Genomic DNA, 228,104 nt, shown 5'->3' on the forward strand with positions numbered 1-228,104 from the left:
CAACCACCCCACCCAACGCCCACCCACACCACGCGGGCACCCCCTCCCGCCCACACCACCCCCGCGCCCGCACTCGCCCTACGTGCCTCCAGAACCGCCGCAACCCGGGCACCACCACGAAAGCCCCGACCACCAGCACGGACGGAACCAGCACCAACCTCGGCATCCCAACCGCCCGAGCCGGCAGGTAGGCCAGCACCTCGACCGCATACCCGACCGCCAACCCGGCCGCCAGCTCCTCCAACCCCGCCCACGCACGGTGACCGGTCAATGCCCGCCACAACAGCACCCCCGGCAGCGCGACCCCACCGCCGAGGTACCCCCCGAACACGACCAGGTCCCGCACGGAGACCCCGCAGCACAGAAACACCACGACCACACCGGCACTCACCGCCAGCGCAGGCAACCACCCCACGAATCGCCGCACCAGAGGACCCCGCACCAAACCCCCCACCACTCTCCGCCCCCCGCACGCCCCCGCGCTTGCACCGCTCCGGCATCACTGAACCGGCATCACTGGACCGACACCGCCACGCTGGCACCACCGCCCGCCGGCCAGCCCAAGAGTCGCCGCCCGCCAGCCAGCTCAAGCACCACCGCCCGCTGGACAACCTGGAGGCCGGTCCATGGGCAGCCGACTGCTGGGCATCTGCACCGGACACCCCGCCAACCGGCCGGACACCGTCAACCGCCGAACACCCGCCGACCGCCGAACACCCGCCGACCGCCGAACACCCGCCGGACATTCCTCCGGACCGTGGGGGACTCCCGCCGGACGGCGGGCACTCCGCCGGACCACGAGGTACCGCGCCGGTCACCGTCTACCGGACGCCGCCAGTGGGCACGACCCTGAGCACCTCAGCTGAGCACCGCCTGCCTGTCATGTCGCCCCGCGACATCCCGAGCGGCCCAACCCCGCATCCGCCCACCCGGCACCTCTCACGGAGGGACGTAAAGCACGTCTCAAGAGCACGTCGCCAAGGACATTGCCTTAGGACCTCGCCCAACGACGTCACCGAAGGACGTCACCGAAGGACGTCGCCAAAGCGCTGCCCAGGGGACGTCGCCTCAAAAGACGTCATCAGAAGCACGTCGCCCAACGACGTCACCGCAACACGCCGCCGAGGGACGGCGCCGAAGGACGTCGCCAAAGGGACGTCACCCAGCAACATCACCCAACCGCATCACCCAGCAACATCACCGAACGACGCTCACCAACCGCGTGAACTCGACCGGCAAATCAACCCCATCCCAAACCCGACCAAAGCTGAGCGCACTCCCCACCGGCACCATCCGATCAACCCCCCGCCCGCCCAACCCCCTCGCCAGCTCCTCCAACTCCTCCCGCCCGAACCCGAAGTGCGTCATCGTCTGATCCCGCCGCTCCACCACCGCGCCCAGCTCCGCCAGCCCCCCAAGCCGGCAGTGCACGAACGTCCCGGCCCCCAACCACCGCCGCGGAACCGCCGCCTCCTCCACCAGGGTCACGTTCGCCAGCGCGTTCCCCCGGAACTCCACACTCTCGGCCACCCCGTCGGCGGCCAGCCCGTACGTGGCCACCCGCTTCTCCACGGCCATCCCCGGCTCCACGCCCCACCCGCGCCTATCGAGCACCCGCGCCACGTGATCGATGAAGTCGGCCCGAGCCGCGTCGCAGTCCTGCTCCGCCCCCACCCAGAACACCGTCCGCGGCGACGAGCAGGCGGCCTGGTCGAACCAGTAGGCGTCGTTGACGAACCCTTCGGCCACGTTCACCCGAACCGCCCGTTCCGCGCACAACCAGGCCGCCGCCCGTACCACCGCGAACGACGACCGATCGGGAAAATCAAGTTCCCGGGCATGCGGCGCGAGCGGATGCCGCCGCACGTCCAGCACCGTACGGTCGCCGCCCCACACCACCCGCAGATCGCAGGCCGCGGACAAGGCCGCTGTAACCTCCTCATCCAACCGGTCATAGGTGACGATGCGCTGCGTCTCGCCCACGATGGGATCAGCCTCAGTCGACGCCTCGTGCAACGCCTCAAGGATCACCCCGACAACCGCCCCGGCCCGTGGCGACAGCCGTACGACGTTGCGGTTGCCCATGAGCGCGGACAGGGCCCAGGAGTAGACGAAGACGGTGTCGACGTTCGCCGGCGGGATGTGGAAGACCAGCCCGCGCGGCACCCGTACGTGCTCGCCGTTAAGCGAGTCCAGGGTGCGCGTCAGTTCGCTGGGCCGCAGGAAGAATCCGAGCGACCCGAGCTCGGGATGCCGCCGCGCCGACGCGGACCGCAACAACCGCTTCCCGAACGCCGCCAAAAACCCCCGAACCCGCTCATCCCCGACCGTGAGCCCACCACCCCGCAACCCACCAAGCAGCACCTCAACGGGCACAACGTCCTGAGGACCCCCAGCCTCGCCGCCGAGGGACGCGCCCTCCCAAAGGCCCACGTCCCTGGCGACAGACACAGCCCCCTCACGGGCCCCGGCCTTCGCCCCCGACCGCCCATCCACCAGGGGTACGACGCCTGCACCGGGAAACAACACCTGCACCTGGCGGGAGTGTCCCCGACCGCCCTGCCCCGAGCCCCCGCTCCCGCTCGACATCACCGCAGCCATCCCTGCCACCCCAGCAACTCCCACCGCCGTCCCAGCCGTTTCACGCGCCCGAGCTCGTTGCGCCTGTCCCGACTGTCGCCACCGAGACACCCGCACTGACCCCGGAAGTCCCGGTCGTCCCCACCGAGACGTCCGCCCTTGCCCCAGTCGTTCTGGCCGTTGTCGCTGCAGCGCCTGCCCTTGTCCCGGATGTCCCGGTCGTCGTCCCCGAGGCACCCGCCCTTGCCCCAGCTTGCCTGGCCGCTGTCGCCGAGGCGCCCGCTCCTGCCTGGGCCGTCCTGACCGTCGTCCCCGAGGCACCCGTCCTTGCCCCGGGTCGCCGGCCTCTCTCCGGTGGGCGGGGTTCCGCTCGCCATCAGCGCTGTCCGAAGGTGTCGCTGCAGCCGCGTGCCTCGGCCTGTGGCAGCCGGCCCAGCACCTCGAACCGTTTTCCCGGCCAGGCCCCGTCATCGACGCCGCGCACCACGCCCAGATCCTCAGTGAGCAGCACGTGGCCCGGATAGGACGTGGGCAGCGTGCTGACCACCTCGACCAGCCCAGGCACTCCGGGTGGCGCCTCCTCCCAGGTCTCCGGGTCTCGGATCATGACGTCGGCGAAGTCCGGGCAGTAGAGGCCGTCCCCGTCGGGCCCTTCAAGGAAAATCGTCCCGATCTGTTCAACCATCCCGTAGAAGTTGTGCACCCGGACGAGCCCGCACTCCGCCTCCAGCCGCCGCCGGAACTCCGCGTTGTCCACCGCCTGCTCAGCCAGCCGCTTCCAGCCACCGGAGTGGATCAGCACCCCCTGCGACAGATCCAGGCCCAGATCCAGCAGGTAGAGCCACACCATGAAGGTGAACCCGAACACCAGGAAACGCCCGCCACCGTGCCGCGCCAGGAACGCCTTGGCCGCCTCGGCATCCACCCGCCCCTGCTCGTCCAGCACGAACGTGTGGTCACGGCCGAAGTTCATCATCCCGAGCACGCCCGCGCCACGGGCGCTGAGCGTCGCGTCGCGTACGACCGACCTGCTGTCGACCACCAGCATGGGCAGCCGCCGCTCGCCCAGCACCTCCCTGAGCGTCGCCGCGAGCATCCGTGTCTGCGCCGCCGCCGCCTCCCGGTCGAGGTAGACCCGGCTCGGCCGCTGCCCGGTGGTGCCGCTGGAGGTCAGCACCCGGAACACCCGCTCCGGCGGAACGCTGCGCAGCTCGTGCGTCTTGAACAGCCGCACCGGCAGCCAGGGCAGATCCACCAGCCGTTCGTACGGCGGCCGCGCCCCGATCGCGTCAAGAATGCGTTGGTACGGCGGGCACGCCGCCCGATGCCGTTCGGTCAGCTCGGCCAACTCCCTGACGAGCCGAGCTTCCCGCTCCTCCTCGCGCAACGTGAAAACGCTCACCCCGAGCTCCTCGCTTTCACCGGGCCCCACCGCCTGACGGCCGGCCGCGCCGCACGGCTTCCGGGCGTGTTCATGTGCGTCCTTCCAGGGAGCGGTAGTCGACCTTTCCCGTGGCGAGCAGGGGCAGGCGGTCGATGGGACGTACGTCGAAGCCGCTCCAGTGGAGCCGGAGTTCGGCCCCCAGCCGCCGGGCGAGCCCCGCGCAGCCAGCCGCGTCCAGCCCCTCGGCCCAGACCGTCACCCGGTCGTCGCCGCTGGTGGCGGCGGCCGGGCCTGCGTTGCGCAGCAGGCGTTCGACGTCGTCGAGGTTGACCCGTACGCCGAAGATCTTGGCGATGCGCTTGAGCCGCCCGGTGAGGTGGAGGAAGCCCTCCGCGTCCAGCCGCCCGAGGTCGCCGGTGCGCAGGACGCCGCCGAGGTCGTCCCCGCGGGCCAGGTCGGCGGCGGTCTCCGCGTAGCCCATCATGACGTTGAGCCCGTGGTAGACGACCTCGCCGTCGCCGTCGCCGTCGATCTCCAGCCGCCCGCCGGGCACGGCCCGCCCCACCGAGCCGAGCTTGTCGGCCAGCCGGTCCGGAGGCAGGACGGCGATGCGGGCCGTGGCCTCCGTCTGCCCGTACATCACGAAGAACCGGTCCGCCTTCGCCGCGAACTCGGTGACGATCTCCGGAGCGAGCCGCCCGCCGGCCTGCGTGAGCGTGGCGATGGACGGATGCTCAGCACGGTCGTAGCGCAGGCGGCGGAGCATCTCGTACTGATAGGGGACGGCGGCCAGGGACGTGCAGTGGTGCGCGTCCAGATGGGCCCAGAACGATCGCTCCAGCAGCCCCGCCTCCGTGAGCATCACGGTCGCGCCCGCCGCCAGATGACTGTTGAGCACCGAGAGCCCGTAGCTGTAGTGCAGCGGCAGGCTCGTGGGCGCGACCTCGTCCGGGGTGATCGACAGGGCGGTGGCGATGCTGGCGGCGTTGGCGAGGACGGCCTGGCGGGACAGGCGTACGAGCTTGGGATTGCCGGTGGAACCCGAGGTGGCGAGGAGGACGGCGAGGTCGGGATGCGGCTCGGGCGTGTCGCGGCGGGCCGGTGACGAGCCGTCGGCCGCGTGCGTGAACCCGAGCAGCGCCGCGGGCCGGAACCGCGCCGCCAGCTCCGCGAGCGTGCCCGGCGACAGGTCGGGATCCAGCAGCGCCACCGGCCGCCCGGAACGGAACGCGGCCAGGTAGCGGAGCACCGAGGCGAGGTTGTTGCGCATCCCGCAGAACAGCGGGCCGGGCCGCAGCCGCGCCAGGATCTCGACCGTCCGCACGATCCGCCGTTCCAGCTCACCGGCTCCGAGCACCACCCCCTCCCCGGCGATGATCACCCGCGCCTCAGGATGTGGAAAAACCCCTCCCTCGGCGACTCCCGGGACATCTCCCATCTCCGAAATCCTCGCCCCTGTCCGCGCCTCCGCCTCCGACTCCGACTCTGGCTTTGGCCCGAGCTTCGTTGATGGGGCGGCTGCTGTCCCGGTGGCGATCAACCCCGTCGTCGGCGTGCCGACCGCCTTCGCCGGCACCGGCTGGGCCGGGGGGACGGCTGCCGCTCTCGGAGCACCTGGCCCTGTCGGAGGAACGGCTGCCGGCTTCTGAGCACCCGGCCCTGCCGAGGGAACAGCCGCCGGCTTGGGAGCACCTGGCCCTGCTGAGGGAGTGGCTGCTGGTTTGGGAGCACCTGGCCCTGCCGAGGGAACGGCTGCTGCTTTCGGGGTGCCCGGTCGTGCCGACGGTCGGGATGCCGTCTTCGAGGTGATCTGCCCTGCTGGAGGGGTGGTTGGCGCCTTCGGCGCCGCTGACCCCGCAGAAGGTCCCAGATGCGACGGTGTCGGCGGCTGGGGCGGCTTCCCCTGTGTCGGTCGGAGCGGCTGCTCGTCGTTGGACCCGCCGTCCCGCTGGCCGTTGAGCTGGTCGTTTCCTGTCATGGCGCCAGACCGCCGTCCACGCCGAGGACCTGGCCGGTGATGAAGTCGGCGTCGGGGGAGAGCAGGAACGCCACAGCGCTCGCGACGTCATCAGGACGGCCGAGGCGGCCGAGCGGCGTGGCGGCGATCGTGGCGGTACGGGCGTCGGGCTCGAGCGTGGACAGCATGTCGGTCTGGATGTAACCAGGGGCCACGGCGTTGACCCTGATCCCGGAGCGACCCAGCTCCTTGGCGGCGGCGAGGGTGAGGCCGATGAGCGCCGCCTTGGAGGCAGAGTAGACGGCCTGCCCCGGGCCGCCCGCGCGGCCCATGACCGAGGAGACGAGGACGACCGATGGAGAGGTCCCGCGTCGCAGGAGCCTCAGCGCCGCCTGCAGCGTGTGGGTCGCGCCGATCGCGTTGATCTCGAAGAGGCGGCCGACCGTCTCGGTGCGGACCATGCCGAGGAGACCGGCGGCGTGGATGCCGGCGTTGACGACGAGCGCGTCCAGGCGGCCGTGGCGCTGGTGGATCCGCCGCATCATCGCCGAGATGAGGGTGGGATCGGCGACGTCGCCGTGGACGGCGTCCGTCAGGCCGCCGGTCTGCGCCGCCACCTCGGCGGCGGCCTTCTCTGCGCATTCCTCGTCGCGGCCGTGGAGCACGACGCGGTCGCCGTGGGCGGCCAGCCGGGCTGCTGTCGCGCGGCCGATCCCGGTCGTCGAGCCGGTGATGAGGACGACGCGGGGGGAGGCGGTGGCCAGGCTCATGGTCCGATCCGCGTAGCGGCCGGAGGAGGGTTCGGCTGTTGTGCGGCGGGTGCCCAGGCCGGTCCACGCGGTTGCGTAGTCCATGGCGGTGCCGGTGGTGCGCGGGCTGGGGGCGGCCGTTGCTCCTGCGGGGCTGTTGCGGCTTTGCTCTGGTCGTGGGACGGCCGCTGCTTCGCCTTCAGCAGAAGGCGCCGCAGGGGTAGGACCGCCAGGAGACGGCGCTTCGACGGCGTACGCGCTGGGGGCACTGGCGGAAGCCGGCGCGGTGGTCGGCTCGCCCAGGAACGCCGCTTCGGCCGTGAACTCGTACGGGGAAGTGACGTTGCCTGCTGGGCCGCCTGTAAGCTCCGCTCCGGTGCAGGGCCCGCTGGGAGACGCCGGTGTGATGGCGTGACCACCGGAAGGGGTCGGCTCGGCGGCGGTGGAGTCCTGTGGAGAGGTTGCCTCAGCGGTGGCGAAGCCCTGTGTAGAGGTTGCCTGGGCGGTGGAGCCGTGTGCGGAGGCTGCGTCGGTGGTGTGGGCGTGTGGAGAGGACGCCTCGGTGGGAGGGGCGCTCTGGGAATGGGCTGCCGGAGCGTCGGCGGCGGCGTTGCCGCCATGCGGTGTCGCCGTGGTGTCGCCGATGTCCCTGGACGGTGGCGCGAGGTTGCGGTGCCTGGCCGCCTCCCGGCCCAGCGCTGGGTCCGGCGCGGAGTCTGATGTTGTGCTCGGTCCTGGGTTCGGCGGTGCCGAGTCCGATGCTGCGCCCGGCCTTGAGCCCCGTCCTGAGTCCGGCGTTGCGCCCGGTCCTGAGTCCGATGTTGCGTCCGGCCTTGAGCCCGGTCCTGGGTCCGATGTTGCGCCCAGTCCTGAGTGCGATGCTGCGCCCGGCGCCCCGCCCAGGTCTGAGCCTGATGCTGCGTCCGGTGCTGGATCTGGTGCTGCGGCCGGTACTGCGCCTGGCACTGGCTCCGGCGCTGTGTCCGGTGCTGTGCCCGGTCCTGGGTCCGGTGTCATCGCGCCCTCCCGTGTGCGGTAGACGCTGCCTGGTCCGTTGTCATGCCGCCCCCAATGGCTCGGACGATGGCTGGCCCGGTCTATGACACCCCCGGTGGACCGGAGGTGAGTCGATGCGCGTCGCGAAGTGCGTCGTGACGTCCCCCGACGCCTGCGTGTGCCTTCGGCGCGTCTGCGTGAACCCCGATGCGATGCCCGGAGGTGCGTTCAGACGGCGGCGGTGCCGATGCCGTGCTTTTCGAGGAGCTCGGCCGCCGCGGCGAACGAGCTCATGTCGATCATCTCGTCGGTGTCGATCATTATGGAGAACTCGTCCTCCATCGCGGCGACCAGCGCCATGTGAGCCAGCGAGTCCCACTGCTGGATGGCGCGGTATTCGAGGTCGTCGACGGGTGCGTCGGCGGGAAGGTTGAGAGATCTGCGGAAGACGGCCCGCAACCGGTCGAGATGGCTCATGATCACTCGCTAACTCTCTGTTCTCAGGCCACGACCGAGTGTAGCGGCACTTTCGGGTCCGGAGAAACCAAGGCCCCGCCGGGAGTAATGGAACCGTATAACGGCGAGTGAGGCATGTTCGGGGCTGGGAATGTCGCATGGGGCGCGCCAACCGCTACGGGGGAATGATGGACGAATCCAATCACTGGTACGGGCACTCGCGCATACTCGGCAGATACTGTGAGATGCCGGACGAAACGCCGAAACGCATCCAGGGTTTCCTTCAGCATGGATGGAACTATCTGCACGGATTCCCGCCGAACGACCACTGGTGCAGCCCGGGTTATCCGCGTTTCATATGGTCTGACGTGCTGCGCCGGCGAGGCTGGTCGATGGGCCGCAGGGGGCACTACCTCATTGGCGCGCCCTGGATCTACCTCCTCCATCTGGAGCCCGAACTGGGCGTCACCACAAAACGCGAGGGTACGATCTGGTATCCCTTCCATGGCTGGGAGAAGAGCTCCGTTAGGGGCGATCACGACCGGCTCGCCGCCGAAATCCGAGATGTCGAGACAGGGCCGGTAACGGTCTGCCTTTACTGGCTGGAATTCGCAAACCTGGACATCCGGCAGGCGTATGAATCGCGGGGATTTCGGGTTATTTGTCATGGTGAGCGCGGCTCCCGCTGGGAGAGCAAGGGGCGCGACTTCCTGCGCAAGCAGCTGATCCAGCTGCGGCGTCACCGCAGGGTGGCCTCCAATCGGCTCGGCAGCGCGCTGTTCTACGGCGCGTCCGTGGGCTGCGAGGTCGCGGTGTACGGGGACCCCATGCAGTACGAGGACGAACGTCCCGAATATGGCGGCACCGCGCGCCGGATGCGGCTCTGGCCCGAGTTGCACGGCGTGCGTGTCGATCCGGGGCTGGCGGCCGAGGTGGCGGGGCGGGAGCTGGGATTCGAGTATCAGGCGACACCGGAGGAGCTACGGCGCATGTTCGGATGGAAGCGGGTGCGGTACGCGTGAACGAGGCACCCGAGAACGTCCGGTTGGTCGGGGGGGAGATGCTGCTGTGGTCGGATATGGCCGACATGTCCGGCGGCGTCACCGACTGGCGAGGGGCGGCACTTGAGCTGATCAGGCGGATGGTGCCGGCGAGCGGCAAGGTGCTGCTGGTCGGACCGCATCCGGAGACGGTGGTGGACGAGGTGGTCGCCCAAGCCGGGCTGACGGGGGAGGCGCTGGCTGCCCGAGCCGGAAGGGTGGCGAACGATATCGCCGCCCAAGCTGGCATGGCGGGCAAGGTGCCAATCGCCCAGGTCGGCGTGGTGGGGGAGGCGCTGACTGCCCAGCCCGGCCTGCTGGGGGAGGCGTCAACCGCCCAAGCTGCGCTGTCGGTGGACGAGACAACCCTCACCCCCTTGGCGGGCAGGGTGGCCGTGCTGGTGCGGTCCTATCCTGACGCCTGCGCCCTCGCCGAACGCCACCCCGCCCTGGACGTCTTCTGCGGCCGGCTGGAGGCGTTCGCCGCCGACGAGCCGTACGATCTCGTGCTGGCGCTCGACGGCCTGCTGCGGACGCATTCCGCCGAGGCCCCGGCCGCGTCCTGGGCCGAGTCGCTCGACGCCCTGTCGGCCCTGGTCGCGCCCGGCGGGAGGCTCGTGCTCGGCGTGCACAACGACCTGGGCGTGGACCGCATCCTGGAGGCGCGCCCGGCCGACCGCGACGGCGGTGACGACCAGTGGGCGCCGCACGGTTTCGACCCCAGCTATCCCAGCGGCCCGGGAGCGCTGGACGCCGCGCTGGAGTCGGCGGGGCTGAGCGTGCAGCGCTGCTACGCGGCCTATCCGGCGCGGCAGGCGCCGCGCGCGCTGCTCGCCCGCGAGGCGCTGGCCTTCGACCTGCCGGACGCGCTGGCGTTCCCGCTGGGCGCCAGGGACGGTGACCGCATGCTGGTGGCGGACCCGCTGCGCCTGACCCGCCTGGTGTTCAGGCACCGCCTGGGCGAGGAGCTGGCCCCGGCGTGGCTCGCCGTCACCGTACGGTCCCCGCTGCTCACCAAGGAGCGGAGCGACGCCGACGAGCGCTCGTACCCGGCGCTGCCCCTCGGCCTCGTCCAGGAGGGCGGCACCCTGTACGAGCTCACCCACACCGGCCTCAGACGCCTCCCCGACGGCGGCGAACGTCCCATCCCCGCCGGCCGCGTCCTGGAGGAGATCCTCGTCGAGGCGTGCGCCCGCGAGGACACCGCGACCGTCCGCGAGCTGCTGACCGCCCTCGCGGACTGGGTGGAGGACGGCGGCGACGCGGCGGCGGCGACCGACAGCCTGGTGTACGACGGCGTCCGGTTCGCCCCCATAGGCGACCTCCAGGGCCCGGCGGTCCCGCCCGATCCCCGGATCGTGCTGTGCCGGATCCTGCTGCGGTTCGCCGTACGCCTCCAGGCCGCCGGCCACCACCACCCGTGGCCGTGGCCTCTCGACGCCGACGAGCTCACGCTGACGCTGTGCGGCATGGCGGGCCGCTCCTGCGACCCGGGCGACCTCGACCGTGCCCGCAAGCTGGACGCCGAGCTGGGGCAGCCGGCGGAGCCGGCCGGGCACGCGCCGACGTACCGCGACCTGCTGGGCGCCCGCGACCGTCTCGCGGATCAGCTCACCGCGGCCCTGGCCAGGATCGCGCGGCTGGAGACCAAGCTCTCCTACCGGGAACGCGAGCTGGTACGCGCCAAGGGGAAGCTGCGCAGGACCCAGCGGAAGGCGACCGCCTACCGGCGCACGCTCGGCTACCGGCTCTCGCGCCGTCTGGCCCGGCCACGCCGGGTCGCCAAGAAGGTCATCCGCCTGCTGTCCGGCTGAGACGACAAGACGACCCGGACCACCCGACAGGCCCGGACCACCCGACAGGCCCGGACCACCCGACAGACCCAGACGACGACAGATGACGCAGCGACGACGAGGAGTACACGTGCCGGTTCTCTCGGTGATCGTCCCGTTCCACAACGTCGAGAAGTACATCGGCCCCTGCCTGGACTCCATCCGCGCCCAGACCCTGGACGACCTGGAGGTGATCTGCGTCGACGACGGCAGCGACGACCACGGACCCGACGTCGTACGGGCCAGGCAGGCCGAGGACCCGCGCATCTCCCTCGTCATCCAGGCCAACCAGGGCGTGGGCCGGGCCCGCAACGTCGGCCTCGCCCGGGCGACGGGCCGCTACCTGGCGTTCGTGGACGGCGACGACACGGTCCCGCGTGAGGCGTTCCAGCGGATGGTCGCCTCGCTGGAGGCCACCGGCTCGGACCTGGCCTGCGGCAACGTCATGCGCCTGCACCGCAACCTGCTGGTCCCGTCGTGGGCGCACCGGGAGGCGTTCGCCAAGCCGAAGCGGCGCACCCACATCACCCGCCACCCGCTGCTGATCCGCGACCGGATGTTGTGGAACAAGGTCTACCGCCGCTCCTTCTGGGACCGGCTGGGGCTGAGCTTCCCCGAGCGCATGTACGAGGACCAGCCCGTCGCCATGGCCGCCCACGTCGGCGCGCGCTCGGTGGACGTCCTCGCCAGGGTCGTCTACCACTGGCGCGAGCGCGACGAGCCGGGCACCTCGATCACCCAGCGCAGCTTGGAGGCGGGCAATCTGCGCGACCGCCTGCTGTCGGTGCTGGAGACCGCCGACCTGCTGGCCCGCCGCGCCCCCCGGCTGAAGCCCGCCTTCGACCGCGACACCATGGACATCGACATGGGGGTGGCGGCCGAGGCCGTGGCCGGGATGGGCGGAGCAGCGGATCCCGAGCTGGTCGAGCTGATCGTCCGCTACCTTGACGGCGTGTCCCGTGAGGCGTGGCTGAGTGTGCCGTTCGCGCACCGGCTGCGGCTCCACCTCCTGCGCGGGCACCGCCTGCCCGAGCTGGGCGACGTGCACGCGCAGGCCCGCGACGGCCGGCTGCGGCCACCGGTACGGCGGGCAGGGGTCCTGCGCAGGCGCTGGCACGCCTGGCATCCCTGGCTGCCGCGCGGCCTGTCGGACGTCTCCGAGGAGCTGGGTCTCGCCGCCCGCCTGGTGGAGCTCGGCTGGCGGCGCGGCGTCCTGGTGGGCGAGGGCCGGGTCGGGGTCGGCAGCTTCGACGTCGGCGTGGTGCGCCGGGCGCGCGTGCGCGTGTGGCTGGAGGAGCGCCGCACCGGCGAGCGCGTACGGCTGTCGGACCAGGAGTCCGCGCCCGTCTGGGAGAGCGTCGAGGAGGAGGAAGGGGTGCGGCTGCCGCAGCACGTGTTCCCGTTCGCCTTCGCCTTCGACCCGGCCGCGCTCTCGGCCGCCCAGCTCACCCGGCGCGGCCAGTGGGACCTGCGCCTGCAGCTCAGGGGGCACGGGCTGCGGCTGGAGGGCCGGGTGGCCGGGCCGCGCTGGCTGCCGCCCGGCGTCCCCGCCCCGCGCCGCGCGTCGGGCGTGTGGGTGGTGCCGGTCCGCACCGCGCGGGGGGCCTGGGGTCTGCGGCTGCGCCTGGCCGAGGTGATCATCGGCGAGTGCCGGGTGGACGGCGGCGACCTGGTGTTCTCGGGGGAGCTGGCCGACGTCGGCGACGGCGAGCCGGTGCTGCGGCTGCGCCGCAGGAGCGACGGCGAGGAGATGTACTTCCCGGTGGCGCTCGCCGGGCAGGACTTCCACGCGAGGGTGCCGCTCGCCGACCTCGACGAGAGCGTGGGCCAGGAGTCGTGGTGGGAGGTCGTGATCGACCAGGGCAAGGCGCTGCGCCCGCTGGTGCGCACCGGGCAGCGGCCGGTCGCCCTGGTGGCCGACCGGCGTTTCCTGGTGGACCGGAGCGAGGACGGCTGCCTGCTCCTCGCCGAGCGCTAGCCGGAACGGCTAACGCAGGATCGCGGCCAGCGTGTCGACCACGTGGTCCTGCTCGGCGTCGGTCAGGTCGGGGAAGAGCGGCAGCGACAGCTCCTCGGCGTAGTAGGCCTCGGCGGCCGGGCACATGCCCCGCTGGTAGCCGAGATCCTCGAACACCGGATGCCAGTAGACCGGGATGTAGTTGACCTGCACGCCGATGCCGGCCGCCCGCATGCGGTCGTAGACCTCGCGCCGCCGCCCGTGCCGGACGCGCACGGGGTAGAGGTGCCAGCTCGGCGACACGTACGCGCGCCGCGCGGGCAGCGTGAGCCCGGGTACGTCGCGCAGCAGCACGTTGTAGCGGGCCACCAGCTCGGCGCGGCGCTCGCGGAAGCGGGCCAGCCGCCGGAGCTGGCTGACGCCGAGCGCGCACAGCACGTCGGGCAGCCGGTAGTTGAGCCCGAACGCGTGCACCTCCTGGTGCCAGCCGCCCACGCCGGGATCGCGCTGCGCGGCCGGCTCGCGTACGAGTCCGTGGTTCATGAAGCGGGCGGCCCGCAGCCGCAGCTCGGGGTCGGCCGCGGCGACCGCGCCGCCCTCGGCCGTGGTCACGGTCTTGGTGGGGAAGAACGAGAACGTCGTCAGGTCGGCGAGCGTCCCCACCGGCTGGTCCTTGTAGGAGGCGCCCAGCGAGTGGGCCGAGTCGGCGATCAGCCGCGCCCCGGCCCGCTCGGCGACCTCCCTGAGCTGGTCGTAGTCGGCGGGATGGCCCGCGTAGTCGACGGCGGTGACCGCGCGCGTGCGGCCGGTGACGAGCGCGGTCACCGCGTCGGGATCGAGGTTGCCGGTGTCGGGCTGCACGTCGGCGAAGCGCACCCGCGCGCCGAGCAGCGCGGCCGTGGCCGCCGTCGCCACGAACGTCAGCGGCGTGGTGATGACCTCGTCGCCCGGCCGCACGCCCGCCGCGACGTAGGCGACGTGCAGCGCGGCCGTGCCGGAGGTGACCGCCACGCACGGCACGCCGCCGGTCCAGCGCGCCAGCTCGGACTCGAACGCGGCCACCGCGGGCCCGGTGGTCAGCCAGTCGCCGCGCAGCACGGTGGTCACCGCCGCCACGTCGCCCTCGTCGACGGAGTGCCGTCCGTAGGGGAGCATCAGCCGGTCACCATGTCGCGCAGGTCGTCGACGGTGAGCCACTGGTCGTTGGTGTCGGAGCGGTAGGCGAAGCCCTCGGGCAGCAGCTCCCCGCTCTGCGGCGGGCGGTAGCCCCAGGTGGCGATCGTGGGCTGCACGACGTAGCGATCGGCCAGCCGCAGCGTGCGGCGGCCGTCGTCGGGGCCGATCATCTCCTCGTGCAGCTTCTCGCCGGGCCGGATGCCGATCTCGTAGAGGGGGCTCTGCGGCGCCAGCGCCTCGGCGAGGTCGGTGATGCGCATGCTGGGGATGCGCGGGACGTAGAGCTCGCCGCCCTGCATCAGCTCGAAGGAGTCGACGACGAACCGGACGGCCTGGTCGAGGGTGATCCAGAACCGGGTCATGCGCTTGTCGGTGATCGGCAGGCTGTCGCCCTGCTCGGCGAGGCGCTGGAAGAGCGGGATCACCGAGCCCCTGCTGCCCACGACGTTGCCGTAGCGGACCACGGAGAAGCGGGTCTCGTGGGCGGCGGCGTAGTGGTTGGCGGAGACGAACAGCTTGTCGGCGACCAGTTTGGTGGCCCCGTAGAGGTTGATCGGGCTGGAGGCCTTGTCGGTGGAGAGCGCCACCACCTTGCGCACGCCGCAGTCGATGGCGGCCTCCACCACGTTCTGGGAGCCGGCGATGTTGGTGCGGACGTATTCGAACGGGTTGTACTCGGCCGTGTCGACCTGCTTGAGCGCGGCGGCGTGCACGACGTGGTCGACGCCGTGCATGGCCCTGGTCAGCCGGTCGCGGTCGCGGACGTCGCCGATGAACCAGCGCAGCCGCTCGTCGTCGGCGAAGAGCCGGCGCACTTCGTACTGCTTGAGCTCGTCGCGGGAGAAGACCACCAGGCGCCGCACCCCGACCGAGTCGAGCGCGTGGCGGATGAAGGCCTTTCCGAACGACCCCGTGCCCCCGGTGATCAACATCGACGACCCATGGAGAATGCTCACGTCGCCCCCTGAAATCGTGTGCCGGGCGGTAGCATAACGCGATCGGCCTATGACGCACTGTCACACGGGGGAATGGGGCTTTCGTGCGTATTGTCGGAATCGTTCAGGCCAGGATGGGATCCACCCGGCTGCCCGGCAAGGTGCTCCGACAACTCGGCGACGGTGGCCGGTCGGTGCTCGGCTGGGTGGTCCGCGCGGCCCGCGAGTCGGCCGCCCTCGACGAGCTGATCGTCGCCACCACCACGCTCCCCGAGGACGACGCGGTGGCCGCCGAGTGCGCCGCGCTCGGCGTCCCCTGCCACCGCGGCCCGGTCGACGACGTGCTCACCCGGTTCACGCAGGCGCTGGAGGAGCGGCCGGGCGAGGCCGTCATGCGGTTCACCGCCGACTGCCCGCTGCTCGACCCGACGGTCGTCAAGGAGGCCGCGCTCGTCTTCCAGGCCGTCCCCGGGCTCGACTACCTCAGCACGAGCCTGGCCCGCACCCTGCCGCGCGGCCTCGACGTCGAGATCATCGCGCGGGCGGCACTGGAGCGCTGCGACCGCGAGGCCGTCGCCCACCACCGCGTCCACGTCACCTCCCACATCTACACCGAGGCCGCAGGCGACGCCCGGCTGCTCGGGCTCGCCTACCACCCGCTCGCCGCCGACCTCAGGCTTACGCTCGACACCGAGGACGACTGGCTGCTCATCTCCCGCGTGGTGAGCGAGCTGGGCGACCGCTGCGTGCCGATGCGGGCGCTGGTGAGCTGGCTGCGCGCCCGCCCCGAGGTGTGCGGGCTCAACGCCCACGTACGCCAGAAGGCGCTGCAGGACGCGTGAGCGCCGGGCCGCGTGTCGGGATCCGCTGCGACGCGGGCGCGGACAGCGGGGTCGGCCACCTCGTCCGCTGCGTCGCCCTGGCCGAGGAGCTGCGCTCGCGCGGCGCGCGCCCGGTCTTCCTGGGCGCGGTGCGCGACTCGCCCTGGGCGCTCGCCCAGCTCCGCGAGCGCGTGCTCCCGCTCACCCCCGCCCCCGAGTCGCCGGCCGCCCTGGCCGCGCTGGCCCGCGCGCTCCGGCTGGACGCGGTCGTCCTCGACTCCTACCACCTGCCGCCCGGCACGGGCGAGGAGCTGCGCCGCCACGGGCTGCCCGTGCTCGCCGTCGTCGACGGCGACCCGCTCGGCCAGCACGCCGACCTCTACCTCGACCAGAACCTCGGCGCCGAACGCCGCCCGTTCCCCGCCGGGCCGGTGCTGGCCGGCGCCCGTTACGCGCTGCTGCGCGACAGCGTACGGCGACGCGCCCGCGCCCCCCGACGCCCGGACCGCGTCCCGGAGGTCCTGTGCTTCTTCGGCGGCACCGACGCCGCCGGGGTCGCCCCCGCCTGGGCGCAGGCCCTGTGCGCGACCGGTGTGCCGTTCACCGCCACGGTGGTGAGCCCGGCCCCGTTCGCGGCCGGGACGCCGATCACCGTCATCCCGCCCACCGACCGGCTGCCGGAGCTGATGGCCGCCGCCGACCTCGTGGTCACCGCCGCGGGCTCGGCCATCTGGGAGCTGCTCTACCTCGGCGTGCCCACGGCGCTCAGCTGGGTGGCCGACAACCAGCTCATCGGCTACGACGAGCTGGTGGGCAGGGGCGTGGCGGCGGGCCTCGGCCGCGCGCCCGGTCCCGAGGCCGTCGCCGTCCTGACCCGCCTGCTGTCCGACCCGGCCGCCCGCGAGGAGCACGGCCGCCGGGGCGGCGGGCTCGTGGACGGCCGGGGCAGAGAGCGCGTCGCCGACGCCCTCCTGGCCCTGATCAGATGAGGTCCCAGGTCAGCGGCGTGCCCTTCGGCACGTCACGGACGAAACGCCGCCCCGTCACCTCGCGCACCGCGTCAGGCGGCAGCCCCCCGGCGGGCCGGACCGACCGTACGTTGCCGGGCCCCACCTCCTCACCGGCCCGCACGTCGCGCACCACGTAGAGGGAGCGGCGGAAGCGCAGCCCCTCCCGCTCGGACGGCCGCGGCCCGAGCACCGGCTGGCCCAGCGCCTCCCAGGCCCGCGCGCTCTCCGTCACCAGCGCGGCCAGCTCGGCCGGCTCCAGCGAGAACGCGGCGTCCACCCCGCCATCGGCCCGCGCCAGGGTGACGTGCTTCTCGATCAGACACGCCCCCAGCGCCACCGCCGCCAGCGGAACGCCGATGCCGGGCGTGTGGTCGGAGACGCCGACGACCTCGCCGGTGAGCGCGGCCAGCAGCGGCAGCGCCCGCAGGTTGCTCTCCGACGGCGCCGCCGGATAGGAGGCCGTGCAGGCCAGCACCGCGAGCCGGGTGCAGCCCGCCTCCCTGGCGGCGGCCACGGCCGCGCCGATCTCGCCGGCCGTCCCCATGCCGGTCGAGATGATCAGCGGCTTGCCGGTGGCCGCCGCGAGCCGGATCAGCGGCAGGTCCACCAGCTCGGACGAGGCGATCTTGTACGCCGGCACGTCCAGTTTCTCCAGGAACTCGACCGCCGTCGGGTCGAACGGCGAGGAGAAGGCGGCGAGCCCCCGCTCCCGCGCCCGCGCGAACAGCGGCTCGTGCCACTCCCACGGCGTACGGGCCCGCTGATAGAGGTCGTAGAGGCGCTCGCCGCCCCACAGCGAGTGCGCGTCGCCCAGCCGGAACGCCGGCCCGTCGGCGTCGACGGTCAGCGTGTCCGGTGTGTACGTCTGCAGCTTCACCGCGTGCGCCCCGGCGTCGGCCACCGCGTCGACGATGGCGAGGGCCCGCTCCAGGCTGCCGTTGTGGTTGCCGGACAACTCGGCCACGACGTACGGCGGATGACCGGGCCCGACGGCCCGGCCCGCGATGGAGATCATGTGTCTTCCCTCCTGAGCTCGATGGCGACGACGTCGCGCGGCACCCCGTCGACGTCCCGGCGGTAGGCGGCGACCTCGGCGAAGCCGAAACGCCGGTGCAGCGACCTGACCGGCGCGTTGTCGGCCAGCACCTCGCCCCGCAGGACCGTGAGACCGAGCGGGCCGAAGGCGTGGGCGATGGCCTCGCGCTCCAGCCCGGCCCAGGCCCGCAGCAGCGCGCCCGACCGTTCGAGGCCGTCGAGGTCGAGGTAGAAGCCCCAGCTGCCGCTCGCGGGCGACAGGTCGGAGTAGGCGACCACGCCGGCGGGGACGCCGTCGTGGTCGTAGATCAGCACCTGCCGGGTGGCGTCGGCGCGGACGGCCGCCCACCAGCGGGCGTGCTCGTCGGCGCCGATCTCGTGCGTGGTGAAGCTGGCGGCGCGCACCCGCGGGTGGTTGCGCCAGCGCCGCATGGCCGGGAGGTCGTCGTCGTGCGCGCCGCGAAGCATTCCGCCCCCTACCGTTCGTGCCCGTCCTGGTGCTCAACGTAGCCGATCACGTCGCCGGTAAAGAGCTCTTCAGGCGCGCGTCCCCGGCGCGGGCGGCGCGGCATGCTGCCCTCGAACGCACTCCCGCGAGGTCAAGGAGCCCCATCGGCCATGATCCCCCTGCTCAGCGTCATCGTCCCGTTCCACAACGTGGAGCCCTACATCACCGAGTGCCTGAAGTCGCTCGCCGCCCAGACGCTGGACGACCTGGAGGTCGTCATGGTGGACGACGGCTCCGCCGACGGCAGCCGGCGCGTCGCCGAGGACTTCGCGGCCGCCGACCCCCGGTTCGTGCTGGTCACGCAGCGCAACCAGGGCCCCGGGCCGGCCCGCAACGCCGGGATCCGGCGGGCGCGGGGCACGTACCTGGCCTTCGCCGACGCCGACGACGTCGTGCCGCCGGAGGCGTACGAGCGGCTGGTCGCCAAGCTCGCCGAGACCGGCTCCGACCTCGCCTGCGGGGCGGTGGGGCGGCTCGTGGACGGCGTGCTGGAGGAGTCCACGCTGCACGAGAAGGTGTTCAGGCGGCCGGTGCTGTGCACGCACATCACCGACAAGCAGGTGCTGGTGCGCGACCGCACGGTGTGGAACAAGGTCTACCGGCGCGACTTCTGGGAGCGCGCCGGGCTGACCTTCCCCGCCGGGATCTACGAGGACGTGCCGGTCGCCATGCAGGCCCACGTGCTGGCCGGCAGCGTGGACATGCTGGGCGAGGTGGTCTACCACTGGCGGCGGCGCGAGGAGGGGGAGGACTCGATCACCCAGCGCCGCAACGAGCTGTCCAACCTCAACGAGCGCCTGACCGCCATCCGCTCGGTGCGCGCCTTCCTCGACGAGCGGGCGCCCGAATTGCTCGACGGGTTCGACGCGCTGGTGCTGGAGAAGGACATCCTCTTCCTGTTCCAGGCGCTGGAGAGGTGCGCGGAGCCGGGCCCGCTGCTCGATCTGGCCCGCGCCTGGGTGGCCGAGCTGGGGCCGCGGGCGGTCGCCACCGCGCCGTCGCTGCGCCGCCTGGAGCTGCACCTCATGACCCGGGGGCTGGTGGCGGAGCTGCGGAAGGTACGCGACTTCCGCCGCGCCCGCGCCGAGTCCGGCACCCGCGTGGTGCCGCGCGGCTGGCGCACCACCGGCTGGTACGGCGACTACCCGTTCTTCCGCGACCGCCGGCTGCGCATCCCCGACGAGGTGTTCGACGCCCGCGACGAGCTCAGGCTGCTGGCCAGGGTCGACGACTGCGCGTGGACGGGCGCGGAGTACCGCGTGCGCGGCGAGCTGGCCGTCCACCGCGTGGACCGCCGCATCGACCGCATGAACCTGTGGCTGAGCGACGGCCGCCGCAAGGTGCCGCTGGAGGTGAGCAGGACGGGCCGCGGCGGGTTCGTGGCCGCGTTCGACCCGGCCCGGCTGGCGGGCGGCGGGGAGGTCTGGCGGCTCCAGGCCCGTACGGAGACCCGCGGCCTCGTGCTGAAGGGCTGGTGCAGGGACGGCGAGGCCGGGGGCACGTGGCGATTCACCGTGCCGGGTTGGTCAAGAACCGGCCAGGACATCCCCCAGTAGTTCCAGACAGTAATCACCGGAGCGCGGCCCGTGTTCATGCTGGTCTGCATGAGGACCTATTCGCTCGATGACGTCCACGAGACACGCAAGCGGAGAGACTCCTGGTGGACCGTGTATTTCGTGGACCCGGTCGCCTGCCGGGTCGCCCTCCCCGTCGCCAACCACACCCGGATCACGCCCAACGGGCTGACCGTCCTCTCGCTGGTCCTCGGCGTGGCGTCGGCCACCTGTTTCGCTATGAACCAGCTCGTAGCGGGCGCCGCGGTCTTCTATCTCAGCTTCATGATCGACTGCGTGGACGGCAAAATCGCCCGGCTGAAGGGCACGGGGACGCCCTTCGGCCTCTGGCTCGACTACGTGGGGGACCGGATCAGGGTCGTGCTGTGCGCCGCGGGTCTGGCGTACGGGCAGTACGCGCTGACCGGCGAGGTCGGCTACGTGGTCCTCGGCGCGGCGGTGGCCGTGCTGGACCTGTTCAGGTACGTCAACGCGCCGCAGATGAAGCGGGTCCGCGAGGCCGTCAGGGACGAGCGCCAGGGGGTGGCGCACGGGCCGGCGGAGCCGCTGGGACCGGCACTGGAGCCCATGGGGCCGCCGGAGCCGGACGATGACACCCAGCCGCTGGAGCGGGTCCCGCGCCCGTCCGGCTTCTTCCGCCGGCTGAACAGGTTCCTGGCCCGGCACCGGGTGCGCTCGCACCTGATCAGCGGCATCGAGTTCCACGCGGCGGTGTTCGTGGTCGCGCCTCTTGCGGGGGCATGGGCGCTGATCCCGCTCGCCGCGGCGGCCGGGGTGCTGCTGCTGGCCAACGAGGTCTTTCTTGTCTACCGGATGTGGCGCTTCACGCGCAGGCACGCCGTCGCCTCCTCTCGGGAGAGCCGAGAGCACGTTCTCGTCTAAGTTTTTCGGGGGTTAGTACGAAATGTCCGACAGGCCAGTCTTCGTCATCGGATGCCCGCGCTCCGGCACCACGATGCTCCAGCTCATGCTGCACTCGCACCCGCACATGGCGGTGCCGCCCGAGACCCGCTTCCTCGTACCCGCCTACTACCGCCGCCGCGCCTGGGGCGACCTGCGGATCGCCGCGCGCCGCAGGGCGCTCGCGCAGTGGATCGCGACCGACCGCAGCACCAAGTTCCGCGAGCTCAAGATCGACAAGGACGAGTTCGTCCAGCAGGCGGTCGAGGGCCCCGGCTCGCTCGGCTCCGTGATCGGCACGGCCTTCCGGATGTACGCCGACCGCTTCGACAAGGCCCGCTGGGGCGACAAGCGCCCGAGCTACGTCAAGCAGGTCGACATGCTGCTGCGGCTCTTTCCCGACGCCCAGTTCGTCCATCTCATCAGGGACGGCCGCGACTGCGTGGCCTCGCTGAAGGAGATGCCCTGGTACACCCTGGACTCCTTCCACGCCGTCTCCACCTGGGCCGAGGCGATCGACGCGGGGGTCAAGCTCAAGCGCACCCTGCCCGAGGACACCTACTACGAGCTGCGCTACGAGGACCTCACCGACGACCCCGCGACCGAGCTGAAGAAGCTCTGCCACTTCCTGGAGGAGGACTTCTCCGCCGCGATGATCTCCCCGCGCGAGGCGGCCAGCGTCGCGGTGCCCGAGCACAAGGTCTGGCACAGCAACACGCACGGCGAGGTCATCCGCAGCCGCGTCGGGAGCTGGGCCAACCGGCTGGACGACTGGGAGGTCTCGCTGTGCGAGCACATGCTCGGCGACCGCCTGGAGTCCCTGGGCTACGAGCTGACGGGCGCGGCCAGGCCGGCCAAGGAGCACATCGTCGCCGCCCAGAAGACCATGCAGAAGCGCAGGGCCAGCCGCATGCGCAAGCACATGCGCGACCGCTTCAACCGGCTGCGCGAGCCCAGCCCGGTGGCCGCCCTGCTGACCACGCGCCAGCGCTCGCTGGCCGGCGTGCCGCGCCAGCGCACCGAGATCACGGAACCCGCCATCTAGCGATCGACGTGGGCGAACAGCCGCTCCCAGTCGTCCAGCACGTGGTCGAGGCGGAACGCCTCGGCCCGTGCGCGGGCGTCGGCCCCCAGCCGCCGCCGCTCCTCCACAGAATCCGCGAGCCGGCGCAGCTCGGCCGCGAAGGCGTCCACGTCCCCCGGCGGCACCAGCACCTGGCCCGCCGCGCGCACGCCGCCCGAGACGTCGAAGGCCACCGACGGCACGCCATGCGCCCCCGACTCCAGCAGCACGACCGGCAGACCCTCGTGCTCGCTGGTGAGCCCCAGCACCGACGCCGACAGGTACTCGGCGGACATCTCGGCGGCCGGGACCAGGCCGCGGAAGACCACCCGGCCGGCCACGCCCTCCCGCCCGGCGTGCGCGCGCAGCCGCTCCCGCTCGCCGCCGTCGCCGATCAGGTGCAGCTCCCACGGCTCCGGCAGGCCCGCACGGGCGAACGCGCCGATCAGCCGGTCGAACCGCTTGACCCCCTCCAGCCTGCCGACGCCCAGCACCCGGGGGACGTCGAGCGCGGCCATCCGCTCCGGCCAGCGGGCCAGCGGGTTGGGCAGCGCGCGGGCGTTCGGCAGCAGGGCGTGCTCGGCGAAGCTCCAGGCGTCGTCCTCGCTCAGGAAGACCGCCTGGTCGAGGTCGGCGTAGTGCTTCCTGATCGAGCCCAGGTGCCAGCAGCCGCGCGCGTGGTCGTAGGAGCCGTGGTACTGGCCGATCGACCGGAGACCGGCGGGCAGCAGGTCGCGCACCCGGATCACCGCCGACGGCGAGGTCATCACCGCGTACCCGGGCGCGATGCGGCCGAGCAGCCGGCGCAGCCGCCGGTCGGCGCGGACGCGGGCCAGGCGGTTGCCGGGTTCGGCGCGGCTGATCACGTGGTGGTGGTAGCGCGGGCGGTCGACGTACCGGAACGGGGAGCGGGCCCGGTGCAGGCCGATGACGTGCACCTCGTGGCCGCGCCCCGCAAGGCCCTGGGCGAGGGTGTGCGTGACCTGCTGGATGCCGCCCAGCGTGTCGGCGTCCACGCAGGCGAAGACGACCCGGCTCATCGGCGGGCCCCCACCCGGAAGAAGTCGTCGACGATCCGCGCCGCCGCGTCGCCGCGCTCCTCGGCGCACCACAGCTCGCGGAAGGCCGCGTAGCGTCCGGCGTGGGCCGCGTGCTCCTCGTCCAGGCGCCGCAGCACGTCCACCAGCTCCTCGGTGGTGGTGACGCACGGGCCGGGGGCGATGGCGGGCAGGTCGTGGTAGACGCCGCGCTCGGACAGCCGGTAGTCGTCCCAGTCGTCGAGGTAGAACACCATCGGCCTGCCGGTGATCGCGTAGTCGCACATCAGGGACGAGTAGTCGGTGAGCAGCGCGTCCGAGGCCAGCATCAGGTCGTTGACCTCCGGGTAGCGCCCGGCAGGGCGGACGAAGTGCCGGAGGTGCTCGGGCGTCTCGTAGCGCTCGACCGGGTGCGTGCGCAGCACCACCACCCACTCCCCGGCCAGCTCCTCGGCCAGCAGCTCCAGGTCGGCCCGTACCGATCGGCCGCTGCCCACGGCCCGGTCGCGGTAGGTGGGCGCGTAGAGCAGGACCCGCCGTCCCGGCGGAAGGTCCAGGGCCGCGCGTACGTCGCCGGTCGGCTCGCCGCGCACCAGGGCGTCGCAGCGCGGCGTCCCGTACCGGTAGACCTTGCCGGTGTAGCCGTTGGAGGGCACGAAGAGGCGGGAGAACTCCGCGCTCGGCGACACCAGCGCGTCCCACCGCGCCACCGCCGCGCGCCACTGGGCGCGCGGCCGGTCGAAGTCGGAGCGCAGGTCAGGCGCGTCGAAGCCGATCGACTTGATGCCCTGGCCGTGCCAGGTCTGCAGGTAGCGGGTGCCGCGCGGCTTCGGGTAGTCCAGCGGGAAGCCGTGGCTGTCCACCCAGATGCCGGCCCGCGCCATCGTCCAGAGGTGGCGCCAGCTTCCGCGGCGTACCCTGCGGGCGCCGCGCGGAACGTCGGTGCGGCCCTTGGCCAGCGACCAGACGACCTCGATCGGCAGGTCGCGGCGGCGCAGCTCCTCGTAGAGCGCGCGCGGGCTGCCGCAGCAGCCCTTGCCGACGTCGGACTCGAACAGGGCGAGGTCCGGGCGCGGGCGCACCACCTTGACCAGCACCTTGTACGCCCGCAGCTTGTTGCGCGGCGTGCCGATTCGCCGCACGAACGCCCGCCACAGCCGCTCGCGCAGCCGCCGCCCGGTGCGGGTGGCCCGTACGCACAGGTAGGCCGCGTGCCCCTCGGCCTGCACCCGGCCGCCGGGCAGCTCGATCGGCCGCAGGCGCGGGTCCACGATGATCCGGTCGGTCGTGGTGTGGCCGTCGGAGAGGCGGGTGAAGCCGATTCTCGGCTCGCACTTCCCGGCGGGCGTGAAGGCGACCTCGCTGACGTAGCCGCCCTCGCCCGACGGCTCCGGCCTGATCGGCACGCGTACCCTGCCGACCTGGAGGAACGCCGTCCAGTCCGGCGGCAGCGCGCCGAACGGGTCGAAGGTGCGCACGGTCATCCGCACCCGGTCCCCGTCGCGGACCGGCTCGCTCGCCTCGTGCCGCAGCCGGGCGGCGGCGAAGGGCAGCTCGGCCAGCCGCAGCGCGGTGATGTCCAGGCCGGGGGAGACTGTCGTCCCCCAGTACGTGCGCCCGTCGAGCCGTACCGCCGCCCGCGGCGCGGCCCGCGGCCCGGTCAGCGAGCCGGCCGCGACGCGCAGATCCTCGATCCGGTCGTCGAGGATGAGCCGGCAGCACACCCGCTCCAGGGGCGCGGCCTGCTCCAGCACCTCGGCCGGGATCCGCGCCAGGTACGGCCGGACGATCGAGGCGAACTCCTTGACCCACACCAGGTCGCGGGAGGGCAGCGGGTTGAGGTAGACCCGCAGGTCCTGCCGGACGAAGCGGCGCTGCCGGTGCGGCACCAGGTCGCCGGCCCCGTGGGCGCGCAGCCGGTCGTCGCTCATGCGGGCGGCGAGGACCCGTTGCCGGACGTTGTCCAGGTCGTCCACGCTCAGCGAGATCGAGACGCCGTCGCAGGCGCGGTGCCAGTGGTAGACCGTCCACGGGACGATCGCGAAGCGGCGGGCGAGGGCGTACAGGTCGGCGGCGAAGACGTGGTCCTCGTAGTCGACGTCCTCGGGGAAGCGCAGCCCCCGCTCGCGCAGCCAGGCCACGTCGTAGAGCTTGTTGGTGCTGAAGGAGTCGAGGAACAGCTCCGGGTCCTCGCGGATGCCTTCCACCACGCGGCGGCGGGCGAACAGCGACGGGTAGTACGGCCGCAGCCTGCCGCCGGCCTCGTACAGGCGGGAGATCTGTCCCGAGACGAACTGCGCGCCGGTGCGCTCGATCTCGGCGAGCAGGCTCTTGCAGGCGTGCCGGGGCAGCTCGTCGTCGCTGTCGAGGAACATGACGTACGGGGCCGCCGCGGCGTCCGCGCCGTCGTTGCGGGGCGCCCCGCAGTGCCCGCTGTTGACCTTCCTGCGCAGGTAGCGCACCCGTGGGTCCTGCGCGACCAGGCTCGCGGCCACCTCCGGCGTGCCGTCCGTGCTCGCGTCGTCGGCGATGATCACTTCGAGGTCGCGCAGCGACTGGCGGAGCACGGAGCGCACGGCCCTGGGCAGGCGGGCGGCGTCGTTGTACGTGATGACGACCACGCTGCAGTCCGGCATCCCAAGTCCCCCCGCTGGTCGAACCACCTGCGGGGAGGGCCCTGCCCCCGAGCTGGGGGAAGTGTCCGGACTTGATGGACTATTTGCCGAAAATCAGCGCCGCAGGCGACGGACGACCCAGATGACGATCAGCAGCGCCGCGAGCGCGCCCGCCACCGGCGCCAGCCGCTTGAGCACCGGCTGCCCGGCGATCTCCAGCAGGTCGAGCGCCTCCTCGTCGGGCGAGCGCGAGGTGCGCACCGTGCCCTGGGCGTGGGGCGGCGGCGGCTCGGGAGCGGGCACGGCCGCCAGGTGCCGCTCCTGCTCCACCTCGGCAGGCCGCTCCTGCTCCTCCTCGGCAGGCTGCTCCTGGACCTGCTCGGTGGGCTGCTCCTCGACCTGCTCGCGGGGCTCGGACAGCAGCTCGGCGAGGTTGTCGGCGAACTTGTCCAGCAGCCGCGAGCCCACCTCCGCCATCACCCCGCGGCCGAACTGCGCGGGCCGCCCCGTCACGTTGAACGTCGTCTCCACGGTCACCGCCGTCGACTCCTCGCGCGGCGTCAGCCGGGCCTTGACGGTGGCCGAGGCCGTGCCGGAGCCGCGGGCCTCCTTGCCCGACGCCTGGATGGTGAGCGAGCGGGAGTCCTTGTCCACGTCCTCGAACCTGGCCGAGCCCCGATAGGTGACGGTGATCGGGCCGACCTTGACCTTCATCCTGCCGGTGAACTCGTCACCCTCGTAGCTGTCGAGCGTGGCCCCGGGCAGGCAGGGGGCGATCCGCTCGACGTCGAGCAGCACGGCCCACGCCTGCTCGACCGGAACCGGAACAGTGAACTCGTGCTCGAACCGCATCGCCATCGATCCGCTCCTTCTGCCGATGGTTCCCGACACTACGACGCGGCGGGGGCGCCCCGGAAGAGACGCCCCCGCCAGGTCATCAGGACAGGCCGGTCAGGGCGTACCCGTGGCGGCGCGCACCGCCCGATGGGTCAGCACCCTGGCCAGGTGCCTGCGGTAGTCCGGCCGGCCGTGCAGGTCGGCCGGGGGATCGGTGTCCGCCGCCGCCTCCGCGCAGGCCTGCCGCAACCCGTCACCGAGCTCCACGCCCTGGAGCGCGGCCTCGGCCGCGCGGGCCCGGACCGGCGTCGAGCCCATGTTCGTCAGCCCGATCCTGGCCTCGGTGATCGAGCCGTTCGACCGCCTGACCGCCGCCGCCACGCCGACGATGGCCCACGCCTGCGCCGTACGGTGGAACTTCTCGTAGTGGAAGCCCCAGCCCGGCCCCAGCTTCGGGATCTTGACCCCGGTCAGGATCTCGCCGGCGTCGAGCGCGTTCTCCAGGTAGTCGACGAAGAACTCGGCGGCCGGGATCTCCCGCTCGCCTTCCGCCGAGCTCGCCACGAACACGCCGTCCAGCGCCAGCACCACCGCGGGCAGGTCGCCCGCCGGATCGGCGTGCGCCAGCGAGCCGCCGAACGTGCCCCGGTGCCGGATCGCCGGATCCGCCACATGGGCGGTGGCCAGCGCCACCAGCGGGCAGCCCTCGTTGACCACCTCGGAGCGCATCACCTCGTCGTGCGTGGTCAACGCGCCGATGTGGACGTGGTCGCCGCGGTCGTGCACGCCCCGCAGCTCCGCCAGCCGCCCCACGTCCACCAGCGTCGACGGGTACGCCAGCCGCAGCCGCAGCAGCGGCAGCAGCGACTGCCCGCCCGCCAGCACCTTCGCGTCCTCGTCGGCGGCGAGGACCCGCGACGCCTCGGCCAGCGAGTCCGGGCGCACGTACTCGAACTGCGCGGGGATCATCGGCGCGCTCCTTCCAGTGCCCGCCACACCCGCTCCGGCGTGCACGGCATCTCGACGTCGCGCACGCCGGACGGGCGCAGCGCGTCCACGATCGCGTTCACCACGGCCGGGGTCGAGGCGATCGTGCCCGCCTCGCCGACGCCCTTGACGCCGAGGGGGTTGCTGGTGGCCGGGGTCTCGGTCCGGTCGAGCTGGAACGACGGCAGGTCGGCCGCCGACGGCAGCAGGTAGTCGGCCATCGTCGTGGTGAGCAGGTTGCCGTCGGCGTCGTAGACGGCCTCCTCGTACAGGGCCTGCGCGACGCCCTGCGCGATGCCGCCGTGCACCTGGCCCTCCACGATGAGCGGGTTCACCACCTTGCCGACGTCGTCCACCGCCACGTACGAGCGGATCCGCACCATGCCCGTCTCGGTGTCCACCTCCACCGCGCACAGGTGGGTGCCGTGCGGGAAGGAGTAGTTGTCCGGGTCGAACGTGGCGTCGGCGTCCAGCCGCGCCTCCACGCCCTCGGGCAGGTCGTGGGCCGTGAACGCGGCGTAGGCGAGCTCCTGGATGGTCCGCTGCGCGTCCGTGCCCCGCACCTTGAAGGCGCCCCCGGCGAACTCCAGGTCGTCGGGTGAGCACTCCAGCAGGTGCGCGGCCAGCGTACGGGCCTTGTCCTTGACCTTGTCGCACGCCCGCAGCACGGCGATGCCGCCCACGACGAGCGAGCGCGAGCCGTAGGTGTCCATGCCCTTGTGGGAGATCGCCGTGTCGCCGTGCAGCACCGTGACGTCCTCGAACGGCACGCCGAGCGAGTCGGCCACGATCTGGCTCCACGATGTCACATGGCCCTGCCCGTGCGGGCTGGTGCCGGTGATGACCTCGACCTTGCCCGTCGGCAGCATGCGGATCGAGCCGTGCTCCCAGCCGCCCGCGCCGTAGTTCGACTCGCCGAGCAGCCGGGACGGCGCCAGCCCGCACATCTCGGTGTAGGTGCTGACGCCGATGCCGAGCTGCACCGGGTCGCCCCGGTCCCGCCGGTCGGCCTGTTCGGCGCGCAGCTTGTCGTAGCCGAACATCGACAGCGCCTTGTCCGTCGCCGCCTCGTAGTTGCCCGAGTCGTAGGTGAGCCCCGCGATCGTGGTGTACGGGAACTCCTCGTGCCTGATCCAGTTGCGCCGGCGCACCTCCAGCGGGTCCACGCCCAGCTCGGCGGCGAGCTCGTCCATCATGCGCTCGATGCCGAACGTCGCCTCCGGCCGGCCCGCGCCCCGGTAGGCGTCGGTCGGCATCTTGGTGGTGAACACGCCGGTGCAGGCGAACTCGTAGGCGTCCATCTTGTAGATGGCGTTGAACATGGCCGCGCCCAGCATCGGCACGCCCGGCGTGACCAGCATCAGGTACGCGCCCATGTCGGCCAGCAGATCCACCCGGAGCCCGCGCAGCCGCCCGTCGGCGTCGGCGGCCAGCCGCAGGCGCTGGAGCTGGTCCCGGCCGTGGTGCACGGTCAGGTTGCCCTCGGAGCGGCTCTCGGTCCACTTGACCGCCTTGCCGAGCCTGCGGGCCAGCAGCAGGCAGAGCACCTCCTCGGCCGTCACCTGCAGCTTCGAGCCGAACCCGCCGCCGACGTCGGGCGCGACCACCCGCAGCCGGTGCTCGGGGATGCCGGTCACCACGGCCAGCATCACCCGCAGGACGTGCGGGATCTGCGTGGAGGTCCACATGGTGAACGTGTCGCCGTCGGTGTCGGCGAGCACCGCCCGCGGCTCCATCGCGCTCGGGATGAGCCGCTGCTGGCGGAAGGTGCGCTCGATGACGACCGGCGCGTCACGGAAGGCCGCCTCGACGTCACCCGAGACGATCTTGGTGCTGAACGCCTTGTTGCCCGCCTCGTGCACCTTCGGGCTGCCCTCGGTCAGCGCCTCCTCCATGTCGAGCACCGCGGGCAGCGGCTCGTAGTCGACCTCGATGGCCTCCAGCGCGTCGGCCGCCTTGTAGCGGTCGGTGGCGACCACGCAGGCCACGGCCTCGCCGACGTACCGGACCTCGGAGACCGCCATCGGCGGGTGGTCGGGGATGACGATGTCCTCGCTGACCGGCCACGCGCACGGCAGGCTGCCCTGCTCGTCCGCGAAGTCCTGGCCGCTGAAGGCCGCCACGACCCCGGGCAGCCCGCGTGCCCCTGACACGTCCACCCGGGTGATCCTGGCGTGCGCCATCGGGCTGCGCAGGAAGACCACGTGCAGCAGGCCGGGCCGGGTCAGGTTGTCCGTCCACCGCGTACGCCCCGTCAGCAGCCGCGCGTCCTCCTTGCGCCGCCGTGGCCGGCCCAGCTCCGGCGTGGCCGCCGGCTCGTTGACCTGGTCGCTCCGCGCTATCTGCTCGGCCACCGCGCCGGTGTCCAGCTCGCTCACTGCGTGCTCACCGCCTGACCCATCTCCTGGGCGCCACGGCGTACCGCGCGGACGATGTTGCAGTAGCCGGTGCAGCGGCACAGGTTGCCCTCAAGCCCCTGCCTGATGGCGTCCTCCGACGGGTCCGGGTCGTCCCGGAGCAGGTCGATCGCCGCCATGACCATGCCGGGCGTGCAGTAGCCGCACTGCAGCGCGTGCTCTTCGTGGAAGGCCCGCTGCATCGGGTGCATAGTGCCGGCCGTGCCGAGGCCCTCGATGGTGACGACCTCGCAGCCGTCGGCCTGCACGGCCAGCACCGAGCAGCTCTTGACGCTCTTGCCGTCCAGCATGACGGTGCAGGCGCCGCAGTTGCTGGTGTCGCAGCCGACCGGGGTGCCGGTCTTGCCGAGGCGTTCTCTGAGCAGATGGACGAGCAGCAGTCGCGGCTCGACGTCCTCTTCGTAGGTTATTCCGTCCACGGTGACGGAGATTCGGGGCATACGTCCTCCCTCTCAAGGAGCGGGGAAAGGCGGACACACCCGAAATTACGCTTGTGTTACGCCGGGTCAAGGGTCACTTACCGCGGACCGCCCTCGCGACGATCGCCACGAGGCCCGCGAAGGCCAGCCCGAGCACCAGGACACCCATCAGGACCAGGGCATCCGTGAGCGCACGGGTCACCACCAAGATCCCGAGCGCGACGAAGAGCACGCCGCTCAACAGCGCCATCCAGTCCGTACGGTGCACCCGCCGGGGCCGCTCCACCTCGTAAGCTATCCCGTCCCACGGGTCCGTCTCACGCGGCACGCCGCACCTCCATGTCGCCGAGCCCGCCCTTCAGGTCGAGCACGATCGTCGAGACCTTGCCCTCCGGCTTCGTCTCCGGCTCCAGCACCTGGTTCACGCGGACGTTCACGCCGCCGTGGATCCGCTGGTCGATGCGGATGTCGCCGACCCGGTTGCTGGCGTGCAGCTCCAGCCGCACCGTGGGCGGGACGATCACCTCCAGCTCGCCCATCGAGATCCTGGCCTCGACGGACGCGGTCGTGCCCGGTGGCAGCTCCAGCTCCGACAGGTCCAGCAGGCCCTGACCCGCGCCGACGTCGTACACGGGGACCGCGGCCAGCTCGCTCAGCGTGCTCGGCGCCCACTCGGACGGGCCGAAATTACGCGGCAGCCCGCCCACCGCGAGGCCGACGCTCACCGCGAGCGCCACCGCGGCGCCGGCGGCGACCAGCCCCGCGCCGCGGCCCCACCAGGTGGCGACCAGGAGGCCGGCGCCGATGGTGATGAGCATCGCGCCGCCGACGATGGTCGGGCTCACGCCGGCGGCGGACCTGGTCTGGACCGCCACGACGATCCCTCCAATGATGATGGCGAGCAGGATGGTGATGCCGCCGATGAACGACTTGGGGCGAGGCGCGCGCTTCGGGCGGCGCGGCGCGGGGCGGGCGTACAGGGCCGGGTCGTACGGCGAGGAGTAGCCGCCGGCGCCGGCACGCCTGGCGGGGTCGAGGGGCCGGTAGGGGCCGTTGGGCGCGAACGGCTCGCCGTAGGCGAGTGCGGTCCGCGGCCGGTACGCGCCCGGCTCGTCCTCGGGCGACCGCTGCCCGGCCTCCTGCCGCCCGGCCGGCCCGGGCCCGGCCTCGTGCGGGAACTCGTACGCGGCTGGCTCGTGCGGCGGCACGGGGTGCTCCGCCGTCACGGCGTCCTCCCGGGCCGCTCGGCCCGTCTCGTCCCGGCCCGCTTCGTCCAAGGCCGGCCCTTCCAGGGCCGCGTCGCCCTGGCTGGCGTCGCCCCGGCTGGCGTCGCCCTGGCCGGCGTCGCCTCGGCCCGGCTCGTCCCCGCCCGGCTCGTTCACGCGGAGCTCGTTCACGCGCGACTCAGCCGCGGGCGTCGCGGGCGCGGCGGGCGCGAAGTGCGCGGTCGGCGCCGAGGGCATGGTGGGCATCGGGTGGGGAGCCGGGCGGACCGGGGGCGTGGGCGGCGGGCTCGCGTACGTCGGCGCGGGCTGCCCCGCCCGCGGCCGCTGCCTCAGCCGCTCCGGCATCGACCGGGCCAGCCCCAGCAGATCGACCCCGTTGACGTGCGCGGCCAGCAGCGACACCGCCAGGAACACGCCCACCACGAGCGTCCCATCGTCGATCCAGACCGTCGCCAGGTTGAGCCCCAGCCCGAGACCGAGCACCGCCGTCAGCAACGCCAGCACGGTCTCGGCGTCGAAGTCGCGCCGCGTCCACTGCTCGATGATGCCCGGGCTCCCGTTCGGCTCCTTCATCAACAGGAACGCCGCGATGTACAAGAAGAGCCCTACGCCCGAGCCGAGCAGCAGCACGGCGAAGGCCACCCGGAACACCACCGGGTCGATCCCGGTGTGGCGGCCCAGCCCCGCGCACACCCCCATGACGATGCGCCCCTCGCTGCTGCGTCGCAGTACGGTGGGGGGAGCGGCCGGATCCCTGGGCGGAGCTTCTGTCATGCCACCATCGTGGCCCCACCGGCGCACCGCTCGCATCCGGGAGACCCCTGACCCGACCCGGGGGTCGTTCCCTGATGCCCGGTCCGCCCCTTACGTGTGACGATGACGGTGTTATGGCTGACCAGAAGACACTCGCCGAGCCGGGCACCGGCGAAAAAGCGCCGTTCCGGCGGATGATGCGCCCGATGGAGGGCCGCCTGCTCGGCGGGGTGGCCCAGGGACTGGCCACGCAGCTCAAGCTCGATCCCGTGGTGATCAGGCTGATGTTCGTGCTGCTCAGCGTGGTGAACGGGGTCGGCATGGTGGCCTACGCCGTGCTGTGGATGGTCACGCCGCGTCAGCCGCACGAGGGGCCGCCGCCGCAGCGTGACTGGAGCCAGCTCGCCGCGTTCACCGCGATCGGGATGGCGCTGGCCGCGTTCGGCTGGCTGACCGGGGCGTCGGCGGGCGGCATCGGCATGTTGCCGTTCGCCGCGGGCGGGATCGGCGCGCTGATCCTGTGGCAGCAGGCCGACCCGGAGCGCCGCCGGAGCTGGATGAGCGGGGCGACGCTCAGCATCAGGAAGAACCGCGTGCGCACGCTGCTCGGCGTGGGGCTGGTGGTGATCGGCGCGATCGGGTTCCTCTACTGGCAGGGCGAGCTGGCCCAGGCCCAGCAGGGGCTGCTGTTCACCGTCGTGGTGGTCGGCGGTCTGGCGGTCATCGCCGCGCCCTGGCTGGCCGGCCTGTGGAAGGAGCTCCAGCTCGAACGGCGCGAGCGCATCAGGCAGGAGGAGCGCGCCGAGGTCGCCGCCATGGTGCACGACTCGGTGCTGCACACCCTGACGCTGATCCAGCGCGTCGCGCACGACCCGCGCGAGGTCACCCGCCTGGCCCGCGCGCAGGAGCGCGACCTGCGCAACTGGCTCTACCAGCCGGCCCAGGACGCCGACGCGACGGTGGCGGCGGCCGTGCGCAGGATCGCGGCCGAGGAGGAGGACGCGCACGGCGTGCCGATCGAGGTGGTGTGCGTCGGTGACGTGCCGTTCGACTCGGGCGGCCGGCTCGCGGCCATGATGAAGGCGGCCCGCCAGGCCATGGTCAACGCGGCCAAGTACAGCGAGAGCGACTCCATCTCGGTGTACGCCGAAGTAGAGGGTGAAGAAGTGGCCGTTTTCGTGAAGGATCGGGGCAAGGGCTTCGATCTCGACGCGGTCCCCCTCGACCGGATGGGGATCAGGGAGTCCATCATCGGCAGAATGGAACGCCACGGCGGCTCGGCCAGGATCCGCACCGAACCGGGCGAGGGCACCGAAGTGATGTTGAAGATGAAGGTGGAGAACGAATGACGCGCGTGCTGATCGTCGACGATCACCGGCTCTTCCGCTCGGGCGTACGCGCCGAGCTCGGCGACTCGATCGAGGTCGTGGGCGAGGCCGAGGACGTCGAGTCGGCCGTCAAGGCGATCGCCGAGCTGCAGCCGGAAGTCGTCCTGCTGGACGTGCACATGCCGGGCGGCGGCGGCCAGGAGGTGCTGCGCCGGGTGCTCGGCGCCGGCTCGCCGGTCCGCTTCCTCGCGCTGTCGGTCTCCGACGCCGCCGAGGACGTCATCGGCGTCATCAGGGGCGGCGCCCGCGGCTACGTCACCAAGAACATCAGCGGCAAGGAGCTGACCGACGCCGTCCGCCGGGTGGCCGAGGGCGACGCGGTGTTCTCGCCGCGGCTGGCGGGGTTCGTGCTGGACGCGTTCGCCTCCTCCGAGGCGCCCTCGATCGACCCGGAGCTCGACTCGCTGACCCAGCGCGAGCGGGAGGTGCTGCGGCTGATCGCGCGGGGTTACGCGTACAAGGAGATCGCGAAGGAGCTGTTCATCTCGGTGAAGACCGTGGAGACGCACGTGTCGTCCGTGCTGCGCAAACTCCAGCTCTCCAACCGCCACGAGCTGTCCCGCTGGGCCACCGCCCGCCGCCTGGTCTGAGGCCGATTCGGCCGGATTTGGACCGTTACAGGATAGTTATCGGCTAGCTGCCTACGAATCAGGCGTCTCGTTTGTCACACAGAGAGGTACCGAATGAGCACTTAGTCCAGGAGTAACCCCCTTGAAGCGCGTCACCCGGATGCTTCCGGCTCTGTTCGCCCTGGTCGTCGCGACGGCCTGTGCGGCGGAGACCGCCCCCATCCCGCAAGCCCGCCCCACGGCGGCCCCCCAGGGCCAGGCCGCCGTCGCCCCGGTCGCGGCCACCACCACCCCGTCGCCCACCCCCACGACCACGGCCAAGATCAAGCTGGGCATCGCGGACATCACCCCGATGGGGGAGAAGACCGAGAAGGTGGGCGTCGGTTTCCCGATCATCGTCACGTTCGACCGTGACGTGAAGACCAAGGACCGCGCCACGGTCGAGGCCCTGCTGCAGGTCGAGTCCGACAAGCCCAACGAGGGCGCCTGGCGGTGGGTGTCGGCCCGCAAGATCATTTATCGGACGAAGGCGTACTGGAAGCCGTACCAGAAGGTGCTCTTCACCGCGCGGCTGTCCGAGCTGCCCGGCAACACCGGCGGCAAGGACGTCTCCCGCCGCTTCGCCGTCGGCTCCCAGAACATCTCCCTCGTCGACACGCGCAAGCACGTCATGAAGGTCTACCGCAACGGCAAGCTGGCCAAGAAGATCCCGATCAGCGCCGGCCGCGGCGGCCTGATGCGCGGCGGCGTGGACGTCTACCTCACCACCAGCGGCACCCACCTCACCATGGGCAAGAAGGCCGTCGAGACCATGACCTCCTCCTGGATGGGCGTGACGGATCCGAAGGACCCGCGCTACTACAAGGAGGAGATCCCCTGGGCCGTGCGGATCTCCGACAGCGGTGAGTACGTCCACCAGAGCGCCGGCTACTACCAGTATCTCGGCCGCTCCAACCAGAGCCACGGCTGCGTCCGCGCCACGCCCGAGGGCGCCAAGTGGTTCTACACGATCGCCCAGCGCGGCGACGTGGTGAAGATCACCGGCACCAAGCGCAAGCTGCAGTGGAACAACGGCTGGAGCTACTGGCAGCTCAGCTACAGCCAGTGGAAGAAGGGCAGCGCCCTGAAGTAGAGCGCCCCGAACGCGAGAAGGCGCGCCGCCGGCAGATCCTGGACGCCGGCGGCGCGCCGTCGCGTCGGTGCCTCTACAACTTTTCCAGCGGCGCGTACGCCAGCAGCAACGTCTTCTCCCCGCCGCTGCCGAAGTCGACCTTGACCTTGGTCTTCTCCGCCACGCCGTCGACCGACACCACCGTGCCGAGGCCGAACTGGTCGTGCGTCACCCGGTCACCGGGCGTCAGGGAGGGCACCTTGCGCCCGCCCGCGCCCGCCGCGCCGCCCCTGGCCGGCGCCGGCCGCGCCGCGGGCTCCCTGCGGGTGGCGGCGCTCCACGCCGACTTCTCCGGATCGGTGCGCCAGTCGATGAGCGTGCCCGGCACCTCGTTGACGAAGCGCGAGGCCGGATTGAACGCCGGCGCCCCCCACGAGCTGCGCACGGCCGCCCGCGTCAGGTAGAGCCGCTGCTGCGCCCGGGTGATGCCGACGTAGGCCAGCCGCCGCTCCTCCTCCAGCTCCTTGGGCTCGCCCAGCGACCGGACGTGCGGGAACACGCCGTCCTCCATCGCCGTCAGGAACACCACGGGGAACTCCAGGCCCTTGGCGGTGTGCAGGGTCATCAGCGTGACGACCCCCTGCCCGCCGTCGGCCTCGGGGATCTGGTCGGCGTCGGCCACCAGCGAGACCTGCTCCAGGAACTCCACCAGCGTGCCCTCCGGGTTGGCCTCCTCGAACTCGGCGGCCACGGAGATCAGCTCGTTGAGGTTCTCCAGGCGGGACTCGTCCTGAGGGTCCTCGGACGCCTCCAGCTCGGCGCGGTAGCCGGTGGCCACCAGCACCTCCTCGGCCAGCGCCGACGGCGGCACGCCCTCGGCCTTGGCGATCAGCTCCTCCAGCATCGCGACGAACTCCCGCACCGCGTTGAGCGAGCGCGTGGCCATGCCGTAGGCCTCCTCGGCCCGCCGCAGCGCCTCCCAGTAGGTGATCCGCTCGCGCGCCGCCAGCGCCTCGACCATCGCCTCGGCCCGCTCGCCGATGCCCCGCTTGGGCACGTTGAGGATGCGCCGCAGGGACACGACGTCGCTGGGGTTGGCCAGCACCCGCAGGTAGGCCAGCAGGTCCTTGACCTCCTTGCGCTCGTAGAAGCGCACGCCCCCGACCACCTTGTAGGGCAGCCCGGTGCGGATGAAGATCTCCTCGAACACGCGGGAGGCCGCGTTGGTGCGGTAGAAGACCGCCACGTCGCCCGGACGCACGCCCTCCTCGTCGCTCAGCCGGTCGACCTCCTGGGCCACGAACATGGCCTCGTCGTGCTCGTTGTCGGCGACGTAGCCGACGATCTTGGGGCCGTCGCCCTGGTCGGACCAGAGGTTCTTCGGCTTGCGCGACTCGTTGCGGGCGATGACGGCGTTGGCCGCGGCCAGGATGTTCTGGGTCGAGCGGTAGTTCTGCTCCAGCAGGATCGTGCGGGCGTCGGGGTAGTCGCGCTCGAACTCCAGGATGTTGCGGATCGTCGCGCCGCGGAAGGCGTAGATTGACTGGTCGGCGTCGCCGACCACGCACAGCTCGGACTGGCTGGTGCCGGAGCGCACCTGCTCGCCGTCGGCGGTGCGCAGCTCGGGGTGGCCGACCAGCTCCCTGATCAGGATGTATTGGGCGTGGTTGGTGTCCTGGTATTCGTCGACCAGCACGTGCCTGAACCGCATGCGGTAGTGCTCGGCCACGTCGGGGAAGAGCTGGAACAACGTCACCGTGTTCATGATGATGTCGTCGAAGTCCATCGCCCCGGCCTCGGTGAGCTTGAGCTGGTAGGACTTGTAGGCCTGCGCGAGCGTCTTCTCCAGGTGCGAGCCGGCCCGCTCGATCGCGCTCTCGTAGTCGATCAGCTCGTTCTTGAAGTTGCTGACCTGGGCGGAGAACGAGCGCGGCGGGTAGCGCTTGGGGTCGAGGTCCATCTCGCGGCAGACCATTGCCATGAGCCGCTGGGAGTCGGCCTGGTCGTAGATGGAGAAACTGGACGGGAACCCGAGCCGCTTGGCCTCCCGCCGCAGGATGCGCATGCACGCGCTGTGGAACGTCATCACCCACATGGCCCGCGAGCGCGGCCCGATGAGCTTGTCGATGCGCTCCTTCATCTCCTTGGCGGCCTTGTTGGTGAACGTGATCGCCAGGATCTCGCCCGGATGCACGTCACGCTCGGCCAGCAGGTAGGCGATGCGGTGGGTGAGCACCCGAGTCTTCCCCGACCCCGCTCCCGCCACGATGAGCAGGGGGCTGCCGTGATGGATCACGGCCTCGCGCTGCTGCGGGTTGAGGCCGTCGAGCAAGGGGCGGTCAACAGAGACTTGGGTCGGCACCTACCTAGGTTAAGACGCTCCACCGACAAACGGCGCCCGGAATGCGATCCGCCGGACGCCGGTTCTCCCTCAAGAACACCGTGCGAAAGGGGAGTCATGCTGCCGCAGACCGAGATCAACCGGGTGCTGTACGTGACCGCGCATCCCGACGACGTCGACTTCGGCGCGGCCGGGAGCGCGGCGCTCTTCGTGGACCGGGGGGTCGAGGTCACCTACCTGCTGGTGACCGACGGCGACGCGGGCGGCAACGAGCGCACGCTGGACAACACGGGGATGGCCGAGCTGCGGCGGACCGAGCAGCGCGCCGCGGCGAAGGCCGTGGGCGTCACCGACGTCCGTTTCCTCGGCTACCCCGACGGCCAGGTGGTGCCGTCCCTGGAGCTGCGGCGTTCGATCGCCCGCGTGATCCGGCAGGTGCGTCCGGACCTGGTGGTGACCCACCACCCCGACCGCAACTACCGGTTCGTCGCGCCGAGCCACCCCGATCACCGTGCCGTCGGCGGCGCCGCCCTGGACGCCGTCTACCCCGACGCCCGCAACCCGTACGCCTTCCCCGAGCTGCTGCTGGAGGAGGGCTTGGAGGCGTGGACGGTCCGCGAGGTCTGGCTGACCGGCGGGGCCACGCCCGACCATTACGTGGACGTCACCGACGTCATCGACCGCAAGCTCGCGGCCCTGCTGTCGCACGTGAGCCAGGTGGCGCACGTGGAGGGGTTCGCCGAGGGGGTCAAGAGCCGCTTCGCCGCCTGGGGCGAGCAGGCCGGGTTCGGTCCTGGCCGCTACGCGGAGGCGTTCCAGGTCGTCCCCACGGCCTGACCGGGGCAGGCGCGCGTGCTCAGGGGATGGAGCCGGGCGGCGCCACCCAGAGCGCGGGCTGCCCGGTCACCTCGGCGATGAGGTCGAAGTCGCGGTCGTAGTGCAGCACCGTCGCCCTGTGCACCTCGGCGCAGGCGGCGATCAGCAGATCGGGCACCCCGACGCCGCGGTGCTGCGACTTGCGCGCCAGCATCGCCTGGACGTCCAGCGCGCGTGCCGCCACCTCGCTCGCCGAGACCGACAGGAGCCGGAAGCCCTCACGCAGATGCGCGGCCTCCAGTTCGTAGCTTCGCGAGTCGCGCGCGCTGAAGAGCATCTCTATCTGTGTGACCTCGCAGATCGCCAGTGTCTTGTCGAGGATGAGTGGTTCGAGCGCGCGGCGCACTGCAGGGTGCGGCATGCGAGCCAGCGCGCTCTTGTCGATCAGATAGACCACGCCTGTGGCTACCACGCCTGCTTCATGAACTCCGGGTCCAGTAGTTCCGTATTGTCCCGGGAACACAAGTACTCGAAGGCCTCGCGACGCTTTGCCCGACCGGCGATCTCCTGCAGGGCAGCGTTGACCGTTTCCTTCATCGTCGACGTGCCCAGCTCGTGCTGGGCCGCTTCCAGAAGCTCCTTGTCGATGTCGATGACCGTGCGCATGCGGCATCACCTCCGTACCCTCCATGTTATATCAGAAATAGTGATCTTGATATACGCGCTTCCCTCCGGCGGCACCGGCCGTGGGAAGCGCGCTCACGGAAGGTAGAGCATCGACATGACGAAATTTTGGAGCGGTCCAACGGCAGTGCAGGATCCTCGTCCTGCGAGGCAAGGATCTTCCTTCTCAGAGGGGGTGCGGACCCACTGAGCAAGCAATCATTTTTTGTCGTCCTTTTTCGCTGCGATCCGGGCGAAAAAGTAGCCAAGCGAGTTCGTCGACAGATGCAACATGACGGGAGCCAGCAGCCCACGGCGGCGCCGCAGTTCGCAGAAGAGCACGCCCGCCGCCGCCGTCGACACCACGCTCCCCGCCACCACCCGCGCCGTGTCGAGCCGCGCGGGCGACTCGCCGGCCGTCAGCGCGCCGAGCGCCGGGTTGGCGCGGGCCATGTCGACGGCCGGGAGGATGTGCCACAGGCCGAACAGGGCCGAGGAGAGCGCCGTGGCCGCCCCCGTGCCGTGCCGGCGGCGCAGCATGGCGTACAGGGCGCCGCGGAAGCCGACCTCCTCCAGCAGGACCGTGGCCAGCGGCACCTGGACCAGGGCCTCCTCCAGCAGGCGGGCGCGGGACAGCGACAGGGCGCGCTCGTCGTGGAAGAGCGGCCTGGTGCGGGGCAGCGCGACCCCGGCGGTGTAGACGGCGGCCACGGCGCCCGCCAGGACGCCGCCCGTGACCGCGCCCCGCCGGCCGTGCTCGAACCCCATCTCCTCCCAGGTGGCGCCCGACCTGCGGGCCATCGCCACCAGGGCGGCGGTGGCGAGGGCGGAGGTGAGCGGGCCCAGGCGGGGGGCGACCTTGTTGTTCATGACGTTGGCGGCGGCCAGCACGGCGACGGAGCGGAGGATCACCTCTGCAGGCTACGTCGGCCCCCGCCCGCCCGGCGGTCTCGTCGGTCTCGTCGGTCCCGTCGCCTCAGGAGGCGGCGGAGTCGCGCCAGCCGGCCGGGAAGCGGGAGCGGCGGCGCTCCTGCGGCGTCAGGCCGCCCCAGATGCCGTCCGGCTCGCCCGCTCGTAACGCGTACGCGCGGCACTCCTCCAGCACCTGGCAGCTCGCGCAGACCGCTTTGGCCCGCGCCTCCTGCTGCGGCGAGGGGGCGAGCGGGAAGAAGAGGTCAGGGTCGCTGGACCTGCACGCCCCCCGGCGCAGCCAGCCGATCTCCTCCAGTGGCATGGACCCACCGTACGGCTCCGACATGATCGACCACATCATCCTCCGGGTTGATGGGGGAATACGCCCCGGGATGACCTCCGCTGCCAGGAACGCCGGGGTCAGCAGGCGCCCACGCCGCTCCGGTACCCCTCGGCGAAGGCCGACTGCCGCTGCTCGGCGGTGCCGTGCGCGGCCGGGTCGAGCCAGTCGTCCGTGGGGTCGCCGGCCGCCTCCAGGCTCAGCAGCAGCTCGTCCTCGTCGCCCGGCTCCGCGCGCAGCGCGCCCCCGCTCACCAGGCCCGACAGGGTGGCGCCCGCGTAGCAGTCGGCCTGCAGCTCGGCCTGCACGTTGAGCTGGAACGTCGAGCGGAGCTGGGCCTGGACCGCGTGACCGAACTCGTGCGGGATGATCACGTACACCGAGCCGTCGCCCATGTCGTTCCACAGCCCCTCCATCCAGTCCCGGTCGAAGGCGATGAAGTGGCCGACCGGGCAGTAGAAGGCGTTGTTGGGCACGGCCGGCTGGCCGCCGCAGCTCGGCCCGGCGGAGCCGGAGTAGGGGATGAACTCGGTGATCGGCCGGTAGGTCCGGCCGAGCCGGGCGAACTGCTGCTTCCAGAACTGCTCGCTCAGCGTCCGCGCCGAGACGACGTCGTCCTCGAACGTGTCGTCCTGCTGCGCGTCGCCGGGCGGATTCATCGAGGGCGGCCGGGTCAGGCCGCAGGACAGGACGGAGGCGGCCAGGACGAGCAGGGCGAGCACGAAGCGGAGGGGCGCGCGGGTCACCAGCTCAGACTTCCCACGTATGCACGGGCTCATTCGTATGCATACGCCCGATGTAGTCCAAGGTCATCGCCCGCAGCGCCTCGTGCCGGTCGCCGCCCTCCGCACGCACCCGTCGTACCTGCCAGTCCGCCCCCGTGACGCCGCTCAGGCAGCGTTCCTCGATGATGCCGAGCAGCCGGTCGGCGACCGGGCGGTCCACGCCCCACAGGGCCAGCCCCTCGTGCGCGGCCGGCAGCAGCCGGCGCAGGATCAGCTCCGACGCGGGCACCTCGCCGAGTCCCGGCCAGTAGAGCCGCGCGTCGAGGCCGTGCCGGGCGGCGGCGGCCAGGTTGTCCTCGGCGGTCCTGAAGGACATCCGGCTCCAGATCGGCCGCTCGTCGTACGGCAGCACGCGCATCAGCCCGTAGTAGAAGGCGGCGTTGGCGGCCACGTCGGCGACGGTGGGCCCGGCGGGCAGGACGCGGTTCTCCACCCGCAGGTGGGGCAGGCCGTCCACGACCGCGTACACGGGCCGGTTCCAGCGGTAGACCGTGCCGTTGTGCAGGGTCAGCTCGTGCAGCTGGGGGATGCGGCCCTGCTCCAGCTCGGCGCGCGGGTCCTCGTCCGCGCAGAGGGGGAGCAGCGCGGGGTAATAGGTGACGTTCTCCTCGAACAGGTCGAAGACGCTGGTGATCCACCGCTCGCCGAACCACACGCGCGGCCGCACGCCCTGCGCCTTCAGCTCGGTCGGCCGGGTGTCCGTGGCCTGCTCGAACAGCGCGATCCTGGTCTCGTGGTGCAGCTCCTTGCCGAACAGGTACGGCGAGTTGGCCGCGACGGCGACCTGCGCGCCCGCGATCGCCTGGGCGGCGTTCCAGTGCGCGGCGAACGACTCGGGGCTGACCTGCAGATGGAGCTGGACACTGGTGCAGGCGGCCTCCGGCGTGATGCTGTCGGCGCGGGTGTCGAGGCGTTCCGCGCCCTCGATGCACAGGTGCAGGTCCTCACCGCGGGCGGCGAAGATCTGCTCGTTGAGCAGCCGGTAGCGGGGGTTGGCCGACAGCGAGCCCTCCTCGACGTCCCGCTCGCGCAGGGTGGGGAGGATGCCGACCAGCATCAGGTGGCCGCCGAGGGAACGGGCGCGCTCCTCGGCGTGGTTCAGCCGGGCGCGTACGTCGTCCTCCAGCCGCCGCGGCCCGTCGCCGCCCAGCTCCTGCGGCTCGACGTTGATCTCGATGTTGAACTGGCCCAGCTCGGTCGCCCAGTCCGGGCGCGCGATGGCGGCCAGCACCTCGGCGTTGCACATGGCGGCCTCGCCGCGTGCGTCCACGAGGTTGAGCTCGATCTCCAGGCCCGCGAGCGGGCGTTCGAGCTCGAACCTGGACTCGCGCAACATCTGGGCGAAGACGTCGAGGCACTGGCGTACCTTCTCGCGGTACTTCCTGCGGTCCTCACGGCTGAACACGACGACCGGCACGTCCCTGCCCATATCATGCAATGTCGCATGCCGAGCGCCACATGAACAGGCGGGACGCGCCGATCGACGGGAAAGCTCAGTACGCGTACACGTCGAAGGCGCTCTGCGGGATCTCCTCCGGCACGCCGGCGCCCTCTTCGAGGTCCTTGACGTCCACCCACGCGCTCTCGGCCGGAGCCTTGACGCTCACGCGGGAGCCCCAGCCGGTGTAGCGGGTCTCGGTGACGCCGACGGTCTTGCCGAGCACGCCGAAGTCGAGCGTCCAGGAGGTCCGCAGCAGGGTGACCAGCCCCTTGCCGTTGACGCCGAGCGCGTACGACACCTTGATCTTGCTGACCGGTCCGGTCAGCTTGCTCCCGTACGCCTTGGCGATGTCCTTGTAGGAGATCTCGCCCTTGTACGTGCCGCCCTTGTTGCTCTTCGCCTTCGTCAGCAGCAGCCTCAGCACCTTCGGCTCGAAGACGTCGACAGGCTGGTTCATGGTGGCGCCGGCGGGCGAGTCGGAATAACGCACCCACTTCTTGCCCTCGGGCAGATCCTTTCCGTAGATGCCGCCCTGCACGTACGTGTGACCGCCCACGCTGATCAGCCGGTCGGGGCTGAAGGACGTGCTGCGGCGGTTCTTGGTGGAAACATCGACGGCGACGACGCCGCTCTTGCCGAACGCGAGCCGGCCGCTCGACTTCTCATTGGCCATGGTCTTTCCGTTGACCTTGGTGCTGGCCGTCTCGGTGAAACGCACGCCGTGACCGGGCACGTACTGCTTGCGCAGCGCCTTGACCGGGTCGATCGGCGCGGCCTGGGCGGCGGGCGCCGCGATCACGAGTGTCGCGGCGCAGGCCGCCGTCAGGCCCGCGAGAAATCGCTTCATGGGATTCCCTTGATTCGGTTATTGAGGGGTCCGGGAATCCTGTCAATCGAAGATCACGAGCATATCTCGACGCCCGCGTACGGCGGTGCTGATTCGGTGCGCAATTCGTGCAGGCGGTCTCCCTCGGGAAGTGAGATGACCGTCACACAAGGGGAGAACCGCGACCCGGTGACCTGGGCAGGGCGCGCTTCGGGCTAGGCTTCACTGGCGGAAACGCCCGGCACGCACGGGGTTGCCCGGGCCGTCGAACATCAGTCGGATAAGCAAGGACGGACCCTCGTGGACCTGTTCGAACATCAGGCGAAGGAGCTCTTCGCTGACTACGGCATCCCGGTGCCGCGCGGCATCGTCGCCAACACCGTGGAGGAGGTGCGGGCGGCGGCCGAGGAGCTGACCGGCCGCGTCGTTGTCAAGGCCCAGGTCAAGACCGGTGGCCGGGGCAAGGCCGGCGGTGTGAAGGTGGCCGACGACGCCGCCGACGCCGTCGGGAAGGCCACCGCCATCCTCGGCATGGACATCAAGGGCCACACGGTCCACAAGGTGCTCGTGGAGGAGGCCAGCGCGATCGCGGAGGAGTACTACTTCTCCTTCCTGCTCGACCGCGCCAACCGCACCTTCCTCGCGATCTGCTCCGCCGCCGGCGGCATGGACATCGAAGAGGTCGCCCACAACACCCCGGAGAAGGTCGCCAAGGTGCCGGTCTCGGCGCTGGACGGCGTCGACCGGGCCAAGGCCCGCGAGATCGCGCAGGCCGGCGGCCTGCCGGAGCGGGCGCTCGACGGCGCCGCCGAGCTCATCGAGAAGCTCTGGAACTGCTTCGTCGACGAGGACGCCACGCTCGTCGAGGTCAACCCCATGATCCTGTCCGCCGACGGCCAGGTGAAGGCGCTCGACGGCAAGGTCACGCTCGACGACAACGCCGCCTTCCGCCAGTCCGACCACGAGGCCCTGGCCGACAAGGCGGCCGAGGACCCGCTGGAGGCGCGGGCCAAGGAGAAGGACCTCAACTACGTCAAGCTCGACGGCGACGTGGGCATCATCGGCAACGGCGCGGGCCTGGTCATGTCGACCCTCGACGTCGTCGCCTACGCGGGCGAGGCGTTCCCCGGCAAGCCCTCCCCGGCCAACTTCCTCGACATCGGCGGCGGCGCCTCGGCCGAGGTCATGGCGGCCGGCCTGGAGATCATCCTCTCCGACCCCGACGTCAAGTCGATCTTCGTGAACGTCTTCGGCGGCATCACCGCCTGCGACGCCGTCGCCAACGGCATCGTCGCGGCGTTCAAGCTGCTGGAGAGCCGCGGCGAGGCGGTGACCCACCCCCTGGTGGTCCGCCTTGACGGCAACAACGCCCAGCTCGGGCGGCAGATTCTGGCCGACGCCGCGCTCCCGCGGGTCGAGCTGGTGGACACGATGGACGAAGCGGCCAAGCGTGCCGCCGAGCTCGCTGCGGTAGGTGCGTGACTTATGGCCATCTGGTTGACGGAGAACAGCAAGATCATCGTCCAGGGCATGACCGGCGGTGAGGGCACCAAGCACACCCGCCGCATGCTCGCCTCGGGCGCCAAGGTCGTCGGCGGCGTCAACGCCCGCAAGGCCGGCATCACCCACGAGGGCCTGCCGGTGTTCGGCACGGTCAAGGAGGCCATGGAGCAGACCGGCGCCGACGTGTCGGTCGTCTTCGTGCCGCCGGCCCACGCCAAGGCCGCCGTCAAGGAGGCCGTCGACGCCGAGATCCCGCTCTGCGTGGTCATCACCGAGGGCATCCCGGTGCACGACTCCACCGAGTTCTGGGCCTACGCCGTCGCGAAGGGCGGCAAGACCCGCGTCATCGGCCCCAACTGCCCCGGCATCGCCTCCCCCGGCGCCTCCAACGCGGGCATCATCCCGGCCGACATCACCACCGCCGGCCGCATCGGACTGGTCTCCAAGTCCGGCACCCTCACCTACCAGCTCATGTACGAGCTGCGTGACATCGGCTTCTCCACCTGCGTCGGCATCGGCGGCGACCCCGTCATCGGCACCACGCACATCGACGCGCTCCAGGCGTTCCAGGACGACCCTGACACCGACGCCATCGTGATGATCGGTGAGATCGGCGGCGACGCCGAGGAGCGGGCCGCGGCCTACATCGAGCAGCACGTCACCAAGCCCGTCGTCGCCTACGTGGCCGGTTTCACCGCGCCCGAGGGCAAGACCATGGGCCACGCCGGGGCCATCGTGTCCGGCTCGGCCGGCACCGCCCAGGCCAAGAAGGAGGCCCTGGAGAAGGTCGGCGTCCGCGTCGGCAAGACCCCCTCCGAGACGGCCCGCCTCATGCGCGAGGTCATGCAGTCCCGCTGAGTCATGTGGCCCGCTGAGTCAGGTGGCCGCGCTGACCTTCTCGCGCCGGCGGCACGGAGGCCGTGTCGCCGGCGCGGGTCACGGGTGCTTTGAGGTAAATGCCGATCGGCGGCGCGTCAACCAAGCTTTGGTTGGGAAAGATTGAGAAAATCGCCTACTGTGACGGCGATTCTCGACCAGCTGCGGACTGCCCCCCGCTCGGTCCTCGGCAAGCTCCCCGGGGTCTCCGGCGACGACGACGAGACCCGCAGGCCGCTGCCGGTCTCGGGCATGCTGGCCGCCGCCTGCACGCTGGGGGTCGGCCTGGCCGCCCTCACCACGCTCACCTTGGTCGGCTGGATCGCCGCCCCGCGTGGCGCGCTGGGCGCGGGACTGCCGGGCGTCTTCCGTACGGCCGCGCAGCTCTGGCTGGCCGCACACCACGCGGGTTTCGCCATCCCCGGAGGCCGGGTCGGGCTGCTGCCGCTCGGCCTCACCATCCTGCCCGCCATGCTGCTCTACCGGGCCGGGCGGTGGATGGCCCGTGACGCCGACCTGCGGCTGCGCCTGCCCGCCCGGCTGCCCAAGAACAGCCCCCGCGAGCAGGCCAGGGCCCGCCGCCGCGCGCAGCTCGTGCTGGTGGCCCAGGCCGGGGTGTCGCTCGCGGCCCCCTACGCGCTGCTGGCCGGGCTGATCGCGCTCGTGGCGAGCAACGAGATCACCCAGCCGTTCCTCGGCGAGGTGCTGCTCAGCCACTTCGTGCTGGCGTTCCTCGCCGGGGCGCTGGCCACCGCGCGGATGATCGGGCCGTGGCGGGTCATGCTGCGGCTGCTGCCCGAGCGGGTGCGCGCGATGACCGTCGGCACCGCGGTCGCCACCGCGTTGCTGCTGGTGGCCGGGCTGGCCCTGGTGCTGGTCGCCGTCGTGCTCAACTTCGGCCAGGTCAAGGAGCTCTCCGACGTCCTGTCGCCGGGGTTCGTGGGCGGCGTGCTGCTGGCGCTGCTCCAGCTGCTCTACCTGCCGAACGCGGTCATCTGGGCCTCGTCGTACATCTCGGGACCCGGGTTCGCGATCGGCGCCGACACCCTGGTCGCGCCCACCGGGGTGCAGCTCGGCACGGTGCCGAGCCTGCCGCTGCTGGGCGCGCTGCCGGAGAGCGGGCCGGTGCCCGCGTGGATGATGGCGGTGATCGCGCTGCCGTTCGCGGCGGGGGCGGTGGCCGGGGTGTTCGTGGCCCGGATCTCGCCGTCGCCGTCGTACGAGGCCGCGCCGCTCTGGGGGTTCCTCACCGGCGTCTCCGCGGGCGTCGTCGCGGGCGTGCTGGCGGCGCTGTCCGGCGGCCCGATCGGCGGCGGCCGGCTGGCCACCGTGGGGCCCTCGCCCTGGGAGGTGGCGCTGTCGGTCGCGCTGGAGGTCGGGGTCGCCTCCGGGATCTCCGCGGGCGTGACCAACCTGCTGCTGCTCAGCAAGCGCGCCCGTACCCCGCTGGACAAGGCCGCGGTGCCCGTGCGCAAGGCGGGGGCCGCGATCGCCAAGGCGGCCAGCAAGGTCGGCCTCGCCGAGGCCGATCCGCGCCCGCTGCCCGGTCACTGGATGGACGCCACCGAGGCCGACACCCAGGAGATCCCGGTCATCAGGGACGACTGGCAGGACGAGCACGCCACGGCCGAGGCCGAGACCCTGGCCCAGGCCAGGCCGCGCCTGCCGGAGCCGGGCCCCGAGGGGTCCCGCCCGGTCCGCAAGGACATCGTGGACGAGTCCGACGACCGGGGCGGCCACGTCATCTACGTGGACCCGTACGCCTGGGACCGCGACTGAGCAGGCTCAGGTCTGCATGGCGCCCAGGAGCTCCAGCACGTCGGGCGGCAGCTTGCGCTGGGCCGCCTCCCTGAACTGCGCGAAGCACTCGCCCTGCGACGAGACCGTGGTCGCGCCCTTCATGCACTCCTGGTAGGCGGAGTATTCGTTCATGAGGTAGAGCTGCATGCCCGTGGCCAGGGCCGACAGCACCAGCGCTATGGAGGACACGCTGATCCCGCCGACGGCCGCGCCCGTGGGTCTGCCCGCCCCCCTGAGCAGTGGCAGCGCCCGCAGCCCCGCCACGAGCGCGAACAGCGCCATGACCAGACCGGCCAGCGGCAACATGAACGTCATGGCGAGCGCCGCGATCGCCAACCAGATCGCGCGGCGTCCCGCCGACTCGGCGGGCTGCTGGCCTGCCGGTGCCTGCACCGGTGTCGACACCTGACCTCCTCTGCGTCGCCGGACCAGGAACAGATACCCTGGCAGCCCCACCCTGTTTCCTCATTGGAGTGTGCGTGTCAAAGGCTGGGCGGCTCGTCGTCCTCGTCTCCGGCTCTGGAACCAACCTACAGGCCCTTCTGGACGCTTCCGCCGACCCGGCGTACGGTGCTCGCGTGGTAGCGGTCGGTGCCGACAGGGAGGGAATCGAAGGGCTGGCCAGGGCTACCAGGGCACAAGTCCCGACTTTTGTTGAAAAACTAGGCGATCATCCGACGCGTGCGGACTGGGACGCGGCCATCGCGGCCAGGATCGCCGCGTACGAGCCCGACCTGGTCGTGTCGGCGGGCTTCATGAAGATCCTGGGCGCGCCCACGCTCCAGGCTTTTCCCGTGCTCAACACGCATCCGGCGCTGCTGCCGTCGTTCCCCGGGGCCCACGGCGTGCGTGACGCGCTGGCCCACGGGGTCAAGGTCACCGGCTGCACGGTCATGCTGGCCGACGAGGGGATCGACACCGGCCCCATCGTCGCCCAGGAGGCGGTGCCCGTGCTCCCGGACGACGACGAGGCGGTCCTGCACGAGCGCATCAAGACCGTCGAGCGCCGCCTGCTCGTCGAGATCGTCGGCCGCATGGCCCGCGAGGGCTGGACGGTCAGCGGACGCACCGTCCGCATCGGCAACCAATCAGGAGGGGAATCCACGTGACTCGCATCGCCATCCGGCGCGCGCTGATCGCCGTCTACGACAAGTCCGGCCTCGAGGAACTGGCCAGGGCCCTCGACGGCGCCGGAGTGGAGATCGTCTCGACCGGTGGCACGGCCGCCGCGATCGCGTCGTACGGGATCCCGGTGACCAAGGTCGAGCAGCTGACCGGGTTCCCCGAGTGCCTGGACGGGCGGGTCAAGACCCTGCACCCGCGCGTGCACGCCGGGCTGCTGGCCGACATGACCAAGCCCAACCACGTCGCCCAGCTCGAAGAGCTGGAGATCGACCCGTTCCAGCTCGTCGTGGTCAACCTCTACCCGTTCCAGCAGACGGTGGCCTCCGGCGCGGCCGACGAGGAGTGCGTCGAGCAGATCGACATCGGCGGGCCCGCGATGATCCGCGGCGCGGCCAAGAACCACAGCACCTGCGCCGTCGTGGTCGACCCCGGCGCGTATGGCGAGGTGTTCAAGGCGCTGGGCGAGGGCGGCTTCACGCTGACCGAGCGGCGGCGGCTGGCCGGCATCGCGTACGCGCACACGGCCTCCTACGACGTGGCCGTGGCCAACTGGTTCGGGCAGACGTACGGCGGGGAGGAGTTCCCGGTCTTCGCCGGGGTCGCGTACGAGCGCAAGGCCACCCTCCGCTACGGCGAGAACCCGCACCAGAGCGCCGCGCTCTACTCCGGCGGCACGGGCGGCCTCGCGGGCGCCGAGCAGCTGCACGGCAAGGAGATGTCCTACAACAACTACCTCGACTCCGACGCCGCCTGGCGGGCGGCCTGGGACTTCTCCGACCCGTGCGTGGCCATCATCAAGCACCAGAACCCGTGCGGCATCGCCGTCGGGGCCGACGTCGCCGAGGCGCACCGCAAGGCGCACGCCTGCGACCCGGTGTCGGCGTACGGCGGCGTGATCGCCGTCAACCGGCCGGTCACCGTCGAGCTGGCCCGCCAGATCGCCGAGGTGTTCACCGAGGTCGTCATCGCGCCCGCGTACGACGCCGAGGCCCTCGACGTGCTGCGCGAGAAGAAGAACCTGCGCCTGCTGGCCTGCCCGGAGGGCCCGTCCGCGCCGACCGAGTTCCGCCGCGTGGACGGCGGCCTGCTCGTGCAGACGGTGGACCGGGTGGACGCGCCCGGCGACGCGGCCGACCGGTGGGAGCTCAAGGCCGGCGCGCCGGCCTCGCCCGAGGTGCTGGCCGACCTGGAGTTCGCCTGGCGGGCCTGCCGCTCGGTGAAGTCCAACGCCATCCTGCTGGCCGACGACGGGGCCACCGTGGGCGTGGGCATGGGCCAGGTCAACCGCGTCGACTCCTGCCGTCTCGCCGTCACCCGCGCGGGCGAGCGCGCGAGCGGCTCGGTGGCCGCCTCCGACGCCTTCTTCCCGTTCCCCGACGGGCTGGAGGTGCTGGCCGAGGCCGGGGTGAAGGCCATCGTCGAGCCCGGCGGCTCCATCCGCGACGACCAGGTCATCGAGGCCGCCGAGAAGGCCGGCATCACCCTCTACTTCACCGGCGCCCGGCACTTCTTCCACTGATCGTCCCCGAAAGGGCGACATGATCCAATAAAGGGCGGCATGAGGAGATCATGCCGCCCTTTGGCAATTTCCGGGGCAAGCATCGGTCATGACCGGTTAGCCTAAAACCCGCTCATCTACCCATCGAGTCTCCGGAGTAACCCTTGCTCGACACGATGCTGCAGGCCTTCGTCACTCTGAACGGCGTGGCGACCAGCCCCTTCGTCCTGCTGATCGTCGCCTTCGCCGGCGCCTATCTCGGCATGCGTGTCGTGGAGATCGTGCCCTTCACCCGCCGCATCATCGAACGCCGCGAGGCCCGCTTCGCCAACCGCGACTGACCCGCCCGTATTCCTGCGGCCTCTGAGCCGTGACGGCGGTCAGGCGGCACCGGTGTCCAGAATCAGGCGCCGGGCCACGCGTCCCTCATCTCGCTGCCGGCCGCTTCGCGACGGCGCCGTCCGTGGGTGTTCGTCGTTCAGGCATGGGTCTGCCAGGCCAGGTTCGCGGCGCCGGCCAGTGAGGCGCGGACGCCGAGCGTGCTCTGCCTGACCTGCACCGCCCGGACGAAGGCGAGCCCCGCCACGTCGTCGAGCGCCCGCTCCAACGGCTCGAACAGCACCTTCCCCGCCGCCGACACGCCCCCTCCGACGACCACGGTGCTGACCTCGACCGCCGCCGCCGTGGACGCGATCATCCCGGCCAGCGCCCGGGCCCCGCGCTCGAACGCGGCCACCGCGACAGGCTCCCCGGCGATCGCGGCCTCGGCGAGCAGCCGCCCGTCCGCCTTCGCCGGGTCGTCCTCGGGGGTCCAGCCGTTGGCCAGGGCCCAGCGGACGAGGTTGGGGCCGCTGGCATAGTGCTCGACGCAGCCGCGCCCGCCGCACGTGCAGCGCTCGCCCCACGGATCGATGCTCATATGACCGACATGTCCGGCGTTCCCGGTGGGACCGAGGAGCGGAGCGCCGTCGATCACCAGGCCGCCGCCGATCCCCGTCGACACGACGATCCCGAGCAGCGAGCCGCTGCCCCGGCCCGCGCCGAGCCAGTGCTCGCCGAGCGCGAAGCACTGCGCGTCGCCCGCCAGCACCGTGGGCAGGCCCGTCACCTTCCGTACCTCGTCGCGCAGCGGGAACCCGCGCCAGCTCGGCATGTTGACCGGGCTCACGGCGCCGGTGGCGAGGTCCAGCGGCCCGGCGCACCCGATCCCGACGGCGACCGCCGGCGGCCCGTCGCCGGTCACCTCCTCGATCAGCGCCGTCAATGCGGCCATGACGTCCGTACGCGGCGTGGGCCGGGTGCCGGAACGCAACGCGGACCCTTCCTCGTCCACCAGCGCGGCGGCGAGCTTGGTCCCTCCGATGTCGATCGCGAGTACGTAGGGCATCAGTGTTTGTGGTGGTTGTCGGGCTGGCGAGGGTCGCCAGGGTGTTCCAGTCCGGGCGCCAGCGCGACCTTCTCGGCACGCGTCCGGTCGAGCCACCGGGCGAAGGTTCTCCGACGGGCGGCCTGCAGAAGATCGGAGTAAGCGGCCTCTGGTGAACGTGGTCGCTGCTGTGGCTGTGGCAATTCTGGCATCGGCGGGATCGCTTCTCCTTCATCCGGCGGTCGTGTCGGAGACGGTGGTGGTGGTGCTGCTGGGGGCCCCGGCGTGGCGAGGGCTACGTGCCAGCCCAACCCGTCCTGGACCGGGCCGACCAGAGCGCCGTACGGGTGGCGGGCGATGGCCTCGGCGAGGGCGGCCGGCAGCGAGGCCAAGTTCACCTGGCCGAGTGACTCCAGGTCGTCCGCGGTGGCGCGCTCGGCGGCGGTGCGGTCCGAGAACAGGCGATGGCGTACATGGTGGGCGTCGGCGCTCGGGCGGGATGGCCGGGGCCGCCACTCGGCGGGCACCGCGGTGGCCGTGGTGACGTGCTCGAACACGGCCCGCACCCAAGGACTGCCGTTGTAGGCGGCCGCGTTGATCGAGCCCAGTTCGACGGCCGCCAGACGGTCCAGCGGCGGGCCTTCGAGGGGAGCCAGCCCTTCGGCTCTGGCGATGGTCTCGCACAGGACCTCGGTCAGGACGACCTGGGTCAACCACCTGGCCAGTTGGCGGGCCTCGGCGGTGCCCGGCGAGGGAAGAGCGGCCTTGAGCGGGCCGTGCCGGAGGTCGGCGATGCGGCGGTCGAGGAGCTCACGCGGGACCGGACGACCGTCGACCCAGCCCATCACCTGACCGACGCCGGGCGCGGTGGCCGCTCCCGTGGCGGGAGGTCGGGGAACACCGGCCGTGGGGGTGGCGAGCGGCCGGGCGTGAGGGTGGGAGGTCATCGGGTCACCTCCAGGCGGATGGCCGGGGTGTACTGGCAGCGGCCGTACCACATGACCTTGGCGAGGGCCCAGGCGTGGCCGGTCGGCGCGTCCACGGGGACCCGGACAGGGAACGACACCTCGGCCGTCTCGCCGGCCTCCACGGCGAACCCCTGGATGACCTCCGGGAGCAGGGACCAGGTGCCCCAGGGGGAGGCGAGCTGCGCCTCGCCGCGAATCTCGTCGGCGGTGGAGTTGCGCAACCGGAGCGTGAGGGCGGCGCGGTCGCCGGGGCGCAGACTGAGGGCGTCAGTGGCGGGGGTGACGGACAGGCCGGTGGGCCGGGCGTCGTCGGCGGTGGTGCCCCCGAGGGCGTCGCCCGTGGACGGCGGCGGGCCGGGGACGGGCAGCTCGGGGAGGTCGTCGCCGACGGCGACGGTGGTGACGTCCTCGATGAGCTGGCCGCCCACGGTGGTGCGGGCGGAGACGAAGTGCAGGCCCGTGGCGGGGGAGGGGGGCGGGGTCACGGTCACCGGGAAGCGAAGGTGGCCGCCGGGAGGAAGGCGGAAGGGACGCCGGGAGGGGGTGACGGCCCAGCCGCCGGGGACACGGAGGTCCACCACGCCCTCGTGGCTGTCGGTGGTGAGCTGGGAGGACAGGACCACCTCCACCTCGAACGGCTCGCTCGTGGCGGGGACGAGACCCGGCGTGACGGACACGGCGATCGGCAGGTAGCCGAGCGGGGCCGGACCCTTGTTGTGCAGCCAGTAACGGCTGTAGACGGGCTGGGCGCGTTCGGCCGTGGCGCCGAGGTCAGGCGCTGTGGGGGGTGGGGGTGGAGCGGGGGTCAGGTAGGTGGCGACCTCGAAGCCGGTCAGGGTGAGGTCGCGTACGGGGCTTCCGGCGTCTTCGCGAGCTTCGGGACGTTCGAGCAGGTCGGCGGGGGTGAGGGTGTCGAGGGGGAGGACCGGGGAGCTGAGCGTGACCTGGCTCCCGAGCCCCGTGGACTCGATCAGACGGAGAGTGACACTGCCCCCAGAAGGGGAGGCAGGGCCCGAGGCGGAGGTGCTGGTGGGGGCGGTGGTTGAGGGGAGGGGTGGGTCGGGGAGGTGGCCGTGGGCGTGGGGGTTGCCGGTGGACTTCTGGGTGCTCAGCAGGACGTCGCGCGGCGGGGTGACGGTCAGAAGGGAGTGGGCCGGGGGGAGTGGGCCGTCCTGGGGGCCCAGGACGCGGGGGAGCAGCGGGGTGATGTGCTCCTGCCCACGTGCGGGCAGGTGCAGGGCGCGCCAGTCGCCCTCGCCCGCCACCAGCGAGTACGCGAACTCATGCGTCCAATGCTGAAGCTGGAACCCGGAGCCGTCCGGCGAGGTACGGCGCGGCGGATCGAGCCAGATGCCCGACGGCCACCCCGTGCACGACCGCATCAACGACAGGTGCAGCGCCCCCGAAGGATCGACGGCGAAGCCGGGCAGGCCGTAGGTGAGGAGCGCGACCGTGCGTGCGTCGAGGCGTTCGCGGCCCAGCGGGCACAGGGCCTCGATCGTGGCGTCGGCGAGATCGGCCACCAGGTCCTCGACCGGACCGGCGACGATCAGGGCGGGCAGGGCACGCAGGTCGCGCAGGTCGGCGCTGGGCTGCCAGACCTCGGCGAGCGGCCGTTCGGCCGGGACCCAGACCCGGGGCGCGCCGGACTTGAGCGCGTCGAGATAGGCAGGGTCGGCGCGGTCCAGCAGCTCGGCGGCCACCGGGTTGGTGTCGGGGCCGCCGAGGACGATGCGTACGTCCGGCAGGTTGGAGTCGACGTCGAGCCAGCCGTAGCGGGTGCCGGGCGCGGTGGACGTGGTCGCCGTCACGCCCGCCCGCGCCAGGGCCACCACGAGGTCGCGGGCCGCCGGGGCGTCGGCGGCGTCGGGCACCACGACCTCGGCCACTCCCAGCGCCCGCGCCCCCGCCTCGCCGAGATCGACCTTCGCCGTGGCGGACAGGCCGAACCAGGTGTTGGCCGGGTTGTCGAGCGTCCACGGGTGCTCGGCCGTGTCGACGTCGGGCAGCGCGAACCCACGGCCCACCACCGCGCCCGCCACGTCGGACACCGGCAGCGCACCTTCGAGGAAGGCCGGGAAACGCACCCGCAGCAGGCGGTCGGCGCCCGTGTGGTCGAGTACGCGGGTGGTGAAGTCGATGCGGTCGGAGCCGGTCAGCAGGGTGACGACCTGCTCGTAGGAGATCTCGCCGACCTGGCCGGTGACGGTGAGGCGGCTGCCGAGCGGGCTCTGCTCGGCGCGTACGCCCCGCGCGGCGGCCTCACCGGACCCGGTGACCGCGCCCGTGGGGATGAGATGCCACGGACCTTCCCCCATATCCGGATGAGTCGGATATTCGCGGTAGAGGCGCAGCTCGTTCCCGAGCCCGGTGAGCAGCTCGCGCCCGGTGGACAGGTCGACGACCGAGGCCAGCGCGCCGCCCCTGGCCGGGTCGGCGCTCACCCGCCAGCGCTCGTTCGCGATGGTGGCGCCGTCGAGCGGACGCCAGGCCGGCGGCGAGCCCTCGACCACCTGGTACGTCCGCCAGCCCAGCGACGGCACGTCCCGCGCCAGGAAGGTCAGCGTGCCGTCCTCGGCGACCGCCGGCACCTCCTCCGGGGACGGGCCGGCCACGGTGTGCCCCGGCGGCAGCGGCACGCGGACCAGGCCGTCGCGGGCGAACGACAGGGTGTTGGTCACCACCACCCCCGGCCCGGTCAGCCCGATCTGCCCGGTGAGCGTGTCGAGCGCGTTGTCCCTGGCGGCGCCCGCCAGGTCATAGGCCTCCCGCCACCCCGTCAGCAGGTCGATGTAGACCTGGTCGGACTCCGACCCGGTGATCGCGTCGTGGTGCGCGCCGTAGGAGAGCTGCCGCCACACCTTGTCGAGCGCGGTGTGCGGGTAGCGGCCGAGACCGAGCGCCGCCGCGAACGCCGACAGCCGCTCGGCGTCCAGCGCGGCCACCTCGGCGGCGCGCTGGGCCTGCTTGGTGTCGATGTAGGAGACGTCCTTGCCGGTGTAGACCGGGTTCATGTCCCGGGTCTGGGGGCTGTGTCGCGGCAGCTCGGCGCGTACGGCGTCCAGGAAGTCGCGCGGCGTGGCGCAGACGAACCGGGGCCACACGTAGCGGGCCGCCCAGGCGCGGTGGATGTCGGTGACCCACTTGTTGGGCGGGGTGTAGTCGGTGCCGACCGGCAGCAGGACGTGCCTGGTCGCGGCCACCGGCTTGAGCGAGCGATAGAGGTCGTAGACCGCCTGGCAGGCGTCCTCCAGGGTGGGCGCGGAGTCCATCCACCAGCCCGCCGAGTAGTGGGCGGGCATGTAATGGGTGAGCACGCCCCGCCCGGACGGCGAGATCCACTCGAACTCGCTCGGGAACTGCATGAGGGCCGCGTCCTTCTTGGCCTCGCGGAAGTTCTTGCTGATCGGGCCCCACTGGTGGAACGGTCCGCGCGCCCACGCGCTCCCGGTGAGCCCGGCCGCCGAAAGGTAGCCGGGGAACTGCGGATCGTGCCCGAACACGTCGAGCTGCCAGGCCGTACGCGGGTCGCCGCCGAGGATGTCGCGCTGGTAGCCGATGCCGTGGACGAGGTTGCGGATCGTGGTCTCGGCGCCGGTGAGGTTGGTGTTGGGCTCGTTGTAGGTGCCGCCCACCAGCTCGGCCCGGCCCTCGGCCATGAGGGCGCGCAGGTCGGCGCGGCGCTCGGGGCAGGTGTCGAAGAACGGCTTGAGATAGTCGACCTCGGCCAGCACGAAACGGTAGTCGGGGTCGCGCAGCGCCAGCTCGATGTGCGCCTCGACCAGGGCGAACGCGTTGCGCTCCCACAGCGGCCTGGTGGTGGCGTCGGCCGAGAGCAGCTCCCACGGGCTGGTGTAGGCGGCCTGGGTGTTCCACCACACGGGGTCGTAGTGGAAGTGGGAGATCAGGTGCATGGTCCAGCCGGGCTCCTCGGCCGTGACCGTGACCTCCAGGGACTCCTCGCCGTCGAGGGTCAGCAGGCAGGGCACCGCCGTGCCGGGCGGCACGGCGACCTCCAGCGGCACCTCCAGGACGCCGGCCGCGTCGGCGGGGACGGTGATCGCTCCGCCCGCCAGGCGTACGCCGTCGCCGCGCAGCTCCAGGACGGCCTCGCGGTCGGCCCGGGAGGCGAGGGTGAGGCGCAGGACCTGGTGCGGGGCGGCCTCGGTGCCGACGAACAGGTCGGTCGGCTCGGCGGAGAGCAGGCGGCGGGAAGGCAAGGGGGACCTCCGGGGTGAAGCGCGGACCTCCGGGTGGAAGGTGGAAGAGCATGCCGGCGCCCGTAACACTAAGCCCTCGTGGTGGCCATGACAACGATGTCATACGCCGCCTGTGGACAACGCCGACCCCGCTCCCGCACCCTGTGGACAACGCCCGGCAAGGGGGAGCGGGTGTGCGGTGGACGGGACCCGGCATGGAAGGATTGCGGCATGAGCGCAGTGAAACTCGACGGCAAGGCCACGGCCGCAAAGATCAAGGCAGACCTCACGACCCGGGTGGCCGCGCTCAAGGAGCGCGGCATCACGCCGGGCCTCGGCACCGTCCTCGTCGGCGACGACCCCGGCAGCCAGATCTACGTGGCGGGCAAGCACCGCGACTGCGCCGAGGTCGGCATCGCCTCCATCCGCGTCGACCTGCCGGCCACCGCCACCCAGGCCGAGGTGGAGTCGGCCATCGACGAGCTCAACGCCTCCCCCGAGTGCACCGGCTACATCGTCCAGCTCCCGCTGCCCAAGCACCTCGACACGATGGCCCTGCTGGAGCGGATGGACCCGGCCAAGGACGCCGACGGCCTCCACCCGGTCAACCTCGGCCGGCTCGTCCACATGGTCGACGCCCCGCTCCCGTGCACCCCGCACGGCATCGTGCTGCTCCTGCAGGAGTACGACGTGCCGATCAAGGGCGCCGAGGTCGTCGTCGTGGGCCGCGGCATCACCGTGGGCCGCTCGCTCGGCCTCCTGCTGACCCGCCGCAGCGAGAACGCCACCGTCACCCTCTGCCACACCGGCACGCAGGACCTCGCCGCGCACACCCGGATGGCCGACATCGTCGTGGCGGCGGCCGGGGTGCCCGAGCTCATCAAGGCCGACATGATCAAGCCGGGCGCGGCCGTGCTCGACGTCGGCGTCTCCCGCGTCGAGGGCAAGATCGCCGGTGACGTGTCGCCCGAGGTCGAGGAGGTCGCGGGCTTCCTCACGCCCAACCCGGGCGGTGTCGGCCCGATGACCAGGGCGCTGCTGCTGTCCAACGTCGTCGAGGCCGCCGAACGCCTCTGACGCCCCAGGACGGTTCAGGGCTGGAAGTCGGGGTCGACGGTCACGTCCACGTCGAGCAGCAGGGGCTCCTCGCGGGCGGCCAGCGTGGGCACCACCTCCTCCAGCGCCGCCACCAGCCCGGCGTGGCCGTCCACCTTGCGCGCCGGGCAGCCGAGCGAGCGGGCCAGGGCGGCCAGGTCCACCTCGGTGAACGGCGGCCACGGGGCCTTGCCGCCCCGCTGGCCGGCCAGCCGGTCCATGATCGCGTACCGGCCGTTCGCCAGCACCAGGAACAGCGCGCCCACCCGGTAGTGGGCGGCGCTCCACAGGGCGTGCACGCCGTACAACGCCGAGCCGTCGCCGACGACCGCGACCACGGGCCGGTCGGGGAGCGCCATGCGCAGGCCGACCGCCGCGGGGAGGGCGAAGCCGAGGCCGCCCATGGCGGCCGACACGAACCCGAGCGGGTTCCTGGCGGGGACGAGCCGGTGCAGGTCGGGGCGCGAGGACGGGGTCTCCTCGACGAGCACGGCGTCGGCGGGCAGCCGCAGCGCCAGCTCGTGCAGCACATGCGCGGCCCGCAACGGCCGCCCGCCGACGGGCAGAGGAGGCAGCCCGATCCCGTCCGCCCCGATGGCCGGCGCAGAACCCTCGACGACGGATGCCGCGTCAGGGGATTCAGGGGCGGGGAGGAGGGCTGACAGGCGGGTGCACAGCGCGGCCGGCGACGCCAGGTACGCCAGGTCGGCCGCGCTTCGATGGGCCTCCGACGGGTCGTCGGTGATGACCACGACCGTCGTCCCCGGCGCGACCAGCGGCCCCGGCACGTACGGGTACTGCCGGAACACCGGCGCCCCCACCGCCAGCACCACGTCGTACGCCCCCAGCACGGCCCGCAGCCGCGCCCGGTCGGCGGGCAGCACCCCGGCGTACTGCGGGTGGTCCTGCGGGAACCCGGCCCGCCCGCCGAACGACTCCTGGAACACCGGGCACCCCAGCCGCTCGGCCAGCGTCACCAGGGACCCCCAGTCCGCCCCCGCCCCGGACACGATCGCCGGCGCGCGCGCCCCGGACAGCAGCGTCACGAGCGGTGCGAGGTCGGCGTCGGCCACGCCGGCGGGCCGGACCACCCGCCTGGGCGCGGCGACCACGTCCTCGGCCCATTCGGCGTCCCAGTCGTCCATCGGCACCACGACCAGGGCGGGCCCGCGGCCGGTGACCGCCTCGTGGCAGGCCCGTGCGACGGCGCCGGGGACGTCCTGGGGGCGTACCGGCTGGTCCACCCGTACGGGGTAGTCGCCGGCCAGCCCGGCGAGCCGTCCGGCCAGGAACGGCTCCAGCGCCAGGTGCCGCCGGTCCTGCTGCCCGACCAGGATCACCAGCGGCGCCCGGTTGACCCGGGCGGTGGCGATGGCCCCGACGGCGTTGCCGAGCCCGGCCGTGGTGTGCAGCACGGCGAGGGCGGGGGCCTCGCGCCCGAGGGCGAAGCCGGTCGCCATGCCGACCACCGACCCCTCATGCAGGGCGAGGACGAAGCGCAGGTCGTCGGGGAGCCCGGTCAGCAGCGACACCTCGGTGGAGCCGGGGTTGGCGAAGATCGTGGTCAGCCCGTGCCGCCTGAGCACGTCGAACGTGGCCTCCCTGACGGTGCCCACCGCGCCTCCCTGTCCCGCCGAGCCCATGCCCGCCCCACCGCCGTGGTACCACGCCAGTACCCGCCGCTCCACCTGACGGAACAGGGCCGACAGCCCGAGCCCGCCGGCCACGCCGCTCCAAGCTCGTGTCAAGGGATCACGGTTCAAGGGATCATGGTCGCTCCTCAGCGGGCGCGGTAGCGGTCGGTCGCCTCGCGGGTGGCCCGGATGGCGGCGTCGGCCCGGTCGTACGTGCGCTGCGCGAGCCCCACGAAGATGCAGTCCACGATCAGCAATTGACTGATCCGGCTGGCCAGCGCCCCGGGGCGGAAGGCCGTCTCGCGTCCCGCCGACACCAGCGTGTGATCGGCCAGCTCGGCGAGCGACGAGCGCGGGTTGTTGGTGATCGCGACGACCGCCGCCCCCGCCTCGGCCGCCGTGCGGGCGGGCACCAGCACGTCGGGCGTCTCACCGCTGCAGCTGATCGCGACCACCACGTCACCGTCCTTGAGCAGGGCGGCGCTGGTCAGGGCCAGGTGGGCGTCGCTGAAGGGGTGGCTGGACAGCCCGATGCGCAGCAGTTTCTGCGACATGTCGGCGGCGACCAGGCCCGAGGCGGCGACGCCGTACACGTCCACCCGGCGGGCGGCGGCGATGGCCGAGACGACCTCGCCGAGTTGCTCCGGGTCGAGCTGGGCGGCGGTGTCGGCGAGCGCGTCCGACTCGGCCCGCGCGACCTTGGCGATCACGTCGGTCAGGGGGTCGTCCGGGCCGAGGTCGCCGGGCACCAGCCGCTCGGGCTCCTTGGCGACGGCGGCGGCGAGGGCGAAGCGCATCTGCGAGTAGCCGGCGAAGCCGAGGGCCCGCGCGGTCCGTACGATCGTGGCCTCGCTGGTGCCGGACACCGCGCTGAACTCGGTGATCGTGCTCCGTACGACCAGCCCGGGGTCGTCGAGGATGATGCGGGCGATGGCCTGGGCCGCCGGGGTGAGCGAGGGCAGCACGGCCCGTACGGCGGCGACGGGGCTCGCCGGTTCTACGGCGCTCATCGGGTCAGCCGTTCGGCCGCGGCCTGGGCGGAGGCGCGGGAGATGCCGTGCGTGGCGACGTGCGCGGCGCCGGTGGGCGGGCCGGGGACGCCGGTGTCCACGACGATCGCGTCCGGCCGGGCCGCGACCGCCGCGTCCACGACGTCCCGCACCCAGGCGTGCCGCGCGGCGTCGTGCACCACCAGCACCACAGGCCGCCCGCCGAGGTCGGGCAGGGGGGCGTCGCGGTCCATGCGGATCTTGGTCGTGCCGGGCAGCAGCGCGGCCAGGGCGGCGGTGATGCCGGTCGGCGTGTCCGGGTCCACGGCCTGGCTGAGCCGGGTGTTGACCTCGACGACGAGCGGCGCCCGGTCGAGCCGGGCCGTCCCGGTCACGGTGAGCGCCGCGCGGGCGGCCGCGAGGCCGACGCCGGGATCGACGTCGGCGCGGGCGGCCTCGCGGTCGGCGGGGCGGGCGGCGTACCAGTCGGACAGCGCCCGTACCCGCCCGGCCGCCTCGGCCAGGCGCTCCTCGGGCAGAAGACCGTCCCGTACGGCGGCCACGACGGTGTCGCCGATCTCGCGCAGCCCGTCCTCGTCGACCACCCCGATGCAGATGGCGTCGGCGCCGGCGTTGAGCGCGCGCACGGCGATCTCGCCGGGCGAGGCCATCGCGGCCACCGCCCGCATCTCGATGGCGTCGGTGACGACCATCCCGTCGAAGCCGAGCTCACCCCTCAGGAGCTCGGTCAGCGCGGCCCGGCTGAGCGTGGCCGGCGCGTCGGCGTCGAGCGCGGGCACCAGCAGGTGACCGGTCATGACGGACTGAACCCCGGCCTCGATCGCGGCGCGGAACGGCGGGAGGTCGCGGGCGATCAGCTCCTCGCGGGAGGCGTGCACGGTGGGCAGCGCCAAATGGGAGTCGGTGACGGTGTCGCCGTGGCCGGGGAAGTGCTTGGCGCAGGCGGCCACGCCCGCGCCCTGCACCCCCCGTACGAACGCCGCCGTGTGCCGGGCCACCAGGTCGGGGTCGGGACCGAACGAGCGGACCCCGATGACCGGATTGGCGGGGTTGGCGTTGACGTCGGCGGACGGCGCGTAGTCGAGGGTGATGTCCAGCTCCGCGAGCATGCGGCCGATCTGCCGGCCCACCCGCTCGGTGAGCCCGGCGTCGTCCACGACGCCCAGCGCCCTGTTGCCGGGGAAGGAGCTGCCCTCGCCCACTTCGAGCCGGGTGACGGTGCCGCCCTCCTCGTCGATGGCGACGACGACGCCGGGGTTCTCGGCGCGCAGCTCCTTGACGAGCGGCGCTCCGATGGCGTTGCGTGCGAACAGCACGACGCCGCCGAGACCCTCGCCCAGCGCGCGGCGCAGCCAGTCGGGGGCGGAGGTTCCCTCGAACCCCGGGTGCAGCACCGCCAGCGCCAGTCTGTACAGGTCACGGCTCATCGGCATTTTCCTTCACGGTTGTTGATCTGAAGGTAATTTTCTGTCATCGTCGGCTTCGATACAACCACTTTCGAGAGGCCACCCCCCATGCCGAGCAGAAGGACTCTCCTGAAGGGTCTCGCCCTCGCGGCCGCCGCCACGGCGGTGCCGCTGCCCGCCTTCGCCGACACCGACGCCGCGTACGTGCCCCCGCTGCACCAGATGCGCGGCATGTGGATCGCGTCCGTCGTCAACATCAACTGGCCGTCCAAGCAGGGGCTCACCGCCGACCAGCAGAAGGCCGAGTATCTCGCCTGGCTGGACCTCGCCGTGCAGCGCGGGCTCAACTCGGTGTTCGTGCAGATCCGTCCGACGGCCGACGCCTTCTGGCCGTCGCCGTTCGAGCCGTGGTCGGAGTACCTGACCGGCAAGCAGGGCCAGGACCCCGGCTACGACCCCCTGGGCTTCGCCGTCGAGGAGACGCACAAGCGCGGGCTGGCCTTCCACGCGTGGTTCAACCCCTACCGGGTGTCGATGCAGGCCGACCCGGCCAAGCTGCACCCCGACCACCCCGGGCGCAAGCACCCCGACTGGATCGTGCCGTTCGGCGGCAAGCTCTACTACAACCCCGGCATGCCGGAGGTCAGGAAGTTCTGCCAGGACGCCATGATGGACGCGGTCACCCGCTACGACATCGACGGCCTGCACTTCGACGACTACTTCTACCCGACGAACACCACGGCCTTCGACGACAGCGCCGCCTTCGCCCAGTACGGCGCCGGCTTCCCCGACCTCGCCGCCTGGCGGCGCAACAACGTCGACCTCATGGTCCAGGAGATGCAGCAGCGCGTGCTCCAGGCCAAGCCGGAGATCGCGTGGGGCATCAGCCCGTCGGGCATCTGGCGCAACAAGGGCACCGACCCGCTGGGCTCCGAGACCAACGGCGGCCAGTCCTACGACAACCTGCACGCCGACACCCGCGGCTGGGTCAAGAAGGGCTGGCTGGACTACATCGCGCCGCAGCTCTACTGGTACATCGGCCAGCCGCCGGCCGACTACTCCAAGCTCGTCCCGTGGTGGTCGGACGTGGCGAGCGGCACCCGTACGCTGCTGTGGATCGGGCAGGCCGCGTACAAGGCGGGCGACCCCGCGCAGGCCGCCGAGTGGCAGGCGCCGGGCGAGCTGTCCAGGCACCTCACGCTCAACCGCGAGCACCCGGAGATCAGCGGCGACATCTGGTACAACGCCAACGACGTCAAGGTCGACAGGATCGGCTCGATCTCGACCGCGGTCAAGGACCACTACCAGCGGCCCGCGCTCGCGCCCGTGCTGCCCAGGCTGGCGGACGGCGAGCCGCCGCGCCGCCCGGTGGTCGCGTACGCGCTGCGCCGCTCCGGCGGCGTCGAGGTGCGGGCCGTCGCCACCGGCAAGGACGAGCCGTTCCTGTTCGCGATCTTCCGCTTCGACAGGCACGCCGCCGACGGCGCCTTCGCCGACGCCCGCAACCTGGTCGCGGTCGTGCCGGGCGACCGCCAGATCCGGTGGACCGACCCCGACGGCAAGCGCGGCGACCACTACTACGCCGTGGCGGTGGACCGGGCCAACCGGACCAGCAAGCCCAGCAACGGTTTCCGGGTCCTCTAAGCGGAACCGGCCGCGCGCTTCGCGGGCGTGCTCCGCGTACGCGCGTCGCCGGCCCGCACCTGAGCGGCGACGAGCACGGCGGGCGACGGCACCGGATCTCGTGAGGATCCGGTGCGCGGCGCTCGCCGCTGCTTCGACCCACGCCGTGGCTCCGAACGCTGCCGGAACCCCTCGCCGTAGCCCCGGTCGCGACGATCTCGCCTACGAAGCCCTGCGGCCCGCCGGTGACGGCTGCTGCTCGGCCGGGGCTCCCGATGACCGCTGCGGGGGGACCACAGGGGTCGGGCGTACCAGGCCGAGCGCGACGACCTCGTTGGCGAGGCGGGTGCGCCGGTTGGTGCCCTCCGGGATCCTGAACTTCTGGTAGAGCCGCAGCAGGTGCTGCTTCACCGCGGCCTCCGTCACGACCAGGTCGTCGGCGATCTCTCGCGCGGTGGCGGGGGCGACGAACGCCTCGTCCGACAGCGCCGGCCGGCAGAGCGAGGTCAGCACGTCGACCTCGCGCCTGGTGAGCTCGGGCGCCGCGGCCCTGCGCAGCTCGACCTCGGGGGTGAAGTCCTCACGGGGGACTCCACCGATGCGACCCCGCGCCGCGCCGAACGAGACGACGTCGCCGTCGTCAAGGACCCTCCGGGCGATCGGCCTGCCGTTCACCCGCGTGCCGTTCCTGGACAGTCCCAGGTCGACGACGTACAGGTAGGGTCCTCGTCTGACGAACTCGGCATGGAGTCGAGACACGCTGGGATCGGTGAGCCGGATGTCGACACCCCGGCCTCTTCCGACCGTCGTGATCTCGGGGCGCAACGGGATCACCTCACCGGTGTCCTCGATGCGTATGAACGGCCCCTCCACGGCAGTTCCTCCCCAGGTAGCCCGCCGTAACTATTACTACAGCTCCGGCTTACCCAAACGAGGGGATGGGGAATCGCCTTTGCCGAAAGGAGAATCGTACGCGAAATTGGTCTTGACCTTCGCGGCCGGTTTTGCCTGCTCACGGGTAGACTTCGCAGGGAGATAAGCGGAGGAAGCAGTCATGGCGGACAAGTCCACGAAAGGTCTCGCCGATGTCGTAGCCGCGTCCACAGCGCTGAGCGACATTGACGGAAAGGCCGGTCGCCTCTTCTATCGCGGATACGACATCCACGACCTGGCCGGCCGTGCCACGTTCGAGGAGGTCGCGCACCTGCTCCAGCGCGGAAACCTGCCCGGCCGCGCCGAGCTCGCCGCCTACTCCGAGTCCCTGGCGGCGGGGCGCGAGCCCGGCCCGCTGGCCGCGGCCAACATCGCCGAGATCGCCGGGAAGCAGACGCCCATGGAGGCGCTGCGCTCGCTGGTCTCGCTGGCGGCCGCCGACGACCCGGACAAGGACTCGACCGCGCACGAGGCCAACCTGCGCAAGGCCGCCCGCCTGACCGCCCAGCAGCCCGTGCTGGTCGCGCGCTACCACGCCGCCCGCACCGGGGGCAGCGTCCCCGACGCCGACCCCGAGCTGAGCATCGCGGGCAACTTCCTGCTCCAGGTCACCGGCCGCCGCCCCGAGCCGCGCCAGGCCGAGATCTTCGACGAGTGCCTGGTGCTGCACGCCGACCACACCATGAACGCCTCCACGTTCGCCGCCCGGGTGTGCGCCGCGACGCTCTCGGACATGCACTCCGCCATCGTCGCCGCCATCGGCACCCTCAAGGGCCCGCTGCACGGCGGCGCGAACGAGCAGGTCATGAAGACGCTGGAGTCGATCCCCGCCGACGGCGTGGCGCAGGCCGTACGTGACAAGCTCGCCGTCGGCGAGAAGATCATGGGCTTCGGGCACCGCGTCTACAAGACCGAGGACCCGCGCGCCACGCACCTGCGCAGGATGTCCGCCGAGCTGGCCGAGGCCGCCGGCGACGACACGTACTACCGGATGTCCAAGGAGATGGAGGAGGTCGTCTTCGAGGCCAAGGGTCTCTATCCGAATGTCGACTTCTACGCCGCCTCGGTCTACCACTACCTTGGCATCCCGACCGACCTGTTCACCCCGGTCTTCTCGATCAGCCGCATGTCCGGCTGGACGGCACACGTCATCGAGCAGCACGCCGACAACCGCCTCATCCGCCCGGACAGCGAGTACATCGGTGAGACCGACCAGAAGTGGAAGCCGATAGACGAACGTTGAGCGCCAACGAACGTGAGAGCTGGGGGCCGTACCCGCTGATTCTGGCGGGTGCGGCCGTCGGGGTGTCCGTGACCTTCCTGGTGGACCCGCGCTGGGGCGGGTTCGCGCTCGGGGCCGTCATCATGGTCGCCGCCGCGCTGCGGTTCGCCGGCTACGCCGGTCAACTCGCGATCAGGAGCAAGAGGACCGACGTCACCACGCTGGCCGTCTTCGGCTTCGTGCTGGTCCTGACCTCGTTGCTGCTGGACGACGATCAGCTGAAGGCGATGATCCTGTCCCTTTTCGCCCGATGAGCTGGCCGTCCGATAGCCTCAACGCATCATTTCATCGAAGGGGAACCATTCGCATGCCCAAGATCAAGGTGGAGGGTCCGGTCGTCGAGCTTGACGGCGACGAGATGACCCGGATCATCTGGCAGTTCATCAAGGACCAGCTGATCCTTCCCTACCTCGACGTCGACCTGAAGTACTACGACCTCGGCATCGAACACCGAGACGCGACGGACGACCAGGTCACCATCGACGCCGCCAACGCCATCAAGAAGCACGGCGTCGGCGTGAAGTGCGCCACCATCACCCCGGACGAGGCGCGGGTCGAGGAGTTCGGTCTCAAGAAGATGTGGAAGTCCCCCAACGGGACCATCCGCAACATCCTCGGCGGCGTGATCTTCCGCGAGCCGATCATCATGTCGAACGTGCCGCGGCTGGTGCCGGGCTGGACCAAGCCGATCGTGGTCGGCCGTCACGCCTTCGGCGACCAGTACCGCGCGACGGACCTGAAGATCCCGGGCGAGGGCACGCTGACGCTGACGTACACGCCGAAGGACGGCTCCGAGCCGATCGAGCTCGACGTGTACGACTTCCCCGGCGCCGGCGTCGCGATGGCGATGTACAACCTGGACGAGTCGATCCGCGACTTCGCGCGCGCCTCGATGCGTTACGGCCTGGCGCGCAACTACCCGGTCTACCTCTCGACGAAGAACACCATCCTGAAGGCCTACGACGGCCGCTTCAAGGACATCTTCGCCGAGGTCTACGAGACCGAGTTCAAGACCGACTTCGAGAAGGCCGGCCTGACCTACGAGCACCGCCTCATCGACGACATGGTCGCCGCGGCGCTCAAGTGGGAGGGCGGCTACGTCTGGGCGGCCAAGAACTACGACGGCGACGTGCAGTCCGACACGGTCGCGCAGGGCTTCGGCTCGCTCGGCCTGATGACCTCGGTGCTGATGACCCCGGACGGCCGCACGGTCGAGGCCGAGGCCGCGCACGGCACGGTGACCCGCCACTACCGCCAGCACCAGCAGGGCAAGCCGACCTCCACCAACCCGATCGCCTCGATCTTCGCGTGGACGCGTGGCCTGGCCCACCGCGGCAAGCTGGACAACACCCCCGCCGTCACCGAGTTCGCGAACACGCTGGAGCAGGTCTGCGTCGAGACGGTCGAGGGCGGCCAGATGACCAAGGACCTGGCGCTGCTGGTCGGCGGCGACGCCGAGTGGCTGACCACCCAGGACTTCCTGGGCGCGCTGGACGAGAACCTGAAGAAGAAGATGGCCTGACGGCCACCCCGAGACGGAACGGCCTCCACCCCGCGGCGTGCCGCCGGGCGGAGGCCGTTTCGCATGATGTGAGCCGGTACGGGCGCCCCCCGCCGTCCGGCCTTGCCCAGTCTTGACGGTCACCCGGCGTGGCACAGTTGATCACCTGGGTAAGAGCCCCCTCGTAACAGTCGTGCGCGTCTCGGGGGGTTCGAATGCGACTGCGTTTTCTGGGCGGATTGGGGGTGCTCGCCGCCGCGACGATCCTGACGACGGGGTGCGACTCGCCACCCGCCGACACCGTCAAGATGGCGGACAGCAAGGCCGACGCGGCCGCCAAGGCCAAGGCGAGCAAGGCCGCCAAGATCCAGCGCGCCGCCGCGGTCAAGGCCAACGAGCTGGGCCAGATCCCGGTCCTGATGTTCCACCGCATCGTGGAGAAGCCGGCCACGACCGACGACCGCTCGCCCGCGCAGTTCCGCGCGGACCTGGAACGGCTGGTCAGGGAGGGGTACGTGCCGATCACGGCCGCCGAGATGGTGGCCGGCAAGATCGACATCCCGGCCGGCAAGCACCCGGTGGTCCTGACCTTCGACGACTCCTCGCCCTCGCAGCTCACGCTCAACGAGGTGGGCGTCCCGCAGAAGGACACGGCCGTGGCGATACTCAAGGAGGTGGCGGCCAAGCACCCGGGCTTCCGCCCGGTCGCCACCATGTACATCACCCGCGACATGTTCGGCAAGACCGTGCGCGAGGAGCAGGCCCAGACGCTGCAGTGGCTCAAGGACAACGGCTTCGACCTCGGCAACCACACCCGCGACCACATCAACCTGCGCGGCCGGTCGCAGAAGGAGGTCGAGGAGCAGATCGGCACGATCGGCAAGCAGATCACCTCGCTGTCGGGCGTCAAGCCCACGACGATCGCGCTGCCGTACGGCAACCAGCCGAAGAACAAGAACTGGGCGCTGCACGGCCCGGGCTACCACCACGACGGCGCGTTCCTGGCCGGGTACACGCCCTCGGCGGCGCCGTTCAGCAAGGCGTTCGAGCCGGCCGGCATCCCGCGGATCAAGGTCATGGAGAAGAAGGGCGACTGCTCCCAGTTCTGCTCGGAGGCGTGGCTGGACTGGCTCAACAAGAACCAGGACATGCGGTACGTCTCGGACGGCGATCCGCGGACGGTCGCGTATCCGAAGTTCAAGAACCCGTACCTGCGCAAGACGTTCGCGACCTGGGCCCTGCCGTACTGACGGGGCCGTATTGACGGGGCCGTACTGACGCTCATCCCCGGGTGGTGAACGAGATGCCCGCGCGCACCAGCCGGTCGATCAGCGCCTGGCCCATCGCCGAGGCGGTGGTGAGCTGGCCCGCCCGCTCCGGCAGGTCGTCGAAGGCCAGGCACAGGGCCGACTCGCCGAGCATCTTGGCCGTCTCGTCGTAACCGGGGTCGCCGCCCGCGACCTCGGTGATCACCCGCTCGCCGCCGCCCTCGCCCAGGAACGTGACCCGGAACCAGCTCTTCGCCCGCTGCTCGGGCGACGGGCCCTGGCCGGGCCGCAGGCGGGCGCGGAGCAGGTCGCGGGCCGGCGGGAGCGCCGCGGCCACCGCCAGCGCCCCCGCGCCCGCCGCCACCGCGAGGGCGCGGGGGAGCGTACGGACCGCGAAGTGCTGGCGGTAGGTGAAGTCGGGGCCGTAGCGGTCGAGCAGGCGGGCCGAGCGGCCCACGATCATCGGGTCGAGCGTGGGCATCGGCAGCGCCCAGCCGCCCACGTAACGCACGCCTCCCGCCCTGGAGCTGATCCTGCGGCCCTTCGGGCGGGGCTCGGCCGCGCGGCGCTGTGCGGCGGCCTCGGCCGCCTGGCGGGCCCGGCCCGCGACCGTGAGCACGGTCGACAGCGTGCCGCCTGACGGCCGGCCGTTCACCCGCAGGAAGCCGCTGACGGTGAGCGGGACGTTCTCGGGCAGCAGGCCGACGGTGTGGAGCACGCCGAGGTCCCACGGGATCGAGTCGAAGCCGCAGGCGTGCACGAGCTTCGCGCCGGTGCGCGCGGCCAGGTCGTGGTGGCGCAGGTAGGTCCGGTCGACGAACTCGGGCTCGCCGGTCAGGTCGAGGTAGTGGGTGCCGGCCTCGGCGCAGGCGGCCACCAGCGGCTCGCCGTGGACGATGTACGGGCCGACGGTGGTGGCGAGGACCCTGGTCCGGGCGGCCAGGTCGGCGAGCGCGGCCCGGTCGGTCGCGTCGGCGCGCAGGATCGGCACGTCGAGCCCGAGCCGTTCGAGCTTGGCGGGATCGCGGCCGGCCAGCGCCCAGCGCGTGCCGGGCGGAGCGGCGGCGGCGAGGTAGGCGGCGGTCAGCGCGCCGGTGAAGCCGCTCGCGCCGAAGAGCACGATGTCGTAGGGACGGTCCATGATCCTCAAGCCTCTCCGCCGAGTCGCGCCCGCGCAAGGGCCTGCGTTACTCGGCAAATTGCTGGTTTTCGTGACAAAGTGTGGCGAACCGTGACGTCACGAACGGTTAACGGATCCCTGTGAAGTAGCTGGGCGTCGTAAAGTTTGCCTCGTTGGGATCGAGTAAACGTGGGGACAGACGAATGCCGCAGATCGCGCCACTGGTGGCCGGTGATCCCCCTCACCTGGGATCATTCCGGCTGTCCGGACGCATCGGCGAAGGCGGTCAAGGCATCGTTTACCTCGGTGTCAATGACGAGGGCGAGCGCGCGGCCATCAAGTTGCTGCACGTGAAATTCTCCGGCGACACCATCGTGCGCTCCCGCTTCGCCCGGGAGCTCAAGGCGGCGCAGCGGGTGGCGTCGTTCTGCACGGCGCGGGTGATCGAGGCCGACCTCGACGGCGACACGCCGTACATCGCGAGCGAGTACATCGAGGGCCGCTCGCTCAGGGAGCTGATCGAGACCGACGGGCCGCTGAGCGGCACCCCGCTCGACCGGCTCGCGATCGGCACCGCCACCGCGCTCACCGCCATCCACCACGCCCAGATCGTCCACCGCGACTTCAAGCCCGACAACGTGCTGATCGCCGCCGACGGGCCGCGCGTGGTCGACTTCGGCATCGCCCGCATCATCGACTCCACCGGCACGATCACCAGCCGGGCCATCGGCACGCCCGCCTACATGGCCCCCGAGCAGATCGCCGGCGACGACGTCGGCCCCTACACCGACGTCTTCTCGTGGGGGGCGACGATCGCCTACGCCGCGACCGGTCAGGCGGCCTTCGAGGGCAAGTCCATCGCGACCGTGCTCAACCGGATCCTCAACCACGAGGTCGACGTCACCATGCTGCCGGAGCCGCTGCGCGGCGTGGTGGCGGGGGCGCTGGCCAAGGCGCCCGCTGAGCGGCCCTCCGCCGACCAGATCCTGCTGCGGCTGCTCGGGCAGTCCACCGGTGTGGGGGCCTCCACGGCCGTGCTCACGCGCGGGGTGCAGGTCGCGGGCGACGACACCACGCCGTTCAGCCGGGTCAACGCCAGGTCCGTCACCGATCTGCCGGCCCGCAGGGGCACGGGCTCCCTGGTGCAGACCGAGCACGGCCCGCCCGCCCAGGAACCGCACGGCACCACCGGCCACGGCCAGCCCGGCACCACCGGTCAGGGGCAGCACGGTGCCACCGGTCACGGCCATGCCGGTGCCGCTGGTCAGGGGCATGCCGGGACCACCGGTCAGGGGCACGCCGGCGTCGCCGGCGGGCGGACGCACGAGAGCCAGGCGGCGGCGTTGACCACTCCACCCGTGCCGCGCACCGGCGACGTCGCCGGCGGGCCGGGCGAGGCCGAGCAACCGGCCTACCCCGCGCCCACCCAGCCGTCGTCGGCGCCCGCGCGCCGGCGCTCCCGGTGGCGGCTGTGGGCGGCCTTCGCCGGCGTGCTCGTGCTGGTAGCCGGCGCCGCGATGGTCGCCGCGATGAACGGCTGGCCCCTGGCCTTCCGCGAACAGGGCGCCGAGCCGACGAAGGCCGGGGAGCCGTCGTACGCCTCCGTGGTGGACAAGGTGGCCACCACCGGCAAGATCGTCATCGGCGTCAAGGGCGACCTGCCGGGCGTCGGGCTGCAGAACGGCGAGGCGTTCGAGGGCTTCGACATCGACCTCGCCCGGCGCATCGCGACAGGACTCGGGGCCAGGGAGACGGAGTTCGTCCGGGTCAGCAGGGACGACCGGCCCGCCGGGCTGGCGCAGGGCAAGCTCGACCTGGTCGTGGCGACGTACGTGATCGACGGCCGCAGCCCGTTCGCCGGCCCCTACTACCTGGCGCACCGCGACGTGCTCGTCCGCGCGGGCGGCGGCGTCGACGAGCTCGACGACCTGGCGGGCAAGCGGGTCTGCGCCCCCAGCAGCCCGTCCGTCGGCGAGGTCCAGGACCGCGTGAAGGTCAAGCCGGTGCTCGCGAGCAACTACGCCGAGTGCATGGACTTCCTGCGCACCGGCAAGGTCGACGCCGTCCCCGGCGAGGACGTGATCCTGGCCGGCTTCGCCAACCGCGAGCCGCTGCGCTACAAGATCCTGGGCGCCAAGCTCAGCAACGAGCGCTACGGCGTCGGCATCCGCCCTGGCGACGCGGCCACCTGCAAGGCGGTCAACGGCATCATCGCCGACCTCTACCGCAGCGGCGCCATGAAGGGACTCATCGACCAGTATTTCGGCAAGGTCGACTTCAAACCCGAGCTACGGCAACCCGCGATGGAAACCTGCGGATGACGAGCGGGTAACATCCCCAACGTCCGACATTCTGCTGCGAGTTAGGGGAAAGGCCATGGCGTCGTCAGCCACTGCGCCCGTCAAGGTGACCGTCACCGGAGCCGCCGGCCAGATCGGCTACGCACTGCTGTTCCGCATCGCTTCGGGTCAGCTTCTCGGCGCCGACGTGCCGGTCAAGCTCAGCCTGCTGGAGATCCCGGCCGCCGTGAAGGCCGCCGAGGGCACCGCGATGGAGCTGGACGACTGCGCGTTCCCGTTGCTGTCCGGCATCGAGATCACCGACAGCCCCGACGTCGCGTTCGACGGCGCCAACGTCGCGCTGCTCGTCGGAGCCATGCCGCGCAAGGCCGGCATGGAGCGCGGCGACCTGCTCGGCGCGAACGGCGGCATCTTCGGCCCGCAGGGCAAGGCCATCAACGACCACGCCGCCGACGACATCCGCGTCCTGGTCGTGGGCAACCCGGCCAACACCAACGCGCTGATCGCGCAGCAGCACGCCCCCGACGTGCCGGCCGAGCGTTTCACCGCGATGACCCGGCTCGACCACAACCGCGCGCTCTCGCAGCTCGCGGCCAAGCTCCAGGTGTCGGTCACCGAGATCAAGAAGATGACGATCTGGGGCAACCACTCCGCCACCCAGTACCCCGACCTGTTCCACGCCGAGGTCGGCGGCAAGGTCGCGGCCGAGCAGGTCGACCACGAGTGGCTGAAGGACACCTTCATCCCGACCGTCGCCAAGCGCGGCGCGGCCATCATCGAGGCCCGCGGCGCCTCCTCGGCCGCCTCGGCCGCCAACGCCGCCATCGACCACGTCTACGACTGGGTCAACGGCACCGAGTGGACCTCCGCCGCGGTCGTCTCCGACGGCTCGTACGGCGTGCCCGAGGGCCTCATCTCGTCGTTCCCCGTCCGCGCCGTCGGCGGGCGTTTCGAGATCATCCAGGGCCTGGAGATCGACGCCTTCTCCCGCGAGCGGATCGACGCCAGCGTGCGCGAGCTGGAGGAGGAGCGCACCGCGGTCAAGGAGCTCGGCCTCATCTGAGCCGCGCCGCCCGTGCCGGACGCCCCTCGCCGACGATCGGCGGGGGGCGTCCGCGTTGCCCGGCGCGCCGGCCGTCCGCATCGCCCGGCTCGCTCGCCGTCCCGTGTTGCCCGGCTCACGGGCCGTCCGTGCCGTCGCTCTGCGCGGGACAGGTCGCCTGCGGGCCGGGATGGGTCGCCTCCGGGGTGGCGAACACCACCCCCGCGGCGGCGAGCAGGCTGCCTGCCACGATGAGAGCGCCAAAGATCGGTTTCGTGACCCTTGGTGAAATGCTCTTCACGTTTCGGTACTACAGCACATATCTCGCCGCCATATGGCTCATTTGCCGGAAAGCGCCTCCCAGGCGTCCGAGACGATGTCGTGCAGCGACGGCCGGGCGGCCTTCCACCCCAGCTCGCGCTGGATCTTCGCGGACGAGGCGACCAGCACGGCGGGGTCGCCGGGCCGCCGCTCGCCGAAGGCCGCCGGGATCTCGTGCCCGGTGACCTCGCGGCAGACCGAGATCACCTCACGCACGCTGAACCCGGAGCCGCTGCCCAGGTTGTAGATCTTGTGCTCGCCGGGCGTGAGCGCCTCCAGCGCCAGCAAATGCGCCCGCGCCAGGTCGGCGACGTGCACGTAGTCGCGCACGCAGGTGCCGTCCGCGGTCGGGTAGTCGGTGCCGAACACGCTGACCGAGTCGCGCTCGCCGGTGGCGACCTTCAGCACGTTCGGGATGAGGTGGGTCTCGACCACGTGCCGCTCGCGGAAGCGGCCGTAGGCGCCGGCCACGTTGAAGTAGCGCAGGCTCACGGCGGCCAGGCCGCGGATGCCGGCGAAGGCGCTCAGCGCCGTGTCCACGGCGAGCTTGGAGGCGCCGTAGGGGTTGGTCGGGCGCGTCGGGTCGCTCTCCTCGATGGGCGCGCGCTCCGGCTCGCCGTACGTCGCCGCCGTCGAGGAGAACACGATCCGGCCGACCCCCTTGTCCCGCATGGCCTCCAGCAGCGCGAGGGTGCCGCCCAGGTTGTTCGCCCAGTAGAGGCCGGGCTTCTCCACCGACTCGCCGACCAGCGACTTGGCCGCGAAGTGGAGCACCGCGTCCACACCGTCCAGCGCGTCACCGGGCTCGGCGATGTCGGCCCGCACGAACCTGGCGCCCTCCGGCACCGCGTCCTCATGCCCGGTCGACAGGTCGTCGAGCACGGTCACCTCGTGCCCCGCCTCGACGAGCTGGGCCGCGACGACGCTGCCGACGTACCCCGCCCCGCCGGTGACCAGCAATCTCATGTGGACTCCTGTTCAAATATGTTTGATTTTGTAAGGCTTGCCGTTCAGCATACGCGGGAAAGCACCCGTATACGCTGCCAACCACCATGTTTGACACCGTCGCGGCCAACGTCGCCCTGGTCCTGCTCTTCGTCCTGATCGGGGGCTTCTTCGCCGCCGCCGAGATCGCGATGGTCTCGCTGCGCGAAAGCCAGATCCGCAAGCTGTCCGAGCGCGGCCGCAGGGGCGAGCGCGTGGCCAAGCTCGCCCGCGACCCCAACCGGTTCCTCTCCGCCGTCCAGATCGGCGTCACCGTGGCCACCATGCTCTCGGCCGCGTTCGGCGCCGACCGGCTGGGCGCGCAGCTCACCCCCGTGCTGCAGGGCTGGGGCGTGCCCGAGGGCGTCGCCCCGGTGCTCGGGCTGGTGCTGGTCACGCTGGCCATCTCGTACGTCTCCCTCGTGCTCGGTGAGCTGGCGCCCAAACGTCTGGCGCTCCAGCGGGCCGAAGGGCTCTCGCTGTTCGTGGCCCCGTTCCTCGACTGGGTCGCCCGCCTGTCGCGGCCGATCATCTGGATGCTCTCCAAGTCCACCGACGGCGTGGTGCGCCTGCTCGGCGGCAACCCGGAGGCCGACCGCGAGGAGGTCACCACCGAGGAGCTGCGCGACATGGTGGTCGGTCACCACGACCTGACCCCCGACGAGCGCAAGCTCATCGGCGAGGTCTTCGCCGCCGGCAAGCGGCAGCTCAGGGAGGTGATGCTGCCGCGCACCGAGGTCGAGTTCATGGAGGCCGACACGCCGCTCGCCGAGGCCGCCGCGGTCGCCGCCCGGCTGCCGCACTCCCGCTTCCCCGTCTACCGCACCTCCTACGACGAGATCATCGGCTTCGTGCACGTACGCGACCTGCTCGACCCCGAGCTGTCCGGGCGCGACGAGCCGGTCAGCGCGCTCGTGCCGATCCGCCCCGCGAAGTTCGTGCCCGCCTCCAAGCGCCTGCTCAGCACCCTCAACGAGATGCGCGACGAGGGCCAGCACCTCGCCATCGTGGTCGACGAGTACGGCGGCACCGCCGGCATCATCACCCTGGAGGACCTGGTCGAGGAGCTGATCGGCGACATCAGGGACGAGTACGACATCGAGGAGGACGTGGTCGTCCTGCCCGCCGGCGAGATCGAGATCGACGGCCTGACCAACCTCAACGACTTCGCCGGCGAGACCGGCATCAGGCTGCCCGACGGCCCGTACGAGACGCTGGGCGGCTTCGTCATGGCCATGCTGGGCCACGTGGCGGCGCTCGGCGAGCGGGTCGAGGTGGCGGGCTTCGACCTGGAGGTCATCGAGCTGGACGGGCGGCGGATCGCCCGGGTGCGGGTGAAACGCCGACCGGCCGTTGAGTCGCCGCCCGACCAGGATTCCTGACACAATTGCCTGCTATGGCCAGACCTCGTGTTCTCTCCGGCATCCAGCCCACCGCGGACTCCTTCCACCTGGGCAACTACCTGGGTGCGGTCCGTCAGTGGGTCACCATGCAGGAGACCCACGACGCCTTCTACTGTGTGGTCGACCTGCACGCGATCACCGTGCCGACCGAGCCCGCAGCGCTGCGCCGGCGCAGCCGCGTGGCCGCCGCGCAGCTCTTCGCCGCGGGTCTCGACCCCGAGCAGGCCACCGTCTTCGTGCAGTCGCACGTGCGTGAGCACACCGAGCTCGCCTGGATCCTGATCTGCCTCACCGGCATGGGCGAGGCGGGCAGGATGACGCAGTTCAAGGACAAGTCCGCCAAGTTCGGCGAGAGCGCGGCCAGCGTGGGGCTGTTCACCTACCCCATCCTCCAGGCCGCCGACATCCTCATCTACCAGGCCGACAAGGTGCCGGTGGGCGCCGACCAGAAGCAGCACCTGGAGCTGACCCGCGACCTCGGCCAGCGCTTCAACCACCGCTTCGGCGACACCTTCACGCTGCCCGAGCCCTACATCCTCAAGGAGGTCGAGAAGATCACCGACCTCCAGGACCCGACGGCGAAGATGTCGAAGTCGTCCTCCAGCCCGGCGGGCATCCTCGACGTCCTGGAGCAGCCGGGGCCGCTGCGCAAGAAGGTCATGCGGGCGGTCACCGACACCGGCACCGAGGTCCTGTTCGACGAGGAGAACAAGCCGGGCATCTCCAACCTGCTGCGCATCCAGTCGGCGCTGACCGGCACGCCGATCCCCGACCTGGTCGCCCGCTACGCCGGGCAGGGCTACGGCACGTTCAAGAAGGAGGTCGCCGAGGCCGTCGTCGAGACGTTCACGCCGATCCGCGAGCGCGTCGAGAAGCTGCTGTCCAACGAGGCCGAGCTCGACCGCATGCTCGCGGTCGGCGCCGAGCGCGCGGGGGCGGTCGCCCGGCAGACCATGGAGCAGGTCCGCGACCGGGTCGGCTTCCTGCCCAAGCTCTGACCCCCGGCTCAGGGCCCGGACCCCGGCTCAGGGGCCGAGGCGGTGCCCAAGCTCCGACACCTGACTCAGGGGCCGGACCCCGGCTCAGGGGCCGAGGCGGCTCGCGAGGTCGGTGGCGGCCGCGAGGTCGTCGGCCAGGGCCTCGCGTTCCGTCTCCGTCAGCTCCAGCGCGGCGGTCTCGGCGAGCAGCGCCGCCGCCGCGTCCCGGTCGCCGGCGCGCAGCCGCAGCTCGGCCAGATAGACCAGGGCGGGCAGCCGCTGCGCGGGCGGCGCCGCCGCGTGCCTGGCGAGGCCCGTCTCCAGCAGCTTGACGCCCGCCGCCACGTCGCCGCGCGCGTCGGCCTGACGGGCGGCGGCCGCGATCACCCGCGCGAGCCGCCCCTCCGCCGGGTCCGGCTCGCCGGCGTCGTCGTCCTCCTTGCGGCGGCTGATCCGCACCCAGTTGCCGCCGGGGTCCACCACGACGAACCCGCCCGACGTGCCCTGCACGCGCCGCGGCCGGGTCATCCTCGGGATCCCGGACACCGGCACCTTGCCGAACGCCGCCCGCAGCCCCGCCGCGAACGCCGCGTGCAGCGCCCCCGTGTCCTGCACCACCACGACCACGCTGCCCATGGACTGCTCGGGATCGAACCCGGGCACGCCGAAGAAGTGCAGCTCGACGCCGCCCCGGCGGACGGCGGCGTACGGGTTGGGCCGCTCCTGGCGGTAGGTGACGTCGAAGCCGAGCGCGCGGTAGAAGGGCAGGACGTCGTCGAGCTGCCGGCAGGGCAGGAGGGGGATGACGGTCTCGCTCATGAAAACATCGTACGCTGTTCGGAGTTTAAGGAGGCCCCTGTCATGGAGTACGCGGGCCGGGGCGACCCCGCACGGACCATGGCCCTGCTCTGGGACGGGCTCCCTGCCCCCCGGCGCGGGCCCAGGCAGCGGCTGGAGCTGGCCGCCGTCGTGGACGCCGCCGTTGCCGCGGCCGACCGGGCCGGGCCGGCCGCGCTGTCCATGCGGGCGCTGGCACAGGAGCTCGGGATCGGCACGGCGTCGCTCTACACGTACGTGCCGGGCAAGGCCGAGCTGCTGGAGCTGATGGTCGACCGGGTGGTGGGCGGGCAGCCGCTGCCCGACGCCACCTCGGGCTGGCGGGCCGGGCTGCGCGGCGTCGCCGAGGCCGACCTGGCCGCCTACCGGGCCCACCCGTGGCTGCTGCAGGTGTCCACCTCGCGCACCGTCTTCGGCCCCCACGTCCTCGCCCGGTACGAGGCCACGCTGGCGCTGCTGCACGGGCGCGGGCTGGCCGCGGCGGACGTGGTGGGCTGTGTGGCGGCGGTGGACTCGTACACGCGGGGCGCCGCGGCGGCCGTGGTCGAGGCCGAGCAGGCGCCCGCGCAGACCGGCAGCAGCGACGACGAGTGGTGGGAGCGGCGGGCGCCGTTCCTGGAGGAGCGCATGAACGGGCGCTTCCCGCTGCTCGCCGCGCTGGAGGAGGCCGGGGCGTTCGGGGTGTCGGACACCGCGCTGCCGTACACGTTGCAGCGGGCCCTGGACCGCTTCGCCCTCGGCCTCGGCCTGGTGCTCGACGCGGTGGCCGGACGGATCGCGGCGGGCCCGGGGCGGGCGTCCTGACGTCAGCCTTCCCTGGCCTCCCGGTGCACGCGCAGGAGCGCGCGGAGGGCGGCCAGGCTCGGCCTGGTGAGCCGGAGGTCGCCGCGGGCGGCGGTCCAGCCGGCGTGGTGTCGTTCGAACGCCCAGCCGGGGAACTCCCGTGCGGCTTCCTCAAGCAGTCGTTCCATGACGAGGTCGGCACTCGGCGCTGTGGTCATGAACGCAGCGTGGCACCGAGACGCCGGTCCGTGACGAACTCGGGCGAAAGAACTCCGGGTTCGCCAGGACCGAACTACGAGTTCGGTTTCGATCAGTTCTGGATGCCGTGGCGCTCGGCGAGCCGGCGGACCTCGGGCGCCCACGACGGCCTGGCCCGCCGCGCCAGCGCCCGGACCATCTCCCTGAGCAGCAGCTTGTGGTCCAGCTCCTCGGGGGACTCGCGCTCGATCCGCAGCAGGTGCAGCAGGCTGGCGGCGTCGTCGCCGAGGTCCTCGCAGGCGCGGGCGACCTCGCCGAGATGGGTGGTGCGCCGCTCGATGGACGGGGTCGCGGTGAGGTCGATGTCGTCGGCGATGCGCAGCACGTCCTCGGGGCGGCCGGCGTCGTTCTCGACGCTGGCGAGGTGGATGGCGACGTTCGTGGGGCCGAAGAAGGCGAGGTCGTAGACGTCGGAGTGGTCGCGTACGCGCTCGGCGAGCCGGCTCGCGGTGCCGCGCAGGCGCTCGCGCGCCCGGTCGTCGTCACCCGAGCGCGACTCGCCGATGGCGGCCAGCAGGTGCAGCGCGCCGAGCGCCTTGAGATGCCGCTCGTCGCCGTCGGGCACGTGCGGTTCGAGCAGCTCGATGCCCTGCCTGGCGACGTCGTAGGCGATCTGGTGCATGTCGTCGGACAACATCGACTGCCCGAGGTTCCAGTACGCCCACGCGATCGTCAGCGGGTCCTCGGACTCCTCGGCGAGGCGCATGGCCCGGTCGGCCGCGAGGTGCGCGAGGTCCACCCGCTGCAGGTGCTTGAGCACGCCCCTGGCCAGCATGTACGCGTCCGTGGCGACGCTGCGGGCACGCGGCGTGCGCAGGGCGGCCAGGTTCTCGGCGTCGGTGACCAGGGACGGCAGCGCCGCCATGAGGATCGAGTAGCGCCTGGCCGAGCTGAACCAGGCGCCGCGCGCCGCCGCGACCCGTTCGGAGAGCTGCTCGGCGTCCGGCGGTTCGAGGTCGGGCGCGAGGGGCCGGCAGGTGAACATGGCCCGCTCGATGTCGCTGATCTGCGGCCTGCTGGGCTCGTGCGAGTCGCGGGGCGTCTCGCCGAGCAGCACCGCGGTCCGTACGCCGAGCACTTTGGCGATCTCGCGCAGGAGGGGGAGCGAGGGGGTGCGTTTGCCGTGCTCGATGAGTTCGATGTGTCTGGGGGTGCATCCGGACTGGGTGGCCAGCGCGGTGGTGCTCATGCCCCTTCGCTCGCGCTGAAGCCGGACCATCTGACCGGTCGTGATCTCGGTCATGGGACGTGGCGCCTCCTGGCTCTGTCGCAACTGCCCACAGGCTAGGGCTCCAGGACTCCGCCTGTGAGTGGTTTCGGCACAGCCGAAAAAGGTGAAGGGCGTTCGGTGTCTTCGCAGGTCAGAAAGGTGAAAGGGGTTCGTGTTCAGCGGCGCGCATGATGCTCGTGGACGCGGGTCAGCAGGTCCGAAAACTGCTCGCGTTCGGCGGGCGTGAGCGGGGCCAGCAACTCGTCCTGGAGGGCGGCGACGACCTCCTGGAGCCGGTCGAGGTGCTCCCGGCCCCGTGCGGTGAGCCGGATGACGTTGCGGCGGCGGTCGGCGGGGTCGGGGGAGCGCTCGACGTGACCGCGCTCGGCCAGCTCGTTGATGACCGCGACCAGGTCGCTGCGGTAGATGCCGGTGCGCCGGCTCAGCTCGGCCTGGCTGACGGGCCCGCCCTCGCGCAGCGCCACGAGCGCGGCGTAGTGCCACTTGCGGGCGTCCAGGCGGGCCAGGCCCTCGCTGACCATCCGGTCGGCCTGCATCGCGACCAGCGACAACGTGCGGCTGGGCAGGGCGCGCAGGGCCGCCGGGGTCGGCTGCCCCGCCATGGGGTCCTCGTCCGTCATGCGCAGAGCCTATTGCGTTAGTCGCCCTAACGACTTATCGTTAGGGCCACAAACGTTAGTCGAACGAACGGATCGACGCCATGATGATCGACGTGCTCGGCTCCTCCCTCCACTACGAGGACTCCGGCGAGGGCGTCCCCTTCGTCTTCCTGCACGGCAACCCCTCCTCCTCCCGCGCGTGGCGGGACGTGCTGCCCGGCGTGGCCGCGCCGGGACGCCGCCTGCTCGCCCCCGACCTCATCGGCATGGGCCGCTCGGGCAAGCCCGACCTGCCCTACCGCTTCGGCGACCACGCCCGCTACCTGGACGCCTGGTTCGACGCGCTCGGCCTGGAGGACGTGGTGCTCATCGGCCACGACTGGGGCGGCGCGCTCGCCTGCGACTGGGCGGCCAGGCATCCGGAACGGGTGCGGGGCGTGGCGCTCATGGAGGCGGTCGTCCGCGGGACGAGCCTGGACGAGCTGGGCGAGGGCCCGCGCCGCCGCGCCGAGACCATCCGCGGCCCCGAGGGCGAGAAGCTGGTGCTCGACGGCGACTTCCTCATCCGCTCCGCCTACACCGGCGGCGTGCTGACGCCCCTGAGCGAGGAGGACCTGCGGCCCTACCTGGAGCCCTACCCGACGCGCGAGAGCCGCCGGCCGCTGCTGGAGTGGGCGCGCTCGCTCCCGCTCGACGGGGAGCCCGCCGACGTGGCCGAGCGGGTGACCTTCTTCGGCAAGTGGCTGGGGGCCTCCGGCGAGGTGCCGAAGCTGCTGCTCACCTTCGACTCCTCGCCGACGCTGCTGATCACCCCGGCGGTGGCGCAGTGGTGCGCGGACAACGTGGCGGCGCTGGAGACCCTGCACGTCGGCCCGGCCGGGCACCACGCCACCGAGGACCGGCCGGTCGAGATCGCCGCCGCGATCGCCGCCTGGGCCGCCCGCCACGGCTTCTGACCAAGGGGCCGTGCCGGTAGGCTCGCCGGTCGGCGGGCGTGCGGCGCGCCGGGCTGGGCAGATGCTCCACCGTGATCCGGTGAGGCCTGGAGGCGTGGAATGGCGAGTCTGTGGCGGCGCGTCGAGGCGGTCCGGGCCTGGGGGCGCCGGACGGTCGACCACTGGCGGGTGCGCAGGCTCTCGCTCGACCACCTCATCCGCGGCGTGCAGCGCTACCAGGGCCAGAACGGCGACCGGCTGGCGGGCGCGGTCACCTACTTCGCGTTCCTGTCGTTCTTCCCGCTGGTGGCGCTCGCGTACGCGGTGCTCGGCTACATGGTGGCCACCAGCGAGACCACCAGGCAGGCACTCGAAGCCGCGATCACCGAGCGGCTGCCCGGCATCGCCGACCAGCTCAACCTCAAGGCCATCGCCGAGGCCAAGGCGACCGCCGGCGTCATCGGCCTGCTCGGCCTGCTCTACGCCGGGCTCGGCGCGCTGGACGCTCTGCGCGGGGCGCTCCGCGAGATCTACATGACCACCCAGCCGCCGCTCAACTTCTTCGTCGGCAAGCTGCGCGACCTGTCCTCGCTCCTGATGATCGGGATCGCCATGATCACGTCCGTGCTGGTCGGCGGGTTCGCCACCAGCGCGACCGACAAGGTCCTGCACCTCGTCTTCGGCAGCGAGTCGCCCCTGGCGACCTTCGGGCTGCGGCTGGCGGGCGTGGTGGCCGGGCTCGCCGCCGACTGGGTGCTGTTCGTCATCCTGCTCGGCTGGGTGGCCAAGCCGGTCCAGCCGTTCAAGGTGATCGCCAAGGGGGCGGTGATCGGCGCGATCGGGTTCGGCGTGCTCAAGCAGCTCGCCACCCTGCTGCTCGCCACGACGCTCGGCAACCCCGTCTACGGCACGTTCGCGGTGATCGTGGGCCTGCTCGTCTGGATCAACTTCTCGGCCCGGCTCGTCCTGCACGTGGCCGCCTGGACGGCCACGGCCGGCTACTGCCCGCCGCCCGCGCCCACGCCGGTGCCCTCGCCGATCGTGCGGCCGTCGGAGGAGGGCTCAGAGACGTGAGCCGGCGCGGCGCCGGCGGCGGATCCCGTACACCAGCCAGACGGTCCCGAACAGCAGCCCGCCGCCGATCACGGCCGCCCCGATCGCCTTGGTGCGGTCGGTCTGCTTCTGGGCGGCGGCGTCCAGCAGCGGCGGCTGCTGGGCAGGGGTCACCTGGGTGACCGGGCCGCCGGAGGCCCGCGCCGGCGGCGCGGCCGGCTGCTGGGCCGGCAGCGGGTCCACGAGCTGCCCGACCGGGGTCACCTTGCCCCGCACCGAGAAGCCCCAGTCCATGAGCTCGCCGACCTCCTCCCAGAAGTAGCCCTCGTGGCGCATGACGCTCACCACGATCGTGTGGCCGCCGCGGGTGGCCGCGCCGACGAAGCTGCCGAGGGCCTTGGAGGTCCAGCCGTTCTTGACGCCGATCATGCCCTGGTAGCGCCAGAGCAGCTTGTTGTGGTTGCTGATCTGGTACGTCTTGCCCTTCGGGGCCGGGAAGTTCGCCGTCTTGGTGCTGATGTAGCGGAGGAAGTCGGGATTGGCCAGGCCGGCGCGGGCGATGAGCGCCAGGTCGTAGGCCGAGCTGCTCTGGCCGGGCTTGTCGAGGCCGCTCGGCGTCTTGGCGACGGTGTCGTTCGCCTGCAGCCGCCTGGCCTCCTCGTTCATCTCCCGCATGGTCTTGGCCAGGCCGCCGTTGACCTCGGCGAGCGCCATGGCCGCGTCGTTGCCCGAGGTCATCATCAGGCCCCTGAACAGGTCCTCGACCCGGTAGGTGGCCTTCGGCGTGAGCCCGACCGCGCTGCCCTCCTGGTTGCAGGCGTTCTGGCTGGGCCGGATCCTGAGGTTCTTGTTCAGCTTCGGGATCAGGGTGAGCGCGGTCAGCGTCTTCAGGGTGCTGGCCGGCAGGTAGCGCCCGTGGGCGTCCTTGGCGGCGAGCACCTGGCCCGTGTCCACGTCCGCGATGACGTACGACGTAGCCTTGGTCTTGGGCGGCTTCTTGACGCCCTCGGGGGCGACCAGGCCACGGCTGCCCAGCGCCGGACCGCCCACCGGGGTGGCCGGGGCGGCGTACGCGGTCCCGCCGGTGAGCGAGGCCGACGTGACGAACGCCGTGATCAGTACGGTTTTGGTCCACATGGCGGGTCTCAGCGTAGCCCTGGATGAATGCCCATGTGGCGACACATCCCCCGAAGATCCACCTTCGATACTAGAGAGATGGTCATGTCACGAAAGATCGCCGCGTTCCTCGTCGCTCTGGGCGCGTTCATGATCTTTGAATGGATCAACCTCGGCTTCAACCTGGCCGACGGTCACCCCACCGCCTTCTACGTGGTCCACGGCATCCTGATCGCGGTCAACATCGTGCTCGGCCTGGTCCTGATGTTCCTCGGGGTCCGCGCGCTCAGAGTGCGCTGAGGAGGCGCCGGGTGAGCGCGTGCAGCTCGTCCGCCTCCTGTCTGGAGTCGCCGATCGAGGTGAAGCCCAGCTTGCCGTGCTCGGGGATCGCGCCGAGCAGGTGGAAGACGTTGCCGGTGCGGCGTTCGTGGTCGAAGCCGAGACCGAGGCGCTCGGCCGTCCGCATGACCTCGCGGGGCGTGCGGCCGCGCAGGCAGCCGGCGGCGTAGTTGTCGGTCGCGGTGTAGAACTTCGGCTGGCCGCCGGCCATGAGCAGGCCGGTGCCGGGGTCGTAGACGGCGCCGGTGGTCAGCGTGACGGCGCCGTACGGGTGCGTGGTGCCGCCGATGCGCAGGTTGATCTCGCACAGCAGCGCCGCGTAGCCGGCGTCGGCCTTGAGCGCGAAGAAGTCCATGCCGAACACGCCCACCACGCCGCGCTCGGCGAGGACCCGCGCGATGCGCCCGGCGGACGCGTCCACCTCGGCGCGGTACTCGGGGGCGGCGGGGAACGTGCAGCCCTGGTAGACCTGGCCGCTGTCGCCGCCGAGCACCTGGTCGTGCGTGGCCAGCACGCGGGCGTGGCCGCCCGGCGAGATGGCCGCGAGGGCGCTCGGGTAGTAGAGCGGCCGGTGCTCGATGTACTCCTCCACCACCGCGCCCCGGTCCCTGATCTTGGCGGAGAACGCCTCCCAGGTCTCGTCGCCGGCCGAGAAGTCGATCCGCGACCGGTCGGACTTGGTGACGATGGCGTTGCCCAGCCCCGAGTAGGCGTCGTTGAGCTTGATGATCACCCGCTCGCCCGGCAGGGCCTCGACGGCCTCCTCGATCTCCAGCGGCGTCCGCAGGTCGCCGAAGCCGCGCGCCATGGGCACGCCGGCCTCGTGGCCGATCTCGCGGGCGCCGCTCTTGGAGCCGTAGTAGGCGTACGAGGTGGCCGGTCCGTAGATGGGGACGTTGAGTGACGAGGCGAGCTCCTCCTCCAGCTCGCTCAGCACGAACGGCACCAGCCAGGCGTCGCCGTCGATCTCCGCCCGCAGCTGCTCCAGCACGTCGGGACGGCCGAGCAGGGTCCTGGTCAGCGGCTGGGACCAGGGGTCGTCGAGCGTGATCAGCGTGAGGCGCTTGGCGGCGTCGTCAGGATCGGGCAGGAACGAGAAGTAGTAGTCGATGATGCCGGGATCGATGGGCGCGGAGGAGAGGTAGACCACCTTTACCCCGGGTTCCCGGAGCGTCAGCAGGAGGAAGAGCAAACGCTCCTCGTAGGACCTGGCCGCCTTGATGCGGCGGAGCTCGTCCTGGGGAAGGGAGAGCGAGGGTACGACCACCAGGGTCCCCTCACTCGGCTCGAAGATGCTCAACCCAGCATACTTCTCCCCGAACGGGATAGTAGTGATCATATTGCGAGTGAAACACCGATTCACCCCAAAAACAGCCAGCCGCGAAGTGTGATGACCATGACAGAAGGTGACAGGATTCGGAATCACGCACCACGTTTGGAAGTAGCGACGACGGGTCACCATCTACTGATCCCTTGTGACTATTTCCGGACCAGGCGGAACATCACGTAAGGTGACAAGCAGGGGTTACGGACCTGCAGTCGGCTAACTTTTGGTGTATCTGTCGGCGCGGAGCCGCGGACGAGCGATAGAGTCGAGACCATCGCCACCGGGCTCACGGCCGACCGCTGTGCTCCCTGGCTGCACAGCGGCAGCGCGACCGACGCACGCAAGCCCATGCCGACGATCTCACGCACCCGAACCAGCGGGTGTTTTTTGATTCGCCGAGTCGGCCGCTCGACCGGGGGGCGGCCCCACGGCGGGATGACGAGTACGACAGCGCACTAGCCGCGCCGGCTTCAGTTGATTCCAGGGCGCGCGGCATTGGGACGGAGTGGTGACATATGCGGGGACGTGAGCTGCGAGGCGAACTCGACGCGTTCCTGGCCGAGAGTGAGCAGGATCTCGTGGCGTTCCGCCGCGACCTCCACATGCACCCCGAGCTGGCCTTCGCCGAATATCGCACGACACAGCGCATCGTCGAGCGGCTCACCGCCGCCGGGCTGAGCCCGCGGGTGCTGCCCAAGGGCACCGGCCTGATCTGCGACGTCGGCAGCGGCGACGGCCCCACGATCGCCCTGCGCGCCGACATCGACGCGCTGCCGCTGCAGGACGAGAAGGACGTGCCCTACCGCTCCACCGTGCCGGGGGTCTGCCACGCCTGCGGCCACGACGTGCACACGACCGTGCTGCTCGGCACCTCGCTCTTCCTCGCCCAGCAGGCCGCGGCGGGCCTCCTGCCCGGCCGGGTCCGGCTGATCTTCCAGCCGGCCGAGGAGGCCCCCGGCGGCGCCCTTGAGGTCATGGCGCACGGCGGCATCAGCGGCGTGGACCGCATCTTCGGCCTGCACTGCGACCCGCGGGTGGACGTCGGCCAGCTCGGCCTGCGCGTGGGCCCGATCACCTCCGCCTGTGACCGCCTGACCGTCCGGGTCTCCGGCCCCGGCGGGCACACCGCCCGCCCCCACCTGACCGCCGACCTCGTCTTCGCGCTGGCCAAGATCCTCACCGAGCTGCCCGCCGCGCTGTCGCGCCGGGTCGACCCGCGCTCCTCGCTCAGCCTCGTCTGGGGCCGCGTCGAGGCCGGCTCGGCCGCCAACGCGATCCCCGACGACGGCGTGGCCGAGGGCACCGTGCGCTGCCTCGACGAGGAGGCCTGGCACGCCGCCCCCGACCTGATCAAGTCGCTGCTGGAGTCGGTCGCGAGCGCCTACGGCATCGAGGCCACCATGGACTACACCCGCGGCGTGCCGCCGGTCGTCAACGACGAGGTCAGCGTCGAGATGCTGGGCGAGGCCGCCGAGCGCGTGCTGGGCGCGGGCGCGGTCGTCCCGACCCAGCAGTCGCTCGGCGGCGAGGACTTCGCCTGGTATCTCGAGTCGGTCCCCGGCGCGTTCGCCCGCCTCGGCACCCGCTCGCCCGACGGCGTCACCTACGACATCCACCAGGGCACGTTCGACGTGGACGAGCAGGCGATCGCCATGGGCGTGCGCGTCATGGCCGCCACCGCGTTCACCGCCCTGTGGGAGGTCGGGCCGCTCGACTCGACGGTCACCAGCGCGCTGGCGTGACCACCGGCAGTTTCAGCGCCGACCGGCCGGGCGCGACCGTGAACGTCGTGCCCGGCGGGTAGCGCAGGGTGTAGTCGTAGTCGGTGGAGATGATCACCAGGCCCAGCCGGTGGCCCTTCTTGAACACATGATCCGTGGGCTGGAAGTCCCAGGTGAAGTCGTACTCCTTGCCCGCACGCAGCGGTTGCGTGCGGTCCGCGCGGACGCGGTTGCGCACGTCCAGCCAGCCCCGGGTGACGATCTTGTACGGGGTCGTGGCCGTGCCGAGCGTCCGCAGCGCGGTGCAGCCGGTGTCGCCCGGCACGCCCTGCCCGTAACAGAGCGTCTCGCCCGTCGGCACCAGCGTGCCGTTGGCCCGGACGTCGGAGCCGTAATCGACGAGCAGCGCCGTCAGGTACGGCGATGAGCCGTCCTTCACCGAGGCCCGCACCGACACCGTCGGCGTCCCGGAGATCCGCACGTCGGCCGGCAGCTCACCGGTCGTGTACGCGAGCCGGTTCGGATCCGCGCCGGTGGCCTCGACGAGCTGCTCGGCCGTCCTCGTCTTCTGGTCGGTGAACGTCTCGCGCGGCGACAGCGGCCGCGGCAGCAGGCCCAGGTGCCCGCCGGAGCCCAGGTGGAGCGGGACGGCCGCGGCGCCGGGCAGCGGCCACGAGGCGTGCCGCCCCCACTGGCCGGGGCCGATCTCGACGTCGGCCTGAGGCTCGCGCATGATGCCCGAGTCGATGCCGTGCAGCCAGTAGTCGAACCAGCCGTGGAGCTGGCGCAGCCACTCGGCGGTGCGCAGCGAGAACGGGTTCATGTGCGTGCCCTGGTGCAGCCAGATCTTGCGCGGCACGTGCCGCTTGGCCAGGGCGTACCACCACTGGGCGAACTGCTTGGTCTTGACGTTCCAGTCGTTCAGCCCGTGCACGACGAAGACGCTGGCCTTGACCTTGTTCACGTCGTCGAGGTAGTTGCGGGCGTCCCAGAGCGGGCTGTAGTCGCCGGTGATCCGGTCCTGGCCCGTGGTGATGGAGTCGATCAGCGCGCCGCACGCCTCCTGGCCGTTCTGCCTGGTCAGGACGTATTTGGCGAGCACGTCCAGGTCCTCGCCCTGGAAGCCGCCGGGGGCCACGACGCCGCCGTTGGCGCGGTAGTAGTCGTACCAGCTGGAGATCGCGGCGATCGGGACGATCGTCTTCAGCCCCTCGACGCCGGTCGCGGCGACGGCGTTGGGCAGGGTGCCGTTGTAGGAGACGCCGATCATGCCGACCTTGCCGGTGGACCAGGTGGCCGCGACCGGGTTGCCGTCGGCGTCGAAGCCGCGGGCGCGTCCGTTGAGCCAGTCGATCGCGGCCTTCGGCCCTGCGGTCTCGTTGCGGTCGCCGGAGGTCGGGCAGCCGGTGGCCCGGCCGCTGCCGAGGTTCTCCACCAGGGCGATGGCGTAGCCGCGGGGCAGGAAGTAGTTGTCGTAGTAGCCGGCGAAGGGCTCGGCGGCGAGCTTGCTCGACAGCGACCTGAGCGTGGGGAGCGGGTTGCCGTTCTCGTCCACGTCCACGGTGTGGTTGGCGACGTCGTTGCCGCCCGCGTAGTACGGGCTGGCCTCCATGATGACCGGGACCTTGAGCCCGGCGTCGGTCTCCTTGGGACGCAGGATGTCCACGGCGACCCGGTCGGGGGCGCCGTCGTTGTCGCTGTCGGTGCCGGCGACCTCGACGTACACGGTCTGCTTGACGGCGTCGGCCCGGGAGAAGACCGGCTGGGTCGCGTTGTTCTCGACCTTGATCGTGGGGGTGTCTGCTGCTGCGGCGGGGGTGGTGCCGGTCAGAGCCGCGACGAGGAGCGCGGCGAGCGGCACGGCCAGTGCCTTACGGGAGGGCATGCTTGGAATCTCCGCCAAGATCGGCCGTCAAGCAAGAGGTGATTCCCACCCCAAAGTTGGGCAAAACATCACAGCCCCGCTAGCGTGTTCGCTGGCGCGGACCTCAGGTCACGGTCGCGCTTGATGTCGATAACGGAGCGGTTGCGACCCTGTGCGCCGGTTTGGTCTGCCCTGGTCAAGCAACTATCTTCCGTGCAGGTGCCGTACGTTTATTCGCGCCTGCGATGAACCCGACGGCGGGGAAATGGAAGGGAGTCGCCTTGCTCGGCAAGCGATTCAACAGGATGGCGCTCGGCTCCGTGGCCGGCGTCATGCTCATGGCAGCGGCCGCCTGCGGCGGCGACAGCGGGGGAACCACGGCCAGCGAGGCGCCGAGCAGCGCCGGCGCCTCCAGCGAGGCGGCGAAGGGCGCGCTCAAGGTCGGCCTGGCCTTCGACATTGGCGGGCGCGGTGACAAGTCCTTCAACGACGCGGCGTACGCGGGCCTGGAGAAGGCCAAGACGGAGCTCGGCGCCGAGATCAAGGAGCTGAGCCCCGCGGCCGACGGCTCCAACCGCGGCGACCTGCTGCGTCAGCTCGCCGACGCGGGCTACAACCCGATCATCGGCGTGGGCTTCGCCTACGGCGATGACATCAAGAAGACGGCCGAGGAATACCCGGACATCCAGTTCGCGGTCGTCGACTCCGCCTCCAACGGGCCCAACGTGACCGGCCTGCTGTTCGCCGAGGAGCAGGGCTCCTACCTGGCGGGCGTCGCGGCCGCGCTCAAGTCGAAGGAAGGCCACGTCGGCTTCGTCGGCGGCGTCGAGAACGACCTGATCAAGAAGTTCCAGGCAGGCTTCGAGGCGGGTGTGAAGTCGGTCAAGGCGGACGCCAAGATCGATGTCACGTACATCAGCCCCGACGGCGACTTCTCCGGCTTCAAGGCCCCCGACAAGGGCAAGATCGCGGCCGAGAAGATGTACCAGGACGGCGCGGACATCGTCTACCACGCCTCCGGCGACTCCGGCCTCGGCGTGTTCCAGGCGGCGGCCGCGGCCAAGAAGAAGGCCATCGGCGTCGACTCCGACCAGCGCCAGACGGTCAAGGAGACCGACCTCCAGAGCGTCATCATGACCTCGATGCTGAAGCGCGTCGACGTCGGCGTCTTCGAGTTCATCAAGGCCATCCAGGGCGGCGCCAAGGGCGGCACCGACACCGTCTACGACCTGAAGGTCGACGGCGTGGGCCTCTCCACCACCGGTGGCGAGATCGACGACATCAAGGACAAGCTCGACGCTGCCAAGAAGGACATCGTCGACGGCAAGATCACGGTTCCGGCCAAGCCGTAACCCTGGGCAGGACCGACATCGAGGGCCCGGAGTCAGCTTCGGGCCCTCTCGTCTACCTCCGCCCTGCTCCTAGGAGAGGCGAAATGAGTGCTGACACCCTGGCCACGGCGCGACCCGCCGTAGAGCTGGAGGGCATCACCAAGCGTTTCCCCGGTGTCGTCGCCAACCATGACATCCGCATCACCGTCGCACCCGGGACGGTGCACGCCATCGTGGGCGAGAACGGCGCGGGCAAGTCCACCCTGATGAAGATCCTCTACGGCATGCAGAAGCCGGACGAGGGCACCATCAAGGTGAACGGCGAGGAAGTGAGCTTCCGCTCGCCGAGCGACGCCATCGCCGTCGGCATCGGCATGGTGCACCAGCACTTCATGCTGGCCGACAACCTCACCGTGCTGGAGAACATCGTTCTCGGCGCCGAACCCACCCGGGCCGGGCTGCTCGACACGGGCAGGGCCCGCGCCCGCATCGCGGAGCTGGCCGAGACGCACGGCCTGCGCGTCGACCCCGACCGGCTCGTGGAGGACCTCGGCGTCGGCGACCGCCAGCGGGTCGAGATCCTCAAGGTGCTCTACCGGGGCGCCCGCATCCTCATCCTCGACGAGCCGACGGCCGTCCTGGTGCCCCAGGAGGTCGAGGAGCTCTTCCAGAACCTGCGCGAGCTCAAGGCCGAGGGCCTGACCGTCATCTTCATCTCCCACAAGCTCGACGAGGTGCTCGGCATCGCCGACGCGATCACCGTGATCAGGCGCGGCACCACCGTCGCCGCCATGCCCCGCGCCGAGGTGACCAGCGCCCGCCAGCTCGCCGAGCTGATGGTCGGCAGCGAGCTGCCCACCCCCGAGACCCGCGAGTCCACCGTGACCGACCGGACGGCGTTCCGGGTCGCGCACCTCACGGTGGAGGCCGACGGCCACCACCCCGCGCCCAAGAGCGTCCCGGCGAAGGAGTACGTCGCCACGCTGCGCGCCGACGGCACGCGGCTGCTGCTGGACGACGTGTCGTTCGACATCCACGAGGGCGAGATCCTCGGCATCGCCGGCGTCGAGGGCAACGGCCAGTCCGAGCTGATCGAAGCCATCATGGGCATCCGCGCCGCGCACGGCACGATCACGCTCGGCGAGCACGACGTCAGCTCCTGGCCGACGCTGCGCCGCCGCGAGGCCGGCATCGGCTACATCCCCGAGGACCGCCATCGCCAGGGACTGCTCCTGGAGGCCTCGCTCTGGGAGAACCGGGTGCTCGGCCACCAGACCAGGAAGCCCGCAAGGAAGGGCATCTGGATCGACCGGCGCGCCGCCAGGAACGACACCGAGCGCATCGTCAAGGACTACGACGTCCGCACCCCGGGCGTCGAGACCCTGGCGCTCGCGCTGTCCGGCGGCAACCAGCAGAAGCTCATCGTCGGCCGCGAGATGAGCGGCGAGCCCAAGTTCCTCATCGCCGCGCACCCCACGCGCGGTGTGGACGTCGGCGCGCAGGCCGCCATCTGGGACCACCTCCGCAACGCCCGCGCCGCCGGCCTCGCCGTGCTGCTGATCTCCGCCGACCTCGACGAGCTGATCGGCCTGTCCGACACCATCCGGGTCATCTACCGCGGGCGCCTCGTGGCCACGCTCGACCCGTCCGACATCACGCCCGAGCGGCTGGGCGGCTACATGACCGGCGCCATCGCCGGCACTGAGGAGACGTGATGCCCGCGGGGCTCAACCGGGCGCTGCTCACCGTGACCGGCGTCGTCATCGCGATCGTGCTGGCCATCGCGATCTCCAGCGTGGCGATCCTCGCGGCGGGCGCCAGCCCGCTGGACGCCTTCGCCGCCTTCTTCGACTTCGGCGACGTCGGGCGGGCCCAGTCGAACGGCATCGCGACCTTCATCAACCGGGCGGTGCCGCTGTTCATCGCCGGGCTGGCCGTGGCCGTCGGCTTCCGCATGAACCTCTTCAACATCGGCGTGGAGGGCCAGTACCGGCTCGCCGCGATCGTCGCGGCCTACGTGGGCTCCACGTTCACCGCGCCCGCGCCGATCCAGATCGCGGTGATCATCATCGTGGCGGCGGCCACCGGCGGCCTCTACGCGCTCATCCCGGCGGTCATGAAGGTGACCAGGGGCGTGAACGAGGTCATCGCCACGATCATGCTCAACTACATCGCCATCAACCTGACGTCGTACCTGGTGCGCGGGCCGTTCGCGGGCGAGCGCGCGGCGGGGCAGCTCACCACGACCACTCCGGAGCTGCCGGAGTCGGCCATGTTCCCGAACCTCAACGTCCTCTTCGACTGGTTCGGGCTGGTCGCGCCCACCCGTGGCGGCGGTCTCCAGGGCTTCCTGCTGGTGGCGATCGTGCTCGGCGTGATCGTCTGGATCGTGCTGGAGCGCACCCGCTTCGGCTTCGACGTCAAGGCCAGCGGGCTCAACGGCCCGGCGGCGCTCGCCTCCGGCGTCAACCCCAAGAAGATGATCATCGCGGCGATGGTCATGTCCGGCGGCATCGCCGGGCTCATCGGCCTGCCCGAGATCCTCGGGGACAAGGGCGCGTTCAACTCCAACTTCACCGCGGGCCTCGGCTTCCTCGGCATCGCCGTGGCGCTGCTCGGCCGCAACAAGCCGGTCGGCATCGCGTTCGCCGCGCTGCTGTTCGCCTTCCTCGACCGGGCGCAGGGCTCGCTGCAGTTCGCCGGGGTGCCGGCGTCGGTGGTCACCATCATCCAGGCGGTGACCGTGCTGCTGGTCGTGATCGCCAACGAGGTCACGAAGCGGCTGGCGCTGCGCATGGAGGAGCGCCGGGCGGCGCAGCAGCTCGGCAGGGACAAGGATCCGGTTGAGGTGACCGCATGACCAGGGTACGCAAATACCACCTGACGCTCATCGGCGTCGCCGCGCTCCTGGTGGTGGTGTCGCTGGTGCGGGTCATCACCGGTTACGAGGACATCACCTCGTCCGGCATGTTCTCCGCGGCCCTGCTGCTGGCCGTGCCCATCGGCCTCGCCGGGCTCGGCGGCCTCTGGGCCGAACGGGCCGGCGTGGTGAACATCGGTCTCGAAGGCATGATGGTGCTGGGCACCTGGTTCGCCGGCTGGGCGGGCTATCAGTGGGGCCCGTGGGCCGCGCTCGTGGCCGGTCTGCTGGCCGGCGCGATCGGCGGGCTCATCCACGCCGTCGCCACCATCTCCTTCGGCGTCGACCACATCATCAGCGGCGTCGCCATCAACCTGCTCGGCCCCGGCGTCACCCGCTTCCTGTCCGAAGTGCTCTACAAGGAGGGCACTCCGGCCTCGGTCGCCGGCGCGGGCATCACCACCTCGCCGCCGATGAGCTCGCCGCCGCCCACGCCGAGCCTGCCGCTGCTGTCGGACGGGCCCGACCTGCTCGGCAAGCTGGAGAGCACGCACTGGTTCCTGCTGTCCGACCTCGCCGGCCTGCTGCGCGGTCTGACGCACGAGGTCAACCTGCTGGTCGTGCTGGCGGTGCTGCTGCTGCCGCTGACGTACTTCGTGCTCTGGCACACCGCCTTCGGCCTGCGGCTGCGCTCGGCGGGGGAGAACCCGTGGGCGGCCGAGTCGCTGGGCGTCAACGTCTACCGGATCAAGTACGTCGCGGTCGTCATCTCCGGCGCGTTCGCCGGACTCGGCGGCGTGTTCCTGGTCTTCTTCGCCAACAAGTACGTCGAGGGCCAGACGCAGGGGCGCGGCTTCATCGGCCTGGCCACCATGATCTTCGGCAACTGGCGTCCCGGCGGCCTCGCGGCCGGCGCGGCGCTGTTCGGCTACGCCGACGGCCTGCAGCTGCGCAGCAAGGAGGCCGTGGTCTCCTTCTTCCTGTTCGGGGCGGTGCTGCTGCTCGCCTACCTGGTGATCCAGATCCGCCGCCTGACCGCGCCGGACCGGCCCGCCGACCTGGCCGCCGGCGCCTCCCGGCAGTATGTACGGATGGCGTTCGCCGCCCTCGGTATGATCGTGCTGTTCTGGCTCTGGCTGACCGTCGAGCGGCTTCCGAACGAGTTCGTCTACATCACACCACACGTGCTCACGCTGCTCGTGCTGCTGGTGGCTTCGCAACGGCTGCGGATGCCCAAGGCCGACGGCGTGCGTTACCGCCGGGGGGAACAGCATTGAGCGAGCACATCCAATGGGAGCCGCTGCGTGAGGCCGCGGCCGAGGCCATGCGGTACGCGTACGCGCCCTACTCGAAGTTCCCGGTGGGGGCGGCCGCCCTCGTCGACGACGGACGGGTCGTCACCGGGTGCAACGTCGAGAACGCCTCCTACGGCGTCGGCCTGTGCGCCGAGTGCGGGCTCGTGTCGGAGCTGCAGCGCACCGGCGGCGGCCGGCTCGTGGCCTTCACCTGCGTGGACGGCCACGGCGAGCTGCTGATGCCGTGCGGGCGCTGCCGTCAGCTCCTCTACGAGTTCGGCGGCGACGACCTGCTGGTCGAGACCGTCGACGGTCCCAAGACGATGACGGAGATCCTGCCGTACGCGTTCGGGCCGCAGGACCTCAGCCGGAGCTCCTGATGGACGCCATCGAGGTCATCCGCGCCAAGCGCGACCGCGGCGAGCTGACCACGGCCCAGATCGACTGGGTGATCGCCGCCTACACGCGCGGTGACGTGGCCGACGAGCAGATGTCCGCGCTGGCCATGGCCGTCCTGCTCAACGGCATGAACCGGCGCGAGATCGCCGACTGGACGCAGGCCATGATCCGCTCGGGCGAGCGGATGGACTGGTCGGCGCTGGACCGGCCGACCGCCGACAAGCACTCGACCGGCGGCGTCGGTGACAAGATCACGCTGCCGCTGGCGCCGCTCGTGGCGGCCTGCGGGGCGTACGTGCCGCAGCTGTCCGGGCGCGGCCTCGGTCACACCGGCGGCACGCTCGACAAGCTGGAGGCCATCCCCGGCTGGCGGGCCTCGCTCTCGAATGACGAGATGCTGGACGTGCTGCGCACGGCGGGCGCCGTCGTGTGCGCGGCCGGCTCGGGCCTGGCCCCCGCCGACAAGAAGCTGTACGCGCTCCGCGACGTCACCGGCACCGTCGAGTCCATCCCGCTCATCGCCTCGTCGATCATGTCGAAGAAGATCGCCGAGGGCACGGGCTCGCTGGTCCTCGACGTCAAGGTGGGCTCCGGGGCGTTCATGAAGGACGTCACGACCGCCCGCGAGCTGGCCGAGACCATGGTCGCGCTCGGCACCGACGCGGGGGTCCGCACGGTCGCCCTGCTGACCGCCATGGACCGGCCGCTCGGGCGGGCCGTGGGCAACGCGCTGGAGGTCGAGGAGTCCGTCGAGGTCCTGGCCGGCGGCGGGCCCGAGGACGTGGTGGAGCTGACCGTGCGGCTGGCGCGGGAGATGCTGGAGGCCGCCGGGGTGTCCGGGGCCAAGGACCCGGCGAAGGCGCTCCAGGACGGCTCGGCCATGGACGCCTGGCGGCGGATGATCACCGCCCAGGGCGGCGACCCGGACGCCGCGCTGCCGCGCGCCGCCGAGACCCTGACCGTGGAGGCGCCCGGCTCCGGGGTGCTGAGCCGGCTGGACGCGTACGCGGTGGGCCTGGCCGCCTGGCGGCTCGGCGCCGGACGGGCCCGCAAGGAGGACCCGGTGTCGTTCGGCGCGGGCGTCACCCTGCACGCCAAGCCCGGCGACCCGGTGCGGGCCGGTCAGCCGCTGCTGACCCTGCACGCCGACGAGGCGTCCCGCTTCGAGCGCGCCCTTGAGGCGCTGGACGGCGGCTACGCGGTGAGCGCCGCCGCCGCGGACCACCTGCCCCTGGTCATCGACCGGGTCACCGCCGCGTAGCCCGTCCCCGGCCTCCCGGTCAGCGGGCCAGGCCGGGGAGGACGGGCACCTCGGCGAAGATCTCCCGGAGGACGGCGCGCTGCGTCGGCAGCGCCTCGGCGTGGCGCGTGCGTCCTTCCTGCGTGATGCACACGAAGACGCCGCGCCGGTCGGAGCTGCAGGCGTCGCGCGAGACCAGCGCGGCCTTCTCCAGCCGCGCGACCACCCGCGAGAGCGCGCTCTGGCTCAGGTGCACCTCGTCGCAGAGCTCCTGCAGCCGGAGCTTGCGGTCATGGTGGACGATCCGGTCGAGCACCTCGAACTCGCTCGGCCCCAGGCCGTGCCGATCGCCCAGCTCGCGTTCCAGCGCGCACATGGCCTTGGCGTGTGTCGCCAGGACGTAACGCCAGGTGCCGACCACGACTTCTTCGTCGTCCATGTCGCGGAGAGTACCATTCGGCCAAACCTCATGCAATGGCATCTAATGCGTGTGCAATAGATGCACGCACAAGTGATCATTCTGTGCGTCGGCGTCCGGGCAAGGCCGCATATCTGCTGATTTTGGCGGTCGGACGGGGCCGGAAAAACGCCCTTCCATCAGGGGAAACGCTGCTTGCGGTGGCGCGCGGTGGGCATTTACCGGGCATGCGACCGTCTTCCCCGTCCGGCGTCCGGCCGTCGCCCTTCCGCGTCGCCGTCCAGCTCGCCGGCATCGCCGCGCTCGCCGTGCTCACCGCGTGCGGCCCGGCGACCCAGACCGCCCTCTCCGGCGGCCCGCCCGCCTCCCGGTCCTCGTCGGAAGACCCGCGGGAGGACTCGCCGGAGGACCCGTCCGAGGACGCGGACCGGGGCCCGTCGGGCGGTTCCACGGACTCCGGCGGCAGCACCTCGACCAGCACCAGCGAGGTGGACGTCGAGCGCGACGACATGGACCCGGCCATCGTGACCTCCGTCCGCTACGCCGCCCACGACACCTACGACCGGGTCGTCATCGACCTCGACGGCGACGTGCCCGGCTACAACGTCAAGTGGGTGGACGAGTTCGTGCAGGACGGCTCCGGCCGCCGGATCGACGTGCGCGGCGGCGCCTACCTGCAGATCACGCTCTTCCCCGCGCACGCGCACGACGAGAACGGCGTGCCCACGTGGAAGGGCGGCCCGGTCTACCCGGCCGACCTCGGCAACCTCACGGACGTCGTACGCACCGGCGACTTCGAGGGCCGCGTCGGCGTCGGCCTGGTGCTGGCCAGACAGGCGGCCTTCCAGATCGAGGAGCAGGGCGGGCCGAACCGGCTGGTGCTCGACGTGGCACACTGACCCCGTGGTGAGAAAGATCGAGGGCCCGGCCCGCATCCCCGTTCCTGGCGGAAAGCTCATCAACGAGCACATCGGCCGCGTCAACAGCGGCGACGAGGCGGTCTCCATCGCCCACATGACCGCCCCGCCCGGCTGGGAGGAGCCGCCGCAGACGCCGTCGTTCACCGAGTACACCCTCGTCCTGCGCGGGTCGGTGATCGTCGAGCACGACGGCGGCCGTACGGAGGTCGCGGCCGGGCAGTCGGTGGTCACCGAGCCGGGCGAGCGGGTCCGCTACAGCGCCGGCCCCGAAGGGGCGGAATACGTCGCCGTGTGCCTGCCCGCGTTCTCGCCCGACAGCGCTGGCCGCGACTGACGCCGCTGGTCATATCATGGCCTGATGAGTCCTCAGCTTGACGACATCCGGCGGGCTCCCAAGGTGCTGCTGCACGATCACCTCGACGGCGGGCTCCGCGCCGAGACGATCGTCGAGCTGGCCAGGGAGTGCGGCTACGACCGGCTGCCCACGACCGATTCCGACCAGCTCCGGCAGTGGTTCGAGGAGGCCGCGGACTCGGGCTCGCTCGAACGCTACCTGGAGACGTTCGACCACACGGTGGCCGTCATGCAGACGCGCGAGTCGCTGGAGCGGGTCGCCGCCGAGTGCGCCGAGGACCTCGCCGCCGACGGCGTCGTCTACGCCGAGGTGCGCTTCGCGCCCGAGCAGCACACCAGCATGGGGCTGAGCCTCGACCAGGTGGTGGAGGCGGTGCTGGAGGGCTTCGCGCGGGGCTCGGCCGGCCGGGGCATCCGGGTCGGCACGCTGCTGACCGCCATGCGCCACCAGGCCAGGTCCATGGAGATCGCCGAGCTGGCCGTGCGCTACCGCGACGTGGGCGTGGTGGGCTTCGACATCGCCGGGGCCGAGGCCGGCTACCCGCCCACCCGGCACCTCGACGCCTTCGAATACCTCCAGCGGGAGAACGCCCACTTCACCATCCACGCCGGCGAGGCGTTCGGGCTGCCGTCGATCTGGCAGGCCATCCAGTGGTGCGGCGCCGACCGGCTCGGCCACGGCGTGCGCATCATCGACGACATCGCGGTCGGCGACGACGGCGGCGCCAAGCTCGGGCGGCTGGCGGCCTACGTCCGCGACAAGCGCATCCCGCTGGAGATGTGCCCCACGTCCAACCTGCAGACCGGGGCCGCCGCGTCCATCGCCGAGCACCCGATCGGGCTGCTGCGGCGGCTGCACTTCCGGGTCACGGTCAACACCGACAACCGGCTGATGAGCCGCACCAGCCTGTCGCTGGAGTTCGCCAAGCTGGTGGAGGCGTTCGGCTACGGCTGGGACGACCTGCAGTGGTTCACGGTCAACGCCATGAAGTCGGCGTTCCTGCCGTTCGACGAGCGGCTGGCGCTCATCAACGGGCGCATCAAGCCCGGGTTCGCCCAGCTCAAGTGGCAGCCGTGAAGCAGACCTACCGGTCCAGGTCCGCGTTCGTGATGGCGTGGCTCTGGCTGGCGTTCGTCGCCTTCAACGTCTACGACCTGATCAACAAGTACACCGGCAAGGCGTCGATGGTGGCGCTCGCCGTGCTGGCCGTGCTGACGGTCGTCGTCTACGTCGTCGCGCTGCGGCCCGCGACCGTGCTCACCGAGCACGAGCTGGTGGGCCGCAACCCGCTGCGTACGATCCGGGTGCCCTGGGCGGCGATCGACGACGTCACCGTGTCCCACGCCATCAGCGTGCACCACGGTGACGGTGACGGTGGCGTGCTGCGCCTGTGGACGCCGATGAGCAGCGCCAGGGAGCGGGCCAAGGCCCAGCGGCGCGGCATGCCGAGCCAGGGGCGGCGGGGCCGGTTCGCGACCGAGCCGACGGTGAGCCGGGCCGAGCAGGCGGCGCAGGAGGCGCTGGCCGGCCGGACGCACGCCGACTGGGTGGGCGACCAGATCCGCGAGCGCGCCGAGGCGGCCCGGCGCCGCACCGGCGAGCAGCCGGTCGAGGTCCGCACCACGTGGGCCTACGACGCCATCGCGGCGGCGGCCGCCGCCCTGGCTCTGGTGATCGCCGCGATCGTCGTCCCCTGACCGCCGTTGACCAGGCCCTGGCCCGCTGAAGGGGTGGCCCGCGCGGTGAGCGTGGCGCACGTACGACCCCGGCCGGGGGGCCGCTGCGCGCCTGGCTGTTCCACCTGGCCACCAACGTCTGCCTGGACACGCTGCGCGGCCCCCAGCGCCGGGCTCGGACCATGGACCTGGCTCCGGCCGCCGCCTCCGTCAACAGCGCCCTGCAACGGGCCCGCGCCACGCTGCCCCCGCACCTCGCCGGGGACAGGCCGTCAACCGGCCCGCCCCCGCCGCGTGGGCGCCCGTCTGCTGCCGACGCGCGCCTCATCTGACCCCGCGGCATGGCCGGGGTGCTACCGCCAGGCGTCCACCAGCTCCTCGGGTGCCACGTGGCGCACCCCGGCCACCTCGCACCCGGCGCGCGAGACGGCGTACAGCGGCGTGGAGGCGTCGGCCCCCGGCATCTTGGACCGGTGGACCACCAGCTCGCTGAAGTCGTGCTGGTCGAACGGCCGGTTCTCCAGCCACTTCACCGACCCCACCATCGTGACCACCTTGGCCACCGGCTCCCGGTCGGCCCCCACGAGGTCGATCTCGGGGTCGTTGGTCCTGGTCCAGTACCCGCCGATCGCCGCGGTCCGCTCGGGCAGCCCGTCCATGCGCCGCAGCGACTCCCGGATGAACGGCTCCACGGCCATGCCGCGCCAGGCCGTCCACGAGCGCTCGATCCGCCGCATCACGAGATCGCCCCGGCCGCGGGAGATCTCCGCCATGCCTGGCTCGACGAAGGACAGCCAGAACCGCAGATGCGGGTCCGCGACGTGGTAGCGACGCTCCTTGGAAGGGCGGACGGACAGCGGCACCTCCGCCGAGATCATGCGCTTGTCCATGAGGATGTGCAGGCCACGGGTCACCGACGTCCCGGCCATGCCTCCTGAGGCCTTGAGCATCGACGAGTAGGTGCGCTGGCCTGAGCCGATGGCCTTCATCAGCGCTCTCGCCTGTGCCTCCGACGGGAACTCCGCCGCCATCGCGCGCTCGCCGCTGACGATCAGGGCCGAGGTGGGGTCGGACACGACGGAGCCGAGGAAGTCCCGGACCGTGGCACCGGCCGGCCATTCGTCGAGGATCATCGGCAGTCCGCCGGTGACGAGGTAGGCGTCGATGGCTTCGGCGGGCGGCAGCCGCAGCTTCTCGGCCACGTCCGCGGGCGTGAGCGGATCGACCACCATCTCCGAGGCTCGCATGTAGAACGGGCGGTCGTACTGGTTGACGGCCTCCATGACGGACAGGTCGGAACCGATCAGAATGAGCAGCATGGGGCGGCGCGAGAACTCGCGATCGAAGAGGCGCTGGAGTCTGCCCTCCAGATGGGGATCCCCTTCGATCATGTAAGGCAGCTCGTCGAGGACCACGATGCTCGGCGCGTCCTGCGGCACGGCCTGAGCCAGGAGCCGGAGGGCACTGTCCCATGAGGTGGGGGTCACCTCGGCGAACAACGCGGCGTCAGGCAGGTCCGAGGCCGCGGCGTCAGCGACGAAACGCTCGAGCTGGTCGCCGATCGGTTCTTTGGCCGCGGTGAAGAAGAGACTGGGCACGCCGCTGCGGCGGATGAACTCCTCCGCGAGCCGCGATTTCCCGACGCGCCTCCGGCCGCGCATGAGGATCGCGCGGCCGGGCCGGTCGCCTGCTCCCACCCTGCCGAAGTAACGACCGAGCGCGGCCAGCTCGCGGTCGCGCCCGATGAACCCGTCCACTGGCTCTCCCATCTTGGTACGACCATTTCTGGTTGTACCACTCCTGGAACAACCAGTGATGGTTGTTCCAGGAGATCAGATGTTACTGGTCCCGTCAGCGCGGCCACCTTGGCCAACGGCTTCCGGACTACAGGCCCAGGGCGGTGGTGAGGTCGGTTTTCAGAGTGGTCAGTGAGTGGGTAGCGGTGGTGCGGGCGTCCTCGGGGGTGGTGGTCACCGGGACGACGACCTCCAGGTAGCACTTCAGCTTGGGCTCGGTGCCCGACGGCCGGACCACCACGCGGGCGTCACCCTCCAGCCGGTAGCGCAGGCCGTCCGTGGGCGGCAGGCCGCCCGCGCCCTCCGCCAGGTCGTCCGCGGCGAGGACCTTGCGCCCGCCCAGCTCCGCCGGAGGGTGGTCGCGCAGCCGGGCCATCGCGCCGGCGATCTGGGAGAGCTCGGCGACGCGGAAGGAGAGCTGCGTCGTGGCGTGCAGGCCGTAGCGGCGGGCCTGGTCGTCCAGCAGGTCGAGCAGGGTGCGGCCGTCGCGCTTGGCGGCGGCGGCGATGGCCGCCACGGTCAGGGCCGCCCCGATGCCGTCCTTGTCGTGGACCGGCAGCCCGGCGTCGGAGCCCACGCTGTAGCCGATGGCCTCCTCGTAGCCGAACACCAGGCCGGGACCGGCCTTGATGATCCACTTGAAGCCGGTCAGCGTCTCGCCGTACCGGACGCCGTGCGCGGCCGCGATCTTGCCGAGCAGGGTCGAGGAGACGATCGTGGTGGCCACCATGCGGTCGCCGGTGGTGTGCGTGATGACGTGCTCGGCCAGCAGCCCGCCGACCTCGTCGCCGGTCAGCATGCGGCAGCCGCCGCCGGGCAGCGGCACGCCGACCGCGCACCGGTCGGCGTCGGGGTCGTTGGCCAGCACCAGGTCGGCGCCCGTCGCGGCGGCCAGGGCGACGGCGAGGTCCATCGCGCCCGGCTCCTCCGGGTTGGGGAAGGCGACGGTCGGGAAGTCGGGGTCGGGGTCGCGCTGCTCCTCGACCGACATCGGCGAGGGGAAGCCGGCGGCCAGGAACGCCCCCGTGAGCGTGGCCGCGCCCACCCCGTGCAGCGGCGTGTACGCCACCCGCAGGTCGCGGGCGTCGCCCAGCGGCAGCGCCGTGATGGCGTCGAGGTAGTCGTCCACGATGCCCTCGCCCAGCTCGGTCAGCGTGCCGGGGGCGCCGAGCGGGAGCTGGTCCACCGGGCCGACCGCGTCGATGGCCGCCGAGATGCGGCTGTCGATCGGCGGCACGATCTGCGAGCCGTCGCCCCAGTAGACCTTGTAGCCGTTGTCGCGCGGCGGGTTGTGGCTGGCCGTCACCGTCACCCCGGCGTCGGCCCCCAGGTGGCGGACGGCGAAGGCGAGGACGGGCGTCGGCAGCGGGCAGGGCAGCAGGGTGGCGTGCAGCCCCGCGCCGGTCAGCACGGCGGCGGTGTCGCGGGCGAACACGTCGGACTTGTGCCGGGCGTCGTAGCCGATGACGACGTGCTTGCCGGGCCCGAGCACCGCGGCGAGCCCGGCGGCGGCGCGCATGACGGTGACGCGGTTCATCCGGTTGGGCCCGGCGCCCAGCTCGCCGCGCAGCCCCGCGGTGCCGAACTCCAGCTTGGCGCCGAAGCGGTCCTGCAGCTCGTCGAGGTATTCGCGCTCGATCAGCGTGCCCAGCTCGGCCCGCGTGTCGGGGTCGGGGTCCTGCGCCAGCCAGGCGAGCGCCCGCTCGATCAGGTTCACAGCTTGTCCACCACCTTGGCCAGCAGCACGCCCATGCGGGCGGCGGTGGCCCGGCCGACCTCCAGGACCTCCTCGTGGTTCAGCGGCTCGCCCGCCAGGCCCGCGCCCGGGTTGGTGACGAGGGAGACGCCGAGCACTTCCAGGTTGGCCTCGCGGGCGGCGATGGCCTCAAGCACGGTGGACATGCCGACCATGTCCCCGCCGAGGGCGCGCAGCATGCGGATCTCGGCGGGCGTTTCGTACGTCGGCCCGCGGAAGGCGACGTAGACGCCGTCGGCGAGGGTCGGGTCCACCTCGCGGACCAGGGCGCGCAGGCGGGCGGAGTAGACCTCGGTGAGGTCGATGAAGGTCGTGCCGGTGATCGGGTTGGCGCCGGTGAGGTTGATGTGGTCGCTGATCAGGACGGGGTCGCCGACGTTCTGCGTCTCGGGACGCAGGCCGCCCGCGGCGTTGGTGAGCACGAGCGTGCGGACGCCGGCCGCCGCGGCGGTGCGTACGCCGTGCACGACGGCGTCCACGCCGAGGCCCTCGTAGAGGTGCGTGCGCCCGAGGAAGACCAGGGCGTGCCGCCCGGCGGCGGTGCGCACGACGCGGATCTTGCCGCCGTGCCCGGCCACCGCCGGAGCCCGGAACCCGGGCAGGTCCGTGAACGGGACCTCGCTCACCGTCTCACCGATCGCGTCGGCGGCGGGCACCCACCCCGACCCCATGACGAGCGCCACGTCGAAGGTGTCGAGGCCGGTCGCGGCGTGCAGCGCCGCGGCGGCCTCACTGGCCAGGGTGTATGCGTCTTTGCTCACATCTCAGTAGTTTAGGAGCAGCCTGTCCAGCACCCGAACGCCGAACTGCAGCGCCTCGACCGGCACCCGCTCGTCCACGCCGTGGAACATCGCCGCGAAGTCCATCCCGGCGGGCAGGCGCAGCGGCACGAACCCGAACCCGCGCACCTCCAGGTCGGCGAAGAACGTCTTGTTGTCCGTGCCGCCCGACATGCAGTAGGGGATCGCCCGCGCCGTCGGGTCCTCGGCCTTCAGCGCCGCGATCATCGACTCCACCAGCGCCCCGTCGAACGAGGTCTCCAGCGCGATGTCGTGGTGGATGAACTCGCGCCGCACCTTCGGCCCGAGGAGGTTGTCGATCGTCTTGAAGAAGTCCTCCTCGAAGCCGGGCAGGAAGCGCCCGTCGATTACCGCGCTGGCCTGTCCGGGGATGACGTTGGACTTGTAGCCGGCGGTGAGCTGGGTGGGGTTCGTGGTGTTGCGGAGCGTGGCGCCCACGAAGCGCACCAGCGGCCCGATCTTGTCCAGCACCGGCTGGGGGTCGTCCTCGTCGAACGGGATCCCGAAGGCGTCCGCCACCTCGGTGAGGAAGGTGCGCACGGTCGGTGTGTACGTGAGCGGCCAGTCGTGCTCACCGATCCGGGCCACCGCGCGGGCGACCTCGGTGACCGCGTTGTCGCCGTTGAGCATCGAGCCGTGCCCGGCGGTGCCGTCGGCGATCAGCTTCATCCAGGCCAGGCCCTTCTGGGCGGTCTCGATGAGGTAGAGCCGCAGCGACGGGTCCACCTCCAGCGAGTAGCCGCCGACCTCGCTGATCGCCTCGGTGACGCCCTCGAACAGCTCGGGGTGGTGGGCCGTGAGGTGTTTGGCGCCGTAGACGCCGCCGGCCTCCTCGTCGGCCACCCAGGCGAAGACGAGGTCGCGGCGGGGCCGCCGGCCCTCGCGCTTGAGCTGGCGCAGCACGGCCAGCATCATCGCGTCCATGTCCTTCATGTCCACCGCGCCGCGGCCCCAGATGTAGCCGTCGCGCACCTCACCGGCGAACGGGTCCACCGACCAGTCGGCGGCGTTGGCCGGCACCACGTCCAGGTGGCCGTGCACGAGCAGCGCGGGCAGCGACGGGTCGGTGCCCTCCACACGGGTGACGACGTTGCCGCGGCCCGGCTCGCTCTCCACGTAGGTGGCCTCGATGCCCACCTCGGCCAGCCGCGCCATGACGACCTCGGCAGCGGCCCGCTCGCCGGGGCCGCTGCCGTCCCCGTAGTTGCTGCTGTCCACGCGGATCAGCTCCACGCAGAGGTCGGCGACCTCCTTCTCGGCGGGCGTCAGGGACTCGGCTGATGTCATGTCGTCTTCTCCAGGGTGAGCAGTCCGGACTTGCGGAGGTGACCGCGCTTGTAGGCGCGGGTGATCAGGGTCAGGTCGCTGTCGGCGATCTCGTCGTACGAGCCGACGACGCCGGTCATGAAACGGTAGAGGTCGGCCTCGTGGGCGGTGACCACCTGGACGATGAGGGAGTGGGTGCCCGAGGTGGCGGCACAGTAGCGCACGTTGGGATGCGCGGCCAGCCGCTGTCCGACCAGGTCCAGCGCGTACGGCCGGACCTTGAGCCACAGCATGGCCTCCACCTCCAGCCCGAGCAGCGCGGGCTCGACCTCGGCGCGGGGCAGCAGCAGCCGCCGCTCCAGCAGGGAGGAGAGCCGGCGGCGGGCGGTCGGCACGGACACGTCGAGGCGTTCGGCGACGGCGGTGAAGGCGATGCGGCCGTCGGCGGTCAGCAGCTCGGCGATCTCCTGCTCCAGAGGTGTCAGCCGTTCGACGTCGGGCAGTGCGTCCGGGGGCGGCGGCGGGCTCAGCTCGGCGACCTCCTCCTCGGTCAGGTAGGGCGCGTGCCACTCGGCGACGGTGCGGAAGGTGTGGAGGACGACCTGCGTCTGTGTCTGCAGCACTCCGCCGACGGCGCTGATCTCGGTGGACAGGGTGCGGTGCAGGGCCTCACGCGACGGCGAGACCAGCTCGCAGCCGAGGTCGGCCGCGCCGGTCAGGGCATAGACCGAGCGCGTGTCGGGCCGGTCGGCCAGCGCCTCGGCGACCTTGGGCGCGCTGCCCGGCTGTACGTGGACGTGCAGGTGCGCGGGCCGCCCGTGCCCGGTGCGGAAGTCGTCGTAGATGGCCGTGACCCGGACCACGCCCTCGGCGATGAGGCGCTGGAGGCGGCGCGCGACCGTGCGCTCGTGCTCGCCGACGACGCGGGCGATCTCGCCCCACGAGGCGCGCGGGCTCACCTGAAGGGCGGCGACCAGGCGCCGGTCGAGAACGTCCACCCGCAACCCTCTCCATGTCGGGAAAGTAAAAGAATAGCGAGATAATTGACGGATTAGCGCTTACCCCTGCACAGTAAGCCATCATCCACCCCTCAGCAAAGGAGCCTCCGTGGCGACACCCCCTCTGTCGCAATCACCGCTCGGCATCCCCAAGAGCAGGGCCCGTCAGCTCATGGCGGCGAGCATCGGCAACGTCGTCGAGTGGTACGACTGGTACGCCTACACGTTCCTGGCGATCTACTTCTCCTCCCAGGTCTTCCCCAGCGACACGGCCAACAGCCTGGTGCCGCTCCTCAGCTCGTTCGCGGTCTTCGCGGTCGGGTTCTTCATGCGCCCGCTCGGCGGCCTGCTGGTCGGCGCGTTCGCCGACCGCTACGGCCGCAAGTCCGCCATGACGTTCACCATCGTGCTGATGGGCGCGGGCTCGCTGCTGGTCGGCCTGACCCCGACGTACGAGGCCGTCGGCGTGCTCGCGCCGATCATCCTGACCCTCGCCAGGCTGGTGCAGGGCCTGTCGGTGGGCGGCGAGTTCGCGGCCGCGACCACGTTCCTGGTGGAGTCGGCCCCGCCCGGCCGGCGCGGCCTGTTCTCCAGCTTCCAGTACGTGAGCACCACCATCGGCCAGCTCCTCGCCTCCGGCCTGGCCGCGCTGCTGGCCACGGCCCTCGCCGAGAGCGACATGAGCTCCTACGGCTGGCGCATCCCGTTCGTCGTGGGCGCCGTGCTCAGCCTCGTGGGCCTGTGGATCCGCAAGGGCGCCGACGAGACCTCGGCCGTGGCCGAGGACATCAGGCGGGGCGGGACCGAGCGGCCCAAGCTGTTCGACTTCCTCAAGCACCACCCGCGCTCGGCGGCCACCATCGTCGGCATCACGGTCGCCGGCACCGTGGCGTACTACACCTGGACCAGCTTCCTGCCGACCTACGCGCAGATCACCGTCGGCTTCGACAAGGCGGACTCGCTCCAGATCGGCACCATCTCGCTGGTCTTCTTCATGATCCTGCAGCCGCTCCTCGGCATGCTGTCGGACCGGATCGGGCGGCGGCCGATGCTGATCGCGTTCGGGCTCGGGTTCCTGGTGCTGCCGGTGCCGCTGCTCGGGCTGCTCACAGCGTCGTACGGCAGCCTGCTGGCCGTGCAGCTCATCGGCATGGTGTTCCTCGGCTGCTTCACCTCGATCTCGGCCGCGGTCAACAGCGAGCTCTTCCCGACGCGGGTGCGGGCGGCGGGGGCCGGGTTCCCGTACTCGCTGACCGTGGCGCTCTTCGGCGGCACCGCGCCGCTCATCGGCACCGCGCTGCAGGAGGCCGGCAACCCCGGCCTCTTCCCGTGGTACATGTCGGCGCTGGCGCTGATCTCCACCCTGGTCTACGTCTTCGTGCTGCGCGAGACCAAGGACCAGCCGCTGAGCTGAGGCCTCAGAACGAGGTGCAGGGGCGCTCCCGCAGCTCCTTGACGTAGTCGTCGGGAGCGCCCGCCCGCTCGGCCGCCTCCGCCAGGCTGCCGAGATAGCGGGCCGAGGGCAGGCCGCCCTCGTAGCCGTCGAGCACGTAGAACCAGGCGAGCACGTCGCCGTCGAGCGTCTGGACCCGCAGCCGCACCTTGTGGTAGGCGCCGCGGACCGCGCCCTCCCACTGGTCGAGCGAGGTCTCCTCCCACTCGGGCACGTCGTAGAGCACGACGAACACGTGCTCGTCGGGGTCCTCGACGATCGTGGCGAGCGCTCCGCCCCAGGCCGGGTCGTGCCCGCCGAAGGTCAGCCGCCAGCCCGGCAACCAGCCGACACCCCGGATCGGGGAGTGCGGGGCGCGCATGGCCATCTGCTCTGGATCGAGGTTGCTGCCGTAGGCGGCGTACACAGGCACAGCAGCCAAGACTAGCGCTTGGAGGGCCGACCCGTTCGATGTCACGCCGGAGCATGGGCGAGAATGGACACGTGACGAGGATCGTGATCATCGGTGGCGGACCAGGCGGCTACGAGGCGGCGCTGGTGGCCGCTCAACTAGGCGGACAGGTCACGATGGTCGAGCAGGACGGCCCCGGCGGCGCGTGCGTGCTGACCGACTGCGTGCCGTCCAAGACGCTGATCGCGACCTCCGTCCGCAAGCAGGCGCTGCTCGACGCGCCCTCCCTGGGCATCTCCTTCGACGGCGGTCTCGACGGCGACGCCGGCACGGTCGGCGTCGACCTGCCGCTGGTCAACAAGCGGGTCAAGGAGCTCGCGCGGGCCCAGTCCGCCGACATCGCGGCCCGGGTCGAGGCCGAGGGCGTCGAGATCATCAAGGCCCGCGGCCGGCTGGTCGATCCGCAGGTCGTGCGGGCCGGCGACCGCACCGTCAGGGCCGACGTGGTGCTCGTGGCGACCGGCGCGACGCCGCGCGTGCTGCCGGGTGCCGAGCCCGACGGCGAGCGCATTCTCAACTGGCGGCAGCTCTACGACCTGGAGGAGCTGCCCGAGCACCTGATCGTGGTCGGCTCCGGGGTGACCGGGGCCGAGTTCGCCGGCGCCTACCGCTCGCTCGGCTCGGAGGTCACGCTGGTCTCCAGCCGTGACCGCATGATGCCCAACGAGGACGCCGACGGCGCCGAGGTGCTCGAAGAGGTCTACCGCCGGCGCGGCATGAACGTCATGGGCCGCTCCCGTGCCTCCTCCGTCAAGCGCACCGCCGACGGCGTCGTGGTCACCCTGGAGGACGGCCGCACGGCCGAGGGCACCCACGCGCTGATGACGGTCGGCATGGTCCCCAACACCTCCGGCATGGGCCTGGAGGAGGCCGGCGTCCAGCTCGACCGGGGCGGCTTCATCAAGGTCGACAAGGTCTCGCGCACCTCCGCGCCCGGCGTGTACGCCGCCGGCGACTGCACGGGCGTGCTCATGCTGGCCTCGGTCGCCGCCATGCAGGGCCGCATCGCGGTGTGGCACGCGCTCGGCGAGGCCGTGCAGCCGCTGCGGCTGGCCACCGTGGCCTCCAACATCTTCACCGACCCCGAGATCGCGGCCGTCGGCGTGGCGCAGCGGGCCATCGAGGCCGGCGAGATCGAGGCCAACGTCGTCAAGCTGCCGCTCGCCACCAACGCGCGGGCCAAGATGCAGGGCTTCAACGACGGCTTCGTCAAGGTGTTCTGCCGCCCGCACACCGGCATCGTGCTCGGCGGCGTCGTGGTGGCGCCGCGCGCCTCCGAGCTGATCCTCGCCGTCTCGGTGGCCGTGCAGCAGCGGCTGACGGTCGACCAGCTCGCGCACACCTTCGCGGTCTACCCGTCGCTGTCGGGCTCGATCACCGAGGCCGCCCGCCGCCTCATGCAGCCGCAGACCGACTCGGGCATCTGACCTCACTCCAGGCGCACCGCCGGGGGAACGACCCCCCGGCGGTGCTTTGTTGTGCTCCTCGGCCGCGCTCAACCGTTGACGTTTGTTGGTATGGGCACCAAACTAACTCACGGAGTTGGCGCAGCCGTTCAAAGGAGCTCCCATGCCCTATCGCCCCCCGTTGGTCGCGCACGAGTACTTCGTCGCGGACCCGCCGGAGCTGCCGGTCCGTACCCGAGGCGAGGGCGGCCTGTCGGCGGTGACCTCGGCCGAGCTGGTCGCGGCCGACGGCGCCGAGGTGATGCTCAAGGCGGTCACCACGACGGAGGAGACGCTGGTCGTCCAGGTGGGCGTGGCCGGCGAGGGCGTGATCCGGGTGCGGCTGTCGGAGGACGCGGCGGCCCGCCCCCGCTCGGCGGCGGCCATCGAGCTGGTGACCCCCGGCACGTACTCAGGGGCCCGTGCCGGGGTCGCGCCGGGCGAGCCGATCGTCGTGGACGCGGGCCCGCTGCGGGCCGAGATCCGGCTCGCCCCGTGGCACCTGCGCTTCACCGACGCCGCCGGGCGCACGCTGGTCGAGCAGGACCGCGGTCACATCGACATCAGCGGCCGGCTGCGTACGCTGCCGTTCGGCCGCTCCAGCGCGGGCGGGAGCGCCGTCGCCTATCACGAGAGCTTCGCCGCCGCGCCCGACGAGGCGTTCACCGGCTTCGGGGAGTCCTTCACCCGGCTGGACAAGCGTGGGCAGCGGCCGCTCATGTGGAACTTCGACGCCTTCGGCGCGGAGTCGCAGCGCGCCTACAAGAACGTCCCCCTCTACCTGTCCAGCCGCGGCTACGGCGTGCTGGTCGACAGCGGCGCGCCGAGCGAGTTCGACGTCTGCCAGTCCACGCACAGCGTGGTGCAGCTGGTGGTGCCGGACGACGTCCTCGACTACTACGTGATCGCCGGGCCGACGCCGCCGGAGATCCTGGACCGCTACGACCGGCTGACCTGCCGGCCCGCGCTGCCGCCGAAGTGGGCGTTCGGCACCTGGATCTCCTCCGGGTTCTGCGTGGACAGCCAGGAGCGGGTGCTGAACCGGGCGCGCACGATCAGGGAGCGCGGGATCCCGTGCGACGTGCTGCATCTGGACACGTACTGGCAGAGCGACGGGCACTGGTCGGACCTGCGGTGGGACCCGGTGAACTTCCCCGAGCCGGAGCGGATGCTGGACGAGCTGCACGGGATGGGGTTCAAGGTCTGTCTGTGGATGAACCCGTACGTGTCGCACCTGAGCCCGGCGTTCGGGCCGGCCGCCGACGCCGGATATTTCCTGAAAAATGAGCATGGTGAGCCGTACGTCGCCGACTGCTGGCACGGCTCCTTCCCCGCCTGCGGCATCGTCGACCTGACGAACCCGGCCGCCGTCGCCTGGTTCCAGGGGCTGCTGCGCGACCTGCTGCGCCAGGGCGTGGACGCCTTCAAGACCGACTTCGCCGAGGGCGTCCCGGCCGACGCCGTGGCCGCCAACGGCATGACCGGCACCGACCTGCACAACGTCTACACCCTGCTGTTCAACGACGCCGTCGCCGACGTCACCCGCGAGGTCAACGGGCACTCCCTCGTGTGGGCGCGCTCGTCGTACCTGGGCGGGCAGCGCCACAGCGCCCAGTGGAACGGCGACACCTACACCAGCTACGCCGCCATGGGCAGCACGATCAGGGGCGGGCTCGCGCACGGCCTGTCCGGCGTGCCGTTCTGGAGCCACGACGCCGGCGGCTTCACCGGCCGCCCCAGCGACGACCTCTACGTCCGCTGGACGCAGTTCGGCGCCCTGTCCCCGCTGGTCCGCCTGCACGGCACGACCACTCGCGAGCCGTGGGAGTTCCCCGCCGTCGAGGAGCAGGCCGTGGCCGCGCTCAAGCTGCGCTACCGGCTCATGCCCTACCTCTACTCGGCGGCCGTCGAGGCGGCTGCCACCGGCGCGCCCATGATGCGGGCGCTCTGCGTGGACTTCCCTGAGGACCCGGTCGCCTGGCAGGCCGACCTGGAGTACCTGCTCGGCCCCGACCTGCTCGTCGCCCCCATGACCTCGCCGGAGGGCGTCCGCCAGGTCTACCTGCCGCGCGGCACGTGGATCGACTACTGGACCGGCGACACCCTCGGCGGCGGCCGGTACATCACCGTAGAAAAGCCGCTCGACCAGATCCCCCTGTACGTCCGGCACGGCGCGCTCATCCCCGTCACCGACGCGGGCGACACCGTGACCGTGCCGGAGGAGATCACGCTCGTCGCCTTCGGGGGCGGCGACGGCACCACCAGCGTGCACGACGAGGACGGCGTGACGTTCGCCGTCGCCACCAGGCACGGCGACGAGCTGCGCGTCGCCGTCACCGGCCCGAAGCGCGTCACCGGGATCGAGATCGTCCCGGTGGCCGGAGCTCCCGCACGGGCCGTCCTTCAGTAACACCCCCCTTGGAGGGATCATGGTGAGATTCAGAGGCGCCGCGGTGCTGGCCGCCGCGGTCCTGGTCCTGTCGGCCTGCGGCTCGGGCTCGGAGACCCCCGCGCCCGCGTCGAGCTCCCAGCCGCGCGTGCTGAAGCTCTGGCACTACGAGAGCGCCGACAGCGCCATGGGCAAGGCGTGGGACGAGGCGATCAAGAAGTTCGAGGCGTCGCACCCCAACGTGAAGGTCCAGTTCGAGGCCAAGGGCTTCGAGCAGATCCAGAAGACGGCCAGCATGGTGCTGAACTCCGACGAGGCGCCCGACATCATGGAGTACAACAAGGGCAACGCCACCGCCGGGCTGCTGTCCAAGCAGGGCCTGCTGACGGACCTCACCGAGGAGGCCGCCAAGCGCGGCTGGGACAAGCTCCTGCCCGGCGGCCTCCAGACCACCGCCAAGTACGACGACCGCGGCGTCATGGGCAACGGCAACTGGTACGGCGTCCCCAACTACGGCGAGTTCGTGATGGTCTATTACAACAAGGACCTGTTCGCCAAGCACAAGGTCGAGGTCCCGACCACGTTCGAGGAGTTCACGGCGGCCCTGGACACCTTCGTCAAGGCGGGCGTGACGCCCATCGCCAACGCCGGCGCCGAATACCCGGCGCAGCAGATCCTCTACCAGCTCGCGCTCACCAAGGCGCAGAAGCCGTGGCTGTCGGCGTTCCAGTCCTACCAGGGCAAGGTGGACTTCCACGGTCCCGAGTTCACCTACGGCGCGCAGACCTTCGCCGACTGGGTGAAGAAGGGCTACATCGCCAAGAACTCCTCCGGCCTCAAGGCCGAGGACATGGGCGTGGCGTTCATGAACGGCAAGTTCCCGATGATGATCAGCGGGAGCTGGTGGTTCGGCCGCGTCGCCGCCACGATCAAGGACTTCGAGTGGGGGCACTTCCTGTTCCCCGGCACCACGCTCTCGCCCGGCTCCAGCGGCAACCTGTGGATCGTCCCCGAGAAGTCGGAGAACAAGGACCTGGCCTACGACTTCATCGACATCACCATGAGCAAGGACATCCAGAACCTGCTCGGCAACTCCGGCGGGCTGCCCGTGGCCGCCGACCCGGCCGCGATCACCGACGCCCGGAGCAAGGAGCTGATCGAGACCTTCAACAAGCTCACCAGCACCGACGGCCTGGCCTTCTACCCCGACTGGCCGGCCCCCGGCTACTACGACGTCCTCGTGGCCGGCGTCCAGAACCTCATCAACGGCAGCAAGACGCCCGAGCAGGTGCTGGACGAGATCGCGGGGCCGTACGAGGACAACCTCGCCGACATAGGCAACTGAATGAGAGTGCGCACAAGGGGATACTGGCTCTACCTGGTCCCCAGCCTCGTCCTGTTCACGGCCGTGATCGTGGTGCCGTTCCTGATGAACGTCGGCGCGAGCCTCACCCGCTGGTCCGGGGTGGGCACGCCGCGCTGGGTCGGGTTCGACAACTACGCCCGGCTGATCGAGGACGAGCGGTTCTGGCAGTCGTTCCAGCACAACGCGGGGCTGATCGTGGCGATGGCCGTCGTGCCGACCGCGATCGGCCTCGTGCTGGCGGCGGCGCTGTTCGACTACATCGGCAAGCGGTTCGGGCCGCGCACGGCCTCGGCGCTGCGCGCGGCGTACTACCTGCCGCAGGTCCTGCCGGTGGCGGTGGCCGGCGTGGTGTGGGGCTGGCTCCTGCACCCGTCGTACGGCGCCGTCAACGAGATGCTCGGCCTGGACCTCGACTGGCTCGGCGACCCCGACCTGGCGCTGGCCACGGTCATGGCCGTCATGGTGTGGTTCCAGCTCGGCTATCCGGTCGTCATCTTCATGGCCGGGTTGCAGCGCGTCGATCCGGCCTACTACGAGGCGGCCGAGATCGACGGGGCCTCCTGGTTCCGGAGGTTCTGGCACATCACGATCCCGCAGATCCGGCCGGAGATCTTCGTGGTGCTGCTGACGTGCACGATCGCCGCGCTCAAGGTGTTCGGGCCGATCTTCGTGCTGACCAGGGGAGGGCCGGGCAACGCGACCATGGTGCCGTCGTACTTCTCGTACCTGAACTTCTTCCAGAAGAGCAACGTCGGGTACGGCTCGGCCATCGCCACGGTGCTGGCGCTGATCATCATCGTGGTGACGTTCCTGTTCCTGCGGGTCCAGGAGCGTGAGCAGTGAGGGGGCCGGGGCGCTGGGCGGTGCTGACCGCGCTGGCCGTGCTCGCGGTCGTCATGCTGTTCCCGTTCGCGCTGGTGGCGCTCAACGCGGTCAAGTCGCCGGCGGACTACAGCACGCAGGGGCCGCTCGCCCTGCCGGACGGGCTCTATCTCCAGGGCCTGGTCGACTTCTGGAACCGGGTCGGCTTCGGCGGCAAGCTCTGGAACAGCTTCCTGATCAGCGGCTCCGTGGCGGTGCTCGCCGTGGTGCTGTCGGTGCTCAACGCGTACGCGCTGGGCATCGGCCGGGTCAAGGGGCGGCTGTCGATCCTGGTGCTGTTCCTGGTGGCCAACACGCTGCCGCAGGAGGCGCTGGCCTATCCGCTCTACTACCTGGCCAAGGCCGTGGGGCTGTACGACACCCAGCTCGCCGTGATCATCGTCATGACCGTGATCCAGGCGGCGTTCGGCACGTACCTGCTGAGCGCGGTGCTGGGCCAGTTCCCGAAGGAGATCCTGGAGGCCGCGGCCATCGACGGCGCGGGGCGGCTGCGCGCCCTGTGGCAGATCGTGGTGCCGATCAGCAGGCCCACGCTCAACGTCCTGCTGATTTTCTTCTTCATCTGGACCTGGAACGAGTTCTTCCTGCCGCTCGTCTTCCTCATCTCCAACGACACCCAGACGGTGCCCGTCGCCCTCGCCGTCCTGCAGGGGGAGAAGTACATGGACGCCACCATGTCCAGCGCCTCCGCCCTGCTCGGCATCGTGCCGGCGGTCGCCTTCTTCCTGATCTTCCAGCGCACGCTGACCCGAGGTGTGACGGTCGGCGCCATCAAGTGACGGAGTGCCCATGCGTTCACGTGTCCCCTTATTAGCCACCCTGACCCTGGCGGCCTCGCTGCTCGCGGCGCCGGCCGCCCAGGCGGGCGGTACAGTGGCGGACTTCCCGTTCCAGAACCCGCGCCTGCCCCTGGAGCAGCGGGTGGACGACCTGCTCGGCCGGCTCACGCTGGACGAGAAGCTGGGCCTGCTGCACCAGTCGCAGGCCGCGATCCCGCGCCTCGGCATCGCCTACCACAAGAACGGCACCGAGGCCCTGCACGGCGTGGCCTGGTCCAACGACCTGAACGACGGCTGGCGGCAGAAGTTCGCGAGCGGCACGGTGTTCCCGCAGGCCGTGGGCCTGGCCAGCACCTGGGACCCGGCCCTCATCAAGAAGGTCGGCTCGGCCGTCGGCGACGAGGCGCGCGGCTACAACGCCGCCGACCCGGTGGTGTGGGGCACCCAGGTGTGGGCTCCCGTGGTGGACCTGCTGCGCGATCCGCGGGCGGGGCGCAACGAGGAGGGCTACTCGGAGGATCCGTACCTGACGGGGGCGATCTCGACCGCGTACGGCAAGGGCCTCCAGGGCGACGACCCCTTCTACCTGAAGACCGCGCCGGTGCTGAAGCACTACCTCGCCTACAACAACGAGACCGACCGCGGGATCACCTCCTCCAACCTGACGCCCAAGCTCAAGCACGAGTACTACGAGCAGGCGTTCAAGACGGCGATCTCGGCGGACGCGGCGACCGGCGTCATGGCCTCCTACAACCTGGTCAACGGCCGCCCGAACCACGTCAACCCGGACCTCGACGCCGTGGTCCGCTCGTGGACCGGCAAGACCCTCTACAACGTCAGCGACGCCTGGGGGCCGCACGCGCTCACCGACCTGGAGCACTACTACGACAACAAGCCCGAGGCGTTCGCCGCCGTGCTGAAGTCGGGGCTCGACAGCTACACCATCGACGACAGCAACAGCGGCCCGATGATCACGCATCTCAAGTCGGCGCTGGACCAGGGCCTGATCGCCGAGTCCGACGTCAACGACGCGGTGCGGCACGTGCTGTCGATCAGGACGAGGCTCGGGCACTTCGACCCGGACGGCGGGCCGTACAAGAAGATCACGCCGGCGGTGATCAACACTCCGGCGAACCAGAAGCTCAACAGGGAGACCGCGGCCAAGGCCGCCGTGCTGCTGCGCAATTCCGGGACGCTGCCGCTGGCGAAGCCGAAGTCGGCGGCCGTGGTCGGGCCGCTGGCCGACCGGCTGCACCGGGACTGGTACTCGGGGCAGTTCCCGTACCAGGTGACGCCGCTCGCCGGGATCAAGGAGCGGGTGAGCGACGTGAGCACCGGGCAGGGGCTGGAGCGCGTCGCGCTCAAGCACCTGGCCTCCGGCAAGTACGTCACCGCCACCGGCACCGGCCCCGACGACAACGCCGCGCTGCTCGACACCGCGCCCACGGCCGCCTCCCAGTGGGACCTCACCGACTGGACCGGCGGCGTCTCCACGCTGCGCAACGCGGGCAACGGCAAGCTGCTCGGCGGCGACTGGCGCTCGCTCGACACCGACGACGCCGAGCCCGACGGCTGGTACGTGCAGCAGCAGTTCGCCCTGGAGCGGCAGTCCGACGGCAGCTACCTCATCCGGTACGCCGGTTATGAGACGGTCGAGGGCTGGTTCGGGCTGTCCGACCCGTACGTGACCGTCACCGCGGACGGCGCCCTGGCCCTGGCCCCGAAGGCCGAGGCCGCGAAGTTCGGCAAGGAGGTCGTCTCCGACGGCATCGCCGAGGCCGCCGCGCAGGCCGCCAAGGCGGAGGTCGCGGTCGTGGTCGTGGGCAGCCACCCGTTCGTGTCCGGCCGCGAGTTCCACGACCGGCCGAACCTGCAGCTCGGCGAGGGGCAGCGGCGGCTCATCGAGGCCGTGCGCAAGGCCAACAAGAGGACCGTCGTGGTGCTGGAGACCAGCTACCCGGTCATCGTGGACGCCCCGACGCTGCTGTGGACCACGCACGCGGGCGCGGAGACCGGGCACGCGGTCGCCGACGTGCTCTTCGGCGACGTCAACCCGGCGGGCCGGCTCACCCAGACCTGGCCGGCCAGCGACGACCTGCCGAGCAGGTTCGACTACGACCTGACCAAGACCGGCATGACCTACCTGTACGGGAAGGACAAGCCGCTCTACGCCTTCGGGCACGGGCTGAGCTACACCAGCTTCGGCTACCAGGCGCTCAGGGTCCAGGGCGAGCAGGTGAGCGTCAAGGTCACCAACACCGGCCGGGTCCGCGGCGACGAGGTCGTGCAGCTCTACACGCACCAGCGCGAGTCCCGTTTCGTCCAGCCGGTCAAGCAGTTGCGCGGCTTCCAGCGGGTCACGCTCAACCCCGGCGAGAGCCGCACGCTCACCTTCCCGCTGAAGAAGTCCGACCTCGCGGTGTGGGACCACACGCGCGGCAAGTGGGTCGTCGAGACCGCCACGCATGACGTGCTCGTCGGCTCGGCCTCCGACCGGATCAGGCAGACCACGAGGCTGCGCGTGTCGGGCGAGAGCGTCCCGGTCCGCGACCTGACGCGGACCACCCGGGCGATGGACTTCGACGACTACTCCGGCGTCGTCTTCGCCGACGAGAGCAAGGTCGCCGGCGAGGTCGTCGAGGGCTCGGCGGGCGACTGGGTGTCGTTCACCAAGGCGTCGTGGGGCTCGCGGCTGACGGCGGCGGTGGCGTCGGCGGGCGGCGGCTCGTTCGAGATGCGCTCCGGCTCGCCGACCGGCCCGCTGCTCGCCACCGTCCCGGTGCCCGCCACGGGCGGGATCTACCAGTACGGGTCGGTGAGCGCGACGGTGAAGGCCGGCTCGGGCGCGCTGTACCTGGTGTTCAAGGGCGATCTGCGGCTGAAGGACTTCGCCCTGGCCCGATGAGCGCGGCCCGATGAGCCCGGTCCGATGAGCCCGGCCCGATGAGACGTTCCGTGGCGGCCATGAGCATGGTCGTGGCCGCCACGGAACCCTCCTCTTGGATAGTAGAGTTATCTAGTGTATAGATAGTGCTGCTATCCAATGAGGGAGTCGTGATGACGGTAATCGTCCTGCTGGTCGCCACCCTGGCGTTCCGGTCGCTGGGCGCGCTGGGCGTGACCCGGTTCGCCACCTGGCGGGTCAGCGCCGCCCACGGGCTGGCCGTCATGCTGGTCATGACGGCCAGTGCGCACTTCGTCCCGGCGAGCGTGACGTTCATGCCGAACCACGCCGACATGGTGGCGATGGTGCCGCCGTTCGTGCCGTTCCCCGCCTTCGTGGTCTACCTGACCGGCGTGCTGGAGCTGGCCGGGGCGGCCGGGCTCGTGCTGGAGCGCACCCGGCGGGCCGCGGGGATCTGCCTGGCGCTGCTGTTCGCCGCCATGCTGCCGGCGAACGTGTACGCCGCGCTGAACGACGTCACCCTCGGCGGCGAGCCCGCCACCCCGCTGTGGCAGCGCGTCCCCGAGCAGGTCCTCTACATCGCGATCGCGCTCTGGGCGGCTATCGAGGTCCGCGCGCGTAGCCTCGCACGTAGTCCACGGTGAACTCCTTCGGGTACGTGCCGGAGCCAGGACGGAACTCATAGACGCCGAGCATGAGCTGCATCGGGTAGGCGGGCGACTGCCGCACCGTCCGCACGTGCCGCCCGTCCACCTCGAACGACACCTGCTCAGGGGTCCATTCGGCGGCGTAGACGTGGAACTCGCGGGCGTCGATCGGCAGCGCCTCCACGGTGAAGTCGTCGGTGATGGACGGGTCGCCGAAGGGGTGCACGCCCATGCCGACCTTTGAGCGGTCCGGGCCGACGTCCTTGCCGAAGATCTCGGCGACGCAGATCTCGGCCGAGCGCTCCGGCGCGTCCTCGTAGCCGATCATCCAGAGCGCGACCATCGAGTCCGGGTCGTCGAGGGCCTTGGCACGCATCTCGATCCGGGCGTACTGCGGCGTGTAGAGCCGCCGCGCGGCCTGCTCCTCGCGGACCGTCAGGCCGCCGCGCCCGTGCTGGCCGACGGCGCTGCCGACCGGCCCGGAGAACACGCCCGTCTGGAGCGAGGACACCCGCAGCTCGCCCTCGGCCTCCGGGTGCCACGCGGGCTGGTCCTGCTCGACACGCAGCCGCAGCAGCCCGCCGTCCAGCCGGTGGCGGGCCCGCGCCGCCTCCCGGCCGCTCCATTGGGGCAGGTAGTAGGGGACCCACTTCGTCTCGTCCAGGCGGTCGCCGTCGAAGGTGTCCTCGAACTCCAGCACGTCAGTTGCTCCTTTAATTCGTTGTACGTCCAAACTATTGACCTCCGACGCCGCGATGTGTGAGCCTTCTGGGGAAGCTCATGCGCGGAAGGCGCGGAGACGGTCAGGGTCTCGCACTCTGCTCGTGCATGGCGGTCATCCGATGCCTTGGGGCCGCCCTCCGGCGTGCCCGGAAAGGAAGAGCCGCGCATGCGAAAAAGGTTATTGGCCTGCCTGGCGACGTTCGCCGTCCTGCTGGTGGTGGCCGTCGTCAGGATGACGCCGGTCTCGGCGGTCGCCTCGGATCCGTACGCGTACAAGAACGTGCGCATCGACGGCGGCGGGTTCGTCCCCGGGATCGTCTTCAACCCGACGGAACGCAACCTCATCTACGCCCGCACGGACATCGGCGGCGCGTACCGCTGGAACCAGTCCACCAAGTCCTGGACCCCGCTGCTCGACTGGGTCGGCTGGGACAAATGGGGCTACAACGGCGTGATCAGCCTCGCCACCGACCCCATACAGACCAACCGCGTGTACGCCGCCGTCGGCATGTACACCAACAGCTGGGACCCCAACAACGGCGCCATCCTGCGCTCCACCGACAAGGGCGACACCTGGCAGGTCACGGCGCTGCCGTTCAAGCTCGGCGGCAACATGCCGGGACGCGGCATGGGCGAGGCGCTGTCCGTCGATCCCAACGACAACCGCGTGCTCTACTTCGGCACGCCCAACGGCAACGGCCTCTGGCGCAGCACCGACTACGGCGCCACCTGGGCCAAGGTCGCCAGCTTCCCCAACGCCGGCAACTACGCCCAGGACCCCAATGACGCCAACGGCTACCTCAGCCACCGCCCCGGCGTCGTCTGGGTGACCTACGACAAGCGCTCCTCCAGCGCCGGCACCGCCACCAAGACCATCTACGTGGGCGTCGCCGACAAGGAGAACACCGTCTACCGCACCACGGACGGCGGCGCCACCTGGTCGCGCCTCGCCGGCCAGCCCACCGGGTACATCGCCCACAAGGGCGTGCTCGACACGGTCAACGGCTACCTCTACATCGCGACCAGCGACACCGGCGGCCCGTACGACGGGGCCAAGGGCGACGTGTGGCGCTACGCCACCGCGACCGGGACGTGGACGCAGATCAGCCCCGTCCCGTCCTCCTCCAGCGACGACTACTTCGGCTACAGCGGCCTCACCATCGACCGGCAGAAGCCCGGCACGCTGATGGTCGCCACCCAGATCTCCTGGTGGCCGGACGTCATCTTCTTCCGCTCCACCGACTCCGGCGCCACCTGGACCCGGGTCTGGGACTGGACGTCGTACCCGAACCGCAGCTTCCGCTACACCATGAACATCACCGAGAACCCCTGGCTGACCTTCGGCACCAACCCGCAGCCGCCCGAGGTCACGCCCAAGCTCGGCTGGATGACCGAGTCGCTGGAGATCGACCCGTTCGACTCCAACCGGATGATGTACGGCACCGGCGCCACCGTCTACGGCACCGAGAACCTCACCCAGTGGGACGCGGGCGGCCAGTTCACCATCCGGCCCATGGCCAAGGGGCTTGAGGAGACCGCCGTGCTCGACCTGATCAGCCCGCCCAGCGGCGCGCCCCTGATCAGCGGCCTCGGCGACATCGCCGGCTTCCGCCACACCAACCTGGACGCCGTACCGCCGATGATGTTCACCCAGCCGCTGTTCACCTCGACCACCAGCCTCGACTACGCCGAGAAGAACCCGTCCGTGATGGTCAGGGCCGGCAACTTCACCGACGCCGACCGCCCCAACGACAGCCACGTCGCCTTCTCCACGGACGGCGGCGCGAACTGGTTCCAGGGCACCGAGCCGGGCGGCGTCAACGAGGGCGGCACGGTGGCCGCCGCGGCCGACGGCTCCCGCTTCGTGTGGGCGCCCAAGGGCGTCACGCCCGTCTACTCGGTCGGCTACGGCAACTCCTGGCAGACGGCCTCCGGCCTGCCGACGGACGCCGTGGTCGAGTCCGACCGGGTCAACGCGAGCAAGTTCTACGGCCTGAGCGGCGGCCGCCTCTACCTCAGCACGAACGGCGGCGCCACGTTCACCGCCACCGCCGCGACCGGCCTGCCTGCCACGGGCAAGTTCAAGGCCGTGCCCGGCATCGAGGGCGACCTGTGGGTCGCCGGCGACGGCGGCCTCTGGCACTCCACCAACAGCGGCACGTCCTTCACCAAGGTCAGCGGCATCACCAAGTCGGTGAACGTCGGCTTCGGCAAGGCGGCGCCCGGGGCGACGTACCAGGCGATCTACACGGTCGCCACGATCGACAACGTCACCGGCCTCTACCGCTCCGACAACGGCGGGTCGAGCTGGCTGCGCATCAACGACGACAAGCACCAGTGGGGCAACATGGGCGAGGCGCTGACGGGCGACCCGCGCGTGTACGGCCGGGTCTACCTGGGCACGAACGGCCGCGGCATCATCTACGGCGACCGCACCGGCCCCCCGGTCACCGTCACCCCGACCGCGACCGTGACCCCGACCGCGACCGTCACCCCGACGGGGACGGCCACCCCGACCGTGACCCCGACGACCGGCACCGGTTGCACGGCCACGTACAAGCCGGGCAACAACTGGCCGGGCGGCTTCGGCGCCGAAGTCACCGTCCAGAACACCGGCTCCTCGTCGATCAGCGGCTGGAAGGTCACCTGGTCCTGGCCCGGCAGCCAGACCATCACCTCCCTGTGGAACGGCACCGTCACCCAGTCGGGCACGAACGTGACCGTGACGAACGTCGGCTACAACGGCAACCTGGCGGCGAACGCCTCGACATCGTTCGGCTTCAACGGCTCCGGCACGGCCACCACCCCCACCCTCACCTGCACCCCTGCCTGACGAGCGACCCCGAAAAGGTCCTCGCTCCGCTCGGGCGCCCCTCCTCGGGGATCGAGGCTCCGCCTCGATCCCCGGGCGAGAGGGCTTCCAGCCCTCTCCCGCTCTCCCGGATGCCCGGCCCGCCGGAGCGCTGGGCCAAAAATCCGCCGCCTTATGGTCACAGGGTGGGCCCTCAGCGTCTCGAACACGAGGCTTTGAACACCTCTCATGTTGACGAGATCGGTGACTTGCCCGGCTCATGACCACTAAAGTGCCTGCTGGGAATGCTATGGCGCTCGGCGTGGGCCGCTGGAGAGACGAAGGTCGATGATCACATATCTCAGGCTGCAGAACTTCAAGGCTTGGGCGGATAGCGGAAAGATTCAGTTCGGCCCTATCACTGCCTTCTTCGGAAGTAATTCCTCCGGGAAGACAACCTTTCTGCAGAGCATGCTGCTGCTCAAGCAGACGGTAGAGTCGGCGGACCGGGGCCGCGTCTTTGACATGGGCGGCCCGGCATCGCTGGTGAGCCTGGGAACATTCAATGACATCACGTTCCGCCACGACTCCGAGCGGGCTGTCGGAATCGATATCGGGTGGCGTGAGGACGAGCCTTTTCAGATCCGGAGCACGGAGACCGAGGAGCGAAGCGCCATCGCGGCAAGTGACGACCTCAGTCTGTCCACCTGGGTTCGCGAGATACGAAACTTCCCGGTCGTCCAACGTGTCGAGTACGGACTCGGTGACCTGCGCTTCTCGCTGACGCGCAGCGGAAGCGGCAAGGACGAGTACGCGCTGGAATCCAATGATTACCCGTTCAAGCACGTCCCGGAAAGGCCGTGGCTGCTGCCCTCTCCCGGAAAGTTCTATAGTTTTCCCGACCAGGTGCGGGCATATTATCAGAATGCCGCCTTCCTGTCCGATCTGGAGCTTCAATTCGAGAACCTCTGTAGCCGGATCTACTACCTCGGCCCCTTGCGGCAGGACCCCGCGCGCCAGTACATCTGGTCGGGGGGCCGACCCGGCGATGTGGGCCGAAGAGGTGAACTCGCGGTCGAGGCGTTGATCGCCTCACAGGCCGACGGGAAGACCAACGTGCGTGGATACATCGAGCAAGAAGACGGTCCACGCCGTACGAGACTGATCACTGTGGAAGAACATGTGGCCTCATGGCTCAAAGAGCTCGGGCTGATCCATTCATTCACGGTGGAATCGGTTGACGACAGAGGGACTATCTATCGTGTCCAGGTCACACGCTCGGCCGGCAGCACGCCTGTTCTCCTCACGGATGTAGGCTTCGGCGTCAGCCAGGTACTTCCGGTATTGGTTCTTCTGGCCTATGCGCCGGAAGGGTCCACGGTCCTTCTCGAACAGCCGGAAATTCATTTGCATCCAGCGGTGCAGAGCAGGCTCGCCGACGTGATCATCGAGGCGGCGAAGGTCCGCAATATCCAAGTTGTCGTCGAAAGTCACTCCGAGCACTTTCTCACGCGCCTGCAACGCCGGATCGCCGAAAGGGACGTCGGCAGAGGGATAAGACTCGAGCCTGAGGACTGCCTGCTCTACTTCTGCCAGACGGATGGCGCCGCATCCACGATCGACCGGCTCGACCTCGATCCCTTCGGTAACATCACGAACTGGCCGGATGATTTCTTCGGCAACCCTTTCGAGGAAGCCGCCGCCATGAACCGCGCAGCCCGTAACCGAGCGAATGACGAGAAAACCGGTTGAATCGCCCGTCTCGTGTCGTCATCGACACCAACGTGCTGATCGTCGCCAATGGCAAGGCCGATCACATGAGCCCCGGCTGCGCGAACTCGGCGATCGAGTTCCTGGAGCACGCCGAGAGCAGCGCGATCGTCGTTCTCGACGGCTCTGGGCAGATCTTCGAAGAGTACGAGAGATATTGCTCATTCAAGGGTCAGCCCGGGCTCGGCGACCACTTCTTTCTTCATCTGCACCGCCGGCAGGCAGACCCGCGCCGTGTCCAGAAGGTCCACATAACCCCTGACGGCAACGGCTCCTACGAGGAGATGCCTGACGGCTTACGAGCCTTTGATCCATCCGACCACAAGTTCGTGGCGACAGTCATAGCGGACGAGCGAAAATCTGTGATCGTCAATTGCGCAGACTCGGACTGGCGGCAGGCTGCGCAGGAACTGACGCAAAACAACATCGTGGTCATAGAGATCTGCGGTGGCTGACGCACGAGCCACGCCCCCTGCGCCCTCGCCTGAGGGGTGACCCCAGAAGGGCCCTGCTCCGTTCGGAAGCCCTCTCGCCCGGATGCCGGCCATCAGATGCGCTGGACCAGGAACTTGCCGCCTTATGGGCCGAGATGCCCTTCGTGGCGCCTCGTCCTCGGCGCGCAGGAAGTACGGCGCGGCGGCCTGGTAGCGCTCGGCCAGCCAGTCCAGCGCCTCCTTGACGGAGGCCGGGGTCGACACCCTGGCTGGCGGGGCGGCTCATCGGGCCTGGCCGGCGAGCAGGCGGCGCCACCATTCGAGCGCTTCCCCGCGGCGCCACCGATCGGCCGTCCAGGACACGGGCGGCACGCCCCGGCGAGGAAGGGTGCGGCGGCGGATCTGGTAGACGCCGCCGCAGGCGACCAGTTCGTAGGAGGTCATCCGGCAGGAGCAGGTGTACGCGACGACCCGGCCGGGCGCGAGGCCCTGCCCGATCCATCGCAGCGCCGTACGCTCCGAGCGTGGCGCGGCCGGATGCGGCGAAATGCCCGGACAATCCTCCTCCGCGATGGCATCAGGTCGAGCGAGAACGCCGGCGGACGCGGTCACCGGGCCATCCATAGGGATGGGCGAGTCCGCTCAGCGATGCTCTCCTGCTCCGCGATGGCCTGGCACAGCTTCACCAGGTCGTCGGCGTCGACCGTACGGTGCGCGCCCGCGTCCTCGACGGCCCGGGAGAAGGGCCGCTCACGCGTCGCCCAGAATCGTCCTGCGTCACTGCGCATGATCCGCCATCCGGCGAACACCGGACGATCGGCGGCTGCGTCCCTCTCGTGTGTCATGGGTCAGGACCACCATCATGATCAGGGACCCGTCGGCGATGTAAGGCATCGGTGGCGGGTCCGCTTCAGCAGGCAGTGGTTGTGAGGCTCCTGCCTGCGTCACCGGCTTGGACGACCCCAATCCTGATGCGCGGAGTAAACGTGAAATGACACACCGTGTGTTACGCGCGAGCTGTCAGGACAAGCCAAGCCAATCGGCGAAGGCGCACAGTTCGTCACTGCTGGCGCGGTGGAGGCGCAGGAGCGTCCCGACGTCCTCGCGTACCCAGCGGTGCTCACGCGTGTGTTGCGGCGCGATCCGGCGTGCGCTTCTCAACGCGTCGAAGGCGGCGTCTCTCATGCCGGCCCAAAGTCGGGCACGCGCCAACTCGATGAAGAAGCCACTCCGGCGTTCGGCGGGCATGCTGGACGGTGGCGCCCAGGTGTCCCCGATGTCGAGAGCAGGCCGCAGATGGCCATCGCCGAGACTGACGGCGAACGAGACCTCATGGATGCGCACCGAGTCCGGCCCGAAGGCCGTCCCGTAATAGATGCCCTCGGGGACGATGCCGCCGAGCCGCTGAGCCTCGACCTGATGGCTCAAGGCGTCTTCCACCTGACCGGCGCGGGCTGCGACGACGGCAGCGCGCATGTGCAGCGACCCCAGTACGCCCATGTACTGGAGACTCGTTTCCGTACGCGTGCGAAGGCGGTCGATTTCGCATTCGAGGGCCCGTAGTCCCGCCCCGTAGGTGTGCGTGGCGAAGAAGACTTCGGTCCGTACGTAAGCCACTGACGCCGCGAGCAGCGGGTCATCCACGAGCATGGAGGTTTGGCGCATCAGGTCGATCAGCCGGGCCGACAGGTCCAGATAGCCGTACTTGTAGGCGACTGCGTCGGCCGCGCGGTACGAGGTGACCAACAGAGGTGCGAGAGCAGATGCCGTCCGAAATCCTCGAACGAGCTCCGTGATCAGCTCAGGAAGCACGTAAGACAGTCGGACGTACTGGGATTCCAGGCGCCACTGGACCGCTTCGCGTGCGGCGACTTGCAGCTCAGGCAGCGGGCGCACTAGGCCCTCGTCGGGGAAGTCGCAGGTGGTGATCGCCCGGCGCAGGAGGGGGATCGCGCTGTGGACCCGACTGTCTGTGCGGTTGGTGCCGTGCAGAAGCCGCGACGGATCGACACCAAGGGCCGCGGCGATGGCATCGAGAACGGTGTCGCCCGGGTTCCGGCTTCCCTGTTCCAGCTTTCGGATCATGCTGAGGGAGACGTTCGCTGCCCGCGCGAGATCGCTCTGCGTCATGCGGCGCGTGCTGCGGATCGCCGCGATGCGATCTCCCGCGCCCGCGCTGGTTTTCCTCGCCGAGGGCATGAGGGCTCCGTCCGGTCAGTTCCGCAGGAGAGCGGGAAGGTCTGCGAGCCCGCTGATGCGCAGATCGGCAGGTACGGCCGGGTCGTCGCCCCAGAGAAGCCCCCACGGTCCCCGTCGGATGAGGCAGGTGACGAGGCCCGCCGCCTTGGCTGGAATGACATCGTTCACAGGATGATCGCCGACGTAGAGCGTTTCCCCGGGGGCCACGCCGGCGAGCTTGACGACGCGGTTGAAGAAGGAGATATCCGGCTTGGCGACACCCCATTCCGCCGAGGTGGCGATGGCGTCGGCGGGAAGGCGCAGGCCGCGCAGCAGTTCGCCGACCTTGGCTGTCTGGTTCCCGGCGATGCAGACGCGTAGGCCCATGTCCTGCAGGGCCTGAAGCCCATCCCGCACGTCGGGGTACAAGTCGGTGTCGTCCAGATACTCACCTCGGCCGGCGTTCTCGCGATCCCTGTACGCCGCCTGGAGGTCGATGCCGGGGCGGATCATACGGAGCGCTTCGGCGTTGTCCAAGCCGAGCGCCGTCACCGCGCCGACGAGCGCCGACATCGTGTGGCGGGACACCCCGAGCCAGTCAGCCCATGACCCCCAATACCGATCGTCGCTGACCAGCGTCTCGCCGATGTCGAACACCACAGACCGGACCACGTCGACAGCGTAAGCCGCTTGACTGACCTCATGCGGGTGTCTTCACGACTGAGCTTCAGAACTTCACAGTCGCCCTCGGCGCCCGAGGACGTGTGTTCTCCCATGTCAGCCGCTTCTCCTGTCATAGCAATAGCACGGCGTAACGCGGGGACCCCCGGGTAGCGGGCGGGCATGCACACGCTCGTGAGAGGTCTGATCGCCGGAGCCGCCGGGACCAGCGCGCTCAACGTCGTCACCTACCTCGACATGGCGATTCGCGCCCGCCCGGCCAGCAGCACGCCCCAGCAGGCCGTGGAGAAGATGGCGGGCCTGGCCGACGTGGACCTCGGGGAGGGGGAGCGGGCGGGCAATCGCAAGGAGGCGTTGGGCTCGCTGCTCGGCTACGCGACCGGGGCCGGGGCGGCGCTCTGTTACGGGCTCGCGGCCGCGCGGTGGCGGCCGTCGTGGCCGGTCGGGGTGCTGGCGCTCACGGCGCTGGCCATGGTGGGCTCCAACGCCCCGTTGACGATGCTCGGCACCACCGATCCGCGCTCGTGGTCGGCCGCCGACTGGATCTCGGACGTCGTGCCGCACCTGGCGTACGGCGTCACCGCGTACGCCGCCTACCGCCTGTCGACCGGAGATCACTACGGCGGGCGCTGACGCCGTTCCTCGGGACGGGACGACGCGATCAACGCCCATATCGGGAAATCTCCTTCCGTTCGGTAATGCTCCGGAATTGCCGGACATGGGGTTGAGTGTCAAACGCCCCAAGTGAGGAGCCCAAGTGGGAGCAGATCCCGAGAGGCGCTTGGAGGAGCTCTACGCCTCCTCGTACCGCCCTCTGCTCGGGTACGCGTTGCGCCGCTGTCCCGACCCGGACGACGCCGCGGACGTCGTGGCCGAGACGTTCATGGTCGCCTGGCGTCGTATCGAGGAGGTTCCGCAAGAAGACGAGGCCAGGTTGTGGCTCTTCGGCGTGGCCAGGAAGGTCCTGGCGAACCAGCGGCGCGGCGAGCGCCGCCACGAGCAACGCACCGCCGCGCTGCGGGCGCAGCTCGCCGCCTCGCCGTTCGCCGCCGAGCTGCCGGGCGAGGATTTCTCCCAGCTCGGGCAGGTGTTCAGGTCGCTGCCTGATGACGACAGGGAGTTGCTGGCGCTGGTCGCGTGGGAGCGGCTGAGCCCTTCCGAGATCGCCAAGGTGCTCGGGATATCAGCAAATGTCGTACGAGTCAGGCTTTATCGCGCGCGCAGGAGGTTCGCCCGGAGACTGGCCGAGGCAGGCGTCCAGCACTCGCGCGCCGTCGCGTTCGAAGGGAGCCGGCTGTGAACATCCCCCGGAGGGAGCACGCTGTGAACATCGCCGATCTCGCCCGCGTACGGGACGAGGACCTGGATGGCGAGCCCGCGGGGCAGGCGTCCGGCGCGGGGGCGCGGGCGCTGATGGAGTCCATCATGGAGACCGAGCGTGAGCCCGTCCGGAGCGGGCGCGGGCGCGGGCGCGGGCGCGTGGCCGTGCGGCGCGGTCTCGGGCTCGGGTTGGTGGCGGCCGGGCTGGCCGCCGCGCTCGTCGTCTGGACGCCGTTCGGCGGCCCCGCCACGGAGTACGCCAACGCCGCCGTCTCGCTCAGAGCCGGCGACGACGGCAGGACCGGCGGCGAGATCATCGAGGTGGAGATCAACGACCCCGCGGCCGACGTGGGCAAGTTCGCCGAGGCGTTCCGGGCGATCGGCCTGGACGTCGACGTGCGCAAGGCCCCGGTCGCGCCGGAGGACGTCGGCAAGCTGATCGGCCCGGCGCTCGTGGAGGGCACGTATCCCAAGGGCGGCGGCATCATGATCAGCACCAGGGAGGACGGCTGCCGCTCGGTCTGGTGCGGCAAGGTGTCCATCCCGGTCGGTGTGACGGGGCGGCTCGTCGTCGGGATCGGCCGTCCGGCGGCCCCCGGCGAGCTCTATGCCACCCCGGTGCAGATCGACGTCGCTCCGGGCGCGGGCGTGATCAAGGGGTACAGACCCAGGGGCAAGCCGGTCGCGCGGGTCAGCGCCGACCTGAAGGCCGCCGGGATGAAGGTCGGGTACGTGGTGATGTGGGACAACCCGGACGGCACCGGCGGCGGCTACGCCGTCGATCCCGCGCATGTCAAGGACGAGTGGCTCGTGGAGGACGTCGAGCGGATCGCCTCCGACGCCGTCACCGTCTCCGTCACCGCCCCCGCCGGCCTGCCCAAGGACTCGCTGCCCATGATCGACCCCCCGGCCAGCGACTGGTGGCACTAACCAGTCGTGGACCGCGCCGCCGATTCCGCCCGGCGCGGGCGGAGGCTCGACGGGCGGGGACGGCCGCCAGGCACCACCACGGGCGTCATCCCTTCACGGCCCCGACGATGACGCCCTTGGTGAAGTGCCGCTGGACGAACGGGTAGATGATCAGGGCGGGCAGCACCGCGATCACCACGATCGCCATCTTGATGGCCAGGGTCGGCGGGGCGTCCCCGGTGACCCCGGCCGTCGCCGCCGGCAGCGGGTTGGAGTCGACGACGTACTGGCGCAGGATCAGCGCGAGCGGCCACCTGCGGGTGTCGTCGATGTAGAGCATCGCGTTGAACCAGGCGTTCCAGTAGCCGACGGCGTAGAACATGGCGACGACGGCCGTCACCGCCTTCGACATCGGCAGCACGATCCGCCACAGGATGCGCCACTCGCCGGCCCCGTCGATGCGGGCGCTGTCCAGCACCTCGCCGGGGATGTTCATGAAGAACGAGCGCAGCACCACCACGTTGAACGCCGACACGGCCGTCGGCAGGATCAGCGACCAGTAGCTGTCCTTCAGCCCGAGCCCGCTCACCATCAGGTAGACGGGGATGATCCCGGGGAAGAAGACGAACATCAGCAGGATGCTGAACAGCAGCGGCCGGTGCAGGAAGGAGCCGGGGCGCGACAGCGAGTACGCCCCCAGCACGCTCACCCCGGTGCTGATCAGCGTCCCTGCGAGGGTCACCCCCGTGCTCACCAGCACGGCCCTGCTGACCACGGTGTCGGAGAAGATCTGCCGGTACGCCTCGACGGTGATGCCGTCCGGCACCAGCACCAGCCCGCCCGCCCGGTTGACGGTGGCGGCCGGGCTGAGGCTGGTCAGGACGATCGTGTAGAGCGGCCCGAGCACGGCGAGCACGATCAGCGTGATGATCGCGCCCTTGCCGAGCTGCCCGGCGGGGGAGGGCCGCTCCTCCCAGGGAGCCAGCCGGGCGGGCCGCCGCGGCCGGGACGTCAGAGTGGTCATGATCGCGAGTACACCCCTCGTTCGCCGAGCGCGTGCGCCACCCGGTTCGCCGCCAGGATCAGCAGCAGCCCGACCAGCCCCTTGAACAGGCCGGCCGCCGCCCCGTACCCCAGGTCCCCGGTACGCAGCCCCGACCAGTACACGAACGTGTCGAACACCTCCGACGCCCCGCTGCCGACCGCGCTGCGCTGCAGCATGAACTGCTCGAAGCCGACGTTGAGCGCGTCCCCGAGCCGCAGGATGAGCAGCAGCACGATCACGGGGCGCAGCCCTGGCAGCGTGATGTGCCACAGGCGCCGCCAGCGGCGGGCCCCGTCCACGGCGGCGGCCTCGTACAGGTTGGGGTCGATGGTGCTGAGCGCGGCCAGGAAGATGATCGCTCCCCAGCCGGCGTCCTTCCAGATGGTCTGGGTGGTGATGAGCAGGATGAACGTGTCGGAGTTCGTCATCCAGTCCACGCCCTCGTGGCCGCGTTCGCGCAGGAGCTGGGCGAGCAGCCCGGCCCCGCCGAACATCTGCTGGAAGATGGCCACGACCAGCACCCAGGAGAAGAAGTACGGCATGTAGACCACGCCCTGCACGAACGCCCGCAGCCGGGCCGAGACGATGCTGTGCAGCAGCAGCGCCAGCATGATCGGCACGGGGAAGTAGAAGACGAGCTGGAAGGCGGTGATCGACAGCGTGTTGAGCATCGCGCGCAGGAACTGGGGGTCCTGGAAGAGCAGCGCGAAGTTGGTGAAGCCGATGACGGGGCTCTCCAGGATGCCCCCCGTGTACGGGTTGTAGTCCTGGAAGGCGATGATGTTGCCGAGCGCCGGCACCCACCAGAAGGCGAGCACCAGCAGCAGCATCGGCAGGTTCATGAGCAGCAGCGACCGGTCGCGCCGCAGCTTGGCCCGCCAGGTGAGCTTGTGCTCGTCCCGCGCCGGGGGGCTGTCCAGCCTGATCGGCCGTTCGGTCATCACGCCCACGCCGGGCCCCTCACAGCCGCCCGTTCTCGCGCGCGACCTTCATGTAGAACTCGCGCGCCTCGTTGCCGCCCTGGTCCTGCCACTCCTTGACGATCTTCGGCCACTCCGAGATCGGGCGCTTGCCGCGGAAGATCTCCTGCATCTTGTCCTCGGTGGGGGTGACGAGGCCCGCCATCTTGGACGGCGTCTCGACCCGGATGCCCACGAAGGGGTCGTTCTCCAGCAGCGTGGCGGCCTGCGTCTCCCAGTCGTAGAGCGCCTGGACCAGGCCCTCGTACTGGCTCTTCTCGTTGGCGCTCGGCCGGCCGGACAGGAACATGTACGTGGGCGCGACCTCCTTGCGGCCGAGCGCGGTCTGCTTGATCTTGCCGTTGTCGACCGTGTAGTGCTTGCCCTCGACGCCGTTGAAGACCAGCTCGTACTCCTGGGTGCCGAACGGCGCGGAGGTCCAGTTGGCGAGCGCGATGAGCTCGCGGGTCCGGGCGTCGCCGAGGCCCTTCTTGATGAAGGCGAACATGCTGGCGGGCTCGTTGCGCCACACGATGGTCCGGCCGCCGGCCTGGGCCGGGTAGGGGGCGACGATCTGCTGGTCGAACTTGGGGTTGTCGGCCTGGAACCGGCCCAGGTTCTCGTGCCAGGAGCCGAGGCCGTCGCGGTAGATCACCATCTGTCCGCTGCCGAAGATGCCCTTGTTGTCGGCGTCCTTGTTGGCCACGATGTCGGGGTGCACGTGACCGGCCGCGAAGAGCTTGGTCATGAACTCGATGGCGGCGGCCCATTCGGGGGTCTCGTACTTGTACTCCAGGGTGCCGTCGGCCTTCTTGCGCCACTCGCGGGGCGCGCCGAAGGCCCGCTGCATCTCCTGCTCCATGCCGCCGCCGAAGGCCCAGCGCTTCTTCTTCGGGTCGGTGACGGCCTTGCCGAGGGCGAGCAGGTCGTCGCCGCTCTTCGGGTGCTCCAGGCCCAGCTCCTTGAGGATGTCCTGGCGGACGAAGGTGGCGAACGGGAACGGGTCGTTCTGCCACGGGATGCCCTGGAGCACGCCGCCGAAGACGCTGTACTGCCAGGCGGCGGTGTCGTAGTTGGCGAGGAGCGGGAACTCCTTGGCCTTGTCCCCGGCGAGGTAGGGCGACAGGTCGGCGAAGAGCTTGTTGGCGGCCTCGGTGAAGTGCGCGATCTTGACGAGCTCCCACTGCGGCACGCACACCATCTCGGGCACGTCGCCGCTGGCCAGCAGCGTGCTGAGCTTCTGCCCGTAGGTGTTGCCGTCGGAGATGTTGAAGCGGACGGGGCCGCCGAGCCGCTCGTTGACGATGTCGTAGTAGGAGTTGTCGCCGAGGCCGGGCGGCACGGTGCCCCAGAGCGGCGTCATGGCGGTCACCTCCTTGCCGCTGGTGAGCGGCTTGGTGGTGACGGCCTGCGCCATGGTGGCGGGGCGGGTCAGGAAGCCGGGCGCGACGAACTCGCTGCCGGGCAGGTCGGGCTTGAGCCCAGGGATCTCGAAGGGGACCCGCGTCGGCACCAGGCTCTTCAGCTTGTCGGCCGCGACGGCGGTGCCCTTGGACGCCGACTGCTTCTCGGCGCAGCCGGCGACCAGGATGCTCGCGCCGACGAGGCCGAGGAAGCCGCGGCGGGTCGTGGGGGTTGATGGCATGGCTCGTCCCTTCGACGGGCGGGAGGGGCCCGAGGAAAATCAGCCTGAAAGTTAGTTGGTATTCCGACCAAACAAATTAGTAGACTGATGGCGCGGCCACAAGGGACCGGAGCGGTCACAGGTTGGTGAAGGAGGCCCACGATGCGGCATGCTTGGGTCATCTCATGGCGGGAACGGGGCTGATATTGATCACTTCTACGACCGGCCCGCAGCCGGCCGACTTCGCCGACGTACGGGCCACCAACCTCGCGGTCGTGCTGCGGTTCGTCCGCGAGCACGCGCCCTGTTCGCGGGCCGACATCGCGGCCACCACCGGGCTCAACAAGGCGACCGTGTCCAGCCTGGTGGCCGACCTCATCGACCGCCGCCTGGTCCGCGAGACCGGCCTCACCGAGAACCGCGTCGGCCGCCCCGCCACCATGCTCGTCCTCGACGGCTCCCCCTACGCCGCCATCGGGGTGGAGATCAACGTCGACCACGTCTCGGCCGTGGCCACCGACCTCGCGGGGGAGCGGCTGCTCACCTGGCGGCGCTCGTTCTCGGCCGGCGACTCGGTCAGCCAGGGGGTGGCGAGCGTCGGCGCGATCGTCCGGCGGGTGATCAACCGCATGGCCAGGGAGGAGCGCCAGGTGCTCGGCCTCGCCGTGGCGGTGCCGGGGCTGGTCGACGTGCAGGGCACCGTACGCCTGGCGCCCAACCTCGGCTGGCGTGACGCCGACCTCGGCGGCGACCTCGCCAAGGCGCTGCGCGACCCCGGCTTCCCGATCCAGGTGGACAACGACGCCAACCTCGCCGCCCTGGCCGAGCAGCGCTTCGGCGCGCACGCCGGCGCGGCCGACCTCGTCTACCTGACCGGCGAGATCGGCGTCGGCGCGGGCATCATCCTCGACGGCCGGCTGCGCAGGGGCGGCCTCGGCTACAGCGGCGAGATCGGCCACGTCCAGCTCGACCCCGACGGCCCGCCGTGCCACTGCGGGCGGCGCGGCTGCCTGGAGGTGATGGCCGGCATCGGGTCCGTGCTGCGCGGGGCGCCCGCGCCCGCCGAGATCCACCCCGCCGAGATCCAGATCGAGATCGAGGAGGTCGTCCGGCTGGCCCGCGCGGGCGACGCCGGCACGCTCGCCACGCTGTCGGCGGCCGGGCGGAGCCTCGGCCGGGGCGTGTCCATCCTGGCCAACCTGCTCGACCCCGAGGTGGTCGTGCTCGGCGGCTACTACGTCCCGCTCGCGCCCTGGCTGCTGCCCGCCGTGCACGCCGAGCTGGGCCACCGGGTGCTCGCCCCCGACGCGGGCGGCTGCCGGGTCGTGGCCTCGACGCTCGGCCAGGACGCCGCCGCGCTGGGGGGCGCGGCACGGGTGCTCGACTCCGTCGACTCGGGAAGATTGCCCGGAGGATTGTCGCGAATCCCTTGACCTTGGTCACGCGGAAGTGCACCCTTCAGTCAACCCACCGAAATGTCCGCGTAACTTCCCCAGGCCGGTCGTCGAAGCGCTTCGACACTCTTTCGAGGGATGACCATGCACGAACCCCCCTTCCGAGACCCGTCGGCCCCCCTGACCGACCGGATCGACGACCTGGTGCGCAGGCTCACGCTCGCGGAGAAGGTCGGCCTGCTCCACCAGTACCAGGCACCGGTCGAGCGGCTGGGGCTCGGCCCGTTCCGCACCGGCACCGAGGCGCTGCACGGGCTGGCGTGGCTGGGCCCGGCCACGGTGTTCCCGCAGGCCGTCGGCCTGGCCTCGACCTGGGACCTCGACCTCGTCCGCCGGGTCGGCGAGGCCACCGGCGAGGAGGTCGTGGCCTTCCACCACAAGGACCCGGCCGGAGCCGGGCTCAACGTGTGGGCCCCCGTGGTCAACCCGCTGCGCGACCCGCGCTGGGGCAGGAACGAGGAAGGCTACTCGGAGGACCCCTGGCTGACCGGCGTCATGGGGGCGGCGTACGCGCACGGTCTTCGTGGGAGCGCTCCCGAAAGGCTGAGGACCGCCCCCACCCTCAAGCACTTCCTCGCCTACAACAACGAGACCGACCGCTGCACCACCTCCAGCGGCCTGCCGCCGCGCGTGCTGCACGAGTACGAGCTGCCCGCCTTCCGCCCGGCCGTCGAGCAGGGCGCGGCCGTGGCCGTCATGCCCTCCTACAACCTGGTCAACGGCCGGCCCGCGCACCTCAGCCCGCTCATCAACGAGCTCCTGCGCGCCTGGGCGCCGGACGAGCTGCTGGTCGTCAGCGACGCGTACGCCCCCGGCAACCTCACCGGCATCCAGGGCTACCACGACACGCCCGCCGAGGCGTACGCGCACGCCGTCAAGGCCGGGCTGGACAGCTTCACCCAGGACGACGACCGCCCCGAGACCACCCTCGCCCACCTGCGCGCCGCCCTCGACCAGGGGCTGCTGGCCGAGTCCGACGTGGACACGGCGGTGCGGCACGTGCTGTCGATCAGGTTCAGGCTCGGCGAGTTCGACCCGGCGAGGCCGTACGACGAGATCACCGACGGCGTGGTCAACTGCCCCGAGCACCAGGCGCTGGCCAGGGAGGCGGCCCGCCGCTCGATCGTGCTGCTGCGCAACGACGGCCTGCTGCCGCTCTCCGGCCGCCCCCGGATCGCGGTCATCGGCCAGCTCGGCGACACGCTCATGGAGGACTGGTACAGCGGCACCCTGCCCTACTCCGTCACCGCCCGCGCCGGGCTGGCCGAGCGCGGCGAGACGGTCTTCTGCGAGGCCGTGGACCGGGTGACGTTCACGGCCGAGGCCGGCCCGGTCAGCGCCGATCCCGCCGGAGGGCCGCTCAGCGCCGGAGCGGCCGAGGCGGGCGCGTTCGACCTGTTCGACTGGGGCGGCGGGGCGTACGCGCTGCGCTCGGTCACGACCGGCCGCTACGTCTCGGTGAACGACGGCACCCTGGTCAACGACCAGCCGGGCCCGAACGGGTGGGAGGTGCGCGAGACGTTCCGCATGGAGGAGCGCCCGCGCGGCACGCTCGCCCTGCGCCACATCTCGTCCGGCTGCTACGTCGGCGCCGCGCACGACGGCGTGCTGCGCCTGGTGGACGACGCAGACCAGGCCGTCTGGCTGGCCATGGACGTGGTGCGCAGCGGCGTCGAGCAGGCCGCGGCGCTCGCCGCCGCGGCCGACGTGGCGGTCGTCGTGGTCGGCGACCATCCGCTGGTGAACGGCCGCGAGACCGAGGACCGCCTGACCCTCGCCCTCGCCCCCGCCCAGAACGCCGTGCTCACCGCCGTGCGCAAGGCCAACCCGCGCACCGTCATGGTCATCACCAGCGGCTACCCGCTCACCTGGACCGACGACGAGGTGCCGGCCGTGCTGTGGTCGGCGCACGGCGGCCAGGAGTACGGCCACGCCCTGGCCGAGGTGCTGTTCGGCGACGCCGACCCCGAGGGCCGCCTCACCCAGACCTGGTACCGCTCCGAGCAGGAGCTGCCCGACCTGCTCGACTACGACATCATCGCCTCCGACGCCACCTACCTGTACTTCCGCGGCACCCCGCTGCACCCCTTCGGCCACGGCCTCAGCTACACCACCTTCGACTACGCAGACCTTCGGGTGTCGGTCGAGGACGGCACGGTCACGGCGCGGGCCACGGTGACCAACACCGGCGACCGGCCCGGCGTCGAGGTCGTGCAGTTCTACACCCACCAGCAGCGCTCCCGCGTCAAGCAGCCGCTGCGCCGGCTGCGCGGCTTCGAGAAGGTACGCCTGGAGCCCGGCGAGAGCCGCGTCGTCACGCTCGCCCTGCCGGTCGCCGAGCTGTCCTTCTGGGACGTGACCCGCGACCGGTTCGTCGTGGAGCACGCCCCGCACCAGCTCATGGTCGGCCGCAGCGCCACCGACCTGCGGCTGAGCGCCCGCTTCGAGGTGGAAGGCGAGGTCGTCCCGCCCCAGCGGGGCCCGCTGCGCGCCGCCGCCCACGACGAGTACGACGCCATCACCTTCACGGCCGAGACCCGGCAGGCCGGCGACGCCGTACGCGCCGACGCCGAGGGCGCCTGGATCCTGTTCCGCCAGGTGGACCTGACCGGCGTGCGGAGCTGCGTGGCCACGGCCGGCGGCGCGGAGGGCGGCATGATCACCCTGCGCCGCGGCGACCCGCTCCACGGTCAGGAGCTGGCGACCTTCCCCGTCCCGAGGACAGACCGGTACGACCACCAGGCCATCACCTCCTCCCTTGCGCCCGCCGACGGAGTGCACGATCTTTATGTCGTGTTCGAGAACGACGGCGTGCGGCTGGTCCGGCTCGACTTCGGAGCCGGGGCTTGAGCCGGCGCACCGTCACCATCTCCGAGGTCGCCAAGCACGCGGGCGTGGCGGTGAGCACGGTGTCGTACGTGCTCAGCGGCAAGCGCACGATCTCGGCCGACACCCGGCGGCGCGTGCTCGACAGCATCAGCGCGCTCGGCTACCACCCCAACGCCGGCGCCCGCGCGCTGGCCAGCAAACGGTCCAACGTGATCGCCCTGGTGCTGCCGCTGCGGGCCGGCATGCACGTGCCGGTGCTGATGCGCTTCGCCAGCGCGGTCGTCACCGCCGCCCGCCGCTTCGACCACGACGTGCTGCTGCTGACCGCCGACGAGGGCACGGCCGGCATCCGCAGGGTGGCGGCGAGCGCGCTGGTGGACGCGCTGGTCCTCATGGACGTCGAGCTGGACGACCGCCGCGTCCCGCTGCTGCGCGAGCTGGCCGAGCCGAGCGTGCTCATCGGCTTCCCCGCCCGCCCGGCCGGGCTGACCTGCGTGGACCTCGACTTCCACGCGGCCGGGGCGCGCTGCGCCGAGCACCTGGCCGAGCGCGGCCACCAGGAGATCGCGCTGCTCGGCGCGCCCTCGGTGGTCTACGACCGGGGCACCGGCTTCGCCACCCGCACCCGCGACGGCTTCGCGGCCGCCGTGGCCGACCTCGGGCTGAAGGGTGTGGCGCTGCCCTGCGAGGAGACCTTCGACGAGGTCTACGAGACCGTACGCGACCTGCTGCTCGACCACGCCGGACAGGCGGCCAAGCAGCAGGAGACCCGCGTCGAGCGAGAGGACAGGTAGGAGATGGGACGACCGGCCAAGGCGCGGGGCGCGCCCGAGCAGGACGCCGAGGTCACCCTCGGCGTCTACGTCTACGGCATTGTGCCCGCGGGCACGAAGGTGCCGCCGGACGAGCAGGGACTCGGCGACCCGGCCGGCGAGGTGCGCCTCGTCCGCCACGGCGACATCGGCGCCCTCGTCAGCGAGGTCGACGTCGACCGGCCGCTCGGCAGGCCCGGCGACTTCCTCGCCCACGAGCGGCTGCTCGACGCCGTCTCCCGCACGGCCGCGGTGCTGCCGTTCCGCTTCGGCTCGGTGCTGACGAACGAGGAGGCCGTCACGGAGGAGCTGCTCGCGCCGCACCACGACGACTTCCTCGCCGCGCTCGACGAGCTGGAGGGCTGCGCCGAGTACATCGTCAAGGGCCGCTACGTCGAGGAGGCCCTCATGGGCGAGATCCTCGCCGAGAACCCGGAGGCCGCGAGCCTGCGCGAGGCCATCCGCGGCACCTCCGAGGACGCCACCAGGAACGAGCGCATCAGGCTCGGCGAGATCATCGCGGCGAGCGTCGAGGCCAAACGCGACCTGGACACGCGTACGATGCTCGACGCCCTGGACGGCTGCTACGCCCAGGCGGTCATCAGGGAGCCGTCGCACGAGCAGGACGCGGTCAACCTCGCCCTGCTCATGCGCGCCGACGAGCAGGAGACCCTGGAGCGGCAGCTCGGCGACTTCGCCGAGAGCTGGGCCGGCCGGGTGAACATCCGGCTGCTCGGGCCGCTCGCGCCGTACGACTTCGTCGTCGCGCAGGCGGCCGAGGAGTGAGGCGTGAACCTGTTCGTCGAGCTGCTCCTCCTGCCGATCGCGCCGGTGCGGTTCGTGGTCAAGCTGGGCGAGATCATCCAGGACCAGGCGGAGCAGCAGACGAAGAGCCCCGTCGCGATCCGGCGGCAGTTGGAGGAGATCGACGCGGCCCTGGAGGCCGGACGGATCTCGGAGGAGGAGCACGACGAGGCCGTCACCCTCGTGCTCCGCAGAGCTACAGGGAGGTGACCGATGCCCGAAACGGATGAGCGGCGGGCCGCGGGCGCGCTGAGCGCCGGCACGGCCGGCGAGGCGGCGCTGCGTCTCATCGCCGACCTCACGACCAAGGAGACCGAGGGGGTGACCGCGGTCACCCCGGCCGAGGACGGCTGGATCGTCAGCGTGGAGGTCGTCGAGGACCGCCGGATCCCCTCCACCGGCGACATCCTCGCGCTCTACCAGGTGGAGATCGACGAGGAGGGGAACTTGCTGGCATACAAGAGGCTGCGCCGCTACCGGCGAGGCAGCAGCGACAACGGGGAGAACGCATGAGCGCGGGCGTGACGTGGACACGGTAGCGAGCCGCGGGCCGGTCGGACGCCCCTCGTACGGGCCGAGCTCGACCGGCCACGAGGCGGCCAACCTGGGCGACATCCTGGAACGGGTGCTCGACCGGGGCATCGTCATCGCCGGCGACATCCGGGTCAACCTGCTCGACATCGAGCTGCTGACGATCAAGCTGCGGCTGGTCATCGCGTCCGTGGACACCGCGCGGGAGCTCGGCATCGACTGGTGGAAGCACGACCCGTTCCTGTCCGGCAGGGACAGGGAGCTGGTCGACGAGAACCGCCGGCTGCGCCGCCGCCTCGCCGCCATCGAGGACCGGAGAGCCGTCGATGAGTGACACGGGGACCTACCTGTACGCGGTCGCCCGCGACGAGGTGCCCGCCTGCCCGCCTGGCGTCGCGGACGCCGACGTGCGCACGATCGTGCGCGGCGGGCTGGTCGCGTACGTGAGCAGCGTGCCCATGGAACGCTTCGCCGAGGAGCCGCTGCGCCGTTCCCTGGAGGACATGGACTGGCTGGCCGGCACCGCCCGCGCCCACCACCGCGTGGTGGACGCCGTGGCGGCCGCCACCCCGACCGCGCCCGTGCGCCTGGTCACCGTCTACGACGGCGACGAGCAGGTGAGCGACCTGCTGGAGCGCCGGGCCGACGACTTCGCCGAGGTGCTGGAGCAGGTCACCGGGCGCAGGGAGTGGGGCGTCAAGGCGTTCGCCGACCCCACGTCGGAGGAGCGGCCGGACGAGCGGCCCTCCTGCGAGAAGCCCGGCAAACCGGGCACCGCCTACCTCCAGCGGCGGCGGGCGAACCTGCGCGGACGCGAGCAGAACAGGCGGCAGGCGCTGGCGCGGGCCGAGCACATCCACGCCGCCCTCGCCACGGTCGCCGTCGCCAGCCGGCGGCACCGCCCGCAGGATCCGCGCCTGTCGGGGCGTGCGGACTGGATGCTGCTCAACGGGGCCTACCTGGTGGACGAGGGCCGGGTCGCGGAGTTCGCGACCATGGCCGGGCAGCTGGGCGGCGGAGGGGTCGAGGTGACGGTGACGGGGCCGTGGGCGCCGTACTCGTTCACGGTGATGGAGACCCGGTGACGGAGGCGCTGCTGAAGGGGGCGTCCGCCGACGAGATCATCCTGAGCGACCGGTTGCCGGCCGAGCGGGTCTCGCTCGTGGACCTGCTGGACCGGCTGCTCGCCGGCGGGGTCGTCCTGAGCGGCGACATCGTCCTGTCCATCGCGGACATCGACCTGGTGTGCATCTCGCTGCGGACGGTCTTCGCCTCCGCCGACACCCTGGAGGACGGATGAGCGAGGAGGGCGCCCGCTGGCGCATCGCCGCCGACCCGGACACGGTCCAGCGCGACCTGTCCCGCCTCGTCCTCACCATCGTCGAGCTGGTACGCCAGCTCGTCGAGCGCCAGTGCGTCCGCAGGATGGACGCGGGCAACCTGACCGACGAGCAGGTGGAGGCCCTGGGGATCACGCTGATGCGCCTGGAGGAGGCCATGGGGGAGCTGTGCGAACGCTTCGAGCTGACCCCGGCCGACCTCAATCTCGACCTCGGCCCGCTCGGCACCCTCCTGCCGGCCGAGTGACCTCCGCGCGAGTGGTACGAATTACTCATGCGAGTAACGTCCGGCGGACACACCTTCACGGGGGCGGCCCGGCGCGCGCAGATCGTGGCCGCCACCATCGACACGATCGCCGAGCTCGGCTACAACCAGGCGAGCTTCGCCAGGATCGCCGCGCGGGCGGGGCTGAGCAGCACGCGGCTGATCTCGTACCACTTCGCGGGCAAGGACGAGCTGATGGCGGCCGTGCTGGCGGAGGTGCTGGGGGAGCTGGGCCGGCACATGACCGAGCAGGTGGGCGCGGCCCCCGACGCCCGGGGGCGGCTGCGGGCCTACATCACCGGGCTGGTCGGGTTCGTCGCGGAGCACCGGGAGCGGATGAAGGCGGTCATGGAGATCTTCCTGCATCCCCGGGGCGAGCGCGCGTTCTACGGCCCCGAGGAGGACGGCGACACGCTCGGGCACCTGGAGGCCATCCTGCGGGACGGGCAGGAACGTGGCGAGTTCCGCCCCTTCGACACCTTCGTCATGGCCGCGGCGATCCAGCGGAGCATCGACGGGCTGCCGTTCCTGCTCCAGACCCGGCCCGAGCTGGACCTGGAGGTCTACGCGCGGGAGCTGGCCACGGCCTTCGACCTGGCGACCCGGGCGCCCGCCGGTCTCACACCATCTCCGCCGTGACGGCCCAGCGCTCGTGGTCGCGCCAGGCGCCGTCGATGAACTGGAAGTTCGGCGAATAGCCCTCGCGCTGGAAGCCGGCCCGCTTGGCCAGGTTGATCGAGGCGGTGTTGCCCGGCTGGATGTTGGCCTCCAGCCGGTGCAGCCCCAGCTCCTCGAAGGCGTACGAAACCAGCAGCCGCAGTCCCTCGGTCATATAACCGCGGCCCGCCGACGGGGCGTAGGCCGCGTAGCCGACGGTGCCGGACTGATGGGTGCCGCGGACGATGTTGTTGACGTTGATCCGGCCGGCGATCTCGCCGGTGTCGAGCCGGCAGACCACGAAGCCCTCGTGCGCGCCGCCGTCGAACCGGCCCAGGTAGCTCTCGAACTCCTCGCGGGTGATGATCGGCGCCCCGGGCAGCCACGGGCCGTGCAGGTCGAGGCTCTCCTTGTTCAGCGCCACGATCTCGGCCGCGTCGTCCATGACGAGGTGACGAAGGCCGACCCGGTCGCCGTACGCGAGGTAGCTCATTCGCCCGATCCTACGCATACCGCCCGCTCCGCACAGGGAAACGCCCCTCGCGGATGGTCCGCGAGGGGCGTCGCCGGGTGCTCGGGTGAGTGGTTACCAGTCGCCGCCGCCGAAATCGCCGCCGCCGAAGTCACCGCCGCCGAAGTCGCCTCCGCCACCGAAGTCGCCCCAGCCGCCGAAGTCACCGCCACCGCCGCCGTCGGCGTAGCCCTCGGCGTAACCGGCGCCGTAGCCGCCGTGGCCGAAGCCGCCGAGCATGCTGCCCATCATGGTGCCGATGAACATGCCGGTCATGACGTCGCCGAAGCCGCCGTAGTAGCCGTAGGCGTAGGGCTGGTAGGCCGGGCCCGCGTCGTAGTAGGGGCGGCGCTGGCCGTCGACCATGACCTCACGCATCTGCGGGTCGAAGCCGCGCTCCACGGCCTCGGCGTCGGCCCGGCAGGCGGGCACGTCGCGGACGGCGCCGCCGGGCGGGGCCCAGCGCACGTCGCGGACGGACGGGCCGTGCTGCGGGTTGAAGAAGCAGGGGGCGCGCCGCTCGGGCACCGGCTGGTTGTTGACCTTGGCCTTGACCACGGCCAGCGCGTAGCGGCCGTCCTCAAGGGTCTGGGTCACGTCGCGCACCTGGTCGGCGCGCTCCACCGTGGCGAGCTGGGTCTTGGCCTTCTCGTAGGAGTCGAGCGCGGTCTCCCACTCCTGGATGTGCTGACCGCCCTCGCCGGCGAGCTTGACGTCGGTGTCGAGCGCGGTGATCTCCTCGCCCAGCTTGGTGACGTCCTCGTCGACGGTCTGCTTGACCGCGGCGAGGTCCTTGGCGTCCTGGATGGCCTGCTTCTTCTTCTTGTTCCTGGAGTAGAGGAAGTAGCCGCCGCCGCCGACCAGGGCCAGCGTGCCGAGGCCGACCAGCGCGGCGGTGCCGCCGGCGCCGGGGTTGGCCTGGCTGCTCGGGCTGAGCGCGGACTTGTCGCGGGCCATGGCGAGGTCGACGCGGTGGGCGAAGTCCTTGAACCCGTCGACCACGTCGGAGTTGGCGCTGGTGGCGCGGTTGGACAACTGGGCCGCGAGGTTCTGCGGCATGGCGGTGGACGCCACGAACATCGTCATGCCGTCGAGCACCACGACGGTGGCGCTGGGCCGGCCCGCGCTCTTCAGAGCCGAGGTGAGCTGGCCGGTGTAGGACGCGACGTTGCTCTGGTCGATCGTGCCGTCGGGCAGCGCCACGGCATAGATCTTGCTGTCGGCCCCCTTCAGCGCGTCATTGATCTCGCTCTGCTGGTCGGACGTCAACGGGGAGCCGGACTCCGTGTAGAGCGGGGCCTTCTTCCAATGCGACACAACCGACTGGGCATCAGGGGGAGCCGCCGCGTTGGCGGCAGGGGACAGCGCAAGAACGACGAATAGACCGGCGATCAGAGCCGCGATCGCGGCCCCTGCTCGGCGCAGCGAATGGGTCATTGGCAGCAAGCCTCCTTCGCCCATGAGGACGAACGGGCGGTCGGCAAAGTTCCTCACCGTTCACGCTACCGGATCTGTCCGCGCCGCTCGGGCCTCCTGGCGTCAGGCGTCCTTGATCTCGCAGATCACCGCGCCGGAGGTCACCGTCTGCCCGATGGCCGCCGCCAGGCCGGTGACGGTGCCGGACTTGTGCGCGGTGAGCGGCTGCTCCATCTTCATGGCCTCCAGCACCACGATCGTGTCGCCCTCGGCCACGGTGTCGCCGTCGGCGGCCACCACCTTGACGATCGTGCCCTGCATCGGGCTGACCAGGGTGTCACCCCCGGCGGCCGGCTTGCGGGCCCCTGCGCGAGCGCGCTTCTGGGGCGCTCTGTTCGCCGAGGGCGTAGCGGCGGCCGCGCCGAGCCCGGCCGGCAGGAGGACTTCGAGCCGCTTGCCGCCGACTTCCACGGTCACCCGCTCGCGCGCCGCCTCCTCGCCCGTGGCCACGGCCCCCTGGTACGGCTCGACCGTGTTGTCCCACTCGGTCTCGATCCACCGGGTGTGCACGGAGAACGGCTCCCCGGTGAACGCCGGATCCGTCACGACGGCCCGGTGGAAGGGCAGCACGGTCGGCATCCCGTCGATCTCGAACTCGGCCAGCGCCCGGCGAGCCCGGTCGAGCGCCTCGCGCCGGTCGCGCCCGGTGACGACGAGCTTGGCCACGAGCGAGTCGAACGCCCCCGGCACCGTCATCCCCGCCTCGTAGCCGGCGTCCAGGCGCACGCCGGGACCGGCCGGTGGGCGCATCGAGGTGAGCGTCCCCGGCGCGGGCAGGAACCCCCGCCCGGCGTCCTCGGCGTTGACGCGGAACTCGATGGAGTGGCCGCGCAGCGGCGGGTCGTCGTAGCCGAGGGCCTCGCCGCCCGCGATGCGGAACATCTCGCGGACCAGGTCGACGCCGGCGACCTCCTCGGTGACCGGGTGCTCGACCTGGAGGCGGGTGTTGACCTCCAGGAAGGAGACGGTGCCGTCCTGGCCGACGAGGAACTCGCAGGTGCCGGCGCCGACGTAGCCGGCCTCGCGCAGGATGGCCTTGGAGGACTCGCGCAGCAGCCTTTCCTGCTCGGCGGTGAGGAAGGGGGCCGGGGCCTCCTCGACCAGTTTCTGGTGGCGGCGCTGGAGGGAGCAGTCGCGGGTGGAGACCACGACGACGGTGCCGTGGGCGTCGGCCAGGCACTGGGTCTCGACGTGGCGGGGCCGGTCGAGGTAGCGCTCGACGAAGCACTCGCCGCGCCCGAAGGCGGCCACCGCCTCGCGGACCGCGGACTCGTACAGCTCGGGGATCTCCTCCAGGGTGCGGGCGACCTTCAGGCCGCGTCCGCCGCCGCCGTACGCGGCCTTGATCGCGATCGGCAGGCCGTGCTGCTCGGCGAAGGCGACGACCTCGTCCGCGCCGGAGACCGGGTCCTTGGTGCCGGCGACCAGCGGCGCGCCGACCTTCTGGGCGATGTGCCTGGCCTGCACCTTGTCGCCGAGCGCGGCGATGGCGGCGGGCGGCGGGCCGATCCAGGTCAGCCCGGCGTCGATGACCGCCCGCGCGAAGGCGGCGTTCTCCGACAGGAAGCCGTAGCCGGGGTGCACGGCGTCGGCGCCGCTGCGGGCGGCCACGTCGAGCAGCTTGGCGATGTCGAGGTAGGTCTCGGCGGGCGACTGCCCGCCCAGCGCGTACGCCTCGTCCGCGACCCTCACGTGCAGGGCGTCGAGGTCCTGGTCGGCGTAGACCGCCACGCTGCCGATCCCGGCGTCCTTGCACGCGCGGGCCACCCGTACGGCGATCTCCCCGCGATTGGCGATCAGCACCTTCCGCACCGACGACCGTCCTTCCAGAAATCGATGGTTCAGCGGCCCAGGTAGGCGCCGCCGTTGACGTGGAGCACCTGCCCGGTGACGTGCCCGGCTCCCTCGCCCGCCAGGAACAGAACGGTGTCGGCCACGTCGGACGGCGTGCCGGGGCGGCCGTTGCGGGTGTTGTCCACACGGGCCCTGATGCCGTCCTCGGTGAGGCGGCCGCGGAAGAACTCGGTGTCGAGGACGAGGCCGGGGGAGACCACGTTGGCCGTGATGCCGCGCGGGCCCAGCTCGGCGGCCAGGTCGGCGGTCCAGGACTCCAGGGCGGCCTTGGCGGCGCCGTACGAGCCCGAGCCGGTGCCGCGGGCGGCGATCGAGCCGATGGAGATCACCCGCCCGCTGTCGCTCAGGCGCGGGGCCAGCGCGGTCGTGACGAGCACCGCGGACATGAGGTTGGCGTTGAGGTTGGCCCACCACGCCTCGGCGACGTCCATGAGGTCGCCGGGCTGCTTGCGGTCGAGGTTGGTGTTGCCGCCGGCGTTGTTGACCAGCACGTCCACGCGCTGGGGCAGCGCGCCGAGCGCTTCCTGGACGGCGACCGGGCTGGCGGCGTTGAAGACCACGTGGTCGGCGCCGATGCGGCCCGCGGCCTCCTTCAGCACGTGCTCGCGGCGGCCGGTGATCGTGACGTGCTCGCCCCGTGAGGCGAACGCCACGGCGATCGCGTAACCGATGCCGGTGCCGCCGCCCGTCACCACAACTTCGCGCATGACCGGACGAACCTCCGCGTGAAAATCCCGAATGTTCCTCGCGTAGACCATAGCCGCTCGGCATAACCCGGACGAAGACCAGTGGGCCCGCTTAGTGTGATGGCGCTTTCACACGGTCCAGTTCACCCGGTCCAGGAGGTATGCATGAGCCAGAGTATGCTCGGCGGCGACCCCGCGGAAATGCAGCAGATGGCCAGCCAGTTCACCCAGCAGTCAGAAGCGGTCCGCACCACGATGACCGCGCTCGACCGCGAGGCGGCCAAGGTCGGCACCGCGTGGACGGGCCCGGGCGCGCAGCGTTTCCAGCAGGCCTGGCAGAACTACCGCACCGCGTTCCAGCGGATGACCGAGGAGCTGCAGGAGGCCTCGCGGGTCATCGGCACCTACCGGCAGAACATCGAGTCCGCCACGAAGTGAGCAACGGAACGAGGCCCTGGCGACCGGCCGGGGCTTCCTTCCGTTGAACCCGGGCGGGCCGGGAGATATACCCTCTTTCGACATGATCGGTCGCGCCCTCCTGGCGAGCCTGCTCGCGCTGAACCTCGCCGCGGCCCCCGCCGCGGCGGCCACCGTCGCGGACGACGACTGCAAGCCGAAGAAGGGGACCGTCAAGATCCCCGTCACCGAGCCGTGGGCGCAGAAACGGCTCGACATCAAGTCCGCCTGGCGGCTCACCCGCGGCGCGGGTGTGACGGTGGCGGTCCTCGACAGCGGCTTTGATCAGCACCCGCAGGTCCAGATCTCCAAGATCGTGGACGAGACGCACACCGGCTACCGTGACTGCGTCGGCCACGGCACCGCCGTCTCCGGCATCATCGGTGCCCGTTACGTGGCCGGGGTCTCCTTCCACGGCGTCGCGCCGGAAGCCCGGCTGCTCATGTTCAAGCAGAGCAACAAGCCCGAGGGCGTGCTCACCAACCTGGTCAACGCCATCAACGACGCGGTGGACGCCAAACCGGACGTCATCAACGTGTCCGTGCGCGCCTCCGACAACCCGTCGCTGCGGGCCGCGATCCAGCGAGCGCTGGACAACGACATCGTCGTGGTGGCCGCCGCCGGCAACATCACCAAACCGGACGAAGAGTCCGAACCCGCCTACCCGGCGGCCTATGACGGTGTGCTGGCGGTGGGCGCGGCCACGCCGGACGGCCGCCGCGCCGACTCCTCCAACGCCGCCACCCCGGTCGGCGTGCTCGGCCCCGGCACCGACATCACCGCCCCCTGGCCGGGCCGCTCCTTCATGCGCGGGCTGCAGGGCACGAGCTTCGCCTCGCCGTACGTGGCGGGCACCGCCGCCCTGGTCCGGGCCCGTTTCCCCCGGCTCAACCAGGAGCAGGTGCGCCGGCGCATCATCGCCACCGCCGACGGCACCTCCGGCGCCGGCACCGGGACGGGCATGGTCAACCCGTTGCTGGCGCTCACCGCCGTGCTGCCGTACGAGGACGCGAACGGCCCCGTGGTGGCCGAGCCGCCGCCCGCCGCGCTGCCGGCGAACGCCGTGGCGAAGGCCCCGCCGCGCGACGAGACGGCGATCGGCGTCGCGATGGCGGTGGGGGCGGGGGCGCTCATGGCGATGCTGGTCGCGGGCGCGCTCGTGCTGCTGGTCCCGCGCGGGCGGCAGCGCGGGTGGCGTCCCGGACGGGCGTCCTAACTGTTACTCCACGGTGTCCCAAAGCGTTACTTGTGGGTGAATTGTCAATTCGCTAGTGAAACCGCTGATGTAAATGTGGCGGATGCGGTTGAATGTCCCTTCAAGATCTATCTTTCACCGAAGGGATGGAGATGCACCCCCTGCGTCCGGGTGATCCCGCGAAGCTGGGCGCGTACGACATCGCAGGACGTCTCACCGATGGGCCGCGCGGCGCGGCCTTTCTCGGCAAGGAGTCCGACGACGCGCCGTTAAGAGTGATCAAGGTGTTGCCCTCGGCTCATGAGGCGGGCAGCGACGATGTCGCTCGGCTCACCGGGGTGCAACGGGTGTCCAGCTCGTACGTGGCCCGCACGCTCGAGGCCGGCCTCCACGAGGGCCGCCCCTTCGTGGTCCGCGAGCACGTCGAGGGCCGCAGCCTGGCCGAGGCCGTGGCGGCCGACGGCCCGCTCGACGCCGACACCCTGGAGCGGGTCGCGGTGGGCGTGCTCACCGCGCTGACCGCCGTGCACCTGGCGGGCATCACCCACCGGGGACTCACCCCGCACAACGTGATCCTCGGTCCCGACGGTCCCCGCGTCACGGACGTCGACCTCGGCGAGCCCGCCGGAGAGATCGGCTACCGCGCGCCGGAGCAGCTCAGGGGCCTGGCCTACGGGCCGTACGCCGACGTCTTCGCCTGGGCCGCCACCGTCGCCTTCGCCGCGACCGGGCAGGCGCCCTTCGGCCAGGACGAGGAGGCGGTGCTGAACGGCGAGCCCGAGCTGGGCTCGCTCGCCGAGCCGCTGCGCCGGGTCGTGCAGGCGGCGCTGTCGAAGGACACCGGGCAGCGGCCCACCACGTACATGGCGCTGCTGCAGCTCCTCGGCGACAAGCGGGGCGGCGTCGCCGCCCAGAAGCCGGAGCCGGGGCCGGACGTCGTCCTCGACGGCATCCCGCTGCAGGGCGTGGTGATCCCCGGCCTGACCGCTCCCGGCGCGCCGGTCCCCGGCCTGCCGATGGACGGCGTGCCGCCGCAGGGGGTGCCGGGTCCCGGCGCGCCCGTACCCGGCCTGCCGATGGACGGCGTCCCGCCGCAGCAGACCTGGGGCCCGCCGCCCGTGCCGCCGCAGGGCGGGCTCGCGCCGGCCGGTCCCGAGCCGGTGCAGGGCGTGCCGCTGCCGCCGCCCCCGCCGATGTGGGAGCCGCCGCGCGAGCAGCAGCGGCAGGCGCCGGTGCAGGGGCAGACGGTCCCCTCGCGCCCGCCGCGCAAGTTCCCGCTCGGCCTGGCCGCCGCCGTGGGCGCGCTCGCGCTGCTGTCCGGCGCCGGGCTGTGGGGCGCGAACCAGTACGCCGCCACGCAGAAGTTCGAGCCGGTGGCCGCCGCGGGCGACCAGAAGACGCAGGGCCCCGCCGGGGCCGGCGACACCAACGCGAACACCAACCAGAACGGCCTGCCCCAGCCGAACAACCAGGACCAGACCGGGCAGAATCAGCCCGAGGTCACCGTTCCCTGGGCGAACACGCCGGGCGCCGACCAGAATGACGTCGGCCCCATGACGCTGCCCAGCGACTGGACCTCGCAGGCGCCGACGCCGCCCGAGTACAGCACGGTGCCGTCGCCGCTGCCGATCAACACCCAGCCGGTCGCGCAGCCGCCGGTCACCACGCAGCCGGCCCCGACCCAGACCGCCGCGCCCCAGCCCACGGTGACCGTGACGGCCCGGGAGACGCCGACGCCGACGCCGTCGAACTCGAACGTGAGCACCATGGGACCGTCGGAGACGCCGACGGCCGGCCCGACGGTCACCGTCACGGCCACGCCGACGCCGACCGTCACGGAGACCCCGGCCCCCACCGCCACTCCCACGGCGGTCCCGTCCGCGACCCCGTCGGCCACCCCGACCCGTCGCGCGCCGTCGGCCACCCCGACCCACAGGCCGACCATCACGCGCACGCAGACGCCGACCGCCCGGCCGACGGTCCGGCCGACGCAGCCGACCGTCCGGCCGACGCAGACGCGGACCCCGTCCGCCCGCCCGACGGCGGCCCCGACGACCGTGGCTCCGGTGATCAGGAACCCGTACACGCCGGCGCAGGTCTGCGGCGAGGGCTTCTACGTGCAGCGCAAGCAGGCGTTCAGCACCGGCGAGACCTTCCAGCTCTACAACGCCTCCACCGGTGAGAACTGCGTGGTGACGATGAAGACGTCCGAGGTCGGGAAGTCCACCCCGGTGAGCGTCACCCTGGAGGTCCAGGGCGGCGGCTCCAAGAACCAGAGCGGCAACTTCGAGTACTACGCCGGGCCGGTCAAGCTGAACGGCAAGGGCAAGTGCGTCCGCTTCTCCGGCAGCGTCGGCTCCGCGTCGACCAGCGCCGGCTGGGCCAACTGCGGCTGACCCGCGACAGCGCCAGAAACCCCCTCCGGACGGCACCGGAGGGGGTTTCTCGTCGTACGGGGCCCGCTCAGGCGCGGGGAAGGCCGGGCACCAGGGCGTTCCTGGCGGCCTCGGCGGCCTCCTCGGCCCGCACGATCGCCGACGTGATCGCGTCGGCCAGTCGCCGCGCGTCCAGCCGGGCCCGGCTCAGCGGATGGATCCGCAGGTCGAGCAGGACGCCGAGGGCGTCCGTCGTGGCCTCGATCCGGCCCTCGTCGGCGCGGCCGGTGAAGCGGCGGGCGCTCCACTCCGCCACCGCCTCCTCGGCCCGCCGCGCGGTGGCCATGAGCGCCTCCAGCCGGGCCATCGCCTCGTCCATCTCGCCCACCGCTCATCCCTCCCGCATGACGCGCTCGACGTGCGCCGCCAGCGGATCGTCCGGGCCGCCGCCGTACGGGCCGGACAGGGCGGCCGTCAGCTCCTCCAGGCGCTCGCCGAGGCTGTCCTGGGCGGCGGCCACCGCCTCCTTGACGGCCTCGGCGAGCCGGACGTGGTCCAGCTCCCGCAGCTTCTTCGCGTCGAGGTGCAGCCCCAGCAGCCGCCCGGTCCCGGACACCCGGGCCCGGACGGCGCCGCTCGCGTCCGTGCCCTCCATCCGCTCCCCGGACAGCTCGCCCAGCGCGCCGGCGATCCGCGCCGACCAGGCGTTCACCTCCCGCAGCAGGCCGGGGACGTCGCCCTCCCTGCCCTCGGCGAAGGCGTCGATCTGGCTCAAACGTCGGCTCCCTTCGGCATCCACATGTCGCCCACGCGCTGGGGGTCGGTGAGAGCGGGGGAGAGTTGCAGGTCGCGGGCGCCCTGCGCGGGATCGCCCGAGTTGTAGAAGGCGGCCCTCAGGCTGTTGAGCTTCAGCTCCAGCTTGTTCAGATCGCCCTCGTAGGAGTTGTAGACGTCGGCGAACTGCTTGACCAGGTTGCCGAGCGCGGTGGTGAAGACGCCGACCTGGGTCATCAGGGCGACCTTGGCGACGGGATGCGTGGTGCTCATGGTGGCCAGGGAGCGCAGGACCGGCGCGGTGGCGGCGTAGAGGCCGAAGACCGACAGGTCGTACTCCAGCACCTCCTTGTACTGGCCGTGCATCGCGCCGCTCATCTCGTCGCCGACCTTGCCGAGCTCCCCGAACAGGTCGTTGACCTTGAACCGCATGTACTGGGCGATGGCCTCGGAGGCGGTGCCCTTCCAATGTGCCGGGACCTTGTCGAAGTAGGCGCGCCACAGGTTCAGGCCGTTGCCTTTCAGCGCTTCGGACATCTCCTTCCAGGTCTCCCGGCGGTCGTAGAAGAGAAAGGGGTTGCCCAGGTTGAGCGTGGCCGCCACGTCCAGAGCCAGCGCGGCCCCGCCGAGGCCGGACATCGCCATCGCGGTCCGGTTGTTCTGGCGCAGCGGGTTGAGCCCGGTGACCAGGCGCTTGAAGAAGCCGGGATCGGTACGGGCCGCCGCGACGGGCTTCACCTGGACGGCGCCGGTGACGGTGCCGTTCCTGTTCGCCAGGAAGAGCTGCTGGTTGCCCTGGGGCGTGGCGCCCTGGCCGGGCACGATCAGCTTGGGCGGCTGGTGTGACGGGGTGGTCATCAGGGTGGCACTCAATTCTTCCTGTTGGCCTGTTCCGCCAGCCGGTAGTTGTGCGCGGAGAGTGCGACCTTGGTGGCGTCCTTCCGCAGCAGGTCGCCCAGGATGCGGGCGCTGTCGCTCCAGGTGTCGGCGATGGTGTTGAACCGGTTGGTGAACATCAGCCCGACGACGGGCAGGCCGGCGAGGGGGGCGAGGTTCCAGCCCTCGAAGCGGGGCGTGCGCTGCTTGATGAGGTGCACGGCGTCCCCGGAATCGGTCATGGCACCGGCGAAGGCGTCGATGGGGGCGGTGCTGGTCATGTAGCCGGGAAGGTTCGAATTGTCGGGCGCGAGGTCCTGCCTCCCCGGAGGTTTCGCCGAGGGCGAGGCGGACGGGGACGCGACGGGGCGCAGCGACGGGGGCAGGCAGACCGGGGGCGGGCACGTGGGAGTGTGCGGGCACGGGCTGGTGACCGCCGGCGTCGGTGACGCGGAAGGGCTCAGGGACGGTGTGAGGCTGGGCTGCGGGCTCCCTGACGGCGTCGCCGAAGGGGCGGCGGTGGACGGATCGGTCGACACGATGATCTTTGTATCACCGCATTAAGCCGCATAAATGGCCATTCGCCCTGTTGGGAGACAATATGCGAATGCCATTCACATTCGCGTAACCCGCTGTTTCCTCAGGACGTCACGCCTCTCCCATGTACGCCGTCTGGATCAGGCGCGCCCCCTGCCGGCGATCGACGTAGTAGCCGCGCCCAGTGGGCAGCGGCGTCGGCCGGATGTTGCCGAAGAGCGGGCCCTCCTCGCGGTTGCCCGACATGATCAGCGCGGGGCTGGCCATCTCCTTCATGCGCTGCACGGCCTGGTCGAACATGGCCCTGCTGGCGCCGCCGGCCTGCCGGGCCAGCACCAGGTGCAGACCGATGTCGCGGGCCTGCGGCAGCAGGTCGGCGAGCGGCGCGAGCGGGTTGCTGGAGGTGGCCACGAGGTCGTAGTCGTCCACCACGATGTACAGGTCCGAGCCCTGCCACCAGCTGCGCGAACGCAGTTGCTCGGGCGTCAGGTCCGCCGGCGGCAGCCGCTTGAGCAGCGCCGAGCGGGCGTCCTGGATCAGCTCGGCGGCGGCCGTGCTGGAGGCGGCGTAGCCGATGCGGTGGTCGGTCACGGCCGTGTCCAGCAGCGAGCGCCGGTAGTCGATCACGATCATCATCGCCTCGCTCGGCGTCTTCCGCGCGACCAGGCCCTCCATGATGAGCCGCAGCACGTTCGACTTGCCGCACTCGTTGTCGCCGAACACGACGAAGTGCGGGTCGTTGTCGAAGTCGAGCGAGACCGGCGCGAGGCTGTCCTCGTCGATGCCGATCGCGATCCGGCCCGGCCCCGTCTGCTCGGGCCCCGGCAGGTCGGCGACGGGCAGCAGCGAGGGCAGCAGCCGCACCGGCGGCGCCCCGGGGCCCTGCCACGACTGCCGTACGACGTCCACGAGCGCGCGCATGGCGTCGGAGGCGTCCTCGGAGCCGCGCTGGCCGTCGATGCGCGGCAGGGCGGCGAGGAAGTGCATGCCTTCCTTGGTCAGGCCGCGCCCCGGCACGCCGTCCGGCACCGCGAGCGACGCCTTCCTGCTGATCTCCGACTCGTACGCGTCACCCAGCTTGAACTCGATCCTGGTGCCGAACAGGTCCCTGATGCTCGGCCGGAACTCCGACCACTTGTTGGTGGCCGCCACCACGTGGATGCCGTACCCGAGGCCGCGCGCGGCCAGGTCGGTGATGACGGCCTCCAGGTTCTCGAACTCCTGCCGGATGGTCAGCCAGCCGTCCACGACGAGGAACACGTCGCCGAAGCCGTCGCTGTCGGCGCTGCCGTCGGCGACCATCCGCCGGTAGGTGGCGATGGAGTCGATGCCGCGGTCGGCGAAGGCGCGCTCGCGCTGGCGCATGATGGTCACGATCTCGGCCACGGTGCGGCGCACCCGCTCGGCGTCGAGGCGGGTGGCGACGCCGCCCACGTGCGGCAGTCCGGCCAGCGCGCCCAGGCCGCCGCCGCCGAAGTCGAGGCAGTAGAACTGGACCTCGCGCGGCGTGTGGGTGAGCGCCATGCCGGTGATGAGCGTACGCAGCACGTTGCTCTTGCCGCTCTGCGGTCCGCCGGCCACGCCGACGTGCCCGGCCGCGCCGGACAGATCCAGCCAGTACGGATCCCGCCGCTGCTCGAACGGCTTGTCGATGATCCCGACGACGGCGTGCAGCTTGCCCCGGCCCTGCCAGCCGGGCGTGGACAGGCCGAGCTCCGGCGTGACCGACAGCGGCGGCAGCAGGTGCGCCAGCGTGGGCGGCTCGCCGAGCGGCGGCAGCCAGATGCGGTGGGCCGCCGGTCCGTGCCCGGCCAGGCGCTGCACCACGATGTCGAGCAGGCTGGCCTGCGGGCCGCGCTCGTCCATCTCGGTCGACGGGGCCTCCTCGACCGGCTGTGGCACGACGGGGAGCGGCACGTAGCCGGAGCCGTACTCGACGACCTGGCGCAGGATCGTGTTGCCGTCGCTGGAGCCGGGCCGGCGGCTGTCCGACTGGTAGGAGCCGGAGACGTAGGCGGCCTTGAACCGGGTCATGCCCGTGGTGTCGAACTTGAGGTAGCCGTTGCCCGGCGCGGAGGGCAGCTCGTAGGCGTCGGCGACGCCGAGCACGACCCGGCTCTCCATCGCCGAGAAGGTCCGCAGGCCGATCCGGTAGGAGAGGTGCGTGTCCAGGCCGCGCAGCCGCCCCTCCTCCAGGCGCTGCGAGGCCAGCAGCAGGTGCACGCCCAGCGAGCGGCCGAGCCGGCCGATCATCACGAACAGCTCGATGAACTCCGGCTTGGCCGACAGCAGCTCGCTGAACTCGTCCAGCACCACGAAGAGGGTGGGCAGCGGCGCGAGCTCGGCTCCCTGTTCGCGGGCGCGCTCGTAGTCGCGGAGCGAGGCGTAGTTGCCGGCCGCGCGCAGCAGCTCCTGGCGGCGCACCATCTCGCCGTGCAGGGCGTCGTACATGCGGTCCACCAGCGGGAGCTCGTCCTCCAGGTTGGTGATGACCGCCGAGACGTGGGAGAGCGACTCCAGCCCGAGGAAGGTCGCGCCGCCCTTGAAGTCCACCAGGACGAAGTTGAGTATCTCCGAGGAGTGCGTGACCGCGAGGCCCAGCACGAGCGTGCGCAGCAGCTCCGACTTGCCGGAGCCGGTGGCTCCGATCACCAGCCCGTGCGGGCCCATGCCGCCCTGCGCGGACTCCTTGATGTCCAGCTCCACGACCCGGCCGTCGGCGCCGAGCCCGATGGGGACGCGCAGCCGGTTGCGGCCCGCGCGCGGACGCCAGACGATCGCCGGGTCCACGAGGGACGGGTCGCCGACGCCCAGCAGGTCGGTCAGCGTGGTGTTGGCCGCCAGCACGTCCTCGACCTCGCCGCCGCCGCCGGAGCCGATCGAGGTGCGGAGCGGCGCGAGCTGCCTGGCCAGGCCCTCGGCCCGCAGGAAGTCGAGCCGGTCGGGGTCGCCGAGCCGGGTGCGGTGCTCCTTGCCCGCGTGATCGATCTTGACCATGTGGAAGCCGTCGGCGTGCACGTCCAGCCGCAGCGTGCTGCTCTCCTCCACCTCGCCGGTCGAGCCGGACAGGTCGATCACGGTCACGCCCTGGATGGCGTCGCTGCCGAGCTGGGAGTCCTGCGGCACGTGCCCGTTGTCCACGATGAGCACGTGGTACGGCAGCGCGTCGGCCGCCGCGCCGGGCCGGAACCGGGCGCGTTCCCTGAGCTCGTCGCCGACCAGCCGGTCCAGCTCGCTCAGGTTCTCCGTCATCAGCCGCACCTGGCCGGCGGCGTCCATCTCCTCCGGGTGCAGCGCGTGGGGCAGCCACTTGACCCATTCCCAGTACGGCATCCACTCGGCGCCCGCGCACACCATGATCCGCATGTCGTCCGGCGAGTGGAACACGGTGAGCTGGGAGATCATGGCCCGCACCAGGTCGCGTACGGTCTCGGGGTCGCCGGTCATCCTGATCCTGGCGAACGACCCCAGCGCCACCGCGACCGGCAGCCCGGCGACCGTGGAGTGCGCCCTGATGAAGCGGCGCAGCGCGCCGGCCGCCAGCGCGTCCAGGTCCTCGACGGGCTTGGAGTCCGGCGGGATGAGCTGGATGGCGAGCTTCTGGACGCCGGTGCCGAGGCGTACGGTGGCGAAGTCGTCGTCCCGTGGCCGCCGCTCCCACAGGCGCGGGCTCATGGCGATCCACCACAGCGCGTCCGGCTCGGGGCCGCTCCATTCCAGGGCCTCGCGCTGCTGCTTGGCCGCGCGCCTGGTCCGCTTGCGCACCTGGCTCAGATAGCGGAAGTAGTCGCGGCGGGCGCCGTTCAGCCGGTATTTGCGCTCGCCCGCCTGGCGGCCGATCTGGCCGATGCTCATGCCGACCATGGACAGCGCGAACAGGCCGCTGGCGACGTACATGATCGGGTTGGCGTTGCCGTAGGCCGTGAACATGAGGGCCATCGCCGCCGCGCCCGCCACCATGGGGAGGTAGGTGAGGACGGCGGTGAAACCCTGCGGCTGGACCTCGGGAATCTCCGGCGGAGATTCGAGCAGGACTTCGCCGCGCGGGGGTTTGGGGCCGGGGCGGCGTTCAGGGCGACGTACGACGACGATGCTCATCGAGACGTTCTTATCAGAAGAGACCCGATATGTTCTCTGTTGTCCGTGACCAATGGTGGGGACGGAGTTAACAAGTGGGACAGATCGTTCAGGGGCCTCCGCCCGGTCCACCGCCCCCGGTTCAGGGGCCGCCACCCGGCTACGGCGGCGGGCCGCCCGCATTCCCGCCAGGCCCGCCAGGGCCGCCCGGTCCGCCGGGACCTCCGGGGCCTTTCGGGCCTCCAGGACCTTTGGGGCCTCCCGGGCCTCAGGGGCCCTTCCAGCAGGGCGCGCTGGCCCAGGTGCCGGTGCCGCTGCCCGCGCAGTGCCACATCACGATCGTCGGACCGCGCCGCAAGGCCGACCTGGCGCTGCCCGCCGACATCCCGCTGCCGAACGTGCTGCCCGGCCTGCTGCGCGCGCTGGGCGAGGTGGGCGGCGAGGCCGCGGCCGCGCCCGGCTGGACCCTGCAGCGGCTCGGCGGCCAGCCGCTCGATCTCGGGCAGAGCCTCGGCTCGCTCGGCGTGCTCGACGGCGAGATCCTCTATCTGCGGCCACGTGAGGCGATCCTGCCGCCCGCCCTTTACGACGACGTCGCCGACGTGGTCGCGAGCGGCGTGCGCGAGGGCCGCGGCGCGTGGAGCGCCAAGCACACCAGGGCCGTGGGCGCGAGCGGCGCCGCCGCCCTGCTCGCGCTGGGCTCGGCCGGCCTGACGGTGTCCGGCATGCCGGCGCTGACCGTCACGATCGTCGCGGGGCTGCTGGCGCTGCTGCTGGTCGTGACCGGCACGCTGCTGTCCCGCGCGGTCGGCGACTCGCTGGCCGGCGCGCTGGTCGGGCACGCGGCGCTGCCGTACGGGTTCGTCGCGGGCCTGTTCGCGCCCGGCACCGCCGCCGGCTTCGGCGCGCCCCACTTCCTCGCCGCGCTGGCCACCACCGCGCTGGTGGCCGGGATCGCCGGCGCGCTCATCTCCGACGGCGTGCCCGGATTCCTGGGCACGGCCGGCGCGGCCACCGTGGGCGGCGTCTGCGCGGCCGTGATCATGGTGTGGTCGCCGCCGCCCGCGGGCGTGGCCGCCCTGGCCACCGCCCTGCTGCTGGCGCTCAGCCCGCTGGTGCCGACGCTGTCGTTCCGGCTGGCCAAGGTGCCGCTGCCGGCGATGCCGACCACCGCCGAGGAGCTGCGCAACGACAACCAGCGCCTGGACGCCGGCGCGATCCAGGAGCGGACCAGGGTCGCGCAGGGCTACGCCACCGGCATGATCGCGATGATCGGCATCTGCGCGCTGGTGACGCTGGTGCTGCTGGTGCTGGCCGACGGCTGGGTGGCCGACGTCATGACGGTCTCGCTGTCGCTCACGCTGATCATGCGGGCCCGGGTGTTCCGCGGCCGCGGCCAGCGCCTGTGGCTGATCGGGGTCGGGCTGACGGGGTTCGCCGTGCTGGCGGTCTCGCTGTTCGGCCAGGGCGGGATCGTGGGCTCGCTGGCCGTGGCCATCGGGATCCTGTGGCTGGCGCTGATGACCGTCGGCATCGGGATGTGGCTGGCGACGGGCAAGCCGTCGCCGTTCTGGGGCCGCGCGGCCGACATCCTGGACATCGCGCTGATCGTCCAGCTCTTCCCGCTCGCGCTGGGCGTCCTTGAGGTCTACACGTGGGTACGCGGGCTGTCCGGCTGAGGAGGCAGGTATGCAGGAGTTCGGGGACTTCGCCAAGATCGACGTCGACAAGCTGATGAAGGGCATCGACGACCAGCTCGGCCGCCTGGAGAAGTTCCAGGAGAGCGTGGGCGAGTGCGTGGGCCGCGCCGAGGACGAGAACGGCTTCGTCAAGGTCGAGTACGGCCAGAACGGCGTCCAGCTGCTGGAGCTGCACCCGAAGGCCATGCGGCTGTCCTCGGGCGAGCTGGCCGAGCTGATCAAGACCACGCTGGCCGAGGCCACCGCCGACTACCAGCGCGCGTTCGCCGCCATGATGACCGACATCCTCGGCCAGGACGTCGACCTGGCGAAGAGCCCGGAGGCCATGCTGGACGACGTCAAGCAGGCGGAGGAGATCTACGACCGGGCGTTCACCGACGTGATGGGCGAGCTCGACCGCATCCGGCGGCGGCTGGAACTTTGACGCCCGTCACCGACAGAGATCTTTTCCCGGAAGTCAGGGCATATTACGGCATCTACCAGCGGATTCACCAGAAGGCCGCCTTCGTGCGATCAATCCGTTATTCGATATTTCTGGGATTTGAGGGGCAGATGGTGACTAACATGCCACTTGATGTTGTCTGCGGTGGTAGGCCGTCCTCACGGGGGAGACCGCTCGCCGCGACTGACGAAGCAGGACGACCTTTGGAGGTCCAGTGTCACTGTACGGGGCCAGCCCGACTCAGCTGACGACGGCGGCGGGCTATTGCCAGGACACCGCGCAGTACATCGAGGGCATGCGCCAGAGAGTGGTGGAGATCAAGGCCGGTCTCCAGTGGCAGGGCGGCGCCTACAAGAAGTTCAGCGAGGCCATGGACCAGTGGGACGTCGAGTTCAAGGGCGTCATCAAGATCCTTGAAGGCATCTACGACAAGCTGAACATCGGCGCCGGCGTCTACCGCAACGCCGCCGACCAGAACATGGACATCGTCGGCGGCTTTGCCTCCGCCGGTTCCGGCGGCCGCATCGACTCTCTCATCAACGCCAACAACGGGAGCTGACCCTGATGTCCGTCCAGCCTGACGACTACACCTACGTCAACTTCGGCTCCCTCGGGTCGGCCTACGAAGAGCTCAAGAAGGTCGTCACGGAGCTCGACCGGGTCACCGACGACCTCTACGCCGACATCAAGAACACCCTCGGCTCGAACTGGGAGGGCGAGGCCCAGAACTACTTCGACACGAAGCGCGCGGAGTGGAACGCGCACGAGAAGGCGATGGGCGAGCAGCTGTTCAAGGCCGCCAACGCCGTCGACGTCGCCAAGGGCAACTACCAGGCCGCTGAGCAGCGCAACATCAGCATCTGGACGGACTAGCCCGGCTCGTTCTTCTCCTCGGCCATCGCCCGGCCTGCCGTGCGGTGGCCGAGAGCTCTGTCGTTTGAGGGTGAGGCATGACGCAGAAAGACGCGATGGAGGGCGGTCCCGACCCTCTGGCCGTCGACAAGAGTCTCTTCGACGGCGATGGGGAGGCGCGGGAGAACTCCCCGCAGGCGATCCGGGCGGTCGCGCAGGAGCTGCGGACCGCTTACGAGGCCATGCTGGGCAACGGCGGGCGGCCGAACGGCAACATCAACCAGATGTCCACCGGCAACGAGCTCGGCGCGGCGCAGATCGGGCAGTGGAACGACGCCCTCGCCCTCGCGGCGACCGTCGGGTCCAACAACGCGGGCGCGAAGTTCGCCGAGGTCTACCAGAAGTTCATCGACGCCTACCAGAGCGTGGTCGAGGCCGTCGAGCTCAGCGCCGAGAACCTGGACCGCGCCCGCAGGGGGAACGAGGGTGACGCCTGATGAGTAAGCGGGAGGTCGTCGTCATCCTCTCCTTCGAGAGGATGCCGCAGGGCGAGAAGCCCAGCCAGACCGGCGACCAGATCAAACAGCTGCTCGGCAACACCGATCCGGGCACGATCACGGGCGCGGGCCAGACGTACATGAACGCCTCCACCAAGGTCGACGCGGCGGTCAGCTCCCTGGAGGAGCACGCCGCCAAGATCGCCGCGGTCTGGAAGGGGCCGGACGCCGCCAAGGCCCGCCACGCGCTGGAGATGCTGCACGCCTCGGGCCGCGAGCTGTCGACCAAGCTCAGCCTCATGGGCGGAGCCCTGCAGAACTACGCCGAACGCCTCACGGAGACCAAGAGCAAGGTCAACGAGCCGGTGCTCACGGACCGGGTCACCAAGACCGCCCTGGAGGTGGAGCGGGCGGAGACGTTGCAGGCCCAGAAGGCGCTGCACGAGCTCAACCAGGAGATCGTCAACCTCTACAACATCCAGGTGCCGCACGACGTCTCGTACGAGCTGCCGACCGTGACGCTCCAGTCGCCGATCAATCCGCAGACCGTGAACTACCCGACCGGATCGGGGTCGAACGGCCCCACCCTCGGGTCCGGCAACGGCGGCTCCACCGGCTCGGGCTCCTTCGGCTCCGGCTCCACGAGCACCAACCCCGGCGGCACCGACCCGAACGGCTCCAACCCCAACGGCTCCAACCCGAACGGGTCCAACCCGAACGGCTCGAACCCCAACGGCTCGGACCCGAACGGCTCGAACCCCAACGGCTCGAATCCGAACGGCTCTGATCCCAACGGCTCGAACCCGAACGGCAGCGACCCCAACGGCTCGAACCCGGGCCAGACCCAGAACCCCGGCACGAACCCCGGGACCAACCCGGGCACGAACCCCGGCGACGGCACCGTCCCCCCGGTCATCGGCAACGAGGACCGCACGAGCACCGACGGCAGCTCGGTGACGGACCCGCGCCGCACCGACATGGCCAGCTTCCAGCCGCAGGCCACCCCCACGCTGAACCCGACCACCCTCACCCCGTCGTTCACCGGCACCACGCCCGGGGCCATCACCACGATCACCCCGCCGCCGAGCATCGGCTACACGCCGGGAGGCATCACGCCGGGCGGCGTCCCCTCCGTGATCGGCTCGCCGGGCCTCATCGCCGGGCAGTCGCCCATGGCGGCGGCCGGTCTGCGCGGCGCGGGCGGGGCGGCGGGCGGGATGCCGCTCATGCCGCTCACGGGAGGCGGCGCCGGCGGAGGCGAGGGCAACGACCTGGAGCGGAGCACGTTCCTGTCCGAGGACCCGAACTGCTGGACGACGGCGCATGACACCACGGATCCCGTGATCGGATGAGCAACCCCTACATCCCGGGCATGTCGAGCCTCACCCCCGACGGCAAGCCGTCGTCGCACATCTCCTTCACGAAGGACGAGCTGGCCAGGGCCGGCGGGAAGATCACCGACCAGGCCAAGCTGATCGGCCAGGTGGACGGGCGGTCCGCCAACCTGCCCGTGCCCTGGCCGCACTTCGGGGTGCTCGGCTGGGGCGTGCAGAACGTGCACGAGAAGGCCATCCAGAGCCAGCGCGAGGCGCTGGCGAGGGCCAAGGAGGCGCTGGAGAGCTGGGATCCCGCCCTGCGCGCGGCCGACAAGAACTACACCAAGGCGGACGACTCCAGCGGCGATCCCAACAACCTGCCGAAGACGACCCTCCCGGGCGGGGGCCTGCCGAACGGCGGTCTCCCGAACACCAAGCTGCCCAGCACCAACCTGCCCAACGCGGACCTGCCGAAGACGAACCTCCCGAACACCGATCTTCCGAACACGAATCTCCCCAACACGAACCTGCCGAACACGGACCTCCCCAACACCGACGTCCCTGGCAGCAACCTCCCGAACACGAACGTCCCCGGCACGGACCTGCCGAACGCCAACCTGCCCGGCACCAACACGCCCGGCGCGAACCTCCCCGGCACGGACCTGCCGAAGACGAACCTGCCAGGCATGGACCCGGCCGACACCCGTGTCCCCGACCTCGACGCCGCGCTGAACCCGAACAAGACCGACCTGTCGTCGTTCAAGCCCACGGCCACGCCCACGCCGCAGGTGCCCGGGTTCGACCCCAGCGTCAACGGGCCCGGCACCCGGACGGGCGTCCCCAATACCCTCGGAGTGCCCCTCACCAGCACGGTTCCCGGCACCGGCGTCGGCGGGGGCCTCGGCGGCGTACCCGGCAACGCGGCCGCCGCCGGGCTGCGCGGCGCCGCGGCAGGCGCGTCCGGCATGCCGATGATGCCGATGATGCCGATGAGCGGCGCGGGGAACGCGAATCAGGAACGCGACCGCGACAAGACCGTCGGCCTCGGCGAGGACGAGGGTGTCTGGGGCGGTGACGAGGACATCGCGCCACCGGTGCTCGGCCAGGAGGACGATCTGCTGTGAGCGTCTACAAAGAGGTCTCCATGGCCGCCGCCGGCACCGCCACGGCCTCGGCGTTCTTCATCGGCCAGCCCTGGGCCTTCTACGTCGCCAGCGCCATCGGCACCCTGGTCTCGGACCCGGAGGGCATGGAGACCGCGGCCAACAACTGGCGCACGAGCGACCACCATGCCGAGGGCCTCGTCACAGAGCTCAAGAGCCTGGACGAGCAGCTCACCGAATTGAAGACCACCCTCCAGAACGACGGCACCTGGGAGGGCGAGGCGTTCAAGTCCTTCGAGACCGTGCACACGAGCTACAAGGACTCGCTCAAACAGCTCAAGGAGGTCCGCAACGCCACGGGCGACGGCGTCAGCTCGACGGCGGGCTTCTACAAGGTGTGCACCTACGTCTGCTCTGCCATCGCCGCCGCCATGGCCGGGCTCGCCATCTACAAGGTGGCCTCGAAGGCCAGCCCGCTCACGGCCGCCTTCTCCGAGGGCGTGGCCGCCGCGTTCGGCAAGATCACGCTGACCGCGATCAAGAAGGTCCTCGGCAAGCAGATCCTGGTGGCGGGCGGTCTCACCTGGGCCCTGTACTCCGCAATCCAGGCGAGCGAGATGGCCGGCAAGGTCTTCCCCAGCCTCAAGGCCATCCCGACCGAGATGTCCACCATGCAGAACGGCGGAGGGTCGCCGTTCACCCAGGACGGGCTGGAGTACAACGAGGACGCCGGCTCGCTGATGCCGAAGATGGACAAGTCCATGAAGGCGTAGGGCGGTGGCCTCCCTCCTGGCGTCGCCGGTCAGGAGGGCCGCACCTCCGGGCAGCGCACCCCGCCGGCCGGGACCGACCGCGCGATCAGGTAGCGGTCGATCGCGCCGGTGGTGCACGCGCTCCGGCCGTACACGGTGTGCCCCGAGCCCTCGTACGTGAGCACGCGGGCCGCGGCGCCGATCTGCCTGGCCGTGCTGAGCGTCCACTGGTAGCCGGTGGCGGGGTCGTGCAGCGAGGAGGCCAGCAGGATCGGCGCGGCGGTGTCCACGCGCAGCCGGTGCTGCGGGTTAGGCACGGGCGTGGGCTGGCCCAGGCATCCGGCGATCCGGCCCAGCGCGGGCGGGCTGTACCTCATGTCCCCGGCCTGCCCGGCCTGCCGGCGCAGGAGCGAGGCGTACTCGGCGTGGTCGGCGACCGGCAGGTGGAAGTCCTGGCAGAACACGGGCGTGCTGACCGGCACCTCCTCCTCGTCCCTCGCGGCGCGCGCCGACGGCTGCGGGCCGCCGCCGTCGATGGCCGCCAGCAGCTCGGCGAGCTCCGCCCAGTTGGGGTTGTAGAGGCCGGCGAAGGCCGTGTTCACCAGCTCGTACGCGCCCAGAGGCACGTCCGGCACGCCCGGCTCGTGCAGCTCACCGCGGTCGGCCCGCTCCAGCAGCCCCTTCCAGAACCCCCGGACGTCCTTCCCGTTCAGCGCGCACGACGGCGTCGCCTCACACCAGGCCACGAACTGGTCGAACGCCCCCGCCGTCTGGGCGGCCGCGGTGCTCAGGTAGGCCGCGGTGTCCACGCTGTGGTCGAAGTTCGAGTCGAGCGCGAGCGCCCTGACCCTGCCGGGGAAGCGCTCGGCGTACGCCTGGCCGATGAGCGTGCCGTGCGAGACGCCGTAGTAGGTGAGCTTGTCGTCGCCCAGCGCGGCCCGCAGCGCCTCCACGTCGCGCGCCACGTCGAGCGAGCTCACGCGGTCGTACAGCGGCCCGGTGCGGGCCCGGCAGTCCTCCCGCAGCCGCCGGTTGTACGACACCCAGGCGTCCATGTCCGCCTGGCTCCCGATGAGCGGGTGCGGACGTTCGCGCACCAGCGCCGCCGAGCACTTCACCGGGTGGCTGCGGCCCACCCCGCGTGGGTCGAACCCGACGAGGTCGAAGCGGCCGCGCAGCTCGGCGCTGAAGTAGCCGCTGCCGTGCACCACGAAGTCGACGCCGGAGGCGCCCGGCCCGCCGGGGTTGACGACCAGCGAGCCGATCCGGGAGGCCGGTCCCGTGGCCTTGCGGCGGGCCACCGCCAGGTCGATGGCGGCGCCGCCGGGGTTGTCCCAGTCGATGGGCACCTTCAGCGTGCCGCACTCGGCGGTCGTGTCCTCGGGGCACGGCGCCCAGGCGATGGTCCGCGGCGCGGCGGCGGCAGCGGCGGCTCCTGGGGCCAGGCTGATGACCAGGGACGAGACGGCCGCGAGCACGAGGTGGTTCTTCATGTGATCCTTCGGTCGGCGAAGCACGGGCGGGCAACGCCACAGGATCATGCGGCCACCCGCATAACCTCGCCATAACCACGGCTCCTGACCGTCCCGTCCGGTCAGGGACCGCCCGCCGTCACTGGGCGGGCGTCTGCGGCTGGATGCCCTGCACCTCCTGCACCGGCGTCCTGGCCGCCGCCGGGTCCAGCGCGGGCCCGTCGGGGATCAGCCGCAGCAGGTGGGCGGGCACCGGCGCGACGTCCGTGGCGTCGTACCCCAGCTTGGTCACCAGGTCCGCCGACACCAGCGGATACCTGCGGCCCTGCTCGGTGATCAGGGAGTACTGCTGGACCGCCGCGAGCTGCCCGTCGCCCGGCAGGGTCCCGGCCAGCACCGCGCTGCCCGCCGGGAGCAGCACCTGGTCCACCTTCTCCGCGCCGGCGCTCGCGCCCGGCGTCGGGATGCGCATGGCGCCGCCCGTGGTCAGCACGGCCCGCGCCGAGCCCTTCTGGGTGTCGCGGTAGACCGCGCAGAGCGGGGCGGAGACGCCCGGCGAGCGGAAGCGCGGCATGGTGTCCGGCAGCCCGCTGTTGACCATCTGGTGCGCCGACGCCTTGGCCGCGTTGGCGCTCGCCGCGTCGATCGCCGTCTCGCGCACCGGCTGCCGGCCGTACGCGGTCTTGCTGGCCGGGTCCAGGAGCAGCATCATCGCCTGCGTGTGCTTGATCGGCGCCAGTCCGTCGGCCAGGAGCACGTACCAGCGCTCGCTCGCGCCCGCCACCGACGCCACCTTGTAGACCTGCCCGACCCTGGACGCCCTGCCGCCCGGCCCGGCCACCTTCTTGCCCCGCTGCGGGATCGCCGGGGCGGCGAAGTCGACGCCGGCCGGGATCGCGTTGATCCACGACGCCGGGACGCGGCGGGGCGTCTGGTCGGTGAGGCGGTCCACGTTCGTCACGCGCATGCGCTGGTTGGCCCAGAGCACCCAGCTCTGCTGCCCGTCGTTGACGACCATCGCCTCGCCGCCGACGGGCGTGCCGCCGACGTCCATGCCGCCCACGAGCGTCACGAACGGCTTGCGCACCCCCGAGGCGTCCGCGCCCTCGACCACGCACGCCGACCAGGGGGCCTTGACCAGCCGCTCACGCTTCGGCAGCGAGTCCGGCGCGCCCTGGATGCCCACCTTCTGCCCGCGTGCGAACCCGGCCAGCGAGTCGGTGGAGACCGTCCGCACCTTGACGTCGTCGGTGTCGAGCAGGAGCCGCGCCGAGACGTAGTTGGCGACCGGCTGGAGCTTGCCCGTCTGCTGGTTGTAGACGTAGGAGGCGCCGGTCTCCTCCTCGATCAGGAGCTGCCCCGGCTCGGTGAGCTTGGTGGCGTTGCCCGGCTTGAGCAGCCCCCAGATCCCGAACGCGGCCACGACCAGCACGGAGATCAGGATGCCCGCGAAGGTGGCGACGTTCTGCCGGCGCATGGGTGACTCGGGGACGTCCGGCTCCCCCTGCAGCAACGCGAGACCCAGGCGCTGCGTCATAAGGCGATGCGCCTGATAAAGATCTTTCTGCGTCTGCATAGCGCATCATGTTACGCATGTTGACACTGAGTCTTCTGTACGGAAAAGGAACATTCAAGTAAGGTGCTTGATCGAGTGCCGAGGGGGAGGTCTCGTGGGAGAAACACAACCGCCCAAGAACTGGCCCGGCCTGGAAGCCGAGCGTGACGGCGTCACGTACGACGCCAAGAAGATCGCCAGCATCGCCGAGGCGCTGCGCGAAGCCATGAAGCCCATCGGCGGAGGCACCTACGGCGAATACCCGGGCTCCATCCAGGATCTCAGCTTCAACGGCTCGCTCAAGGCCGAGAGCGACCATCTGCGCAGCATCAGCCGATGGCAGGCCGGCGAGTCCCTTGCCACCACGCTGGAGCAGGCCCACCGGGAGTTCCTGAACGTCTACGAGGAAGTCCTGAAGAACATGTCCGTCGCCATCTCCCTGGTGGACGCGGGCGCGGGCAACTACAAGATCACGAACGCGGCCAACGAGGGCGGGGGCTGAGCCCATGGGCGGCGAGAAGAAGAAGACCCACTGGCTGAAGTCCAGCTGCGGCGACTGGTCCGTGGAGACGGGCGGTCGCAGCGTCGAGGAGGTCGTGACCTTCATCAAGGGCTTCGACGCCAAGCACATCGCCCAGGCCGCGACCGCGTACAAGGACGCGCACAAAGCCGTCGGCGACGTCCAGAAGGCTCTGGAGGAGCAGGCCGGCCAGCTCGCGAAGGTGTGGAACGGCAAGGCCTCCGTCGAGGCGCAGAAGGCCCTCGGCGTCCTGCACGTGACGCTGGGCGAGCTGGCCGCCAAGCTCCAGAAGATGCACGAGCCCGTCGAGGCACTCTCCACCGTGGTGCGCAAGCACCAGGAGTTCATCGACGACGACGTCAAGGGCGTCCTGGGGACCTGGGTGAACCAGGGCGGGCTGCTCGGGGGCACCTGGGACGACAGCGTCGCCGGCCTCTTCAGCACCTACAGCGGCGTCTACAACGGCGACAAGGCGAACAACGACTTCGGCTCGCAGGACGAGCTGGCCGGCCTCCACCTGCAGACGTTCGCCAACGACCTGGCGCACGTCCACGCGAAGATCCCGGACACCGTGGAGAAGGTCCTCAGGGACATCGACTACCCGACGGGGCCGCAGATCACCCCGCCGCCGGTCACGTACCCGAAGGGCGGCCCGTACCCGAACGGCAACCCCGACCCGTACGGACCGGGCGCCTTCCCGACCAACTACGACCCGTCGGGAACGGACTCCAGCAACCGTTTCCCCACGAACCCGAACGCCTTCGACCCGAACGCCACGAACCCGAACGCCACCAACCCGAACGGCACCTATCCGAACGGCAACCACCCGTCCGGCAACGGCGACCCCAACGGTACGAACGGCAACAACGGCACCGGAACGGGCAACCCCGGCTCGCCGACCTTCCAGAACCCGGACACCTCGTCCCTCGGCTCCACCTCGCCGAACGGCTCGAACCCGGCGTTCAACCCGGCGGCGTACCAGGACCCGTCCGCCAACCGCACCACCAGCCTCCAGGACTTCACCCCCACGAACACCAACGGCTGGACCCCGACCACCGGCACCGCCCACCCCACCACCACGGGCAACACCGCGTACAGCATGCCCTCGACGTCGTACCCGCCGGCCACCACCGCGAGCAGCCCCGGCACGGCCACGGGCGGAGGCTTCGCAGGCGCGAACCCGGCCGTGACGACCGCCGCCACCCGCGCCACCACCGCCGGCACCGGCATGCCCTTCCTCCCGATGGGCGCCGGTGGCGGGGGCGGCGGGGCGCAGAGCTCCGAGAAACAGGAGTCGACAACCTGGCTCCACGAGGACGACGACGTCTGGGGCACCAACCCCGACTCAGTGGTAAACAGCCAAATCGGCTGACCCCCTCCCACGGCAACAACCGACCCGGCTGTCTCCTCACGGAAGCAGCCGGCTCAACTTGCCCCTCCTTCAGAAACGGCCGGCCCGGCTGCCCCTTCCTGCGGACGCAGCCGGATCGACTGCCTTCCTAGGGAAACGGCCGACTCAACTCGCCCTCCTACGGAAACGGCCAGATCGGCTGTCCCCTCCTGCGGACGCAGCGGGATCAACTCGCCCCTCCTAGGGAAACGGCCGACTCAACTCGCTCCTCCCTCGGAAACGGCCGGACCGGCTGCCCCCTCCTGTGCAAGCAGCCGGACGACTCGCCCCTTGCACGGCAACGACCTGCTCAACCCGCCCCTCCCGCGAAGATCGCCGGAACGGCCGCCGTCTCTCCTGCGGACGAGTCAGCCGACGTCGGGGAGAGCAGCCTGGATGGGCGTGATGGTGCCGGTCGTCACCAGAAAGCCACGACCGGGCGGCCCACCCACCGTCCCCCGCGGCAACCGGATGTTGAACAGATCCCCGTCCGTCTGCCCCTGCACCGCGAGCAGCACCCCCGTACGGGACTTGCGGGCCTCGGCGACGAACCCGCGATAGGCGACGGCCAGATCCCCGGTCGTGCCCGCGACGAGCAAGGCGTGATCACCGTCCCGCCCCGACCGCAGCACCTCCTCCAGAGCCATCCCCAAGGGGGAGTCGGCGTTGACGAGCTCGGCATCGTCCACGAGGACGACGTAGTCGTGCAGGTCGGCGACGAGCTCAGCCAGGTTGCCCGCGTTGCCGTCCAGCACCGCCACCAGCCCGTCCAGCCCCCGCAGCGGGCTGCGGCGCGGCGTGACGGCGATGACCGGCGTCCCCCGCTCGATCAGGGACCGGGCCGCCGTCAGCAGCGCCGACGACCGCCCCGAGCGAGCCGGCCCGGCGATCACCGCGGCCGGACCGTGGGCGAGCAGATCGAGCCCCAGCGGCGCCAGAGCATCGCCCCCGGCCCCCACAAGGGCCCACAGCGGCGACGGCGGCCTGAACGACGGATCCAGGTCGAACGTCTCGGCCACGGTGATGCGCATCGGCAGCGCGTCCACCCGCAGCGGCGCCCGCCCCGGCCAACGCCACCCACCCCGCCCTCCGGACGACGAGCCCGCGTGCCCCGCCCCGCTCCCCGTACCTGTGCCGCCGGCGGCGGAGTCGTACGAAAGAGGGACGGGAGCGGGGACGGCGCGGGCGAGCGCCTGCAACGCCGCCACCTGCGCGGGCCCCGCCGGATCGGGGGAAAGCAGCGCGATGTGATGCTCGACGATGCCGTGATCCCCGAGGGACAGGGCCCGACCCGGCGGCACCGAAGAGGGCAGCCCCTTCAACGGGAACCCGGCGAGCCCGTAGTCGGCGGAGTCGGACAGACGGAGCAGCAGCCGGTCGTCGAACACGGTGGACACCTGACCCAGCAGCCCTGACCGATCACTGGTGATCACGGCCCGCAGCCCGACGGCCGGCCCCTCGCGCAGCAGTTGCAGCAGCGCCTCGATCAACCGCCCGTAGTCGTAGCTCTCGAAGGCGGCGACGAAGCCCTCCCACCGGTCCATCATGAACACCAGCCAGGGCAGCCGATGCCCGGCCTGCCGGTATTCGGCCAGCGAGGCATGACCCGCCTCGGCCAGGAGCTGCTGACGGCGGCCGATCTCGGCGCGAAGCCGGTTGAGCAGGCGTTCGACCCGATCGAGCTGGTCCCGCGTCACCACCGCGCCGCAATGCGGCATCGCCACCAGCGGCAGCAGTGCCCCCGACCCACAGTCGATCGCGTGCAGGTGGACATCGGCGGGAGAGACGTGGGCGGCGATGGAGCCGGCGATCGTCCGCAACGCCGTGGACCTGCCACTCCGCGCGGCACCCGCGATGAGCAGATGCCCACCGTGCGCCAGATCCAGCGTCAACGGCTTCCTGTCCTGCGCCCACGGACGGTCGGTGATCCCGAACGGCACCGGCTCCACTTCGACGAACACGTCCTCCTCCCCGCTGCGGGCACCCATGCGGGACGAGCCGCCACGGCCGGCGGCAGGCGGGATGCCGGGCCCGGCGGCTGGCGGGATGCCGGCGCCGGTGGCTGGCGGGATGCCGGGGCCGATGGCTGGTGGGATGCCGGGGCCGGGGGTTGCCAGGGCGTCGGGGCTGGTGGCCGACGGGATGGCGGGATCGTTGGTCGGCGGGTCGGCAGGGCCGGTGGTCGGGGGAGCGGCGGGGTCCGCGGCAGGCGGGCCCCCGAAACCGGACGGCGGCGTCGGAGCAGGCCGGGACACGGGCGGCGCTCCGGTCACGGACGCCGGGTGCACGTTCGCCTTCCCCGGCCGCCCGGAACTGTCGAACGACGGCTGCCCGGAGCCTTTCACCCTGGCCCGCGCCTGAAGCGGATCACCACGGAAGGGCACCCCCGACGCCTGCAACGGCGGCCCATCGGACGCGCCCGACGCGGATGCCCCGCCACCACCCCGCGCAGGCTCCCCAGCACCGTCACGCCCAGGCGCTCCGACACTGTCGTGTGCAGATGCTCCAGCGACGTCGCGCCCAGGCGCTCCCACGGCGTTCTCCGCAGGCGACCCGGAGGCGTCGTACGAAGGCGCGCCGCCGATGGCGGAACCGGGCACGCCGGAAGCGGCGGGCAGGGGGAGGACGAACAGGGTGGGGAGGGGATCGAGCCAGGGGCTGGGCTGGGGTGGGACGCCGGTCAGCCGGGCCGCCTCGATCAGGGCGTCGGCCACCAGCGTCAGGTCCGTGACCGTCGACTCCTCCTCCGACCGCGGCGCCCGGGGAAGGGCCCGGCCCAGGGCGCGCCAGCCCACGTCGATCACCCGCACGTCGGCGGCCGGCGCCCCGTCCCCGGCGGGCAGGGGGCTGCGTCCGCCGACCCGGGCCGTCTGTACGGCGACCGCCGCCCCCACCCCCGAGCGCACGTAGCACCGGCCGGGGGTGTTCTTGGAGATCTGGGCGGCGTCGGGCAGGTCGATGACGTCGGACGACTCGGCGGGCTCGGTGACCCGCAGCGCGATGCGCAGCGACGTGTTGGCCTGGATGTCGGCGGTCACCACCCCGGCGGGCCGCTGCGTGGCGAGGATCAGGTGGATGCCCAGCGAGCGGCCCCGGCGGGCGATGTCGACCAGCCCGGTGACGAAGTCGGGCAGTTCGGCGACCAGCGCGGCGAACTCGTCGATGATCAGCACCAGCCGCGGCAGGGAGACGGGCCCGGCGTAGTCGTCGAGGTCCTTCGCGCCCGCCTGGAACAGCAGGCGCTCGCGGCGGCGGATCTCCGCGGCCAGCGAGTCGAGCGCCCGCTGCGTCAGGTGGCCGTCGAGATCGCTGACCATGCCGACCGTGTGCGGCAGGCGTACGCACTCCTTGAACGCCGCCCCGCCCTTGTAGTCGATCAGCACGAACGTGAGCTGGTCGGGCCGGTTGGCGACGGCCAGCGCGCAGATCAGCGTCTGCAGCAGCTCGGACTTGCCGGCGCCGGTGGTGCCGGCGATCAACCCGTGGGGGCCGTCGAGCCGGAGGTCGACGGAGAACGGCCCGTCGGGGCCGACGCCGATGAGCGCCTGTGTGGAGCCGCGGGCCCGCCACCGCGCGGCCAGCTCGGGCCCGGACGGGCTCTGCAGGTTCATGAGGTCGAGCAGGCGGACCGCGTCGGGCAGGTCGCCCCCCGGGGCGTCGCGGCTGACGTCGCGGATGGGGGAGAGCGCCCGTGCCAGGCGGTCGCACCAGGCGGGCGAGACGGCGTCGCCCAGTACGGGCCCGATGACGTCGAGGCCGCCGCCGCGCAGGTGGACCAGCCCGTCGGGGCCGCACGCGGCCACCGTCTGGCACTCCTCGGGCAGCAGGCGCTGGTCGTCGTCGATGGCGAGGGTGTAGACGCCCGAGCGCGGCCCCTGGCGCAGCACCTGCGGCATGTGGGGCAGGCCGCGCAGCACCTGGGCGCCGTCGAGGATCACCAGGATGTCGTAGGGGCGTACGTCGTAGGAGGAGAAGGCCGGTTTGTCGGCGCCGGTGCCGCCGAGGTCGTCCCAGCCGGTGGGGATCTTGCCCAGCTCGGGGATCTTGGTGTTCTGGCGCTCGTCGATGAGGGCGGCCAGCTCGGCGACGCGGCGGGCGGCCGACTCGGGATCGACGCCGATCAGCGCCAGGCACTCCTCGCCGCCGCGCGGCCCGCAGTGGGGGAGCCAGCGCAGCCAGCCCCAGCGGCGCTCGGCGTCGGGGTGCGCCGAGATGAGCACGATGGCGAGGTCGCGCGGGCTGTGCAGGGTGGCGGCCTGGGCGACGAGCCAGCTCGCCAGGCCGGCGGCGAAGGCACGCGGGCCGGTGACGCCGGCCACGCCGAGCCGCCGCATCGGAAGCGCCACCGGCACCGAGCGGCACAGCGGCGGGTCGAGTGGCCCACCCTGCTCCTCCGTCAGCTGCAGGTCGGCGGGCAGGTCGGCGAGGCCGACCCGGAGCCGCAGCGCGTCGGAGTCGTGGATGCGGCGCTCCCACAGCCGCCTGCGCGGCCCGGTGGCCGTGAGCAGCACCTGGGCGGGGTCGGGTGCGTCGGCGCGCCGGGCGGCCTCGTCGGCCACGCGGGCGCGCTCGACGGCGGCGTCGTATTCCTGGAGCCGCTCGCGATGCTCCTTGAGCGCCTTCTTGTGCTGCTTCTTGCCGTGGCGGCGGTCGCTCCACCACTGGCCGATCATGATGACCGGCGTCATGAGGGCGACGAGCAGGTAGTACCAGACCTGGAGCGCCAGGGCGAGGGTCACGCCCAGCACGGCCGGCAGGAACGCGGCCAGCAGCTGCAGCCGCATCCCCTCGCTCCTGGACGGCTCCTTCGGCCGGACGAACGCGCGCTGGGGCTCGGGCCTGCGCAGCCGAGGCGGCCGGTTGTAGGCCACGCCGCCCTCGCCGAGCGGCGCCAGGTGGGCGTCCTTGGGCTCGACCGCGGTCAGCACGAACACCGACGAGCCGCAGGTGAGCACCGCCTGGTCGAGCCAGGAGACGGGCTCGGTGAGCGGCCGGCCGTCGAGCTCGGGCACCTCGGTGTAGCCGGCGGCGTGCTCGGCCGCCTCGCGCTCGGCGACCCGCGCCGTCAGCTCGGCCACCTCGTCGGCCCACCGCCCCTTGAGCTTGATCTTCGGCGCCTCGTCCTGGGCCCGCCAGGTGCGCTCGACGGTGATCGCGTCAGGGGTCACGCGTACGGTGACCGCCTCGGGCGCGAGCGCGGGGTCGGCGACGGCGATCGCGCACGTCGGGTCGGCGCCGATGACGTGCGCCCCGAGCCCCAGGCGGTGGACGGCCCCCGCGCCGGGACCGCCCACCACGCGCACCTCGGCCACCCCGCCGGGCTCCTCGATCACCGTGGCCCTGGCCAGGCGGGGATCGAGCGTGATCTTGTCGCCGTCGCGCAGCACGGACGCGGCACGCGCGCGCGGGTCGAGCGGCCGCCCGTCGCGCCACACGACCGGCTCGTGCCCGACGGGCGGGGCGGACAGGGCGTTGGCCCGGCGGGGCGGCGGCACGCGCACCACGTCGGCGCCGGACGCCGGCCCGTAGGGGGAGCGGGACCTGGGCAGCCGGACGACCTGCGCCAGGGGCGCGGGGTCGCCGAGCGCCGCGCCGATCGCGGCCACGGTGGCGTCGTCGTCGCCGTCGATCACGACGTCGCGCTCGCCCTGCCCGCCGAGCACGGTGAGCATGATCCGCATCGCTGGGTCCCCTCACTCGACACCGGACGGCATGGACGCCGGACGGCATGGACGCCGGACGGCATGCACACCGGACGGCATGGCTGCCGGGCGCCAAGGTAACGCCCGCCGCGAGATTAGACCCGCCGGTTGACGTCACCGGCATGAGAACGCGGTTCTGTGGATAAACACCCGCGAGCCCAGTGACTTATGTGACGGAAGTGACTGACATAACGGGGAAAATACCCTTCCGTCAACTGGATAGAAACAACAGGCATCGATTACCGCCTCTTGACATCTCGCCACCTGCGAAACGAGCATTGGTCCTCGCATTCCGGCCACGCCGCACCGACATGCCCCACATAATGGCGGGGATTCCTTAATTCACTTTGGGAGCCCCCCACCCATGAGGACCAGTGAAAAGCCTGCCGTCAACGCGGCGGCGGGGTTGTCCGGCCCGGCCTCGCGCAAGCTCCCCGTGCCCCCCAGAGAACGCAAGCCGGCCCTGGCCGCGCTCGCCGTCCTGCTCATACTCGGCGGCGCGCTCGCCACGACCCTGCTCGTGCTCAACAGCGGCGGCCGCGTCTCGGCCATCCGCGTCGTCCAGCAGGTCGGCGCCGGTCAGAAGTTCCCGCCCGAGGCGCTCGAAGAGGTCAAGGTCGCCGGCGAGGGCGTCGACTACGTGAGCTGGTCGCAGCGCGAGCTGGTCACGCGCAGCTTCGCGACGGTCACGATCCTCCCGGGCACCCTGCTGACCAACCGCATGGGCGTCCGCGCCAGCACCGAGCTCGGCGAGGGAAAGGCCACCGTCGGATTGGCGCTTAAACCCGGCCAAATGCCGGCGGGCATTCAGCAGGGAGACCGCGTTCAGGTCATTTACGTGCCCAGCCGCACCAGCCAGGGGCAAACCCGCGTGCTCGCCCCCAATGCGCTCGTCTTCTCCGCAGGCGGCGACAAGTCCAGGTCCGGAAATTCCGGCCAGATCACGGTGGTGGTGGATTCAACGGCCGCACCGGAAATAGTGGGTTTCGCCTCCAGTGGCGAGATCGCCGTCGCCGAGCTACCGGGGGCACGCTGACGTGGGACTGATCGTGCTGGCCGCCGACAAGGGCGCGCCGGGCGTCACCACGGCCGCGACGGCACTGGCCGCCGTATGGCCGCGGCCGGTGCTGCTGGCCGAGTGCGACCCGGCCGGCGGCGACCTCGCCTACCGCCTGCCCGCCGCCGACGGCGGGGTGCTCAACCCCGGCAGGGGCCTGCTCACCCTGGGCGCCACCGCCCGGCGCGGCCTGGAGCCCGCCCAGATCCACCAGCACACGCAGAAGATCGTCGGCGGGCTCGACGTGCTGGCCGGGCTCACCCACGCCGAGCAGGCCGCCGGCCTCACCTGGCTGTGGGGCCCGCTCGGCCGGGCGCTCGCCGCGATCCCCGACGCCGACGTCATCGCCGACTGCGGCCGGCTCGGCGCCCACCCCCAGCTCGGCGACCTGCTGGCCGAGGCCGAGCAGGTCGTGCTGCTCACCCGCGCCACCCTCGACCACGTCGCCCACCTGCGCGAACGCCTCCAGATCACCAAGGCCCACGGCGTCGTCGTCATCGCCGACCCGCGCGCCTACCGCGCCTCCATCGACGACGTACGCAGGATCGTCGGCCCGAGCGTCCAGTTCGTCTACGGGCTGGCCCACGACCCCAAGGGCGCCGAGCTGCTGCGCGGCCAGTGGGGCGGCCGGCTCGACCGTTCCCTCCTCATCCGTACGGCCCGCGACCTCGCGGCGAGGCTGGTGAGCCACCGATGATCGATCACCTGCTGGTCAAGCGCTTCCGCCAGGAGGTCGGCGACCGCCTGGCCCACCAGCGCCGGCTCGACCAGGCCAACGGCCTGCCCGCCATGACCGGCGAGGACGAGCGCCAGTTCGCCAGGGCGCTGATCTCGCAGGTCCTGGAGGAGCACGCGCGCAACGAGATCGGCTCCGGCCGCACGCCGCCCACGGTCGAGGAGGAGGAGGCGCTGGCGGCCGGCATCCACGCCGCGCTGTTCGGCGTGGGCCGCCTCCAGCCGCTGCTCGACGACGCCCAGGTCGAGAACATCGACATCAACGGCTGCGACCGCGTCTTCGTCAGCTACGCCGACGGCCAGGAGTCCATGCACGACCCGGTCGCCGAGTCCGACGAGGAGCTCGTCGAGCTGATCCAGATCCTGGCCGCGTACTCGGGGCTGTCGAGCCGGCCGTTCGACACCGCCAACCCGCAGCTCGACCTGCGCCTGCCCGACGGCTCGCGGCTGAGCGCGGTCATGGACGTCACCGTACGGCCCGCGATCTCCATCCGCCGCGCCCGCCTCGGCAAGGTCTTCCTCAGCGACCTCGTCGGCAACGGCACGGTCGGCCCCGACCTCGGCAGGTTCCTCAGCGCGGCCGTCGCCGCCCGCAAGAACATCATGATCGCCGGGTCCACCAACGCCGGCAAGACCACTCTGCTGCGGGCCCTGGCCAACGAGATCCCGCCGGGCGAGCGCCTCATCACCGTCGAACGCGCCCTTGAGCTGGGCCTCGACCAGTTCCCCGAGCTGCATCCCAACGTCGTCGCCTTCGAGCAGCGCCTGCCCAACTCCGAGGGCCAGGGCGAGATCTCGATGGCCGAGCTGGTCCGCCGCTCACTGCGGATGAACCCCAGCCGCGTCATCGTCGGCGAGGTGCTCGGCGACGAGATCGTCACCATGCTCAACGCGATGACGCAGGGCAACGACGGCTCCCTGTCGACCATCCACGCCAACTCCAGCATGGAGGTCTTCAACCGCATCGCTACGTACGCGCTCCAGGCCGGCGAACGCCTGCCCATCGACGCCACCCACATGCTCATCGCCGGCGCGATCGACTTCGTGGTCTTCGTCGAGAAGCGCAACGACTACCACCGCGGCGGCACCCTGCGCCGCTACGTCTCCAGCGTCCGCGAGGTCAACGGCTGCGACGGCCGTGTCCTGTCGAGCGAGGTGTTCGCGCCGGGACCCGACGGCTCCGCCGTGCCGCACGCGCCCGTCTCGTGCCTGGACGAGCTCATGGCGCACGGCTACACCCCGGGAGGATGGTGACCGATGGGCCTGACCATGGACCCGTTCGCCCTGCTCGCCGGCGCCATGGCAGGCGGCGGCCTGTTCCTGCTGGTCCTCTCCCTGTACGGCATGCGCCCCCGCCCGCCCCAGCCGCAACGCCACCTGATCAGGATGCTGACCACGCGCGGCGCGGTCGCCGCCGTGGCCGCCTCGCTGGTCCTGCTCATCACCCGGTGGCCGGTCGCGGCGGTGGGCACCGTGCTGCTGGTGTTCGCCTGGCGCGGGCTGTCGGGCGGCGCGGCCGAGGAGCGGGCCGCCATGCGCCGCCTCGAAGGGCTCGCCGCCTGGACCGAGTCGCTGCGCGACACCATCGCCGGCGCGGCCGGGCTGGAGCAGGCGATCCCGTCGTCGATCAGGGCCGCCGCGCCGACGCTCCGCCCGCACCTGCGCGCCATGATCGACCGGCTGCACACCAGGATGGCGCTGCCCGAGGCGCTCGCGCTGTTCGCCGACGAGCTCGACGACCCCTCGGCCGACCTGGTGGTGGCCGCGCTCATACTCAACTCCAAGCTGCGCGGCCCCGGCCTGCGCGACGTGCTCGGCGCGCTCGCCGTCTCGGCCCGCGAGGAGCTCGACATGCGCCGCCGCGTCGAGGCCGAGCGCCGCGCGACCCGGCGCAGCGTGCAGATCGTGGTGATCACCGCGCTGGGCTTCGCCGCGCTCCTCGTGCTGTTCAACGGCGACTACGTCGAGGAGTACGACGACCCGCTCGGCCAGGCCGTCCTGGTGGTCGTCGCAGCGCTGTTCGGCGCGGGGTTCGCGTGGATGCGCCGGCTCGCCGGGTTCGACAAGCCGACGCGGCTGCTGACGGGAAGGGGCGGCGATGGTTGAGGGCGCGCTGGCCGGAGCCGCGCTGGGGCTCGGCCTGTTCGTACTGGTACGCGCGATCTTCCCGGCCCGCCCCGGGCTGGTGGCGCGGCTGCTCGCGCTGGACGCCGTGCGCGAGGACGCCGGCGCGCCGCGCATCCAGCTCCTGCTGCCCGAGGAGGAGGTCGGCGCGTTCCGCCGCAACCTCGGCGTACGCATGGCCGCGCTCTACGCCGCCCGCGGCTGGGAGGTCAGGTCCGTACGGTCGGACCTGGCGCTGCTCGGCCGTTCCTTCGAGGCGTTCCTCGCGACCAAGGCGCTCCTCGGCGCCGCCGGCCTGCTGGCGTTCCCGCTGCTGCTCGGCTGGCTGGTGCTCATGGGGTGGGGCAGCTCGCCGGCGATCCCGTTCTGGGTGGCGGTGCTGGCCGCGGTCGTCTTCTTCTTCCTGCCCGACCTGCAGATCCGCAAGGAGGCCGCGGCGCGCAGGCGCGACTTCCGTCACGTGGTCGGCGCGTTCCTCGACCTCGTCTCCATGAACCTGGCCGGCGGCCGCGGCGTCCCCGAGGCGCTGATGATGGCGGTAACGGTCAGCGGCGAGCAGCCCAACTGGGCGATGGGCCGCATCCGCGACGCGCTGAGCGGCGCGCGCATCGTCGGCATCACCCCCTGGCAGGCGCTCGGCCAGCTCGGCGAGGAGATCAACGTCGACGAGCTGCGCGACCTGTCGGCGGCGCTCGGCCTGGTGGCCGACGACGGCGCCAAGGTCCGCTCGTCCCTCACGGCCAGGGCCGCCACCCTGCGCCGCAGGGAGCTGGCCGAGATCGAGGGACGCGCGGGCGAGCGCTCGCAGTCGATGCTCGTCGCCCAGCTCCTGCTCTGCGCCGGTTTCGTGATCTTTCTCAGTTATCCCGCCGCGATGAAGATGTTGGGGGTCTCATGAACCATCCCTGGATCGTCTATCTCCGTGCGTGCCTCGCCGTACGCGTCCACCGGGCCAGGACCGCCCCCACCCGGGGCGCCTCCGCCGTCGAGTGGGTGATCATCACCGCCATCATCGCGGGCGTCGCGCTCGGGCTGGCCACGCTGATCAGGACGCTCGTGGAGCAGCAGCAGGGCCAGATCGAGCAGAGCTTCGGCGGTGGCGGCGGTGGCGGTGGCGGCGACCAGTAGCCCGCGCCGCCGCGCCCGCGAGCGTGGCGCCAGCGCGGTCGAGCTGGCGCTGCTCATGCCGGTCATTCTCGCGGTGGCGCTGCTCATCGTGCAGGTGGCGCTCTGGTTCCACGCGCGTCAGGTCGCCGAGGCGGCCGCCCAGGAGGGGGCGCGCGTGGCCAGGGCGGCGCCGATCGACTCGGCCGGCTGGGAGGGCACCGCCACGGCCAAGGCCACCGAGATCGTCCGCGCGATCGGGCCGCGGCTGCTCGGCGGCGCGACCGCCACGACCTCCGAGAGGGAGCCCGACGAGCGGTTCGTCACCGTGACCGGCAGCGCCGTACAGGTCATCCCGCTGCTGCCGTCGCTGACGTTCACGATCAGCGCGACCGCCGGCGGGCCCGTCGAGTGCTTCCGCCCCGACAACGGGGGCGAGGACTGCGAATGAGCGCCGATCGCGAGCGCGGGTCCATGGCCGTCGAGACGGTCATGCTGGCCCCGGTCTTCCTGCTGTTCCTGCTGTTCCTGGCCGGGGCCGGGGTGCTGGTGGAGTCGCAGGGCCGGGTCAACGGCGCGGCCAGGGACGCCGCCCGCGCCGCCTCCGTGCAGCGTACGTTCGACGACGCCCAGGGGGCCGCCGACGCCATCACCCGGGCGACGCTCACCGGCCCCTGCGGGTCGCCGGCCGTGTCGCTGGACGGCTCCGCGTGGGAGCAGGGCGGGCAGGTGGAGGCCGTCGTCACCTGCGAGCTCGACCTCGGCTTCGCCGGGTTCGGCGCCAAGCGGCTCACCGGCACCGCCGTCGTGCCCCTGGAGCAGTTCAGGAGGGTCGAGTGAGCGAGCGGGGGTCCATGTCGGTGTTCACCGTGCTGTTCTCGGTGGTCGCGTTCCTGCTGGCGGGGCTGCTGGTGGACGGCGGCGGGGCGATCAACGCCCGGCTGCGCGCCGCCGACGTGGCCGAGCAGGCAGCGCGGGCCGGCGCCGACCAGATCGACGAGGACGTGCTGCGCACCAGCGGCGAGACCCGGCTGCTCGGCGAGGACCGCGTGTGCGGGCGGGCCGAGGAGATCGTCGCGGCCCAGGGCGAGGACGTACGCGCCGGCCGCTGCGAGGTCCAGCAGGAGCAGGTGACGGTGAGCGTGTCGGTGCGCTGGCAGGCGTTCTTCCTCGGTGCGATCGGCTTCGCGGGATCGGACATGACCGGCGAGGCCACGGCCGCGCCCCAAGCCAGATAAAGCGAGCTAGACCGAATGGCTTCACTCAGTGGCACGCGGAACGCGTGAGGCACGACGCTGAGCGGGCGAAAGGAGAGGCGATGCCGACGCGAGAGCCAGCGCGGCCCCACGGGCGCCCCGCCGGGCGTGCCCACGGGCGGCACGGCCCCGCCCGCCGCCCCGCAAGGCGCGGTCTCGGCGACGTGCTCGCCGGGCTCGGCGCGCTGGTCCTGCTGGTCGCGCTCGTGGGCGGGGTGCCGTACGCGCTGCTCAAGTACGTCGGGCCGCCGATCGACCCCGAGCAGTTCGACGTGCGGACGCTGCTCAGCCAGGCCGGGCCGAGCACGATCACGGCGGTGCTGGTCCTGCTCGTGTGGCTGGCCTGGTTCCAGCTGTTCGTGTGCGTGCTCGTCGAGGTGTACGCCGGCGTCCGCAGGGTCGGCATGCCCGCCCGCGTGCCCATGTCCGGGGGCACCCAGGCCCTCGCCAACAAGCTCGTCGGGGCCGTGCTGCTGCTGTTCACCACCGGGGCCATGGTCGCGCCGATCGTGAAGCTCGCGCCCGCGCCCGCCCCGCCGCCGATGACGGCGGTGGCGTACTCGGCGCCGATCGTCGAGAAGGCCACGCTCGACACCCAGCAGACCAAGAAGGTGTACGTGGTGCAGCCGCCGCACGGGCGCCACCACGAGAGCCTGTGGGAGATCGCGGAGAAGTGCCTCGGTGACGGCCGCCGCTACCACGAGATCTACCGGCTCAACCAGGCCAAGGAGCAGCCCGACGGCTCCAGGCTGCGGATGGCCGACCTGATCAGGCCCGGCTGGGTGCTCGACATGCCGGACGACGCCCGCCACACGCACACCGTCCCCGTCGGCCAGCCGCGCGAGCAGACCCTGCGCGACCATCCGGGCCGCGCGGAGGTTCCCCGCTCCGTCGAGCAACGCGCCGACCGGGCGGAGGAGAAAGCCGAGCAGAAGAAGGACGTCGAGCGCCGCGCCGAGAACAGGGGCGGGGCCAAACACCGCCTGCCCGAGCAGGACCGCCGCCTCCCCGAGCAGGAGCGGCGGGAGCAGCCGGTGGTGCGCGAGGCCCAGTCCGGCGCGCTCATGGACTACCTCGCCCCCGCCTCGCTGGCCGCCGCCGGGCTGCTGTTCGTGCTCTCCCGCCGCCGCCGCGAGCAGCTGTGGAACCGGCTGCCCGGCCGCCGCACCGCCCGCCCGCGCGGCGACGCCGCCGAGGCCGAGGTCGCGCTCCGGCTGGGCGCCGACGCGCCGGGCGCCCGCATCCTCGACATCGGCCTGCGGCTGCTCGGCGCCGAGCTGGCCGCCAGGCACCGCACCCCGCCCACCGTGTACGCCGCCCACCTGTCCGCGCGCACGCTCGACCTGTGGGTGCACCCGCCCGACCCCGACCCGCCCGCGCCCTGGACCGCCCAGGACGGCGGCCAGGTGTGGCGGCTGCCCGCCCACGAGGGCCGGCTGCTGGAGGACCAGCCGGGCGGCGCGCCGTACCCGGGGCTCGTGTCCATCGGCGCCAACGCGGGCGGCCGGGTGCTCGTGGACCTGGAGGCGGCGCAGGGCCTCATCAACGTACGCGGCCCGCAGACCACGGCCGCGCTCGCCGCGATCGCCGTCGAGCTGGCCACCAACCGCTGGTCCGACCGCATGCGGGTGACGCTCGTCGGGTTCGGTGAGGAGCTGACCGCCATCGCGCCCGACCGGATCAGGGCCGTCGGCGGCCTGGCCGAGGTGCTGCCCGAGCTGGAGGCCGCCGCCGCGCCGCGCGAGCAGGTGCTGACCGGCCGGGTCACCGGCAGCCCGCGCGAGGCCCACTACCTGCTGTCGGCGGTCGCGCCCACGCACGAGGAAGCGCGCCGGCTGGCGCTGCTGGCCCGCAGGGACACCGCCGGGTACGTCGTCGCGGGCGACATCCCGCACGCCACCTGGACCCTGGAGATCACCGAGGACGGCAAGGCCCGCATCGCCGAGCTGGGCTTCGAGGTGGAGGCCCAGCTCCTGCCCCGCCGCCATTACCGGGCGCTGGTCGAGCTGTTCCGCACCGCGGGCCGCATGGAGGGCGAGCCGATCCCCGAGCCGGAGCCGCTGGTCGGGCTGCACGCGCCGGCCGTCGAGATCCGCCTGCTCGGCCCGGTCGAGGTTCGGGGCCTGCGCCCGCTGGAGGAGGGCCGGCTGGCGCTGGCCGCCGAGATGCTGGTCTACCTGGCCACGCATCCGGGCGGGGTGCACCCCGTCGTGCTCGGCGGCGTGTTGTGGCCGCGCGGCGTACAGGACCTGGTCAGGGACGCCACGATCGCCCGGGTCGCGGAGTGGCTGGGGCCCGACCACCTGCTCACGGACGAGGCCGGGCGGCTGCGGCTGGGGCCGGAGGTGCGTACGGATTGGATGTTGTTCCGCGAGCTGGTCCGCCGGGCGCGCGGCGACGCGATGGCCAGGTCCGTCCTCCTGGAGAAGGCGCTCGGCCTGGTCAGGGGCCCGCTGCTGGCCGGCCGGCCGCCCGGCAGGTACGCCTGGCTGGCCGCCGAGGACCTGGAGTACGACGTGGCCGCCGGGGTGGCCGACGCCGCCCACCAGCTCTGCGAGCTCCGGCTCGCCCAGAACCGGCCGGACGCCGCGGTCGCCGCGGTCCGCCAGGCGCTGCTGCTCGCGGCCGACGACGAAGGGCTCTGGCGCGACCTGCTGCGGGCCACGCACGCCACCCAGGACGGCGTACGGCTGCGGGCCGTCGTCGAGGGCCTGACCCGGCGGGCCGCCTCGCACCCGTACGGCGGCGCACTCGCCCCGGAGACCGAGGCGCTGATCGAAGAACTGCTGCCCACGTGGCGCATCCACGTCGTGAGGGAGTCATCGGCATGAGACGAGCAGCGATGGCGCTGGTCTTACTGGTGCTGGCGGGCTGCGGCCAGCCGGAGCGGCCGTACTCGCCGGGGGCCGAGCCCTCGGCGGACGGCAGCGGCACCGCCCGCGCGGCGGAGCCTGCGGAAACCCCCCAGGAGGGGACCAGCGAGGAGCCCGCCGAGGAGGAGACCCTCGCAGGGAGGGGCAAGGAGACCGTCACCATGGGCGGCGGCAAGTTCCGGATGGAGATCGACTGGCCCGCGAAGCGGGACCCCCTGGCAGAGGTGGGCGCCGCTTACATGGTGGCCATGCGCAAGGCGATCGTCGCCGGCAGCGATCGGCCCTTGCAGGACATCGACATTGAACTCACCGCCGCCCCGGCCGCGTACGAGTGGGTGAAGTACTTCCTCGACAGGAAACAGACGGTGCGCGGCGTCGCCCGGCTCTACGACCTGCGCGTCTCCAGGACGGGCAAAGGTGCGGTGATCGACATGTGCGTGGACGAGACGGGCATGCGGTTCGTCTCGGCACGCACCGGGAAAGCCATCTCGCCCCGCCCCGACTGGCTCGACACTCCGTACCTCCAGTCCCTGGCCCTGCATCGGGGCGACGACGACGTGTGGTGGATCAGGGACGTCCGCGCCGACCTGAAAGGGTGCCCCGCATGAACCCCCTCCTTTCCGCGGCCGTCGCGGGCCTGCTCGCCGTCACCGCAGGGCTGGCGCCGCGGCCGGATCCCGGCCGGACGATCGACGAGGGGCGGACGAAGGGCGTCGTGCTCACCCACTCGAAGATCGTCATCTCGGGTGACGCCAAGGGCGGTAAGTCCGACGGCTACGTGCTCAAGCGGCCCTGCTGGTACGAGCCCGGCCAGGGGGCCGAGGAGATGCTGAAGACGCAGGAGAGCCTGCGCGACTTCTTCTTCAAGTTCACCAAGGACGCGACCGATGAGAAGTTCGAGAAGTTCCTGGAGCAGTTCAAGGAGCGGATCGGGCAGGACGGTCGCTGGTGGGGGCCCGCGTACGACTCCTCCGACCCCAAGGGCCTGGCGTGCTTCAGCGCGCTCGACCCGTTCGTGTTCGTGCCGCCGGGGCAGACGCCGCCGGCCGGGATCACCGTGCGGGAGCTGGCCGAGATCGCGCGGGCGGCGCTGACCGTGCCCGAGCCGACGGTCAGGCTGAGCCCCGACGCCAAGAGCTACGTCAACCTCCCGACCTGGGTGTGGGTGGAGGGCATCGGCGCGCCGCGCAGGTCGGTGACGGCGACGATCCCCGGGGTCATGAGCGCGACCGTGGTCGCCACCCTCCAGGAGATCAAGATCGACCCCGGCACCGGCGACGACCGGGCCGAGGTCACCGTGAGCGGGTGCGGCGCCCAGGGCAAGCCGTACGTGAAGGGCGGCACGTTCTCCTGCGGCGTGCGCTATCTGCGCTCGTCGGTGGACCAGCCGCAGGAGAAGTACACGCTCACGGTCACCACCGTGTGGCCGGTCGCCGTCCAGGGGGACGTGGCGGTGCAGTTCGCGCCCGTCGAGGTGGGCACGAGCCGGGACGTCCCGGTCGGCGAGATCCAGAGCAACGTCCGACCTCAGTGACGAGACGGTGGTGAGTGGGGCGCCGCGCCCCACTCACTCCGCGTCGTCCGCCTCCTCGAAGAGCTCGTCCACGCTCGTGACGGTGAGGGCCTTGTCGACCCAGGCGAGCAGGAGCTCCGGGTCCTCGCAGGTGTGGATGCGTTCCCGCGCCTCCTCGGAAACGGCGAGCCCTCGCTTTTCGAGGATGCGCAGAACGGCCTTGGCCTCCCCCTGCGTGACTCCTTGCGTGATCCCCTGGGTGATGCCATGGTCGACCCACTCGCGGACCAGCTTGCTTCGGGGCTCCTCAGTGATCAGAGTCCGCCTCCTCGAAGAGCTCGTCCACGCTCGTGACCGTGAGCGCCTTATCGACCCAGGCGAGCAGGAGTTCTGAGTCCTCGCAGGCGTGGATGCGCTCCCGCGCCTCCTCGGAAACGGCGAGCCCTCGCCTTTCGAGGATGCGCAGAACGGCCTTGGCCTCCCCCTGGGTAATCCCCTGGGTGATGCCATGGTCGACCCACTCGCGGACCAGCTTGCTTCGGGGCTCCTCAGTGATCAGAGTCCGCCTCCTCGAAGAGCTCGTCCACGCTCGTGACGGTGAGGGCCTTGTCGACCCAGGCGAGCAGGAGTTCTGAGTCCTCGCAGGTGTGGATGCGTTCCCGCGCCTCCTCGGAAACGGCGAGGCCCCGCCCTTCGAGGATGCGCAGAACGGCCTTGGCCTCCCCCTGCGCGATGCCATGGTCGACCCACTCGCGGACCAGCTTGCTTCGGGGCTCGTAGTTGATGTCCATGGCCATCGAGATCTCCTTGAACTTGGCGACGACGAACTCCGGCAGCACCGAGAGCACGAGGTCAGAATAACTTTTGAGCTCCTCGGGCAGGTGCTCATGCGCATCGTGGAATGTCTGCAGGACCTTGAAACCCTCCTCGGTCGGGCCGTGCACGATCGCGGAGAGAGCGGTGAGCTCCGGCTCGGCGACGGCCCTTTCGAGGTCGGTGATCATCGGAACCTGCTCCGGCCCGAGGACGATGGGCCGGAGGGACCATCCCGGGTGGCCCATGTCGATGGGACGGCCGCACTTGGCCGCCACCCGCGTGTCCGGGCAGAAGACGAGCAGCGTGCACGGACATTTGAGCCGAGCCCGTAGCGTGGCCAGGTAGACGGGCCACGACCAGGTCTTCTCGTCGCGATACGCCCGCTGGACCTCCAGCACGATGCCGGACAGCGGCTTGCCGTCGGCCAGGACCACGACCGAGTCCGCGCGGTATTCCGTCGGGACGCAGTCGGTGAAGTCGGGGCTTTCGAGCCGGGCCTCGTCGAACGCGGGCACCGGCACGCCCATCTCGGTGAGCAGCGTGGCCACCAGCGATGGGCGATTCCGTACTAGTTCGAGCAGGAACTCATGCTCCTGGGTGGGGGACATGCCGAACACATTACCGAATGCGTTCGACTCATCACACTCAGTTAGCGTTTCGTCCTGATTCGTGCGCCAGCAGCCACTCCTTGACGGGGACGCCGTAGTAGTAGCCGCCGTAGCCGCCCGAGCTCGGCAGGACCCGGTGGCACGGCACGAACGGGGCGATGAGGTTCTGGGCGCAGGCGGAGCCGGCCACGCGGGCCGCCGTACGCGGCAGGCCGGCGCGTTCGGCCAGCTCGGCGTACGAGACCGTGGTGCCGGCCGGGACCTCGCGCAGCGCCGCGTGCAGCCGCTTGCGCGTGGGGGAGCCGGGCTGCTCGACGGGTACGTCGTCCAGCGCGGCGAAGTCGCCCGCCAGGTACGCGCGCACCGCCTCCACGGCCGGCCCGAGGTCGTCCACCACCTCCAGCCCCTCCGCGCGCAGCTCGGGAGCGAGCCGGGCGAACATCTGCTCGGGGTCGGCCGTGAACCCGGCCGCCACCAGCACCTTGTCGCGGGCCAGCAGGGCGAGCGGGCCGATCGGGGTCGGGACGAGCTGTGCAGCGATCATGATGAGCTCCAGAGATGCAGTGCGGCGTAGGCCCGCCAGGGCCGCCACCGCTCGGTTTCGTCGTCGTGGATGCCCAGGGCGGCCATCCGCTTCCTGAGCACCAGGTCGCCCGCGGGCCAGGCGTCGGGGTCGCGCAGCGCCCGCAGCGCGACGTAGCCGGCGGTCCACGGGCCGATGCCGGGCACCTCCAGCAGCGCCTCCACGGCCTCGGCGGGGTCCTGGCCGCCGTCGAGGTCGAGATGGCCCGCGGTGATCCGGGAGGCCAGCTCCTTGAGCGTGGCGATGCGGCGGCCGGTGAGGCCGAGCCCGGTGAGGTCGGTCTCCAGCAGGTGGCCGGGGGCGGGGAAGAGGCCGCCGGGCGCGGCGGCGCGGGCGACGATGCGGCCGAGCAGCGTACGGGCCCCGGCCACCGAGACCTGCTGCCCCACCACCGCCCGCACGGCCAGCTCGAACCCGTCGAACGTCCCCGGCACCCGCAGCCCCGGCCGGGCCGCGACCAGCGGCCCGAGCGAGGTCCTGCCGAGCGCCTCGGAGATCGCCTCGGGGTCGGCGTCCAGGTCGAGCAGCCGGCGGCAGCGGGCCACGACGCGGGCGAGCTGCCGCGTGTCGGCCACCGCCACGTCGAGTGCCACGTGGTCGGGCCGGGGCGTGAGCGTGATCGTCCCGCCGGGCACGGCCCGCGCGTACGAGGTCCGGTCCGCGCTCTCCAGCCCCGGGATCGCCCGCGCGGCGAGGAACGCGAAGACCGCCTCCACGTCGTACGGCTCCCGCCGGTGCAGCCGAAGCCGCAACGGCGCAGGCCCAGTGGCCCCGGAGTCGGCCACGACGGCGACCGTACGTCCCCCCGCCGTGGCGCGCAGCTCGCTGGGCGTGAACCCGTACGTCTCCCGCATCGTCGCGTTGAACTGCCGCACGCTGCCGAACCCGGCCGCGAACGCCACGTCCGTGATCGGCAGCACGGTCTCCGTCAGCAGCTGCTTGGCCAGCAGCAGCCGCTTCGTCCGCGCCACCGCCAGCGGCCCGGCCCCCAGCTCGGCCACGAACAGCCGGTGCAGGTGCCGCTCGGTGATGTGCAGCCGCCTGGCCAGCCCGGCGACGCCCCGCTCGTCGGCCGCGCCGTCGTCGATGAGCCGCAGCGCCCGGCCCACGAGGTCGCCCCGCAGGTCCCAGCCGGGGTCGCCGGGCGACAGCTCGGGACGGCAGCGCTTGCACGGCCGGAACCCGGCCGCCTCCGCCGAGGCCGCGTGCCGGTAGAAACGTACGTTCCTGGACGCGGGCGTACGCGCAGGGCAGATCGGACGGCAGTAGATGCGCGTCGTCGTCACCGCCGTGTAGAAGCGCCCGTCGAACCGGGCGTCCCTGGCGGAGACGGCCCGGTAACAGGAGTCGAAGTCGAGCTCCAGTGGAGACATACTTCGACGGTACGCGCTGCCAGAAGGCGGCGACCGGCGGTTTTCGGACCTGATCGTCCGCGACGTCCGGCTACTTCGAGGAGACGCCGACCCCCAGGTCGAACTCCCGGTAGACGCGCGCCCAGAACCCGTCGCGCAGCCACACCCGCGCCTCGGGGAACGGCCGCAGCGAGTGCCCGAGCTCCTTCTCGGCCTCGATCAGCAGCTCGGTGTCGATGACGGTCGGCAGGATCGGCCCCGGCAGCAGGTCGCGGATGTTGTCGCGGCCACGGGTGAGGATCCACTTCTGCGCCACGTGCTCGCCGACGTCCTCGACGCGCGGGCGGCTCGGGCCGAGCTTGGCCACCTGACCGGGCTTGGCGTGCGGCTTGACCGGCGCGCGGCCGGCGAAGACCTGGGCGGGCGACGGCGTGACCGGCGGGGCGACCGCCACGGGCTGCGGAGCACGGCTGAAAAAGGGCCTCAGGAAATCAGCGGAGATCACTTCCACGGTGTCGGACTCCCACACCAGGCGTTCGGCCTGGTTGGTGCCGTAAGGAGGCTCGACGCCCCACAGGTGGATGCGTACGCCGTACGCCTGCGCCGCCTCCACCGCCGGGACCATGTCCTCATCGCCGGCCAGCAGGATGGTGTCGGTGACCGCGTGGTGCCTGGCCAGCGCCTCCAGATCGCTCCTGATCTGGGCGTCCACGCCTTTCTGCTGGCCACGGGCGTTGAGGTTGCCAAGCCTTACCTTGACCCAGGGAAGCTGGGCGATGACCCGCTGATCGACGGTGGGCACGCGGTCACGGGCGGCGTCATACCAATAGATCCGCAAGAGTTCGCCAGAAATACGTTCCTCTGCATGTTTCTGCAGACTCTGGATGAGCTCATCCGCGGCCACCCGATATTCCTTGCGTTCCTTCGCGCCCAGCAGCACTTCACCGGCCGCCGCGTAGAGATAACCGACATCCACCAGGACTGCGTACTTGGCTGCCACAGGATGCGGCATGAGGTCTGGGATGGCCATGTCGTCCTCCAGGCCGCGGTGTTAGTTGATCGGCTGACTATATACGCCTACTTTCTCTAGATAGTCCCAACTCCCGGGGAACTTGACACCCGATTCCCAGGATCTATCTAGGGCAGGGCGCTCATCCGCCATGCCGACTTCCCTGGGAGGACAGGCTTACGCATACCTCTAGCTGGGTTTCGCCATCTTTGCGGCGGGGCCTGCGGAGCGGGCTCCCGCGGGGCCTGCCGGGTGGCCAGCGCGATCACCAGGGCGGCGAGCTCCTCGGGCGTGGCGTCGCCGCGCACGACGCGCAGTCCGGGTGCCGGTGGCGGGGTCACAGCGGGATGTTCCCATGCTTCTTGGGCGGGAGCGTGGCGCGCTTGTTGCGGAGCGCGCGCAGCGCCCGGACGACCTGGGGGCGGGTTTCGGACGGCCGGATCACCGCGTCCACGTAGCCGCGTTCGGCCGCGATGTACGGGTTGGCCAGCGTGTCCTCGTACTCGGTGACGAGCCTGGCGCGCTGGTCGTCGGGGTTCTCGGCGGCGGCGAGCTCGCGCCGGTAGAGGATGTTGACCGCGCCCTGCGCGCCCATGACCGCGATCTGCGCGGTGGGCCAGGCGAGGTTGACGTCCGCGCCGAGGTGCTTGGAGCCCATGACGTCGTACGCGCCGCCGTACGCCTTGCGGGTGATCACCGTGACCAGCGGGACGGTGGCCTCGGCGTAGGCGTAGAGGAGCTTGGCGCCGCGGCGGATGATTCCGTTCCATTCCTGATCGGTGCCTGGGAGGAAACCCGGGACATCCACAAAAGTCAGGATAGGAATATTGAACGCATCACATGTTCGAATAAAGCGTGCCGCTTTCTCGGATGCGTTGATATCCAGACAACCTGCGAAATGCATGGGCTGGTTGGCCACCACGCCCACCGGCCGGCCGTCCACCCGCCCGTAGCCGACCACGATGTTCGGCGCGAACCGCGCGTGGACCTCCAGGAACTCCCCGTCGTCCAGCACCCGCCCGATCACCCGGTGCATGTCGTACGGCTGGTTGGGCGAGTCGGGGATCAGCTCGTCCAGCTCGGGATCGGGATCGAGGTCCGCGGCGGCCGGGTAGGCCGGGGGGTCGTCCAGGTTGTTGGACGGCAGGTACGACAGCAGCGCCCGCACGTAGTCGAGCGCGTCGTCCTCGTCGGCCGCCTGGTAGTGGGCCACGCCCGACTTCGTGTTGTGCGCGTGCGCCCCGCCGAGCTCCTCGAACGTCACCTCCTCGCCCGTCACCGTCTTGATGACGTCGGGCCCGGTGATGAACATGTGCGAGGTCTGGTCCACCATCACCACGAAGTCGGTCAGCGCGGGGGAGTAGACGTGCCCGCCGGCCGCCGCGCCCATGATGAGCGAGATCTGCGGGATCACGCCGGAGGCGTGCACGTTGCGCTTGAAGATCTCGGCGTACAGGCCGAGCGCCACCACGCCCTCCTGGATGCGCGCGCCGCCGCCCTCGTTGATGCCGATGATCGGGCAGCCGGTCTTGAGCGCCAGGTCCAGGACCTTGACGATCTTCTCGCCGTACACCTCGCCGAGCGAGCCGCCGAAGACCGTCACGTCCTGGGAGAACACGCAGACCTGCCGGCCGTCGACCGTGCCGTGCCCGGCGATCACGCCGTCGCCGTACGGACGCCGCTGCTCCAGGCCGAACATCGTCGAGCGGTGCCGGGCGAACGCGTCGAACTCCACGAACGACCCCTCGTCCAGCAGCGCCAGCACCCGCTCCCTGGCGGTCATCTTGCCCTTGGCGTGCTGCTTGTCGACGGCGGCCGCCGACCCGGCGTGGACCGCCTCGTCCAGCCGCCGCTCCAGGTCGGCGATCTTCCCGGCGGTGGTGTGGATGTCGGGCTTCTCCGGTGTCGGCTCGGCGGCAGCGCTCATGCGCGCAAGGCTAGTACCTCCTCCTAGAGTGGCTCCATGACGGATGCCGTACGGACCCACGGCCTGTTCAAGAGGTACGGGCAGCAGATCGCGGTGGCAGGGGTCGACCTCGTGGTCCCTGCCGGCAGTTTCGCGGGCCTGGTCGGCCCCAACGGAGCGGGCAAGACCACCACGCTCAGCATGATCACCGGGCTGCTCCGCCCCGACGGCGGCACGGCCGAGATCGACGGCTTCCACGTCTGGCGCGACCCCGTCGAGGTCAAGGCCCGCATCGGCGTGCTGCCCGAGGGGCTGCGGCTGTTCGAGCGGCTGTCCGGCCGGGAGCTGCTGACCTACTCCGGCCGGCTGCGCGGGCTCCCCAAGGCCGAGGTCGAGCGGCGGGCGGAGGAGCTGCTCACCGTGATGGACCTCACCGGGGCCGCCGACAAGCTCGTCGTCGACTACTCCACCGGCATGCGCAAGAAGATCGGGCTGGCCTCGGCGCTGCTGCACAACCCGTCGGTGCTGTTCCTGGACGAGCCGTTCGAGGGCGTCGACCCGGTCAGCGCCAACACGCTCACCGAGGTGCTGCGCGGCTTCACGGCCTCCGGCTCCACCGTCATCTTCTCCAGCCACGTGATGGACCTCGTCGAGCGGCTGTGCGACTGGGTGTCGGTGATGAACCAGGGGCACATCGTGGCGCAGGGGCCGCTGGAGCAGGTCCGTGGCGGGCGGCGGCTCAACGAGGCGTTCCTGGAGCTGGTCGGCGGCACCGGGCACGCCCGCGGCGGCGGCCTGTCCTGGCTCGGCGCCGGCGCCCGCGAACCCGCCGGCGCCCCCGCGCCTGCCCCCACGCCTGCCCCCGCGCCCGCGCCTGCCCCCGCCCCCATCGATGAGCCCGGGAAGGACGCGCCGTGAACACGGTGGCGCTCTTCGCGCGGCTGAAGCTGCGCCTGCTCGCCGGCAACCTGCGCGGCGACCTCCAGCGCAAGCTCGGCTTCCTGCTCACCACGGTCGTCGCGCTCGGCACGGCCGTGGTCGGCTTCCTCCTGATGAGCCTGCTGCGGCTCGCGCCCCACGACCTCGCCGTCAACCTGGTGATCGTCGCCTTCGCCCTGTTCCTGCTCGGCTGGATGATCGTGCCGCTGCTGGCCTTCGGCCTGGACGACACGCTCGACCCCGCCAAGCTCGCGCTGTTCCCGCTGCCGCCGCGCCGCCTCGCGATCGGCATGTTCACCGCGTCCGTGACCGGCGTGTGGCCGCTCACAATGCTCGCCGTCACCTCCGGGGCGCTCATCGCGCTGCCCGCAGGGATCGGCGGCGTGCTGCTCGGCGTGCCCGCCGTGCTGCTGCAGTTCGCGCTCTGCGTGGTGACCTCGCGCCTGATCACCACGGCGCTGTCCAGCGCGCTCCGCACCCGGCGCGGCCGGGACGTGCTGGCCGTGGCCGCCCTGTTCGTCGTCCTGCTCGCGCAGCTGCCCAACCTGCTGCTCAACCGCGGCTTCGGCGACCCCGGGGCGCTGCTTGACGGGCTGGCCGGCGTCCTGCGCTGGACCCCGCCCGGCATGGCGGCGCACGCGATCGCCGACGGCGGACTGACCGGCCTGGGCGAGCTGGTGATCCTGGCGCTGCTCACGCTGGCCATCGGCTGGCTGTGGATCAAGGCGCTGAGCCGGGCGCTGGTGACGCCGGACGTCTCCACGCAGGCGGCGTCGGTGCGCCGCAAGGACAGCGGCTGGATCGACCGGGTGCTGCCCGACGGGCCGCTCGCCGCCGTCGTGGGCAAGGAGCTGAAGTACATCAGGCGCGAGCCGCGCTTCCGCGTGGGCTGGTTCAGCGCCGTCGTCGTCACGCTCATCCTGTCGTTCTCGCTCGGCCGCACCGCGGGCGAGGGCGGGCCGGGCGGACCGGCGCTGCCCATCGTCATCACCGCGTTCGGCGCGCTGATGATCGCCCTGCAGTCGGGCAACACGTTCGGCTTCGACGGCCGCTCGCTCTGGATGAACGCCGTGACGTTCGGCTCCGAACGCGGGCTCGGCACCGACCTCGCCGGCCGCCACCTCGCCAACGTGCTCATCGCGACGCCGCTGCTCGCCGTGATCGCGGTCGCCACCGGGCTGTTCACCGGGCAGCCCGGCTCGATCCTGCCCGCGATGCTGGCCGGATGGGGCGCGCTCGGCATCGGGCTCGGCGTCGGGTCGGTGACCAGCGTGGTGCTGCCGTACGGGGTGCCCGAGCGGATGAACGCCTTCAGCGGCGCCGCACCCGGGCAGGGCGGGCAGGCGTTCGCGTCCTCGATGGGGGCGATGGCCGGCATCGCGCTGCTGTCGCTGCCGTTCCTGGTGCCGCTGGGGTTCGGGCTGCTGTGGGTGAGCGTGGCCGCCCCCTTCTACGGGCTCCTCGTCGAGGTCCTCGGCCGCCGCCTCGCCGCGCGGATCGGCTTCGCCCGCCTGCCGGAGCTGATGGCGGCCGTCGGCAAGGCGTCCTGACCAGTGGTCTAGTCCAATAAGTGAGACCGGTCTGCGGTCGCGAAAACCGACTCGCTACCCTTCGAAGCATGATTGACCAGGGGTTCGAACGTCGCAGCGCGGCCGTGACGGAGATGCCGGACGAGCTGCGCCACGACGTGCGGCTGCTCGGCAAACTGCTCGGTCAGGTGCTCGCGGAGCAAGGTGGCGAAGACCTGCTGGCCGACGTCGAACGGTTGCGCAAGGCCGTCATCGCGGCGCGCAGGGGCGAGGTCTCGGCCGACGAGATCACCGCCATCGTCGCCGGTTGGGAGATCGAGCGGGCGGTCGAGGTGGCCCGCGCCTTCACCTGCTACTTCCACCTGGCCAACCTGGCCGAGGAGCACTACAGGATCCGCACGCTGCGCGAGCGGGACACCGAGGGCAGGGTCCAGCGCGAGTCGCTGGCGCAGGCCGTCCAGGAGCTGGGCCACGAACGGGTGACCGAGCTGCTGGCCGGCCTGGAGCTGCACCCGGTGCTCACCGCGCACCCGACCGAGGCGCGCAGGCGGGCCGTCGTCACCGCCATCCAGCGCGTCAGCCACCAGCTCACCGAGTACAACACCCCGGGTCGCGGGGCCACCGAGCGCGCCGAGAGCCGGCGCCGCCTGCTGGAGGAGATCGACCTGCTGTGGCGCACCGCCCAGCTCCGCTCCAGCAAGCTCGACCCGCTCGACGAGGTGCGCACCGCCATGGCCGCCTTCGACGAGACCCTCTTCCGCATGGTGCCCCAGGTCTACCGCGCGCTCGACGCCGCGCTCGACCCGGACACCGGCACCCGCCCGCCGCAGGCCAGGCCGTTCATCCGGTACGGAAGCTGGATCGGCGGCGACCGCGACGGCAACCCGTACGTGACGGCCAAGGTCACCCGCGAGACCATCCAGATCCAGTCCGACCACGTGCTGGCCGCGCTGGAGACCGCCTGCGCCCGCATCGGCCGCACGCTGACCGCCTCCGCCCAGTTCACGCCGTGCTCGCCGGAGCTGAAGCGGGCGCTCGCGGCGGCCGTGGCCGCGCACCCGGAGATCGTCTCCGAGCTGGCCACCCGCTCGCCGCGCGAGCCGCACCGGCAGTGGCTGCTGTACGTGGCCGCGCGCATCTCCGCCACCCAGCGCCGCCACCTCGACCTGGCCTACCGCTCGCCCGCCGACCTGCTCGCGGACCTGCGGCTGGTGCAGGACTCGCTGGCGGCCTCCACGCCACGGCAGGCGTACGGGGAGCTGCAGCACCTCATCTGGCAGGTGGAGACGTTCGGCTTCCACCTGGCCGAGCTGGAGGTGCGCCAGCACTCGCAGGTGCACGCGAGCGCCCTTGAGGAGCTGCGGGCCGGCGGCGAGCTGTCCGAGCGCACCGAGGAGGTCCTCGCCACCATCCGGGTGATCTCCTGGATCCAGGAGCGGTTCGGCGTCACGGCCTGCTCCCGCTACGTCGTGTCCTTCACCCGCTCGGCCGACGACATCGCCGCCGTCTACGAGCTGGCCAGGCACGCGGCCGGCGACGGCGCGCCGGTGCTCGACGTGGTGCCGCTGTTCGAGTCCGGCGAGGACCTCGCCAACTCGCCCCGCGTGCTCAGCGGCATGCTGGAGATCCCCGAGATGCGGCGCAGGCTGGACGACAACGGCCGGCGCATGGAGATCATGCTCGGCTACTCCGACTCGGCCAAGGAGCTCGGCCCGGCCGCGGCCACCCTGCGCCTGTACGAGGCGCAGGAGGCGCTGACCGCCTGGGCCGCCGAGCACGACGTCAAGCTGCGCATGTTCCACGGCAGGGGCGGCGCGCTCGGCCGTGGCGGCGGCCCGGCCAACCGGGCGGTGCTGGCCCAGGCGCCGGGCTCGGTCGCGGGCCGGTTCAAGGTCACCGAGCAGGGCGAGGTCATCTTCGCCCGCTACGGCCACATCGCGATCGCCCGCCGCCACCTGGAGCAGGTCACCAACGCGGTCCTGCTGGCCTCCTCGCCCACGGTGAGCGCCACGACGGCGGCCGCCGCCGAGCGCTTCCGCGGCCTCGCCGAGCGGGTGGCGGTGGCCTCGGAGCAGGCGTACCGCGCGCTGACCGAGGCGCCCGGCTTCCCCGAGTGGTTCGGCCTGGTGAGCCCGCTGGAGGAGATCGGCACGCTGCGGCTCGGCTCGCGCCCGGCCCGCCGCGGCCTCGGCGCGCCGCGTTCCCTCGACGACCTGCGGGCCATCCCGTGGGTGTTCGCCTGGGCGCAGACCCGGGTCAACCTGCCCGGATGGTACGGCCTCGGCTCCGGCCTCGCCGCCGCGGACTCGCTCGACGAGCTGCGGGCGGCGTACGCCGAATGGCCGCTGTTCAACGCGCTGCTGGACAACGCCGAGATGTCGCTGGCCAAGACCGACCGCTCGATCGCCAAGCGCTATCTGGCGCTCGGCGGGCGCGAGGACTTCGCCCGGCAGGTCCTGGAGGAGTACGACCGCACCCGCGACCTGGTGCTCCGCGTGACCGGCCACGCCCGGCTGCTGGAGAACCGCAAGGTGCTCTCGCGCGCCGTGCAGCTCCGCGACCCGTACGTGGACGCGCTGTCCCACCTGCAACTGCGCGCCCTGCGCGCGCTCCGCACCGAGAACCCGTCGGAGCGCGAACGCGAACGCCTGTCCACCCTCCTGCTCCTGTCGGTCAACGGCGTCGCCGCCGGCCTCCAGAACACCGGCTGACGCGCGGCGGTTCAGCTCTCCTCAGGCGGCTCGCCCCGTAACAGGCGGGCGAGCCGCCGCACGCCCTCGCCGTCGAAGGTGACGTCCAGGTCGGTGAAGCGCACGCCCTTGCCGCGGAAGTCGTTGAAGACCTCCGGGTCGCCGTTCGCGACAATCAGCTTCAGCCCGCTCTCGAACTCGGCCTTCAGCTCCGCCCCCGGGTTCTCGACGGCGGTGACGTCGGCCCAGCGGACCCGGCCCGAGGTCGTCTCCGACACCCAGTTCTCGCGGACCCACGCGAGGTGGGCCGAGGTGAACAGCAGCGCGACATAACGGCCGAACTCGCCGGGCCGGGCGCACCGGCACATCGCGACGAGCTCCTCGTCGCCGGTGAGGGTGGCGGCGAGCGCGTCGCGCTGGGTGTCCCGGAGGCCCTTCTCGAACTCGGCCGCCGCCGCCCCAAGCCTCGCGACGTCGCGGGCCCGCCGGGCCTCGGCGAGGCTCTGCCAGCCGTCCTGGGCCGCCAGGGAGCGGAAGTCGTAGCCGCAGTCCGGGCAGGTCAGCAGGAGGCTCTCGGCGCGCGGCGCCCGGCAGTCCGGGCAGAAGGCCGTGAGGCCGACCGTCTCGAAGTCGGTGCTGTCGCACGCCGTGCAGACGCGGGTCATGCCGTGCTGCTTGGCCTCCCGCTCCTTGAGCCCTTCCTTGACGGCCTGCACGACGGCGAGGAATGCGGCCTGGCCGGGGTCGTCGTCGTCGAAGGCGGCGGCGGTCATGGCGAGGCCGGCACCCTGCCGTGACAGCGTGGCGGCGTCCGTCGCCGCGGCCTTCCTGGCCTCGCGCTCCGGGTCGACGAGCAGCGTGAGGTCGCAGACCCGGCAGCGGTAGCGGACCCGCAGGCGTCCCTGCTCGCGCAGGCTCCGCCTGATCCCCTCCCGCTCGCGGATGATCCCGATCCAGGATCCGATCCCGGGAGGAACGGCGAGGCCGTCCTCCGGATCGTCGAGCAGGCCCATCAGCTCCTGGAGCCCGGCCGGATCGGGCGGCTCCCCGGCGGACGTCGGCGCGGTGAGGATCTCCTGAGCCGCTTGGCGCACCGCGGCCACGGCGGCCGCGTCGAGGAACAGCGCCTGACCGGTGTCGGCGCGCGTGAACATGAATCCTGGCGAAACGTCCATGGGTTCCCCTCCCCTTGCCAGGTCGTGAGGCAACGATAGGGCGGCCCGACCGGGCGGGAAGGGAGCTTTCTGTGCCCGGTCGGTGACGGTTCGGTTACTCAGCCGGTGAAGAAGGCGATGATGTCGGAGGTGAGCGCTTCCGTGGCGGTGTGGGCGGTGTAGTGGCCGCGTGCGGGGGCGGGGAGCGTACGCCAGGAGACGATGCGGCTGTGGTCGCGGTCGGCGAAGCGGCGGATCGACTTGAAGTCGCCCTCGCCCATCGCCAGCGCGAGCGGCACCGTCGTCGGCTCCTTCGGCTGCTCCATGCGGGCGTTCTCCCAGTACAGCCGCAGGGCGGAGCCGGCGGTGCCGGTGAGCCAGTGGATGGCGGCGTTGGCGAGCACGAAGTCGTCGTCCAGGTCCTCGTCGAAGAGCTGGGCCAGCCAGCCGACCAGCCCGGCGGGGGAGTCGGCGAGGGCGTGGGCGAGGGTCTGCGGCTGCTGGGAGTGCAGGATGTTGAAGGCGCCCTTCTCCTTCCAGAACCAGTCGAGCACGGCGAGCCCTGCCTGCTCCTCCTCGCTCAGCCCGGCGAACTCGGCCGGGTCGCCGGAGGGGAAGGAGTACACCTGGGTCACGTGCACGCCCACCACGTGCTCGGGGGCGAGCCTGCCGACCTCGGGGGAGATCATCGAGCCGGCGTCGTTGCCGGCCGCGCCGTAGCGGTCGTAGCCGAGCCGGGACATCAGCTCGGTCCAGGCGCGGGCGATGCGCTGGTTGTCCCAGCCGAGCTCCTTGGTCGGGCCGGAGAAGCCGTAGCCGGGCAGGGACGGGATGACCAGGTGGAAGTGGCGCGACAGGGGCTCGATCGCGTCGAGGTACTCCATGATCGAGCCGGGCCAGCCGTGGGTGAGCAGGAGCGGCAGGGCGTCGGGGTCGGCGGCGCGTACGTGCACGAAGTGGATGTCCTGCCCGTCGATCTCGGTCGTGAACTGCGGGTACGCGTTCAGCCGGTCCTCCACCGCGCGCCAGTCGAACCCGTCGCGCCAGCGGGTGACCAGGCGCCGCACCCGCTCGACGGCCACGCCCTGGTCGGCGCCGGGGATCTCGTCGGTGAAGCGGGTGAGGGCGAGGCGGGCCTGGAGGTCGTCGAGGTCGGCCTGCGGGACGGCGACGCGGAAGGGGGTGATGGTCGTCATGACGAGATCCTCTCGGAACGGTTCGTTCTGTTCCAAGAGTAGCAGAACGGAATGATTCATTCCACCAAAATGCGCTCCTCGCCCGCGTACACGTTGCACCGCTCACCCCGCAGGAACCCGACCAGCGTCATCCCGAACTCCCTGGCCAGCTCCACCGCCAGCGACGACGGCGCCGAGACCGCGCACACCACCGGCACGCCCGCGGCCAGCGCCTTCTGCATGATCTCGTAGCTGGTCCGGCCGCTCACCACGAGCACGTGCCCGGCCAGCGGCAGCCGCCCGTTCAGCGCGGCCCACCCGGTCAGCTTGTCCACGGCGTTGTGGCGGCCCACGTCCTCGCGCACCACCACCGGCTCGCCCGCCGCCGTGAACAGGCCGGCCGCGTGCAGCCCGCCGGTCTTGCCGAACACGCCCTGCCCGCGCCGCAGCGCGTCCGGCAGGCCGTACAGGACGCCGGGAGCGAGCCGCAGCGTGCCCTCCGGCAGCGGCCGGCAGCGGTCGCGCAGGGCGTCCAGGCCGGCCGAGCCGCACACGCCGCACGCGCTGGAGGTGAGGAAGTGCCGCTCCAGCGCCGGCAGGTCGGGGACGGCGCCACGCAGGCGCACGGTGACGGTGTTGTAGCGGGCCTCCGGCGGCAGCTCCTCGTCGGTGCAGTACGCGATCGACGCGATGTCCCCCGGCCCGGCCAGCCCCTCGCCGTGCAGGAACCCGGCGGCCAGCTCGAAGTCGTGACCGGGCGTGCGCATGGTGATCGCCACGGTCCGCTGCTCGCCGCCGGCCCCGGTGACCCGGATCTCCAGCGGCTCCTCGGTGGCCAGGTCGTCGCGGCGCTCCCGGACCGCCGAGCCGTTGAGCTCGCGGATCCGGGCGCGGGTCGTGGGGCCGGGCCGGGTCTTCACAGCGCCCGCACGGTGACGAGGGCGTTGTAGTCGGGGATGCGCGCCTGCGGCGAGCGCCGGCTCTCGTCCAGCAGCACGTTGCCCTCCGGCCAGTGGACCTGGAGGTTGCCGGGCTGCAGCGGAGCCCGCAGCACCCTCCCCTCGTACGTCCGCTCGCCCGAGCGCAGCTCGACCCGGGCGCCGTCGGGCAGGCCGAGGCGGTCGGCGTCGTACGCGCTCATCAGCACCGCCTCGCGCGTCGCCCCGTTGAAGCCGTCGCGCCGCTCGTGGACCATGCTGTTGAACTGCTTGCCGCGCCGCGTCGCCACCATGAACGTGCCGTCCGGCCGCTCCAGCGCGGGCAGCGTCACGGCGGAGAACCGGCCGCGCCCGTCGGGCGTCTGGAAGCGGCCGTCGGCGAACAGGTGCCGCCCGCCGTACTGCACGTTGTCGCCGAAGCGGGCGAGGCCGGCGATGCCCGCGTAGAACGGCACCGCCCGCTCGATCTCGTCCCGGATCTGCGGCGTGCCGGTGAACCTGACCCGGTCGGCGATCTCGGGCCGCACCCGGGAGGCCAGCTCGGTGAAGATCTTCCACTCCGGCCACGCCTCGCCGACGCGCGGCCCCTCCACCTCGGGCGAGAAGATGATCCGCCGCTCGGTGGAGGTCTCGGTCACGCCGCCGACCATCTCGTAGCGCGTCTGGGCGGGCAGCAGCAGCACGTCGCCCGCGCCCGGCACCAGCATCTGCGACGACAGCACGATGTCCACGTGGACGCGGAGCGGCAGCCGTTCCAGCGCCTCCCTGCAATAGGCCGGGTCGGGCAGCACCTCCAGGAAGTTGCCGCCGGAGGAGATCAGCGCGTCCAGCTCGCCCCGGTGGGCGGCGTCGATCATGTCGGTGGCGGTCAGTCCGGGGGAGTCAGGCACCTCGAAGCCCCACAGCTCGGTGAACCGGGCCGCGTTCTCCGGGGTGACGGGCAGGCCGCCGGGGAGGCCGGTCGCGTACGCGCCCATCTCGGCCCCGCCCTGCACCCCGCTGTGCCCGCGAATCGGCATGAGTCCGCAGTTGTCCCGGCCGAGGAACCCGCGGGCGAGCGCCAGGTTGACGATCGCGCGCACGTTGTCCTCGCCGTAGGCGTGCTGCGTGATGCCCATCGACCACACGAGCACCGCCGAGCGGGCCTCGCCGAGCAGCCGCGCGAGGCGGAGCATGTCGTCCCTGGAGGCCCCGGACAGCGCCTCCAGCTCCTCCCACGACTGGGCGGCGACGGCCCGGCAGGCGTCCTCGAAGCCGGTCGTCCGCCGGTCCACGAACTCCTTGTCCACCCAGCCGTTCTCCACCAGGTGCTTGAGCACGCCGTTGAGGAAGCCGATGTCGCCGCCGACGTTCACGCCGAAGAACTCGTCGGTGATCTTCGTGCCGAACAGCGCGGACTCGGCGTTGGACGGCACCCAGTAACGTTCCATCCCGGGCTCGCGGTAGGTGTTGACCATGGCGATCCGGGTGCCGGCCTTCTTCGCGTGATAGAGGTACTTCATCGCGACCGGCTGGTTGTTGGACGGGTTCGAGCCGACGAAGACGATGAGGTCCGAGCCGATCCAGTCGGTGTAGGAGCAGGTCGTGGCCGCCGCGCCGATGGTCTCCTTGAGCGCGACCGTCGAGGGCGAGTGGCAGATGCGGGCGGCGTTGTCCACGTTGTTGCTGCCGAGCGCGCGCACCGCCTTCTGCGCCGCGTAGTAGTTCTCGTTGGGCACGCCGCGGCTGGTCAGGTAGGTGCCCGACCGCTTGCCGCGCAGCCCCTCCGCCGCCACGCGCAGCGCCTCGTCCCACGACACGCGGGTGAACCCGGGCTCGCCGGCCCGCCGCAGCATCGGGTACGGCAGCCGCCCCAGCTCCCGCAGCTCCGCGCTGCGCCGCCCGGCGAGCGCGGAGACGTCGCCCAGCAGCGAGACGTCCAGGGCGGGCATGGTGTTGAGCGGCAGCAGCCGCAGCCGGATGTTGCACAGATGGATCTCGTCCATCGTCCAGTCGCGCATGCCCTGCGTGCCGAGCGCGCACCCGTCGCAGGTGCCCTGGTTGAGTATGCGCCAGGCGTAGCGTCTGTTGCCCTTGACCGACTTGAACGCCTTCCACAGCTCCAGGTAGTTGTTCGGCTTGCGCAGCCCCAGGCCGAACGGCCGCCACGAGGCCCAGTTGCGCGGGTCCAGACGCTTGCTCATCAGATACCTCCGAGGAGACCCCCGCCTTCAGGCGGAGGAGGAATAGGACTCCTGCGGAGCGGGGCAGGAGCAGGCGATACACCATCAGGCGGACCGCCGTCATCTTTCGGAATCGGCCGAGGCGCGGGTGATCTCGCACCTAGGATCGAGGGGTGGCGCAGCTGGTGAAGCGGGCCTACAAGTACCGCTTCTATCCGACCCCCGAACAGGCCGAAGAGCTGGTCCGGACGTTCGGCTGCGTGCGCCTGGTCTACAACAAAGCACTCGAAGAGCGGACCCGCGCCTACAAGCTGGAAGGCCGCGGAGTCTCCTACACCGAGTCGTCCTCGACGCTGACCGCGTGGAAGAAGACACCCGAGCTGGCGTTTCTTAACGAGGTGTCGTCGGTGCCGCTGCAGCAGACGCTGCGGCATCTGCAGGCGGCGTTCGCGAACTTCTTCGCCCGCCGCGCCAAGTACCCCACCTTCAAGAGCAAGAAGAGGTCGCGGGCGTCGGCGGAATACACCCGCTCTGGGTTCCGCTGGCGTGACGGTCGGCTCACCTTGGCCAAGATGGGGGCGCCGCTGGACATCGTGTGGTCGCGTCCGCTGCCCGAGGGGGCCGAGCCGTCCACGGTCACCGTGAGCAGGGACCCGGCCGGGCGGTGGTTCGTGTCCCTGCTGGTGGAGGAGGAGATCGTGCCCTTGCCGCCGGTCGAGCGGTCGACGGGCCTGGACGCGGGCCTCACCGCGCTGCTCACACTGGCATGCGGCGAGAAGCTCGCCAACCCGCGTCACGAGCGTCGCGAGCGGCGCAGGCTGGCCAAGGCACAGCGGGCGCTGGCCCGTAAGGAGAAGGGTTCGAAGAACCGGGCCAAGGCCCGGCTGAAGGTGGCACGGGTACATGCTCGGATCGCCGACCGCAGGCGCGACTACCTGCACAAGGTCACCACACGGCTGGTTCGCGAGAATCAAACGATCGCCGTGGAAGACCTGGCCGTACGCAACCTGCTCAAGAACCACGCCCTGGCCCGCGCCATCTCGGACGCCGGGTGGCGGGAGCTGCGGCGCATGCTGGCGTACAAGACAGCCTGGTACCGCCGCACGCTGGCGGTGGCACACCGCTTCTTTCCCTCCTCCAAGCTGTGCTCGATCTGCGGGACGGTGCAGGAAGAGATGCCGTTGAGCGTCCGGGCGTGGGTCTGTGCGTGTGGCGCGGTCCATGACCGGGAGGTGAACGCGGCCCAGAACGTGCTCGCCGCCGGGCTGGCGGAGAGCTGAAACGCCTGTGGAGCTGGTGTAAGACCTCAAGCGGGAGTCCTCCTCTCGGGCGGGCGATCGGCGGTGAAGCAGGAAGACCGACCGGCGACGGTCGGACTCCCCCTCGTTCACGAGGGGGAGGATGTCAAATCGCCATCCTCTCTCCCTGCAAAGATAGGTGGATGCCCGACTCGCGTTATTCCGACCTCGACCGTCCGCCGCTCTCGGAGGCCGCGCTCAACCGCGCCCTCGTCCGTCCGGGCGGCCTGTGGACGGGCGTCACCGTCGTGGAGCGCACCGGCTCCACGAACGCCGACCTCGCCCGTGCCGCCCAGGAGGGCGCCGCGGAAGGCGCGGTGCTGGTGGCCGAGGCGCAGGAGGCCGGGCGCGGCCGGCTCGGCCGGGTCTGGAACGCGCCGCCGCGCTCGGGGCTGACGTTCTCGATCCTGCTCCGGCCGCAGGCGCCGGTGGCGGCGCAGGGCTGGCTGCCGCTGCTGTACGGCGTGGCCGCCGCCTCCGCCGTACGCCGCCTGGCCGAGGTGGATGTACGCCTGAAGTGGCCCAACGACCTGCTGATCGGCGAGCGCAAACTGGCCGGGGTGCTGGCCGAGCGGGCCGACGACGCCGTGGTCGTCGGCATGGGGCTGAACGTCTCGCTGCGCGCCGACGAGCTGCCGGTCGGCACCGCCACGTCGCTCGCCATCGAGGAGGCGGCCTGCCTCGACCGCGATCCGCTGCTGCGGGCCGTCCTGCGCGAGGTCGAGGTCCACTACCGCGAGTGGGCGGCGGCGGGCGGCGACGCCGAGGCGTGCGGGCTGCGCGCGGCCTACCTCGCCGCCAGCGCCACCGTCGGCCGCCAGGTCAGGGTCGAGCTGCCCGGCCGCCCGGCGCTGATCGGGCGGGCGAGCGGCATCGACCACTCCGGCTGCCTGGAGGTCGAGGGGCCGGACCGGCTCCACACGCTGAGCGCCGGCGACGTCGTCCACGTGCGGCCCGCGGAATGAGGCATCGGCGTGGCCCCCGGACGGCGTTGGTGGCACGATTTGGCCCATGACCCTTCCCGACCACCATCTGACGCAGGGTGAGCGGCGGATCCGGGCCTTCCACCCCCATTGGAAGCGCCTCATCGGACCGGCCGTCGCTCTCGTGCTCATCGCCGCCGCCTCCGGCGCGGCGCTGTGGTTCATCCCGCCGGACTGGCAGTTCGCCCTCTACGCCAGGGCCGCCGTCGCCGTCCTCGCGCTCATCCTGCTGACGATCTGGTCGTTCACGCCCTATCTGCGCTGGAAGAACACCGGGTACGTGCTCACCACCCACCGCTTCACGATCAGCCGGGGGGTGCTCAACAAGTCCACGGACGAGATCCCGATCACCAAGGTCAACACGGTCAGCTCCGACCAGACCCTGGTGGAGCGCATGCTCGGCTGCGGCACCCTGACCGTCGAGTCCGCGAGCGACCGCGGCGAGATCGTGCTGCGCGACATCCCCCACATCCAGGACGTCCGCCACGATCTGTTCCGGCTCGTCGAGGACGCCTCGGACGGCGAGATCGACGGCCGTTGAGCAGCCAGGGGCGGCCGACGGCCGAGGAGGTCGAGCGCCTGCTGCTCGGCCGGCCGCCGCGGCACACGCGGGCCGGGGTCGCGGAGCTGAGCGGCGTGCCGCAGGAGCTGGCCGCGCGCATCTGGCGCGCCCTCGGCTTCGCCCAGCGCGCCGACGACGCCGTTGCGTTCACCGACGCCGACGTCGAGGCGCTGCGCCGGGTCCGCCACCTGCTCGACACCGGGCTGCTGGACGAGGAGACGGTCGTCCGCATGGCCCGCGCGCTCGGCCAGACCACGGCGAGGCTCGCGCAGTGGCAGGCCGAGATCATGACGAGCGCGATGCTGCCGCCCGAGCCGGGCGACGACGACCTGGCCAGGATGCTCGACGCCACAGGCGGCCTGCTGCCCGACTTCGAGCGGGTGCTCGTGCACGTCTGGCGGGCCCAGCTCGCCGCGGCCGGCACCCGGCTGCTGGCCCTCGCCGACCTCAGCGACGAGCCGCTGCTCACGCGGGTGCCGATGGCGGTGGGCTTCGCCGACCTCGTCTCCTTCACCAGCCGCTCCCGCGAGCTGACCGAGCGGGAGCTGGCCGCGCTGGTCGAGGGGTTCGAGTCGCGGGCCTCCGACGTGGTGGCCTCGCACGGCGCGCGGCTGGTCAAGACGCTGGGCGACGAGGTGCTGTTCACCGCGCCGGGCGCGGCCCAGGCCGCCGCCATCGCGCTCGACCTGGTCGAGGCCGACGAGCTGCGGATCGGGCTGGCGTACGGGCCGGTCGTGCCGATGATGGGCGACGTGTTCGGCACCACGGTCAACCTGGCCGCCCGGCTCACCGCGATCGCCCGTCCCGGCTCCGTGCTCGTGGACGCCGCGCTGGCCGCCGAGCTGGACGCCGAGCCGCACGGCTTCGCCCTGCACAGGATCAGGAAACGCCCGGCCAGGGGGCTCGGCGTGGTGCAGCCCTTTGTCTTGCGGAGATCAACCCTCTGACACAAGATGGCTGGCATGCCGTACGAAGTGCAGGGCGTCGTCGCCCGTGGTAAGGGCCAGGAAGTCTCACTCGAAACCGTCGTCGTCCCGGACCCGGGGCCGGGCGAGGCCGTCGTGAACGTACAGGCCTGCGGGGTCTGTCACACCGACCTGCACTACCGGGAGGGCGGGATCAGCGACGACTACCCGTTCCTGCTCGGTCATGAGGCGGCGGGCGTCGTGGAGGCGGTCGGCGACGGCGTGACCGAGGTCGCGCCGGGCGACTTCGTGATCCTCAACTGGCGGGCGGTGTGCGGCCAGTGCCGGGCCTGCCTGCGCGGCCGTCCCTGGTACTGCTTCAACACCCACAACGCCCGCCAGAAGATGACGCTGAAGGACGGCACCGAGCTGTCGCCGGCGCTCGGCATCGGCGCGTTCCTGGAGAAGACGCTGGTGGCCGCCGGCCAGTGCACGAAGGTCTCGGCCGACGCTCCGGCGCAGGTCGCGGGGCTGCTCGGGTGCGGCGTGATGGCCGGGATCGGCGCGGCGATCAACACCGGCGGCGTCACCCGCGGCGACAGCGTGGCGGTGATCGGCTGCGGCGGCGTCGGCGACGCGGCCGTGCTCGGCGCCTCGCTGGCCGGCGCGTCGAAGGTCATCGCGGTGGACGTGGACGAGCGCAAGCTGGAGTGGGCGCGCGGCTTCGGCGCCACCCACACGGTCAACTCGCGCGACAACGACCCGGTCGAGGCGATCCGCGAGCTGACCGGCGGGTTCGGCGCGGACGTCGTCATCGAGGCGGTCGGCCGGCCGGAGACCTACGAGCAGGCGTTCTACGCCCGCGACCTGGCGGGGACCGTCGTCCTGGTCGGTGTGCCGACCCCGGAGATGCGCATCGACCTGCCGTTGCTCGACGTGTTCGGCCGCGGCGGCGCGCTGAAGTCCTCCTGGTACGGCGACTGCCTGCCGAGCCGCGACTTCCCGATGCTCATCGACCTGTTCCTGCAGAACCGGCTGCCGCTGGACAAGTTCGTCACCGAGACCATCGCGCTCGACCAGGTCGAGGAGGCGTTCGCCAAGATGCACCGCGGCGACGTGCTGCGTTCGGTGGTGACGTTCCAGTGATCGACCGGGTCATCACCTCGGGGACGTTCTCGCTGGACGGCGGCACCTGGGAGGTCGACAACAACGTCTGGCTGGTGGGCAACCACCGCGAGGTCGTCGTCATCGACGCCGCCCACGACGCCGAGGCGATCGCCGCGCGGGTCAACGGGCGCGAGGTCAAGGCGATCCTGTGCACCCACGCCCACAACGACCACATCAACGCCGCCCGCGAGCTGGCCGAGCGCACGGGCGCGCCGATCCGGCTGCACCCGGCCGACCAGGTGCTGTGGGAGCAGGAATACGGCGACAAGCTGGGCTACGAGCCGCTGGCCGACGGCGAGCGCGTCGAGGTGGGCGGCTGCGTGCTGGAGATCCTGCACACCCCGGGGCACGCGCCGGGCGCGGTGTGCTTCCACGGGCCCGAGCTGGGCGTGCTGTTCAGCGGGGACACCCTGTTCAAGGGCGGGCCGGGGGCGACCGGGCGGTCCTACTCGTCGTTCGAGACGATCATCGACTCGATCAGGAAGCGGCTGCTGACGCTGCCGCCGGAGACGGTCGTGCACACCGGTCACGGCGACTCGACCTCGATCGGCGCCGAGGCCCCGCACCTGGAGGAGTGGATCGCGCGCGGTCACTGAAGATCACCAAGAGGTAGCTCACTGTGAGGCAGCTTACATAGGCAAGCCTAACCACAGTGGGCTACTCTTAGGTGTGCCTAACCTTAGGCGCCAGTCCCCGCTGAGAGGCCATCCCCGGAAATGTATGCGTGTATTTGTCGTGCTGTGACGGAAAATGAGGTGCACGACTGCATCGCCGCCGGGGCGAAAAGTGCGAAGGAGATTCGCGACACCACTGGTGCGGGCGGGGACTGTGCCCGTTGTGTGCGGAAGATCTGTGCGATCCTGAAGCGGTCTGAAGAGTTGACGACCGCATAGCCGGACAGCAGGGGGCCCCGTCATGCAGGGCGACAAACAGATCATCGAGTTGCTCAACGAGCAGCTGACCGCCGAGCTCACCGCCATCAACCAGTACTTCCTGCACTCCAAGATGCAGGAGAACTGGGGCTACACGAAGCTGGCCGAGCACACCCGCGACGAGTCCTTCGAGGAGATGCGGCACGCGGAGCGGCTCACCGACCGCATCCTCTTCCTCGAAGGGCTGCCCAACTACCAGCGGCTCGGCACCCTGCACATCGGGCAGACCGTCGAGGAGCAGCTCCACGCCGACCTTGAGGTCGAGCTGGCGGTCGTCCAGCGCCTGCGCCCGGCGATCGCGCTCATGCGCGAGAAGGGCGACATCACCTCGGCCAACATCTTCGAGGACATCCTCCGCGACGAGGAGGAGCACATCGACTACCTGGAGACCGAGCTCGGCCTGATCAACACCCTCGGCATCCAGCTCTACCTGGCCCGTTACGCCAAGACCGAGCACAAGGACAAGGACTACTGACCCGCTGAGTGGTTCGTCCGAACCTGTGCGAAGTGGCCCGCTTCTGGGGGCCGTTTCGTTCCTAGGGTGGTCGGCATGACGAGCAAGAACGTTTCCGGTCTGCGGATCTTCCTGGCCGGCGGCGCGGGGGTGCTCGGCCGGCGCGTCATCCCGCTGCTGGTCGCGGCGGGACACACCGTGGTCGCCACCACCCGGCACGCGGCGCGTACGGGCCCGCTGCGCGACCTCGGCGCCACGCCCGCGCTGGTGGACGTCCTCGACGCCGCCGCCCTGACCGAGGCGGTCCGCGAGTCGGGGGCGGACGTGGTCATGCACCAGCTCACCGACCTGGCCGGGGGAGACCTGGCCGCCAACGCCGCGCTGCGCCGCGACGGCACCCGCAACCTGGTCGACGCCGCTCGCGCCGCCGGGGTGCGCCGGATCGTGGCGCAGAGCATCTGCTGGACGTACGTGCCGGGCGCGGGCCCCGCCCGCGAGGGCGAGCCCCTGGACCTCGGCGCGCCCGAGCCGCGCCGCAGCACCGTGGCGGGGGTGGCGGCCCTGGAGTCGGCCGTGGCCGAGCTGCCCGAGTGGGTGGTGCTGCGCTACGGCCTGCTGTACGGGCCGGGCACCTGGTTCGAGCCGCGCGGCCTGCGCGCGGCCGAGGCGCGGGAAGGAAGGCTGGTGGCGGGCGCCGACGTGACGAGCTTCGTGCACGTGGACGACGCCGCGGCAGCCGCCCTGGCGGCCCTGGACTGGCCTACGGGCCACGTCAACGTCTGCGACGACGAGCCGGCCGCCGGGCTCGACTGGGCGCCCGCGTTCTGCCGCGCGGTCGGCGCGCCCGCGCCGCCGGTGTCCGGCGCGCCGGCGAACCCGGCCGCGCGCGGCGCGGACAACCGGCACGCGCGGCGGGACCTCGGCTGGACGCCCGCGTACCCGTCGTGGCGGGAGGGTTTCCCCGCTCTCGCCAGCGATCGCGATATTCCGGACACCGGCTATTTCGGGACAATCTCGAACGGCGGGGTTGAGCATTATCGCGGTGGGCATGATGAGTCGATCCCCGTGCGCGGGAAAGCGCGGTAATTTAATCACGACCAACCGTATTTTAGTCGTGTTTGCCCAGGTCAATGGATAGGTCAACGACGAGTCAAACCGCGCGCTGTAGCCGGGAAACGATCGCTTAAGGTCCTACGATCGCTTTATGACCTGCGTACTTCTCGCCGAGGATGACACCTCGATCTCCGAGCCGCTCGCGCGCGCCCTGCGTCGCGAGGGCTATCAGGTCGAGGTTTCCCCCGACGGCCCGCAAGCCCTGGAGCGGGCCCTGTCGGGCGGCATCGATCTCATAGTTCTGGACCTCGGGCTGCCGGAGATGGACGGCCTGGAGGTGGCCCGCCGCATCCGCGCCGAGGGCCACGGGACCCCGGTCCTGATCCTCACGGCGCGCGTCGACGAGGTGGACACCGTCGTCGGGCTCGACGCCGGGGCCGACGACTACGTGACCAAGCCGTTCCGGCTGGCCGAGCTGCTGGCCCGGGTACGCGCCCTGCTGCGGCGCGGCACCTCCGAGACCCCGGTCGTGCAGGGGGTGCGCATCGACGCCGACTCCCGCCGCGCCTGGATGGGCGACAAGGAGCTGCACCTCACGACCAAGGAGTTCGACCTGCTGCGGGTGCTGGTCCGCGACGCGGGCAAGGTGGTCACCCGCGAGCAGATCATGCGCGAGGTGTGGGACACCAACTGGTGGGGCTCCACCAAGACGCTCGACATGCACATCTCCTGGCTACGGCGCAAGCTCGGCGACGACGCCGCCAAACCGCGCTACATCACGACCGTCCGGGGAGTCGGCTTCCGGTTCGAACGCGAGTAGGCGGATGCGCCGTCGACTGCTCACCTCCACCCTGGTCGTCGCGGTCATCGCGGTCCTGCTGCTGGGGGTCCCCCTGGGCGTCGTGGTGAGCCGCCTGATCGTCGACGAGGCGGCTCAGGAGCTCGGGGCGGAGGCCAAACGTCTCGTGGGGGAGGTCGAGTACGCCCGCGTCCAGGAGACGCCGCTCGATCCTCAGCAACTGGAGCAGAAATACCCGGGCAGGTACATCCAGATCTGGGAACGCGGAACCCCCCTCCGGGTGACCGTCGTCGGCACCGCACCGGCGTCCGGTCACCTCATGACGGAGGACGCCCAGACCAACACCGGCGTCTACGTACGCATCAGCCGCGACCGCGACCAGGTCGAGCGCGACGTACGGGCCCGTCTGCTGCTCATCGTCGCCTTGGCCGTGGCCGCCCTGGCGGTGGCCGTGAGCCTGGCCGTCGTGCAGTCCCGCCGGCTGACGCTGCCCCTGCGGGACCTCGCGAAGATCGCTGAGCGGCTGGGGTCGGGCGACGCGCGGCCGAGCAAGCACCGCTACGGCATACCCGAGCTCGACCGCGTGGCGCAGGTGCTCGACCGCAGCGCGGCCCGCATCTCCGACCTGCTGACGCGGGAGCGCGAGTTCGCCACCGACGCCTCCCATCAGCTCCGCACGCCGCTCACCGGCCTCACCATGCGGCTGGAGGAGATCGTGGCCTCGGCCGGCGAGCCGGAGGTCGTCCGCGAGGAGGGCGAGGCGGCGATCGTCCAGGCCGAGCGGCTGACCGCGGTCATCGACGAGCTGCTGGCCGCGGCGCGCCGGCAGCGGCACGCCCAGGCCGAGCCGGTGTGCATCGACGAGGTGCTGATCCAGCAGGTGAGGGAGTGGGAGCCGGTGTTCAAGGATGCCCACCGCGAGCTGCGGCTGGAGGGGGCGCGCGGGCTGAAGGCCCTCGCCACCACCGGCGGCTTCGGCCAGGTGGTGGCCTCGCTGCTGGAGAACTCGCTGCGGCACGGGGGCGGCAGGGTCACCGTCACCAGCACCAGCGGCGACAACTACGTGGTGGTCGAGGTGGCGGACGAGGGCCCCGGCATCGCCGATGAGATCGCTCCCAAGATCTTCGAGCGGAACGTCAGCGGCGGCGGGGGCACCGGTCTCGGCCTCACGCTGGCGCGGGCGCTGGCCGCCGCGGACGGCGGGCGGCTGGAGCTGGTGCGGCGGCGGCCGGCGACGTTCGCCGTCTTCCTGCGGCCGGCCGAGGACGACGGCCGGGGCAACCGGGTGGTCAGCGGTCCTGCCTGACGCCCTGGCCGGGCAGCTCGACCGGAATGGGCTCGGTGGCCTCCAGGAACACCCACTTCTTGTACGACCAGTAACGGAAGAGGGTGCCGAGCCCCACGCCGACGATGTTCGAGATGTTGACCGACAGCGTGTCGGTGAGGCCGAGCGTGTAGGTGGTGAAGCCGATGGTCAGGATGCCGAAGAGCAGCGCGATGCCGTTGAGCAGGAAGAACAGGAAGTATTCGCGCCCGAGCCCGGTCTGTTCGCGGTGGCGGAAGGTCCAGTAGCGGTTGCCGAGGTAGGCGAACGTGGTGGACACGACCGTCGCCGCGAGCTTCGAGGTCAGCGGGCCGAGGCCGATCACGACGTGGCAGAAGTTGAGCAGGCCGGTGTCGATCACGAAGGCGACCGCGCCGATGCTGCCGAACTTGGCCAGCTCGTGAACCAGGGACGAGAACCGCTCGTAGAGGCGCTTGACGACTTCCACGGGTCTGCTTCGGTCCCTTCTTCGCTGCCCGGCGCTGTCGCGGCTCGTCAGCCGGGCTCGATCTGTCCAGCGTACCGGCCTGGTCGTAGGGCCGGTGTCAGACGGATGAACTTACCCCGTCACGCCGTACTCATGAAATATCCAGCAATGTCGGGCGTATTCCTGGGCCGAGGACTACCCTGCGAGGCGGGCCGCTGGGCGGCCGCGCCCGCGAGGGCACCCGGAACGGCCGCCCAGCGCCCCCTCGGGCGCGCGGGCCCGCATTCGGGTGGTCCGTACGCCCCGGTAAGCTCACCTGGCGTGAGTGCTTACCGCCCCATCGGTCCGGTCGTCGGCATCGTCGGCGCAGGTCAGCTGGCCAGAATGTCCCAGCCGCCCGCCATCGCGCTCGGCGTCGAGCTGCGGGTGCTGGCCAACGCCCCCGACGAGAGCGCCGCCCGCGTCATCGTCGACACGCGCATCGGCGACTACCGCGACCTCGACGTGCTGCGTGAGTTCGCCCAGGGCTGCGACGTCATCACGTTCGACCACGAGCACGTGCCCACCGAGCACATCGAGGCGCTCATCGCCGAGGGTCACGCCGTGCATCCCGGGGCGGCGGCGCTCGTCCACGCGCAGGACAAGGCGGTCATGCGCGAGCGGCTCAGCGCCATCGGCGTGCCCTGCCCGGCCTGGGCCCGGGTGTCGTCCGCGGCCGACGTGACGGCCTTCGCCGAGCAGCACGGCTGGCCGGTCGTGCTCAAGGCGGTGCGCGGCGGCTACGACGGCCGCGGCGTGTGGGTGTGCCGCGACGCGGCCGAGGTCGAGGAGGCCCTGGCGGCGGGAGTGCCGCTCATGGCCGAGGCGTTCGTGCCGTTCGAGCGGGAGCTGTCCGTCGTGGTGGCCCGCTCGCCGCACGGCCAGGGCGTCAGCTACCCCGTCGTCGAGACCGTCCAGCAGGACGGCATCTGCGTCGAGGTGCTCGCCCCCGCGCCCGGCCTCGACCCCGAGCAGGCCGCGCAGGCCCAGCGCATCGGGCTCACCATCGCCCACGAGCTGGGCGTCACCGGGCTGCTGGCGGTCGAGCTGTTCCAGACCTCCACCGGGCTCGTGGTCAACGAGCTGGCCATGCGCCCGCACAACAGCGGCCACTGGACGATCGAGGGCGCCCGTACGTCGCAGTTCGAGCAGCACCTGCGGGCCGTGCTCGACCTGCCGCTCGGCTCGCCCACGATGACCTCGCAGGTCGTCGTCATGGCCAACCTGCTCGGCGGCGACGACCCCGACCTGTTCAAGCGGTACGAGCACGTGCTCGCCCACGACCCCGGCATCAAGCTGCACTTCTACGGCAAGCAGGTGCGGCCCGGCCGCAAGATCGGCCACGTCACGGCGGTCGGCTCCAACCTCGACGAGGTCCGCGCCCGCGCCCGCCACGCCGCCGTCCACCTCATGACAGGGGAATACACGTGAGTGAGCGCAGCGAACGAACCATCAGACGCAGCATCGTGATCGTCACGTTGCCGACGAAGGAGGCGGCGTGACGATCGGCATTGTGATGGGGTCGGATTCGGACTGGCCGGTGATGAAGGCGGCGGCCGAGGCGGTCGCCGAGTTCGGGGTGCCGTTCGAGGCCGATGTCGTCTCCGCGCACCGCATGCCCACCGAGATGATCGACTACGGCCGGCAGGCCGCCTCCCGCGGCCTCCAGGTGATCATCGCCGGCGCCGGCGGGGCCGCGCACCTGCCCGGCATGCTGGCCTCCGTCACGCCGCTGCCGGTCATCGGGGTGCCGGTGCCGTTGAAGCACCTCGACGGCATGGACTCCCTGCTGTCCATCGTGCAGATGCCGGCCGGGGTGCCGGTGGCGACGGTCGCGGTGGGCGGCGCCCGCAACGCCGGGCTGCTCGCCATCCGCATCCTCGCCGCCGCCGACCCCGCCCTGCGGGCCCGGATGGAGGAGTTCCAGGAGCGGTTGAAGGAGCAGGCGTACGCGAAGGGCGAGCGCCTGCGCGCCGAGGCCAAGGAGCTGTAGCCGAGCTTCAGTTGGGACGGCCGCCGAGCTGTAGCCGGGGCGGCCGTCAGCGGTTATCGTGCCGGGATGGACGCCGTGATCCGGGCGCACGCCGCCCGCGTCCGGGCCGCGGACCCGCTGGTCGCGGGCCAGGACGAGTTACGGGGCAAAGGGCACATCGAGGCACGTGGCGCCGTCGGGCGGGCCACCGTCGAACGCGTCGATCCCGGCAGCATGCGCGCCTCCTGGTCCCCGCTGGTGGTGCACCGCCTCCAGGCGCGCGTCGCGGGCCCGTCCCCGGAGGCGGCGCTCGGCGCGCTGCTCGATGCCTGGCTGGCCGGGATCCCGCTCGACGAGCAGGGGCAGGCGCTCACCGTGACCTGGCCGAGCCGGGACGTCGCACCGGTACGCGCGCTGGCCGCCCGCAACTTCGCCCCCGTCGTGGCGCAGGCGGTGCGCGCCGGGATCGCGGGAACGGCGCAGGGCGCGGGCGTCCGCCAGGCCACGCCCGACGACCTGGAGACGCTGGCCCGCCTGTACGAGCGCCTGGTGGCCTACGACGCCCACTTCGGCTGGGTGGCGGTGCGCGCCTCGACCGCCTCGCGGATCAGGGCGTTCCTGGCCTCGGAGGTCATGCCGAGGGAGTGGTGCTGGCTGGCCGAGGGGGCCGACGGCACGCCGCTCGGCTGCGTCATCGTCCAGCCGCCCGCGCACTGCGGCTGGATCGCGGGCAGCGTGGACGCCTCGCCGGTGGCGTACCTGAGCGTTCTGTACGTCGATCCGGACGCGCGCGGGCGGGGCGTCGGGGCGCTGCTCGCGGACGTGGCCCACGGGTACGCGGCGGCGCAGGGCGTACGGACCATGCTGCTCCACCACGCCCTGCCGAACCCGCTGTCGACCCCCTTCTGGGCGCGTCGCGGCTATCGTCCGCTCTACACCCAATGGGTGCGCCACCTGGGGGTGTGACCCGTTTTCAGGGGCGGCCGAGCGCCCGGTAGTGCCAGCCCGCCGAGCGCCACGTCTCGGCGTCCAGCGCGTTGCGCCCGTCCACGATGCGGCGCGCCGCCACGACCCCGCCGAGCTGCTCGGGATCGAGCGCCACGAACTCCTGCCACTCGGTGAGCAGCAGCACCACGTGGGCGCCGCGCACCGCCTCGACGACCGACTCGCCGTACTTGAGCTCGGGATGCGCCTTGCGGGCGTTGTCGAGCGCGATCGGGTCGTACACGGTGACCCGGCCGCCCTGCTGGCCGATCGTCACGGCCACGTCCAGCGCCGGCGAGTCCCGGATGTCGTCGGAGTCCGGTTTGAACGCCGCCCCCAGCACGCCCACCACGCACCCGTGGAAGGAGCCGCCCGCCAGCTCCCTGGCCAGGTCGACCATCCGGGCCCGGCGCCGCATGTTGATGGCGTCCACCTCGCGCAGGAACGTCAGCGCCTGGTCGGCCCCCAGCTCCCCGGCGCGGGCCATGAACGCCCGGATGTCCTTGGGCAGGCAGCCGCCGCCGAAGCCGAGCCCGGCGTTGAGGTAGCGCCCGCCGATGCGGTCGTCGTACGACAGGGCCTCCGACAGCTTCTGCACGTCGGCGTGGGCCGCCTCGCAGACCTCGGCCATGGCGTTGATGAAGGAGATCTTCGTGGCCAGGAACGCGTTCGCGGCGGTCTTGACCAGCTCGGCCGTGGCGAAGTCGGACACCACGATCGGGACGTCGCCGAGCGGCTCGTACACCTCGCGCAGCACCTTCTCGGCCCGCTCGCTGCGTACGCCGAACACGAGCCGGTCGGGGTGCATGGTGTCCTGGACGGCGTGGCCCTCGCGCAGGAACTCGGGGTTCCACGCCAGCTCGGTCAGGACCCCGGCCGGGGCGAGCCGGGCGAGCTTGTCGGCCAGGCGCTCGGCGGTGCCGACGGGGACGGTGGACTTGCCGACGACCAGGCACTCGCGATCGAGGAGCGGGGCGAGGGACTCGACGGCGGCGTCCATGTAGGACACGTCGGCGGCGTACTCGCCGCGCTTCTGTGGCGTGCCGACGCAGATGAAGTGCACGTCGCCGAAGGCGGCGATGTCCTCGTAGGAGGTGGTGAAGCGGAGACGCCCGGATTCGAGGCCGCGGCGGAGCACGGGTTCGAGGCCCGGCTCGTGGATGGGGAGCTCGCCGCTGTTGAGCCGCTGGACCTTGTCGGCGTCGATGTCGAGGCCGAGGACCTCGAAACCGAGGTCCGCCATGCAGGCCGCATGCGTGATCCCCAGGTATCCGGTCCCGATCACCGTGAGGCGATATGGCACGAGGGTGCTCCTTTCGATCGCGCACGCATGCTATCGGCCCCCCGCTGCTCCGTACGTGCCACCTGCTTCTCGGCGCAAACCGTACCGACTGGTAACAAGAAGCTCGGACGTCCTAGTATCTGAGCATGAGCTTTCCTCTGTACGCGCCTGCCGAAGAGCACGACATGCTCCGCGAGACGGTCCGCGCCCTGGCCGACGAGAAGATCGCCCCGTACGCCGCGGCGGCCGACGAGAACGAGGAGTTCTCCTGGGACGTCTACAAGGCACTGGTCGCGGCGGACCTGCACGCCGTGCACGTGCCCGAACAGTACGGGGGCGCCGGGGCCGACGCCCTGGCCACGGTGATCGTCATCGAGGAGGTGGCGCGGGCCTGCGCGTCGACCTCGCTGATCCCCGCCGTCAACAAGCTCGGCACCGTACCGCTGCTGCTGTCGGCGTCGGAGGAGCTCAAGGCCCGTTACCTGAAGCCGGTGGCGCGGGGGGAGGGGATGTTCTCGTACGCGCTGTCGGAGCCGGAGGCCGGCTCGGACGCGGCGGCCATGAAGACGCGGGCGGTCGCGGACGGCGACTCGTACGTGCTCAACGGCACCAAGATGTGGATCACCAACGCGGGCGTCTCCGAGTACTACACGGTCATGGCCGTGACCGACCCCTCCGCCGGCGCGCGCGGCATCTCCGCCTTTGTCGTTGAGAAGTCCGACGAAGGCGTCTCCTTCGGCCCGAAGGAACGCAAGCTCGGCATCAAGGGCTCACCGACCCGCCAGGTCATCATGGACAACGTGCGCATCCCGGCCGACCGCATGATCGGCGCCCCCGGCACCGGCTTCAAGACCGCCCTCGCCACCCTGGACCACACCCGCATCACCATCGCCGCCCAGGCCCTCGGCATCGCCCAGGGCGCCCTCGACTACGCGGTGGGGTACGTCAAGGAACGCAAGCAGTTCGGCCGGCCGGTGGCCGACTTCCAGGGCGTGCAGTTCATGCTCGCCGACATGGCGATGAAGCTGGAGGCGGCGCGGCAGCTCACGTACCACGCGGCGGCGAAGTCGGAGCGCGCCATGAACGGCGAACCCCAGAAGGACCTCACGTTCCTGTCGAGCGCGGCCAAATGCGCGGCCTCGGACGCGGCGATGGAGATCACGACGGATGCGGTGCAGCTGCTGGGCGGGTACGGGTACACGAAGGACTTTCCGGTGGAGCGCATGATGCGCGACGCCAAGATCACCCAGATCTACGAGGGCACCAACCAGATCCAGCGCATGGTCATGGCCAGGCAGCTCCTCAAGTAGGCGTTGACGTGCGGAAACCCGGCGCTTCCTGCGGGGTGGGCCGGGTCCGCCGAGGCGCTGGCCGATCGTCGGCCTTGGTCTGTTCCGTCCCTGTTCCGTGATCTTTACACGGTGGCTCAGGGGTGCGAGCATCACGCGGCATGGATGTCGATGAGTTCTGGGACCTGATCGAGCGTTCCGGACGCGAGACCGACACGAGGAGCACGCGTGTCGCGTGGTTGGTGGACGAGCTTTCTCGCCGACCGGCCGAAGAGATCATCGACTATGACGTCTGGTGGACGACGACTGCCAACCGCGGCTGCACCATCGATCTCTACGCGGCGTACTGGTGCGTGTTCGGTTCGGGCTCATTGGATGGCTTCGAGTACTTCGTGAGCTGGCTCATCAGTCTGGGGCGCGAGACGTTCGAGGCCGTCGCCGAGTGCCCAGATCGGCTGATCGAGCAGCCTCAAGTGCTTCGCCTGCTGGACCCGGTGGCTCTGTACGTCAACTTCATCAAGCGTGGGCCGCGGTATCCGGAGGAGACGTGGGAGGAGCATCCCCAGTTCGAGTCGTTGGCCTACGTGACGTACGAGGCTTATGAACGGGTGACCGGGAAGGACTCGGCCGCTCTCGGCGAAGCCGTGGCTGCTCGGGGCGTCTCAGGCGACTTTCCCTTGATCCCGGCGCTGGGCAGCGTTCCCCATGGAGAGCAGTGGGACTTCGGCGATGAACGGGAAATGGCTCGCAGGCTTCCCCGGATAGCCCGCTATCGGGATCAGAGATGACCCCTCTGCGCTGACGTGGCAGCCGCATACGGGCGGAAGAAACGCTCGTCGATCGCGCTGCGAGCGCGATCGTGGGAGCCCGGCATCAGGTGGGCGTAGACGCGGAGGGTGAAGCCCGGGTCGGCGTGGCCTAGATACTCGGCGAGTTCCTTGACCGAAACGCCGCCGGCCAGCATGACGCTCGCGTAGTAGTGCCGGAGTTGGTGCAGTCCCTCCTTGCGTGAGGTGGCGTAGCGGCTTCGCCGGCGTGTGTCCTTGTCCGGTGCCGGGATCACGCCCGCTGCCACCAGAGCGGGCTTCCAGACGGTTTCGCTGTAGCTCCTGGCCTTGATGAACCGGTCGTCCGTCCAGCGGAACAGCAAGTTGTGTGTACGGAGCTTGCCGTCCACCTTCTCCCACGGCAGGGAGCAGACCAGCGGGGGATAGGGCGAGACATGCCGCTTGACGGCCCCGGCCGCCCAGTCAGGCAACGGCACGATCCGCTCGCGGTCGTTCTTCGGTAGAGCGAAGACATGATCGGGCCCGAGCTTCTTGATCTGCCGCCGTACGCGGAGGACGCGCTCCTCGAAGTCGATGTCTTCGAGGGCCAGGCCGAACAACTCGCCCTGACGAAGCCCACACGCGGCCCCGAGCATGGGCAGAAGACGGAAGAGTGCGGGGTGAGCATCGATCAGGGCGTGGACTCGTTCGTCCGACCACGCTGTGATCTCTTCGGCGGTCCGCTTCGGCACCTGGACGATCGGTGACTTGGCGGGGCTGCGCTTGATCGCCTCGTCGGCCACCGCCAGGTCGAGGATGCCCTGAAGAACCAGGAAGGCCGTCTGTACCGTCGAGGTCTCGAAACGGCTGCTCAGGCCGCTGATCCACGCCTGGATCTGCGACGGCTTGATGCTCTTCACCTGGCGCTTGGCGAAGGTCGGGGCGACGTGGAGGCGGTGAACGTACTCGTATCGGATCTTGGTCGATGGGTCTACGAGGCGGGATGCAAGCCAGCGTTCGGCGAAATCGCCGAAGAGTACCTTGCCGGCGTTCGGGTCGATGTAGTCGCCGCGGGCGATGTCGGCGCCCATGGCGGCGATCTTGCGCTCGGCGTCGGCCTTTCGGTCGTAGGCGGTCGAGCGCTCCTTACCGTCGGGGTCCACCCAGACGGCGAGCCAGCGCTTGCCCGTGCCATGGCGTGCGGTCTTGACCTTTCGCGGCTTGCCGTCCTGGTCTCGGACTGTCCTGGTCCACAGGTCTTTCACGAAGGCCATGGGCTACTCCTGGTCCTGGACCCAGGACATGACGTCCTCGGGCACGTAGCGCAGGTGCCGGCCGATCTAGCGGCCTTTGGGGCCGGTGTGGTGGTGTCGCCATTGGTAGAGCGTGGCGACCGGGACGCCGAGGAAGGTGGCTACGTCCTCAACAGTCCAGAGCTTGGTGAGGGTGCTCATATGCACCCTCCGGTGATGGCGGCGGCGAGGAGTTGGTCGCCGAGGGAGTGGCCCTTGCCGGCGTACTCCCATTCGCTGATGACGAGGACGGTGTCTTCGTCGAAGAGCGGCAGGCGCCCCGTGGTGATGTCGGTGTCGCGGGCGTGGTGTTCTCTGGCTGCTCGGAGTTCGCCGAGGGTGGTGGAGTAGCGGCGGGAGCGGGTGGAGAAGTGGCCGCGGAAGCCCAACATGTGGGCCCAGTCGGCAAGGCGGAGTTCGGCCAGGTCGGGTTCGCTGCCGAGGTGCATGCAGGTGGCGATGAGGCGGCGGGCGTGGTCACGCAGGTTGTACAGGGTCAGGTCGTCGAGGGGGTTGATGCGGCGGTCGAGGGTGCCGACGCATTCGGCGGCTTTGGTGGCGTACTTGGCGATGTAGCCGGCCACAGCCTGGTCGGTGAGGTCGCTGTCGAGGGTGATGGGGCGAGTGTCGAGCTGGTCGCCCCAGCGCAGGACCCGCGCGGGCTGGTCGGCGTAGGCCGGAACTTTGGCGGAGACGGCCTTGGCGGCGTGCTGGATTGCTCGGGTCAGGGCCTCAGTGGTGGCCCAGGCCGGTGGTAGCGCGTCGGGACCGCCGGGGCCGTCGAGGCGGATGACGGCGTGGAAGTGGACGACGCCGCGTCGCTGGTACTCGGCGACCTTGGCGAAGGAGAGGGTGAGGTGGTGGCGGAACTCTTTGAGGAGGAGGCCGCCCTGTTTGGCGAGGTGGCGGCGTACGGAGTCAGCGAAGCGCTTCCACAGCAGCGGCGCCAGGGCGTTGAACAGGACGCTGCCGGTGTAGTCGTAGCAGTCGGAGCAGAGTGGTTCGCCGAGGCGAGGGTCGTCTTTGCTGTGGCGAACGGTGCAGGACATGACCCGGCCGTGCGGGCAGGTGGGCGCGTTCCGGCGGGCGTGACAGGGCTGGTTCTTGCCGTTCTTCTCGCACCGGGCGTGGACCGCTCCAAAGCTGGGTGCTGTGAGAGTGACGAACAGGGTCGGGTGGCTCGTGACCGTGTCCGGGACGCCCTTGCCGCCGACGAGGCCGGCGCGGATGAGGTGGTAGGTGTCGGCGCGGTAGGTCTCGGCGCAGGTGGGGCAGCGGGAGGCGCGTCGGGTCTTGCACGGGACGCGCAGGACGCCGTCGGGCTCGGTGCGGGTGGTGTAGCGGTGCAGGAGTTGGCCGGTCGCCTTGTCGTAGTGGTCGATCTTGCCGCGTAGGTGGATGGGCTGACGGCAGCCGCCGGTGGCGCGGATCTGGCTTGCCCAGCGGTCGTAGTCGGGGTGGTTGAGTCGGGCGATCATGCCCGCTTTGGCATGCGCGGTGGCGTGGGTTGTGGGCAAGATGGTGTCCTCCTTTCGCTCGTTCGGGTGAAGGGATGGCCCTCGACCTGGCAGTCGTCTTGGCGGATGTGCGGCCAGGCCGGGGGCGCTGCGCGTTATGCGCCGTGGTTGTCGATGCCGGTGCCGTCGCAGTCGATGCAGCGGGCGTCGTCGGAGTCGATTCCGGTGCCGTTGCAGGTGCAGCAGCGGTAGTGGATCACCTCGTTCATCTGGGCGGCTTCCTGTCGCGGGCGGTGGTGAGGTAGATGCGCCAGTGGTGGGGGCGGGCGCGGTCGGGGTAGGCGCGTGAGACGCCGATGACGGTGAAGTGCAGGCGCAGGCGGAACAGGGCGTCGACGATCTCGGCGCGCGTGCCGTCGATGCGGATGCGCATGGTCGGTTCTCCCTTCAGACGGTGCGCAGGGTGCGCATCAGGTCGGCGGCGAGCTGGTTGGACACGCCCAGGTGGGCGCGTAGGGCGTCACTGGTGATGGGCTTGCCGTGTTTGGCGTGGTGGTCGTCGGCGACACGACGGGCGTAGTCGAGGAGCGCGGGTGCGAGGGCGTTGGCCGGCTCGTCCTCGGGTTGGGTGTGGTGCGGCACGAGTTCCGGGGCCGGGGACGAGGTCAGGACGGTCGAGGACGAGGCCGCCGGGACGGTGGACGGCTCGGGGCCGGTGGCGCGGCGTTCCAGCATCGAGATGGCGATGAGGAAGGCGGCGGCCGGGGTGGCGGCGGTGATCCAGCCCCAGACGGTCGGGTCGGCTTGGGCGAGGTTGGCAGCCAGGGACAGGACGATGCCGCCGGTCAGGACGAGCACGGGCCAGGAGACGAGGCCGCGCCGGGGCCGGTCGTGCTTCTTGTCGCGTTGGCGTTCGCGGGCGGCCATGACGCAGGTCAGGTCGATGCAGACGGCGACGGCCCAGGACATCCAGCCGGTCTGGCCGTGCTGGCTGGCGGTGTCGCGGATGTGGGTGAACGATCCGGCACCCGCGATGGCGGCCAGGACGATTACCGGGCCGGTGTCGAGCAGTCGGCAGGCGTAGCGTCGCATCGTTCCTCCCTTCATGGTTCAGGCGTTGATGGGCTCAGGTAGGTGGGCGGTGATCTCACCCCACGGCGGGGTGAGGTGGGCATGGGTGCGGGCGGCGTGTTCGGCGGTGGCTTCGGTGACGTAGAAGGAGCGGGCGCGGTACCACTGGCCGTCCTGGCCGGCGACGATGGCGACGCCGGGTGTCTCGGCGGGGATGGCGCGCGCCGAGGCGAGGGCGGCCGGGTCGAGGTCGCCGAGGGTCATGGTGGCGGTCTCGGGATCGTTGACGCGGTGGCAGATCCGGCCCGAGCACTGCGCCCGGAGGGCGGTGACGCCGGGGCCGAGGTCGGAGCCGATGCGCTGTCCGCAGCAGAACAGGTAGATGCCGAACGCCCGGCCGAGTTGAGCGACCCGCAGCAGCGCGGTCGAGGTTTTGGCGATCTCGTCCTTCTCGCTCTTGTCGGCCATCAGGTACAGCTCGGCCAGTTCGTCGATCAGGGCCACGATCGGGACGGGGCGGATGGCGGGCGGGAGTTGCCAAATGTTGCGGGCGCCGGCCTGACGGCACAGTCCCATGCGGTCGACCATCAGGGCGACCAGGTCGTCCAGCAGCGCGCCGGACTCAGCGCGTGAGGTGGCCAGCGCCGACAGACGCGGACTGTAGGGCGTGAACTCGACCCCGCCTTTGAGGTCGAAGCCGACCAGGGCCACGGGCTGCGGAGCCAGGCCGACGATCAAGGCGTTGGCGAGGTTGGACTTGCCGGACTGCGTCGCGCCCGCGTTCAGCCAGTGCGGCACGGTGCGAAAGTCGATCGTCCAGGGCTTGCCGGTCTCCAGCCGCCCCACGGTGACCTTGAGCAGGTCGGGTGAGGGCGGGAGGTCATCGACCTTGACCAGTGGGTCGCGCATGGTCGCCATGAGGACGACGCGGCCGGGGCCGGGTGAGGAGACGCGGATGGCGTGGACGCCCCACGAGTGGGCGAGGCGTTCGGCGGCGTCGGCGTAGTCGCCGGGTGTCTGGCCTTCCAGGGTGTGCAGGGTGACGCGCCAGCCGTGGCGGGTCGGCAGGGGCAGCCACATGAACGGTTTGGTGTCCACGGCGATGCGCTGCCACTTGCGCCGGACGCGGACGATGCCGGTGGAGGCGACCAGGCCGGGGACGGTGGTGAACCAGAAGCGCTGCCGCTTCTTGGTCAGCCCGCAGCCGAGGGCGACTCGCCGCCACGAGGCTCGTACCGACAGGGCGACCAGCGGGAAGCCGAGGACGAGCCAGAAGGACGGGCGGTGGTAGCGGCGCCAGGCCCACAGCCCGGCCGCGACGGCGGCCAGGACTGCGAGCACGTTCAGCGCGTCACGCATCGGCGGCCTCCCCGACGGGGAGCAGGGCGTTGGCGCGGTAGGCGACGCCCCAGCGGCCGGCGATCTCCCAGACGTAGCCGAGCAGGCCGATGGCGTTGACCTGGTCGCCGACGCTGATGGGTGGTTCGCCGGTGATGCCGATCTTGACGAGTTCGATGCGGCCGAACTCGTCCTCGACCGAGACGGTGACCTCGTAGACGGTGTTGCCGTTCTTGTCGGTCTTGATCTCGCCGGTGTCCTTGTTGAGCACGCGCGGGCGCGGGGCCTTGACGCAGGTGATGGCGAGCTTGCTGACATCGACAGGGATCGGGATGGAACGCATGGGCTGTGACCTCCTCTTTCGTCGTGAGCAACATAGTTAACCTAGTTGGCTCGGTTGTCAATGTTCCCTCGGTTGGCCAGGTCGAACATTCGTGGTGAGATAGAAGGGCGATGGTCAGACACACCGGGCAGCCCGCCTACCTCCAGATCGCCGACGACCTGCGCGCGCAGATCCGCGGCGGGTCCCTCGCGCCCGGCGCTCCACTGCCGTCCACGACCAAGCTCGCCGAGCAGTACGACGCGTCCCTGTCAGTGGTGAAGCTCGCCGTGGGCGTGCTGCGCACCGAGGGATTGGTGATCGGCCAGCAGGGCAAGGGCGTGTTCGTCCGCGACGCCGAGGAGCCGCCGCCGGCCCCCGGTGACCCGACAAGCGAAGTGGCCGAGCTGCGCGCCGCCGTACAGGACCTGTCGGTACGCCTCGCGAAGGTCGAGGAGCAGTTGGCTACGTCCACGAAACGCCGTCCCGGACGTAGCAGCCGGTAACCTTCCGAGCCAGCGAGGCCGAAGCGCCGCCAGGGTGCCGCCGCAGGCTCAGAGCCTTGTCCTGACGGCGGATGCCGACCATGACCATGACGTAGCCGACCAGCACGGTGATGCTGAGCAGGGCGGCGATGATCAGCGGGAGCCAGCTCACGTCCAGCTCACCCCCATCGCGATCGCGCTGCGGGGACCGCGCGGGGGCCGCTTGCTCTCGGTCCGTCGCTGGTTGCGGCGGTTCCTGGCCCGCTCCTTGCGCGCCCAGCGGTCTCGCGCCAGGCACTTGGAGCAGCGGGTCTGTCCCTCGGTCAGGGCGTTGCCGCACGCGCAGGCGGGCGTCTCGCCCGGGATGGTGATCTCGATGTTCATAGGTGCGTCTCCTCCTTCGGTCGGTGCCGGTGTGGCGTTGTGCAACCGAGGATGCGGCGCAGCGTCAGGACGAGATCACTACACGACGGGACATGTTCAAGACGTCCGGCCTACGATGGCCAGGTCCCGGGACGTCCCCTTGGAGCAGGTGATTCGGTGAACGAACGGCTACGCGCGGCCCTGTTGCAGAAGGGCGTGAGCGTCGCGGACCTGGCCGAGGCGATCGAGGTCGATCCCAAGACCGTCGAGCGGTGGATCACCAAGGGGCGCGAGCCGTACCGTAAGCACCGCTTTGCCACGGCTTCCTACCTGGGTGTGGACGAGACGTACCTGTGGCCGCAAGCCCTGTCGCGCGAGCAGGTGGTGGCCGCGTCCGAGAGCGAGGTCCTGGCGATCTATCCGCACCGCTGGGCCGTGCCCAGGGACGCGTGGGGACGTCTGTTCAGCGGCGCGTCCCAGGAGATTGGCGTGCTGGTCTACAGCGGGTTGTTCCTCGCCGACGACGCCGCGATGGTGCGCCAGCTCGGCGACAAGGCGCGGGCTGGCGTACGGGTGCGCATCCTGCTCGGCGACCCCGATTGCGCCGAGGTCGCCCAGCGGGGAGCGGACGAGGGTGTTGGGGACGGCATGGCGGCGCAGATCCGTACCGCTCTGGTGCTCTACCGGCCGTTGTTCGGGCTGGCCAACTTCGAGCTCCGGCTCCACGACACGATCCTGTACAACTCGATCTACCGTGCTGATGACGACTACCTGGTCAACATGCACGTGTACGGCACCCGTGCTGGCAATGCTCCCGTCCTGCATCTGCGCAGGGTGGCCGGCGGGGAGATGGTCACCACCTACGCCGACAGCTTCGAAAAGGTCTGGGCCGGGGCCGTCCCCGTGGAGCCTTGATCGTGGCCAAGCGCATCGACTTCTACGACGACCCCGACGCACCCGAGCCCAACAGCCTGGTCCCGTCCGTGAACGTCATCGTCACCAACACCGCCGGCGACCTGCTGATGATCCGGCGCAGCGACAACGACAACTGGGCCGTGCCCGGTGGCGCGATCGATTTGGGGGAGTCCATTCCGGCCGCGGCCGTCCGGGAGACGGTCGAGGAGACCGGCATCAGGTGTGAGATCACCGGTCTGGTCGGCACCTACAGTGACCCCCGCCACGTCATCCTCTACACCTCCAACGGCGAGGCCCGCCAAGAGTTCTCCATCGTTCTGACCGGCCGTGCCGTCGAGGGGGAGCCGACCCCGAGCGAGGAGTCCCGACAAGTTCGCTGGGTACCCCGGGACGAGGTTCTGTCGCTGCCGATGGACCGATCGATGCGGATGCGGATCGAGCACTACCTATCCGGCGTCGGTCTGCCGTACATCGGCTGATCGCGGACACGATCAACAAAGCGCTGTCGTCGCGGTAGCCACTGCTCGGGCCGACCCGACATGCAGGCGTCGGCAAAGGCGCAAAGCTCGTCTATGTACTGCTTCTGCTCGGCGAGGTCTCTGTCGCTCATGGCCGATCGAGCCCAAGGGCCATCAGGAGCAAGGAAACGAGCAGCGTGGTTGGTGCCGCGCTGGTCATCGATGTGAAGAAGCGAGCCGATTGCCTTAGTTTGTAGAAAGTCGCAGTCCGGCTGCACGAGGTAGTGGTCCAAGTATGCAGACAGGATCGACGCGTCGTCATCCTCACCGAATCGGGCCAGTGCGAAGCAGTAGCCGCCCGCCGCGTAGGAGCCCTGGCTTTCCATGAGCATTCCGCCGAGTTGGTCCCGGAAGCGGGTGCGCCGATCCATGCCGATCAACCACGCCGCGGTCAATCGTGAACGCCACTCATTGTCCAGCAGCAGCTTGAGATCATCATCGCTGATCCGCCGCGCATCCCTCGCCAAGGACCTGCCGAAGCGCACCACCTGCCGATCCGACAGCAGCACTATGAACCCGCCGCCCAGCAACCTCAGGTACCGACGTACCGACGCCCGGCCTGTGGCGACGTAACGGCGTACCACGAGCATTTCCCTGACATCGGGCGGCAGCGGCAAGCGCATGGGTTCATCATGTCGGCGTCGTACGGGCTTGCCCAGACCCCGCTTGCGCGGCCAGCGCGGCCTGCACCGCACGAACCGACGAGACGATGCACGGCGTGGCGTCCGTGATCGACCGGCTCACTACGTGCTCGGGACCGTACCGTGAGTGGATCTCGGCCAGCCGGTCGAGCACGTCCAGGTGCCGGCCATCCGGCCCGGTGGTCATGTCGCAGTAGGTCAGCGCCCGCGCCAGGTCCGGCCGCTCCTGGTCGAATTCCTTGGCCAGGACGTCGAGCAGGTCCCGTTGCCGGGCCTCGTTGTCCGCACACGAGTGGTAGGCCACCAGGCGGCACAGCCGCTCATCCGCCCCGGCCACGTCGCGCAGGTAGCGTGCACCGTCGAGCTGGTGCATGCCGGTGTCGACCAGGTCCGGGGCGTAGCCGATGTCATGCAGCAGGCACGCGGCGATCAGGGTGTCGGTGTCCGCGCCGAGAACCGCGGTCAGGGTTTCGGCCTGCTCGGCGACCCCCTGGGTATGCGCCCACCGTCGAGGCAACGTCGTCTCCAGCAGGTCCTTGGCCAGGCCGTATGCCCATTCGCTATGTCCCACGTGGCTCACGATAGGCATGAAATGCGACCTAAAAGGCCGGGGAAAGACTAGACGTCCTGGGACGTCCTCCGGTCCCAAAGCCGGACGAAACGCCCCCGGCCATGCTCCGCCACCACCAACCCCTCCTGCGCCAGCAAGGCCAGGGCCTGCCGCACCGTGTTCCGCGACGCCTGAAACCGCCGCCGCAAAGCGGCCTCACTCGGCAGCAGGTCACCCGGCACGAGCTCACCCCGCTCGATCCGCTCACGCAACCACGCGGCGATCACCTGATAGCGGTACGAGACCGCCGTACCCTCCCCGAGGACCATGCGCCCCTTGGCCGGAACCGTGACCAGCAACCCCTCCTCCTCCAGGATCGCGAGCCCGCGCCGCACCGTGTTCCGCGCCACCCCGAACCCCCGGCACAGCTCCGCCTCAGAGGGCAGCACCTGACCAGGGGCGAACTCACCCGACCGGATCCGCTCCCGCAGCCGATCAGCGATCTGGGTGTAGACCCGCCCCCCGGTCAGCCATCCCCCCGCAGCCACCGGCTCAGCCGCGGTAGGCATCAAGCAGCTTGTCCAGATCAACCCGAAGGTCGCCCTGCTCACCGTCCGCCCACCCTGCCCGCGCGGCCTCCCCGATCCGGTCCACCGCGCCGGCCATCTGCAGGAACGACACCCGCTCGTCCTGCTGATCTCCCCAGTAGAACCAGCAGAACGGCAGGTGCACGAACACCCGCCGCACCCGGCACCGGCTGTCGGTCACATCCAGCGCCGGCCGCCCGTCCTGAGTGACGACCAACACCTGCGTCACGCCCCGCTCGCCGAGCTGCTTGCCCAGCGCGACCAGCAGCCGCTCCGCGTACGCCCGCTGCTGCTCCTTGATGCTCTGGCTCTTACGCACCCTCGCCCTCCCTGACGTCCCGTGCGGTTCCGTGCGTCGAGCTTCGCCCCAAGGCCAGGGGCGGGAACACCACAACTAGGGGACGTCTAGGGACGTCTGATGCTAACGTCGCAGCACAGGGTCGTTCTGCGAGAGGAGCAGTCCGGTCATGAACAACAACCTCCGCTACGCACTGGCCGCAGCTCGCCTCAACACCACCGACGTCGCCGCCGCCCTGGCCGTCGACCCCAAAACCGTCAGCAGATGGCTCAACGGCCGCATACCCTACCCCCGCCACCGCTGGGCCGTCGCCGACCTCCTCAACGTCAATGAAGCCGACCTATGGCCAGAAGCCACCCCCAGACACCAGGCACTCGCCGACGGCATCCACGCCGTCTACCCCCACCGCTGGGCCATCCCTCAAACGACCTGGCGCGCCCACTTCAGCAGCGCGACCGAACAAATCGACATCCTCGCCTATAGCGCCCTCTTTCTCGCCGAAGACCATGCGATTCAGCGCATCCTCACCGAGAAGGCGGCGGCCGGCGCCCAGGTCCGCATCCTTCTCGGCGACCCCGAAGGCCCAGAAGTCGCCGCGAGGGGCGTCGATGAAGGCATCGGAGCCGAGGTCATGGCAGCCCGAGTCAAGAATGCCCTCGCGCTGTACCGGCTACTACTCGACGCGCATGGAGTCGAGATCCGGCTCCACCGCACGGTCCTCTACAACTCCCTCTACCGCGCAGACGACCAGTTCTTGATCAACACCCACGCTTACGGCACCCCAGCAGCCAACGCCCCCGTCATGCACCTCACCCACACCAATGACCAGGGGCCGGCAAGCACCTACCTCATCAGCTTCAACCGCGTCTGGGCCACCGCCCAGCCCCACAACCAGTAGCTCAAACCTCAGCAGACACAGCTACGGCCGGACCAAAAAGCAACTTCTCTCCACGTCATCAAGGGCAGCCCGCCTGCGGCGGCCTGCCTCGCGTCGGGCGGACGCTGGCCGCGCTGCGGCTCTTCGGCCGGTCGCGGCCGGCGCCGCCCACGCGCTGTCGTTCACCGGGCAGAGCCTGCGACAGAGAG

General features: G+C 71.3%; 208 protein-coding genes and 3 pseudogenes. 116 read left to right on the forward strand and 95 right to left on the reverse strand.

The genetic code is table 11. The features are described 5' to 3' along the window. Positions 1-1,197: 1,197 nt before the first annotated feature. The 5 genes from ACBR40_RS27365 to ACBR40_RS27385 form a co-directional block, all read right to left on the reverse strand. Complete coding sequence (locus tag ACBR40_RS27365; RefSeq protein WP_371250627.1) at positions 1,198-2,376, reverse strand: acyl-CoA reductase; 1,179 nt, start codon at positions 2,374-2,376, stop codon at positions 1,198-1,200. Positions 2,377-2,956: 580 nt separating this feature from the next. Then, positions 2,957-3,982, reverse strand: a complete 1,026-nt coding sequence (locus ACBR40_RS27370) for an acyl-protein synthetase (protein ID WP_371250628.1) — start codon at positions 3,980-3,982, stop codon at positions 2,957-2,959. Positions 3,983-4,052: 70 nt separating this feature from the next. After that, positions 4,053-5,345 (reverse strand): AMP-binding protein, encoded by a 1,293-nt coding sequence (locus ACBR40_RS27375; protein ID WP_371250629.1) that lies wholly within the window; start codon positions 5,343-5,345, stop codon positions 4,053-4,055. A gap of 593 nt (positions 5,346-5,938) precedes the next feature. Further along, positions 5,939-6,775, reverse strand: coding sequence for an SDR family NAD(P)-dependent oxidoreductase (locus ACBR40_RS27380; RefSeq protein ID WP_371250630.1), 837 nt, complete (start codon positions 6,773-6,775; stop codon positions 5,939-5,941). Positions 6,776-7,894: 1,119 nt separating this feature from the next. Continuing rightward, entirely contained in the window at positions 7,895-8,143 is a 249-nt protein-coding gene (locus tag ACBR40_RS27385) for an acyl carrier protein (RefSeq protein ID WP_329585324.1), read from the reverse strand. A 137-nt stretch (positions 8,144-8,280) separates the two neighbouring features. On the opposite strand from ACBR40_RS27385, the gene ACBR40_RS27390 reads away from it, so the two are divergent. From ACBR40_RS27390 to ACBR40_RS27400, 3 genes are all read left to right on the forward strand, one after another. Next, positions 8,281-9,144: a hypothetical protein gene (locus tag ACBR40_RS27390; protein ID WP_371250631.1), complete on the forward strand. Its 864-nt coding sequence runs from the start codon at positions 8,281-8,283 to the stop codon at positions 9,142-9,144. Next, the gene (locus tag ACBR40_RS27395) at positions 9,141-10,976 is read left to right on the forward strand and encodes a hypothetical protein (protein WP_371250632.1); all 1,836 of its coding nucleotides are present in this window, start codon (positions 9,141-9,143) and stop codon (positions 10,974-10,976) included. Before ACBR40_RS27390 ends, ACBR40_RS27395 begins: the two co-directional genes overlap by 4 nt. A gap of 109 nt (positions 10,977-11,085) precedes the next feature. Continuing rightward, on the forward strand, positions 11,086-12,972 hold the full coding sequence (locus ACBR40_RS27400) for a glycosyltransferase family 2 protein (RefSeq protein ID WP_371250633.1): 1,887 nt from the start codon (positions 11,086-11,088) through the stop codon (positions 12,970-12,972). Between the two features lie 9 nt (positions 12,973-12,981). On the opposite strand, the gene ACBR40_RS27405 is transcribed toward ACBR40_RS27400, so the two are convergent. Together ACBR40_RS27405 and pseB are read right to left on the reverse strand one after the other, a co-directional pair. After that, positions 12,982-14,106, reverse strand: coding sequence for a DegT/DnrJ/EryC1/StrS family aminotransferase (locus ACBR40_RS27405; protein ID WP_371250634.1), 1,125 nt, complete (start codon positions 14,104-14,106; stop codon positions 12,982-12,984). Further along, complete coding sequence (gene pseB / locus ACBR40_RS27410; protein WP_344216820.1) at positions 14,106-15,083, reverse strand: UDP-N-acetylglucosamine 4,6-dehydratase (inverting); 978 nt, start codon at positions 15,081-15,083, stop codon at positions 14,106-14,108. Before pseB ends, ACBR40_RS27405 begins: the two co-directional genes overlap by 1 nt. 83 nt (positions 15,084-15,166) lie before the next feature. Here pseB and ACBR40_RS27415 point away from each other — a divergent pair, with 83 nt between their 5' ends. After that, positions 15,167-15,904, forward strand: coding sequence for a cytidylyltransferase domain-containing protein (locus ACBR40_RS27415; RefSeq protein WP_371250635.1), 738 nt, complete (start codon positions 15,167-15,169; stop codon positions 15,902-15,904). Continuing rightward, positions 15,901-16,872, forward strand: a complete 972-nt coding sequence (locus ACBR40_RS27420; RefSeq protein WP_371250636.1) for a PseG/SpsG family protein — start codon at positions 15,901-15,903, stop codon at positions 16,870-16,872. The genes ACBR40_RS27415 and ACBR40_RS27420 overlap by 4 nt, the downstream gene beginning before the upstream one ends. On the opposite strand, the gene pseI is transcribed toward ACBR40_RS27420, so the two are convergent. Together pseI and ACBR40_RS27430 are read right to left on the reverse strand one after the other, a co-directional pair. Continuing rightward, a complete protein-coding gene (pseI, locus tag ACBR40_RS27425; protein ID WP_344216826.1) occupies positions 16,865-17,908 on the reverse strand; it encodes a pseudaminic acid synthase in 1,044 nt (347 codons plus the stop codon). The two genes, ACBR40_RS27420 and pseI, sit on opposite strands and share 8 nt — an antisense overlap. Continuing rightward, complete coding sequence (locus ACBR40_RS27430) at positions 17,905-18,396, reverse strand: GNAT family N-acetyltransferase (protein WP_344216828.1); 492 nt, start codon at positions 18,394-18,396, stop codon at positions 17,905-17,907. The genes pseI and ACBR40_RS27430 overlap by 4 nt, the downstream gene beginning before the upstream one ends. 150 nt (positions 18,397-18,546) lie before the next feature. On the opposite strand from ACBR40_RS27430, the gene ACBR40_RS27435 reads away from it, so the two are divergent. From ACBR40_RS27435 to ACBR40_RS27445, 3 genes are read left to right on the forward strand one after another with little or no spacing between them, the layout of a single operon-like run. Beyond that, entirely contained in the window at positions 18,547-19,992 is a 1,446-nt protein-coding gene (locus tag ACBR40_RS27435; protein WP_371250637.1) for a glycosyltransferase family 2 protein, read from the forward strand. Between the two features lie 48 nt (positions 19,993-20,040). Then, complete coding sequence (locus tag ACBR40_RS27440; protein ID WP_344216832.1) at positions 20,041-20,892, forward strand: CDP-alcohol phosphatidyltransferase family protein; 852 nt, start codon at positions 20,041-20,043, stop codon at positions 20,890-20,892. Between the two features lie 22 nt (positions 20,893-20,914). Then, the gene (locus tag ACBR40_RS27445) at positions 20,915-21,955 is read left to right on the forward strand and encodes a sulfotransferase (protein WP_371250638.1); all 1,041 of its coding nucleotides are present in this window, start codon (positions 20,915-20,917) and stop codon (positions 21,953-21,955) included. On the opposite strand, the gene ACBR40_RS27450 is transcribed toward ACBR40_RS27445, so the two are convergent. The 8 genes from ACBR40_RS27450 to ACBR40_RS27485 all read right to left on the reverse strand — a co-directional run bounded on the left by ACBR40_RS27450 (position 21,952) and on the right by ACBR40_RS27485 (position 32,285). Then, positions 21,952-23,013, reverse strand: a complete 1,062-nt coding sequence (locus ACBR40_RS27450) for a glycosyltransferase (protein ID WP_371250639.1) — start codon at positions 23,011-23,013, stop codon at positions 21,952-21,954. The two genes, ACBR40_RS27445 and ACBR40_RS27450, sit on opposite strands and share 4 nt — an antisense overlap. Then, on the reverse strand, positions 23,010-25,646 hold the full coding sequence (locus ACBR40_RS27455) for a CDP-glycerol glycerophosphotransferase family protein (RefSeq protein WP_371250640.1): 2,637 nt from the start codon (positions 25,644-25,646) through the stop codon (positions 23,010-23,012). The genes ACBR40_RS27450 and ACBR40_RS27455 overlap by 4 nt, the downstream gene beginning before the upstream one ends. A 93-nt stretch (positions 25,647-25,739) precedes the next feature. Then, positions 25,740-26,483 carry an SRPBCC family protein gene (locus ACBR40_RS27460; protein WP_371250641.1) on the reverse strand — a complete coding sequence of 248 codons (744 nt, stop codon included), beginning with the start codon at positions 26,481-26,483 and terminating at the stop codon, positions 25,740-25,742. Positions 26,484-26,576: 93 nt separating this feature from the next. Further along, complete coding sequence (locus ACBR40_RS27465) at positions 26,577-27,431, reverse strand: xanthine dehydrogenase family protein subunit M (RefSeq protein ID WP_344216841.1); 855 nt, start codon at positions 27,429-27,431, stop codon at positions 26,577-26,579. Next, positions 27,428-29,803, reverse strand: a complete 2,376-nt coding sequence (locus ACBR40_RS27470; RefSeq protein WP_371250829.1) for a xanthine dehydrogenase family protein molybdopterin-binding subunit — start codon at positions 29,801-29,803, stop codon at positions 27,428-27,430. Before ACBR40_RS27470 ends, ACBR40_RS27465 begins: the two co-directional genes overlap by 4 nt. Before the next feature lie 20 nt (positions 29,804-29,823). Beyond that, positions 29,824-30,306, reverse strand: coding sequence for a (2Fe-2S)-binding protein (locus ACBR40_RS27475; protein ID WP_371250642.1), 483 nt, complete (start codon positions 30,304-30,306; stop codon positions 29,824-29,826). A 73-nt stretch (positions 30,307-30,379) separates the two neighbouring features. Continuing rightward, complete coding sequence (locus tag ACBR40_RS27480) at positions 30,380-30,613, reverse strand: hypothetical protein (RefSeq protein WP_344216844.1); 234 nt, start codon at positions 30,611-30,613, stop codon at positions 30,380-30,382. Next, the gene (locus tag ACBR40_RS27485) at positions 30,603-32,285 is read right to left on the reverse strand and encodes a PspC domain-containing protein (protein WP_371250643.1); all 1,683 of its coding nucleotides are present in this window, start codon (positions 32,283-32,285) and stop codon (positions 30,603-30,605) included. Before ACBR40_RS27485 ends, ACBR40_RS27480 begins: the two co-directional genes overlap by 11 nt. A 113-nt stretch (positions 32,286-32,398) precedes the next feature. Between ACBR40_RS27485 and ACBR40_RS27490 the strand changes: the two genes are divergently transcribed. From ACBR40_RS27490 to ACBR40_RS27500, 3 genes are all read left to right on the forward strand, one after another. Beyond that, complete coding sequence (locus ACBR40_RS27490; protein WP_344216848.1) at positions 32,399-33,613, forward strand: PspC domain-containing protein; 1,215 nt, start codon at positions 32,399-32,401, stop codon at positions 33,611-33,613. Then, positions 33,610-34,242 carry a response regulator transcription factor gene (locus tag ACBR40_RS27495; protein ID WP_344216850.1) on the forward strand — a complete coding sequence of 211 codons (633 nt, stop codon included), beginning with the start codon at positions 33,610-33,612 and terminating at the stop codon, positions 34,240-34,242. Before ACBR40_RS27490 ends, ACBR40_RS27495 begins: the two co-directional genes overlap by 4 nt. Before the next feature lie 121 nt (positions 34,243-34,363). Next, complete coding sequence (locus tag ACBR40_RS27500; RefSeq protein WP_344216852.1) at positions 34,364-35,353, forward strand: L,D-transpeptidase; 990 nt, start codon at positions 34,364-34,366, stop codon at positions 35,351-35,353. Positions 35,354-35,426: 73 nt separating this feature from the next. Here ACBR40_RS27500 and pcrA read toward each other — a convergent pair whose 3' ends face one another. Beyond that, entirely contained in the window at positions 35,427-37,664 is a 2,238-nt protein-coding gene (pcrA, locus tag ACBR40_RS27505) for a DNA helicase PcrA (protein WP_344217060.1), read from the reverse strand. A gap of 126 nt (positions 37,665-37,790) precedes the next feature. On the opposite strand from pcrA, the gene ACBR40_RS27510 reads away from it, so the two are divergent. Further along, positions 37,791-38,510 (forward strand): PIG-L deacetylase family protein, encoded by a 720-nt coding sequence (locus tag ACBR40_RS27510; RefSeq protein WP_371250644.1) that lies wholly within the window; start codon positions 37,791-37,793, stop codon positions 38,508-38,510. Positions 38,511-38,529: 19 nt separating this feature from the next. Here ACBR40_RS27510 and ACBR40_RS27515 read toward each other — a convergent pair whose 3' ends face one another. The 7 genes from ACBR40_RS27515 to ACBR40_RS27545 form a co-directional block, all read right to left on the reverse strand. Continuing rightward, on the reverse strand, positions 38,530-38,961 hold the full coding sequence (locus ACBR40_RS27515; protein WP_371250645.1) for a PIN domain nuclease: 432 nt from the start codon (positions 38,959-38,961) through the stop codon (positions 38,530-38,532). After that, complete coding sequence (locus tag ACBR40_RS27520; protein WP_329585263.1) at positions 38,955-39,155, reverse strand: type II toxin-antitoxin system VapB family antitoxin; 201 nt, start codon at positions 39,153-39,155, stop codon at positions 38,955-38,957. Before ACBR40_RS27520 ends, ACBR40_RS27515 begins: the two co-directional genes overlap by 7 nt. Before the next feature lie 216 nt (positions 39,156-39,371). After that, positions 39,372-40,064, reverse strand: coding sequence for a CPBP family intramembrane glutamic endopeptidase (locus tag ACBR40_RS27525; RefSeq protein WP_329585260.1), 693 nt, complete (start codon positions 40,062-40,064; stop codon positions 39,372-39,374). 64 nt (positions 40,065-40,128) lie between these two features. Next, complete coding sequence (locus ACBR40_RS27530; protein ID WP_329585258.1) at positions 40,129-40,386, reverse strand: WhiB family transcriptional regulator; 258 nt, start codon at positions 40,384-40,386, stop codon at positions 40,129-40,131. A gap of 98 nt (positions 40,387-40,484) precedes the next feature. After that, on the reverse strand, positions 40,485-41,150 hold the full coding sequence (locus tag ACBR40_RS27535; RefSeq protein ID WP_371250646.1) for a neutral zinc metallopeptidase: 666 nt from the start codon (positions 41,148-41,150) through the stop codon (positions 40,485-40,487). A gap of 4 nt (positions 41,151-41,154) precedes the next feature. Further along, positions 41,155-42,618, reverse strand: coding sequence for a glutamate--cysteine ligase (locus tag ACBR40_RS27540; protein WP_371250647.1), 1,464 nt, complete (start codon positions 42,616-42,618; stop codon positions 41,155-41,157). 64 nt (positions 42,619-42,682) lie between these two features. Next, positions 42,683-43,477, reverse strand: a complete 795-nt coding sequence (locus tag ACBR40_RS27545; protein WP_344216867.1) for a hypothetical protein — start codon at positions 43,475-43,477, stop codon at positions 42,683-42,685. Between the two features lie 279 nt (positions 43,478-43,756). On the opposite strand from ACBR40_RS27545, the gene sucC reads away from it, so the two are divergent. The 3 genes from sucC to ACBR40_RS27560 all read left to right on the forward strand — a co-directional run bounded on the left by sucC (position 43,757) and on the right by ACBR40_RS27560 (position 47,614). Then, positions 43,757-44,938 (forward strand): ADP-forming succinate--CoA ligase subunit beta, encoded by a 1,182-nt coding sequence (gene sucC / locus ACBR40_RS27550; RefSeq protein ID WP_344216869.1) that lies wholly within the window; start codon positions 43,757-43,759, stop codon positions 44,936-44,938. Between the two features lie 3 nt (positions 44,939-44,941). Then, complete coding sequence (sucD, locus tag ACBR40_RS27555; protein ID WP_344216871.1) at positions 44,942-45,817, forward strand: succinate--CoA ligase subunit alpha; 876 nt, start codon at positions 44,942-44,944, stop codon at positions 45,815-45,817. 159 nt (positions 45,818-45,976) lie between these two features. Next, positions 45,977-47,614, forward strand: a complete 1,638-nt coding sequence (locus ACBR40_RS27560) for a DUF6350 family protein (protein ID WP_371250648.1) — start codon at positions 45,977-45,979, stop codon at positions 47,612-47,614. 6 nt (positions 47,615-47,620) lie between these two features. Here ACBR40_RS27560 and ACBR40_RS27565 read toward each other — a convergent pair whose 3' ends face one another. Beyond that, on the reverse strand, positions 47,621-48,040 hold the full coding sequence (locus ACBR40_RS27565) for a hypothetical protein (protein ID WP_344216875.1): 420 nt from the start codon (positions 48,038-48,040) through the stop codon (positions 47,621-47,623). A gap of 74 nt (positions 48,041-48,114) precedes the next feature. Between ACBR40_RS27565 and purN the strand changes: the two genes are divergently transcribed. The 3 genes from purN (at position 48,115) to ACBR40_RS27580 (ending at position 50,599) form a co-directional block, all read left to right on the forward strand. Next, positions 48,115-48,744 (forward strand): phosphoribosylglycinamide formyltransferase, encoded by a 630-nt coding sequence (purN, locus tag ACBR40_RS27570; protein ID WP_344216877.1) that lies wholly within the window; start codon positions 48,115-48,117, stop codon positions 48,742-48,744. Then, the gene (gene purH, locus ACBR40_RS27575) at positions 48,741-50,279 is read left to right on the forward strand and encodes a bifunctional phosphoribosylaminoimidazolecarboxamide formyltransferase/IMP cyclohydrolase (protein WP_344216879.1); all 1,539 of its coding nucleotides are present in this window, start codon (positions 48,741-48,743) and stop codon (positions 50,277-50,279) included. The genes purN and purH overlap by 4 nt, the downstream gene beginning before the upstream one ends. Before the next feature lie 143 nt (positions 50,280-50,422). After that, positions 50,423-50,599, forward strand: coding sequence for a hypothetical protein (locus ACBR40_RS27580; protein WP_344216881.1), 177 nt, complete (start codon positions 50,423-50,425; stop codon positions 50,597-50,599). Between the two features lie 137 nt (positions 50,600-50,736). On the opposite strand, the gene ACBR40_RS27585 is transcribed toward ACBR40_RS27580, so the two are convergent. The 3 genes from ACBR40_RS27585 to ACBR40_RS27595 are packed head-to-tail and all read right to left on the reverse strand — an operon-like array spanning position 50,737 to position 56,812. Continuing rightward, positions 50,737-51,645: an ROK family protein gene (locus ACBR40_RS27585; RefSeq protein WP_371250649.1), complete on the reverse strand. Its 909-nt coding sequence runs from the start codon at positions 51,643-51,645 to the stop codon at positions 50,737-50,739. Next, positions 51,645-52,571, reverse strand: coding sequence for a hypothetical protein (locus tag ACBR40_RS27590; protein WP_371250650.1), 927 nt, complete (start codon positions 52,569-52,571; stop codon positions 51,645-51,647). Before ACBR40_RS27590 ends, ACBR40_RS27585 begins: the two co-directional genes overlap by 1 nt. Further along, on the reverse strand, positions 52,568-56,812 hold the full coding sequence (locus ACBR40_RS27595) for an NEW3 domain-containing protein (protein WP_371250651.1): 4,245 nt from the start codon (positions 56,810-56,812) through the stop codon (positions 52,568-52,570). The genes ACBR40_RS27590 and ACBR40_RS27595 overlap by 4 nt, the downstream gene beginning before the upstream one ends. Positions 56,813-57,022: 210 nt before the next feature. Here ACBR40_RS27595 and ACBR40_RS27600 point away from each other — a divergent pair, with 210 nt between their 5' ends. Continuing rightward, positions 57,023-57,868, forward strand: coding sequence for a bifunctional methylenetetrahydrofolate dehydrogenase/methenyltetrahydrofolate cyclohydrolase (locus tag ACBR40_RS27600; protein ID WP_344216891.1), 846 nt, complete (start codon positions 57,023-57,025; stop codon positions 57,866-57,868). Positions 57,869-57,882: 14 nt separating this feature from the next. Here the strand turns inward: ACBR40_RS27600 and ACBR40_RS27605 are convergent, their stop codons facing one another. From ACBR40_RS27605 to ACBR40_RS27615, 3 genes are read right to left on the reverse strand one after another with little or no spacing between them, the layout of a single operon-like run. Then, positions 57,883-59,634 carry a thiamine pyrophosphate-dependent enzyme gene (locus tag ACBR40_RS27605; protein WP_371250652.1) on the reverse strand — a complete coding sequence of 584 codons (1,752 nt, stop codon included), beginning with the start codon at positions 59,632-59,634 and terminating at the stop codon, positions 57,883-57,885. A gap of 32 nt (positions 59,635-59,666) precedes the next feature. After that, positions 59,667-60,530: a MurR/RpiR family transcriptional regulator gene (locus ACBR40_RS27610; protein ID WP_371250653.1), complete on the reverse strand. Its 864-nt coding sequence runs from the start codon at positions 60,528-60,530 to the stop codon at positions 59,667-59,669. Continuing rightward, positions 60,527-61,957, reverse strand: a complete 1,431-nt coding sequence (locus tag ACBR40_RS27615; protein WP_371250654.1) for a glycoside hydrolase family 3 protein — start codon at positions 61,955-61,957, stop codon at positions 60,527-60,529. Before ACBR40_RS27615 ends, ACBR40_RS27610 begins: the two co-directional genes overlap by 4 nt. Before the next feature lie 87 nt (positions 61,958-62,044). Between ACBR40_RS27615 and ACBR40_RS27620 the strand changes: the two genes are divergently transcribed. Then, positions 62,045-63,580, forward strand: coding sequence for a glycoside hydrolase family 10 protein (locus ACBR40_RS27620; protein WP_371250655.1), 1,536 nt, complete (start codon positions 62,045-62,047; stop codon positions 63,578-63,580). Between the two features lie 201 nt (positions 63,581-63,781). On the opposite strand, the gene ACBR40_RS27625 is transcribed toward ACBR40_RS27620, so the two are convergent. Then, the gene (locus ACBR40_RS27625; protein WP_020543670.1) at positions 63,782-64,432 is read right to left on the reverse strand and encodes an FHA domain-containing protein; all 651 of its coding nucleotides are present in this window, start codon (positions 64,430-64,432) and stop codon (positions 63,782-63,784) included. A gap of 181 nt (positions 64,433-64,613) precedes the next feature. Between ACBR40_RS27625 and ACBR40_RS27630 the strand changes: the two genes are divergently transcribed. The 4 genes from ACBR40_RS27630 to ACBR40_RS27645 all read left to right on the forward strand — a co-directional run bounded on the left by ACBR40_RS27630 (position 64,614) and on the right by ACBR40_RS27645 (position 68,525). Then, positions 64,614-65,735, forward strand: a complete 1,122-nt coding sequence (locus ACBR40_RS27630; RefSeq protein ID WP_371250656.1) for a citrate/2-methylcitrate synthase — start codon at positions 64,614-64,616, stop codon at positions 65,733-65,735. Beyond that, positions 65,732-66,028 carry a DUF3017 domain-containing protein gene (locus ACBR40_RS27635; protein ID WP_344216905.1) on the forward strand — a complete coding sequence of 99 codons (297 nt, stop codon included), beginning with the start codon at positions 65,732-65,734 and terminating at the stop codon, positions 66,026-66,028. The genes ACBR40_RS27630 and ACBR40_RS27635 overlap by 4 nt, the downstream gene beginning before the upstream one ends. A gap of 53 nt (positions 66,029-66,081) precedes the next feature. Continuing rightward, entirely contained in the window at positions 66,082-67,296 is a 1,215-nt protein-coding gene (locus ACBR40_RS27640) for an NADP-dependent isocitrate dehydrogenase (protein WP_344216907.1), read from the forward strand. Positions 67,297-67,490: 194 nt separating this feature from the next. Continuing rightward, complete coding sequence (locus ACBR40_RS27645; RefSeq protein ID WP_344216909.1) at positions 67,491-68,525, forward strand: polysaccharide deacetylase family protein; 1,035 nt, start codon at positions 67,491-67,493, stop codon at positions 68,523-68,525. 31 nt (positions 68,526-68,556) lie between these two features. On the opposite strand, the gene ACBR40_RS27650 is transcribed toward ACBR40_RS27645, so the two are convergent. After that, positions 68,557-69,684, reverse strand: a complete 1,128-nt coding sequence (locus ACBR40_RS27650) for a saccharopine dehydrogenase NADP-binding domain-containing protein (RefSeq protein ID WP_344216912.1) — start codon at positions 69,682-69,684, stop codon at positions 68,557-68,559. A gap of 182 nt (positions 69,685-69,866) precedes the next feature. On the opposite strand from ACBR40_RS27650, the gene ACBR40_RS27655 reads away from it, so the two are divergent. After that, positions 69,867-71,984, forward strand: a complete 2,118-nt coding sequence (locus tag ACBR40_RS27655; RefSeq protein WP_371250657.1) for a protein kinase — start codon at positions 69,867-69,869, stop codon at positions 71,982-71,984. 55 nt (positions 71,985-72,039) lie between these two features. After that, on the forward strand, positions 72,040-73,026 hold the full coding sequence (locus ACBR40_RS27660) for a malate dehydrogenase (protein ID WP_371250658.1): 987 nt from the start codon (positions 72,040-72,042) through the stop codon (positions 73,024-73,026). Positions 73,027-73,344: 318 nt separating this feature from the next. On the opposite strand, the gene galE is transcribed toward ACBR40_RS27660, so the two are convergent. Next, entirely contained in the window at positions 73,345-74,292 is a 948-nt protein-coding gene (galE, locus tag ACBR40_RS27665) for a UDP-glucose 4-epimerase GalE (RefSeq protein WP_371250659.1), read from the reverse strand. 86 nt (positions 74,293-74,378) lie between these two features. On the opposite strand from galE, the gene ACBR40_RS27670 reads away from it, so the two are divergent. Then, positions 74,379-75,692, forward strand: a complete 1,314-nt coding sequence (locus ACBR40_RS27670) for a hemolysin family protein (RefSeq protein ID WP_371250660.1) — start codon at positions 74,379-74,381, stop codon at positions 75,690-75,692. A gap of 14 nt (positions 75,693-75,706) precedes the next feature. Next, entirely contained in the window at positions 75,707-76,711 is a 1,005-nt protein-coding gene (trpS, locus tag ACBR40_RS27675) for a tryptophan--tRNA ligase (protein ID WP_329585177.1), read from the forward strand. A gap of 84 nt (positions 76,712-76,795) precedes the next feature. Here the strand turns inward: trpS and ACBR40_RS27680 are convergent, their stop codons facing one another. Then, a complete protein-coding gene (locus tag ACBR40_RS27680; protein ID WP_371250661.1) occupies positions 76,796-77,509 on the reverse strand; it encodes a hypothetical protein in 714 nt (237 codons plus the stop codon). Between the two features lie 42 nt (positions 77,510-77,551). Between ACBR40_RS27680 and ACBR40_RS27685 the strand changes: the two genes are divergently transcribed. Beyond that, complete coding sequence (locus tag ACBR40_RS27685; protein ID WP_344216925.1) at positions 77,552-78,331, forward strand: TetR/AcrR family transcriptional regulator C-terminal domain-containing protein; 780 nt, start codon at positions 77,552-77,554, stop codon at positions 78,329-78,331. Positions 78,332-78,333: 2 nt separating this feature from the next. Here the strand turns inward: ACBR40_RS27685 and ACBR40_RS27690 are convergent, their stop codons facing one another. The 3 genes from ACBR40_RS27690 to ACBR40_RS27700 form a co-directional block, all read right to left on the reverse strand. Beyond that, positions 78,334-78,528 (reverse strand): hypothetical protein, encoded by a 195-nt coding sequence (locus ACBR40_RS27690; RefSeq protein WP_344216926.1) that lies wholly within the window; start codon positions 78,526-78,528, stop codon positions 78,334-78,336. A gap of 92 nt (positions 78,529-78,620) precedes the next feature. Further along, positions 78,621-79,811, reverse strand: a complete 1,191-nt coding sequence (locus ACBR40_RS27695) for a helix-turn-helix transcriptional regulator (protein ID WP_344216928.1) — start codon at positions 79,809-79,811, stop codon at positions 78,621-78,623. Positions 79,812-79,954: 143 nt separating this feature from the next. Continuing rightward, positions 79,955-80,419 carry a MarR family winged helix-turn-helix transcriptional regulator gene (locus tag ACBR40_RS27700; RefSeq protein WP_371250662.1) on the reverse strand — a complete coding sequence of 155 codons (465 nt, stop codon included), beginning with the start codon at positions 80,417-80,419 and terminating at the stop codon, positions 79,955-79,957. A gap of 80 nt (positions 80,420-80,499) precedes the next feature. On the opposite strand from ACBR40_RS27700, the gene ACBR40_RS27705 reads away from it, so the two are divergent. Beyond that, positions 80,500-81,354 (forward strand): haloalkane dehalogenase, encoded by an 855-nt coding sequence (locus ACBR40_RS27705; RefSeq protein WP_371250663.1) that lies wholly within the window; start codon positions 80,500-80,502, stop codon positions 81,352-81,354. A gap of 99 nt (positions 81,355-81,453) precedes the next feature. Further along, the gene (locus ACBR40_RS27710) at positions 81,454-82,407 is read left to right on the forward strand and encodes a YihY/virulence factor BrkB family protein (protein WP_344216934.1); all 954 of its coding nucleotides are present in this window, start codon (positions 81,454-81,456) and stop codon (positions 82,405-82,407) included. Here ACBR40_RS27710 and ACBR40_RS27715 read toward each other — a convergent pair. After that, complete coding sequence (locus ACBR40_RS27715) at positions 82,396-83,523, reverse strand: D-alanyl-D-alanine carboxypeptidase family protein (protein WP_371250664.1); 1,128 nt, start codon at positions 83,521-83,523, stop codon at positions 82,396-82,398. The two genes, ACBR40_RS27710 and ACBR40_RS27715, sit on opposite strands and share 12 nt — an antisense overlap. Before the next feature lie 84 nt (positions 83,524-83,607). On the opposite strand from ACBR40_RS27715, the gene ACBR40_RS27720 reads away from it, so the two are divergent. Next, entirely contained in the window at positions 83,608-83,802 is a 195-nt protein-coding gene (locus ACBR40_RS27720) for an SCO4848 family membrane protein (protein ID WP_344216939.1), read from the forward strand. On the opposite strand, the gene ACBR40_RS27725 is transcribed toward ACBR40_RS27720, so the two are convergent. After that, positions 83,789-85,141, reverse strand: coding sequence for a peptide ligase PGM1-related protein (locus tag ACBR40_RS27725; protein WP_344216941.1), 1,353 nt, complete (start codon positions 85,139-85,141; stop codon positions 83,789-83,791). The two genes, ACBR40_RS27720 and ACBR40_RS27725, sit on opposite strands and share 14 nt — an antisense overlap. Positions 85,142-85,683: 542 nt before the next feature. On the opposite strand from ACBR40_RS27725, the gene ACBR40_RS27730 reads away from it, so the two are divergent. After that, on the forward strand, positions 85,684-86,910 hold the full coding sequence (locus ACBR40_RS27730; RefSeq protein ID WP_364461646.1) for a M20 family metallopeptidase: 1,227 nt from the start codon (positions 85,684-85,686) through the stop codon (positions 86,908-86,910). Here ACBR40_RS27730 and ACBR40_RS27735 read toward each other — a convergent pair. Continuing rightward, entirely contained in the window at positions 86,891-88,774 is a 1,884-nt protein-coding gene (locus tag ACBR40_RS27735; protein WP_371250665.1) for a Xaa-Pro dipeptidyl-peptidase, read from the reverse strand. The genes ACBR40_RS27730 and ACBR40_RS27735 overlap by 20 nt on opposite strands. Positions 88,775-89,034: 260 nt before the next feature. On the opposite strand from ACBR40_RS27735, the gene ACBR40_RS27740 reads away from it, so the two are divergent. The 6 genes from ACBR40_RS27740 to ACBR40_RS27765 all read left to right on the forward strand — a co-directional run bounded on the left by ACBR40_RS27740 (position 89,035) and on the right by ACBR40_RS27765 (position 95,899). After that, a complete protein-coding gene (locus ACBR40_RS27740; protein ID WP_364461652.1) occupies positions 89,035-90,105 on the forward strand; it encodes a BMP family ABC transporter substrate-binding protein in 1,071 nt (356 codons plus the stop codon). Between the two features lie 83 nt (positions 90,106-90,188). Next, positions 90,189-91,799 carry an ABC transporter ATP-binding protein gene (locus ACBR40_RS27745; RefSeq protein WP_344216949.1) on the forward strand — a complete coding sequence of 537 codons (1,611 nt, stop codon included), beginning with the start codon at positions 90,189-90,191 and terminating at the stop codon, positions 91,797-91,799. Beyond that, the gene (locus tag ACBR40_RS27750) at positions 91,799-92,944 is read left to right on the forward strand and encodes an ABC transporter permease (RefSeq protein ID WP_344216951.1); all 1,146 of its coding nucleotides are present in this window, start codon (positions 91,799-91,801) and stop codon (positions 92,942-92,944) included. Before ACBR40_RS27745 ends, ACBR40_RS27750 begins: the two co-directional genes overlap by 1 nt. Next, positions 92,941-94,221: an ABC transporter permease gene (locus ACBR40_RS27755; protein ID WP_344216953.1), complete on the forward strand. Its 1,281-nt coding sequence runs from the start codon at positions 92,941-92,943 to the stop codon at positions 94,219-94,221. Before ACBR40_RS27750 ends, ACBR40_RS27755 begins: the two co-directional genes overlap by 4 nt. Continuing rightward, entirely contained in the window at positions 94,218-94,619 is a 402-nt protein-coding gene (locus tag ACBR40_RS27760) for a cytidine deaminase (protein ID WP_091090459.1), read from the forward strand. The genes ACBR40_RS27755 and ACBR40_RS27760 overlap by 4 nt, the downstream gene beginning before the upstream one ends. Then, positions 94,619-95,899 carry a thymidine phosphorylase gene (locus ACBR40_RS27765; RefSeq protein WP_371250666.1) on the forward strand — a complete coding sequence of 427 codons (1,281 nt, stop codon included), beginning with the start codon at positions 94,619-94,621 and terminating at the stop codon, positions 95,897-95,899. Before ACBR40_RS27760 ends, ACBR40_RS27765 begins: the two co-directional genes overlap by 1 nt. A 19-nt stretch (positions 95,900-95,918) precedes the next feature. On the opposite strand, the gene ACBR40_RS27770 is transcribed toward ACBR40_RS27765, so the two are convergent. Beyond that, entirely contained in the window at positions 95,919-96,317 is a 399-nt protein-coding gene (locus tag ACBR40_RS27770) for a MarR family winged helix-turn-helix transcriptional regulator (RefSeq protein ID WP_371250667.1), read from the reverse strand. A 206-nt stretch (positions 96,318-96,523) separates the two neighbouring features. Here ACBR40_RS27770 and ACBR40_RS27775 point away from each other — a divergent pair, with 206 nt between their 5' ends. Genes ACBR40_RS27775 through ACBR40_RS27790 form a run of 4 tightly spaced genes read left to right on the forward strand, consistent with a single transcriptional unit; the run spans position 96,524 to position 99,268 of the window. Beyond that, a complete protein-coding gene (locus ACBR40_RS27775; RefSeq protein WP_371250668.1) occupies positions 96,524-97,195 on the forward strand; it encodes a hypothetical protein in 672 nt (223 codons plus the stop codon). A gap of 4 nt (positions 97,196-97,199) precedes the next feature. Next, on the forward strand, positions 97,200-97,550 hold the full coding sequence (locus ACBR40_RS27780) for a cupin domain-containing protein (protein WP_371250669.1): 351 nt from the start codon (positions 97,200-97,202) through the stop codon (positions 97,548-97,550). Between the two features lie 24 nt (positions 97,551-97,574). Continuing rightward, positions 97,575-98,648, forward strand: coding sequence for an adenosine deaminase (locus ACBR40_RS27785; protein WP_344216963.1), 1,074 nt, complete (start codon positions 97,575-97,577; stop codon positions 98,646-98,648). Continuing rightward, a complete protein-coding gene (locus tag ACBR40_RS27790) occupies positions 98,645-99,268 on the forward strand; it encodes a hypothetical protein (protein WP_364461673.1) in 624 nt (207 codons plus the stop codon). The genes ACBR40_RS27785 and ACBR40_RS27790 overlap by 4 nt, the downstream gene beginning before the upstream one ends. A gap of 332 nt (positions 99,269-99,600) precedes the next feature. Here ACBR40_RS27790 and ACBR40_RS27795 read toward each other — a convergent pair whose 3' ends face one another. The 5 genes from ACBR40_RS27795 to ACBR40_RS27815 all read right to left on the reverse strand — a co-directional run bounded on the left by ACBR40_RS27795 (position 99,601) and on the right by ACBR40_RS27815 (position 105,863). After that, entirely contained in the window at positions 99,601-101,004 is a 1,404-nt protein-coding gene (locus ACBR40_RS27795) for an ATP-binding protein (RefSeq protein WP_371250670.1), read from the reverse strand. A gap of 127 nt (positions 101,005-101,131) precedes the next feature. After that, positions 101,132-102,760 carry a phospho-sugar mutase gene (locus ACBR40_RS27800; protein WP_371250671.1) on the reverse strand — a complete coding sequence of 543 codons (1,629 nt, stop codon included), beginning with the start codon at positions 102,758-102,760 and terminating at the stop codon, positions 101,132-101,134. Then, on the reverse strand, positions 102,757-103,560 hold the full coding sequence (locus ACBR40_RS27805; RefSeq protein WP_371250672.1) for a purine-nucleoside phosphorylase: 804 nt from the start codon (positions 103,558-103,560) through the stop codon (positions 102,757-102,759). Before ACBR40_RS27805 ends, ACBR40_RS27800 begins: the two co-directional genes overlap by 4 nt. A 3-nt stretch (positions 103,561-103,563) precedes the next feature. Next, the gene (locus ACBR40_RS27810; RefSeq protein ID WP_371250673.1) at positions 103,564-104,886 is read right to left on the reverse strand and encodes a M20/M25/M40 family metallo-hydrolase; all 1,323 of its coding nucleotides are present in this window, start codon (positions 104,884-104,886) and stop codon (positions 103,564-103,566) included. Continuing rightward, entirely contained in the window at positions 104,883-105,863 is a 981-nt protein-coding gene (locus ACBR40_RS27815) for an Lrp/AsnC family transcriptional regulator (RefSeq protein ID WP_344216980.1), read from the reverse strand. The genes ACBR40_RS27810 and ACBR40_RS27815 overlap by 4 nt, the downstream gene beginning before the upstream one ends. A 109-nt stretch (positions 105,864-105,972) precedes the next feature. On the opposite strand from ACBR40_RS27815, the gene ACBR40_RS27820 reads away from it, so the two are divergent. Beyond that, complete coding sequence (locus ACBR40_RS27820; protein WP_371250674.1) at positions 105,973-107,277, forward strand: MFS transporter; 1,305 nt, start codon at positions 105,973-105,975, stop codon at positions 107,275-107,277. Positions 107,278-107,281: 4 nt separating this feature from the next. Here the strand turns inward: ACBR40_RS27820 and ACBR40_RS27825 are convergent, their stop codons facing one another. Then, the gene (locus ACBR40_RS27825) at positions 107,282-107,728 is read right to left on the reverse strand and encodes a gamma-glutamylcyclotransferase (protein ID WP_329585090.1); all 447 of its coding nucleotides are present in this window, start codon (positions 107,726-107,728) and stop codon (positions 107,282-107,284) included. Between the two features lie 71 nt (positions 107,729-107,799). Here ACBR40_RS27825 and ACBR40_RS27830 point away from each other — a divergent pair, with 71 nt between their 5' ends. The 7 genes from ACBR40_RS27830 (at position 107,800) to ACBR40_RS27860 (ending at position 118,177) form a co-directional block, all read left to right on the forward strand. Then, positions 107,800-109,194 carry an NAD(P)H-quinone dehydrogenase gene (locus ACBR40_RS27830; RefSeq protein WP_344216986.1) on the forward strand — a complete coding sequence of 465 codons (1,395 nt, stop codon included), beginning with the start codon at positions 107,800-107,802 and terminating at the stop codon, positions 109,192-109,194. Between the two features lie 142 nt (positions 109,195-109,336). Then, entirely contained in the window at positions 109,337-111,622 is a 2,286-nt protein-coding gene (locus ACBR40_RS27835; protein ID WP_371250675.1) for a TIM-barrel domain-containing protein, read from the forward strand. A gap of 19 nt (positions 111,623-111,641) precedes the next feature. Next, entirely contained in the window at positions 111,642-112,946 is a 1,305-nt protein-coding gene (locus tag ACBR40_RS27840) for an extracellular solute-binding protein (RefSeq protein ID WP_344216990.1), read from the forward strand. Beyond that, entirely contained in the window at positions 112,947-113,810 is an 864-nt protein-coding gene (locus tag ACBR40_RS27845; protein ID WP_344216992.1) for a sugar ABC transporter permease, read from the forward strand. Beyond that, entirely contained in the window at positions 113,807-114,628 is an 822-nt protein-coding gene (locus ACBR40_RS27850; protein ID WP_371250676.1) for a carbohydrate ABC transporter permease, read from the forward strand. The genes ACBR40_RS27845 and ACBR40_RS27850 overlap by 4 nt, the downstream gene beginning before the upstream one ends. 10 nt (positions 114,629-114,638) lie before the next feature. Next, a complete protein-coding gene (locus tag ACBR40_RS27855) occupies positions 114,639-117,533 on the forward strand; it encodes a glycoside hydrolase family 3 C-terminal domain-containing protein (RefSeq protein WP_371250677.1) in 2,895 nt (964 codons plus the stop codon). A gap of 152 nt (positions 117,534-117,685) precedes the next feature. Next, the gene (locus tag ACBR40_RS27860) at positions 117,686-118,177 is read left to right on the forward strand and encodes a hypothetical protein (RefSeq protein WP_344216996.1); all 492 of its coding nucleotides are present in this window, start codon (positions 117,686-117,688) and stop codon (positions 118,175-118,177) included. Here the strand turns inward: ACBR40_RS27860 and ACBR40_RS27865 are convergent. Next, the gene (locus tag ACBR40_RS27865; protein ID WP_371250678.1) at positions 118,134-118,880 is read right to left on the reverse strand and encodes a glycoside hydrolase family 16 protein; all 747 of its coding nucleotides are present in this window, start codon (positions 118,878-118,880) and stop codon (positions 118,134-118,136) included. The genes ACBR40_RS27860 and ACBR40_RS27865 overlap by 44 nt on opposite strands. Before the next feature lie 189 nt (positions 118,881-119,069). On the opposite strand from ACBR40_RS27865, the gene ACBR40_RS27870 reads away from it, so the two are divergent. From ACBR40_RS27870 to ACBR40_RS27880, 3 genes are all read left to right on the forward strand, one after another. Further along, the gene (locus ACBR40_RS27870; protein ID WP_371250679.1) at positions 119,070-121,736 is read left to right on the forward strand and encodes a cellulose binding domain-containing protein; all 2,667 of its coding nucleotides are present in this window, start codon (positions 119,070-119,072) and stop codon (positions 121,734-121,736) included. 306 nt (positions 121,737-122,042) lie between these two features. Beyond that, positions 122,043-123,446, forward strand: a complete 1,404-nt coding sequence (locus ACBR40_RS27875) for a DUF3696 domain-containing protein (RefSeq protein ID WP_371250680.1) — start codon at positions 122,043-122,045, stop codon at positions 123,444-123,446. 32 nt (positions 123,447-123,478) lie between these two features. After that, on the forward strand, positions 123,479-123,919 hold the full coding sequence (locus ACBR40_RS27880; RefSeq protein ID WP_371250681.1) for a hypothetical protein: 441 nt from the start codon (positions 123,479-123,481) through the stop codon (positions 123,917-123,919). A gap of 261 nt (positions 123,920-124,180) precedes the next feature. Here ACBR40_RS27880 and ACBR40_RS27885 read toward each other — a convergent pair whose 3' ends face one another. The 4 genes from ACBR40_RS27885 to ACBR40_RS27900 form a co-directional block, all read right to left on the reverse strand. Then, positions 124,181-124,510, reverse strand: coding sequence for a hypothetical protein (locus tag ACBR40_RS27885; protein WP_371250682.1), 330 nt, complete (start codon positions 124,508-124,510; stop codon positions 124,181-124,183). Then, complete coding sequence (locus tag ACBR40_RS27890) at positions 124,507-124,743, reverse strand: hypothetical protein (protein WP_344217002.1); 237 nt, start codon at positions 124,741-124,743, stop codon at positions 124,507-124,509. The genes ACBR40_RS27885 and ACBR40_RS27890 overlap by 4 nt, the downstream gene beginning before the upstream one ends. A gap of 175 nt (positions 124,744-124,918) precedes the next feature. Next, positions 124,919-126,097 carry a helix-turn-helix domain-containing protein gene (locus tag ACBR40_RS27895; protein ID WP_371250683.1) on the reverse strand — a complete coding sequence of 393 codons (1,179 nt, stop codon included), beginning with the start codon at positions 126,095-126,097 and terminating at the stop codon, positions 124,919-124,921. Positions 126,098-126,112: 15 nt separating this feature from the next. Further along, a complete protein-coding gene (locus ACBR40_RS27900; RefSeq protein ID WP_371250684.1) occupies positions 126,113-126,736 on the reverse strand; it encodes an HAD family hydrolase in 624 nt (207 codons plus the stop codon). Between the two features lie 183 nt (positions 126,737-126,919). Here ACBR40_RS27900 and ACBR40_RS27905 point away from each other — a divergent pair, with 183 nt between their 5' ends. The 3 genes from ACBR40_RS27905 (at position 126,920) to ACBR40_RS27915 (ending at position 129,007) form a co-directional block, all read left to right on the forward strand. Continuing rightward, on the forward strand, positions 126,920-127,390 hold the full coding sequence (locus ACBR40_RS27905) for a hypothetical protein (protein WP_371250685.1): 471 nt from the start codon (positions 126,920-126,922) through the stop codon (positions 127,388-127,390). Between the two features lie 124 nt (positions 127,391-127,514). Beyond that, positions 127,515-128,057, forward strand: a complete 543-nt coding sequence (locus ACBR40_RS27910; RefSeq protein ID WP_371250686.1) for an RNA polymerase sigma factor — start codon at positions 127,515-127,517, stop codon at positions 128,055-128,057. Between the two features lie 23 nt (positions 128,058-128,080). After that, entirely contained in the window at positions 128,081-129,007 is a 927-nt protein-coding gene (locus tag ACBR40_RS27915; protein WP_371250687.1) for a hypothetical protein, read from the forward strand. A gap of 85 nt (positions 129,008-129,092) precedes the next feature. Here ACBR40_RS27915 and ACBR40_RS27920 read toward each other — a convergent pair whose 3' ends face one another. From ACBR40_RS27920 to ACBR40_RS27930, 3 genes are read right to left on the reverse strand one after another with little or no spacing between them, the layout of a single operon-like run. Continuing rightward, entirely contained in the window at positions 129,093-130,010 is a 918-nt protein-coding gene (locus ACBR40_RS27920; protein WP_371250688.1) for a carbohydrate ABC transporter permease, read from the reverse strand. Beyond that, positions 130,007-130,981 carry an ABC transporter permease subunit gene (locus tag ACBR40_RS27925; protein ID WP_344217016.1) on the reverse strand — a complete coding sequence of 325 codons (975 nt, stop codon included), beginning with the start codon at positions 130,979-130,981 and terminating at the stop codon, positions 130,007-130,009. The genes ACBR40_RS27920 and ACBR40_RS27925 overlap by 4 nt, the downstream gene beginning before the upstream one ends. A 10-nt stretch (positions 130,982-130,991) precedes the next feature. Continuing rightward, a complete protein-coding gene (locus ACBR40_RS27930; RefSeq protein ID WP_371250689.1) occupies positions 130,992-132,635 on the reverse strand; it encodes an extracellular solute-binding protein in 1,644 nt (547 codons plus the stop codon). Between the two features lie 185 nt (positions 132,636-132,820). Between ACBR40_RS27930 and ACBR40_RS27935 the strand changes: the two genes are divergently transcribed. The 11 genes and pseudogenes from ACBR40_RS27935 (at position 132,821) to ACBR40_RS27985 (ending at position 141,288) form a co-directional block, all read left to right on the forward strand. Further along, positions 132,821-134,047, forward strand: coding sequence for an ROK family transcriptional regulator (locus ACBR40_RS27935; RefSeq protein ID WP_344217020.1), 1,227 nt, complete (start codon positions 132,821-132,823; stop codon positions 134,045-134,047). A 99-nt stretch (positions 134,048-134,146) separates the two neighbouring features. Continuing rightward, on the forward strand, positions 134,147-136,918 hold the full coding sequence (locus ACBR40_RS27940) for a glycoside hydrolase family 3 C-terminal domain-containing protein (protein ID WP_371250690.1): 2,772 nt from the start codon (positions 134,147-134,149) through the stop codon (positions 136,916-136,918). Continuing rightward, a pseudogene (locus ACBR40_RS27945) lies at positions 136,915-137,643 on the forward strand (LacI family DNA-binding transcriptional regulator); the annotation flags it as partial. The gene ACBR40_RS27940 and the pseudogene ACBR40_RS27945, both read left to right, overlap by 4 nt. A 51-nt stretch (positions 137,644-137,694) precedes the next feature. Continuing rightward, on the forward strand, positions 137,695-138,495 hold the full coding sequence (locus ACBR40_RS27950; protein ID WP_344217026.1) for a GvpL/GvpF family gas vesicle protein: 801 nt from the start codon (positions 137,695-137,697) through the stop codon (positions 138,493-138,495). Positions 138,496-138,498: 3 nt separating this feature from the next. Further along, entirely contained in the window at positions 138,499-138,723 is a 225-nt protein-coding gene (locus ACBR40_RS27955) for a gas vesicle protein GvpG (protein WP_344217028.1), read from the forward strand. Between the two features lie 3 nt (positions 138,724-138,726). Continuing rightward, on the forward strand, positions 138,727-139,026 hold the full coding sequence (locus ACBR40_RS27960; protein ID WP_344217030.1) for a gas vesicle protein: 300 nt from the start codon (positions 138,727-138,729) through the stop codon (positions 139,024-139,026). 13 nt (positions 139,027-139,039) lie between these two features. Continuing rightward, a complete protein-coding gene (gvpJ, locus tag ACBR40_RS27965; protein ID WP_344217032.1) occupies positions 139,040-139,378 on the forward strand; it encodes a gas vesicle protein GvpJ in 339 nt (112 codons plus the stop codon). Further along, positions 139,371-140,129, forward strand: coding sequence for a GvpL/GvpF family gas vesicle protein (locus ACBR40_RS27970; protein WP_371250691.1), 759 nt, complete (start codon positions 139,371-139,373; stop codon positions 140,127-140,129). Before gvpJ ends, ACBR40_RS27970 begins: the two co-directional genes overlap by 8 nt. After that, on the forward strand, positions 140,126-140,344 hold the full coding sequence (locus tag ACBR40_RS27975) for a gas vesicle protein (protein WP_344217036.1): 219 nt from the start codon (positions 140,126-140,128) through the stop codon (positions 140,342-140,344). The genes ACBR40_RS27970 and ACBR40_RS27975 overlap by 4 nt, the downstream gene beginning before the upstream one ends. Further along, complete coding sequence (locus tag ACBR40_RS27980) at positions 140,341-140,631, forward strand: gas vesicle protein K (RefSeq protein ID WP_344217038.1); 291 nt, start codon at positions 140,341-140,343, stop codon at positions 140,629-140,631. Before ACBR40_RS27975 ends, ACBR40_RS27980 begins: the two co-directional genes overlap by 4 nt. A gap of 27 nt (positions 140,632-140,658) precedes the next feature. Beyond that, complete coding sequence (locus ACBR40_RS27985) at positions 140,659-141,288, forward strand: TetR family transcriptional regulator (RefSeq protein ID WP_344217041.1); 630 nt, start codon at positions 140,659-140,661, stop codon at positions 141,286-141,288. Here ACBR40_RS27985 and ACBR40_RS27990 read toward each other — a convergent pair. The 4 genes from ACBR40_RS27990 to ACBR40_RS28005 form a co-directional block, all read right to left on the reverse strand. Then, the gene (locus tag ACBR40_RS27990) at positions 141,269-141,799 is read right to left on the reverse strand and encodes a GNAT family N-acetyltransferase (protein WP_371250692.1); all 531 of its coding nucleotides are present in this window, start codon (positions 141,797-141,799) and stop codon (positions 141,269-141,271) included. The genes ACBR40_RS27985 and ACBR40_RS27990 overlap by 20 nt on opposite strands. Before the next feature lie 93 nt (positions 141,800-141,892). Next, complete coding sequence (locus ACBR40_RS27995) at positions 141,893-143,134, reverse strand: hypothetical protein (RefSeq protein WP_371250693.1); 1,242 nt, start codon at positions 143,132-143,134, stop codon at positions 141,893-141,895. 222 nt (positions 143,135-143,356) lie between these two features. Then, the gene (locus ACBR40_RS28000) at positions 143,357-145,105 is read right to left on the reverse strand and encodes a biotin carboxylase N-terminal domain-containing protein (RefSeq protein WP_371250694.1); all 1,749 of its coding nucleotides are present in this window, start codon (positions 145,103-145,105) and stop codon (positions 143,357-143,359) included. Positions 145,106-145,134: 29 nt separating this feature from the next. Continuing rightward, positions 145,135-145,854, reverse strand: a complete 720-nt coding sequence (locus ACBR40_RS28005) for an SDR family NAD(P)-dependent oxidoreductase (RefSeq protein WP_371250695.1) — start codon at positions 145,852-145,854, stop codon at positions 145,135-145,137. Between the two features lie 144 nt (positions 145,855-145,998). On the opposite strand from ACBR40_RS28005, the gene ACBR40_RS28010 reads away from it, so the two are divergent. The 3 genes from ACBR40_RS28010 (at position 145,999) to ACBR40_RS28020 (ending at position 149,880) form a co-directional block, all read left to right on the forward strand. Beyond that, a complete protein-coding gene (locus tag ACBR40_RS28010; protein ID WP_026214895.1) occupies positions 145,999-146,271 on the forward strand; it encodes a WXG100 family type VII secretion target in 273 nt (90 codons plus the stop codon). 82 nt (positions 146,272-146,353) lie between these two features. Beyond that, on the forward strand, positions 146,354-147,505 hold the full coding sequence (locus ACBR40_RS28015; protein WP_344210442.1) for a S8 family serine peptidase: 1,152 nt from the start codon (positions 146,354-146,356) through the stop codon (positions 147,503-147,505). 131 nt (positions 147,506-147,636) lie between these two features. Further along, positions 147,637-149,880 (forward strand): hypothetical protein, encoded by a 2,244-nt coding sequence (locus ACBR40_RS28020; RefSeq protein WP_371250696.1) that lies wholly within the window; start codon positions 147,637-147,639, stop codon positions 149,878-149,880. 67 nt (positions 149,881-149,947) lie between these two features. Here ACBR40_RS28020 and ACBR40_RS28025 read toward each other — a convergent pair whose 3' ends face one another. From ACBR40_RS28025 to eccCa, 5 genes are all read right to left on the reverse strand, one after another. After that, on the reverse strand, positions 149,948-150,238 hold the full coding sequence (locus ACBR40_RS28025; protein WP_344210480.1) for a YbaB/EbfC family nucleoid-associated protein: 291 nt from the start codon (positions 150,236-150,238) through the stop codon (positions 149,948-149,950). 12 nt (positions 150,239-150,250) lie between these two features. Continuing rightward, complete coding sequence (locus ACBR40_RS28030; RefSeq protein ID WP_371250697.1) at positions 150,251-150,634, reverse strand: YbaB/EbfC family nucleoid-associated protein; 384 nt, start codon at positions 150,632-150,634, stop codon at positions 150,251-150,253. After that, the gene (locus ACBR40_RS28035; RefSeq protein ID WP_371250698.1) at positions 150,631-151,491 is read right to left on the reverse strand and encodes a hypothetical protein; all 861 of its coding nucleotides are present in this window, start codon (positions 151,489-151,491) and stop codon (positions 150,631-150,633) included. The genes ACBR40_RS28030 and ACBR40_RS28035 overlap by 4 nt, the downstream gene beginning before the upstream one ends. Before the next feature lie 11 nt (positions 151,492-151,502). Further along, the gene (locus ACBR40_RS28040) at positions 151,503-151,790 is read right to left on the reverse strand and encodes a hypothetical protein (protein WP_371250699.1); all 288 of its coding nucleotides are present in this window, start codon (positions 151,788-151,790) and stop codon (positions 151,503-151,505) included. 367 nt (positions 151,791-152,157) lie between these two features. Continuing rightward, positions 152,158-156,144, reverse strand: coding sequence for a type VII secretion protein EccCa (gene eccCa / locus ACBR40_RS28045; protein WP_344210432.1), 3,987 nt, complete (start codon positions 156,142-156,144; stop codon positions 152,158-152,160). A 230-nt stretch (positions 156,145-156,374) separates the two neighbouring features. Here eccCa and eccD point away from each other — a divergent pair, with 230 nt between their 5' ends. The 8 genes from eccD to ACBR40_RS28085 all read left to right on the forward strand — a co-directional run bounded on the left by eccD (position 156,375) and on the right by ACBR40_RS28085 (position 162,806). Beyond that, positions 156,375-157,802, forward strand: coding sequence for a type VII secretion integral membrane protein EccD (eccD, locus tag ACBR40_RS28050; protein ID WP_371250700.1), 1,428 nt, complete (start codon positions 156,375-156,377; stop codon positions 157,800-157,802). A 10-nt stretch (positions 157,803-157,812) separates the two neighbouring features. Next, positions 157,813-158,247 (forward strand): YbaB/EbfC family DNA-binding protein, encoded by a 435-nt coding sequence (locus ACBR40_RS28055; protein WP_344210428.1) that lies wholly within the window; start codon positions 157,813-157,815, stop codon positions 158,245-158,247. A gap of 232 nt (positions 158,248-158,479) precedes the next feature. Then, the gene (locus tag ACBR40_RS28060) at positions 158,480-158,824 is read left to right on the forward strand and encodes a WXG100 family type VII secretion target (RefSeq protein ID WP_344210426.1); all 345 of its coding nucleotides are present in this window, start codon (positions 158,480-158,482) and stop codon (positions 158,822-158,824) included. 5 nt (positions 158,825-158,829) lie between these two features. Further along, positions 158,830-159,138, forward strand: a complete 309-nt coding sequence (locus ACBR40_RS28065) for a WXG100 family type VII secretion target (RefSeq protein WP_344210424.1) — start codon at positions 158,830-158,832, stop codon at positions 159,136-159,138. A gap of 77 nt (positions 159,139-159,215) precedes the next feature. Further along, entirely contained in the window at positions 159,216-159,614 is a 399-nt protein-coding gene (locus tag ACBR40_RS28070) for a hypothetical protein (RefSeq protein ID WP_344210422.1), read from the forward strand. Beyond that, positions 159,614-160,966: a hypothetical protein gene (locus ACBR40_RS28075; RefSeq protein ID WP_371250701.1), complete on the forward strand. Its 1,353-nt coding sequence runs from the start codon at positions 159,614-159,616 to the stop codon at positions 160,964-160,966. The genes ACBR40_RS28070 and ACBR40_RS28075 overlap by 1 nt, the downstream gene beginning before the upstream one ends. Further along, positions 160,963-162,054, forward strand: a complete 1,092-nt coding sequence (locus tag ACBR40_RS28080) for a pentapeptide repeat-containing protein (RefSeq protein ID WP_371250702.1) — start codon at positions 160,963-160,965, stop codon at positions 162,052-162,054. Before ACBR40_RS28075 ends, ACBR40_RS28080 begins: the two co-directional genes overlap by 4 nt. Then, positions 162,051-162,806 carry a WXG100 family type VII secretion target gene (locus tag ACBR40_RS28085; RefSeq protein WP_371250703.1) on the forward strand — a complete coding sequence of 252 codons (756 nt, stop codon included), beginning with the start codon at positions 162,051-162,053 and terminating at the stop codon, positions 162,804-162,806. Before ACBR40_RS28080 ends, ACBR40_RS28085 begins: the two co-directional genes overlap by 4 nt. 29 nt (positions 162,807-162,835) lie before the next feature. Here ACBR40_RS28085 and ACBR40_RS28090 read toward each other — a convergent pair whose 3' ends face one another. Together ACBR40_RS28090 and eccB are read right to left on the reverse strand one after the other, a co-directional pair. Continuing rightward, positions 162,836-164,278, reverse strand: coding sequence for an alpha/beta hydrolase (locus ACBR40_RS28090; RefSeq protein WP_371250704.1), 1,443 nt, complete (start codon positions 164,276-164,278; stop codon positions 162,836-162,838). A 118-nt stretch (positions 164,279-164,396) separates the two neighbouring features. Continuing rightward, positions 164,397-165,833 carry a type VII secretion protein EccB gene (eccB, locus tag ACBR40_RS28095; protein WP_371250705.1) on the reverse strand — a complete coding sequence of 479 codons (1,437 nt, stop codon included), beginning with the start codon at positions 165,831-165,833 and terminating at the stop codon, positions 164,397-164,399. A 94-nt stretch (positions 165,834-165,927) separates the two neighbouring features. Between eccB and ACBR40_RS28100 the strand changes: the two genes are divergently transcribed. Both ACBR40_RS28100 and ACBR40_RS28105 read left to right on the forward strand, forming a co-directional pair. Then, positions 165,928-166,314: a hypothetical protein gene (locus tag ACBR40_RS28100; RefSeq protein WP_364450098.1), complete on the forward strand. Its 387-nt coding sequence runs from the start codon at positions 165,928-165,930 to the stop codon at positions 166,312-166,314. Between the two features lie 4 nt (positions 166,315-166,318). Continuing rightward, a complete protein-coding gene (locus tag ACBR40_RS28105) occupies positions 166,319-167,704 on the forward strand; it encodes a WXG100 family type VII secretion target (RefSeq protein ID WP_371250706.1) in 1,386 nt (461 codons plus the stop codon). A gap of 386 nt (positions 167,705-168,090) precedes the next feature. On the opposite strand, the gene ACBR40_RS28110 is transcribed toward ACBR40_RS28105, so the two are convergent. Beyond that, positions 168,091-173,403, reverse strand: a complete 5,313-nt coding sequence (locus ACBR40_RS28110) for an FtsK/SpoIIIE domain-containing protein (RefSeq protein ID WP_371250707.1) — start codon at positions 173,401-173,403, stop codon at positions 168,091-168,093. A 385-nt stretch (positions 173,404-173,788) separates the two neighbouring features. Here ACBR40_RS28110 and ACBR40_RS28115 point away from each other — a divergent pair, with 385 nt between their 5' ends. The 12 genes from ACBR40_RS28115 to ACBR40_RS28170 all read left to right on the forward strand — a co-directional run bounded on the left by ACBR40_RS28115 (position 173,789) and on the right by ACBR40_RS28170 (position 184,107). Next, a complete protein-coding gene (locus tag ACBR40_RS28115; protein WP_344210402.1) occupies positions 173,789-174,460 on the forward strand; it encodes a hypothetical protein in 672 nt (223 codons plus the stop codon). 1 nt (position 174,461) lies between these two features. After that, complete coding sequence (locus ACBR40_RS28120) at positions 174,462-175,178, forward strand: hypothetical protein (protein ID WP_364450088.1); 717 nt, start codon at positions 174,462-174,464, stop codon at positions 175,176-175,178. Then, entirely contained in the window at positions 175,175-176,470 is a 1,296-nt protein-coding gene (locus ACBR40_RS28125) for a CpaF family protein (RefSeq protein ID WP_371250708.1), read from the forward strand. The genes ACBR40_RS28120 and ACBR40_RS28125 overlap by 4 nt, the downstream gene beginning before the upstream one ends. Positions 176,471-176,473: 3 nt before the next feature. Further along, positions 176,474-177,322 (forward strand): type II secretion system F family protein, encoded by an 849-nt coding sequence (locus tag ACBR40_RS28130; RefSeq protein ID WP_344210397.1) that lies wholly within the window; start codon positions 176,474-176,476, stop codon positions 177,320-177,322. Further along, a complete protein-coding gene (locus tag ACBR40_RS28135; protein ID WP_344210394.1) occupies positions 177,315-178,238 on the forward strand; it encodes a type II secretion system protein in 924 nt (307 codons plus the stop codon). Before ACBR40_RS28130 ends, ACBR40_RS28135 begins: the two co-directional genes overlap by 8 nt. Then, positions 178,235-178,468, forward strand: a complete 234-nt coding sequence (locus ACBR40_RS28140) for a hypothetical protein (RefSeq protein ID WP_344210391.1) — start codon at positions 178,235-178,237, stop codon at positions 178,466-178,468. Before ACBR40_RS28135 ends, ACBR40_RS28140 begins: the two co-directional genes overlap by 4 nt. After that, entirely contained in the window at positions 178,437-178,895 is a 459-nt protein-coding gene (locus ACBR40_RS28145; RefSeq protein ID WP_344210389.1) for a TadE/TadG family type IV pilus assembly protein, read from the forward strand. The genes ACBR40_RS28140 and ACBR40_RS28145 overlap by 32 nt, the downstream gene beginning before the upstream one ends. Beyond that, entirely contained in the window at positions 178,892-179,284 is a 393-nt protein-coding gene (locus ACBR40_RS28150; protein ID WP_344210387.1) for a TadE/TadG family type IV pilus assembly protein, read from the forward strand. Before ACBR40_RS28145 ends, ACBR40_RS28150 begins: the two co-directional genes overlap by 4 nt. Beyond that, positions 179,281-179,682, forward strand: a complete 402-nt coding sequence (locus ACBR40_RS28155) for a flp pilus-assembly TadE/G-like family protein (RefSeq protein WP_371250709.1) — start codon at positions 179,281-179,283, stop codon at positions 179,680-179,682. Before ACBR40_RS28150 ends, ACBR40_RS28155 begins: the two co-directional genes overlap by 4 nt. A gap of 80 nt (positions 179,683-179,762) precedes the next feature. Continuing rightward, the gene (locus tag ACBR40_RS28160) at positions 179,763-182,531 is read left to right on the forward strand and encodes a BTAD domain-containing putative transcriptional regulator (protein ID WP_371250710.1); all 2,769 of its coding nucleotides are present in this window, start codon (positions 179,763-179,765) and stop codon (positions 182,529-182,531) included. Then, positions 182,528-183,181, forward strand: a complete 654-nt coding sequence (locus ACBR40_RS28165; RefSeq protein WP_371250711.1) for a hypothetical protein — start codon at positions 182,528-182,530, stop codon at positions 183,179-183,181. Before ACBR40_RS28160 ends, ACBR40_RS28165 begins: the two co-directional genes overlap by 4 nt. After that, entirely contained in the window at positions 183,178-184,107 is a 930-nt protein-coding gene (locus ACBR40_RS28170) for a hypothetical protein (RefSeq protein ID WP_344210379.1), read from the forward strand. Before ACBR40_RS28165 ends, ACBR40_RS28170 begins: the two co-directional genes overlap by 4 nt. 33 nt (positions 184,108-184,140) lie before the next feature. On the opposite strand, the gene ACBR40_RS28175 is transcribed toward ACBR40_RS28170, so the two are convergent. From ACBR40_RS28175 to ACBR40_RS28205, 7 genes and pseudogenes are all read right to left on the reverse strand, one after another. Continuing rightward, positions 184,141-184,596 (reverse strand): hypothetical protein, encoded by a 456-nt coding sequence (locus tag ACBR40_RS28175; RefSeq protein ID WP_371250712.1) that lies wholly within the window; start codon positions 184,594-184,596, stop codon positions 184,141-184,143. 38 nt (positions 184,597-184,634) lie between these two features. Next, positions 184,635-185,510 (reverse strand): hypothetical protein, encoded by an 876-nt coding sequence (locus tag ACBR40_RS28180; RefSeq protein WP_371250713.1) that lies wholly within the window; start codon positions 185,508-185,510, stop codon positions 184,635-184,637. Positions 185,511-185,547: 37 nt separating this feature from the next. Continuing rightward, positions 185,548-186,054: a methylated-DNA--[protein]-cysteine S-methyltransferase gene (locus ACBR40_RS28185; protein WP_364450065.1), complete on the reverse strand. Its 507-nt coding sequence runs from the start codon at positions 186,052-186,054 to the stop codon at positions 185,548-185,550. Positions 186,055-186,521: 467 nt separating this feature from the next. After that, positions 186,522-187,466 (reverse strand): annotated as a pseudogene (locus tag ACBR40_RS28190) (bifunctional transcriptional activator/DNA repair enzyme AdaA); the annotation flags it as partial. Positions 187,467-187,536: 70 nt separating this feature from the next. Further along, on the reverse strand, positions 187,537-188,475 hold the full coding sequence (locus tag ACBR40_RS28195) for an NYN domain-containing protein (RefSeq protein ID WP_026214889.1): 939 nt from the start codon (positions 188,473-188,475) through the stop codon (positions 187,537-187,539). A 107-nt stretch (positions 188,476-188,582) separates the two neighbouring features. Further along, a complete protein-coding gene (locus ACBR40_RS28200) occupies positions 188,583-188,795 on the reverse strand; it encodes an acyl-CoA carboxylase subunit epsilon (RefSeq protein WP_364450060.1) in 213 nt (70 codons plus the stop codon). Continuing rightward, positions 188,792-190,381 (reverse strand): acyl-CoA carboxylase subunit beta, encoded by a 1,590-nt coding sequence (locus ACBR40_RS28205; protein WP_371250714.1) that lies wholly within the window; start codon positions 190,379-190,381, stop codon positions 188,792-188,794. The genes ACBR40_RS28200 and ACBR40_RS28205 overlap by 4 nt, the downstream gene beginning before the upstream one ends. A 36-nt stretch (positions 190,382-190,417) precedes the next feature. Here ACBR40_RS28205 and ACBR40_RS28210 point away from each other — a divergent pair, with 36 nt between their 5' ends. From ACBR40_RS28210 to ACBR40_RS28220, 3 genes are all read left to right on the forward strand, one after another. Further along, the gene (locus ACBR40_RS28210) at positions 190,418-191,278 is read left to right on the forward strand and encodes an ABC transporter ATP-binding protein (RefSeq protein ID WP_371250715.1); all 861 of its coding nucleotides are present in this window, start codon (positions 190,418-190,420) and stop codon (positions 191,276-191,278) included. Further along, positions 191,275-192,849, forward strand: coding sequence for a hypothetical protein (locus tag ACBR40_RS28215; protein ID WP_371250716.1), 1,575 nt, complete (start codon positions 191,275-191,277; stop codon positions 192,847-192,849). The genes ACBR40_RS28210 and ACBR40_RS28215 overlap by 4 nt, the downstream gene beginning before the upstream one ends. 68 nt (positions 192,850-192,917) lie before the next feature. After that, entirely contained in the window at positions 192,918-195,539 is a 2,622-nt protein-coding gene (locus ACBR40_RS28220) for a phosphoenolpyruvate carboxylase (RefSeq protein ID WP_344210365.1), read from the forward strand. Between the two features lie 11 nt (positions 195,540-195,550). Here ACBR40_RS28220 and ACBR40_RS28225 read toward each other — a convergent pair whose 3' ends face one another. From ACBR40_RS28225 to ACBR40_RS28240, 4 genes are all read right to left on the reverse strand, one after another. Next, positions 195,551-196,693: a hypothetical protein gene (locus ACBR40_RS28225; protein ID WP_371250717.1), complete on the reverse strand. Its 1,143-nt coding sequence runs from the start codon at positions 196,691-196,693 to the stop codon at positions 195,551-195,553. A gap of 98 nt (positions 196,694-196,791) precedes the next feature. After that, complete coding sequence (locus tag ACBR40_RS28230) at positions 196,792-197,868, reverse strand: epoxide hydrolase family protein (RefSeq protein ID WP_371250718.1); 1,077 nt, start codon at positions 197,866-197,868, stop codon at positions 196,792-196,794. A 56-nt stretch (positions 197,869-197,924) separates the two neighbouring features. After that, positions 197,925-198,767: a formate dehydrogenase accessory sulfurtransferase FdhD gene (gene fdhD / locus ACBR40_RS28235; protein WP_371250719.1), complete on the reverse strand. Its 843-nt coding sequence runs from the start codon at positions 198,765-198,767 to the stop codon at positions 197,925-197,927. Further along, positions 198,764-200,968: an FdhF/YdeP family oxidoreductase gene (locus tag ACBR40_RS28240; RefSeq protein ID WP_371250720.1), complete on the reverse strand. Its 2,205-nt coding sequence runs from the start codon at positions 200,966-200,968 to the stop codon at positions 198,764-198,766. The genes fdhD and ACBR40_RS28240 overlap by 4 nt, the downstream gene beginning before the upstream one ends. Before the next feature lie 152 nt (positions 200,969-201,120). Here ACBR40_RS28240 and ACBR40_RS28245 point away from each other — a divergent pair. The 11 genes and pseudogenes from ACBR40_RS28245 to ACBR40_RS28295 form a co-directional block, all read left to right on the forward strand. Next, positions 201,121-202,317, forward strand: a pseudogene (locus ACBR40_RS28245) (RNA-guided endonuclease InsQ/TnpB family protein); the annotation flags it as partial. Between the two features lie 71 nt (positions 202,318-202,388). Continuing rightward, positions 202,389-203,210 (forward strand): biotin--[acetyl-CoA-carboxylase] ligase, encoded by an 822-nt coding sequence (locus tag ACBR40_RS28250; protein ID WP_371250721.1) that lies wholly within the window; start codon positions 202,389-202,391, stop codon positions 203,208-203,210. A 46-nt stretch (positions 203,211-203,256) separates the two neighbouring features. Further along, positions 203,257-203,769, forward strand: a complete 513-nt coding sequence (locus ACBR40_RS28255; RefSeq protein WP_344210352.1) for a PH domain-containing protein — start codon at positions 203,257-203,259, stop codon at positions 203,767-203,769. After that, positions 203,766-204,737: an adenylate cyclase regulatory domain-containing protein gene (locus ACBR40_RS28260; RefSeq protein WP_371250722.1), complete on the forward strand. Its 972-nt coding sequence runs from the start codon at positions 203,766-203,768 to the stop codon at positions 204,735-204,737. Before ACBR40_RS28255 ends, ACBR40_RS28260 begins: the two co-directional genes overlap by 4 nt. 15 nt (positions 204,738-204,752) lie before the next feature. Then, the gene (locus tag ACBR40_RS28265) at positions 204,753-205,841 is read left to right on the forward strand and encodes an S-(hydroxymethyl)mycothiol dehydrogenase (RefSeq protein WP_344210348.1); all 1,089 of its coding nucleotides are present in this window, start codon (positions 204,753-204,755) and stop codon (positions 205,839-205,841) included. Continuing rightward, on the forward strand, positions 205,838-206,458 hold the full coding sequence (locus ACBR40_RS28270) for an MBL fold metallo-hydrolase (protein ID WP_344210346.1): 621 nt from the start codon (positions 205,838-205,840) through the stop codon (positions 206,456-206,458). The genes ACBR40_RS28265 and ACBR40_RS28270 overlap by 4 nt, the downstream gene beginning before the upstream one ends. Positions 206,459-206,578: 120 nt before the next feature. After that, positions 206,579-206,755: a (2Fe-2S)-binding protein gene (locus ACBR40_RS28275; RefSeq protein WP_344210344.1), complete on the forward strand. Its 177-nt coding sequence runs from the start codon at positions 206,579-206,581 to the stop codon at positions 206,753-206,755. 22 nt (positions 206,756-206,777) lie between these two features. Then, positions 206,778-207,269 carry a bacterioferritin gene (gene bfr / locus ACBR40_RS28280; protein ID WP_344210342.1) on the forward strand — a complete coding sequence of 164 codons (492 nt, stop codon included), beginning with the start codon at positions 206,778-206,780 and terminating at the stop codon, positions 207,267-207,269. Between the two features lie 75 nt (positions 207,270-207,344). Then, positions 207,345-208,334 carry an NAD(P)-dependent oxidoreductase gene (locus ACBR40_RS28285; protein ID WP_344210340.1) on the forward strand — a complete coding sequence of 330 codons (990 nt, stop codon included), beginning with the start codon at positions 207,345-207,347 and terminating at the stop codon, positions 208,332-208,334. Positions 208,335-208,452: 118 nt separating this feature from the next. Further along, positions 208,453-209,121 (forward strand): response regulator transcription factor, encoded by a 669-nt coding sequence (locus tag ACBR40_RS28290; protein WP_012888073.1) that lies wholly within the window; start codon positions 208,453-208,455, stop codon positions 209,119-209,121. Positions 209,122-209,125: 4 nt separating this feature from the next. Continuing rightward, complete coding sequence (locus tag ACBR40_RS28295; RefSeq protein ID WP_344210338.1) at positions 209,126-210,406, forward strand: ATP-binding protein; 1,281 nt, start codon at positions 209,126-209,128, stop codon at positions 210,404-210,406. Here ACBR40_RS28295 and ACBR40_RS28300 read toward each other — a convergent pair. Beyond that, positions 210,390-210,872: a GtrA family protein gene (locus ACBR40_RS28300; RefSeq protein WP_344210336.1), complete on the reverse strand. Its 483-nt coding sequence runs from the start codon at positions 210,870-210,872 to the stop codon at positions 210,390-210,392. The two genes, ACBR40_RS28295 and ACBR40_RS28300, sit on opposite strands and share 17 nt — an antisense overlap. A 300-nt stretch (positions 210,873-211,172) precedes the next feature. Between ACBR40_RS28300 and ACBR40_RS28305 the strand changes: the two genes are divergently transcribed. From ACBR40_RS28305 to ACBR40_RS28315, 3 genes are all read left to right on the forward strand, one after another. Further along, positions 211,173-212,321 (forward strand): 5-(carboxyamino)imidazole ribonucleotide synthase, encoded by a 1,149-nt coding sequence (locus tag ACBR40_RS28305; protein WP_344210334.1) that lies wholly within the window; start codon positions 211,173-211,175, stop codon positions 212,319-212,321. A gap of 85 nt (positions 212,322-212,406) precedes the next feature. Next, positions 212,407-212,883, forward strand: coding sequence for a 5-(carboxyamino)imidazole ribonucleotide mutase (purE, locus tag ACBR40_RS28310; RefSeq protein WP_344210474.1), 477 nt, complete (start codon positions 212,407-212,409; stop codon positions 212,881-212,883). Between the two features lie 66 nt (positions 212,884-212,949). Continuing rightward, positions 212,950-213,828, forward strand: coding sequence for a GNAT family N-acetyltransferase (locus tag ACBR40_RS28315; protein WP_371250723.1), 879 nt, complete (start codon positions 212,950-212,952; stop codon positions 213,826-213,828). Positions 213,829-213,835: 7 nt separating this feature from the next. Here ACBR40_RS28315 and ACBR40_RS28320 read toward each other — a convergent pair whose 3' ends face one another. Further along, positions 213,836-215,149, reverse strand: coding sequence for a UDP-glucose/GDP-mannose dehydrogenase family protein (locus tag ACBR40_RS28320; protein WP_371250724.1), 1,314 nt, complete (start codon positions 215,147-215,149; stop codon positions 213,836-213,838). 125 nt (positions 215,150-215,274) lie between these two features. On the opposite strand from ACBR40_RS28320, the gene ACBR40_RS28325 reads away from it, so the two are divergent. Together ACBR40_RS28325 and ACBR40_RS28330 are read left to right on the forward strand one after the other, a co-directional pair. Further along, positions 215,275-216,438, forward strand: a complete 1,164-nt coding sequence (locus tag ACBR40_RS28325; protein WP_371250725.1) for an acyl-CoA dehydrogenase family protein — start codon at positions 215,275-215,277, stop codon at positions 216,436-216,438. A gap of 140 nt (positions 216,439-216,578) precedes the next feature. Further along, on the forward strand, positions 216,579-217,205 hold the full coding sequence (locus ACBR40_RS28330; RefSeq protein ID WP_371250726.1) for a DUF4240 domain-containing protein: 627 nt from the start codon (positions 216,579-216,581) through the stop codon (positions 217,203-217,205). On the opposite strand, the gene ACBR40_RS28335 is transcribed toward ACBR40_RS28330, so the two are convergent. From ACBR40_RS28335 to ACBR40_RS28365, 7 genes are all read right to left on the reverse strand, one after another. Beyond that, positions 217,196-218,458, reverse strand: a complete 1,263-nt coding sequence (locus tag ACBR40_RS28335) for a tyrosine-type recombinase/integrase (protein ID WP_371250727.1) — start codon at positions 218,456-218,458, stop codon at positions 217,196-217,198. The genes ACBR40_RS28330 and ACBR40_RS28335 overlap by 10 nt on opposite strands. 66 nt (positions 218,459-218,524) lie before the next feature. Then, the gene (locus ACBR40_RS28340) at positions 218,525-218,710 is read right to left on the reverse strand and encodes a helix-turn-helix transcriptional regulator (RefSeq protein WP_371250728.1); all 186 of its coding nucleotides are present in this window, start codon (positions 218,708-218,710) and stop codon (positions 218,525-218,527) included. After that, a complete protein-coding gene (locus ACBR40_RS28345; protein WP_371250830.1) occupies positions 218,635-219,954 on the reverse strand; it encodes a replication initiator in 1,320 nt (439 codons plus the stop codon). The genes ACBR40_RS28340 and ACBR40_RS28345 overlap by 76 nt, the downstream gene beginning before the upstream one ends. 244 nt (positions 219,955-220,198) lie before the next feature. Beyond that, the gene (locus ACBR40_RS28350; protein WP_371250729.1) at positions 220,199-220,366 is read right to left on the reverse strand and encodes a hypothetical protein; all 168 of its coding nucleotides are present in this window, start codon (positions 220,364-220,366) and stop codon (positions 220,199-220,201) included. 14 nt (positions 220,367-220,380) lie between these two features. Further along, the gene (locus ACBR40_RS28355) at positions 220,381-221,025 is read right to left on the reverse strand and encodes a DUF2637 domain-containing protein (protein ID WP_371250730.1); all 645 of its coding nucleotides are present in this window, start codon (positions 221,023-221,025) and stop codon (positions 220,381-220,383) included. An 18-nt stretch (positions 221,026-221,043) separates the two neighbouring features. After that, the gene (locus ACBR40_RS28360; RefSeq protein ID WP_371250731.1) at positions 221,044-222,363 is read right to left on the reverse strand and encodes an FtsK/SpoIIIE domain-containing protein; all 1,320 of its coding nucleotides are present in this window, start codon (positions 222,361-222,363) and stop codon (positions 221,044-221,046) included. Beyond that, positions 222,356-222,685: a hypothetical protein gene (locus ACBR40_RS28365; RefSeq protein ID WP_371250732.1), complete on the reverse strand. Its 330-nt coding sequence runs from the start codon at positions 222,683-222,685 to the stop codon at positions 222,356-222,358. Before ACBR40_RS28365 ends, ACBR40_RS28360 begins: the two co-directional genes overlap by 8 nt. 110 nt (positions 222,686-222,795) lie before the next feature. Between ACBR40_RS28365 and ACBR40_RS28370 the strand changes: the two genes are divergently transcribed. Next, positions 222,796-223,167, forward strand: coding sequence for a GntR family transcriptional regulator (locus ACBR40_RS28370; protein WP_371250733.1), 372 nt, complete (start codon positions 222,796-222,798; stop codon positions 223,165-223,167). On the opposite strand, the gene ACBR40_RS28375 is transcribed toward ACBR40_RS28370, so the two are convergent. Next, positions 223,127-223,318, reverse strand: a complete 192-nt coding sequence (locus tag ACBR40_RS28375; RefSeq protein WP_329582513.1) for a hypothetical protein — start codon at positions 223,316-223,318, stop codon at positions 223,127-223,129. The genes ACBR40_RS28370 and ACBR40_RS28375 overlap by 41 nt on opposite strands. Continuing rightward, positions 223,315-223,530: a hypothetical protein gene (locus ACBR40_RS28380; protein ID WP_329582515.1), complete on the reverse strand. Its 216-nt coding sequence runs from the start codon at positions 223,528-223,530 to the stop codon at positions 223,315-223,317. The genes ACBR40_RS28375 and ACBR40_RS28380 overlap by 4 nt, the downstream gene beginning before the upstream one ends. Before the next feature lie 156 nt (positions 223,531-223,686). On the opposite strand from ACBR40_RS28380, the gene ACBR40_RS28385 reads away from it, so the two are divergent. After that, entirely contained in the window at positions 223,687-224,424 is a 738-nt protein-coding gene (locus ACBR40_RS28385; RefSeq protein ID WP_371250734.1) for an XRE family transcriptional regulator, read from the forward strand. 2 nt (positions 224,425-224,426) lie between these two features. Beyond that, on the forward strand, positions 224,427-224,903 hold the full coding sequence (locus tag ACBR40_RS28390; RefSeq protein ID WP_371250735.1) for an NUDIX hydrolase: 477 nt from the start codon (positions 224,427-224,429) through the stop codon (positions 224,901-224,903). On the opposite strand, the gene ACBR40_RS28395 is transcribed toward ACBR40_RS28390, so the two are convergent. Genes ACBR40_RS28395 through ACBR40_RS28410 form a run of 4 tightly spaced genes read right to left on the reverse strand, consistent with a single transcriptional unit; the run spans position 224,867 to position 227,039 of the window. Beyond that, complete coding sequence (locus tag ACBR40_RS28395) at positions 224,867-225,565, reverse strand: DUF6000 family protein (RefSeq protein WP_371250736.1); 699 nt, start codon at positions 225,563-225,565, stop codon at positions 224,867-224,869. The two genes, ACBR40_RS28390 and ACBR40_RS28395, sit on opposite strands and share 37 nt — an antisense overlap. Before the next feature lie 7 nt (positions 225,566-225,572). After that, positions 225,573-226,154, reverse strand: a complete 582-nt coding sequence (locus ACBR40_RS28400) for an HD domain-containing protein (protein WP_371250737.1) — start codon at positions 226,152-226,154, stop codon at positions 225,573-225,575. Between the two features lie 47 nt (positions 226,155-226,201). Continuing rightward, the gene (locus tag ACBR40_RS28405) at positions 226,202-226,744 is read right to left on the reverse strand and encodes a GntR family transcriptional regulator (protein WP_371250738.1); all 543 of its coding nucleotides are present in this window, start codon (positions 226,742-226,744) and stop codon (positions 226,202-226,204) included. Further along, positions 226,686-227,039, reverse strand: coding sequence for a hypothetical protein (locus ACBR40_RS28410; RefSeq protein WP_371250739.1), 354 nt, complete (start codon positions 227,037-227,039; stop codon positions 226,686-226,688). The genes ACBR40_RS28405 and ACBR40_RS28410 overlap by 59 nt, the downstream gene beginning before the upstream one ends. Positions 227,040-227,187: 148 nt before the next feature. Here ACBR40_RS28410 and ACBR40_RS28415 point away from each other — a divergent pair, with 148 nt between their 5' ends. Continuing rightward, complete coding sequence (locus tag ACBR40_RS28415; RefSeq protein WP_371250740.1) at positions 227,188-227,916, forward strand: helix-turn-helix transcriptional regulator; 729 nt, start codon at positions 227,188-227,190, stop codon at positions 227,914-227,916. The last annotated feature ends 188 nt before the right edge of the window (positions 227,917-228,104 follow it).

Source organism: Nonomuraea sp. AD125B (assembly GCF_041402765.1).
In the GTDB taxonomy this organism is placed as follows: Bacteria; Actinomycetota; Actinomycetes; order Streptosporangiales; family Streptosporangiaceae; genus Nonomuraea; species Nonomuraea bangladeshensis.

Coding starts and splice junctions, on each gene's coding strand:
- ACBR40_RS27380 (WP_371250630.1), bottom strand. CDS start 6,775: ATGGACTACGCAACCGCGTGGACCGGCCTGGGCACCCGCCGCACAACA.
- ACBR40_RS27385 (WP_329585324.1), bottom strand. CDS start 8,143: ATGAGCCATCTCGACCGGTTGCGGGCCGTCTTCCGCAGATCTCTCAAC.
- ACBR40_RS27390 (WP_371250631.1), top strand. CDS start 8,281: ATGGGGCGCGCCAACCGCTACGGGGGAATGATGGACGAATCCAATCAC.
- ACBR40_RS27405 (WP_371250634.1), bottom strand. CDS start 14,106: ATGCTCCCCTACGGACGGCACTCCGTCGACGAGGGCGACGTGGCGGCG.
- pseI (WP_344216826.1), bottom strand. CDS start 17,908: ATGATCTCCATCGCGGGCCGGGCCGTCGGGCCCGGTCATCCGCCGTAC.
- ACBR40_RS27430 (WP_344216828.1), bottom strand. CDS start 18,396: ATGCTTCGCGGCGCGCACGACGACGACCTCCCGGCCATGCGGCGCTGG.
- ACBR40_RS27435 (WP_371250637.1), top strand. CDS start 18,547: ATGATCCCCCTGCTCAGCGTCATCGTCCCGTTCCACAACGTGGAGCCC.
- ACBR40_RS27440 (WP_344216832.1), top strand. CDS start 20,041: ATGAGGACCTATTCGCTCGATGACGTCCACGAGACACGCAAGCGGAGA.
- ACBR40_RS27445 (WP_371250638.1), top strand. CDS start 20,915: ATGTCCGACAGGCCAGTCTTCGTCATCGGATGCCCGCGCTCCGGCACC.
- ACBR40_RS27450 (WP_371250639.1), bottom strand. CDS start 23,013: ATGAGCCGGGTCGTCTTCGCCTGCGTGGACGCCGACACGCTGGGCGGC.
- ACBR40_RS27455 (WP_371250640.1), bottom strand. CDS start 25,646: ATGCCGGACTGCAGCGTGGTCGTCATCACGTACAACGACGCCGCCCGC.
- ACBR40_RS27460 (WP_371250641.1), bottom strand. CDS start 26,483: ATGGCGATGCGGTTCGAGCACGAGTTCACTGTTCCGGTTCCGGTCGAG.
- ACBR40_RS27465 (WP_344216841.1), bottom strand. CDS start 27,431: ATGATCCCCGCGCAGTTCGAGTACGTGCGCCCGGACTCGCTGGCCGAG.
- ACBR40_RS27475 (WP_371250642.1), bottom strand. CDS start 30,306: ATGCCCCGAATCTCCGTCACCGTGGACGGAATAACCTACGAAGAGGAC.
- ACBR40_RS27485 (WP_371250643.1), bottom strand. CDS start 32,285: ATGACAGAAGCTCCGCCCAGGGATCCGGCCGCTCCCCCCACCGTACTG.
- ACBR40_RS27490 (WP_344216848.1), top strand. CDS start 32,399: ATGGCTGACCAGAAGACACTCGCCGAGCCGGGCACCGGCGAAAAAGCG.
- ACBR40_RS27495 (WP_344216850.1), top strand. CDS start 33,610: ATGACGCGCGTGCTGATCGTCGACGATCACCGGCTCTTCCGCTCGGGC.
- ACBR40_RS27510 (WP_371250644.1), top strand. CDS start 37,791: ATGCTGCCGCAGACCGAGATCAACCGGGTGCTGTACGTGACCGCGCAT.
- ACBR40_RS27520 (WP_329585263.1), bottom strand. CDS start 39,155: ATGCGCACGGTCATCGACATCGACAAGGAGCTTCTGGAAGCGGCCCAG.
- ACBR40_RS27530 (WP_329585258.1), bottom strand. CDS start 40,386: ATGCCACTGGAGGAGATCGGCTGGCTGCGCCGGGGGGCGTGCAGGTCC.
- ACBR40_RS27540 (WP_371250647.1), bottom strand. CDS start 42,618: ATGGGCAGGGACGTGCCGGTCGTCGTGTTCAGCCGTGAGGACCGCAGG.
- ACBR40_RS27545 (WP_344216867.1), bottom strand. CDS start 43,477: ATGAAGCGATTTCTCGCGGGCCTGACGGCGGCCTGCGCCGCGACACTC.
- sucD (WP_344216871.1), top strand. CDS start 44,942: ATGGCCATCTGGTTGACGGAGAACAGCAAGATCATCGTCCAGGGCATG.
- ACBR40_RS27585 (WP_371250649.1), bottom strand. CDS start 51,645: ATGCCCTACGTACTCGCGATCGACATCGGAGGGACCAAGCTCGCCGCC.
- ACBR40_RS27590 (WP_371250650.1), bottom strand. CDS start 52,571: ATGACCTCCCACCCTCACGCCCGGCCGCTCGCCACCCCCACGGCCGGT.
- ACBR40_RS27600 (WP_344216891.1), top strand. CDS start 57,023: ATGAGCGCAGTGAAACTCGACGGCAAGGCCACGGCCGCAAAGATCAAG.
- ACBR40_RS27610 (WP_371250653.1), bottom strand. CDS start 60,530: ATGAGCGCCGTAGAACCGGCGAGCCCCGTCGCCGCCGTACGGGCCGTG.
- ACBR40_RS27615 (WP_371250654.1), bottom strand. CDS start 61,957: ATGAGCCGTGACCTGTACAGACTGGCGCTGGCGGTGCTGCACCCGGGG.
- ACBR40_RS27620 (WP_371250655.1), top strand. CDS start 62,045: ATGCCGAGCAGAAGGACTCTCCTGAAGGGTCTCGCCCTCGCGGCCGCC.
- ACBR40_RS27630 (WP_371250656.1), top strand. CDS start 64,614: ATGGCGGACAAGTCCACGAAAGGTCTCGCCGATGTCGTAGCCGCGTCC.
- ACBR40_RS27640 (WP_344216907.1), top strand. CDS start 66,082: ATGCCCAAGATCAAGGTGGAGGGTCCGGTCGTCGAGCTTGACGGCGAC.
- ACBR40_RS27645 (WP_344216909.1), top strand. CDS start 67,491: ATGCGACTGCGTTTTCTGGGCGGATTGGGGGTGCTCGCCGCCGCGACG.
- ACBR40_RS27650 (WP_344216912.1), bottom strand. CDS start 69,684: ATGGACCGTCCCTACGACATCGTGCTCTTCGGCGCGAGCGGCTTCACC.
- ACBR40_RS27655 (WP_371250657.1), top strand. CDS start 69,867: ATGCCGCAGATCGCGCCACTGGTGGCCGGTGATCCCCCTCACCTGGGA.
- ACBR40_RS27660 (WP_371250658.1), top strand. CDS start 72,040: ATGGCGTCGTCAGCCACTGCGCCCGTCAAGGTGACCGTCACCGGAGCC.
- galE (WP_371250659.1), bottom strand. CDS start 74,292: ATGAGATTGCTGGTCACCGGCGGGGCGGGGTACGTCGGCAGCGTCGTC.
- ACBR40_RS27670 (WP_371250660.1), top strand. CDS start 74,379: ATGTTTGACACCGTCGCGGCCAACGTCGCCCTGGTCCTGCTCTTCGTC.
- trpS (WP_329585177.1), top strand. CDS start 75,707: ATGGCCAGACCTCGTGTTCTCTCCGGCATCCAGCCCACCGCGGACTCC.
- ACBR40_RS27680 (WP_371250661.1), bottom strand. CDS start 77,509: ATGAGCGAGACCGTCATCCCCCTCCTGCCCTGCCGGCAGCTCGACGAC.
- ACBR40_RS27685 (WP_344216925.1), top strand. CDS start 77,552: ATGGAGTACGCGGGCCGGGGCGACCCCGCACGGACCATGGCCCTGCTC.
- ACBR40_RS27690 (WP_344216926.1), bottom strand. CDS start 78,528: ATGACCACAGCGCCGAGTGCCGACCTCGTCATGGAACGACTGCTTGAG.
- ACBR40_RS27695 (WP_344216928.1), bottom strand. CDS start 79,811: ATGACCGAGATCACGACCGGTCAGATGGTCCGGCTTCAGCGCGAGCGA.
- ACBR40_RS27700 (WP_371250662.1), bottom strand. CDS start 80,419: ATGACGGACGAGGACCCCATGGCGGGGCAGCCGACCCCGGCGGCCCTG.
- ACBR40_RS27705 (WP_371250663.1), top strand. CDS start 80,500: ATGATGATCGACGTGCTCGGCTCCTCCCTCCACTACGAGGACTCCGGC.
- ACBR40_RS27710 (WP_344216934.1), top strand. CDS start 81,454: ATGGCGAGTCTGTGGCGGCGCGTCGAGGCGGTCCGGGCCTGGGGGCGC.
- ACBR40_RS27715 (WP_371250664.1), bottom strand. CDS start 83,523: ATGTGGACCAAAACCGTACTGATCACGGCGTTCGTCACGTCGGCCTCG.
- ACBR40_RS27720 (WP_344216939.1), top strand. CDS start 83,608: ATGTCACGAAAGATCGCCGCGTTCCTCGTCGCTCTGGGCGCGTTCATG.
- ACBR40_RS27730 (WP_364461646.1), top strand. CDS start 85,684: ATGCGGGGACGTGAGCTGCGAGGCGAACTCGACGCGTTCCTGGCCGAG.
- ACBR40_RS27735 (WP_371250665.1), bottom strand. CDS start 88,774: ATGCCCTCCCGTAAGGCACTGGCCGTGCCGCTCGCCGCGCTCCTCGTC.
- ACBR40_RS27745 (WP_344216949.1), top strand. CDS start 90,189: ATGAGTGCTGACACCCTGGCCACGGCGCGACCCGCCGTAGAGCTGGAG.
- ACBR40_RS27750 (WP_344216951.1), top strand. CDS start 91,799: ATGCCCGCGGGGCTCAACCGGGCGCTGCTCACCGTGACCGGCGTCGTC.
- ACBR40_RS27755 (WP_344216953.1), top strand. CDS start 92,941: ATGACCAGGGTACGCAAATACCACCTGACGCTCATCGGCGTCGCCGCG.
- ACBR40_RS27765 (WP_371250666.1), top strand. CDS start 94,619: ATGGACGCCATCGAGGTCATCCGCGCCAAGCGCGACCGCGGCGAGCTG.
- ACBR40_RS27770 (WP_371250667.1), bottom strand. CDS start 96,317: ATGGACGACGAAGAAGTCGTGGTCGGCACCTGGCGTTACGTCCTGGCG.
- ACBR40_RS27775 (WP_371250668.1), top strand. CDS start 96,524: ATGCGACCGTCTTCCCCGTCCGGCGTCCGGCCGTCGCCCTTCCGCGTC.
- ACBR40_RS27785 (WP_344216963.1), top strand. CDS start 97,575: ATGAGTCCTCAGCTTGACGACATCCGGCGGGCTCCCAAGGTGCTGCTG.
- ACBR40_RS27810 (WP_371250673.1), bottom strand. CDS start 104,886: ATGACATCAGCCGAGTCCCTGACGCCCGCCGAGAAGGAGGTCGCCGAC.
- ACBR40_RS27835 (WP_371250675.1), top strand. CDS start 109,337: ATGCCCTATCGCCCCCCGTTGGTCGCGCACGAGTACTTCGTCGCGGAC.
- ACBR40_RS27840 (WP_344216990.1), top strand. CDS start 111,642: ATGGTGAGATTCAGAGGCGCCGCGGTGCTGGCCGCCGCGGTCCTGGTC.
- ACBR40_RS27845 (WP_344216992.1), top strand. CDS start 112,947: ATGAGAGTGCGCACAAGGGGATACTGGCTCTACCTGGTCCCCAGCCTC.
- ACBR40_RS27855 (WP_371250677.1), top strand. CDS start 114,639: ATGCGTTCACGTGTCCCCTTATTAGCCACCCTGACCCTGGCGGCCTCG.
- ACBR40_RS27860 (WP_344216996.1), top strand. CDS start 117,686: ATGACGGTAATCGTCCTGCTGGTCGCCACCCTGGCGTTCCGGTCGCTG.
- ACBR40_RS27870 (WP_371250679.1), top strand. CDS start 119,070: ATGCGAAAAAGGTTATTGGCCTGCCTGGCGACGTTCGCCGTCCTGCTG.
- ACBR40_RS27875 (WP_371250680.1), top strand. CDS start 122,043: ATGATCACATATCTCAGGCTGCAGAACTTCAAGGCTTGGGCGGATAGC.
- ACBR40_RS27890 (WP_344217002.1), bottom strand. CDS start 124,743: ATGACACACGAGAGGGACGCAGCCGCCGATCGTCCGGTGTTCGCCGGA.
- ACBR40_RS27895 (WP_371250683.1), bottom strand. CDS start 126,097: ATGCCCTCGGCGAGGAAAACCAGCGCGGGCGCGGGAGATCGCATCGCG.
- ACBR40_RS27905 (WP_371250685.1), top strand. CDS start 126,920: ATGCACACGCTCGTGAGAGGTCTGATCGCCGGAGCCGCCGGGACCAGC.
- ACBR40_RS27920 (WP_371250688.1), bottom strand. CDS start 130,010: ATGACCACTCTGACGTCCCGGCCGCGGCGGCCCGCCCGGCTGGCTCCC.
- ACBR40_RS27930 (WP_371250689.1), bottom strand. CDS start 132,635: ATGCCATCAACCCCCACGACCCGCCGCGGCTTCCTCGGCCTCGTCGGC.
- ACBR40_RS27940 (WP_371250690.1), top strand. CDS start 134,147: ATGACCATGCACGAACCCCCCTTCCGAGACCCGTCGGCCCCCCTGACC.
- ACBR40_RS27950 (WP_344217026.1), top strand. CDS start 137,695: ATGGGACGACCGGCCAAGGCGCGGGGCGCGCCCGAGCAGGACGCCGAG.
- ACBR40_RS27960 (WP_344217030.1), top strand. CDS start 138,727: ATGCCCGAAACGGATGAGCGGCGGGCCGCGGGCGCGCTGAGCGCCGGC.
- ACBR40_RS27970 (WP_371250691.1), top strand. CDS start 139,371: ATGAGTGACACGGGGACCTACCTGTACGCGGTCGCCCGCGACGAGGTG.
- ACBR40_RS27980 (WP_344217038.1), top strand. CDS start 140,341: ATGAGCGAGGAGGGCGCCCGCTGGCGCATCGCCGCCGACCCGGACACG.
- ACBR40_RS27985 (WP_344217041.1), top strand. CDS start 140,659: ATGCGAGTAACGTCCGGCGGACACACCTTCACGGGGGCGGCCCGGCGC.
- ACBR40_RS27990 (WP_371250692.1), bottom strand. CDS start 141,799: ATGAGCTACCTCGCGTACGGCGACCGGGTCGGCCTTCGTCACCTCGTC.
- ACBR40_RS28005 (WP_371250695.1), bottom strand. CDS start 145,854: ATGCGCGAAGTTGTGGTGACGGGCGGCGGCACCGGCATCGGTTACGCG.
- ACBR40_RS28010 (WP_026214895.1), top strand. CDS start 145,999: ATGAGCCAGAGTATGCTCGGCGGCGACCCCGCGGAAATGCAGCAGATG.
- ACBR40_RS28015 (WP_344210442.1), top strand. CDS start 146,354: ATGATCGGTCGCGCCCTCCTGGCGAGCCTGCTCGCGCTGAACCTCGCC.
- ACBR40_RS28020 (WP_371250696.1), top strand. CDS start 147,637: ATGCACCCCCTGCGTCCGGGTGATCCCGCGAAGCTGGGCGCGTACGAC.
- ACBR40_RS28025 (WP_344210480.1), bottom strand. CDS start 150,238: ATGGACGAGGCGATGGCCCGGCTGGAGGCGCTCATGGCCACCGCGCGG.
- ACBR40_RS28035 (WP_371250698.1), bottom strand. CDS start 151,491: ATGACCACCCCGTCACACCAGCCGCCCAAGCTGATCGTGCCCGGCCAG.
- ACBR40_RS28040 (WP_371250699.1), bottom strand. CDS start 151,790: ATGACCAGCACCGCCCCCATCGACGCCTTCGCCGGTGCCATGACCGAT.
- eccCa (WP_344210432.1), bottom strand. CDS start 156,144: ATGAGCATCGTCGTCGTACGTCGCCCTGAACGCCGCCCCGGCCCCAAA.
- ACBR40_RS28055 (WP_344210428.1), top strand. CDS start 157,813: ATGCAGGAGTTCGGGGACTTCGCCAAGATCGACGTCGACAAGCTGATG.
- ACBR40_RS28065 (WP_344210424.1), top strand. CDS start 158,830: ATGTCCGTCCAGCCTGACGACTACACCTACGTCAACTTCGGCTCCCTC.
- ACBR40_RS28070 (WP_344210422.1), top strand. CDS start 159,216: ATGACGCAGAAAGACGCGATGGAGGGCGGTCCCGACCCTCTGGCCGTC.
- ACBR40_RS28075 (WP_371250701.1), top strand. CDS start 159,614: ATGAGTAAGCGGGAGGTCGTCGTCATCCTCTCCTTCGAGAGGATGCCG.
- ACBR40_RS28080 (WP_371250702.1), top strand. CDS start 160,963: ATGAGCAACCCCTACATCCCGGGCATGTCGAGCCTCACCCCCGACGGC.
- ACBR40_RS28090 (WP_371250704.1), bottom strand. CDS start 164,278: ATGAAGAACCACCTCGTGCTCGCGGCCGTCTCGTCCCTGGTCATCAGC.
- eccB (WP_371250705.1), bottom strand. CDS start 165,833: ATGCAGACGCAGAAAGATCTTTATCAGGCGCATCGCCTTATGACGCAG.
- ACBR40_RS28105 (WP_371250706.1), top strand. CDS start 166,319: ATGGGCGGCGAGAAGAAGAAGACCCACTGGCTGAAGTCCAGCTGCGGC.
- ACBR40_RS28110 (WP_371250707.1), bottom strand. CDS start 173,403: ATGCGGATCATGCTCACCGTGCTCGGCGGGCAGGGCGAGCGCGACGTC.
- ACBR40_RS28115 (WP_344210402.1), top strand. CDS start 173,789: ATGAGGACCAGTGAAAAGCCTGCCGTCAACGCGGCGGCGGGGTTGTCC.
- ACBR40_RS28125 (WP_371250708.1), top strand. CDS start 175,175: ATGATCGATCACCTGCTGGTCAAGCGCTTCCGCCAGGAGGTCGGCGAC.
- ACBR40_RS28130 (WP_344210397.1), top strand. CDS start 176,474: ATGGGCCTGACCATGGACCCGTTCGCCCTGCTCGCCGGCGCCATGGCA.
- ACBR40_RS28135 (WP_344210394.1), top strand. CDS start 177,315: ATGGTTGAGGGCGCGCTGGCCGGAGCCGCGCTGGGGCTCGGCCTGTTC.
- ACBR40_RS28140 (WP_344210391.1), top strand. CDS start 178,235: ATGAACCATCCCTGGATCGTCTATCTCCGTGCGTGCCTCGCCGTACGC.
- ACBR40_RS28150 (WP_344210387.1), top strand. CDS start 178,892: ATGAGCGCCGATCGCGAGCGCGGGTCCATGGCCGTCGAGACGGTCATG.
- ACBR40_RS28160 (WP_371250710.1), top strand. CDS start 179,763: ATGCCGACGCGAGAGCCAGCGCGGCCCCACGGGCGCCCCGCCGGGCGT.
- ACBR40_RS28165 (WP_371250711.1), top strand. CDS start 182,528: ATGAGACGAGCAGCGATGGCGCTGGTCTTACTGGTGCTGGCGGGCTGC.
- ACBR40_RS28170 (WP_344210379.1), top strand. CDS start 183,178: ATGAACCCCCTCCTTTCCGCGGCCGTCGCGGGCCTGCTCGCCGTCACC.
- ACBR40_RS28175 (WP_371250712.1), bottom strand. CDS start 184,596: ATGGCATCACCCAGGGGATTACCCAGGGGGAGGCCAAGGCCGTTCTGC.
- ACBR40_RS28180 (WP_371250713.1), bottom strand. CDS start 185,510: ATGTCCCCCACCCAGGAGCATGAGTTCCTGCTCGAACTAGTACGGAAT.
- ACBR40_RS28185 (WP_364450065.1), bottom strand. CDS start 186,054: ATGATCGCTGCACAGCTCGTCCCGACCCCGATCGGCCCGCTCGCCCTG.
- ACBR40_RS28195 (WP_026214889.1), bottom strand. CDS start 188,475: ATGGCCATCCCAGACCTCATGCCGCATCCTGTGGCAGCCAAGTACGCA.
- ACBR40_RS28205 (WP_371250714.1), bottom strand. CDS start 190,381: ATGAGCGCTGCCGCCGAGCCGACACCGGAGAAGCCCGACATCCACACC.
- ACBR40_RS28210 (WP_371250715.1), top strand. CDS start 190,418: ATGACGGATGCCGTACGGACCCACGGCCTGTTCAAGAGGTACGGGCAG.
- ACBR40_RS28220 (WP_344210365.1), top strand. CDS start 192,918: ATGATTGACCAGGGGTTCGAACGTCGCAGCGCGGCCGTGACGGAGATG.
- ACBR40_RS28225 (WP_371250717.1), bottom strand. CDS start 196,693: ATGGACGTTTCGCCAGGATTCATGTTCACGCGCGCCGACACCGGTCAG.
- ACBR40_RS28230 (WP_371250718.1), bottom strand. CDS start 197,868: ATGACGACCATCACCCCCTTCCGCGTCGCCGTCCCGCAGGCCGACCTC.
- ACBR40_RS28240 (WP_371250720.1), bottom strand. CDS start 200,968: ATGAGCAAGCGTCTGGACCCGCGCAACTGGGCCTCGTGGCGGCCGTTC.
- ACBR40_RS28250 (WP_371250721.1), top strand. CDS start 202,389: ATGCCCGACTCGCGTTATTCCGACCTCGACCGTCCGCCGCTCTCGGAG.
- ACBR40_RS28255 (WP_344210352.1), top strand. CDS start 203,257: ATGACCCTTCCCGACCACCATCTGACGCAGGGTGAGCGGCGGATCCGG.
- ACBR40_RS28265 (WP_344210348.1), top strand. CDS start 204,753: ATGCCGTACGAAGTGCAGGGCGTCGTCGCCCGTGGTAAGGGCCAGGAA.
- ACBR40_RS28275 (WP_344210344.1), top strand. CDS start 206,579: ATGTATGCGTGTATTTGTCGTGCTGTGACGGAAAATGAGGTGCACGAC.
- bfr (WP_344210342.1), top strand. CDS start 206,778: ATGCAGGGCGACAAACAGATCATCGAGTTGCTCAACGAGCAGCTGACC.
- ACBR40_RS28285 (WP_344210340.1), top strand. CDS start 207,345: ATGACGAGCAAGAACGTTTCCGGTCTGCGGATCTTCCTGGCCGGCGGC.
- ACBR40_RS28290 (WP_012888073.1), top strand. CDS start 208,453: ATGACCTGCGTACTTCTCGCCGAGGATGACACCTCGATCTCCGAGCCG.
- ACBR40_RS28295 (WP_344210338.1), top strand. CDS start 209,126: ATGCGCCGTCGACTGCTCACCTCCACCCTGGTCGTCGCGGTCATCGCG.
- purE (WP_344210474.1), top strand. CDS start 212,407: ATGGGGTCGGATTCGGACTGGCCGGTGATGAAGGCGGCGGCCGAGGCG.
- ACBR40_RS28315 (WP_371250723.1), top strand. CDS start 212,950: ATGGACGCCGTGATCCGGGCGCACGCCGCCCGCGTCCGGGCCGCGGAC.
- ACBR40_RS28325 (WP_371250725.1), top strand. CDS start 215,275: ATGAGCTTTCCTCTGTACGCGCCTGCCGAAGAGCACGACATGCTCCGC.
- ACBR40_RS28330 (WP_371250726.1), top strand. CDS start 216,579: ATGGATGTCGATGAGTTCTGGGACCTGATCGAGCGTTCCGGACGCGAG.
- ACBR40_RS28335 (WP_371250727.1), bottom strand. CDS start 218,458: ATGGCCTTCGTGAAAGACCTGTGGACCAGGACAGTCCGAGACCAGGAC.
- ACBR40_RS28340 (WP_371250728.1), bottom strand. CDS start 218,710: ATGGGAGTACGCCGGCAAGGGCCACTCCCTCGGCGACCAACTCCTCGC.
- ACBR40_RS28345 (WP_371250830.1), bottom strand. CDS start 219,954: ATGATCGCCCGACTCAACCACCCCGACTACGACCGCTGGGCAAGCCAG.
- ACBR40_RS28350 (WP_371250729.1), bottom strand. CDS start 220,366: ATGCGCATCCGCATCGACGGCACGCGCGCCGAGATCGTCGACGCCCTG.
- ACBR40_RS28355 (WP_371250730.1), bottom strand. CDS start 221,025: ATGCGACGCTACGCCTGCCGACTGCTCGACACCGGCCCGGTAATCGTC.
- ACBR40_RS28360 (WP_371250731.1), bottom strand. CDS start 222,363: ATGCGTGACGCGCTGAACGTGCTCGCAGTCCTGGCCGCCGTCGCGGCC.
- ACBR40_RS28365 (WP_371250732.1), bottom strand. CDS start 222,685: ATGCGTTCCATCCCGATCCCTGTCGATGTCAGCAAGCTCGCCATCACC.
- ACBR40_RS28370 (WP_371250733.1), top strand. CDS start 222,796: ATGGTCAGACACACCGGGCAGCCCGCCTACCTCCAGATCGCCGACGAC.
- ACBR40_RS28380 (WP_329582515.1), bottom strand. CDS start 223,530: ATGAACATCGAGATCACCATCCCGGGCGAGACGCCCGCCTGCGCGTGC.
- ACBR40_RS28395 (WP_371250736.1), bottom strand. CDS start 225,565: ATGCGCTTGCCGCTGCCGCCCGATGTCAGGGAAATGCTCGTGGTACGC.
- ACBR40_RS28415 (WP_371250740.1), top strand. CDS start 227,188: ATGAACAACAACCTCCGCTACGCACTGGCCGCAGCTCGCCTCAACACC.